The sequence below is a fragment of the Streptomyces sp. NPDC001796 genome, from assembly GCF_042892355.1.
GTDB lineage: Bacteria > Actinomycetota > Actinomycetes > Streptomycetales > Streptomycetaceae > Streptomyces.
Genome location: NZ_JBIAUC010000004.1, coordinates 396,111 through 560,957, shown reverse-complemented (window position 1 = coordinate 560,957; position 164,847 = coordinate 396,111). Strand labels below are relative to the sequence as shown.

At 70.2% G+C, this 164,847-nt stretch carries 147 protein-coding genes and 2 pseudogenes (1 of these 149 cut by a window edge); 79 read left to right on the top strand and 70 right to left on the bottom strand.

Features of this window, described 5'->3' with window-relative positions:
- Positions 1 to 157: 157 nt before the first annotated feature.
- From ACFYZE_RS12120 to ACFYZE_RS12110, 3 genes are all read right to left on the bottom strand, one after another.
- The gene (locus ACFYZE_RS12120; RefSeq protein WP_388991434.1) at positions 158 to 1,789 is read right to left on the bottom strand and encodes a phospho-sugar mutase; all 1,632 of its coding nucleotides are present in this window, start codon (positions 1,787 to 1,789) and stop codon (positions 158 to 160) included.
- Positions 1,790 to 2,061: 272 nt separating this feature from the next.
- Positions 2,062 to 2,886, bottom strand: coding sequence for a purine-nucleoside phosphorylase (locus tag ACFYZE_RS12115; protein WP_388991433.1), 825 nt, complete (start codon positions 2,884 to 2,886; stop codon positions 2,062 to 2,064).
- A gap of 111 nt (positions 2,887 to 2,997) precedes the next feature.
- Positions 2,998 to 3,438 carry a gamma-glutamylcyclotransferase gene (locus ACFYZE_RS12110; RefSeq protein WP_200418982.1) on the bottom strand — a complete coding sequence of 147 codons (441 nt, stop codon included), beginning with the start codon at positions 3,436 to 3,438 and terminating at the stop codon, positions 2,998 to 3,000.
- A gap of 96 nt (positions 3,439 to 3,534) precedes the next feature.
- Here ACFYZE_RS12110 and ACFYZE_RS12105 point away from each other — a divergent pair, with 96 nt between their 5' ends.
- Entirely contained in the window at positions 3,535 to 4,983 is a 1,449-nt protein-coding gene (locus ACFYZE_RS12105; protein WP_388991432.1) for an NAD(P)H-quinone dehydrogenase, read from the top strand.
- A gap of 202 nt (positions 4,984 to 5,185) precedes the next feature.
- Entirely contained in the window at positions 5,186 to 6,130 is a 945-nt protein-coding gene (locus ACFYZE_RS12100) for a DeoR/GlpR family DNA-binding transcription regulator (RefSeq protein ID WP_388991430.1), read from the top strand.
- 203 nt (positions 6,131 to 6,333) lie between these two features.
- Here the strand turns inward: ACFYZE_RS12100 and ACFYZE_RS12095 are convergent, their stop codons facing one another.
- Positions 6,334 to 8,106 (bottom strand): acetyl/propionyl/methylcrotonyl-CoA carboxylase subunit alpha, encoded by a 1,773-nt coding sequence (locus ACFYZE_RS12095; protein WP_388991428.1) that lies wholly within the window; start codon positions 8,104 to 8,106, stop codon positions 6,334 to 6,336.
- A gap of 351 nt (positions 8,107 to 8,457) precedes the next feature.
- Here ACFYZE_RS12095 and ACFYZE_RS12090 point away from each other — a divergent pair, with 351 nt between their 5' ends.
- Positions 8,458 to 8,991 (top strand): hypothetical protein, encoded by a 534-nt coding sequence (locus ACFYZE_RS12090; RefSeq protein WP_388991426.1) that lies wholly within the window; start codon positions 8,458 to 8,460, stop codon positions 8,989 to 8,991.
- Between the two features lie 46 nt (positions 8,992 to 9,037).
- On the opposite strand, the gene ACFYZE_RS12085 is transcribed toward ACFYZE_RS12090, so the two are convergent.
- The 4 genes from ACFYZE_RS12085 to ACFYZE_RS12070 all read right to left on the bottom strand — a co-directional run bounded on the left by ACFYZE_RS12085 (position 9,038) and on the right by ACFYZE_RS12070 (position 11,725).
- Positions 9,038 to 9,658: a Maf family protein gene (locus tag ACFYZE_RS12085; RefSeq protein ID WP_388991424.1), complete on the bottom strand. Its 621-nt coding sequence runs from the start codon at positions 9,656 to 9,658 to the stop codon at positions 9,038 to 9,040.
- 22 nt (positions 9,659 to 9,680) lie between these two features.
- Positions 9,681 to 9,809 carry a morphogenic membrane protein MmpB gene (gene mmpB, locus ACFYZE_RS12080; RefSeq protein ID WP_258053440.1) on the bottom strand — a complete coding sequence of 43 codons (129 nt, stop codon included), beginning with the start codon at positions 9,807 to 9,809 and terminating at the stop codon, positions 9,681 to 9,683.
- A 101-nt stretch (positions 9,810 to 9,910) separates the two neighbouring features.
- Positions 9,911 to 10,117 (bottom strand): acyl-CoA carboxylase epsilon subunit, encoded by a 207-nt coding sequence (locus ACFYZE_RS12075; RefSeq protein ID WP_388991422.1) that lies wholly within the window; start codon positions 10,115 to 10,117, stop codon positions 9,911 to 9,913.
- Positions 10,118 to 10,141: 24 nt separating this feature from the next.
- Positions 10,142 to 11,725, bottom strand: a complete 1,584-nt coding sequence (locus ACFYZE_RS12070) for an acyl-CoA carboxylase subunit beta (RefSeq protein WP_388991421.1) — start codon at positions 11,723 to 11,725, stop codon at positions 10,142 to 10,144.
- Positions 11,726 to 11,884: 159 nt separating this feature from the next.
- Here ACFYZE_RS12070 and ACFYZE_RS12065 point away from each other — a divergent pair, with 159 nt between their 5' ends.
- Together ACFYZE_RS12065 and ACFYZE_RS12060 are read left to right on the top strand one after the other, a co-directional pair.
- Positions 11,885 to 12,778, top strand: coding sequence for a biotin--[acetyl-CoA-carboxylase] ligase (locus ACFYZE_RS12065; RefSeq protein ID WP_388991419.1), 894 nt, complete (start codon positions 11,885 to 11,887; stop codon positions 12,776 to 12,778).
- Positions 12,779 to 12,991: 213 nt separating this feature from the next.
- Positions 12,992 to 14,131 (top strand): adenylate/guanylate cyclase domain-containing protein, encoded by a 1,140-nt coding sequence (locus tag ACFYZE_RS12060; RefSeq protein ID WP_388991417.1) that lies wholly within the window; start codon positions 12,992 to 12,994, stop codon positions 14,129 to 14,131.
- A 30-nt stretch (positions 14,132 to 14,161) separates the two neighbouring features.
- On the opposite strand, the gene ACFYZE_RS12055 is transcribed toward ACFYZE_RS12060, so the two are convergent.
- Positions 14,162 to 14,749, bottom strand: a complete 588-nt coding sequence (locus ACFYZE_RS12055; RefSeq protein ID WP_388991415.1) for a hypothetical protein — start codon at positions 14,747 to 14,749, stop codon at positions 14,162 to 14,164.
- 229 nt (positions 14,750 to 14,978) lie between these two features.
- Here ACFYZE_RS12055 and ACFYZE_RS12050 point away from each other — a divergent pair, with 229 nt between their 5' ends.
- The 3 genes from ACFYZE_RS12050 to hutH all read left to right on the top strand — a co-directional run bounded on the left by ACFYZE_RS12050 (position 14,979) and on the right by hutH (position 18,738).
- Positions 14,979 to 15,785, top strand: coding sequence for an enoyl-CoA hydratase/isomerase family protein (locus tag ACFYZE_RS12050; RefSeq protein ID WP_388991413.1), 807 nt, complete (start codon positions 14,979 to 14,981; stop codon positions 15,783 to 15,785).
- Between the two features lie 160 nt (positions 15,786 to 15,945).
- Entirely contained in the window at positions 15,946 to 17,082 is a 1,137-nt protein-coding gene (locus ACFYZE_RS12045; RefSeq protein ID WP_388991411.1) for a diguanylate cyclase domain-containing protein, read from the top strand.
- 117 nt (positions 17,083 to 17,199) lie between these two features.
- Positions 17,200 to 18,738 carry a histidine ammonia-lyase gene (hutH, locus tag ACFYZE_RS12040; RefSeq protein WP_388991468.1) on the top strand — a complete coding sequence of 513 codons (1,539 nt, stop codon included), beginning with the start codon at positions 17,200 to 17,202 and terminating at the stop codon, positions 18,736 to 18,738.
- A 253-nt stretch (positions 18,739 to 18,991) separates the two neighbouring features.
- Here hutH and ACFYZE_RS12035 read toward each other — a convergent pair whose 3' ends face one another.
- On the bottom strand, positions 18,992 to 20,029 hold the full coding sequence (locus tag ACFYZE_RS12035; protein ID WP_388991409.1) for a LacI family DNA-binding transcriptional regulator: 1,038 nt from the start codon (positions 20,027 to 20,029) through the stop codon (positions 18,992 to 18,994).
- Positions 20,030 to 20,814: 785 nt separating this feature from the next.
- Between ACFYZE_RS12035 and ACFYZE_RS12030 the strand changes: the two genes are divergently transcribed.
- Both ACFYZE_RS12030 and ACFYZE_RS12025 read left to right on the top strand, forming a co-directional pair.
- Positions 20,815 to 21,414 carry a carbohydrate ABC transporter permease gene (locus ACFYZE_RS12030; RefSeq protein WP_388991407.1) on the top strand — a complete coding sequence of 200 codons (600 nt, stop codon included), beginning with the start codon at positions 20,815 to 20,817 and terminating at the stop codon, positions 21,412 to 21,414.
- Between the two features lie 55 nt (positions 21,415 to 21,469).
- Complete coding sequence (locus ACFYZE_RS12025; protein WP_388991405.1) at positions 21,470 to 22,993, top strand: alpha-N-arabinofuranosidase; 1,524 nt, start codon at positions 21,470 to 21,472, stop codon at positions 22,991 to 22,993.
- 93 nt (positions 22,994 to 23,086) lie between these two features.
- On the opposite strand, the gene ACFYZE_RS12020 is transcribed toward ACFYZE_RS12025, so the two are convergent.
- Positions 23,087 to 23,416 carry an LPXTG cell wall anchor domain-containing protein gene (locus tag ACFYZE_RS12020; protein ID WP_388991403.1) on the bottom strand — a complete coding sequence of 110 codons (330 nt, stop codon included), beginning with the start codon at positions 23,414 to 23,416 and terminating at the stop codon, positions 23,087 to 23,089.
- Positions 23,417 to 23,526: 110 nt separating this feature from the next.
- On the opposite strand from ACFYZE_RS12020, the gene ACFYZE_RS12015 reads away from it, so the two are divergent.
- The 5 genes from ACFYZE_RS12015 to ACFYZE_RS11995 all read left to right on the top strand — a co-directional run bounded on the left by ACFYZE_RS12015 (position 23,527) and on the right by ACFYZE_RS11995 (position 31,259).
- Positions 23,527 to 23,880, top strand: a complete 354-nt coding sequence (locus ACFYZE_RS12015; protein ID WP_388991401.1) for a hypothetical protein — start codon at positions 23,527 to 23,529, stop codon at positions 23,878 to 23,880.
- Positions 23,881 to 24,103: 223 nt separating this feature from the next.
- On the top strand, positions 24,104 to 25,369 hold the full coding sequence (locus ACFYZE_RS12010; RefSeq protein WP_388991399.1) for an Ig-like domain-containing protein: 1,266 nt from the start codon (positions 24,104 to 24,106) through the stop codon (positions 25,367 to 25,369).
- 156 nt (positions 25,370 to 25,525) lie between these two features.
- Positions 25,526 to 26,986 (top strand): ABC transporter permease, encoded by a 1,461-nt coding sequence (locus ACFYZE_RS12005; protein ID WP_388991397.1) that lies wholly within the window; start codon positions 25,526 to 25,528, stop codon positions 26,984 to 26,986.
- Between the two features lie 40 nt (positions 26,987 to 27,026).
- On the top strand, positions 27,027 to 27,710 hold the full coding sequence (locus ACFYZE_RS12000) for an ABC transporter ATP-binding protein (protein WP_388991395.1): 684 nt from the start codon (positions 27,027 to 27,029) through the stop codon (positions 27,708 to 27,710).
- A 312-nt stretch (positions 27,711 to 28,022) separates the two neighbouring features.
- A complete protein-coding gene (locus ACFYZE_RS11995) occupies positions 28,023 to 31,259 on the top strand; it encodes a S8 family serine peptidase (RefSeq protein WP_388991393.1) in 3,237 nt (1,078 codons plus the stop codon).
- Positions 31,260 to 31,449: 190 nt separating this feature from the next.
- Here ACFYZE_RS11995 and ACFYZE_RS11990 read toward each other — a convergent pair whose 3' ends face one another.
- Entirely contained in the window at positions 31,450 to 32,373 is a 924-nt protein-coding gene (locus ACFYZE_RS11990; protein ID WP_388991391.1) for a helix-turn-helix domain-containing protein, read from the bottom strand.
- 167 nt (positions 32,374 to 32,540) lie between these two features.
- Here ACFYZE_RS11990 and ACFYZE_RS11985 point away from each other — a divergent pair, with 167 nt between their 5' ends.
- The 4 genes from ACFYZE_RS11985 (at position 32,541) to ACFYZE_RS11970 (ending at position 36,725) form a co-directional block, all read left to right on the top strand.
- Positions 32,541 to 33,581: an NAD(P)-dependent alcohol dehydrogenase gene (locus ACFYZE_RS11985; protein ID WP_388991389.1), complete on the top strand. Its 1,041-nt coding sequence runs from the start codon at positions 32,541 to 32,543 to the stop codon at positions 33,579 to 33,581.
- Between the two features lie 162 nt (positions 33,582 to 33,743).
- Entirely contained in the window at positions 33,744 to 34,130 is a 387-nt protein-coding gene (locus ACFYZE_RS11980; RefSeq protein ID WP_388991387.1) for a VOC family protein, read from the top strand.
- Positions 34,131 to 34,385: 255 nt separating this feature from the next.
- On the top strand, positions 34,386 to 34,859 hold the full coding sequence (locus tag ACFYZE_RS11975; protein WP_388991386.1) for a hypothetical protein: 474 nt from the start codon (positions 34,386 to 34,388) through the stop codon (positions 34,857 to 34,859).
- Positions 34,860 to 34,988: 129 nt separating this feature from the next.
- Positions 34,989 to 36,725: a S8 family serine peptidase gene (locus ACFYZE_RS11970; protein ID WP_388991384.1), complete on the top strand. Its 1,737-nt coding sequence runs from the start codon at positions 34,989 to 34,991 to the stop codon at positions 36,723 to 36,725.
- Between the two features lie 75 nt (positions 36,726 to 36,800).
- On the opposite strand, the gene ACFYZE_RS11965 is transcribed toward ACFYZE_RS11970, so the two are convergent.
- The 3 genes from ACFYZE_RS11965 to ACFYZE_RS11955 form a co-directional block, all read right to left on the bottom strand.
- Complete coding sequence (locus ACFYZE_RS11965) at positions 36,801 to 37,523, bottom strand: DUF2637 domain-containing protein (RefSeq protein WP_388991382.1); 723 nt, start codon at positions 37,521 to 37,523, stop codon at positions 36,801 to 36,803.
- A gap of 25 nt (positions 37,524 to 37,548) precedes the next feature.
- Positions 37,549 to 37,728, bottom strand: a complete 180-nt coding sequence (locus ACFYZE_RS11960) for a hypothetical protein (protein WP_103840074.1) — start codon at positions 37,726 to 37,728, stop codon at positions 37,549 to 37,551.
- A gap of 556 nt (positions 37,729 to 38,284) precedes the next feature.
- Positions 38,285 to 39,403 carry a hypothetical protein gene (locus tag ACFYZE_RS11955; protein WP_388991380.1) on the bottom strand — a complete coding sequence of 373 codons (1,119 nt, stop codon included), beginning with the start codon at positions 39,401 to 39,403 and terminating at the stop codon, positions 38,285 to 38,287.
- 204 nt (positions 39,404 to 39,607) lie between these two features.
- Between ACFYZE_RS11955 and ACFYZE_RS11950 the strand changes: the two genes are divergently transcribed.
- The gene (locus tag ACFYZE_RS11950) at positions 39,608 to 40,762 is read left to right on the top strand and encodes a cystathionine gamma-synthase (RefSeq protein ID WP_388991378.1); all 1,155 of its coding nucleotides are present in this window, start codon (positions 39,608 to 39,610) and stop codon (positions 40,760 to 40,762) included.
- A 21-nt stretch (positions 40,763 to 40,783) separates the two neighbouring features.
- Here ACFYZE_RS11950 and ACFYZE_RS11945 read toward each other — a convergent pair whose 3' ends face one another.
- The 3 genes from ACFYZE_RS11945 to ACFYZE_RS11935 form a co-directional block, all read right to left on the bottom strand.
- Positions 40,784 to 41,032, bottom strand: a complete 249-nt coding sequence (locus ACFYZE_RS11945) for a hypothetical protein (RefSeq protein WP_388991376.1) — start codon at positions 41,030 to 41,032, stop codon at positions 40,784 to 40,786.
- A 117-nt stretch (positions 41,033 to 41,149) separates the two neighbouring features.
- Entirely contained in the window at positions 41,150 to 41,653 is a 504-nt protein-coding gene (locus ACFYZE_RS11940; RefSeq protein ID WP_388991375.1) for a sigma factor-like helix-turn-helix DNA-binding protein, read from the bottom strand.
- 197 nt (positions 41,654 to 41,850) lie between these two features.
- Entirely contained in the window at positions 41,851 to 42,366 is a 516-nt protein-coding gene (locus ACFYZE_RS11935; protein ID WP_388991373.1) for a MarR family winged helix-turn-helix transcriptional regulator, read from the bottom strand.
- A 164-nt stretch (positions 42,367 to 42,530) separates the two neighbouring features.
- Between ACFYZE_RS11935 and ilvA the strand changes: the two genes are divergently transcribed.
- The 3 genes from ilvA to ACFYZE_RS11920 all read left to right on the top strand — a co-directional run bounded on the left by ilvA (position 42,531) and on the right by ACFYZE_RS11920 (position 45,872).
- Positions 42,531 to 43,760, top strand: coding sequence for a threonine ammonia-lyase (ilvA, locus tag ACFYZE_RS11930; RefSeq protein ID WP_388991371.1), 1,230 nt, complete (start codon positions 42,531 to 42,533; stop codon positions 43,758 to 43,760).
- 253 nt (positions 43,761 to 44,013) lie between these two features.
- Positions 44,014 to 45,024, top strand: a complete 1,011-nt coding sequence (locus ACFYZE_RS11925) for an ATP-binding cassette domain-containing protein (RefSeq protein WP_388991369.1) — start codon at positions 44,014 to 44,016, stop codon at positions 45,022 to 45,024.
- Positions 45,021 to 45,872, top strand: a complete 852-nt coding sequence (locus ACFYZE_RS11920; protein WP_388991367.1) for an ABC transporter permease — start codon at positions 45,021 to 45,023, stop codon at positions 45,870 to 45,872. Before ACFYZE_RS11925 ends, ACFYZE_RS11920 begins: the two co-directional genes overlap by 4 nt.
- Positions 45,873 to 46,023: 151 nt before the next feature.
- Here the strand turns inward: ACFYZE_RS11920 and greA are convergent, their stop codons facing one another.
- The gene (gene greA, locus ACFYZE_RS11915) at positions 46,024 to 46,521 is read right to left on the bottom strand and encodes a transcription elongation factor GreA (protein WP_388991365.1); all 498 of its coding nucleotides are present in this window, start codon (positions 46,519 to 46,521) and stop codon (positions 46,024 to 46,026) included.
- Positions 46,522 to 46,687: 166 nt separating this feature from the next.
- The gene (locus ACFYZE_RS11910; protein WP_388991363.1) at positions 46,688 to 47,086 is read right to left on the bottom strand and encodes a DUF4307 domain-containing protein; all 399 of its coding nucleotides are present in this window, start codon (positions 47,084 to 47,086) and stop codon (positions 46,688 to 46,690) included.
- Positions 47,087 to 47,244: 158 nt separating this feature from the next.
- Here ACFYZE_RS11910 and mca point away from each other — a divergent pair, with 158 nt between their 5' ends.
- From mca to ACFYZE_RS11895, 3 genes are all read left to right on the top strand, one after another.
- Positions 47,245 to 48,123, top strand: a complete 879-nt coding sequence (gene mca, locus ACFYZE_RS11905; RefSeq protein WP_388991361.1) for a mycothiol conjugate amidase Mca — start codon at positions 47,245 to 47,247, stop codon at positions 48,121 to 48,123.
- Positions 48,124 to 48,129: 6 nt separating this feature from the next.
- On the top strand, positions 48,130 to 48,399 hold the full coding sequence (locus ACFYZE_RS11900; RefSeq protein ID WP_388991359.1) for a hypothetical protein: 270 nt from the start codon (positions 48,130 to 48,132) through the stop codon (positions 48,397 to 48,399).
- Between the two features lie 207 nt (positions 48,400 to 48,606).
- Positions 48,607 to 50,634, top strand: a complete 2,028-nt coding sequence (locus ACFYZE_RS11895; protein ID WP_388991357.1) for a thioredoxin domain-containing protein — start codon at positions 48,607 to 48,609, stop codon at positions 50,632 to 50,634.
- Between the two features lie 71 nt (positions 50,635 to 50,705).
- On the opposite strand, the gene ACFYZE_RS11890 is transcribed toward ACFYZE_RS11895, so the two are convergent.
- The 5 genes from ACFYZE_RS11890 to ACFYZE_RS11870 form a co-directional block, all read right to left on the bottom strand.
- Positions 50,706 to 51,437: a Mut7-C RNAse domain-containing protein gene (locus ACFYZE_RS11890; protein ID WP_388991355.1), complete on the bottom strand. Its 732-nt coding sequence runs from the start codon at positions 51,435 to 51,437 to the stop codon at positions 50,706 to 50,708.
- A gap of 25 nt (positions 51,438 to 51,462) precedes the next feature.
- A complete protein-coding gene (locus ACFYZE_RS11885) occupies positions 51,463 to 52,110 on the bottom strand; it encodes a TetR/AcrR family transcriptional regulator (protein ID WP_388991353.1) in 648 nt (215 codons plus the stop codon).
- Positions 52,107 to 52,253: a hypothetical protein gene (locus ACFYZE_RS11880; RefSeq protein ID WP_388991351.1), complete on the bottom strand. Its 147-nt coding sequence runs from the start codon at positions 52,251 to 52,253 to the stop codon at positions 52,107 to 52,109. The genes ACFYZE_RS11885 and ACFYZE_RS11880 overlap by 4 nt, the downstream gene beginning before the upstream one ends.
- A 215-nt stretch (positions 52,254 to 52,468) precedes the next feature.
- Positions 52,469 to 54,328 (bottom strand): glycosyltransferase family 2 protein, encoded by a 1,860-nt coding sequence (locus ACFYZE_RS11875; protein ID WP_388991349.1) that lies wholly within the window; start codon positions 54,326 to 54,328, stop codon positions 52,469 to 52,471.
- Positions 54,329 to 54,630: 302 nt separating this feature from the next.
- Positions 54,631 to 55,344, bottom strand: a complete 714-nt coding sequence (locus tag ACFYZE_RS11870; protein WP_388991347.1) for a hemolysin III family protein — start codon at positions 55,342 to 55,344, stop codon at positions 54,631 to 54,633.
- A 308-nt stretch (positions 55,345 to 55,652) separates the two neighbouring features.
- Between ACFYZE_RS11870 and ACFYZE_RS11865 the strand changes: the two genes are divergently transcribed.
- Positions 55,653 to 57,476 (top strand): phosphoenolpyruvate carboxykinase (GTP), encoded by a 1,824-nt coding sequence (locus ACFYZE_RS11865; RefSeq protein WP_388991345.1) that lies wholly within the window; start codon positions 55,653 to 55,655, stop codon positions 57,474 to 57,476.
- 169 nt (positions 57,477 to 57,645) lie between these two features.
- Here ACFYZE_RS11865 and ACFYZE_RS11860 read toward each other — a convergent pair whose 3' ends face one another.
- The 6 genes from ACFYZE_RS11860 to ACFYZE_RS11835 all read right to left on the bottom strand — a co-directional run bounded on the left by ACFYZE_RS11860 (position 57,646) and on the right by ACFYZE_RS11835 (position 66,674).
- On the bottom strand, positions 57,646 to 58,404 hold the full coding sequence (locus ACFYZE_RS11860; RefSeq protein WP_388991343.1) for a hypothetical protein: 759 nt from the start codon (positions 58,402 to 58,404) through the stop codon (positions 57,646 to 57,648).
- A 579-nt stretch (positions 58,405 to 58,983) separates the two neighbouring features.
- Positions 58,984 to 60,102 carry a hypothetical protein gene (locus ACFYZE_RS11855; protein WP_388991341.1) on the bottom strand — a complete coding sequence of 373 codons (1,119 nt, stop codon included), beginning with the start codon at positions 60,100 to 60,102 and terminating at the stop codon, positions 58,984 to 58,986.
- Positions 60,103 to 60,733: 631 nt separating this feature from the next.
- Positions 60,734 to 62,233, bottom strand: a complete 1,500-nt coding sequence (locus tag ACFYZE_RS11850) for a glycosyltransferase family 39 protein (protein ID WP_388991339.1) — start codon at positions 62,231 to 62,233, stop codon at positions 60,734 to 60,736.
- 168 nt (positions 62,234 to 62,401) lie between these two features.
- Complete coding sequence (locus ACFYZE_RS11845) at positions 62,402 to 63,901, bottom strand: glycosyltransferase family 39 protein (protein ID WP_388991337.1); 1,500 nt, start codon at positions 63,899 to 63,901, stop codon at positions 62,402 to 62,404.
- 1,837 nt (positions 63,902 to 65,738) lie between these two features.
- Positions 65,739 to 66,002 (bottom strand): hypothetical protein, encoded by a 264-nt coding sequence (locus tag ACFYZE_RS11840; protein ID WP_388991335.1) that lies wholly within the window; start codon positions 66,000 to 66,002, stop codon positions 65,739 to 65,741.
- A gap of 51 nt (positions 66,003 to 66,053) precedes the next feature.
- Entirely contained in the window at positions 66,054 to 66,674 is a 621-nt protein-coding gene (locus ACFYZE_RS11835) for a tetratricopeptide repeat protein (RefSeq protein WP_388991333.1), read from the bottom strand.
- A gap of 397 nt (positions 66,675 to 67,071) precedes the next feature.
- Here ACFYZE_RS11835 and ACFYZE_RS11830 point away from each other — a divergent pair, with 397 nt between their 5' ends.
- Positions 67,072 to 68,160, top strand: a complete 1,089-nt coding sequence (locus ACFYZE_RS11830; protein ID WP_388991331.1) for a glycosyltransferase — start codon at positions 67,072 to 67,074, stop codon at positions 68,158 to 68,160.
- Positions 68,161 to 68,241: 81 nt separating this feature from the next.
- Here ACFYZE_RS11830 and ACFYZE_RS11825 read toward each other — a convergent pair whose 3' ends face one another.
- Complete coding sequence (locus ACFYZE_RS11825) at positions 68,242 to 68,670, bottom strand: hypothetical protein (protein WP_388991329.1); 429 nt, start codon at positions 68,668 to 68,670, stop codon at positions 68,242 to 68,244.
- A 131-nt stretch (positions 68,671 to 68,801) separates the two neighbouring features.
- A complete protein-coding gene (locus ACFYZE_RS11820; RefSeq protein ID WP_388991327.1) occupies positions 68,802 to 70,013 on the bottom strand; it encodes a pyridoxal phosphate-dependent aminotransferase in 1,212 nt (403 codons plus the stop codon).
- Positions 70,014 to 70,498: 485 nt separating this feature from the next.
- On the opposite strand from ACFYZE_RS11820, the gene ACFYZE_RS11815 reads away from it, so the two are divergent.
- Together ACFYZE_RS11815 and ACFYZE_RS11810 are read left to right on the top strand one after the other, a co-directional pair.
- On the top strand, positions 70,499 to 70,891 hold the full coding sequence (locus tag ACFYZE_RS11815) for a hypothetical protein (RefSeq protein WP_388991325.1): 393 nt from the start codon (positions 70,499 to 70,501) through the stop codon (positions 70,889 to 70,891).
- 144 nt (positions 70,892 to 71,035) lie between these two features.
- Positions 71,036 to 71,938, top strand: a complete 903-nt coding sequence (locus ACFYZE_RS11810) for a serine protease (protein ID WP_388991323.1) — start codon at positions 71,036 to 71,038, stop codon at positions 71,936 to 71,938.
- A 105-nt stretch (positions 71,939 to 72,043) separates the two neighbouring features.
- On the opposite strand, the gene ACFYZE_RS11805 is transcribed toward ACFYZE_RS11810, so the two are convergent.
- The 3 genes from ACFYZE_RS11805 to ACFYZE_RS11795 form a co-directional block, all read right to left on the bottom strand.
- Positions 72,044 to 72,970, bottom strand: a complete 927-nt coding sequence (locus ACFYZE_RS11805; RefSeq protein ID WP_388991321.1) for a hypothetical protein — start codon at positions 72,968 to 72,970, stop codon at positions 72,044 to 72,046.
- 190 nt (positions 72,971 to 73,160) lie between these two features.
- Positions 73,161 to 74,795: an amidohydrolase family protein gene (locus tag ACFYZE_RS11800; protein WP_388991466.1), complete on the bottom strand. Its 1,635-nt coding sequence runs from the start codon at positions 74,793 to 74,795 to the stop codon at positions 73,161 to 73,163.
- A 69-nt stretch (positions 74,796 to 74,864) separates the two neighbouring features.
- Positions 74,865 to 76,130 carry an amino acid deaminase gene (locus tag ACFYZE_RS11795; RefSeq protein ID WP_388991319.1) on the bottom strand — a complete coding sequence of 422 codons (1,266 nt, stop codon included), beginning with the start codon at positions 76,128 to 76,130 and terminating at the stop codon, positions 74,865 to 74,867.
- 137 nt (positions 76,131 to 76,267) lie between these two features.
- On the opposite strand from ACFYZE_RS11795, the gene ACFYZE_RS11790 reads away from it, so the two are divergent.
- The 6 genes from ACFYZE_RS11790 (at position 76,268) to ACFYZE_RS11765 (ending at position 81,357) form a co-directional block, all read left to right on the top strand.
- The gene (locus ACFYZE_RS11790) at positions 76,268 to 77,341 is read left to right on the top strand and encodes a sugar kinase (protein WP_388991317.1); all 1,074 of its coding nucleotides are present in this window, start codon (positions 76,268 to 76,270) and stop codon (positions 77,339 to 77,341) included.
- Positions 77,338 to 78,099 (top strand): IclR family transcriptional regulator, encoded by a 762-nt coding sequence (locus ACFYZE_RS11785; RefSeq protein ID WP_388991315.1) that lies wholly within the window; start codon positions 77,338 to 77,340, stop codon positions 78,097 to 78,099. Before ACFYZE_RS11790 ends, ACFYZE_RS11785 begins: the two co-directional genes overlap by 4 nt.
- On the top strand, positions 78,096 to 78,506 hold the full coding sequence (locus tag ACFYZE_RS11780; RefSeq protein WP_388991313.1) for a RidA family protein: 411 nt from the start codon (positions 78,096 to 78,098) through the stop codon (positions 78,504 to 78,506). The genes ACFYZE_RS11785 and ACFYZE_RS11780 overlap by 4 nt, the downstream gene beginning before the upstream one ends.
- Before the next feature lie 146 nt (positions 78,507 to 78,652).
- Entirely contained in the window at positions 78,653 to 80,134 is a 1,482-nt protein-coding gene (locus tag ACFYZE_RS11775) for a GntP family permease (RefSeq protein ID WP_388991464.1), read from the top strand.
- A 129-nt stretch (positions 80,135 to 80,263) separates the two neighbouring features.
- A complete protein-coding gene (locus tag ACFYZE_RS11770) occupies positions 80,264 to 80,845 on the top strand; it encodes a hypothetical protein (RefSeq protein ID WP_388991311.1) in 582 nt (193 codons plus the stop codon).
- Between the two features lie 272 nt (positions 80,846 to 81,117).
- Positions 81,118 to 81,357, top strand: coding sequence for a hypothetical protein (locus ACFYZE_RS11765; protein ID WP_388991310.1), 240 nt, complete (start codon positions 81,118 to 81,120; stop codon positions 81,355 to 81,357).
- 19 nt (positions 81,358 to 81,376) lie between these two features.
- Here ACFYZE_RS11765 and ACFYZE_RS11760 read toward each other — a convergent pair whose 3' ends face one another.
- Positions 81,377 to 82,417 carry a M4 family metallopeptidase gene (locus tag ACFYZE_RS11760; protein WP_388991308.1) on the bottom strand — a complete coding sequence of 347 codons (1,041 nt, stop codon included), beginning with the start codon at positions 82,415 to 82,417 and terminating at the stop codon, positions 81,377 to 81,379.
- 196 nt (positions 82,418 to 82,613) lie between these two features.
- Between ACFYZE_RS11760 and ACFYZE_RS11755 the strand changes: the two genes are divergently transcribed.
- Positions 82,614 to 83,054: a DUF6185 family protein gene (locus ACFYZE_RS11755; protein ID WP_388991306.1), complete on the top strand. Its 441-nt coding sequence runs from the start codon at positions 82,614 to 82,616 to the stop codon at positions 83,052 to 83,054.
- A gap of 1 nt (position 83,055) precedes the next feature.
- On the opposite strand, the gene ACFYZE_RS11750 is transcribed toward ACFYZE_RS11755, so the two are convergent.
- Positions 83,056 to 83,928 (bottom strand): LysR family transcriptional regulator, encoded by an 873-nt coding sequence (locus ACFYZE_RS11750; protein WP_388991304.1) that lies wholly within the window; start codon positions 83,926 to 83,928, stop codon positions 83,056 to 83,058.
- 79 nt (positions 83,929 to 84,007) lie between these two features.
- Between ACFYZE_RS11750 and ACFYZE_RS11745 the strand changes: the two genes are divergently transcribed.
- Positions 84,008 to 84,931, top strand: coding sequence for an EamA family transporter (locus tag ACFYZE_RS11745; RefSeq protein ID WP_388991302.1), 924 nt, complete (start codon positions 84,008 to 84,010; stop codon positions 84,929 to 84,931).
- A gap of 80 nt (positions 84,932 to 85,011) precedes the next feature.
- Positions 85,012 to 86,466 carry an argininosuccinate synthase gene (argG, locus tag ACFYZE_RS11740; protein WP_388991300.1) on the top strand — a complete coding sequence of 485 codons (1,455 nt, stop codon included), beginning with the start codon at positions 85,012 to 85,014 and terminating at the stop codon, positions 86,464 to 86,466.
- A gap of 84 nt (positions 86,467 to 86,550) precedes the next feature.
- Here the strand turns inward: argG and ACFYZE_RS11735 are convergent, their stop codons facing one another.
- Positions 86,551 to 88,251 carry a chitinase gene (locus ACFYZE_RS11735; RefSeq protein ID WP_388991298.1) on the bottom strand — a complete coding sequence of 567 codons (1,701 nt, stop codon included), beginning with the start codon at positions 88,249 to 88,251 and terminating at the stop codon, positions 86,551 to 86,553.
- Positions 88,252 to 88,591: 340 nt separating this feature from the next.
- On the opposite strand from ACFYZE_RS11735, the gene ACFYZE_RS11730 reads away from it, so the two are divergent.
- The 15 genes from ACFYZE_RS11730 to ACFYZE_RS11660 all read left to right on the top strand — a co-directional run bounded on the left by ACFYZE_RS11730 (position 88,592) and on the right by ACFYZE_RS11660 (position 102,452).
- Positions 88,592 to 89,455 (top strand): hypothetical protein, encoded by an 864-nt coding sequence (locus tag ACFYZE_RS11730; RefSeq protein ID WP_388991296.1) that lies wholly within the window; start codon positions 88,592 to 88,594, stop codon positions 89,453 to 89,455.
- 196 nt (positions 89,456 to 89,651) lie between these two features.
- On the top strand, positions 89,652 to 90,365 hold the full coding sequence (gene cpaB, locus ACFYZE_RS11725; RefSeq protein ID WP_388991294.1) for a Flp pilus assembly protein CpaB: 714 nt from the start codon (positions 89,652 to 89,654) through the stop codon (positions 90,363 to 90,365).
- 75 nt (positions 90,366 to 90,440) lie between these two features.
- Positions 90,441 to 92,051, top strand: coding sequence for a CpaE family protein (locus ACFYZE_RS11720; RefSeq protein ID WP_388991292.1), 1,611 nt, complete (start codon positions 90,441 to 90,443; stop codon positions 92,049 to 92,051).
- Positions 92,052 to 92,125: 74 nt separating this feature from the next.
- Complete coding sequence (locus ACFYZE_RS11715; protein ID WP_388991290.1) at positions 92,126 to 92,461, top strand: TadE/TadG family type IV pilus assembly protein; 336 nt, start codon at positions 92,126 to 92,128, stop codon at positions 92,459 to 92,461.
- An 8-nt stretch (positions 92,462 to 92,469) separates the two neighbouring features.
- Positions 92,470 to 93,810, top strand: coding sequence for a CpaF family protein (locus tag ACFYZE_RS11710; RefSeq protein WP_388991288.1), 1,341 nt, complete (start codon positions 92,470 to 92,472; stop codon positions 93,808 to 93,810).
- 57 nt (positions 93,811 to 93,867) lie between these two features.
- Complete coding sequence (locus ACFYZE_RS11705; protein WP_388991286.1) at positions 93,868 to 94,815, top strand: type II secretion system F family protein; 948 nt, start codon at positions 93,868 to 93,870, stop codon at positions 94,813 to 94,815.
- Positions 94,816 to 94,828: 13 nt separating this feature from the next.
- Positions 94,829 to 95,719, top strand: coding sequence for a DUF5936 domain-containing protein (locus tag ACFYZE_RS11700; protein ID WP_388991284.1), 891 nt, complete (start codon positions 94,829 to 94,831; stop codon positions 95,717 to 95,719).
- The gene (locus tag ACFYZE_RS11695; protein WP_388991282.1) at positions 95,716 to 97,020 is read left to right on the top strand and encodes a sensor histidine kinase; all 1,305 of its coding nucleotides are present in this window, start codon (positions 95,716 to 95,718) and stop codon (positions 97,018 to 97,020) included. The genes ACFYZE_RS11700 and ACFYZE_RS11695 overlap by 4 nt, the downstream gene beginning before the upstream one ends.
- Entirely contained in the window at positions 97,013 to 97,768 is a 756-nt protein-coding gene (locus ACFYZE_RS11690; RefSeq protein WP_388991280.1) for a response regulator, read from the top strand. Before ACFYZE_RS11695 ends, ACFYZE_RS11690 begins: the two co-directional genes overlap by 8 nt.
- A gap of 326 nt (positions 97,769 to 98,094) precedes the next feature.
- Positions 98,095 to 98,703: a pilus assembly protein TadG-related protein gene (locus tag ACFYZE_RS11685; protein ID WP_388991462.1), complete on the top strand. Its 609-nt coding sequence runs from the start codon at positions 98,095 to 98,097 to the stop codon at positions 98,701 to 98,703.
- 15 nt (positions 98,704 to 98,718) lie between these two features.
- Entirely contained in the window at positions 98,719 to 99,309 is a 591-nt protein-coding gene (locus ACFYZE_RS11680; RefSeq protein WP_388991278.1) for a hypothetical protein, read from the top strand.
- 7 nt (positions 99,310 to 99,316) lie between these two features.
- Complete coding sequence (locus tag ACFYZE_RS11675; RefSeq protein ID WP_388991277.1) at positions 99,317 to 99,979, top strand: OmpA family protein; 663 nt, start codon at positions 99,317 to 99,319, stop codon at positions 99,977 to 99,979.
- Between the two features lie 82 nt (positions 99,980 to 100,061).
- Positions 100,062 to 100,637, top strand: coding sequence for a dihydrofolate reductase family protein (locus tag ACFYZE_RS11670; RefSeq protein WP_388991275.1), 576 nt, complete (start codon positions 100,062 to 100,064; stop codon positions 100,635 to 100,637).
- A 40-nt stretch (positions 100,638 to 100,677) separates the two neighbouring features.
- On the top strand, positions 100,678 to 101,541 hold the full coding sequence (locus tag ACFYZE_RS11665) for an LLM class flavin-dependent oxidoreductase (RefSeq protein ID WP_388991273.1): 864 nt from the start codon (positions 100,678 to 100,680) through the stop codon (positions 101,539 to 101,541).
- Positions 101,542 to 101,681: 140 nt separating this feature from the next.
- On the top strand, positions 101,682 to 102,452 hold the full coding sequence (locus ACFYZE_RS11660) for a class I SAM-dependent methyltransferase (RefSeq protein WP_388991271.1): 771 nt from the start codon (positions 101,682 to 101,684) through the stop codon (positions 102,450 to 102,452).
- A gap of 161 nt (positions 102,453 to 102,613) precedes the next feature.
- Here ACFYZE_RS11660 and ACFYZE_RS11655 read toward each other — a convergent pair whose 3' ends face one another.
- Entirely contained in the window at positions 102,614 to 102,949 is a 336-nt protein-coding gene (locus ACFYZE_RS11655) for a DUF192 domain-containing protein (RefSeq protein WP_388991269.1), read from the bottom strand.
- A gap of 659 nt (positions 102,950 to 103,608) precedes the next feature.
- Here ACFYZE_RS11655 and ACFYZE_RS11650 point away from each other — a divergent pair.
- The 4 genes from ACFYZE_RS11650 (at position 103,609) to ACFYZE_RS11635 (ending at position 108,754) form a co-directional block, all read left to right on the top strand.
- Complete coding sequence (locus ACFYZE_RS11650; RefSeq protein ID WP_103838363.1) at positions 103,609 to 104,382, top strand: isoprenyl transferase; 774 nt, start codon at positions 103,609 to 103,611, stop codon at positions 104,380 to 104,382.
- A gap of 349 nt (positions 104,383 to 104,731) precedes the next feature.
- Positions 104,732 to 106,057, top strand: coding sequence for a PhoH family protein (locus ACFYZE_RS11645; RefSeq protein WP_388991267.1), 1,326 nt, complete (start codon positions 104,732 to 104,734; stop codon positions 106,055 to 106,057).
- Positions 106,058 to 106,469: 412 nt separating this feature from the next.
- The gene (locus ACFYZE_RS11640; RefSeq protein WP_200419066.1) at positions 106,470 to 107,162 is read left to right on the top strand and encodes a transglycosylase SLT domain-containing protein; all 693 of its coding nucleotides are present in this window, start codon (positions 106,470 to 106,472) and stop codon (positions 107,160 to 107,162) included.
- 173 nt (positions 107,163 to 107,335) lie between these two features.
- Positions 107,336 to 108,754 (top strand): AI-2E family transporter, encoded by a 1,419-nt coding sequence (locus tag ACFYZE_RS11635; protein ID WP_388991265.1) that lies wholly within the window; start codon positions 107,336 to 107,338, stop codon positions 108,752 to 108,754.
- Between the two features lie 21 nt (positions 108,755 to 108,775).
- Here ACFYZE_RS11635 and ACFYZE_RS11630 read toward each other — a convergent pair whose 3' ends face one another.
- A complete protein-coding gene (locus ACFYZE_RS11630; RefSeq protein ID WP_388991263.1) occupies positions 108,776 to 109,309 on the bottom strand; it encodes an alkyl hydroperoxide reductase in 534 nt (177 codons plus the stop codon).
- A 3-nt stretch (positions 109,310 to 109,312) separates the two neighbouring features.
- Entirely contained in the window at positions 109,313 to 109,867 is a 555-nt protein-coding gene (locus tag ACFYZE_RS11625) for a peroxiredoxin (RefSeq protein WP_388991261.1), read from the bottom strand.
- A 152-nt stretch (positions 109,868 to 110,019) separates the two neighbouring features.
- Here ACFYZE_RS11625 and ACFYZE_RS11620 point away from each other — a divergent pair, with 152 nt between their 5' ends.
- Positions 110,020 to 111,036, top strand: a complete 1,017-nt coding sequence (locus tag ACFYZE_RS11620; RefSeq protein ID WP_388991259.1) for a LysR substrate-binding domain-containing protein — start codon at positions 110,020 to 110,022, stop codon at positions 111,034 to 111,036.
- 16 nt (positions 111,037 to 111,052) lie between these two features.
- Here ACFYZE_RS11620 and ACFYZE_RS11615 read toward each other — a convergent pair whose 3' ends face one another.
- The 5 genes from ACFYZE_RS11615 to ACFYZE_RS11595 all read right to left on the bottom strand — a co-directional run bounded on the left by ACFYZE_RS11615 (position 111,053) and on the right by ACFYZE_RS11595 (position 116,064).
- Positions 111,053 to 113,383: an ABC transporter permease gene (locus tag ACFYZE_RS11615; protein WP_388991257.1), complete on the bottom strand. Its 2,331-nt coding sequence runs from the start codon at positions 113,381 to 113,383 to the stop codon at positions 111,053 to 111,055.
- A complete protein-coding gene (locus tag ACFYZE_RS11610; RefSeq protein ID WP_388991255.1) occupies positions 113,380 to 114,069 on the bottom strand; it encodes an ABC transporter ATP-binding protein in 690 nt (229 codons plus the stop codon). The genes ACFYZE_RS11615 and ACFYZE_RS11610 overlap by 4 nt, the downstream gene beginning before the upstream one ends.
- Positions 114,066 to 114,590, bottom strand: coding sequence for a PadR family transcriptional regulator (locus ACFYZE_RS11605; RefSeq protein ID WP_388991253.1), 525 nt, complete (start codon positions 114,588 to 114,590; stop codon positions 114,066 to 114,068). Before ACFYZE_RS11605 ends, ACFYZE_RS11610 begins: the two co-directional genes overlap by 4 nt.
- 293 nt (positions 114,591 to 114,883) lie before the next feature.
- Complete coding sequence (locus tag ACFYZE_RS11600; RefSeq protein ID WP_388991251.1) at positions 114,884 to 115,132, bottom strand: hypothetical protein; 249 nt, start codon at positions 115,130 to 115,132, stop codon at positions 114,884 to 114,886.
- A complete protein-coding gene (locus ACFYZE_RS11595; protein ID WP_388991249.1) occupies positions 115,129 to 116,064 on the bottom strand; it encodes an SPFH domain-containing protein in 936 nt (311 codons plus the stop codon). The genes ACFYZE_RS11600 and ACFYZE_RS11595 overlap by 4 nt, the downstream gene beginning before the upstream one ends.
- A gap of 237 nt (positions 116,065 to 116,301) precedes the next feature.
- Between ACFYZE_RS11595 and ACFYZE_RS11590 the strand changes: the two genes are divergently transcribed.
- The gene (locus tag ACFYZE_RS11590) at positions 116,302 to 118,689 is read left to right on the top strand and encodes a transglycosylase domain-containing protein (RefSeq protein ID WP_388991247.1); all 2,388 of its coding nucleotides are present in this window, start codon (positions 116,302 to 116,304) and stop codon (positions 118,687 to 118,689) included.
- A gap of 108 nt (positions 118,690 to 118,797) precedes the next feature.
- Here ACFYZE_RS11590 and ACFYZE_RS11585 read toward each other — a convergent pair whose 3' ends face one another.
- From ACFYZE_RS11585 to ACFYZE_RS11570, 4 genes are all read right to left on the bottom strand, one after another.
- The gene (locus ACFYZE_RS11585) at positions 118,798 to 120,915 is read right to left on the bottom strand and encodes a SpoIIE family protein phosphatase (protein ID WP_388991245.1); all 2,118 of its coding nucleotides are present in this window, start codon (positions 120,913 to 120,915) and stop codon (positions 118,798 to 118,800) included.
- 274 nt (positions 120,916 to 121,189) lie between these two features.
- Positions 121,190 to 121,891: a DUF402 domain-containing protein gene (locus tag ACFYZE_RS11580; protein ID WP_388991243.1), complete on the bottom strand. Its 702-nt coding sequence runs from the start codon at positions 121,889 to 121,891 to the stop codon at positions 121,190 to 121,192.
- A gap of 95 nt (positions 121,892 to 121,986) precedes the next feature.
- The gene (locus tag ACFYZE_RS11575) at positions 121,987 to 123,372 is read right to left on the bottom strand and encodes a class II fumarate hydratase (RefSeq protein WP_388991241.1); all 1,386 of its coding nucleotides are present in this window, start codon (positions 123,370 to 123,372) and stop codon (positions 121,987 to 121,989) included.
- Between the two features lie 218 nt (positions 123,373 to 123,590).
- Complete coding sequence (locus ACFYZE_RS11570) at positions 123,591 to 125,261, bottom strand: fumarate hydratase (protein ID WP_388991239.1); 1,671 nt, start codon at positions 125,259 to 125,261, stop codon at positions 123,591 to 123,593.
- Positions 125,262 to 125,482: 221 nt separating this feature from the next.
- Here ACFYZE_RS11570 and ACFYZE_RS11565 point away from each other — a divergent pair, with 221 nt between their 5' ends.
- Both ACFYZE_RS11565 and ACFYZE_RS11560 read left to right on the top strand, forming a co-directional pair.
- Positions 125,483 to 126,187: a DUF1707 domain-containing protein gene (locus ACFYZE_RS11565; protein ID WP_388991238.1), complete on the top strand. Its 705-nt coding sequence runs from the start codon at positions 125,483 to 125,485 to the stop codon at positions 126,185 to 126,187.
- Between the two features lie 163 nt (positions 126,188 to 126,350).
- Positions 126,351 to 126,722: a WhiB family transcriptional regulator gene (locus ACFYZE_RS11560; RefSeq protein WP_103838382.1), complete on the top strand. Its 372-nt coding sequence runs from the start codon at positions 126,351 to 126,353 to the stop codon at positions 126,720 to 126,722.
- Positions 126,723 to 126,864: 142 nt separating this feature from the next.
- On the opposite strand, the gene glpX is transcribed toward ACFYZE_RS11560, so the two are convergent.
- Positions 126,865 to 127,899 (bottom strand): class II fructose-bisphosphatase, encoded by a 1,035-nt coding sequence (gene glpX / locus ACFYZE_RS11555; RefSeq protein ID WP_388991236.1) that lies wholly within the window; start codon positions 127,897 to 127,899, stop codon positions 126,865 to 126,867.
- 127 nt (positions 127,900 to 128,026) lie between these two features.
- Between glpX and ACFYZE_RS11550 the strand changes: the two genes are divergently transcribed.
- The gene (locus tag ACFYZE_RS11550) at positions 128,027 to 128,545 is read left to right on the top strand and encodes a DUF4245 domain-containing protein (protein WP_388991234.1); all 519 of its coding nucleotides are present in this window, start codon (positions 128,027 to 128,029) and stop codon (positions 128,543 to 128,545) included.
- Positions 128,546 to 128,575: 30 nt separating this feature from the next.
- On the opposite strand, the gene ACFYZE_RS11545 is transcribed toward ACFYZE_RS11550, so the two are convergent.
- Both ACFYZE_RS11545 and xseA read right to left on the bottom strand, forming a co-directional pair.
- Positions 128,576 to 128,809 carry an exodeoxyribonuclease VII small subunit gene (locus ACFYZE_RS11545; protein WP_388991232.1) on the bottom strand — a complete coding sequence of 78 codons (234 nt, stop codon included), beginning with the start codon at positions 128,807 to 128,809 and terminating at the stop codon, positions 128,576 to 128,578.
- Positions 128,810 to 128,818: 9 nt separating this feature from the next.
- Complete coding sequence (xseA, locus tag ACFYZE_RS11540) at positions 128,819 to 130,054, bottom strand: exodeoxyribonuclease VII large subunit (RefSeq protein ID WP_388991231.1); 1,236 nt, start codon at positions 130,052 to 130,054, stop codon at positions 128,819 to 128,821.
- A gap of 90 nt (positions 130,055 to 130,144) precedes the next feature.
- On the opposite strand from xseA, the gene ACFYZE_RS11535 reads away from it, so the two are divergent.
- Both ACFYZE_RS11535 and ppgK read left to right on the top strand, forming a co-directional pair.
- Entirely contained in the window at positions 130,145 to 131,149 is a 1,005-nt protein-coding gene (locus tag ACFYZE_RS11535; RefSeq protein WP_388991229.1) for a 4-hydroxy-3-methylbut-2-enyl diphosphate reductase, read from the top strand.
- 83 nt (positions 131,150 to 131,232) lie between these two features.
- The gene (gene ppgK / locus ACFYZE_RS11530; protein ID WP_388991227.1) at positions 131,233 to 131,979 is read left to right on the top strand and encodes a polyphosphate--glucose phosphotransferase; all 747 of its coding nucleotides are present in this window, start codon (positions 131,233 to 131,235) and stop codon (positions 131,977 to 131,979) included.
- Positions 131,980 to 132,027: 48 nt separating this feature from the next.
- On the opposite strand, the gene ACFYZE_RS11525 is transcribed toward ppgK, so the two are convergent.
- Positions 132,028 to 132,681, bottom strand: a complete 654-nt coding sequence (locus ACFYZE_RS11525; protein WP_388991225.1) for a DUF6542 domain-containing protein — start codon at positions 132,679 to 132,681, stop codon at positions 132,028 to 132,030.
- A 203-nt stretch (positions 132,682 to 132,884) separates the two neighbouring features.
- On the opposite strand from ACFYZE_RS11525, the gene ychF reads away from it, so the two are divergent.
- On the top strand, positions 132,885 to 133,973 hold the full coding sequence (gene ychF, locus ACFYZE_RS11520) for a redox-regulated ATPase YchF (protein WP_388991223.1): 1,089 nt from the start codon (positions 132,885 to 132,887) through the stop codon (positions 133,971 to 133,973).
- Positions 133,974 to 134,220: 247 nt separating this feature from the next.
- Here the strand turns inward: ychF and ACFYZE_RS11515 are convergent, their stop codons facing one another.
- Positions 134,221 to 135,072 carry a FadR/GntR family transcriptional regulator gene (locus tag ACFYZE_RS11515; protein WP_388991221.1) on the bottom strand — a complete coding sequence of 284 codons (852 nt, stop codon included), beginning with the start codon at positions 135,070 to 135,072 and terminating at the stop codon, positions 134,221 to 134,223.
- Between the two features lie 102 nt (positions 135,073 to 135,174).
- Here ACFYZE_RS11515 and ACFYZE_RS11510 point away from each other — a divergent pair, with 102 nt between their 5' ends.
- Complete coding sequence (locus ACFYZE_RS11510) at positions 135,175 to 135,444, top strand: hypothetical protein (protein ID WP_388991219.1); 270 nt, start codon at positions 135,175 to 135,177, stop codon at positions 135,442 to 135,444.
- A gap of 81 nt (positions 135,445 to 135,525) precedes the next feature.
- On the top strand, positions 135,526 to 138,417 hold the full coding sequence (locus ACFYZE_RS11505) for a discoidin domain-containing protein (protein WP_388991217.1): 2,892 nt from the start codon (positions 135,526 to 135,528) through the stop codon (positions 138,415 to 138,417).
- A 139-nt stretch (positions 138,418 to 138,556) separates the two neighbouring features.
- On the opposite strand, the pseudogene ACFYZE_RS11500 reads toward ACFYZE_RS11505, so the two are convergent.
- The 3 genes and pseudogenes from ACFYZE_RS11500 to ACFYZE_RS11490 all read right to left on the bottom strand — a co-directional run.
- Positions 138,557 to 138,868, bottom strand: a pseudogene (locus ACFYZE_RS11500) (transposase); the annotation flags it as partial.
- Between the two features lie 149 nt (positions 138,869 to 139,017).
- Complete coding sequence (locus ACFYZE_RS11495) at positions 139,018 to 139,188, bottom strand: hypothetical protein (RefSeq protein ID WP_388991215.1); 171 nt, start codon at positions 139,186 to 139,188, stop codon at positions 139,018 to 139,020.
- A 179-nt stretch (positions 139,189 to 139,367) separates the two neighbouring features.
- Positions 139,368 to 140,306: a LysR family transcriptional regulator gene (locus ACFYZE_RS11490; RefSeq protein WP_388991214.1), complete on the bottom strand. Its 939-nt coding sequence runs from the start codon at positions 140,304 to 140,306 to the stop codon at positions 139,368 to 139,370.
- A 100-nt stretch (positions 140,307 to 140,406) separates the two neighbouring features.
- Here ACFYZE_RS11490 and ACFYZE_RS11485 point away from each other — a divergent pair, with 100 nt between their 5' ends.
- The 6 genes and pseudogenes from ACFYZE_RS11485 to ACFYZE_RS11460 all read left to right on the top strand — a co-directional run bounded on the left by ACFYZE_RS11485 (position 140,407) and on the right by ACFYZE_RS11460 (position 146,979).
- Complete coding sequence (locus tag ACFYZE_RS11485; protein WP_388991212.1) at positions 140,407 to 141,888, top strand: MFS transporter; 1,482 nt, start codon at positions 140,407 to 140,409, stop codon at positions 141,886 to 141,888.
- A 92-nt stretch (positions 141,889 to 141,980) separates the two neighbouring features.
- Positions 141,981 to 143,519, top strand: a complete 1,539-nt coding sequence (locus ACFYZE_RS11480; RefSeq protein ID WP_388991210.1) for an amidase — start codon at positions 141,981 to 141,983, stop codon at positions 143,517 to 143,519.
- A gap of 86 nt (positions 143,520 to 143,605) precedes the next feature.
- Positions 143,606 to 144,907, top strand: a complete 1,302-nt coding sequence (locus ACFYZE_RS11475) for an amidohydrolase family protein (RefSeq protein ID WP_388991208.1) — start codon at positions 143,606 to 143,608, stop codon at positions 144,905 to 144,907.
- On the top strand, positions 144,904 to 146,319 hold the full coding sequence (locus tag ACFYZE_RS11470; protein ID WP_388991206.1) for an amidase: 1,416 nt from the start codon (positions 144,904 to 144,906) through the stop codon (positions 146,317 to 146,319). The genes ACFYZE_RS11475 and ACFYZE_RS11470 overlap by 4 nt, the downstream gene beginning before the upstream one ends.
- A gap of 31 nt (positions 146,320 to 146,350) precedes the next feature.
- A pseudogene (locus ACFYZE_RS11465) lies at positions 146,351 to 146,473 on the top strand (helix-turn-helix domain-containing protein); the annotation flags it as partial.
- Complete coding sequence (locus ACFYZE_RS11460; RefSeq protein ID WP_388991204.1) at positions 146,470 to 146,979, top strand: hypothetical protein; 510 nt, start codon at positions 146,470 to 146,472, stop codon at positions 146,977 to 146,979. The pseudogene ACFYZE_RS11465 and the gene ACFYZE_RS11460, both read left to right, overlap by 4 nt.
- A 107-nt stretch (positions 146,980 to 147,086) precedes the next feature.
- Here ACFYZE_RS11460 and ACFYZE_RS11455 read toward each other — a convergent pair whose 3' ends face one another.
- The 10 genes from ACFYZE_RS11455 to ACFYZE_RS11410 form a co-directional block, all read right to left on the bottom strand.
- Positions 147,087 to 148,052 carry an alpha/beta hydrolase fold domain-containing protein gene (locus tag ACFYZE_RS11455; RefSeq protein ID WP_388991202.1) on the bottom strand — a complete coding sequence of 322 codons (966 nt, stop codon included), beginning with the start codon at positions 148,050 to 148,052 and terminating at the stop codon, positions 147,087 to 147,089.
- Between the two features lie 48 nt (positions 148,053 to 148,100).
- On the bottom strand, positions 148,101 to 148,745 hold the full coding sequence (locus tag ACFYZE_RS11450; protein WP_388991200.1) for a lactate utilization protein C: 645 nt from the start codon (positions 148,743 to 148,745) through the stop codon (positions 148,101 to 148,103).
- Complete coding sequence (locus ACFYZE_RS11445; RefSeq protein ID WP_388991198.1) at positions 148,742 to 150,181, bottom strand: lactate utilization protein B; 1,440 nt, start codon at positions 150,179 to 150,181, stop codon at positions 148,742 to 148,744. Before ACFYZE_RS11445 ends, ACFYZE_RS11450 begins: the two co-directional genes overlap by 4 nt.
- Complete coding sequence (locus ACFYZE_RS11440; protein WP_388991196.1) at positions 150,178 to 150,942, bottom strand: (Fe-S)-binding protein; 765 nt, start codon at positions 150,940 to 150,942, stop codon at positions 150,178 to 150,180. The genes ACFYZE_RS11445 and ACFYZE_RS11440 overlap by 4 nt, the downstream gene beginning before the upstream one ends.
- On the bottom strand, positions 150,939 to 151,853 hold the full coding sequence (locus ACFYZE_RS11435) for a carbohydrate ABC transporter permease (RefSeq protein ID WP_388991194.1): 915 nt from the start codon (positions 151,851 to 151,853) through the stop codon (positions 150,939 to 150,941). The genes ACFYZE_RS11440 and ACFYZE_RS11435 overlap by 4 nt, the downstream gene beginning before the upstream one ends.
- Positions 151,850 to 152,782, bottom strand: a complete 933-nt coding sequence (locus tag ACFYZE_RS11430; RefSeq protein WP_388991192.1) for a carbohydrate ABC transporter permease — start codon at positions 152,780 to 152,782, stop codon at positions 151,850 to 151,852. Before ACFYZE_RS11430 ends, ACFYZE_RS11435 begins: the two co-directional genes overlap by 4 nt.
- The gene (locus ACFYZE_RS11425) at positions 152,779 to 154,167 is read right to left on the bottom strand and encodes an ABC transporter substrate-binding protein (RefSeq protein ID WP_388991190.1); all 1,389 of its coding nucleotides are present in this window, start codon (positions 154,165 to 154,167) and stop codon (positions 152,779 to 152,781) included. Before ACFYZE_RS11425 ends, ACFYZE_RS11430 begins: the two co-directional genes overlap by 4 nt.
- Before the next feature lie 95 nt (positions 154,168 to 154,262).
- Positions 154,263 to 155,360, bottom strand: coding sequence for an enolase C-terminal domain-like protein (locus ACFYZE_RS11420; RefSeq protein ID WP_361987945.1), 1,098 nt, complete (start codon positions 155,358 to 155,360; stop codon positions 154,263 to 154,265).
- Between the two features lie 49 nt (positions 155,361 to 155,409).
- The gene (locus tag ACFYZE_RS11415; protein WP_388991188.1) at positions 155,410 to 158,649 is read right to left on the bottom strand and encodes a discoidin domain-containing protein; all 3,240 of its coding nucleotides are present in this window, start codon (positions 158,647 to 158,649) and stop codon (positions 155,410 to 155,412) included.
- A 166-nt stretch (positions 158,650 to 158,815) separates the two neighbouring features.
- Positions 158,816 to 159,664: a FadR/GntR family transcriptional regulator gene (locus ACFYZE_RS11410; protein WP_388991186.1), complete on the bottom strand. Its 849-nt coding sequence runs from the start codon at positions 159,662 to 159,664 to the stop codon at positions 158,816 to 158,818.
- A 374-nt stretch (positions 159,665 to 160,038) separates the two neighbouring features.
- On the opposite strand from ACFYZE_RS11410, the gene ACFYZE_RS11405 reads away from it, so the two are divergent.
- The 5 genes from ACFYZE_RS11405 (at position 160,039) to ACFYZE_RS11385 (ending at position 163,917) form a co-directional block, all read left to right on the top strand.
- A complete protein-coding gene (locus ACFYZE_RS11405) occupies positions 160,039 to 160,872 on the top strand; it encodes a fumarylacetoacetate hydrolase family protein (RefSeq protein WP_388991184.1) in 834 nt (277 codons plus the stop codon).
- Position 160,873: 1 nt separating this feature from the next.
- Positions 160,874 to 161,623: an SDR family NAD(P)-dependent oxidoreductase gene (locus ACFYZE_RS11400; protein ID WP_388991182.1), complete on the top strand. Its 750-nt coding sequence runs from the start codon at positions 160,874 to 160,876 to the stop codon at positions 161,621 to 161,623.
- 4 nt (positions 161,624 to 161,627) lie between these two features.
- Positions 161,628 to 161,951: an L-rhamnose mutarotase gene (locus ACFYZE_RS11395; RefSeq protein WP_388991180.1), complete on the top strand. Its 324-nt coding sequence runs from the start codon at positions 161,628 to 161,630 to the stop codon at positions 161,949 to 161,951.
- 122 nt (positions 161,952 to 162,073) lie between these two features.
- Complete coding sequence (locus ACFYZE_RS11390) at positions 162,074 to 162,907, top strand: amidohydrolase family protein (RefSeq protein ID WP_388991179.1); 834 nt, start codon at positions 162,074 to 162,076, stop codon at positions 162,905 to 162,907.
- Entirely contained in the window at positions 162,904 to 163,917 is a 1,014-nt protein-coding gene (locus tag ACFYZE_RS11385) for an aldo/keto reductase (protein WP_388991177.1), read from the top strand. The genes ACFYZE_RS11390 and ACFYZE_RS11385 overlap by 4 nt, the downstream gene beginning before the upstream one ends.
- A gap of 167 nt (positions 163,918 to 164,084) precedes the next feature.
- Here ACFYZE_RS11385 and ACFYZE_RS11380 read toward each other — a convergent pair whose 3' ends face one another.
- Positions 164,085 to 164,847 carry the 3' portion of a M48 family metalloprotease gene (locus ACFYZE_RS11380; RefSeq protein ID WP_388991175.1) on the bottom strand. Its footprint extends 1,427 nt past the window's final position, so only the last 763 of its 2,190 coding nucleotides appear in the window; its start codon lies off the right edge, out of view — the gene reads right to left on this strand; its stop codon occupies positions 164,085 to 164,087.

The window sequence follows — 164,847 nt, the reverse complement described above, 5'->3', positions numbered from 1 at the left end:
ATCGGCGCAGCCGACGCGGAACGCAGCGCAGCGGAGTGCAGCGCCCTTGACTCGGCCCGCGGAAGCACGACCCTGACAAAGAAGCGAGCGGCCCAACAGCCACTCCCCAACTCCCGAGGGGCCTCAGGCAACCCCCGAGCACCCCCGGCGAGGCAGGTCAGATGCCCGCCGCCTCCGACAGGTCGCGCTTGATCGACGCGAGCAGCTCGGTCGCCCTGGCCCGGGCCGCCGGGAGGTCGGCATGCGCCGCCACCGGGACCACGACCTCCAGGTAGCACTTGAGCTTGGGCTCCGTACCGCTGGGGCGGACGATCACACGGGCCCCTTCGAGCGTGTAGCGCAGGCCGTCCGTGGGCGGGAGCGTGTCCGTGCCCTGGGTGAGGTCCTCCGACTTCGTGATGGGGAGGCCCGCGAGTGCCGTCGGAGGCTGCTCGCGCAGGCGGCGCATCGCGGCGGCGATGAGCGACAGGTCCTGGACGCGGACCGAGAGCTGGTCGGTGGCGTGCAGCCCGTGCTCGACGGCGAGGTCGTCGAGGAGGTCCAGCAGCGTGCGGCCCTCGGCCTTCAGCTGCGAGGCGAGCTCCGTGATCAGGAGCGCCGCGGTGATGCCGTCCTTGTCGCGTACGCCGTCCGGGTCCACGCAGTAGCCGAGCGCCTCCTCATAGCCGTAGCGCAGGCCCTCGACACGGGCGATCCACTTGAAGCCGGTGAGGGTCTCCTCGTACGGCAGGCCCGCCTTCTCGGCGATGCGGCCGAGGAGCGAGGAGGACACGATCGACTCCGCGAAGGTGCCGGAGGCTCCGCGCGAGACCAGGTGGGCCGCCAGCAGGGCGCCGACCTCGTCGCCGCGGAGCATGCGCCAGTCGGTGCCGTCCTTGACCGCGGCTGCGCAGCGGTCGGCGTCCGGGTCGTTGGCGATGACCAGGTCGGGGTCCGTCTCGCGGGCCTTGGCGAAGGCGAGGTCCATGGCGCCGGGCTCTTCCGGGTTGGGGAAGGCGACGGTCGGGAAGTCCGGGTCGGGGTCGGCCTGCTCGGCGACGAGGACGGGCTCGGGGAAGCCGGCCCGGGCGAAGGCCGCGAGGAGGACGTCCTTGCCGACGCCGTGCATCGCCGTGTAGACGGTGCGGGCGATGCGCGGGGAGTCCGCGGCGAGGACGGCGTCCGTGCGGGCGAGGTAGGCCTCGAGGACGCTGTCGTCCAGGGTGGCCCAGCCGGCGTCCGGGCGGGGGACATCGGTCAGTGTCGTGATCGCGTCGATCTCGGCCGCGATCCCGGCGTCCGCCGGGGGCACGATCTGGGAACCGTCGCCGAGGTAGACCTTGTAGCCGTTGTCCCGTGGCGGATTGTGGCTGGCGGTGACCTCCACGCCCGCGACCGCGCCGAGGTGCCGGATGGCGAAAGCGAGGACGGGGGTGGGCAGGGGGCGGGGAAGGAGTGCCGCGCGCAGACCCGCGCCCGTCATGACGGCCGCGGTGTCCCGTGCGAAGTCGGCGGACTTGTGGCGGGCGTCGTAGCCGATGACGACGAGGCCGTCGCTGTGACCCTTGGCCTTCAGATATGCGGCGAGGCCCGCGGCGGCGCGGATGACCACCGAGCGGTTCATGCGCATCGGGCCGGCGCCGAGTTCGCCGCGCAGGCCGGCGGTGCCGAACTGGAGGGTGCCGCTGAAGCGCGCGGCGAGCTCGGCGTGGTCCTCGGCGTCGATGAGCTTGGCGAGTTCGTCACGGGTGTCCGCGTCGGGGTCCTCGGCCAGCCACGCCTTGGCCCGTGCGATGAGTTCGTCGTGCACGTCGGGTCAACCTCTCGTTGTGTGGTGGATGGCGTTGCGCATGTCGGGGCGGACGGGTGCGGCGCGCACCGCTTTTCCCGTCCAGTGCAGCACGGCGGCCGGGCAGGTGTGGGAGCCGGGTGCGACGGCACGTCGGCCGGTGCCTCTCGGACCAGGCCGGCGACAACGGCCCGTCCGGCGCTTGCGGACGAGGGCCGGAGGCCGACCCGGGGGCCTGCCCGGGGGTCTGGGGGCGGAGCCCCCAGAGGGAGGGCACCCCGTGCGGCGGTGCCCTACAGCCGTTCCAGCACCTGGGCGAGCAGCGCGCCCATCCGCGTGGCGGAGTCGCGGCCCGCCTGCAGGACCTCCTCGTGGTTCAGCGGCTCGCCCGTCATACCGGCGGCGAGGTTCGTGACCAGGGAGATGCCCAGGACCTCGGCGCCCGCCTCGCGCGCGGCGATCGCCTCGAGGACCGTCGACATGCCGACCAGGTCCGCACCGATGGTGCGGGCCATGCGGATCTCCGCCGGGGTCTCGTAGTGCGGGCCGGTGAACTGCGCGTAGACGCCCTCCTCGAGGGTGGGGTCGATCTCCTTGCACAGGGTGCGCAGGCGCGGGGAGTACAGGTCGGTGAGGTCGACGAAGTTGGCGCCGACGATCGGGGAGGTCGCGGTCAGGTTGATGTGGTCGCTGATCAGGACCGGCTGGCCCGGGCGCATCGTCTCGCGCAGGCCGCCGCAGCCGTTGGTCAGCACGACGGTCTTGGCGCCGGCGGCGACGGCGGTGCGAACGCCGTGCGCGACGGCGGCGACGCCGCGGCCCTCGTAGTAGTGCGTGCGGCCGAGGAAGACCAGGGCGCGCTTGTCGCCGATCCGGTACGAGCGGATCTCGCCGCCGTGGCCCTCGACGGCCGGCGGCGGGAAGCCGGGCAGCTCGGTGACGTGGTGCTCGGCGGCCGGTGCGCCGAGGGCGTCGACGGCCGGAGCCCAGCCGGAGCCCATCACGAGGGCGACGTCGTGGGTCTCGGCACCCGTCAGCTCGCGCAGGCGCGCGGCGGCGGCGTCGGCGGCGGCGTAGGGGTCGCCCTGGAGGTCGTCCGGAAGAAGAGATGCGTTCACGCGCATGAGGGTAGCCGGTCTTTGCCTACGCGCGTAGATGACGGAGGTCACGGCAATGCGATCGTTGTCTTGCCGTTTCCGGCGAATGGGAGGAAACCGCGATGAAAGGGTTCAGCAGGGCCGCTTGCGCAGTTCCATCACATAGTCGTGCGGCGCCCCCGCGGACTCCGCCGCGTCCGCGATCTCGCCCAGGTAGCGGGCCGAGGGGAGACCGCCCTCGTAGGCGTTGAGGACGTACGCCCATGCCGTCTCCTCGCCGTCCAGCGTGTGGACACGGACGCTGCGCAGTCGGCGGTAGACGTCGAGACCCACGCCCTCCCAGCGGTCCATCGACTCCTCGTCCATCGGCGCGATGTCGTACAGCGCGACGAAGACCTGCGACAGCGGGTCCTCCACGATCGTCGCGAGGGCGCCCTCCCACCCCATGTGCTCGCCCCCGAAAGTCAGCCGCCAGCCGTTCAGCCAGCCCGTGGCGCGCAGCGGCGAATGGGGAGCGCGGCGGGTCATCAGCCGCGCGTCGAGGTTGCCGGCGTACGCGGCGTAGAGCGACATGGACTCGAGGGTACGGCAGCGCCTCGGGCGCCTCTGCCGTAACAGAAGCATCACCGGCCGCCCCCACGGGGAGCTCCGCCCGAAGGGTGCGGGACAATGGAGTACGTGACTCGGATCGTGATCATCGGTGGCGGACCCGGCGGATACGAAGCGGCGCTGGTGGCCGCACAACTCGGTGCGGAGGTGACCGTCGTCGACTGTGATGGTCTGGGCGGGGCGTCGGTGCTCACCGACTGCGTGCCGTCCAAGACACTCATCGCGACGGCCGAGGTGATGACCACCTTCGACTCGTCGTACGAAGAGCTCGGAATCATCGTCGCCGACGACACGCCGCCCCTGGAGCAGGCCGCTCGGGTGGTCGGGGTCGACCTCGGCAAGGTCAACCGACGGGTCAAGCGGCTCGCGCTCGCCCAGTCCCACGACATCACCGCCTCCGTCACGCGCGCCGGCGCCCGGGTCATGCGCGGCCGCGGTCGGCTGGAGGGCATGCAGGCCCTGGACGGCTCCCGCAAGGTCGTCGTGCGCGCCGCGGACGGCGGCGAGGAGACGCTCACCGCCGACGCCGTGCTCATCGCCACCGGCGGTCACCCGCGCGAGCTTCCCGACGCCCAGCCCGACGGCGAGCGGATCCTGAACTGGACCCAGGTCTACGACCTCGACGAGCTGCCCGAGGAGCTGATCGTCGTGGGGTCCGGTGTCACCGGTGCCGAGTTCGCCGGCGCCTACCAGGCACTCGGGTCCAAGGTCACCCTCGTCTCCTCGCGCGACCATGTGCTGCCGGGCGAGGACCCCGACGCCGCCGCCGTCCTCGAGGAGGTCTTCCGGCGCCGCGGCATGAACGTCATGGCCCGCTCCCGTGCGCAGTCCGCCAAGCGCGTGGGCGACCGGGTCGAGGTCACTCTCGCCGACGGCCGAGTGATCACCGGCTCGCACTGCCTGATGGCCGTCGGCGCCATACCCAACAGCAGCGGGATGGGCCTGGAGGAGGCCGGGGTCAAGCTGCGCGAGTCCGGGCACATCTGGACGGACAAGGTCTCCCGGACGACGGCTCCGGGCGTGTACGCGGCCGGCGACGTGACCGGTGTCTTCGCGCTGGCGTCCGTGGCCGCGATGCAGGGACGCATCGCCATGTACCACTTCCTGGGCGACGCGGTGGCCCCGCTCAACCTGAAGACCGTCTCCTCGAACGTCTTCACGGACCCTGAGATCGCCACCGTCGGTTACACGCAGGCGGACGTGGACGCGGGCAAGATCGACGCGCGGGTCGTCAAGCTGCCGCTGCTGCGTAACCCGCGCGCGAAGATGCAGGGCATCCGCGACGGCTTCGTGAAGATCTTCTGCCGCCCGGGCACGGGGATCGTCGTCGGCGGTGTCGTGGTCGCGCCGCGCGCCTCGGAACTGATCCATCCCATCTCGATCGCGGTCGACAACAATCTGACGGTCGAACAGATCGCGAACGCGTTCACCGTTTACCCGTCCCTGTCGGGCTCGATCGCCGAGGTGGCGCGGCAGCTGCACACCCGGAAGATATCGGGCGAAGGCTGACGGCCCGGACGCCCGCTTTCCGGCCGACCCCGCAGGTCAGGCGGCTGGTCATGGCGAGCAGCCGGCGATGCGCACGGCAGGGGTGGCCCGGATGGGCATGGATCGGGCGCCTATACCACTTTCCGCCCCGCCGTGCGAACAACTTCTGTTATTCGGCGCAAACTGCTGAAAGCAGACGGTCGTTGGGGTTACTGTCAGTTTCGTGTTCGCTGCAGAACGTCGTCAACTGATCCTCGAAATGGTGCGGGCCAACGGGGCAGTGTCGCTCCGTGAGCTCGCCCGCGTCGTCCAGACCTCCGAAGTGACCGTACGGCGGGACGTGCGCGCACTGGAGGCCGAAGGACTCCTCGACCGCAGGCACGGCGGTGCGGTCCTGCCGGGCGGGTTCACCCGGGAGTCCGGCTTCCCGCAGAAGTCCCACCTCGCGACCGCCGAGAAGACGGCCATCGCCGACCTCGCCGCGAGCCTCGTCGAAGAGGGCGAGGCCATCGTCGTCGGAGCGGGTACGACCACGCAGGAGCTGGCCCGCCGGCTCGCGCGGGTGCCCGGGCTGACCGTCGTCACCAACTCGCTCCTGGTCGCCCAGGCGCTGGCGCACGCCAACCGTGTCGAGGTGGTCATGACCGGTGGCACCCTGCGTGGCTCGAACTACGCCCTGGTCGGCAGCGGCGCGGAACAGTCCCTGCAGGGGCTCAGGGTCTCCAAGGCATTCCTGTCCGGGAGCGGGCTCACCGCCGAGCGTGGGCTGTCCACGTCGAACATGCTGTCCGCGTCCGTGGACCGGGCGCTGGTCCAGGCGGCGGCCGAGGTGGTCGTGCTCGCCGACCACAGCAAGCTGGGCACGGACACGATGTTCCAGACAGTGCCGACGGACGTCATTACCCGACTGGTGACGGACGAGCCCCCGACGCACGACGACCGCGCGGCTACGGAACTGCAGGCACTGGCCGACCAGGGTGTGCAGATCGCGGTCGCCGGTGCCTCGGCCGCGGACCCGGTCCCGGCGAGCGGCCGGCAACGGCGGGACGTGTCCCTCCCCGGGCCCCGCCGCAGCCAGGCCCCCGGCCCACAACTCCGCAGCGCCACGGCCCTCGGCGAGCACCCCGCGGGGGAGCGAGCACGGGTGGCGGACCTGCGCCGCCGCTGACACACCGGCGCAGGCGTTCGGCACGCCGGGGCCGCGATCCGGGTGGCCGACGTCGAACGGCGCCTGTCCGGCCCCACTCCTCGTCCGTCGGACGACTCGGCCCGCGGACAGCCGTCACGAAAGGCAGGCGCCCGGCGGGTCGGGTCTCCCGTCCGCCGGGCGTTGTGCCGTCCGTGTCGGTCGGACGGTGCCGTCAGGTGCCGTCAGTCCTTGATCTCGCAGATCGCGGCACCGGAGGTGATGGAGGCGCCGACCTCGGCGCTCAGGCCCTTGATGGTGCCCGCCTTGTGCGCGTTCAGCGGCTGCTCCATCTTCATGGCCTCCAGGACGACGACCAGGTCGCCCTCCTTGACCTCCTGGCCCTCCTCGACCGCGACCTTCACGATCGTGCCCTGCATCGGCGAGGCGAGGGTGTCACCCGAGGCCACCGGCCCCGACTTGCGGGCCGCGCGCCGCTTCGGCTTCGCGCCGGCCGCCAGGCCCGTGCGGGCCAGGGACATGCCCAGGGATGCCGGGAGCGAGACCTCAAGGCGCTTGCCGCCGACCTCGACGACGACCGTCTCGCGGCCCGGCTCCTCCTCGGCCTCCGCCTCGCCGGGGGCGGTGAAGGGCTTGATGTCGTTGACGAACTCGGTCTCGATCCAGCGGGTGTGGACCGTGAACGGGCCGTCCTGCCCGTGCACCTCCGGGGCGAACGCCGGGTCGGTGACCACCTTGCGGTGGAACGGGATCGCCGTGGCCATGCCCTCGACCTGGAACTCCTGAAGCGCGCGGGCGGCCCGCTGAAGGGCCTCCTTGCGGGTGCGGCCGGTCACGATGAGCTTGGCCAGCAGCGAGTCCCACGCCGGGCCGATGACCGATCCCGACTCCACGCCGGCGTCCAGGCGCACGCCGGGGCCGGACGGCGGGGCGAACGTCGTCACGGTGCCGGGGGCGGGCAGGAAGTTGCGGCCGGGGTCCTCGCCGTTGATACGGAACTCGAAGGAGTGGCCGCGCAGTTCGGGGTCGCCGTAGCCGAGCGGCTCGCCGTCGGCGATGCGGAACATCTCGCGGACCAGGTCGATCCCGGCGACCTCCTCGGTGACCGGGTGCTCGACCTGCAGACGGGTGTTGACCTCCAGGAAGGAGATGGTGCCGTCCTGGCCGACCAGGAACTCGCAGGTGCCCGCGCCCTCGTAGCCGGCCTCCTTCAGGATGGCCTTCGAGGCGCGGTACAGCTCGGCGACCTGCTCCTCGTTCAGGAACGGCGCCGGGGCCTCCTCGACCAGCTTCTGGTGCCGGCGCTGCAGCGAGCAGTCACGGGTGGAGACGACGACCACGTTGCCGTGCTTGTCGGCCAGGCACTGGGTCTCCACGTGCCGCGGCCGGTCCAGGTAGCGCTCGACGAAGCACTCGCCGCGGCCGAAGGCGGCCACCGCCTCGCGCACCGCCGACTCGTACAGCTCGGGGACCTCTTCCAGGGTCCGGGCGACCTTCAGGCCGCGTCCGCCACCGCCGAAGGCGGCCTTGATGGCGATCGGCAGCCCGTGCTCCTCGGCGAAGGCGACGACCTCCTCCGCCCCGGAGACGGGGTCGGGGGTGCCGGCGACCAGGGGGGCGCCGGCGCGCTGGGCGATGTGGCGGGCGGCGACCTTGTCGCCCAGATCGCGGATGGCCTGCGGCGGCGGGCCGATCCAGATCAGCCCGGCGTCGAGCACCGCCTGGGCGAAGTCCGCGTTCTCGGAGAGGAAGCCGTAGCCGGGGTGGACGGCGTCCGCACCGGAGTCCTTGGCCGCCTGCAGGACCTTGTCGATGTCCAGGTAGCTGGTGGCCGGGGTGTCACCGCCCAGGGCGAACGCCTCGTCCGCGGCGCGGACGTGCACGGCGTCCCGGTCCGGATCGGCGTACACGGCCACGCTGGCGATCCCGGCGTCCCGGCAGGCCCGGGCGACGCGGACAGCGATTTCGCCACGGTTGGCGATCAACACCTTGCGCACGTTGGCTCCCTCTCCTTGAAACAAGCCGAGTTTAGGGACTGCCGACACGACGTTTCGACCCATCCCCAGTGGTGAGCTTGCCCACACGGAGCGTGAAACGAGGCTCACTCAACCTGCGAAGTCCCTTGTCGCACCGCCGCACATGGGAATCCACCGGAAAACCCTAGCCCTCCGACGTGGCCAAGGTCTCTATGAAGTAGTCCCGCCGCCCGTCGTGTTTCTTTGTGGAGTCCCTACTAATGGCCCAACGAATCTTTGCTCCTGCCGGACCTCTTGTCCGAAGGTTTACCCGTTAGTAGCGTTCGCGATGCTGAAGGAAACCAGAGGGCACTCGAAGGTGGGTGGAGGCCGGTGGTCCGCAGACCGGTGGCATGGGTCGTGGCGATCGTCCTCTTCGTGGAGGCGTTCGGTGTCGCGCTGCTGAACTGGTTCCTCGGAGTGGTCGTCGACCGGCAGAACATGTCCATGGCCGGCGTGGATCCGCACGCGATGTCCGTGTCGTCGAAGGCGGCCGGTGTCGTCTTCGGGCTCTACTTCGTGGTGTGCGGGCTGGCCGCCCTCCTGGTCGCCGTGCGCGACCGCGCCCCGTCCGGTATCTGGCGCATCCTGCTGATCAGCGCAGCGGTGGTGCACGGCCTGCTCGGGGCGTTCGTGGTGGGCCTGGTCGGCTGGGGCGCGTTCGGGTTCATGATGGTGGTGCTCGGGCTGATCGTGCTCACCCTGATGACGTACGACCGCTCGGGGGGCGCGGCGGCCGGTGCGCCGCCCGCCGGCGGCGACCCGGAGGACGGGGACGGGGCCGCGCTGCAGGGCCCGGAGCCCTCCGAGTCCCCGGAGCGGGCCGCGCCTCTGGAGGACGGCGGTCCCGCGCCCGTCACCCCCTGAACACGGCCGGGCCCCGTCGTGGCGACAGAGCCCGGGCCGGCCCCGCTCACTGCTCCCGCGGTGCCCACAACTCCGTGATGCCCACGCCCAGTTCGGCCAGCAGTCGACGGATCAGGGGCAGCGAGATGCCGATGACGTTGCCGTGGTCGCCGTCGATGCCGTCGATGAAGGGCGCCGAGCGGCCGTCGAGCGTGAACGCTCCGGCGACGTGGAGAGGCTCGCCGGAGGCCACGTAGGCCGCGATCTCCTCGTCCGTCGGCTCACCGAAGTGGACCACGGTGGACGCGGTCGCGGACGCGTACCGCCCGCTGACCGTGTCGTAGACGCAGTGGCCGGTCTGGAGCGTGCCCGCCCGGCCGCGCATCGACTTCCAGCGGGCCGTCGCCTCCTCGGCGTCCGCGGGTTTGCCGAGGGCCTCGCCGTCCAGGTCGAGCACGGAGTCGCAGCCGATCACCAGGGCACCCTTGACCTCGGGCTTCGCGGCCACGACGGAGGCCTTGGCCTCGGCCAGCGCGAGCGCGAGTTCGGCGGGGGTCGGGGCGGTGACGGCGTCCTCGTCGACCCCGCTGACGATCACCTCGGGGTCGAGCCCGGCCTGTCGGAGCAGTCCGAGCCGGGCGGGGGACTGGGAGGCGAGAACGAGACGGCGGCGCGGCTGATCGGTCATGCGCTCAGCGTATAGGCGGCCCTCATCTGGTGCCGATGATGATCATCGCCAGCACCATGGCCAGCGCCATGAGGACCCCCAGCCGCCTCAACATCTCCTGCGTCTCGCGGAGTTCCTCGGGCGGCTCGTTCTCGGGGTCGGACCACAGCATGCCTTCCATCGTCCGGCGGCCGGCCGCGGCGGCGCCTGAGTACCCGTACTCAACTTGTGGCGCCGCCGGCCGGGCCGTCCGACTGGCCGAGGGGCCGCGGGTCAGCCGGGCCAGTAGGTCCGGGCCCAGGCCGTCGGGCCCGGCTGGGGGACGCGGTGCGCGGCGACCCGGGCGGGGTCGGCCCAGGAGTCCCGCTGCGTCGCGCCGGACGGCGTGGCGGCCGCCGCCGCGGCGCGGACGCGGACCACCGCCAGGGCGGCGGCCAGCTCCTCCGGGGTCGGATTGCCCCGTATGACCTTGATGTTCATGACGGCTCCCAAGAGTCCCGGGGGTTACAGAGGGATGTTGCCGTGCTTCTTCGGGGGAAGGGATTCCCGCTTCGTGCGCAGCTGACGCAGGCCGCGGACGATGTGGCGGCGGGTGTCCGACGGCATGACCACCGCGTCGATGTAGCCGCGCTCGGCCGCGACGTACGGGTTGAGGAGCGTGTCCTCGTACTCCTGGATAAGCCGTGCCCGGGTCGCCTCCGGGTCTTCGGCCTCGCCGATCGTTCGACGGTGCAGGATGTTGACGGCGCCCTGCGCGCCCATGACGGCGATCTGGGCGGTCGGCCAGGCGAGGTTGAGGTCGGCGCCCAGGTGCTTGGAGCCCATGACGTCGTAGGCCCCGCCGAACGCCTTCCGGGTGATCACGGTGATCAGCGGGACGGTGGCCTCGGCGTAGGCGAAGATCAGCTTGGCGCCGCGGCGGATGATGCCCTCGTGCTCCTGGCCGACGCCGGGCAGGAAGCCGGGCACGTCGACGAAGGTGATGACCGGGACGTTGAAGGCGTCGCACGTCCGCACGAAACGGGCGGCCTTCTCGCTGGCGTCGATGTCCAGGCAGCCGGCGAACTGCATCGGCTGGTTGGCGACGATGCCCACCGGGCGGCCCTCGACCCGGCCGAAGCCGGTGAGGATGTTCGGCGCGAACAGCGGCTGCGTCTCGAAGAACTCGCCGTCGTCCAGGACGTGCTCGACCACCGTGTGCATGTCGTACGGCTGGTTCGCGCTGTCCGGCACCAGCGTGTCCAGCTCGCGGTCCTCCTCGGTGACGGTGAGGTCCGCCTCCTCCGGGAAGGCCGGGGGTTCGCTGAGGTTGTTCGACGGCAGGTACGACAGCAGCTGCTTGACGTACTCGATCGCGTCCTTCTCGTCCCCGGCCATGTGGTGGGCCACGCCGGAGGTGGAGTTGTGGGTGCGGGCGCCGCCCAGCTCCTCGAAGCCGACGTCCTCGCCGGTGACCGTCTTGATGACGTCCGGGCCGGTGATGAACATGTGCGAGGTCTGGTCGACCATGACCGTGAAGTCGGTGATGGCCGGCGAGTAGACGGCACCGCCCGCGCACGGACCCACGACGAGCGAGATCTGCGGGATGACACCGGAGGCGTGCGTGTTGCGCCGGAAGATCTCCCCGTACGCGCCGAGCGAGGCGACGCCTTCCTGGATCCGGGCGCCACCGGAGTCGTTGATGCCGATGACCGGACAGCCGGTCTTCAGGGCGAAGTCCATCACCTTGACGATCTTCTGCCCGTAGACCTCGCCCAGCGCCCCGCCGAAGACCGTGAAGTCCTGGGAGAACACGGCGACCGGGCGGCCGTCCACGGTCCCGTACCCGGTGACGACACCGTCTCCGTACGGCCGGTTCTTCTCCAGCCCGAAGTTGGTGGAGCGGTGCCGGGCGAACTCGTCCAGCTCGACGAACGAGTCCTCGTCGAGCAGCAGTTCGATGCGCTCACGGGCCGTCAGCTTGCCCTTGGCGTGCTGTTTCTCGACCGCGCGCTCCGAGCCGGCGTGTGTCGCCTCCTGCACGCGGCGCTGCAGGTCCGCGAGCTTCCCCGCGGTGGTGTGAATGTCGATCTCTTCCGGCTCGGACATCGGGATGCGGCTCCCTGCCTGCTCAAGTGGGGACGTGAGGGTGAGGTGCTACCTGTACGTGCTGTAAGTGCTCAGAAGAAGGGACGGTTACTCATCCGTAGCGTAGTGGCGCGCCTACCGATCGGCAGTGCGGCGTTTACCACACCTAGGGTGGCTTGCATGATGCCGCGAGATTCCTCTGACGCGAACGACAGGTCGAACGGTGCCGCCGGTGGTGGCAGCCGCTGGTCCGACCTGGACCGCCCGCCCCTGAACACTGCCGCGCTGCGCCGGGGACTGGTGCGCGAGGGCGGGCTGTGGACCGGGGTCGACGTGGTGCAGCGCACCGGGTCCACCAACACCGACCTGGTCGCCCGCGCCGCGGCCGGGCAGGCCGCCGAGGGCGCCGTCCTGGTCGCCGAGGAGCAGAACGCCGGGCGCGGGCGGCTGGACCGGGTCTGGACGGCTCCGCCCCGCTCCGGGCTGTTCTTCTCCGTCCTGCTCAACCCGGCCGAGGTGCCCGTGGCCCGGTGGGGCTGGCTGCCGCTGCTGGCCGGAGTCGCCGTCGCGACCGGACTCGCGCAGGCGGCCGGCGTCGACACGGCGCTCAAGTGGCCCAACGACGTGCTGGTCACCGTGGGCGAGGAGGAGCGCAAGACCGGTGGCATCCTCGCGGAGCGGGCCGGGAACGAGGGGGTCGTCATCGGCATCGGCATCAACGTCACCCTGCGCCAGGAGGAGTTGCCGGTGCCCACGGCGGGCTCCCTGGCCCTGGCGGGCGCCCGCACCACCGACCGCGACCCGCTGCTGCGTGCGGTGCTGCGCTCCCTGGAGGACTGGTACCGCCGCTGGCGCGCCGCGGACGGCGACCCGGCCGCGAGCGGTCTGCAGGAGACGTACGCGGCGGGCAGCGCGACCCTGGGCCGCCTGGTCCGCGCGGAGCTCCCGGGCGACCGGTCGATCACGGGGGAGGCGGTGGCGATCGACGGAGACGGGCGTCTCGTACTGGCGACGGAGGACGGGGTGCAGGAGCCGGTGGGCGCCGGGGATGTCGTGCACCTGCGGCCTGCGTGAGCATCAACCGGCCCGTCCGGTGGTCGCCCCTGCTCGAAGAGCTTGGGGGAGCTGACGAAGGTCCGGGGGCGGAGCCCCGGCGGCACCGCGGCAACGGGTGCCGTACCGGCGCCGGGTGCCCACTGAGCCCGCTGAGGAGTGAGCTACCGCACACCTGCCGTAGAGTTGACCGCGGTCGATACCTGACCGCGGCAGATCGGAAGGGCAGCACGCGTGACCGTCGACGACACGGGCTCGGGCACGGGCGTACACCCCGCCCCCGACGGTGAACCGGGGCGCGACGCACACGCCGAGTCCGAGGAGAACCCCCTCGCGCTCCGCCTCGAGCAGCTCATCCTGGGGGCCGAGCGCCGTTACACCCCCTTCCAGGCGGCCCGCAGCGCGGGCGTCTCGATGGAACTGGCGTCCCGCTTCTGGCGGGCCATGGGCTTCGCCGACATAGGCCAGGCCAGGGCCCTGACCGAGGCCGACGTCCTCGCCCTGCGGCGCCTGGCCGGACTCGTCGAGGCGGGACTGCTCAGCGAGGCCATGGCCGTACAGGTGGCCCGCTCCACCGGGCAGACCACCGCACGCCTGGCCGAGTGGCAGATCGACTCCTTCCTGGAGGGCCTGACCGAGCCGCCCGAGCCCGGCATGACCCGCACCGAGGTGACGTACCCGCTGATCGAGCTGCTCCTGCCGGAACTCGAGGAGTTCCTCGTCTACGTCTGGCGGCGCCAGCTCGCCGCCGCCACCGGCCGGGTGGTGCAGGCCGCGGACGACGAGGAGATGGTCGACCGCCGCCTCGCCGTCGGCTTCGCCGACCTGGTCGGCTTCACCCGCCTGACGCGCCGCATGGAGGAGGAGGAGCTCGGCGAACTCGTCGAGGCGTTCGAGACCACCGCGGCCGATCTGGTCGCCGCGCACGGCGGCCGGCTCATCAAGACGCTCGGCGACGAGGTGCTGTACGCGGCGGACGACGCCGGTATCGCCGCGGAGATCGCCCTGCGCCTGATCGAGACCATGGCGAACGACGAGACCATGCCGGAGCTGCGGGTCGGCATCGCCTTCGGCACGGTCACCACGCGGATGGGCGATGTCTTCGGTACGACGGTGAACCTGGCCAGCCGGCTCACCTCGATAGCGCCCCGCGACGCCGTCCTGGTGGACCACGACTTCGCGGAGGAGCTGATCCGCACGGCAGAGGCCCCCGCCTCCGAGACGGAGGCCGCGGAGGCCGCGGCCGCCGCCGAGAAGGAGGGCAAGGAGCCGCCCACCTACCGCTTCGCGCTCCAGCCGATGTGGCAGCGGCCGGTGCGCGGCCTCGGTGTGATCGAGCCGTGGCTGCTGACCCGGCGGGACGGGCCGGCGTAGGCGCTGCTTCCGTCCTGGCGGTCGGTGCGCTCACAGGCCGTGGACGCACAGCCCCACGATCGGCACGCACAGTCCCGGGGGGTTCGAGGGGGCCGGTGCCGACGGCGCGGGTGCCCGAGTGGTCGCGGTGGGCGACGGCGCGGACGGCGGCGCGGCCGTCGTCGTGACCGGGGGCCCGGGTGTTCGTGAACGCGAAGCCGTGGGGGTCGAGGGTGCCTCCGGGATGCCGGTCGCGGGGTCCGTGACGCGCGGGGCCGGCGTGGCCGGACGCCCGGACGGGCTCGCGTCGCCCGACACGGCCGGCACCGCGCCGGCCCTTTCCTTCAGGGCTGTCGTCGAGGGTCCCGCGGCCCCCTTGGACGGCACGCCCCCTGCCGTCGCCGTGGTGTGGCCGGCGCCGATCCGGGGCTCGGCCTCCGCGGTGCCGCCCCCGCCCGTCACCGACTCGGGCGCCAGGCGTACGAGACTCAGGGCTCCGGCGGCGAGCGCGAACCCGCCTACGGCGAGCGCCAGGCGACGGTGGCGCGGCTTGCGGTGCCGGCCCACCGGGCGGCCCCAGAGGGGGCCGGAGCCGTTGTGCACCGTCGTCGTCGCGTCGTCGGTGGCCGTGTCCGTCATGCCCGTCCCTCCCCGGTCGCCCGCACTCCCCCCAAGTGCTGGTGCGGTGCGCAGATTATGTGGAGATGGGCTGGGGGTGATGCGGAGGTGGCTCGAATTCACCCGAACGGGGACAGGGGTCGGTCAATGGCCCACACCCACCGAAGGTGCGCGGCGGCTTTCGCGGGGCCGCCCCGGCTGCGATGATCGGGGCGTCGTGTAGTTAACCCGCGTTAACCGGGAGGGTGTCATGGCGGAGCAGGGGGACGAGCGGCGGTTCGGCGAGCACGTCGTCGTACGGCGGCACGGGTATGTCGCGGAGCTGGCGCTGGACCGGCCCAAGGCGATGAACGCGGTGTCCACGGACATGGCCCGCTCGATCGCGGACGCGTGCGCGCACCTCGCCGCCGACCGGGACGCCCGGGTGACGGTGGTGACGTCGACGCACGAGCGGGCGTTCTGCGTGGGCGCGGACCTGAAGGAGCGCAACTCCTTCACGGACGCCGACCTGATGCGCCAGCGCCCCCTCGCCCGCGCCGCCTACACCGGCGTCCTGGAGCTTCCGATGCCCACGATCGCCGCCGTGCACGGATTCGCGCTGGGCGGCGGCTTCGAGCTGGCGCTGTCCTGCGACCTGATCGTGGCGGACGCGACGGCGGTGGTGGGGCTGCCCGAGGTGTCCGTCGGGGTCATCCCCGGCGGCGGCGGTACGCAGCTGCTGCCCCGCCGGGTGGGCGCCGCGCGCGCCGCGGAGCTGATCTTCACGGCCCGGCGCCTGGAGGCGGCCGAGGCGCGGGAGCTGGGCCTGGTCGACGATCTCGTACCGGAGGGCCGGGACCGTGACGAGGCGCTCGACCTCGCCGCCCGGATCGCCGCGAACTCCCCGGTCGGCCTGCGCGCCGCGAAGCGTGCCCTGCGGCTCGGCCACGGTCTTGACCTGCGCACCGGCCTGGAGGTCGAGGACGCGGCATGGCGCTCGGTGGCGTTCTCCGGCGACCGCGCGGAAGGCGTGTCCGCCTTCAATGAGAAGCGCACGCCGCAGTGGCCGGGGGAGTAGCGCGTCTCGCCATGGCCGGCGAGTGCTGCGGCCCGCGGTCGCCGGCGAGTGTTGCGGCCCGCGGGGCGGGACGCGCGTAGCCGCAGGGCTCCGGTCTTCCCTCGCACCTGATCGCCGCACCGATGTCTCACTTGCCGCTGATCGTCCCTAGCCTGGAGTCGTGGCTGAGGACAGTCGGCTGAGGGCCGTGGTGGCGCTGGCGCAGGGCATGGCGGCGGCGCACACTCCGCACGAGGCCTGGCGGGCCGCCGCGCTGGGCGCGTGCCGGGCGCTCGCCGGGAACTTCGCCGCGCTGTCGGTGTGGGAGCGGGAGGCCGGACGGCTGCGGGTCCTCGTCAACGTGGGGAAGCGCGCGCCCGAGGAGGAGGAGTTCCCCGAGCACGAGGCCTACCCCGTGCACCAGTTCCCGGAGATCACCGAGTTCCTGCACGAGCGCTGGGCGGGCGGCGGCGGTCCGAGCGCCTGGGTGGAGACCGCCGAGGGGCCGGCCGCGGGCCACGCCGGATACTGCCATCAGCGGGTCGCGGCGCTGCGCCGGCGCGGCCGGGGCTGCTGTGTCGTGGCGCCCGTGGTGCTGCACGGCCGCGCCTGGGGCGAGCTGTATGTGGCGCGCGCGGCCGGTGAGCCCGCTTTCGACGGCGACGACGCCGACTTCGCCACCGTCCTCGCCTCCGTCGTGGCCGCCGGCATCGCGCAGACCGAGCGCCTGGAGGAGGCCCGCAGGCTCGCGTTCACCGACGCCCTCACCGGCCTCGCCAACCGCCGTGCCGTCGACGTGCGTCTGGAGGAGGCGATCGAACAGCACCGGGCCGACGGGGTCGTGGTCTCGCTCGTCGTCTGTGACGTCAACGGGCTCAAGCGGGTCAACGACACACAGGGACATGCCGTGGGCGACCGGCTGCTGGAACGTTTCGGGTCGGTGCTGTCGCTGTGCGGCGCCATGCTGCCGGGTGCGCTGGTCGCCCGGCTCGGCGGTGACGAGTTCTGCCTGCTGGCGGTGGGCCCGCCGGCCGACGAGGTGGTGCGGGCCGCCGACGAGGTGTGCCGCCGGGCCGCCGAACTGGAGATCGGCGACGGTGTCGCCTGCGGGGTCGCCTCCACCCAGGACCCGATCGGCCCGGTCCGCTCGGCCCGCTGGCTGTTCCGGCTCGCCGACGCGGCCCAGTACCGGGCGAAGGCCCTGCACGCCGCGAAGCCCGTGGTCGCGGGCCGCGAAGGACCGGACGACCCCGTGGTGCGCCTGGCCGACGAGCCGCCGCCCGCCGGGGAGCGCCGCAGGTTCCGTGGGCGGCACTGAGCCGTCACCGCGTCGGCATCGGGGTCGGCGTCGGGGTCGCACGGGGTCGGTAAGGGGTGAACCGCCACCCCACTGGTGACATCTTCGAATTCACTGCGTACGCTCCTGAATATGGATATGCACACTGTGGTGGTGGGGACGTCCGGGGTGACCGCGTCCGACGTTCTCGCCGTGGCGCGCGCGGACGCCCGGATCGAGCTCTCCGAGGAAGCCCTGACGGCCCTGGCGGCGGCCCGCGGGATCGTGGACGCGCTGGCCGCGAAGCCGGACCCCGTCTACGGGGTCAGCACCGGCTTCGGCGCGCTGGCGACCCGGCACATCAGCCAGGAGCTGCGCACCCAGCTGCAACGCAACATCGTCCGCTCGCACGCGGCGGGCATGGGCCCCCGGGTGGAGCGCGAGGTCGTGCGCGCGCTGATGTTCCTGCGGCTGAAGACGGTCTGCTCGGGACACACCGGCGTGCGCCCAGAGGTCGCGCAGACCATGGCCGACCTCCTCAACGCCGGGATCACCCCGGTCGTGCACGAGTACGGCTCGCTCGGCTGCTCCGGCGACCTGGCCCCGCTGTCCCACTGTGCGCTGACCCTCATGGGCGAGGGCGAGGCCGAGGGTCCCGACGGCGTCGTACGCCCCGCCGCCGAACTCCTCGCCGAGCACGGCATCGCCCCCGTCGAGCTGCGCGAGAAGGAGGGCCTCGCGCTCCTGAACGGCACCGACGGCATGCTCGGCATGCTGCTCATGGCCCTCGCCGACCTGGACACCCTGTACAAGTCGGCCGACATCACCGCCGCGCTCTCCCTGGAGGCGCTGCTCGGCACGGACAAGGTCCTCGCGCCGGAGCTGCACGCCATCCGCCCGCACCCCGGGCAGGGCGCGTCGGCCGCCAACATGCTGGCCGTGCTGAAGGACTCGGGTCTCACGGGCCACCACCAGGACGACGCGCCGCGCGTGCAGGACGCCTACTCGGTGCGCTGCGCCCCGCAGGTCGCGGGCGCCGGACGGGACACGCTGGCCCATGCCCGCCTGGTCGCCGAGCGCGAGCTGGCCTCGGCCGTCGACAACCCGGTGGTCCTGCCCGACGGGCGTGTCGAGTCCAACGGCAACTTCCACGGCGCGCCGGTGGCGTACGTGCTGGACTTCCTGGCGATCGCCGCGGCGGACCTGGCGTCCATCGCGGAACGCCGCACCGACCGGCTGCTGGACAAGAACCGCTCGCACGGCCTGCCGCCGTTCCTCGCGGACGACGCGGGCGTCGACTCCGGCCTGATGATCGCCCAGTACACGCAGGCGGCCCTGGTCAGCGAGATGAAGCGGCTCGCCGTACCGGCCTCCGCGGACTCGATCCCGTCCTCGGCGATGCAGGAGGACCACGTGTCCATGGGCTGGTCGGCCGCCCGCAAGCTGCGCACGGCGGTGGACAACCTGACCCGTGTCCTCGCGATCGAGCTGTACGCGGCGACCCGCGCCATCGAACTGCGCGAGGGCCTGACCCCGGCCCCCGCCAGCCAGGCGGCGATCACCGCTCTGCGCAAGGCGGGCGCCGAGGGTCCCGGCCCGGACCGGTTCCTGGCCCCGGACCTCGCGGCGGCGGACGCGTTCCTGCGCGACGGCCGCCTGCTCGCGGCGGTCGAGTCGGTCACGGGACCGCTGGCCTGAGCACCGGCAGCGGGGCCGCCCAAGGGGTGGCCCCGCTGCGGGGCGCCTGCCGGAGAAGACCTGACCACCTCGTCCGACGCGACGCGCCGTCACTCGGCGCGCAGCACGTGGGCGACGGCCTGCCGGGCCCCGGCAGGCGCCCTACCTGGACGCCGCCCGGGTCCCGCCACCGCCGACCGACACACCATCCGCTTGCGCTGCCCGCCGGCCCGCCACCGCCGTGCCGCGGCGGCACCCGCCGGCAGCCCCTCGCCTAATCCGCTGCCCGCCGGCCCACCGTGCTCTCCCGGACCACCAGCCGGTGCGGCGCCCGGATCTCGAGCCCCGGTACGGGCGTCGAGCTGCCGATCCGTTTCAGCAGTCGCTCCACCGCCGTCTCCGCGATCATCTTCTTGTCCGGCGAGATCGTGGTGACGGTCGGGTTGGAGTAGCGGCCGTCCTCGATGTCGTCGTAGCCGACGATCGCGACGTCCTCCGGCACGCGCAGCCCGCGCGCGGCCAGCGTGTGCATCGCGCCCAGCGCCACCAGGTCGCTGTAGCAGAACACCGCGTCCGGCGGCTCCTCGAGGTCGAGCAGGTGTGCCATCGCCGAAGCGCCGTCGGAGCGGTTGAAGCGCGGGGTGGAGATGATCAGCTCCTCCCGTACGGGGATCCCGGCGCGCTCGTGGGCAAGCCGGAAGCCTCGGGTGCGCAGCTGGGCCGCCTCGCCGGTGCGGTAGGGCTGGTCGCCGATCGCCGCGACACGCCGCCGGCCGAGGTCGAGCAGGTGCTCGGTGGCCTCGCGGGAGGCGGTGACGTCGTCGATGCCGACGTGGTCGAAGCCGCCGTCGCTGACCCGCTCGCCGAGCACCACCAGCGGAAGACTCGGGTCGCGGACGGCCAGGTCGGACTGGGCGAGGCCGAGCGGGCTGAAGATGACCCCGTCGAACAGCAGTTGCTGGGAGCCGCGGCTGAGGAACAGCCTCTCGTGCTCCGCGTCGCCGTCGGTCTGGTCGATCAGGACGTTGTAACCCTGTACCCGGGCCGCGCGGATGATGCCCTGCAGCAGTTCGGCGAAGTACGGCGTGTCGAGGTACGGCACGACCACCGCGATCTGGCCCGAGCGCCCGGCGGCGAGGTTGCGGGCCAGCACGTTCGGCCGGTAGCCGAGTTCGTCCACGGCCTGCTGGACGCGGGCGCGGGTGGCCTCGGAGACCGGTGCGTAGCCGTTCACCACGTTGGACACGGTGCGGCTGGAGACGCCCGCGCGGGCCGCGACGTCGCGCAGGTCACGCCTGTTCCCATATCTCACCTTCGTCCGGTGCAGCCGGGTTCGAGCCGGTTGAAGTTTCCGCTGCGTCACCTCTTGCAGCGCGGCAAGGTGTGGATTAACACTTCTGCAGCGCTGCAAACGCGTAGCAGAGACGGTCTGCACCGAATCCCCGCACAGCATCCCGAACACTCGCCATCGACCTGACCTGACCTGAGGATCGAATGCCGTTCGGCATATCGAACCTCCTCCTCCCTCCTCCTCCCTCCTCCTCCCTCCTCCCCCACACCCCGGCACCCCCCGCACCCTCCTCTCCCCGGCCTCAGCCTCCGCTCCCCAGGCACCTCACTCAGGAGAATGCGCATGTCCACCAGCAGACAGCATCCGACAGGCGGCTCCCGCCGCGTGGCCCGCCGGCAGCCCCGCCTCCTCCGCCGGGCGTTCGTGACGGCGTCCGCCGCCCTCGCCGGCGTGCTCGTCGCGGCCTGCGGTTCCGGCGGCTCGGGCGGGCGGTCTGTGGCGTGCGGCCCCGCTGCCGCGGTGGACGGCGGGCGGCAACGCCCAGGGCGACTGGGGCGGTTCCACCTTCGCGGTAACCGACCAGACCAAGAACCCCAAGCAGGCCGCCGAGGTCGCCCGGGAGTTGTTCGGCACCTCCGAGGCCGCCTGGAAGATCGGCATCGGCCAGGCGTACCTGTTCCCGCTCGCCACCCCGATCCTGAACGGCTCGTACTTCCAGGACCAACCTCCAGCAGCTGTTCACGTACGACGACGGCGAGTACCTGCGCTGGCTCGGCAACACCGCGATCTACGCGGGCGTCAGCGGAGTGGGCGCCACCGCCGTGGCGCCCCTCGCGGGCTACGCCTTCGCCAAGTACCGCTTCCCGGGCCGGAACCTGCTCTTCTCGAGCCTGCTCGGCGCCATCATGGTGCCCGCGACCGCGCTGGCCATCCCGACCTATCTGCTGCTGAGCAAGGTGGAGCTGACCAACACGATGTGGGCGGTCATCCTGCCCTCGCTGCTCAACCCGTTCGGCGTCTACCTGGTGCGGGTGTACGTGCAGGAGTCGCTGCCCGACGAGCTGCTGGAGGCCGCCCGCGTCGACGGCGCGGGGGAAATCCGCGTCCTGCTGTCGGTGGCCCTGCCGACGCTGAGGCCCGCCCTGGTCACCGTGCTGCTGTTCTCCATGGTCGGTACCTGGAACAACTTCTTCCTGCCGCTGGTGATGCTCAACAACGACAGGCTGTTCCCGCTGACCGTCGGCCTTACGTCCTGGTACCAGGGGGCGATGGTGCAGAGCGGCGCCAACGCGCTGTTCAGCCTGCTCGTCGTCGGCTCACTGGTGGCGATCCTGCCGCTGGTCATCGCCTTCCTGCTGCTGCAGCGGTACTGGCGCGGCGGTCTGACCGTCGGAAGCCTCAAGTGATCCCTGCCCGACCTCCTTTCCCGGCCATCCCGCGCACACCCCGGAGCGACCTTCCATGCTGCACGCTTCCCTGACCGTCGACCCCGCCTTCCGCGTCGCCGACGTGAACCCCCGTACCTTCGGCTCGTTCGTGGAGCACATGGGCCGCTGTGTGTACACCGGCATCTTCGAGCCCGGCCATCCGCAGGCCGACGAGGACGGGCTGCGCCGCGACGTCCTCGCCCTGGTGCGCGAACTCGGTGTGACCGCCGTGCGCTACCCCGGCGGCAACTTCGTCTCCGGGTTCCGCTGGGAGGACAGCGTCGGCCCGGCGGCCGAGCGTCCCACCCGCCTCGACCTGGCCTGGCACAGCACGGAGACAAACGCGTTCGGGCTGCACGAGTTCCACCGCTGGACCGAGAAGGCCGGGGTCGAGCCGATGATGGCCGTCAACCTCGGCACCCGCGGGGTCCAGGAGGCGCTGGACCTGCTGGAGTACTGCAACCACCGGGAAGGCACGGCGCTGTCCGACCGGCGGCGGGCCAACGGCGCCAAGGAGCCGTTCGGCATCCGGATGTGGTGCCTCGGCAACGAGATGGACGGGCCCTGGCAGACCGGGCACAAGACCGCCGCGGAGTACGGCCGGCTGGCCGCCGAGACCGCGCGCGCCATGCGGATGATCGACCCCGGGCTCGAACTGGTGGCCTGCGGCAGCTCCAGCTCCTCGATGCCGACCTTCGGCTCCTGGGAGGCGACCGTTCTGGAGCACGCCTACGACCAGGTCGACTACATCTCCTGTCACGCCTACTACGAGGAACTGGACGGCGACCTCGGCAGCTTCCTCGCCTCCTCGGTGGACATGGACCGCTTCGTCGAGGCGGTGGTGGCCACGGCGGACCACGTACGGGCCAAGCAGCGCAAGAAGAAGCGGATCAATCTCTCCTTCGACGAGTGGAACGTCTGGTACCTGTCCCGTTTCGAGAACCAGGAGAAGCCCACCGACTGGCCGGTGGCGCCGCGGGTCATCGAGGACGAGTACAACGTCGCCGACGCGGTCGTGGTCGGCGGCCTGCTGATCAGCCTGCTCCGGCACAGCGACCGCGTCACGGCCGCCTGCCTCGCCCAGCTCGTCAACGTCATCGCGCCCATCCGCAGCGAACCCGGCGGTCCCAGCTGGCGGCAGACGACGTTCCACCCGTTCGCCCAGGCGGCGCGGTACGCCCGGGGCACGGTGCTGCGGGTGGAGCCGGTCGCGCCCGTGTACGAGACGGCACGGTTCGGTGAGGTTCCCGTCCTCGACGCCGTCGCCACCCATGTGTCCGAGGCGGAGGGCGCCGACGAACTCACGGTCCTCGCGGTCAACCGGCACCAGACCGAGGACGTGGAACTCGCCGTGGACCTGCGGGCCTTCCCCGGATACGCGCCGGTGGAGCACTCCGTCCTCGCCGACCCGGACCTGCGCGCGACCAACACCCGGCACGACCCCGAGAGGGTCCGGCCGCGCGGCGTGGACACCGGCGCGGTCACCGACGGCCGTCTCACCGTGAGCCTGCAGCCCGTCTCCTGGAACGTCATCCGGCTGCGTCCGACCGCCGGCTGACCCACCGCCGGCTGACCCGCCACCGGCCCCCCGCCGTCACCGCCCAGTCCTCGGTGGCGGCGGGGCCTTGTGCACCAAGGGGCCGCGGGGCTGTCAGTACGCCTCGGTGCGCTCCCGGCGGATCGAGTACGTCACGAAACCCGCTCCCAGGCCCAGGAACAGCGTCCCCCCGATGACGTACGGCGTCGTGTCCACGCTGCCGGTGTCGGCCAGTTGCGTGTGGGCCGTCGCGCCGGTCGCGTCGATCGCGCCCGTGGTCGTCCGGTCGGTGGTCGTCGAGGTCGCGATCCGCGGACTCTCCGGTGTGCTCTGGGTCGCGTTCGCGGACGGCACGAACCACAGGGCACCCAGCAGGGTCCCCGCGGCGGTGGCGGTCAGCAACGTCCGGCGGGTGGTGGACGACGATCGACGTGCGGCGGACACGAAATTCCGATCCCCCTGGGGCGCTTATGAATTGGCCGTGTGGAGCGATGCTAGTGAAAGGCGCGGGTCGTGGGAAAGTCGCGAGCTCTCCGGGCCGTACGCTGCGCGCCATGAGCACTTCTGAGACATCACGGTATGTCCGCCTTCGCGTGGAACTGGTCGTCGAGATCGACGATGCCGACGCCGTCGCCAAGGCCGCCCTGCGCCGGATCGCGGACGACCCGGACATGCCCGAGAGTGAGCGCGCCTACACCGAGAGCGCGGTGACGGAGGACGCGGCCGAGGCCGTCGCGTATCTCGTCGAGCCGTCCGTCCTGTTGGGCGAGGTACCCGGCGTCGAACTCGCCCAGGCCTCCTGGAGCAGCGAGATCGTCGACTACGACCCCGATTCGCCGGACTGGGCGCTCGGCGAGGATGATGAGCCGGGGGGAGACGAGGACGACGAGGGGGTCCGACTCGGCTGACATGTCTTGGGAAAATGGTGACCCCGGGCGGCAACCGGCGCCCGGGGCACCGTCGTCTCAAAAGGCGTTCCCCGGTGTCCCGCATGGCACCGGGACTCATCGGGCACCCGTCGGGCCGGCGTGGTGTGTCCCACACCGGCCACGGATGTGGAACCGGGCGAACCGGTCGTAGCGTTGAGGGTTCTTACGGGGGACTCAACGGGGTTATGGGGATTCGGCAACCATGGAGAAGCGTGTGATGACGGACAGTAAGCGGCGCAAGGGCCTGATGGCCGCGTCCGCACTGCTCGGCGGGGTGCTGGTGCTCTCCGCGTGTAGCGGAGGCAGCTCGGCGGCGAGTGGGGGCGGGGACAACAAGGACTCGCAGGCCTCGGTCGACGAGGCGGCCGCCAAGAAGACCTCCGAGGCACAGATCAAGATCACGCCGGCGGACGGTTCCGACAACGCCTCCATCAACAACGCCGCCAAGGTGACGGTCGCCAAGGGCACGCTCACCGAGGTCAGCATGACCACCGCGTCCGGCACCCCGGTCGCCGGACAGATCTCCGCCGACAAGACCAGCTGGGCGCCGACCACCCAGCTCGAGCGGGCCACGACGTACAAGATCGCCGTGACGGCCAAGGACTCCGCGGGCCGCGACGCCCATGAGAACGCCTCCTTCACGACCGTCGCCCCGGCGCACTCCTTCATAGGCAACTTCACGCCGGACAACGGCGCCACCGTCGGCGTGGGCATGCCCGTCTCGATCAACTTCGACAAGGCGATCACCAACAAGGCCGCCGTGCAGAAGGGGATCACCGTCACCTCCAGCAGCGGGCAGGAGGTCGTCGGCCACTGGTTCGGCGCCAACCGGCTCGACTTCCGTCCCGAGCAGTACTGGAAGGAGGGCTCCACCGTCACGATGAAGCTGAACCTCGACGGCGTCGAGGGCGCGAGCGGCATATACGGCGTGCAGCAGAAGACGGTCACCTTCAAGATCGGCCGCAACCAGGTCTCGTACGTCGATGCGAAGACCAAGCAGATGAAGGTGACGCAGGACGGCACGGTCATCAAGACCATACCGATCTCCGCGGGCGCGCCGGATCACACGACCTACGAGGGTCAGATGGTGATCTCGGAGAAGTTCACCCAGACCCGGATGAACGGCGCGACGGTCGGCTTCACCGACTCCGACGGCAAGGGCGAGTACGACATCAAGGACGTGCCGCACGCCATGCGCCTGACCACGTCTGGCACCTTCATACACGGCAACTACTGGGGTGCCCCGTCCGTCTTCGGCAACGTCAACACCAGCCACGGCTGTGTCGGCCTGCAGGACAAGAAGGGCGCGAACGACCCGAGCACGCCGGCCGCCTGGTTCTACAACCACTCGCTGATCGGTGACGTGGTGGTCGTTCAGAACACCGGCGACAAGACGGTCGCCCCGGACAACGGCCTCAACGGCTGGAACCTGAGCTGGGCCCAGTGGAAGGCGGGTTCGGCCGTCTGACGCCCGATCCGATGCCTCCCTGCGCGATGCCGCCGGCCGCCCTCGCGGGCAGCCGGCGGCATCGTCGTGTTCACGGGATGCCAGGCGGGCGCGCTTCTCATCGTTCTCTTATGTCCGGTTTACGGGTTCATCAGGGTGCCTCCCTAGTTTGCGGCCATGTTCTTCACCTACCTGAGGCGCGAACTGCGCCGCCGGAGAAAGGCGGCCCTCGTCGTCGCCTCCGGGCTCGCGTTGGGCATCGCACTTGTGATCGTGGTCAACTCCGTGTCCTCGGGGATGGGGAAGGCGCAGGACAAGGTGCTGCAGTCGCTGTACGGCCTCGGCACCGACATGACCGTCACCAAGGCGGCCGACCCCACCTCCGGCAGCTCGCAGCGGCCGCGCTTCAACTTCGACGCGAGCGGCAGCGACTCCAAGGAGACCCAGAGCAGCGACCGCGTCACGGTGCAGGGCTTCCAGACGCTGGCGAGCAGCACGGTCACCAAGGTCGGGACGCAGAAGGGGGTTTCGGACGCCGCCGGCGGGCTGAGCCTGCGGGTCATCAAGATCAGCGGGCAGTTCACGCGGGGTCAGTTCCAGCAGGACCAGAACAGCGGCGAGCAGGGCGGACGCGGCGGCTTCGGCGGCGGGCAGCCGCAGGGCCGGGTGGAGGGCGGCGGCGCCGCCTTCGACGTCAACAACTACTCCGTCTACGGCACCGACGTCACCAAGCCCGCCCTCGGCCCGCTGACCTCCTCCCAGATCACCAGTGGTCGCACCTTCAAGACGTCGGACACGAACGCCAAGGTCGCCGTCGTCGACTCGGCCTACGCCAAGGAGAACAACCTCAAGGTCGGCGGCACGGTCACCATCAAGAGCGTCAAGTTCCAGATCATCGGCATCGCCACGGCCGACAGCGGTGACTCGGCGGCCAACCTGTACATCCCGCTGCAGCAGGCCCAGACGCTCGCCGACGCGAAGAACAAGGTCACCACGATCTACGTCAAGGCGACCGACTCGCAGCAGATCGCCGGTGTGAAGAAGGCCATCCAGACGAACGTCTCGGGGACCACGGTCACCACCTCCGCCGACCTGGCGAGCACCGTCTCCGGTTCGCTGTCCACCGCCTCCAGCCTGGCCGGCAGCGTCGGCAAGTGGCTGTCCATCGTGGTGCTGGTGGCCGCGTTCCTGGTCGCCGGCCTGCTCACCTCCTCCGCCGTCTCCCGCCGCGTGCGCGAGTTCGGCACGCTCAAGGCGCTCGGCTGGAAGTCGGGCCGGGTGACCCGGCAGGTGGTCGGCGAAGCCGTCGTCAACGGCCTGGTCGGCGGCGCCCTCGGCATCGCGCTCGGCCTGGCGGGCGCGTACGCCGTCACCGCGATCAGCCCCACGCTTCAGGCGCAACTCGGCGGGGGCAGTGGCGGCGGTGGCTTCGGCGGCGGTCCCGGTGGCGGCGGCTTCGGCGGTCCGGGTCGGCAGGCCGCGCGGACCCTTCAGGTCGCGCTCACCGCGCCGGTCAGCCTCACCACCATCGCCCTCGCGGTCGCCCTCGCCGTGGCCGGCGGTCTGATCGCCGGCGCCTTCGGCGGCTGGCGCGCCTCCCGCCTGCGCCCGGCGGACGCCCTGCGCCGCGTCGAATAGCCCCGCCCCGCACCCCTTCCGCATCCCAGGAGTTGCACCCATGTACGAACTCAGAGGCGTCACCAAGCGCTACACGCGGGGCAAGGAGACGATCAACGCCCTGGACGGCGTCGACCTCACCATCGGCGACGGCGACCGGCTCGTCATCCAGGGCCCCACCGGCGGCGGCAAGTCCACCCTGCTGCAGATGCTCGGCGGACTCGACAAGCCGACCTCCGGCCAGGTCGAACTGGACGGCGTCGACCTGGCCAGGCTCTCCGAGGCCCGGCTCACCAAGGTGCGCAGCGAGAACATCGGCTTCGTCTTCCAGTCCTTCAACCTCATCCCCACGCTCACCGCGCAGGAGAACGTCGAGACCGCCCTGGTCCCGCTCGGGGTGAGGCCGGGGGAGCGGCGCGAACGGGCCGCCGAGGCACTGAACTCCGTGGGACTCGGGGAGCGGCTCGGGCATCTGCCGGGCGAGATGTCGGGCGGCCAGCAGCAGCGCGTCGCGATCGCCCGCGCGCTGGTGAAGCAGCCGAAGGTGCTGCTCGCCGACGAACCCACCGGAAACCTCGACGAGTCGATGCGCGACGAGATCATGGACGTGCTCGAACGCATGTGGAAGGAGCACGGACTGACGTTCATCATGGTCACCCACGACTCGTCGATCGCGAAGAAGGCCCCGCGGCTCGCGACCATCCGCAAGGGCAAAATCACCGTCACGGAGAACGCCGCCCCGTAGGCCGTTCGGTGGGCCGCCTCGTAGGCCGTTCCGTAGGCCGTTCGGCAGGACGTTCCGCAGGCCGTTCGGTGGGGCGTCGCATGGACGCCCAGTCGTTGGAAGTCGTTGCGGCCCCCGTATTGAGGCGTTGATCACCCCCCGGCATACTGCGTGATCCGGGGGGATGACGTGCGCATGTACGAGACCACCCCCGGCCGGGTGAACGGGGATTCGCCCGGCACCTCATCTCCAGGGGGAGTCTTGCGCAGACAAGTGAAAAGAGCATGCGCGGCGACCGTCGCAACGGCCGCCGCCGTGGCGTTGGCGGCGGGCATGACCAGCCCGGCGTCGGCGAAGCCCGCCCCCGCGGCACACGGCGCCGCCGGCGGCCTGACGGCCCAGCACCGGATCACTCTCATCACCGGTGACCGCGTCGTCGTCGACGCCAAGGGCCGAGTCGTGGGCCTGGAGCGGGCGAAGGGCCGGGGGAACGTTCCGGTCCAGGTCCGCAAGGCCGCCGGACACACCTATGCGGTGCCGGCCGACGCGGCCGCTCTGATCGCCGAGGGGAAGATCGACCGGCGTCTGTTCGACGTCACCGAGCTCAACTCGTCGCGGACCCGGGCGGACCAGAAGAACGGCCTGAAGGTCATCGTCGGCTACAAGGGCGCCGCCCGTACCGCGAAGGCCGACGTCCGCGAGGCGGGCACGCTCCGCCGGAGCCTCACGTCCCTGAACGCCGACGCGGTCCTCACCCCCCAGCGGGACGCGGCCGAGCTGTGGAAGGCCGTCACCGACGGCGACGCCACCGCCTCCGGCATCGAGCACGTCTGGCTCGACGGCGTCCGCAAGGCGAGCCTCGACAAGTCCGTGCCGCAGATCGGCGCCCCGACGGCCTGGGCCGCGGGCTACACCGGCAAGGGCGTCAAGGTCGCCGTGCTCGACACGGGCGTCTACGCCGACCACCCCGACCTCAAGGGCCAGGTGATCGAGGCCAAGAACTTCTCCACCTCCGCCACCACCGCCGACAAGGTCGGCCACGGCACACACGTGGCGTCCATCGTGGCCGGCACCGGCGCGAAGTCGCACGGCAAGTACAAGGGCGTCGCGCCCGGCGCCAGGATCCTCAGCGGCAAGGTCCTCGACGACGACGGGTACGGCGACGACTCCGGCATCCTCGCGGGCATGGAGTGGGCCGCCCGGCAGGGCGCCGACATCGTCAACCTCAGCCTGGGCGGCGCCGACACGCCCGACATCGACCCGCTCGAGGCCGAGGTGAACAAGCTCTCCGAGCAGAAGGGCATCCTGTTCGCCATCGCCGCGGGCAACGAGGGCGAGGGCGGCGAGAAGACCGTCGGCTCCCCGGGCAGCGCGGCCGACGCGCTCACCGTCGGCGCGGTCGACGACAAGGACAGGCTGGCGGACTTCTCCAGCCGTGGCCCCGGCCTCGACGGTGCCATCAAGCCCGATGTGACCGCGCCCGGCGTGGACATCGCCGCCGCCGCGGCCCCGGGCAGCCTCATAGACCAGGAGGTCGGCGAGAACCCGGCCGGCTACCTGACCATATCGGGTACGTCGATGGCGACCCCGCACGTCGCGGGCGCCGCCGCCATCCTCAAGCAGGAGCACCCCGACTGGACGTTCGCCGAGCTGAAGTCGGCGCTGACGGGGTCCGCGAAGGGCGGCAAGTACACCCCGTTCCAGCAGGGTTCGGGCCGCATCGCCGTGGACAGGGCGATCAGGCAGACGGTGCTCGCCGAACCGTCGTCCCTGAGTTTCGGCATCGCGCAGTGGCCGCACACCGACGACACGCCGGTCACCAAGCAGCTGACGTACCGCAACACCGGCAAGAGCGCCGTCACCCTGTCGCTGTCGCTGACGGCCACCAACCCCAAGGGCCAGGCCGCTCCTTCGGGCTTCTTCACGCTGGGCGCGAAGACGGTCACCGTCCCCGCGGGCGGCACGGCGTCGGTCCCGGTCGCCGTGAACAGCAAGCTGGGCGGCACCGTCGACGGCGCGTACTCGGCGTATGTGACGGCGACGGGCGGCGGCCAGAGCGTGCGCACGGCCGCGTCCGTGGAGCGCGAGGTGGAGTCGTACGACGTCACGCTGAAGTACGTGGACCGTGACGGACAGACGCCCGTCCACCTCAGCGACCTGGTCGCGGCCTCGGGCGCCGACGCGGGCAAGGAGTACTTCTCCCAGAGCTCCGCGACGACCGTGAAGATCCGCGTGCCCAAGGGCACGTACCTGCTGGACTCCCTCTCCGTGAAGGACCCGACCTCGATCGAGGGCGGCGTCGACTGGCTGGTCCAGCCCAAGGCGAGCGTCACCGGGGACACCGCCATCACCCTGGACCTGAACAGGACCAGGTCCGCCGACATCACGGTCCCGGACGCGTCGGCCAAGCCGCGGTCCGCGACGGTGTCGTACGTCTACGACCCGGCGGGCACCGGCCTGGCCCTGTCCGCTCCGTCGTTCGCGGACATCCGCCTGGCGCAGGTCGGCCCGGCAGTCCCCTCCGGCCTCTCCCAGTCCTGGTTCGGCCAGTGGACCAAGGGCGGCACGGCCGAGTACGACGTGTTCACCGGCTCCGCGGTCAAGCAGCTCGAGGGCGCGCACGTGCGCCACTACACGGCGAACGAACTGGCCACGCTGAAGCTGAACCTCGGCGCCGCGAGCAGCGGCAAGACCGGCGCCGTCGGCGCCTACGCCGAGACACCGACCGACAGCGGCTTCAACGTCCCCGTCGAGCAGAACCTGCGCGGCACGCGCACGTTCTACGTGTCCACGGGTGACAGGGCGCAGTGGACGTTCGACTTCTCGCAGTACGGCGGCAAGAAGGACGCGGAGGGCTTCCCGGTCTCGGAGGCGTACTACACGCTGGGCGACCCGCAGATCCTCACCGGCGGCAGGACCTACACCAGGACCCTCAACACCGCGGTCTTCGGGCCGGTGATCAACTCCGACTACGGCCTCTTCCGGACCGACAACGAGATCTACGGATACCTGCCGCTGTTCGCGGACGGGCAGGGGCACGCCGGATCCTCCGAGTTCATGTCGGTGAAGACGACGCTGTACCGGGGCGGCACCAAGGTCGGTTCGAACGACGATCCGCTGTTCGGCGTGAAGCCCTTCGAGGTTCCCTCCGCCGAGGCCACGTACACGCTGAGGACCTCGGTCATCCGCAGTGTGAAGGTCGCGGCGGCGTCCACCCGCATCGACGCGAGCTGGACGTTCAAGTCCAGGAAGGTGGACAGCGCCCAGCTGCCCGCATCGACCGTCCGCTTCGGCGCGACCACCGGCCTGGACAGCCGCGTCGAGGCCGGCAAGAAGGTCACGATCCCGGTCACCGTCCAGGGCGCGGCCGCGGGACGCAACCTCCAGTCGCTCTCGGTCTGGGTGTCGTACGACTACGGCAGGACCTGGACCAGGCTGACGGTCAAGAACGGCAGGATCACCTACAAGAACCCGGCCAAGGGCCAGGGCCTGTCGTTCCACGCCAAGATCGCCGACAAGAAGGGCAACAAGTCGACGATCTCCATCTACAACGCGGTCTACGCCAAGTGAGCCGATAGACAGCGGGCAGATGGCGGACGGCCCACCGGAAGCGATGCCTCCGGTGGGCCGTCCGTTGTGCGGCGCGCTCCTGGCCTGTGTCCGTCCGATGTGCGGCGCGCTCGTGCCTGTGACTGTCCGTCGTGCGACGCGCTCGTGCCTGTGGCCGTCCGATGTGCGGCGCGCTCCTGGCCTGTGGCTGTCAGGCGTGCGGCGCGGTCGTGCCCGCGCGGGTGGCGTCGGTGCCCCAGCTCGCCAGCAGCCGCAGCGCCTCCGCCGACGCCGACCCCGGCTGGGCGTGGTACGTCACCAGCGCCAGTTCACCGTCGTCCGGCACCCGGAACGACTCGAACTGCAGCGCGAGGTCGCCCACCAGCGGATGCCGCAACCGCTTCAGCCCGTGGCTCTTCTCCTTGACGTCGTGCGTCGCCCACAGCCGCCGGAAGTCCTCGCTCTTCACCGACAGCTCCCCGACCAGCGCCGACAGCCGCGGATCGTCCGGGTGACACCCCGCCTCGTAGCGCAGCTGGCACACGATGTCGATGGCCTTCTGCTCCCAGTCCACGAACAGGTCCTGGTACTCGGGCTTGAGGAACGTCATCCGCGCCCAGTTCCGCTCCTGCGGCGGCAGCTGAGCCCAGTCGCCGAAGACGGCCGCGGCCATCCGGTTCCACGTCAGGATGTCCGCACGGCGCCCCACGATGTACGCCGGGACCCCGTCGAAGGAGTCCAGCAGCTGCATGAGCGACGCCCGCACCTGCTGCGTCCTGGCCGCCGGCTTCTTCTTGTGCGCCTTCGGCTTGGCCAGATGTGTCAGATGCGCGTGCTCGGCGTCGGTCAGCCGCAGCGCGCGGGCGATCGCGTCGAGCACCTCCGCGGACACGTTCCGTCCGTTGCCCTGTTCCAGGCGTGTGTAGTACGCCACGGACACGCCTGCCAGCTGCGCCAGCTCCTCGCGCCTGAGCCCGGGCACCCTGCGGTGGCGGCCGAAGTCCGGCAGCCCCACGTCCTCCGGCTTCAGCCGGGCCCGGCGGGTGCGCAGGAACTCGCTGAGCTCGGCGCGCCGGTCCAGGGCCTGACCGGCTGCCGCGGCGGGCTCGGGCACGGAGTCGAGCTGTTCGTCCATGCGTCCAGTATTCACGGTCGTACGAGGCGGAGCCTGATTCCGCCAGTGGTAGGAACGCTGGTCGTAGGCAGAAGCGTGGTCTGGGTGACTCGGCTGCCGCCGGGCAGGCTGGACGCCGTGCCCGGTGGAAGGCAGCCGGGCGCGCAACCCCTTAGGAGAAACTCCGCATGACCACCGTTGCCGCATACGCTGCACCCGCCGCGAAGGCCCCGCTCGAGCGCACCACCATCGAGCGCCGCGAGGTCCGCGAGTTCGACGTCCTGATCGACATCAAGTTCGCCGGTATCTGCCACTCGGACATCCACCAGGCCCGCGAGGGCTGGGGCGAGGCGATCTTCCCGATGGTTCCCGGCCACGAGATCGCGGGCGTGGTCTCCGAGGTCGGCCCCGGCGTGACCAAGTTCAAGGTCGGCGACCGCGTGGGCGTCGGCTGCATGGTCGACTCCTGCCGCGAGTGCGAGAACTGCCTGCGCGGCGAGGAGCAGTACTGCCTCAAGGGCATGGTCGGCACGTACAACGCCATCGGCAAGGACGGTGAGCCCACCTACGGCGGCTACTCCGAGAAGATCGTCGTGGACGAGAACTACGTCGTCCGCATCCCGGACGGTCTCTCCCTCGATGTGGCCGCCCCGCTGCTGTGCGCGGGCATCACCACGTACTCGCCGCTCGCCCACTGGAACGCGGGCCCCGGCAAGAAGGTCGCCGTCGTCGGCCTCGGCGGCCTCGGCCACATGGCCGTCAAGATCGCGCACGCGATGGGCGCCGAGGTGACCGTGCTCTCGCAGTCCCTGCGCAAGAAGGACGACGGGCTGAAGCTGGGCGCCGACCACTACTACGCCACCAGCGACCCGAAGACCTTCGAGGAGCTGCAGGGCTCCTTCGACCTGATCGTCTCGACCGTCTCGGCGCCGATGGACTTCGGCGCGCTGCTGTCGCTGCTGAAGGTCGACGGCGCGCTGGTGAACGTGGGCGCCCCCGAGGAGCCGATCTCCCTCAACCTGTTCTCGGTGATCGGCGGCCGGAAGACCCTCGCGGGCTCCATGATCGGCGGCATCCGCGAGACCCAGGAGATGCTGGACTTCTGCGCGGCGCACGGCATCGGCGCCGAGATCGAGCTGATCAGCGCCTCCGAGATCAACGAGGCGTACGAGCGGGTGCTGAGCAGCGACGTCCGGTACCGGTTCGTGATCGACACGGCCACCATCTGAGGATCCCCCGACAGCACCACTTGAGGCGGCCCTTGTGGCCGCCTCATGTGCGTTGTCGGTCGAAGGTCGCAGCGGCGTGGGCCCGAAGACCGATGTGCCGCCCCCTCCCGCTCTCCTAGCCTGGGAAGTGGTTCCGGCAACCGGGGGACAGGAGGCCCGACCATGTCCGTGGAGCTCAACCACACGATCGTCGCCGCACACGACAAGGAGGCGTCCGCCCGTTTCCTCGCCGATCTGCTCGGGCTCGAGGTGGCGCCGCCGTTCGGCCCGTTCACCCCGGTGGAGATCCCCAACGGTGTGACGCTGGACTACATGGAGACCACCGGCTCGATCACCCCGCAGCACTACGCGTTCCTGGTCTCCGAGGACGACTTCGACGTGATCTTCGCCCGTATCCGGGGCAGGGGCCTGAGGTACTGGGCGGACCCGTACCACCACCGCCCCGGCGAGATCAACCACAACGACGGCGGCCGGGGCGCCTACTTCGACGACCCGAACGGTCACAACATGGAGATCCTGACGAGGCCGTACGGGAGCGGCGGGGACTGAGGTTCATCCGGTTGGACGTGCCGACCCGCGGCCGCGGCCGAACTCCGGTCCCGGCCGCGCCGGCCTGGGACTGCGGGGCGTGGCGCGCGTCGAACGCCCCGCCGAACCGGTCCCCGCACACCGTCGGTTGACATGGTTGTCGGATTGCGATCGAGAGTGCGCCACCTTAGCTTCAGGGCGTCGGAATCTCCCGACAAAGTCCGCATAGGTTCTCTATGTCGGCTTTCACCCCTGGTGCCATCGAACGGAGCATTCATGTCGGTGATGACCGGTACCCAGCCCCTGCAGCAGTTCGGCCAGCAGTTCGGACAGCAGTTCGGCCAGCAGCCGATCGCGCAGGTCGTCCAGCAGGCCATCCAGCAGGCCTGTCAGCAGGCGAGTCAGCAGATCGCGCAGCGCATGCAGCAGACGCTGCAGCAGATCCAGCAGGTCCAGCAGCAGCTTCAGCAGCAGGGCATGGCCCACCAGGCGCACCCGTACCTGGCCATCGCGCTGCACACGACGCTGCGCCAGGGCGTGCGGCACGCGGTCGAGCAGTCCGTGCAGCAGGCGCTGCCGATCGCGATCCTGACGCTGGTCCAGCAGAGCCAGCAGGGCATGCAGGGCCAGCAGGGCATGCAGCCGTGGGGCCCCGGCGGGGCGGGCGGCCAGCAGTTCGGCCAGCCCTACCAGCAGCAGTACCAGCAGCCCGGCTTCGGCTTCGGCCAGATGCCCTTCGGTATCGGCTGACGTCCGGCGGCGCGCGGTGCGGTGTGCCCAGGAGTGGTTCCCGGGCACACCGCATCACTGTGGAAGCGCGGCCGCCCGTCACCGGATCAGGAGCACACGAACGACGCAGGCGTGGTGAAGGTGGACGCAATGGTCAAGGAAAGACCCGGAAACAACCGGGAGAGCGGGTCCGAGGGAGCGGGTGTCGGCGGGACGGGACCCGAGGGCAAAGAGACGGGGCCGCACAGGAAGGGCGGCCCGTCACCGATCACGGTGCAGCCGCGCCGGGCCCGGTACATGGTGACACCCCTGCCGCAGAGTCTCCTCCCCCAGGGAGTCGCCGAACTCGGCATGGACGCGCTGTGCGACCGGCTGGAACGTATGCCCGAGGTCACGGTGACCCGCAGACTCCGGTCGCCGGAGAAGCTGAAGTCGGCCGGAGTGCAGCCCTCCTGCCCCGAGATCGTGGTCGTCGAGGCGGCCGAGGCCCAGGTACCGGCCATGCGTTCGCTGCATGTGCACATCGAACCGGATCTGCCGCTGTCCGGGACCGGACCCGCCGCCGCGCCGACCGCCGGTGTGCTGCCGCTGCGGGATCCGGGGCTGGTCATGCCGCTGGAGGAGCCCACGGAGATCACGCTGCGCGTGTGCGGCCCGGACGGCGAGCCGCTGGCGGGCGCGGGGGTGTTCCTCATCGGGGCGACCTGGCCCAGCCAGGGCATCACCGCGGCCGACGGTACGGTCATCCTCACCCTGGCGACCGAGACCGCGGAGACCGTCCAGTCCCTCTACGTCCGCCCCGCCGGCGGTTACGCCGACCGCTGGATCCACCGGCCCGACCTGTCGGCGACGCAGGAGAACCTGGTCACCCTCACCCCGCTGGCCCAGGTGTACCCGGAGCTGGAGCAGCGGCAGCAGTACGGCTGGGGTCAGCAGGCCATGCGGCTGGACCGGCTGCCGCCCACGTTCCGCGCCTTCGGCGTCCGGGTCGCGGTCATCGGTTCGGGCGTCAGCGCCGACCACCCCGATCTGCGGCAACGCGTGCGCTCCGGTGTCGATCTCGTGCGTGGCACCGAGAGCGGCTGGGCCCACGACACTCTGGGCACCGGCACCCACGCGGCGGGCATCATCGCCGGCGCGGACACCGGCAAGGGGATCATCGGCATCGCCGTCGACGCCGAGATCGAGGTCTGCCAGGTGCTGCCCGGTGGGCACTTCAGCGACCTGATCGCCGCTCTGGACCACTGCATCGAGCGCGAGGTCGACGTCGCCCATCTCGCGGTGGCCGCGCCGTACCCTTCGGCACTGGTCTCCCGCAAACTCGCCGACGCCTACGCGGCGGGCATCGCCTGCGTCGCACCCGCCGGCGACACCGGCGGACCGGTCGGCTTCCCGGGCTCGCTGCCCACCGTGTTCACCGTCGGCGCGCTGGGAGTCTTCGGTTCGTACCCGCAGGACACCTCCCAAGCCACCCACGTCGGGCCGCAGTTGACACCCGAAGGGCTGTTCGCCGCACCGTTCAGCTGCTACGGCCCCGGCGTGGACGCGGCCGCCCCCGGCGTGGCGGTCCTGTCGTGCGCCCCGCGCGGCGGCTACACGGCCCTGGACGGCACCGGCACCGCCTCGGCCCATGTCGCCGGCCTCGCCGCCCTCGTTCTCGCCCACCACGAGGACTTCCACGGCCAGTTGCTGCCGCGCGGCGCCGGGCGGGTGCAGCACCTGTTCGAGATCATCGCCGGGAGCTGCCGCCAACTGGCCGCGCCCGGAACGCTGGAGGCCACCCGCGTCGGACGCGGCCTGCCCGACGCCCTGGTGGCCCTCGGCCTGGCCCCCGGAGTGCAACTCGCTCCCGCCCTGTCGCCGTACGCCCCGTCCATGGCGGGATGACGACGCACACACGGATCGGCACCCGCTCGTTCGGGGCGGGTGCCGATCCGTGTGGCGTTCGCGCGGAGTCGTGGGTCAGCCGCCGCCGGCCGGCTCCTTGCCGGGGGCCGCGTGCCGGGGGCGGTACTTGCACGACACCTGGCCGACGAGCTCCCGGAAGCACACCAGTGCGGTGATCGGCGGAATCCCGACGATCACCATCGAGAGCACGGAGTACGAGGAGTGGCTGATGCACAGGGCCACTGCCGTCGCGGAGGCGATCAGGATGACGCACCAGGACCGCCGGGCGGTGCGGTGCTGGAAGGCCGCCCGCAGGATGGACAGCGCGGCCACGAACCACGGTCCGTACACCGTCAGCGGCCACCACTGGGCGAGCGGCGCGGGCAGGACGGTGGCGGCGATTTCGCGCAGCTGGTTGTAGGAGTAGGCGGTGGACCAGCCCAGCATCGCCACCGCGCACGCGGCGATCGTGGCGACCAGGAGCGTGACGGGGCTGAGTCGCTGACCGCCGTCGAGGATGTGGGAAGCGGGCCGGTGGCGCCGCCGGTCGATCCGGTGGCGGTGCTGGCCGTCCAGCGAGGGCGGAGCGGGGTCCACAGCCGACACGGTGGAGAGCATCTGGGCCAGCTCTTCGTCGGGATCCCAGCCGTTCGGCGCGATGTCCGGGCCGGGGGCGCTCCACACGGGATGCGTCTCGAGGGGATCGACATGATAGGAGTGCTGGCCGAGCACATCATGATCGGATCTCAGGGCGAACTGAATGTCGTAGAGGCTTGGCTCGCCTTGAAGCCTGTCCATTCTCGAAGTTCCTCCGAGCTCTGTATCAGGATGCTCCGTCCAGAGCGCGCAGGTATTCGCTCTCCATGTCGCTGATCTTCTTGAGGAAGTCTTCAAGAAGGTCCGAACAGCCCTTGAGGCGCACGTCACCGCCGGCCGGCTCGTGCCAGCCGGCGCCACTTCCGACGGGGATCTGATCTTCCGGTTCGTTCCAAGTCACGATCACCTAACGAGCGCAACGGGGTGCCCAGCTATCCGGCATTTGGGGGAATAAATCGACGCAGAATCGTTTTTGCAATCAGATGACAGTACCTGGTCGGCGTATTTCTCACTATCCGTGCAGCAGCATTTCATTGAATATGATTTCACGGTGTGTGAGGTGTCGGGGAGAGCCGTCCCGGGAAGGTGCCGCCAGCGCTGTTGTCCCGGGCCCCTCTCTCAGGGCACCGGTCGGTGACGATGGCTTCTCTGAGGCTCTCGACGATGGCGAGCAACTCGGACCGTTCCTGCTGCGGTACCTCGATCTTGTCGAGCGTCCGGTTGAAGTCGTCGATGAAGGCCGCCCACCGGTCCCGGTGTTCAGCATGTCGCGATGGGAGTCCTCCATCGGGCGCCCCGTGTACCGCTGCGGCCCCCCGGTCGCCTCGCCCACCATCTCCGTCACCAGGTACTTGAACCCGGGCGGCAATACGCGGTGGTGCACGCCCGCTCCTTGGGCAGGAGTCGCTGTGGAGCGCGCGGATCCTGCGTTGCGAGCGTGCGGGATCGGCCGTCGACCCGGCTCAGTGCGGCAGCGTCGCCGGGCTCCCTCCGTTCGCCTCGTACCCGGCCACCGCCAGCGCCCGGTACACCGCGTAGTCCGCGGCCGGGTCGGCGGTCAGGGTCCAGGGCAGCGCGCCCACGTGGCCGTCGACGTGGACCAGCTGGGCCATCGCCTCCGCCCAGCGCTCGCTGCGGACCAGGAAGAACACCAGCAGATGGCGGACGTGCGCCAGCATCGGGTCGTCGGGGCGGGCCGAGTGCACCGCGTGCAGCGCGCCGTGGACGGCCTTGGTCACGACCTCGCTCTGGTAGAAGCTGCGGACCAGGTTCACCTCGGGAAGGTGCTCGAAGACCGCGAACAGGGGCATGGCCGCGAGAAGCGAGCCCTGCGGGGCGCGGGCCGCGGCCGCCTCCGCGAAGGAGTACGCCAGCTCACGCGAGCCGTGCCACTTCTCGCACCAGTAGTGCAGCGCCGCCAGGTGCGCCCCCATGTGGGTGGGCGCCCGGTCGAGGATCTTCAGCCACAGCTGCTCGAACTCCGGCTGAGGGTAGGCGAGGCCGCGGGCCACGGACAGTTCGATGATGTAGGGGACCGGGTCGCCGGGGGCCAGCAGCGCCGCCTCCCCGCACGCCGACCTGGCCTCCTCCATGATGATCCGGAACTCTTCCGTCCCCGGCGTCGACGTGCGCCACGCCTGCTGCACCAGGAACTCCGCGTGCACGGCCGCGCCCCCCGCGTCCTTGGGCGCCTCGGCCCGCCACACCCGCAGCCACTGTCCGCCCGGCGTCTCGCTCACCCCGCCGGGCCGCTGCTGCAGCTCCAGGGACGCGGCGCCCGCGAAGGCCTGCACGCGCTGCCAGCGGGTCTCGCCCTCCGCCTCCGTGCCGGCCAGGAGCTGGGCGGCCGCGTGGTAGTCCTGTGTGCGCTGCACCACGTCCAGGACGTCCAGCAGGTCCTCGTCGGCGCCGGGCATGCGGACGTCCAGCTCCTCCTGGCGCACGAACCCGTAGTTCGCCGGGTCCGCGGCGTCCGGGTCGCCCGGCGAGACCTGCTGAATGCCCGCTCGCCGGCGCATGAGGACGGGGAGCAGGACCATGCTGAACAGGGCCAGTGCCATCAGGACCCAGAGAATCACCATGGCCCAAGCGAACCAGACCGGTCCGACACTTGGCCATCCTGGTCGCCGCGCCTGTGGAAAACCCCGCCGCCCGGGCCCTTCCCGGTGCGGCGGCCCCCGTTTTCGGCTGCGGACGGCCCCGTTCCCCGCTGTGACGGCCCCGTTCCGGGGCCCCCGGCCTCGCGATCCCGCGTCCCGGCCGCGGGCGCACTACCCTCGGAACCCATGAGCGACAGGCACATCAGTCAGCATTTCGAGACCCTCGCGATTCACGCGGGGAACACCGCCGACCCCCTCACGGGCGCGGTCGTCCCGCCGATCTACCAGGTCTCCACCTACAAGCAGGACGGCGTCGGCGGGCTCCGCGGCGGCTACGAGTACAGCCGCAGCGCCAACCCCACCCGCACCGCCCTGGAGGAGAACCTCGCCGCCCTCGAGGGCGGCCGACGAGGCCTCGCGTTCGCGTCCGGGCTGGCGGCCGAGGACTGCCTGCTGCGTACGCTGCTCGCCCCCGGCGACCACGTGGTGATCCCGAACGACGCGTACGGCGGTACGTTCCGCCTGTTCGCCAAGGTCGTCTCCCGGTGGGGTGTGGAGTGGTCGGTGGCCGACACCAGCGACCCGGCCGCCGTGCGGGCCGCCCTCACCCCGAGGACGAAGGTCGTGTGGGTGGAGACCCCCTCCAACCCGCTGCTCGGCATCACCGACATCGCCGCCGTCGCTCAGGTCGCCCGTGACGCGGGCGCCCGGCTCGTCGTCGACAACACGTTCGCGACCCCCTACCTCCAGCAGCCGCTCGCGCTCGGCGCGGACGTCGTCGTGCACTCCCTGACCAAGTACATGGGCGGCCACTCGGACGTCGTCGGTGGGGCGCTGATCGTGAACGACCAGGAGCTGAGCGAGCAGCTGGCCTACCACCAGAACGCGATGGGCGCGGTCGCCGGCCCGTTCGACTCCTGGCTGGTGCTGCGCGGCACGAAGACGCTCGCCGTGCGCATGGACCGGCACAGCGAGAACGCCACGAGGGTCGCCGACATGCTCAGCGGACACCCGCGCGTGAAGCGCGTGCTGTACCCGGGCCTGCCTGAGCACCCCGGTCACGAGGTCGCGGCCAAGCAGATGAAGGCGTTCGGCGGCATGGTGTCGTTCCGGGTGGAGGGCGGCGAGGAGGCGGCCGTCGAGGTCTGCAACCGTGCCCAGGTGTTCACCCTCGGCGAGTCGCTCGGCGGTGTCGAGTCCCTGATCGAGCACCCGGGGCGCATGACGCACGCGTCCGCGGCCGGCTCGGCCCTCGAGGTCCCCGCCGACCTGGTCCGTCTCTCCGTGGGCATCGAGAACGTCGACGACCTCCTGGAGGACCTGAAGCAGGCCCTCGGCTGAGGCACCGCCTCACCCTCGGCCTCACCAGTCGCTGATCGGTGGAGTCGTCGTCGACGGCGGCTCCACCCAGGGGCGGGCGACCGACGCCCACACGGTGAAGGCGAGCACCGCGGCCACCAGGGCCAGCCACAGCACACGGAGGGCCACCGTGCGGCGGCGCAGCAGGCGGCTGCCGCGCCGTACCACGTCCCCGTACAGGTCCGGCGGCACCGGAGGCGGTGTCCGCTCCAGCATCCGGCGCACGGTCGCCTCCCGTTCGGACACGTTCACCGGGCACCTCCTTGGGCGTACGGCCCGGGCAGGGCGGTCCCGCGGGGCGCGGCGGGCCGGGGGCCGCGCACGTCCGCGTACGGCGCGGTCACGACGGCGCCACCTTCGGTGCCGCGGTCACGACGGCGCCACCTTCGGTGCCTGCATCGCTGGTGCCGTCCTCGCCGGGGGATGCAGCAGTGTCGCCATCGCCCGGGCGCAGATGGCCCGAACGCGCTCGGCGGGCAGGCCGAGCAGCGCGGCCGTCTGTTCCTCGGCGACCCCCTCGTACATCCTCAGGACGAGGATCAGCCGTTCCTGGGGCGACAGGTTCACCAGCGGGCTGCCCGGTGCCGGCCGGTGCCGGCCGAGCGCCCCGTACCGGTGCCACGCCTCGCGCGCGAAGCGGGTGGCCAGATGCTGGCGTGCCCGGGCGTAGGGGTCCTCGCCGCGCAGCCGGTCCCAGGAGGCGTACGTCTGGGCGAGGGCCAGCGTCAGCAGGCGCCGGGCCCGCGGGTTGTCGTCGGGGGCCTCCGCGGTGAGCAGGGTCGCGGCGTGCAGCAGCCGCCCGGCGGCGCCCGCGACGAACGCCTGGAACTCCCTGGCCCGGCGGGCGCCGTGGGACGCATGCCGTTCTCGCACCGCGCCTCCCGCCTGTGGGTGACCGTGAGGGGGCGGGACCCGTCGCGTACGTACGGCGTCGAGGGCGTGCGGCACACCGGACGGCGTACCGGCGACAGGGACCCGCTCTCATGGGAGACCGGCGGCGCCCCCCGGGTCAAGAGCCTTGGAGCACCCGCACGCGCGTGTGTCGGCGTCACGGCGTACGCGTGCGTGGCTCAGGACGCCGGCTGGGACTCCGGTCCCGCGACCCCCTGCGTGCCCTGCCGGGCGGAGAGCGCGACATTGAAGCGGGTCAGGAGCGAGGTGAACGTCTCGCGCTCCTCCGGCGCCCAGTCGTGCGTCAGTTCGGCCATGAGTTGGCGCCTGGAGGAACGTACCTCCTCGAGCCGGGAGAGCCCGCGGGGGGAGAGCTGGAGCACCACCGCGCGTCCGTCCTCCGGGTGCGAGGTGCGCTTGACGAGACCGGTGTCGACCAGCGGGGCGACCTGCCGGGTGACCGTCGAGGAGTCGATGCCCATGCTGGCGGCGAGCGCCTTGACGCCCATGGGGCCCTCCTTGTCCAGGCGGTTGAGCAGCAGGTACGCGGCACGGTCCATGGAGTTGCGCACCTGCCCCACCCCGCCGAGCCGCGTCTGCTCGGCACGGCGCGCGAACACCGCGACCTCGTGCTGCAGCGTGTCCAGAAGACCGGTCTCACCGACAGTGCTCATGTCGGTCATGTCCATAGACATCTCAGGTGTTGTGGGCATCGCCGGGGGCTCACTTCGTGCGTGGGGAGCTGGGTTGGGGGACAGGGTACGCGGCCGGGGCGCAGGACGTACCAGGGCTGTGCAAACCCGTTCCGAGCCTTGGTCACACCCGCTGTGGACGGGCGTGAACTGCGAGACTTGTGGTCATGAACTACAGCACGGCCGACTCCTTGCCGACGGTGACGCCGGACGACGTCCGGGGCGCCCAGAAGATGCTCTCGGGCGTCGCACGTGTCACCGCCATGGAGGGCAGCAGGCACCTGTCCCAGCTGGTCGGCGCCCCGGTGCACCTGAAGTGCGAGAACCTCCAGCGGACCGGGTCGTTCAAGCTGCGGGGCGCGTACGTGCGCATCGCGGGGCTGCTGCCCGAGGAGCGGGCCGCGGGGGTCGTCGCCGCGAGCGCGGGCAACCATGCGCAGGGCGTGGCCCTCGCCTCCGCGCTGCTCGGTGTGCGCTCCACGGTGTTCATGCCGAAGGGCGCCCCGCTGCCGAAGATCAGCGCGACCCGGGAATACGGCGCGGACGTACGGCTGCACGGCCAGGTGGTGGACGAGACGCTGGCCGCCGCGCAGGAGTACGCGGCGGAGACGGGCGCGGTGTTCATCCACCCGTTCGACCACCCGGACATCATCGCGGGCCAGGGCACGGTGGGCCTGGAGATCCTGGAGCAGTGCCCCGATGTGCGCACGATCGTCGTCGGCACCGGCGGCGGCGGGCTCATCGCGGGTATCGCGACCGTGGTGAAGGCGCTGCGGCCGGACGTACGGGTGGTGGGCGTGCAGGCGGAGGGCGCGGCCGCGTACCCGCCCTCGCTCGCGGCCGGGCGGCCGGTGTCGGTCGAGAGCGCGGCGACCATGGCCGACGGCATCAGGGTGGGGCGGCCCGGTGACGTGCCGTTCAGTATCGTCCGCGATCTGGTCGACGAGGTCCGTACGGTGTCCGAGGACGCGCTGTCCGCCGCGGTGCTGCTGTGCATGGAGCGGGCCAAGCTGGTCGTCGAGCCGGCCGGCGCGAGCCCCGTGGCGGCGCTGCTGAGCGATCCCGGCGCCTTCGAGGGCCGGGTGGTCGCGGTGCTGTCCGGCGGCAACGTCGACCCGGTGCTGCTGCAGCGCATCCTGCGGCACGGCATGGCCGCGCAGGGCCGTTACCTGGCCGTACGGCTGCGGCTGACCGACCGCCCGGGCGCCCTGGCCACGCTCCTCGGGGTGCTCTCGCTGGTGGACGCCAACGTCCTCGACGTGAGCCATGTGCGAACCGACCCCCGGCTCGGGCTCACGGAGGCGGAGGTCGAGCTGCACCTGGAGACCAAGGGCCCGGAGCACTGCGCGGAGGTCGGGCACGCGCTGCGGAAGGCGGGCTACACCGTCATCGGCTGAGGCGGGCCGGCCCCTCATCGGCTGGGGCGGGCCGGCCCCTCATCGGCTGGGGCCGGAGGCGTGTCCGTGGCGTGTCGGGAACGGTCGGCGAAAATCCGTTGAGAGACGCGATACATCGCGTTATGGTGTGTGTCGCATCACCTGGTGCCTCGTCACTTTGTGACGGGTCTCGCCCTCATCGTGTTTTGCGCGTACTTTGCCATACCCCTGTCCCCGGCGGCTCGCCGTTTTTCCGACGACGTGGAGAACTGATATGCCAGGCGCCATCCATGCCGAAGGCCTGGTGAAGACCTTCGGCGACGTAAGAGCTCTGGACGGCGTCGACCTCGACGTCCCTCAGGGCACCGTGCTCGGCCTCCTCGGGCCCAACGGCGCGGGCAAGACCACCACGGTCCGCTGCCTGACCACCCTGCTGCGCCCCGACAGCGGCAGGGCGCTCGTCGCGGGCATCGACGTGCTCAAGGACCCGGACGCGGTGCGCCGCTCGGTGGGCCTGTCCGGGCAGTTCGCCGCGGTCGACGAATACCTGACCGGCCGCGAGAACCTCCAGATGGTGGGCCGGCTCTACCAGATGCGCGGCAAGGCGGCGAAGCAGCGCGCGACCGAGCTGCTGGAGCAGTTCCACCTCACGGACGCCGCCGACCGCCCCACCAAGACCTACTCCGGCGGTATGCGCCGCCGTCTCGACCTCGCCGCCGCCCTGGTGGTCCGGCCGCCCGTGATGTTCATGGACGAGCCGACGACCGGCCTCGACCCGCGCAACCGCCAGCAGTTGTGGGAGGTCATCAAACAGCTCGTCTCCGACGGCACGACGCTGCTGCTGACCACTCAGTACCTCGAAGAGGCCGACCACCTGGCACACGACATCGCCGTCGTCGACCACGGCCGCGTCATCGCCCGCGGCACCTCCGACCAGCTCAAGGCCCGCACGGGCGGTGAGCGCGTCGAGGTCGTGGTGCACGAGCGCGAGCACATCGCGACCGCCGCGGAGGTGCTGAGCCGCTTCGGCAAGGGCGACGCCACGGTCGAGGAGCACACCCGCAAACTGACGGTCCCGGTCACCGGCGGCGCCAAGCTGCTGGCCGAGATCATCCGAGAGCTGGACAGCCGCGGCATCGAGATGGACGACGTGGGGCTGCGCCGACCCACCCTCGACGACGTCTTCCTGTCCCTGACCGGCCACGCCGCCGAGGAGAAACCCGAGGAGAACGGCGCGGCCGAGGACCCCAAGGCCCGCAAGCGCACCAAGGAGACCGCCAAGTGAGTGCCGGAACCGACGCCGTGCCCGTCGCGGTGCCCGCCAACCCCGTCGTCCAGTCCGTCCGCGACTCACTGGTCGTCGCCCAGCGGAACTTGATTCGCATGGGCCGGATTCCCGAGATGCTCATTTTCGGGCTGATCCAGCCGATCATGTTCGTGGTGCTGTTCACCTATGTGTTCGGCGGCTCGATCCAGGTCGGATCGTCCAGCACCACCCAGGCCTACCGCGAGTTCCTGATGGCCGGCATCTTCGCCCAGACCGTGACGTTCGCGACGGCGGGCGCGGGCGCGGGCATCGCCGACGACATGCACAAGGGCCTCATCGACCGCTTCCGCTCCCTGCCGATGGCACGGGGTGCGGTGCTGACCGGCCGCACCATCGCCGACCTGGTGCAGACGGCGCTCACCCTCGTCGTCCTGGCGGTCGTCGCCCTGATCGTCGGCTGGCGCACGCACGAGAACCTCGGCAAGGTGCTCGCCGGATTCGGCCTGCTCCTGCTGCTCGGTTACGCGTTCTCATGGATCGGCGCGCTCATCGGCCTGTCCGTGCGCACGCCTGAAGCGGCGACCTCCGGCGGCCTGATCTGGCTGTTCCCGCTGACCTTCATCTCGAACGCGTTCGTGGACGCCAACCAGATGCCGTCGTTCCTGCGGCACATCGCGGAGTGGAACCCGTTCAGCGCGACCGTGCAGGCGTGCCGCGAAATGTTCGGCAACCTTCCCCCGGGCTTCCGTACGCCCGACGCCTGGCCCATGCAGCACCCCGTGTGGGCCTCGCTGATCTGGTCGGTCGTGATCATCCTGGTCTTCCGCACCCTCGCGGTCCGCAAGTACCGCTCGGCGACGGCATGACGACCTCGGTGGCCTCCGGCGCTCGGCCGGAGGCCACCGGTCCCCTGCTCCCGGCGAGACAGAGGCCCCGGACGCGACGAGGCCCCCGGACACGACGAGGCCCCGGGGCGCGCCCGAAGCGCCCAGGGGCCGCGAAGTGTCGGGAGAAGCCTCAGCCCTGGTAGGGCTCGGCCTTCAGGATCCGCACCATGGCCTTCTTGCCGTTCGGCAGCTCGTACTCGGCGTCCTCGCCGACCTTCTTGCCGTTCACGCCCGTGCCCAGCGGGGACTGCGGCGAGTAGGTCTCGATGTCCGCGCTCGCGTACTCGCGCGAGGCCAGCAGGAAGGTCAGGGTGTCGTCCTCGTCACCGTCGAAGGCGATCGTGACGACCATGCCCGGTGCCACCACGCCCTCGGCCGCCGGAGCCTCGCCGACCTTGGCGTTCTCCAGGAGCTGGGTCAGCTGGCGCACACGGAGCTCCTGCTTGCCCTGCTCCTCCTTGGCCGCGTGGTACCCGCCGTTCTCACGCAGGTCGCCCTCCTCGCGCGCGGCCGCGATCTTGGCGGCGATCTCCGTGCGCGCAGGACCAGAAAGGTACTCCAGCTCGGCCTTGAGCTGGTTGTACGCCTCCTGGGTCAGCCAGGTGACGTTCTCGCTGGTCTGGGTCACAGGTGCTCCTCGTCGGTACTTGGAATACAAAGCATCGCCCTACCGAGAAGCATGTTCCTCCACGGGTGGGCGAAACCACGAGCCTAACAATTCACCGGCGAAAGGGGGAGGACATAAGCCATCAGAATTACGTCAGCGCAGGTCACAGGCCCCAACACGGGTGACGTCAGTCGGCGTGACAGCCCAGCAGCTCCGCCGTCGTCCCCGGCGCGGTGGTGCGCAGCGTGACGACCTTGTCGATCTGCGTGGCGTGCCCGCCGAACCGGAAGTCGGCCCGGCCCACCTCGGTGCCGTCCGCCGCCTGGGACCGCAGGGTGCAGTAGCCGGTGGCGTCGGCGTCCTTGCGTACCTCCAGGTGGGCCTTGACCGTGTCCCGCGAGGCCTCGAACGTGATGACCTGCCCGCTGATCTTGCTCTGGCCGACATAGTGGTACGCGAACCAGCCGACGAGCACGAGCAGCGCCGCTCCCAGCACACTGCCGACGATCTTGAGCGTGCGGTCGGCGCGCTCGTCCGAGGAGCGCCCGTAGCGGTCCTCGGGCAGCCGCGTGCTCACCGTGGTCATGATCGTCCTCTCGGCCGGGGGCCGGGACGGATGTCCCGAAAAGGACGTCCGGGGACCGGGCCCGGAATTTTTCGCCCCCCGATTCGGTCACTATAGAAGCCGCCCATCGCGCCGCATCACACCGGGCGCCGACTTGCCGAGTGACCGAGGATCGAGTCTTGACTGACCAACTGCGACTGATGGCCGTGCACGCCCACCCCGACGACGAGTCGAGCAAGGGCGCGGCCACCATGGCGAAGTACGTGGCCGAGGGGGTGGACGTGCTCGTGGTGACCTGCACGGGCGGGGAGCGCGGCTCCATCCTCAACCCGAAGCTGCAGGGCGACAAGTACATCGAGGAGCACATCCACGAGGTACGCAAGAAGGAGATGGACGAGGCCCGCGAGATCCTCGGCGTCAAGCAGGAGTGGCTCGGCTTCGTCGACTCGGGTCTGCCCGAGGGCGACCCGCTGCCCCCGCTGCCGGAGGGCTGCTTCGCCCTGGAGGACGTCGACAAGGCGGCCGGCGAGCTGGTGAGGAAGATCCGCTCCTTCCGTCCCCAGGTGATCACCACCTACGACGAGAACGGTGGCTACCCGCACCCCGACCACATCATGACGCACAAGATCTCGATGGTGGCGTTCGAGGGCGCGGCGGACACCGAGAAGTACCCGGAGGCGGAGTTCGGCCCCGCGTGGCAGCCGCTGAAGCTGTACTACAACCAGGGTTTCAACCGGCCCCGGACCGAGGCCCTGCACAAGGCGATGCTCGAGCGCGGGCTTGAGTCGCCCTACGGGGAGTGGCTGAAGCGGTGGGACGAGTTCAACCGCGCCGAGCGCACCCTGACCACCCACGTCCCGTGCGCCGACTTCTTCGAGATCCGCGACAAGGCGCTGATCGCGCACCGCACGCAGATCGACCCCGACGGCGGCTGGTTCCGGGTCCCGCTGGAGCTGCAGAAGTCGGTCTGGCCGACGGAGGAGTACGAGCTGGCGAAGTCCCTCGTGGACACCTCGCTCCCGGAGGACGACCTCTTTGCAGGCGTCCGCCGGCCCTGAGGGACAATGCCTGACATGAGCGCAAGCGTGAGCCTGGCTGTGACGCACCTGGTGCCGCTGGCCGACGTCGACGAGAACAAGGTCACCCCCGGTGTCCTCGGCTTCATCGTCTTCGCGGTGATGGCACTGGCCGTGTGGGGACTGATGAAGTCCATGAACAAGCACATGGGCAAGGTGTCCTTCGAGGAGGACGCCGACGACTCGAGCGAGGAGGCCGGGAAGAAGGGCCCGGGCCCGGCGACGGCCAAGGGCACGCCCAAGGCTCAGCAAGGCTGACGGCTTCCCGCTCGCCCCCGGCTCCTCTCTCCTCCGGATGAGCTCGCACGCCGCGGTGCCGTGAACGGTTCCGGCCGATTCGGCACCGCCGGGCGACATTGCCGAGGTGGCCGGGAAGCGCCCACACACGCGAGGACGCCCGCGATGGGCGCGCCCGGTCAAACCGCTGTTCTCCGCGGTGCCCGACGCACGTGGGAGAGTGGAACGGTGAACCGACTGGCCCATGAGACGTCCCCGTATCTGCTTCAGCACGCCGACAACCCCGTCGACTGGTGGCCCTGGTCGGACGAGGCCTTCGACGAGGCCCGTGAACGGGGTGTGCCGGTGCTGCTCAGCGTCGGTTACTCCAGTTGCCACTGGTGTCATGTCATGGCTCACGAGTCCTTCGAGGACGACGCGACAGCCGCCTACATGAACGAGCACTTCGTCAGCGTCAAGGTCGACCGCGAAGAGCGCCCCGACGTCGACGCCGTCTACATGGAGGCCGTCCAGGCCGCGACCGGGCACGGCGGCTGGCCCATGACCGTCTTCCTCACCCCCGACGCCGAGCCCTTCTACTTCGGCACCTACTTCCCGCCCACCCCCCGCCACGGCATGCCGTCCTTCCGGCAGGTCCTCGAAGGCGTCCAGCAGGCCTGGGCCGATCGCCGGGACGAGGTGGCCGAGGTCGCCGGGAAGATCACTCGGGATCTCGCCCAGCGCGAGATCAGCTACGGCGACACCCGGGCGCCCGGCGAGGAGGAACTCGCCCAGGCGCTCCTCGGTCTCACCCGTGAGTACGACGCGCAGCGGGGCGGCTTCGGCGGCGCGCCCAAGTTCCCGCCGTCCATGGTGATCGAGTTCCTGCTGCGCCACCACGCCCGCACCGGCTCCGAGGGCGCCCTGCAGATGGCGCAGGACACCTGTGAGCGCATGGCCCGAGGCGGCATCTACGACCAGCTCGGCGGCGGCTTCGCCCGCTACTCCGTCGACCGGGACTGGGTGGTGCCGCACTTCGAGAAGATGCTCTACGACAACGCCCTGCTGTGCCGGGTCTACGCGCACCTGTGGCGAGCCACCGGCTCGGACCTCGCCCGCCGGGTCGCCCTGGAGACCGCCGACTTCATGGTGCGGGAACTGCGCACCGCAGAAGGCGGGTTCGCCTCCGCCCTCGACGCCGACAGTGACGACGGCGAGGGCCGGCACGTCGAGGGCGCGTACTACGTGTGGACGCCGCAGCAGCTCAGCGAGGCGCTCGGGGACGACGACGCCGAACTCGCCGCGCGGTACTTCGGGGTGACCGAGGAGGGGACCTTCGAGCACGGCTCCTCCGTCCTGCAACTCCCCCAGCAGGAAGGCGTGTTCGACGCCCAGCGGATCGAGTCGATCCGGCGCCGCCTCTTCGGGAAGCGGGCCGAGCGCCCCGCCCCGGGCCGTGACGACAAGGTGGTCGCCGCCTGGAACGGCCTCGCGATCGCCGCGCTCGCCGAGACCGGCGCGTACTTCGACCGCCCCGACCTCGTGGACGCCGCGCTCGGCGCCGCCGACCTGCTCGTACGGCTGCACCTGGACGAGCACGCCCGTCTGGCCCGTACGTCGAAGGACGGCCGGGTGGGCGCGAACGCGGGCGTGCTGGAGGACTACGCGGACGTGGCCGAGGGCTTCCTGGCGCTTGCCTCCGTCACCGGTGAGGGTGTGTGGCTGGAGTTCGCCGGGTTCCTGCTCGATCACGTGCTCACGCGGTTCACCGATGACAGCGGCACGCTCTACGACACCGCCGCGGACGCCGAGAAGCTCATCCGCCGCCCCCAGGACCCCACCGACAACGCCACCCCGTCGGGCTGGACCGCCGCCGCGGGGGCGCTGTTGTCGTACGCCGCCCAGACCGGTTCGGAGCCCCACCGTGCCGCCGCCGAGCGGGCGTTGGGTGTCGTCAAGGCGCTGGGGCCGCGGGTGCCGCGCTTCATCGGGTGGGGGCTCGCGGTCGCCGAGGCGCTCCTCGACGGGCCGCGTGAGGTCGCGATCGTCGGCCCGGCGCTCGACGACCCCGCCACCAGGGCCCTGCACCGCACGGCACTTCTGGGCACGGCACCCGGCGCGGTCGTGGCCATCGGTACCCCGGAGAGTGATGAGCTGCCGCTCCTGGTCGACCGGATTCTGGTCGATGACGAACCGACCGCGTACGTCTGCCGCAACTTCACGTGTGATGCCCCGACCACCGATCCGGAACGGCTCCGCACGGCGCTGAGCGGCTGAAAACGCTCATGGCTCGGGCGGCGCCCTCCGCCTCCGCGTTCGCCCCGGTGGCCGCCGTGTGCCGACCGCCGTCAGCCCGGGCTCGACCCCTGCGCGAGGGCGCGCTCCACGATTGCCTCCAGCTGGTCGTGGTGCGCGCCCTTCCAGTACGCGCGGCCGCAGTCGAGGCAGCGGGCGAAGACGTCGTACGTCCGGCGCGTGCCGTGTTCGAGCTGATCGGCGACCTCGTCCTTGGTGGCGTCGCGGAGCAGGCCGTTGCAGGCCGTACAGCGTGTCCAGGGCCGCAGCTCGGGCGCGAACCGGTCGAGCACGTCGCGGAGTTGCTCTTCGGGCCGGGTGCTGTAGACGAAGGCGCCCGCCCACAGCTCGCGGCGGCGCAGCAGCCCCCGGTCACGGCTGAGCATCACCCGGCGCTCGGCGGCGGACCGGGCCGCGAGCGCCGCGTCCCCGATGTCCGTGGACTCGTACGCCGCGTCCACGCCGAGCAGCCGCAGCCGGCGGGCCAGGGTGCCGAGGTGGACGTCGAGGAGGAAGCGGAGCGGAGCGCCGGGCACCCGCTGGGGCCGCTCGACCGGGCGCACCTCGATGGTCTCCCCGGCGGCCGGCACGTGGGACGCGGCCACGGCGTGGCCGTCCACGACGAGCGCCCCGACCTCGGTCAGCGGCACACCGAGCGACTCGACGACATGACCGAGCGTGGACGCCCCGTCGGTGACGACCTGCGTGGGACCCCCGCGCCGCGCGTGCGGAACGAAGAGCCCCAGCTCGGGGGCGAACTCGATGTGGATCTCGGGTCCGTTCACCTGGTCAGGATGGCACGCGGGCCGCTCAGGAGCCTTGGGGTTTTTGCTCGAGTCCGTGTTCCATGACGCCCAGCGCCCGGTCCATCAGGTCACGGAGCTCGCCCTCGAAGCCGTTCTCCGCCCAGTACATGGAGACCTCCATCATGCCGCCGATGAGGGCCATGGCGCTGACGCGCACTTCAAGGCTTTCCGGGTCGCGTCCGGTGCGCTCCCCGAGGGCCTGGCGGAGCAGGCGCCCGGTCCCCGACATGCTCTCGAAGTACCGGGAGCGGACGGCGGGGACCTGGACCCCGAGGTGCGCCCGCAGCCGGAGCACCTCGGGATCCTCCTGCTCGCTCAGGTCGAGGACCCTGCCCATCACGTGCCGGACGGAGTCCATCCACGGCTCGTCCTCGGGGCGTGCGCGCAGCTCCTCCAGCAGCAGCGGGTCGTACTCGTCCGTGAGGACGATGTCCTCCTTGGTCGGGAAGTAACGGAAGACGGTGGACGGCGACACCTCGGCCCGGTCGGCGATCTGCTCGATCGTCGTGGCGTCGTACCCCTGCTCTCTGATCAGCGCGTACGTCGCGGCACGGATCGCTTCACGGGTCTTGATCTTCTTCCTCTCCCGCAGTCCGAGTCGGGGATGGTCGGCGGGGGAGTAGGGGGAACGTGCGGCCGTCATGCGGGTCATTGTCCGGCATCGGCCTGGGAGGTGACCATCTCGGAGGCCTCACGCGGCTCGTTCCGTGCGGCGGCCGCGCCCGGCAGGAACACCGCGGCCGGCAACGCCGAGGCGAGGGCCGCGGGCCCGCACACCGGCAGGACCAGGCTCATGCCGGGGACGCATGAGCCGCTCCGTCGTGCATGACAGTAACCGCGAAGTGACAGTAGCTCTCAAAATGAAGCTGCAGTCAGGAACAGCCTCTCCGGGCGCACAAAAAGGGAGGGCCACGGCTGACAAGCCGTGGCCATGGGGAGTGCTGAGATGACGGTCGTCCCCGTCACCGTCGGCCGGAGCCGGGCCCTTCGCCGACGGGAACCGGGCCGGTTCAGGCGGTCCCGGGCCGTTCGCCTTCCTGGGTCCGAGCGGCGGACGTGCCGTAATCCACGTCCCACACCCAGACCCCGCCGACCAGGGTGCCGTCCCGGCCCAGGAGCTGCTTCAGGGTCTCGTACAGGGGCGCGGCGTTGAACCCCGGCGCAAGCACGACGACGCCCGCCTTCCAGTACGTCAGGTCCTCCTCGGCTTCGGCCTTCTGCTGCGGGCCGATCTCCGGGACCCTCCCGCTCGCGTACACGGTCCCGAGCAGCCTGTAGGTGGGACGGGGTTCAGGGTTGTAGTTACCGATGTGTTCGGGGCCGTTGGGCGCCATGAAGTAACCGCCCGGCATGGTGAAGGCCATGCGGGTCGCGGACTGCCAGTGCTGCGACTCGGTGGTGTACGAGTGGGCGAGCGGTACGGGGACGAGGGTCTGGCCCTCGCCGACGTACCGGCGCCATGTCCCGTGGGCGATGAAGTCCGGCACGGGCGGCCGGGCGTTTGTGGGGTACGGGGTGGGCACGATCGGCAGCAGGGCCGCGGCGACGGCGGCGAGCCCCCACACCTTCAGCCGGAGGTCGGGCGTGGCCGCGAGGCGGTCCACAGCCAGCGCCACGAGAACGCCCAGCGCGGGTGCGCAGACCATGCCGAACCGGCTCTCGATGACCGACCCGAACAGAGGCAGGTCGAAGATCAGCCGCCATGGTCCGGGCAGGACGACGTGGGTGCCGGGGATCTGGATGCGTGTCCCCATGGAGAGCACTGCCCCACCGATCGCGGTGCACACCAGTGCCTTGACCAACGGCCGCCGCCACAGGCGGACGGCGATCGCGAGGGCGAGGGCGGCGAGCGGCCACCCGTAGAAGGCGTTCTGTTCCATGCGGTTCACAGCGAACCGGTCTGCGATCGCATGGTCGCCGGCCAGCGACCGTCCGGAGAACTCCAGGAAGGACAGCGGGCTGTTGACGACGGGGCCGTGCGGCACGTCCCTGTAGCTGCCCGGTCCGAAGAACTGGAAGTACAACGATCCTGCGACCAGCGTCAGGCACACGGTGAGCGCGATGGGGAGGCCCTTTCGGAGGTGCTTCACGGCGTTCCGCGCGCGACCGCGGTCCGCGAGGGCGTACGCGGCGGCGAACAGCAGCATCCCCACCGCGGCGAGCAGCAGCGCCTCCTCGCCGATGAAGATCTGGTAGGCCGTGAACAGGCCGAGCAGCACTCCGTTCCGCACCACCCGGTCACCCCGGCACAGACAGAGCGCCCGATCGACGATCAGCGGGATCAAGAAGGGCATGAAGTTGGGGTGCGCGTTGCCGTGACTGATCATCGGCGGGGCGAAGGCGGCGAGTGCCGCACCGACCGCCGCTGCGGGACGGCTGCGCACCGCCCACCGGCGCAGCACCCAGTACCACGTGATGCCCGTCGCCGCGAGGCCGCACGTCAGCAGGAGTGCGTAGGTCATGGTCGGCCCGAACGCCAGCGTGATCGGTGCGAGCGGCACGGTGAGACCGAGCATGACGGTGTTGGCCATCAGGTTCACCCCGTCGGGGAACCCCTGGACGGTGGTGAAGAACGGGTTGTGGAGGTGCGCGACGTTCTCGGCGGTGATCGCGATGAACCACTCGGCCTGGTTCTGGTCCGGTCCCGAGTCGGTCAGGTACTGGTGGTCCAGGTCGCCCCACAGGTTCATGTAGAGGAGTGGGGTGACGAGCAGGAAGAACACGGAGACGGCGATGTCGAAGGGCCGGACGGCGCGGGTGATCGGCCCGGCGATGCGCCGGAACCGGCCCGGTGGCCGTTGCCCGGGGATGGTGGCGGGTTCGGCGGTCACCACCGAGGTCTGGTCCGGCTGTTGGTCGACGGTGGTCATCTGCGCCCGCCTCCGAGTCGTTCCACCCTGGTATGGGCGTGTTCGCCCCCTACGTCTGGCGTCGGACACCCTAGAGGGCGACCCGTCCCGGACGTGCGAAGCGCGCCGTGGCGGTTACATTGTGTGACGCGTCCTGGCCGCGCTGTCCGGCCCTGCGCCGGCTTGGCGCGACGGGCTGGTCAGCTTTGAGCGGCCCGTGGTGGACGGGCGTGGGACGCGGTCTCCAAGGCGGCGGAGGCCGGGAAGCGAGCGCCGAAGAAGGACCGCCGGAGCTACCGCACGGTAACTCCGGCAGTGTCCGGCTACGTGTGCTGGTACGCCACCAGCGAGATGCACACGTAGTGCACGACGAACGCGGCGAGCGTGAAGGAGTGGAAGACCTCGTGGAAGCCGAACCACCGTGGTGAAGGGTTCGGCCGCTTGATGCCGTAGATGACGCCGCCCGCGCTGTAGAGCAGCCCGCCCACGACGATGAGCACCAGCACCGCGATCCCGCCCGCCCGCATGAAGTCCGGGAGGAAGAAGACCGCCGCCCATCCCATCGCGATGTAGCAGGGCGTGTAGAGCCAGCGTGGCGCGCCGACCCAGAAGACCCGGAAGGCTATGCCTGCCGCCGCGGCGCCCCAGATCCCCCACAGCAGCCACTGCCCCTTCGTGCCCGGCAGGAGCAGCAGGGTCAGCGGGGTGTAGGTGCCTGCGATGATCAGGAAGATGTTCGCGTGGTCGAGCCGGCGCAGCACGCCGTCCATGCGCGGGCTCCAGTTGCCGCGGTGGTAGAGCGCGCTCACGCCGAAGAGCAGGCAGGCGGTCAGCACGTAGATCCCGCAGGCGATTCTGCCGCGCGTGGAGTTCGCCAGGGCCGTGAGGACGAGGCCCGCGACGAGTACGGCCGGGAACATCCCCAGGTGCAGCCAGCCGCGGAGCTTCGGCTTCACCGGGTGGGGCAAGGAGAGCGCTACGGGGCCGCGGCCGGCTGCCGGCGAGTCCGTGGGCGCGTCGGGGACGGACGCAGTCATGCGCGGCATGGTACCTACGGAACCGTAAGTTGTGGATCAGAGTGCGACCGATATCACCCGGCCCGTCCGAACTGTGCGGGTACGGCCACCGCGCAAAAAATCCTTCTGTCGAACTCTACGTGCACGCAAAGAAACGCGGCGACATGTGGCGATCCCCACTCCGCTCAGGTGTGACGTCCTCTGGACAGATGCGCAATCTCGTCGGATGATCAAATGAGTGCGGTCGGCACCGGATGAGCGGCTACGAAGCATCCGGGTCGCAGCCCCCACGGGGCAATCAACACAAAATCCCTCATCTAGGAGCGATCGTGGCGCGCGACATCGCGGCTCCCTCAACCGTCCCCACCCAGCACAAGGACCTGATCTCGTGGGTCAACGAGATCGCCGAACTGACGCAGCCGGACAGCGTGGTCTGGTGTGACGGATCCGAGGCCGAATACGAGCGCTTGTGCGATGAGCTCGTCCGCAAGGGCACCTTCAAGAAGCTCGACCCGATCAAGCGCCCGAACTCGTACTACGCCGCCTCCGACCCGACGGATGTGGCCCGGGTCGAGGACCGGACGTTCATCTGCTCCGAGAAGGAGGAGGACGCGGGTCCGACGAACCACTGGAAGGCGCCCGCGGAGATGCGGGAGATCTTCCAGGGTCAGAGGGGCCTGTTCCGCGGCTCCATGCGCGGCCGGACGATGTACGTCGTGCCCTTCTGCATGGGCCCGCTCGGCTCGCCGCTCTCGGCGATAGGCGTGGAGATCACGGACTCCGCGTACGTCGCGGTCTCCATGCGCACCATGACGCGCATGGGCCAGGCGGTCCTCGACGAGCTCGGCACCGAGGGATTCTTCGTCAAGGCCGTCCACTCCCTGGGCGCCCCGCTGGAGCCCGGCCAGGAGGACGTGCCCTGGCCCTGCAACTCGACCAAGTACATCTCGCACTTCCCGGAGTCCCGCGAGATCTGGTCGTACGGCTCCGGCTACGGCGGCAACGCGCTGCTGGGCAAGAAGTGCTACGCGCTGCGTATCGCCTCGGTCATGGCGCGTGACGAGGGCTGGCTGGCCGAGCACATGCTGATCCTCAAGCTGACCCCGCCGCAGGGCGAGTCCAAGTACGTCGCCGCGGCCTTCCCGAGCGCCTGCGGCAAGACGAACCTCGCCATGCTGGAGCCGACGATCTCCGGCTGGACGGTCGAGACGATCGGCGACGACATCGCGTGGATGCGGTTCGGCGAGGACGGCCGCCTGTACGCGATCAACCCCGAGGCCGGTTTCTTCGGCGTCGCGCCCGGCACCGGTGAGCACACCAACGCCAACGCGATGAAGACGCTGTGGGGCAACGCCGTCTTCACCAACGTCGCCCTCACCGACGACAACGACATCTGGTGGGAGGGCATGACCGAGAAGGCGCCCGCCCACCTGACCGACTGGAAGGGCAACGACTGGACGCCCGGATCCGAGACCCCGGCCGCCCACCCCAACGCCCGCTTCACGGTCCCGGCCTCGCAGTGCCCGATCATCGCGCCGGAGTGGGAGGACCCGAAGGGCGTGCCGATCTCGGCGATCCTCTTCGGCGGCCGCCGCGCCACCGCCGTTCCGCTGGTGACGGAGTCCTTCGACTGGAACCACGGCGTCTTCCTCGGCGCGAACGTCGCCTCGGAGAAGACCGCCGCGGCCGAGGGCAAGGTCGGCGAGCTGCGCCGCGACCCCTTCGCGATGCTCCCCTTCTGCGGCTACAACATGGGCGACTACATGGCCCACTGGATCGAGGTCGCCAAGGACAAGGACCAGTCCAAGCTGCCGAAGATCTACTACGTCAACTGGTTCCGCAAGAACGACGAGGGCAAGTTCGTCTGGCCGGGCTTCGGCGAGAACAGCCGCGTCCTGAAGTGGATCGTGGAGCGCCTGGAGGGCAGGGCCGAGGGCGTCGAGACCCCGATCGGCATCCTGCCGGCCAAGGGAGCCCTGGACACCGACGGCCTCGAACTTTCCGAGTCCGACCTGGAGTTCCTGCTCACGGTCGACAAGGACGTGTGGCGCGAGGAGGCGGCCCTGGTCCCCGAGCACCTCAACACCTTCGGCGACCACACCCCGAAGGAACTGTGGGACGAGTACCGCGCCCTGGTGGAGCGCCTGGGCTGAGGCCCCCGTACAACTCCGCGGCCGGTCGGACTTGCCCTGACCTGCGACGTCGTCAAGACCGGCCGCGGTGACAGCACCGTCGTCCAATGGGCCGGGGCCCGCACCGTACAACGGGGTACGGAGCGGGCCCCGGCCCATGTGGCGGTTCCATGAGGCTGTGGCCGGCGATTCAGTCCCTGAGGAAACCCTTGCCCGTCTTCAGGCCCTTCAAGGAGAGATCCGCGCCGTTCCGTGGCGCGCCCGACACCGACCCGTGAGGCGGCTTGTGGGAGCGGAGCGCGGCGGTCGGCGTGGGCGGGAACGGGGCACAAACGAGGTTCGGGTTCGTCCCGGTGCACGTGGTGATGTGAGCGAAACCTGCGGTGTCCACCCCCTTGATGTAGAAGGTGTTGTCGTCCGGTGAGGAAGTCGTTCCCGGGTCGACGGCTACCCCGAGGGCGCAGAGGTTCGGCGGCGTATCGCCCACGATGATGAAGCCGCCGGGCCCCTCGGGGGTGCCGGGCGGCCCTGCAGAGGCGAACACCCTCCCACCGAAGATGACGGCGTCGTACTCCGTACCATCCGTGATGACGGAGTCCCACTCGATGCACGGCCCGGTGGCTCCCGTAGCTCCCGTGGCTCCCGTAGCTCCCGTAGTTCCCGTAGCTCCCGTGGCTCCGGTGGCTCCGGTGGCTCCGGTGGTTCCCGTGGCTCCCTTGGCTCCGGTGGTTCCCGTGGCTCCGGTGGCTCCCTTGGCTCCCGTGGCACCGGTCGGGCCCGTCTTGCCTTTTTCCTTGCACCGGCCGTCCTCACCTACCGCACCTACCGCGAGGTGAGTGCCGTCGGCCTTCTTGCCGTCCCTGCAGTCGTCGCCGCCGATCTTGCCCGTCGGCGGACCCGCCAGTGCGGGGGTGGCGAAGCTCAGCATCACGAGGGCGAGTGTCGCCATCGTGGCGCCAGCGAGCCTTCGGCCCCGCTGCGGAAGCGGGCCAAGGCCGGTTGATGGGGTCCTGTTTTCAGGACTCATGAATTGCTCCTTGTGGAACGAATGGAGTGACCTCCAGAGGCGCATTCGAACCTCATCGGAATCTTTGGGCTGATCGGATGTCAAATATGGAAGGCACACGGAATGATCGCCGGATTGGTCGAGAGGAGCGGTCTGATTGGTCGAAGCTCTATACGCATGTGTGCCGTGCCCTGGACGATTCGGGCACGGCACACTTCGGTGGGATCCACGACCAGACAGGGGCCGCTAATGGTTCTGTGAGAGCCCTTCTTGACGGCCGATGGGTCCACGCCCGGCGCCAGGCCGCTGGACTCGGCCCAGGCCTGCAAATCGAACGGATGCCGTGTCGTCGTTCCCCAACTGACAACCCAGCGGCCCGCCACAGGGGCGTTTACAACATGACGTCATACGAACGCGGCGAACAGAGGCCGGGGTCCGCTCCGTACAACGGCGTACGGTGCGGCCCCGGCCTCATGCATGGACGCCGGCCGACTCCGGTCGGCCGCCTGCAGGCCGTCGTTGCTATGGGGTCCCGAGCTCGAAGATCGCGAATCCGGCGAACCAACCGGAGGCGAGAGCGCAGGTGCCGAGCACAGTCACCAACGCGGGTCGGCGGAGCCTGCTCAGGGCGATGGCGAGCGGGATGAGCAACGGAAAGGCGGGCAGCAGGAAGCGCGAGACGTTGGAGAAGATCTGCTGGTTGCCGACGAGGACCGCCACGGTGGCCAGGGTGTGGACCATCAGGACGGCGGGTGGGCGCAGTCGCACCAACAGGACGATCAGGACCGGCAGTGCCAGGATGATCAACGCGGCCAGGAGGTCCGGGACGGGAGCGGCGAACACGTAGTCGTCGTGCCCGAGCATGATGTTCCGCATGGTGACGACAGTGAACCGGCCACCGTCGAAGAAGTGCAGCCAGGCGCCGCGCTGGAGCTTGAAGTAGCCGCCCCAGTCGCCCATCCGCCAGCCGACCCACCCCACGTACCCCAACAGCCCCAGCGGCGCCAGCGTCATCGCGATGAGGGGGCGCGCGACTTGGTCCCTGTCCCGGAAGAGTGCTACGAGTGCCGCCAGGCCCACTGCTGCGATCAGGGTCACCGAGGTCGGCCGGCTGAGCCCGGCCGTCAGGGCGAGTACCCCGGCAGTGATCCATCGCCCGGTCATCACCGCGTAACAGCACCACGCGGCGAGCGCGACGAAGGTGGAGTCCGAGTAGACCGCCCACTCCGCGCCGGATCCCGGCATGACCGCCCAGAGGCCGGCCGCGATCACACCGGCCCGAACCCCGCCGAGCCGCTCCGCCACGGCGAAGACACCGGCTGCGGCCAACAGCGAAGCAACCACCGCGACCAGCATTCCGGCACCGTACAGGCCGAGGCCGGTGATCTCGGAGACCAGGCGCATCAGGCCCGGGTAGAGCGGGAAGAAGGCGGCCGAGTTCTCGTGGAATGTGTACCAGGGGGAATTGGTGATCGGCACCAGCTGTGGGTCGTACCCGAACTGTGCGATCTGTTGGTACCACCCACCGTCGAAGGAACCGGGTACGTCCCAGGGGTGGGCGCCCCCGCCCAGGTGCGGAGACTTCGTGAGGTAGTAGCCGGAGTAGTCGAGCAGCCACATGAAGACCGCGAAGCCGGCCATTTTCAATACCGCGTAGCATCCGACGGCCGGCCCATAGCGCCGTACCAGCCTGCGTGATCGCTCTTGCAGGGGCGGCGGGCCGGCTGGAAGTGTGCTGTCGCGCTGTGCGGATTGGGCAGGGATAACGGTCGGCATCGCGCTCATCGGTTGGACTCATTCCGCCGTTGTGGACGATCGTTCGCGAACCTATACACCGGTGCAGGTCAGGGGTACGCAGACACGCCACGCCGGTGTGTTGCCGGGCCCTGAACACCCACAACCGCAGCAGTGCGAAGCGAACCACTGCGACGGCGGCACGAACCACGATCAGGGCGTCGGCCCGCACGTGCGGCGTGTCCGGCAGGCGCCGGTGCGCCAGGGCGATGACTCCGTCGCCGAGGGCGAGCCTGTGAAACAGGCCAGTCCGCCTTGAAGTTGATGCGGCGCAGCGCACATGTCCCGGCCCGGACGGGCGACTTCCGCAGCGAGGTGCCCTCGAGGCGCAAGGCATCGCCTGGCGAGCCGCGACGCGGGCTGGGCCCGTGCGGTGCCCGGCCCTGCCAGGGCACGGAATCCAACTGCCGCTGACCTGCAAGGAGATCAGGAGATTCGGGTACCACCGCACGGGCTGGACATCAGGCGGCCGACGCCGCTACGAGGTGCGTACCAACAGAGCCACTGCCAGACCGCTGGGACGCTCGACCCCGGATACCGTGTAGTGGGCGCGCAGAGCCGCCGACTGGTACGGGGTCAGCGCGTTCAGCGGATCCGTCTCGTTCCCCCTCACCACCAACCAGATCCGCTTCTCGCCCCGCAGGCATCGGGCCGGCTGCGGGCACTCGGTCGCCGCCAGATCGTTGCGCCGGGTGGGCGATTCGGCGAGGAACACGTCGCGCAGCTCCAGGTCGCGAGGGAGGTAGTAGCGGACGCCCAGCGAGATGGCTTCCTCTTCTCTCCTGGGGTATGCGACCGCGTCGCCGGGAGCGTAGTACTTCTGAATGGTCTGCGCGGCGGCCGCGAAGTCGGGGCCGCCCGACCAGTAGTGCCCGAGCTGCTCCCGCATTGACTCCTGTTCCGATGCCGTGAGCAGAGCGAAGGCCGCGAAGGCCGCCGTGAGCATCAGCCGGGACCGTGCCGCGGCGGCGAGTCCGGCCCCGGCGAGAACCGCGAACGCCGGCAGAGTGAACAGCATGTACCGGAAGTAGAAGAACGAGATCTCCCCGTGGGAGCGGGCCCAGATGAGGAGGACGGGCGCCACGGCCGACACGGCGCAGAAGAGGACGGCGTCGCGGCGCTCCCGGCACGCGACCATGGCCAGCAGAATCATCGTCCCCGCGCACGGGCCGGTGTAGAACAGCTGCGGCCAGATGTCGACCAGGCTCCAGGCCGTCGGCTTGGCGATCCACCAGATCTGCCGGACGGTCTGTGCCCTGCCCAGCACCACCACCGGGCTCAGCGCGACCAGAGCGGCCAGGACCGCGAGCCAGAAGCTCCGCCACGCCCGACGCTCGCGTCGGCCCCGCAGAGCCATGAGAACCAGGTGCCCGGTCAGACACGTCAGCGCGAGCAGATGGAACAGTCCCACGGTCACCAAGCCGAGGGCGTAACCCGCCCACCGCCACGAGCTGCCCGGGCGGTCCAGAGCCCGCAGCAGCAGCAGTGCGGTCAGGGCCACGGCCAGCATCACCAGGCCGTAGGGGCGGGCCTCATGAGCGAACCGGCTCACCGCCGGAACGAGGGCGAACAACAGGCCGCCGGCCACTCCGGCGCGGCGGCTGAACAGGCGGTGCCCGATCAGTGCCACACAAGCGGCAGCGCCGGCCATGGCCAATGCGGAGGGCATCCGCAAAGACGCGGCCGAGTCCCCGAAGAGGACTCTCCATCCGTGCAGGATCAGGTAGTAGGTGCTCAGTACTCCGTCCACGTGCTGGACTGTGGCCAGCACCTGGCCGATGCTGCGGCCGGACATGTCCCAGCTGGTCAACTCGTCGCGACCGAGCAGCGGTTCGCCGATCCGGTAGGTGGCCACGACCAGGGTGACCACCGAAGGCCACAGCCATAGGCCGACCGATGTCAGCCACCGTTCGTGGTCGGTTTCGGGGGCGGGAACACCGCGAGTGTCCTGGGCGGCGGGAGGAGAGAGTAGTGCCATGCCCCACCCGTAGTGGCACGGCGGAACGGGGCGCAGCCACGACCCGCCGGTTACCGCCCGCTTTCCCCTGTTCGGCCCCGGGTGACGTACGTTGTCACGGACAACGGCGCACGATCCTCCGGAACGGTCGTGGGTTCCGGAGGAACCGGGCTGAGCCCCACAGGTGGTTCAGCTCTTCCCCTGGCGCACGAGCAAGGTGACGGTCATCCCCGTCACGGGCGTGCTCATGGCCGCTCGGTACCGAGTCCGCAGAGCGCTCGCCTGCTCCGAGTTGATGCCGTCGAAGGGGTCCGCGCCGACGCCCTGGGTCAGCAGCCAGATGCGCTGCTCGCCTCTGAGGCACAGGTCCGGGACAGCGCACTGGACCGCGTACAGATCGTTGATGGCAGTGGGGGTCTTGGCCAGGAACACGTCGCGCATCTTCAGGTCGCGGGGCAGGTAGTACTGGATCCCGCTGTCGAGCTTCCAGGTGTCCTGGCGGTCGTAGACGACGGCGTCGCCGGGCTGGTGGTCCTTCGCGACCAGGTCTGCCGCGGCGGCGTAGTCCAGGGGGACGGGGGCGTTGTGCTCGAACGGCTCCCTCATGCGCTTCTGGTCGGGCAGCGTGAGGACGGCCAGTGCCACGAGGAGCGCTGCGGTTGCCTTCCGGGAGTGAAGGGTCGCGGCGAGGCCGGCGCCGGCGAGGAGTGCCCAGGCCGGGAGGGTGAAGAGGAGGTACACATGACGGAAGTAGGAGATGTCTCCGTGGGAGACCAGCCAGACGAGGACGGACGGTAGAACGGCCCAGGCGGCACACAGGAGCGCTGAGGACTTGCGGGGCGGGCGGGCCAGGCACGCGAGGGCGATCAGCGCTCCGCAGCCCAGGCCGGATGCGAAGACTTCAGGCCAGATGGTGGAGAGCGCCCATACATCGGGCTTCGGGACCCAGTACAGCTGACGGTGGGCCTGGGAACGGCCGAACAGGGCGAGCGGGGTGACGCAGGCGGCAACGGCCAGGAGGGCCAGGGCGGACTTCCACCACACGGAGCGGTTCTGTCGTGTGTGTGCCGCGAGCACGCAGGCGTGGGCCAGTACGACGGACAGTGCGACGAGGTGGAGAAAACCGACGCCCGTCAGCGTGAGCGCGTAGGCGGCCCAACGCCACGGACTGCGGGGGTTGTCCAGAGCCCGGAGGACGAGGAGTGTCGCGAGGGTGACCATGAGGATCACCAGCGCATAACTGCGCGCCTCCTGCCCGTAGCGGGCCACCGCGGGGACGAGGGCGAAAATAATTCCGGCGAGAATTCCGGCGCGGCGCCCGAAGAGCCGGTCTCCGATCAGGCTCGTGATCGAGGCGGCTCCGGCCATGGCAAGCACCGAGGGAAGTCGCATGGAAATGACGGAATCACCGAAGAGACTCACCCACATGTGCATCAGCAGGTAATAGGTGCCGTGCACGGCGTCGACGTTCTGGAGAGTGGCGAGGATCTGGCCGGTGTCGCGGTTCACCACGTCCCAGGTGACCAGTTCGTCGCGGCTCAGCAGAGAGCCGGTGAGGCCATAGCTGCTCAGGCCGAGGGTGAGGACGCACGGCCACCACCACGGCCCCGTTCTGCGTCTTGTGGGTTGGGCCGTCTCGGTGCTCTGGATTTCTTCGCGTGGCTGGGGAAGCGGCGCGGCGATTACCATGTGGATCTCCCATGGTCTGTTGCAGGACCTGCCCCGTTATATATACGGCGGGGCAGCCGGAACGGCGGACGGGTCGAGCGATCACCTGAATGGCAGTCATGTGCGGTGCACGTCTTCTGCGGAGGTGCCCGCGGCTCAGTGAAGTAGCCGAATGATCTCTTTATCGGAGAAGAGGGGGCATCGAGGGGACGACCCCACCTTCCAATGTGCGTTCCTCGGGGCGGACCGCGAATCGCTGGAATCACCGGGCTTGGTGAATTCAGTGACGAACGAAATGTGTACGTGCCCACGGGGTGGAGGCATCCGTGAGGAGGGTGTGGAGCACGTAGGAGATTCTGCGTACCGGGAGTGCCGGGCCATCCGTCGCGGGGGCCTCGGAGGACTTGCCGATGTGAGGAGTCCGGACAATTTCCCGCAGAAGAAAGGAAGTTGAGCCTCATTGGTCCGTCGACGTGCATGACTGCGTGCGATGCCGGGGGCCGCACGGGTGATCTTCGTGTGGGACACGGGTCCGATCACTAATCATTCATTCGTCGAGGGTGAGGATGACTCCGTCCGTAGCCGCAGGCGCTGTGACACTCATGCGGAGGAAAATCAAGTGCCCGCGCTTGAGGTGTGGTCAATCCACGTTCGAGGAAGGTTCTCTGGTGAGCCGTAGAACGATCCGAAGTTCACGCGCGAAGACCGCCACGTTGGTGTCGGTCGGCGCGCTTGCCGTCGCGCTCAATGTCGCCCCAAGCGCGACGGCCATCGCCGACGCGATCCATAGGTCCGGCGCCGACAGCGCTGCGGCGCACAATCCGAACGGCGCCGTGAGTGCCCTCGGCGGCGACCGCGATCACGACCGCGGACAGAAGGGCGACCGCGGGCCGAGGGGCGACAGGGGCGAGAAGGGCGAGAAGGGCGAGAAGGGCGAGAAGGGCGAGAAGGGCAAGAAGGGTGCCACGGGCGCCACCGGTCCTACTGGTCCTGCGGGTGCCACCGGTGCGACCGGTGCCACTGGCCAGGCGGGGAAGACCGGTGCCACCGGTGCTACGGGCGCTACCGGTGCGACTGGTGCCACAGGTGAGAACGGTGCTACCGGTGCTACTGGCGCCACTGGTGCCACCGGAGCTACCGGTGCGACTGGTGCCACTGGAGCTACCGGTGCGACTGGTGCGACTGGTGCGACTGGTGGCACTGGAGCTACTGGTGCGACTGGTGGCACTGGTGCGACCGGTGCGACTGGCGGCACCGGTGCAACCGGTGCGACTGGTGGCACTGGAGCTACCGGTGCGACTGGAGGCACAGGAGCTACCGGTGAGAAGGGGGCGACTGGAGGCACAGGAGCTACCGGTGAGAAGGGTGCTACCGGCGCCACGGGTGGCCATGACGACACTTACATCCTGGTGTCCGCCCCGATCGCCGACGACCCTCTCAACCCCGGTGCTCCCGACACGGGGAGCGTCAATTGCGTCGGGAACGACGTCGCCCTCGGTGGCGGAGCCGTCTCAACGCCCGGCGCCGCCATTGATGTAAGCCGCCCCATCGGTGTGGTAGGCAGCCCAGCCACCGGTTGGACGGTCACCAGGGAGGGATCGGGGCCGCCGTTCACTGTCTGGGTGGTCTGCGGCGCGGTTCCGGGTCCGTAACGGGCCGCTTGCTTCACGCGGGAATGAGCGACGATGCTCCGAGGCTTGGGCCTTGGGGCATCGTTCGCGTTCTGCCCGCTCCGGCGGCCTCAACTGAACCTGCCTGTGCGGAATTGCGGACAGTGGCGTGAACGGCTCTCGGAGAAGGTTGCGCGGCAGGTGCCTGCGGGCCTTGGAGGCGAGCCGGACGATGTGGAAGTGGTCGATCACAACGGCGGTGTGCAGCGTCGGCGGCCCCGGCGGGCCTGGTCGACGCGGGCCTCGACCTCGGGCAGCGGCGCGGTGGGCGCCCCGCAGCGGGCAGCGCGGAACCTGGCCATCGCAGTCGGCCAGGGCAGGCGCGGAGCACGGCCGAGCCCTTCCTGCGGGAGGAAAGGACCCCGCAGGAAGGGCTCGGCCGTCTCGTCGGCCGTGCGAGATGCACCCGGTGAGTGCCCCTCGGTGAGCCGTTCCGCCGGCTGGACGGACATACCACCGGGATCACGCAAGGCCGGGACCCCACACCGCACTCGGGGCGGACGTCATTCGTTGTCCTCTGTGGGGCTCGACGTCGGCGAGTGGCTTGCGGAATCCCGGTACGCTTTCGGTACTTGAGGACGGAACGAGGGATCGGCCGCGACGGCGCGACGGAACGCATCCTTGGCCTCCTTGTCACGGCCCTTCGCCGCCAGGATCTGCCCGATCTGCATGTTGAGCATGGCCGCCTTCGGCTCCGCGGCTACGGCACGCTTCAAAAGTTCCACGGCCCGGTCGGGATCGCTCGACTTCAGCATCATCGCCTCGGTGTAGAGAGCCGACATGAATGACGGATCAATCTTCAGCGCCTTGTCGTATGCCGTGCGGGCGCCAAATGTGTTGCCGCTCGTCTGCGCGACGACGCCGAGGCCGTACCACGCGAACTTGTTGTCGGGGTCCAGGTCCAGTACGCGCTTGTAGCTTCGGGTGGCAGCCTCGGAGTCGTGCTGTTGCTGCTGTTTGAGGGCGGTCTGCAAGAGCCGGCCCGTTTCCCGGGCCTTCTGGGTCGCCGACATGGATTTGGAGTCCGGGAGCTCGGCCGAATCGGACTGAATCGCCCAGAAGGTCACGCCGGTGGCGACCGCCGCAGCTCCGGCCAGCCCTGCCCACAATCTCGTACGTTTCACTTTGTCACATCTCGTGGAATAGTGAGGGGCGGATGGGTGTGGCTGATCTCGGGTCGCCGGCGCAGAACAGAACGTGACGGCGCCGACGGTACCGGAGTCCGAACCACCGTCATTTCCGCCGACGTTACGAGGCCGTCCCGAAGACGCCGCCATTCGGCAGGCACTTGGGGCACCAGACCACCCGAATGTACGCACCGGGTCTGTGGTTCGCCGAAACGTCCGGCCGCCACCTGCGCTTGCCCGTAAGGCTGCGACCACGGTCCCTCGGATCGAATGCAAAACGCTGCTTCGGTCCCGCCTCTTTGCTTCGATTCGAGCGGCTGGATACCGTCACATATCGGTCATTCGCTGCCGCTGAGTTGGATGGGACAACGTGAAGCCAACGATCTGTCTGAACATGATCGTCAAGGACGAGGCTCCGGTGATCCGACGCTGTCTCGAATCCGTAAGGCCCTTGATCGATACTTGGGTCATTGTGGACACGGGCTCGACGGACGGTACTCAGGACGTCATTCGCGACGTCTACAGTGATCTGCCCGGTGAACTGTACGAACGGCCGTGGAAGGGGTATGACGGAAGCCGCACCGAGGCGATCCAACTCGCCCGCAGCAGCGCCGACTACCTCCTTTTCATCGACGCCGACGACGTGATGGAGACGCAACCCGGCTTCGTCATGCCGGAACTGGCCCTCGACGCCTACCGGATCGCCATCCATCACGGGCCTCTTGTCCATTGGCGCACCGCCCTGGTCTCCACGCGGCTGCCGTGGCGGTACGTCGGCGTCCTGCATGAGTACCTCGAGTGCGACACACGGTTCTCCCAAGGGACTCTCGAAGGCATCAACATGCTCATCGTGGGTGGCGGGGGTCGCCTCAGGGGTGAGGGCCTGCGTAAGAAGTACCTACGCGATGCGGAGATCCTTCAGGAAGGTCTGGTCAAGGAGCCGGACAACGCCCGTTACGTCTTCTATCTCGCCCAGAGCTGGCGCGACGCCGGTGAGCCGGAGAAGGCCCTCGCGGCTTATGACCGCCGGGCTTCCATGGGTGGCTGGGGCGAAGAGGCCTACTGCGCCGGCCTCTACGCCGCACGGCTCGCGGAAGAGCTTCAGCGGCCGCTCCTTGAGGTGATGCACCGTTACCTTCGCGCGCACGAGAGCCGTCCCACACGCGTCGAAGCCCTTGGCGACCTGGCGCGCCTGGCTCGGCTCAACGGTCCGCGATGGGACGTTGCGTACAAGTCCGCGCGACGGGCGGTGGCGCTCCCGCGTCCCAACGACATCCTGTTCGTCGAGCTCGCCTGGTACGACTGGCGCGCGCTCGACGAACTCGCGGTCTCCGCCTTCTGGGTCGGGCAGTACGAGGAGTCGAAGAGGTGCTGCGAACGTCTGCTCAAAGGCGGGAAGCTGCCTGCCGAGCATCGTGAGCGTGTGGTGGAGAACCTCGAGTTCGCTCGGCGCAAGCTGGGCTCGAAAGTGCTCACACCGTAGTGCAATGGCGCCCGGTCCGCGCGTCATGGTCGTCCACGCGGACCGGGGCCGTCGAGGGGAGCCGTCGTGCGGCTCGGAGGGTCAGCCCGCGGTGATCGGTTCGCGCGGGTCGGTCAGTGCGGCGCTGTGCGCGTCCATGCGTTCCGCCGACAGGATCGCCGCCGCCGTGTCCGCGCGGGACGCGGCCACCACCAGGGCGCGGCCCGCCAGCGTGTGGGCGCGGCGGTGCAGTGCCGTGATGCGCGGCTCCGACCCGCGGGGGGCGGTCGTCGCGCGCACGGGTGCCATGCCGCCGCGCAACCGCGTCACCTGCCCGGCGAGCCGCTCCGCGGCCGCATCCAGGTCGGCGGAGGGCGCCAGTGCCCGCAACTCGTCCGTCACCGTGAGCAGCGCCGCCAGATGGCCCGCGAGCTGGATGTCCAGCTCCTCCTCGCGCGAACGGTGCGGGAAGTCGGTGTCGGCGGCGCCGGCCATCGTGTGGACCGACTTGGTGCGGATCGGTTCGTACATGGGACGGCCTCCTGTGCTCTGACAGGAAGCCATCTTAGCTTAGAAAGCGTCTAAAGTTGGCCGGATCGCAGAATGTGGTCGGTCGAATGTGGTCGGCCGCAAAATGTGGTCGGTGCTCGCGCACCCGGGCGTCACGGCTGGCTGTAGCCGTCCAGGAAGTTCCCGATGCGGGTGATCGCCGAAGTCAGGTCCGCCACCGTCGGCAGGGTCACCACCCGGAAGTGGTCAGGCTCGGTCCAGTTGAAGCCCGTTCCCTGGACGACCATGATCTTCTCGCGGCGCAGCAGGTCCAGGACCATCTGCCGGTCGTCCTTGATCTTGAAGACCTTCGGGTCGAGTCGGGGGAAGAGGTAGAGCGCGCCCTTCGGCTTCACGCACGTCACGCCCGGGATCTGGGTCAGCAGGTCGTACGCCGCGTCCCGTTGCTCCTTGAGCCGTCCGCCCGGCAGTACCAGGTCGTTGATCGTCTGCCGGCCGCTGAGCGCCGCCACCACCCCGTGCTGGCCCGGCATGTTCGCGCACAGGCGCATGTTCGCCAGGATCGTCAGGCCCTCGATGTACGACTCCGCGTGCGCCCGGGGGCCCGAGATCGACATCCAGCCCACCCGGTACCCGGCCACCCGGTACGCCTTCGACATGCCGTTGAAGGTGAGGGTCAGCAGGTCCGGGGCCACCGCGGCGGTGGGGATGTGCCGCGCGCCGTCGTAGAGGATCTTGTCGTAGATCTCGTCGGAGCAGACGAGAAGGTTGTGGCGGCGGGCGATGTCCGTCAGGCCCCGGATGACCGTCTCGTCGTACACCGCGCCCGTCGGGTTGTTCGGGTTGATGATGACGATCGCCTTGGTGCGGTCGGTGACCTTCCGCTCCACGTCCGCGAGGTCGGGCATCCAGTCGGACTGCTCGTCGCAGCGGTAGTGGACGGCCGTGCCGCCCGACAGGGACACCGCCGCGGTCCACAGGGGATAGTCGGGTGCCGGCACGAGTACCTCGTCGCCGTCGTCCAGCAGGCCCTGCATGGCCATCACGATCAGCTCGGAGACGCCGTTGCCGATGAAGACGTGCTCGACGTCCGTCTCGACGCCGAGGGTCTGGTTGTGCATCACGACCGCACGGCGCGCGGCCAGCAGGCCCTTGGCGTCGCCGTAGCCGTGCGCCGTCGAGACGTTGCGGAGGATGTCCTCGAGGATCTCGGGCGGGCAGTCGAAGCCGAAGGCGGCCGGATTGCCGGTGTTGAGCTTGAGGATGCGGTGACCCGCCGCCTCCAGCCGCATCGCCTCCTCGAGAACCGGACCCCGGATCTCGTAGCAGACGTTGGCGAGCTTCGTGGACTGGATCACCTGCATGTCCGCGAGCTTACGGCCGCGTAACGCCGCACGCGGCGTGTTTTCCACCACGTGAGACGGAGGGGATCGGCCGGTTGTCACCGCGACTGCACCACAAAACCCTCTCGCCTCTACAATGCGCCCACATGTCATGGCAGCATCACCCCGGTGACGGCGCGTACGGCCCGGATGACGGGGCATACGGGTCGAACGCCGCGAACGGCGCAGCGGCCGGGTACCCCGCCGGAGAGTCACATCCGGACGGTGGCGAGGGTCCGAATCAGCCGAACGTGTATCACCCGTATGTCGTAGCAGAGCCGGATTACGAGGGTTACGCCGATCCGGCGGCCGCCCATGGCTGGCAGAACGCCTACGACGAGACGTGCGAGCTGCCTGTGACCCCCGGTGGCGTCAGTGATCCCGGGGCCGTCGGGGGGACCCGCGCTTCGCGGCGCCGGGCCCGGACTCCGTCGCGCTCGCCTCTGCCTCGCCGTGCGGCTCTCGCCGTGGGCGCGCTCGGTGCCGTGGGCGTCGCCGTCGCACTCGCCGGCGGCTTCGGCTCCGGTTCCTCCGGCGCACCCGCTGACGCCGGGCAGTCGGCCCGGCCGAAGGCGGCACCGTCCGCGCCGCCCCCGGAGGCGACCGCCGCCTCCTCCTCCGCCACCGCCGGGCCGTCCCGCACCGCCGCATCCGTGGCCGCCGTCACCAAGGCGTCCGCCTCGCCCGGCGCCTCACGGGGCTCCGCCCCGGTGCCGGCGGCCTCCGAGGGGCCCACGACCGCCGTGCCCACCGTCGGGGCGTCCTCCGCCTCTCCCACCGTCACCGCGAGCGCCACCGCGCCGGGCGGCTACGGCGGCAAGCCCGGCCGTGGGCGGGGGGCCACCAAGGGGCCGAAGTAGGAGCAGCCGCCCGGGGATCGCGGCCGAAAACCGCTCCTTGTCCCCGCACGCCCCTCCATTCACAATGCGCATGACAAATCAGGGACGGCCGGAAGACCTCCGGCCGTCCACGTCATCGCACCTCATCGAGAGGGGACCCCCCACATGAGAAAGCCTCTCGCCGCCGCGCTCCTCGCTCTGGCCCTGGCCGGAGCCGGCGCGGCACCGGCGGTCGCGGCACCCGTGTCCGCCGGGACGGCGACGGTCACGGCCACCCCGGCGGCAACCTCCCCGGCCGCCGGAACGGCGACGAAGGACAGGACGGCCACGATCCAGGCCGTCGACTTCGCCGGCACCGTCTCGCTCAGCAACTGCTCCGGCTCCGTCATCCGCTTCCCGAACTCCGCGGACGGCGACCCCGCGCTCGTCCTGACCAACGGCCACTGCCTGGAGACCGGATTCCCCGGGCCCGGCGAGGTCATCGTCGACCAGGCCTCCAGCCGCTCCTTCGGCCTGCTCAACTCGTCCGGCACCAGGATCGCGACGCTGCGCGCGAGCAAGGTCGCGTACTCGACGATGACCGACACGGACGTCACGATCTACCAGCTCACCCGCACCTACGCGCAGATCAGGAGCTCCTACGGCATCAGCCCCCTCACTGTCGCCGACACCCACCCCGTCGCCGGCACCGCCATCAAGGTCGTGTCCGGTTACTGGAAGCGCATCTACAGCTGCAACATCGACGGGTTCGTGTACCGCCTGAAGGAGGGCGACTGGGCCTGGAAGGACTCGGTCCGTTACACCTCCGCCTGCAACACGATCGGCGGCACCTCCGGGTCGCCCGTCGTCGACAACGCCACCGGCAAGGTCGTCGCCGTCAACAACACCGGCAACGAGGACGGCGAGCGCTGCACGGAGAACAACCCCTGCGAGGTCGACGCGAGCGGCAACGTCACCGTCCGCCAGGGCATCAACTACGCCGAGGAGACCTACCAGATCCCGGCCTGCTTCGGCGCCGGCAACAAGCTGAACCTGAACGCGAGCGGCTGCGTCCTGCCCAAGCCGTAGGAGGGCCGGTGCGGCGGGCGGTCGAAGGTCACACGCGAGTCCTGCGGCCGCCCGCCCTGCATGCCGGTACGTCCGCCCGGTCGCCCTCGCTCCCGTGGCGGTCGGTCAGTTCTGTGCGAACAGCTCCTCCGCGTGGGCGACCGTGATTGCCCGGTCGAACCATGTGCTGAGGGTGTCGAGGTCGGTGCAGGTGGCGATGCGCGCGCGGGCGGCTTCGGGGATGTCGATGCCGCGGAGGTCGAGGATGCGGAGGATGTCCTCGGCCTTGCCCTCGGCCTTGCCCTCGGCCTTGCCCTCGGCCCTGCCCTCCGCCTTACCCTCGGCCTTGCCCTTCAGGCGCGTCTCCTCGATGAGGGTTCCGCTGCCGGGGAAGCGGCTGGTGCGGGTGGTCATCAGTTGCCTCCAGAGTTCGCGGGTCTGGGCGTCGCCCAGGCCGATCTCGGTGTATTCGGCCCAGTCCGCTGCGGTCTCGCCTCCGGTGTTGGCGAGCGCGGTCGCCAGCGCGTCCAGTATCGCAGGGAGGGCGGGATCCTTGGCGTGGGTGAGCGCGGAGAAGACGGAGACGGGGAGGTCTCGCGCCGCCTCGTCCGGGTCGGTGATCGCGGGCAGGTTGTCGGGGCCCAGGACCAGCGGGAAGACCGCGATGCTGGTGTGGGTCGGCGGGCCGATGCGGATGGGTTCCGCTGCCCAGGACGCGGTGGTCTTGTCCTGGCACACGACGAGCAGGATCGGCGGCACCTCGTACTTGGCGTACAGGTGGGCCAGGTAGTACGTCCAGCTGTTGAGCTTGTCCGGGTCGCGTCTGCCCTGCGACTCCACGGCGAGCAGGTAGCTTCCGTCGTGGGCCGTGTCGATGCGAACCAGGGTGTCCACACGGCGTTCCAGCGGCTTGATCTCCGTGAGGTCCGTGTCCAGGAGTTGGATCGCCGTGGGTTCGGGGAAAGCGATGCCGGCCTTCGGAAGGGCCCGGGTGAACAGGCCGGGGTCCTCCCTGAAGATCTGGTGCAACGCCTCGTGTGCTGAGCTGACCATGTGACGCAACGTAGTGAGGTTGTTGCGTTGCGGTGCCCGAACGTGAGGCGTTCAGCCGTTCGGGTGACTTTGCCAGCGGTTTATGCCGGCGATGGCTGTCGTGGTGTCTGGGGCCGCACGGGGCATGTCGGTCTGCGAGCCGGCGTGCACCGGCCAATCCGTGAAGGAAGCCCGGCGCGGGCGGCAGCGGTCATACCGGGTTCCTGCGGACCGACCGCCCCGCCAGTACGTCCGTCCGCCGGCCGTCCTCGATCACGAAACGGCCGTCGATCAGGACGTACGGGATGCCCGTCGGCAGCGTGCGCGGTTGCTCGAAGGTGGAGCCCGCCGCGACCGTGGCCGGGTCGAAGAGCACCAGGTCGGCGCGGTGTCCCTCGCGCACCAGACCCCGGTCCGGCAGGCGGAGGCGGGCCGCCGGGCGGCCGGTCAGATGCGCCACGCACTCCTCCAGGGACAGCACCCCCAAGTCGCGTACATACCGGCCCAGATACTCGGGGAAGGTCCCGTAGGCACGCGGGTGCGGCTTGTCGCCCTGGAGGATGCCGTCCGAGCCGCCGGTGTGGACGCGGTGCCGCATGATCGCCCGCACGTTCTCCTCGTGGCCCACGTGCTGGAGGATCGTCGAGCCGAGGCGGTCCTCGGTCAGCAGGCGGCGGGCGAGGGTCCACGGGCTCTCGCCGCGCCGGTCCGCCGACTCCTGGACGGTCCTGCCGACGTACGAGGCGAGCGCCGGGTCGCTCACGCCCGAGATCTCGATGGTGTCCCACTCGACGGGCACGCCGTGGCAGCCGTCCGCGCCGACGACCTCCATGTGGTGGCGGATCCGCTCGGCCGTCGTGTCGTCGGTGAGCCGCTTGAGGATCTCCGCCGGGCCGCCCTCGCTCGCCCAGCTCGGCAGCAGCGCCGCCAGCGTCGTGGAGCCGGGGGTGTAGGGATAGGTGTCCAGCGTGATGTCGGCGCCGGCCGCCAGCGCCTCGTCGAGCAGGGACAGCAGCTCGGGGGCGCGGCCCTTGTTCACGCCGAAGTTCATCGTGGCGTGGGCGAGGTGGAGGGGGCAGCCGGCCTCCCGGGCAAGGCCCACCATCTCCTCGTACGCCTCCAGGGCGCCCGCCCCGTAACTGCGGTGGTGCGGGCAGTAGTAGCCGCCGTAGGAGGCCACCACCCGGCACAGTTCCGTGAGTTCGGCGTCTTTCGCGTACATGCCGGGTGTGTAGGTGAGCCCGGACGACATGCCGACCGCGCCCTGTTCCATGCCCTCCGCGACCAGCCGCCGCATCCGGTCCAGTTCCTCGGGCGTCGCCTCCCGGTCCTCCCAGCCGACGGCCAGCATCCGCACCGTGCCCTGCGGGATCAGATAGGCCGCGTTGACCGCGATGCCCTCGTCCAGGCGGTCCAGGTACTCGCCCACCGAACGCCAGGTGAAGTCGATGTCGTCGCCGTACCCGTTCCAGCCGGTGATGGCGCGGCACACCTCTTCGAGCGTGCGGTCGTCGACCGGGGCGTACGACAACCCGTCCTGGCCGATGACCTCCAGCGTCACGCCCTGCGCGGCCTTGGCGCTGTGGTCGGGGTCGCGCAGCAGGGCGAGATCGCTGTGCGCGTGCATGTCGATGAAACCGGGGGAGAGCACCAGGCCCTCGGCGTCCAGCTCCCGTACGGCCCGGGGGCGTTGGCAGCCCGCCTGGGCGGCCTCCTTGACGATCGAGGCGATCCTGCCGTCCTTGATCGCCACATCGGCGCGGTAGGAGGGGTCGCCGGTGCCGTCGACGACGTCGGCGTCCCGGATGACGAGATCGGCGAGGTCGGTGAAATCCACGGGGTCCATACCGTCCACGGGGCCTCCTGGAAGAACGTGCGATGTGGTCGGCCTGGGAGAACGTGCGATGCAGTCGGCCTAGAAGAACGTGCGGACGTAGTCGACGACCGTGCCGTCCGCCTCCACCACCGGGATCAGCTGCCACTTGTCGAACGACGTGCACGGGTGCGACAGGCCGAGGCCGATCCAGTCGCCGACCTGGACGTCCGCCTCGGGCGTGGTGCGCAGCCAGGCGTGCTGGTCGGACAGGGCGGTCACCGAGACGCCGGTGGCCGGCCGCTCCTCGCCGTCCCGGCGCACCACCTGGGCGAAGGGCAGGTCCAGGTCGTAGGCCGCGTCCCGCTTGCCCGCGTTGACGAAGGCCTGCTGGGGGGAGGGCCGCGACACCACCTGCGCCCACAGCCGGAACGCCGGCTCCAGCGCGCCCTCCTCCGGGATCCGGGTGAACGGGGTGATCCTGCGGTAGTGGCCGTGGTCGTGCGAGACGTACGCGCCCGAGCGCAGCAACTTCAGGACGGTCGCGGAGAGTTCGGGGATCTCCGCGAAGACGTCCGCGACCGCGTCGAACCAGGCGCTGCCGCCCGCGCTCACCACGATCTCGTCGCATCCGGCGAAGCGCCCGGCCATGTCGAGGTCGACGGCCAGCGCGACCAGCCGGCGCAGCCACGCGCGCACCCGGTCGGGGTCCGGCTGCGGCACCTCGCCCTCGTACCCGGCGACTCCCACCAGGCGCAGCGTCGTGGTGGCGGCCACCGCGTCCGCGACCGCCGCGCACTCCGCCTCCGTCCGCACGCCGGTGCGGGCGCCCTCGCCGGCGGCCAGTTCCACGACCACGTCCACCGGGCGGGTGGTTCCGGTCAGTGCCGCGTCCATGAGTTCGACGCCGCGTACCGAGTCGACGTAACAGATGAACCGGAAGTCGGCGTCCGCGGCGAGTCGGTCGGCGACCCAGCGCAGGGCCGCGGGGTCCACCAGTTCGTTGGCGAGGAACACCCGCTGGATGCCGAACTCCCGTGCCACACGCACCTGGTGGGCGACCGCGAGCGTGATGCCCCACGCGCCGTGCTCGATCTGGCGGTGGAAGAGCTGAGGCGCCATCGACGTCTTGCCGTGCGGGGCGAAGGCGAGGCCGTGACGGGCCGCGTACGCCTCCATGAGGGAGAGGTTGTGCTCCAGGCGCTCCGCGGAGAGGGCCAGCACGGGTGTCGTGAATCCGCCGGTGAACAGATTGCGGCGCTGGGCGGCCAGCTCGCCGACGGTCAGTCCCTCGGCGTCCGGAGGGAGGCCCTTGAAGCGGTGGTCGACGCGTTCATCGGCCAGGCGGGCGAGCGCCTCGATGCCCATGGAGCCTCCTGATCTGGGGCGTTGCAGTATTTGCAACGACCATTGCGTGTATCGCTTACGGCTGTCTAACATCTCGGCCGACGCGGGGTCAACGGACGCCGACCGAACCCGCACCGCACAGAGGAGCTACGACCATCGTGACCACCGACGGATCCGGCAAGGCCCCCGACGTCGTGGACGTCGTCGCGCTCGGCGAGTCCATGGTCACGTTCCTGCCCACGGTGCCGGGGCGGCTCGCCGACGTTCCGTCCTTCGAGCGAGCCATCGGCGGCGCCGAGTCCAACGTGGCCTGCGTGCTCGCGGCCGCCGGGCACTCCGCGCGCTGGGTGAGCCGGGTCGGCGCGGACGGCTTCGGCGACCACCTCGTGGAGACGATCGGGGCGTACGGCGTCGACGTGTCGTTCGTACGGCGGGACACGGCGCGGCCCACCGGCGTCTACTTCCGCACGGCCGGGGACCGGGCCACCGACGCCCACGAGGTGGCGTACTACCGGGCCGGCTCGGCGGCTTCCGCGATGACCGTGGACACCGTCGACCTGGACGCCGTGCGCGCCGGCCGCGTGCTGCACCTGTCCGGGATCACGGCCGCGCTGTCCGGGCCCTGCCTGGACCTGCTGCGCGAGCTGACCGCGCCCCGCCCCGGCCGACCGCTGGTCTCCTTCGACGTCAACCACCGTCCCAGGCTGTGGCGCGACGCGGAGGGAGCACGGGTGCTGCTGGAACTGGCGCGTGGCGCGGACATCGTGTTCGTGGGGGACGACGAGGCACGTGAGGCGTGGGGACTGCACGGCGCCCGGGCCGTCCGGGAGGCGCTGCCCGAACCGGAGATCGTCGTCGTCAAGCAGGGCCGGGGCGGGGCGACGGCGCTCGACAAGGACACCGACGGCATGTGTGAGGACGCCACGGGCACTGCCACCTTCGTACGCGCCCTGCACGTCGACGTGGTGGCCGCCGTCGGCGCCGGGGACGCCTTCGCCGCCGGATTCCTCTCCGCCACCCTGCGCGGGCTGCCCGTCCGGGACCGGCTCCGCCACGGCCATCTGATGGCCGCCGCCGCGCTCACCGTCCCAGGAGACCTCGCCACGCCCCCCGCCCGCGACCACGCCGACCGCCTGGCCGCCCTCGACGACACCGCGTGGGGGACACTTCGACTCGGCCCCGGCTGGACCGAAGCCGCACCGCGGGCCGAGGAGGAGGTACCCACGCCATGAGCCAGACCGTCGACCGGGCGCTGAGCATCCTGCCGCTGCTCGCCGAGGGACCCGCCGATCTCGGGCAGGTCGCCGACCGGCTCGGGGTGCACAAGTCCACCGCGCTCCGCCTGTTGCGCACCCTCGACGAGCACGGCCTGGTCTACCGCCAGTCCGACCAGCGCTACCGCCTCGGCGCCCGTCTCTTCGCCCTCGCCCAGGAGGCGATGGAGAACCTCGACATCCGCGAGATCGCCCACCCCCACCTCGTCCGCCTCAACGAGGAGTGCGGTCACACCGTGCACCTCGCCGTCTACGAGGAGAACGAGGTGCTCTACATCGACAAGGTGGACAGCCGCTACCCGGTCCGCATGTACTCCCGGATCGGCAAGCCCGTCGCCATCACCGTCGCGGCCGTGGCCAAGCTCCTCCTCGCCGACCTGCCCGACGCCGAGCGCCGCGCCCTCGCGGAGAAGCTCGACTACCCCCCCTACACGGCCCGTTCCACCCCCAACGCCGCGGCGTTCCTGCGCGAGTTGGAGCAGGTGCGCGAACAGGGCTGGGCGACCGACCTCGGCGGCCACGAGGAGTCCATCAACTGCGTCGCCGCCCCCATCCGCGGCGCCGACGGACGGGTGGTCGCCGCCATGTCGGTGTCCGCGCCGAACGTCGTCGTCACCGCCGAGGAACTCCTCACCCTGCTCCCGCAGGTGCGCCGTACCGCGGACGCGATCAGCGGCGAGTACTCCGGCAGAACACCAGTAAGGGACCCCGAATGACGGACAAGATCGCCCTCACCCCGAAGACCCACACCACCCCGCCCGCGAAGTTCTCGCACGGTGTGAAGAAGGGGAACATCCTCCAGGTCGCCGGCCAGGTCGGCTTCCTGCCCGCCGAGGAGGGCAAGCCGCCCACGCCCGCGGGCCCCACCCTGCGCGAGCAGACCCTCCAGACCCTCGCCAACGTCAAGGCGATCCTCGAGGAGGGCGGCGCCGGCTGGGACGACGTGGTGATGATCCGCGTGTATCTCACGGACGTCGACCACTTCGCGGAGATGAACGAGATCTACAACGCCTACTTCGAGGACCAGGGCCTCACCCAGCCGCCCGCCGCCCGGACCACCGTCTACGTGGGCCTCCCGGTCGGCCTGCTGATCGAGATCGACGCGCTGGCCGTCCTCGGCTGACGCCCCGTCCCTCCCCCTCACTCCCGCACTCCGTACGCCGTCACGGCGCGGCGCCCACCACTCACCCCCTGGGGCGCCGCGCCGCGATCGCCCCTGCCCCGAACCCCCATGGACTTACGAGAAGCAAGAGGCCCCCTGTCATGCCCATGTCCTTCTGCTCGCTCGCGGCCTCCCCCACGCCACCGCCCCCACCCCACACCGGAGGCCTGCTCGCCCTCGTCCACGGCACCGCCGGCCTGCTCACCGTCGCGGCGCTCGGCATCGCACTGCTGCTCGTCCTGATCATCAAGGTGAGACTCCAGCCCTTCGTGGCGCTGCTCGCGGTCTCCATAGCCGTCGGCCTCGGCGCCGGCCTGTCGGTCACCGAACTCTTCGGCACGGTCCAGCGCTCCGACGCCGTCTCCCTCATCGAGTCCGGCATGGGCGGCACCCTCGGCCATGTCGCCATCATCATCGGGCTCGGCACGATGCTCGGTGCGGTCCTCGAGGTCTCCGGCGGCGCCGAGGTGCTGGCGTCCAGGCTGCTGGGCCTGTTCGGCGAGCGGCGCGCTCCGCTGGCCATGGGCCTGACCGGCCTGATCTTCGGCATCCCGGTCTTCTTCGACGTCGGCATCTTCGTCCTCGCGCCGATCGTGTACGCGGCGGCGAAGCGGGGCGGCAAGTCGATCCTGCTCTACTGCCTGCCGCTGCTCGCCGGCCTGTCCATGACCCACGCGTTCCTGCCGCCGCACCCGGGCCCGGTCGCCGCCGCCGGCCTGCTCAAGGTCGACCTCGGCATGGTCATCCTGATGGGCGTCGTCTGCGGCATCCCGGCCGTGCTGGCGGCGTGGGCGTGGTCCGCGTGGATCGGCAGGCGGATCTTCGTCCCGGTGCCCCAGGACATGGTCGAGGCGGCCGAGGAGGCCAAGGCGGCGCTCGAGCAGGAGCAGCGGGCGTCCGGGGTGACGCCGCCGGAGAAGCCGGTGCCGCTCTCGATCGTCTTCACGATCATCGGTACACCCCTGGTCCTGATCCTCCTGGCCACCTTCTCCTCGATCGCCTTCGACCCCTCGACCGGCCGCTCGGTCATCGAGTTCTTCGGCCACCCCTTCGTGGCGCTGACCATCGCGCTGCTGCTGGCGTACTACCTGCTGGGCATCCGCCGTGGCTGGTCCCGCAAGTCGCTGGAGACGGTCTCCACCGCCTCGCTCAAGCCGGTCGGCAACATCCTGCTGGTGGTCGGCGCGGGCGGGGTCTTCGGCGCGGTCCTCAAGGGCAGCGGGGTCGCGCAGGCGCTCTCCGACACCTTCCACGACGTGGGCCTGCCGGTGATCGTGCTGGCGTACCTGATCTCCCTGGTCCTGCGCGTGGCCCAGGGCTCGGCGACGGTCGCGATCGTCACGACGGCGGGCATCGTCGCCCCGCTGCTGACGGGGGGACACCACTCGCAGGCGTTCACGGCGTTGGTCATCATGGCCATCTCGGCCGGCTCGATCTTCGCCTCGCACGTCAACGACGGCGGCTTCTGGATGGTCGCCAAGTACTTCGGGATCAGCGAGCGGGACACGCTGCGGACGTGGACCGTGCTGGAGAGCGTGCTGTCGGTGGCCGGGTTCGCGGTGGCGGCGGTGGTGAGCGTCTTCGTCTAGCCGTCCGGTGACGAACGACGTCGAGGGCCGGACGCAAGACACCCAAGACGTAGGACATCGGGCTGGATTCGTATAACGATGCAGGGGCTGGCTGTGTCCGGCACAGGATCTTCGACCATACTGCCCGCTGTGGAGCAGCGCATTGGTTCGAGCAGCCAGCCCCTGGACGGCGCCGGGGTCGACCCGGCCTTCATCCCCGGGCTCACCTCACCCGTGTCCGTGGACCAGAAGGACTCCGTCGAATCGGACGACTCCGTGGAGCCGGAGGACTCCGTAGGGCCGGAGGACTCCGTAGGGCCGGAGGACGTGGTTCCGGAAAAGGAGGCCACCGCCGGGGAACCGGAGCAGGAGGCCGCCGTCGAGGAGGCCCCCGCGGAGGGCCGAGAGGTCCCCGACGGCCCGGTGTTCGAGGCCGCGGACCGCCGTGCCCGGATCGTCGCCGACCGCAGCGGTGTACGGCTTCGCCTGGACGACCAGGAGTGCGAGTTCCGCTGGGACGAGATCGGCGCCGTGGAGACGGAGACCGCACGCTTCGGGAAGCGGTTCACGGTGACCGTGCACACCCCGGAACGCCGCTGGTACCCCATCGAGATCGAGGCCGACTCCCGCGCTCGTTTCGAGGAGTGGGAGACCCGGCTCGACGAGGTGCTGGACGAGTACTTCGAGGACGGCGAGGAGGAATCCGCCGCCCCCGAGAAGGACGACGACTGACCGTGGGATACGGCTCTCCCGGATACGGCTCTCCCGGATACGGCTCTCCCGGATACGGCTCTCCCGGATACGGCTCTCCCGGTTACGGCTCTCCCGGATACGGCCCTCCCGGGCACGGCCACCCGTCGCCGCCGACCGGACCACCGGGCTTCGGTCCGCCGCCACCGGCCAGCACCCCGTATCCGCCGTACTCTCCCCCGGCACCTCAGATACCGCCTGGGCAGATACCACCTGGACCGGACTTCCTTGCCGCCGACCGTCACAACTCGGTGGTGGTGGACGCGTCGGGGGTCGCCTTCGAGATGCGCGGTCTGACGGCGGACTTCCCGTGGCCGGTGGTCCGCAGCGTCCACTACCGCCCCGGCCCCGACGAGAAGGTGCTGATGGTGGCGGTCGTGCACCTCGACGGCCGGGTGTTCGAGTGCGTCGTGGACGCGAAGCGCCGGGAGAGGCTGCAGGAGTGGTTCGCCGAACTGGCGGCGGTACTCGGGCACTATCGCCCGATGGGCTGACTCACAGCAGGCGGCCCGCTCACTCCGTGAGCACGCCGACCGCCGTCCACGCCTGGAGCACCGCGTCGCGCTCCTTCGTCCCGTAAGCCTGGGCGGCGGCGGTGGTCAGCCCGGCGAACGACGCGAAGTCGGCGTCGGGGGCGAGCGTGCCGCTGGTGAGCACGTCGTACCAGACGTGGCCGGCATGCTCCCAGGCGTAGCCGCCGAGCTGCGTCGCGGCGAGATAGAAGGCGTGGTTGGGGATGCCCGAGTTGATGTGCACGCCGCCGTTGTCCGCGAACGTCTCGACGTAGTCGTCCATGTGGGCGGGCTGCGGATCCTTGCCGAGCTCGTCGTCGTCGTACGCGGTACCCGGCGCCTTCATCGAGCGCAGGGCGACCCCCTGCACCCCGGGGCGCAGCAGCTCCTCGCCGATCAGCCAGTTGGCCTCCTCGGTGCTCTGGCCCTTGGCGTACTGCTCGACCAGGGAACCGAAGACATCGGATATGTGCTCGTTCAGGGCTCCGGACTGGCCGAAGTACTGAAGGTTGGCGGTGTACTGGGTGACGCCGTGGGTGAGTTCATGGCCGATGACGTCGGGGGCCTGGGTGAAGTCGCCGAAGATGCGCCCGTCCCCGTCGCCGAAGACCATCTGCTCGCCGTCCCAGAAGGCGTTGTCGTAGTTGTTCCGGAAGTGGACGCTGGCGTCCAGCGGCAGGCCGTCCCCGTCGACGGAGCAGCGGGACAGCGTCTGCAGATAGAAGTCGAAGGTGGCGCCGAGGCCGTCGTAGGCGTGGTTCACGGAGGTGTCCGGCGTGTCCACGTCGCCTTCGCAGCGTACGCGTCTGCCGGGCAGCTCCTGCCGGTGCTGTGCGTCACAGACGATCCGCTCGGGATGGTCGGCGGCGCGTATCGGCGGCGCGACGGTCGGGCCGATCTCCGTCGTCAGTCTCCGGTGCACCCGTTGCGCCGCATCCAGCGCGAGGGTGCGGCGTGCGGGCTCGTGCACGGCCGGATTCTCCGACCGGGCGAGCTGGTCGAGCAGATGCGGGGGCACGATGGCACAAACGTGATGCGTCATGGGATGCGCTCCGATCGATACGGAGACTTGGTGCGGGTTCGGGCTCCCCGAAGCCCGGGTGACGGCGAGTCAGGAACCTTTCCGCTCGCGCCCCGGGCACAGGTCGAGCGGGGAGCACAGCAGGACGGCCTGATAGGGGTCTCCCCCTGACCCCGCACTCTGCTCGTGAGGCACGAACCGCCATTGCCAGGGCTTGATGTGCCGGGTCCTGGCCGCCTTTTCCACGTGCGTCTGCAGCGCGCGGGTCGTCGGGGTCGTTGGTCTCCACCAGGACCTCGTCCGGGGCGAGCGGGAAGTGGTCGTGGTTCCAGTATCAGCCGCTGACCGTGTACCTGCAATTCCGGCGGCTGCGGGCCGAAGTAGTGGGCGATCCGGCAGCAGCAGCCAGTCGTACTACGGTGGCGGTCCCTCATCTGTGTTGCTGCGGGCTGGGCCCTGGTCATTGTCGCGCGCCCCATCGCCGCGGGACGGCGCTGGTCCGTACTGGCGCAGCTGGGAGAGCATTTCTGTACGGCCCAGTCGGTTCGCCCTGTTGCTGTCCGTCTACCAACTGCGGGGTCTGTCCGGACAGATCACCTGGCTTCTTGCCCAGATCGGGGCTGCCGTGGCGATCTGGCATCAGCTGGCCCCCGGCTGATTCACGAAGATGCGTCAAGCATGTCGAGGAACGCCAGCGTCGCCGGGCTCGGGTTGAAGTCGCTCCAGACCAGGTGCTCGACCCGCACCGGACCGTCGGTGACCGGAACGGTGATCACGTCCGGCAGATCACGGGTGAACGCCGTGGGCAGGAGGGCGACCGCGAGGCCCTGTCGGACGATGCGCGTCATCAGGTCCGCGGCGGTGACCTCGAAGGCGACCTCACGGACGAGGCCGGCGGCGGTGAAGGCCTGGTCGCTCTGAGCGCGTCCAGGGGTGCCGGCGGGAAAGTCGGCGAAGGTCTCCTCGGCCAACCGTGCCAGGCCGACCTCGCCGGCGGTCGCGAGCGGGTGCGCGGTGCCGACGACGGCTACGAGACGGTCGCGGGCCAGCTCCCGCGCCCGCACGCCGAGCGGGCGGTCGGTCTCGGGCAACCCCAGGAAGGCGACGTCGAGCCCGCCTTCGCGCACCTCGGCCGCGAGTTCGTCGCTCGAGCCGACGCGCAGCGCGATCCGTACCCGTGGATGCTCGTCGCGGAACCGGTGCAACGCGGCCGGGACATCGACCGCGGCGACCGTCGGGATCACTCCGACGGCCAGACGGCCGCGTACCTCTCCCACCGCTGCCGCGGCGTCCACGCCCGCCCGCTCGGCCGCCTCCAGGCACTGCCGGGCGGCGGGCAGAAAAGCCTCCCCTGCCGCGGTGAGCCGCACCCGGCGGCTGGTGCGCGCGAACAGCCTGAGGCCCAGTTCGCGCTCCAGGTTCGCGATCCGGTGGCTGAGCGCCGACTGGACGACGAAGCACCGCTCGGCGGCCCGCGTGAAGCTGCCGGTCTCGGCCACCGCGAGGACGTACCGCATCTGCTGCAGATCCACGCATCGATCTTCCGTACAGATGGATGCCATGACAAGCATGTGTTGGATTCATCGACGGAGGAGGGCCGACAGTGATGAGGTGACTACGACAAGCGTGAACACGGCCGCCGCGGCTGCGGCCCCTGCCGCCCCAGCCGGTCGGACGGCCGCGACGCTCGCCACGGCGCTCGCGCCGGCGGTGTGGGGCACGACGTACAGCGTCACGGCCGAGTTGCTGCCCGAGGGGCATCCGCTGTTCGCCGGGCTCATGCGGGCGCTGCCCGCCGGGCTGCTCGTCCTGGCCCTGACCCGCACCCTGCCGCGCGGCGTGTGGTGGGGCAGGGCGGGGGTGCTCGGTGCGCTCAACATCGGCCTGTTCTTCCCGTTGCTGTTCCTCGCCGCCGAGCGGCTCCCGGGTGGTGTCGCGGCCACCCTGGGCGCGGCCCAGCCGATCGTCGTCGCCCTCCTCGCCGTGCCCGTTCTGCGGGAGCGTCCTTCCGTGTGGCGTCTGGCCTGGGGCGTCGTCGGCGTGCTCGGCGTCGGACTCGTCGTCATCGGGCCGAAGGCCGCGCTGGACCCGCTCGGCATCGCCGCCGGGCTGGCCGGCGCGGGGGCCATGGCGCTCGGTGTCACCCTCACCAAACGCTGGGGACGCCCCGCGGGCGTGGGGGCCATGACGTTCGCGGGCTGGCAGCTCACCGCGGGCGGCGTCGTGCTGCTTCCCGCCGCGCTGCTCACCGAGGGCGTCCCGGACCGGATCGGCGCTCCGGCGGTGGCCGGCTACCTGTGGCTCGGGCTCGTCGGCGGTCTGCTCGCCTACACCCTGTGGTTCCGCGGCATAGGCACCCTGCCCGTCACCGCGACCGCCCTGCTCGGGCTGCTCTCCCCGCTCGTCGCCGCCGCCCTCGGCGTGCTCCTGCTCCGCGAGTCGTTCACCGGACCCCAGCTGATCGGATTCGTCCTGGCCCTGGCCGCGCTGCTCGCCGGGCAGATCTCTCCGTCTCGGACGCGACTCGGCCGGTGACCGTCTCCGCGACACGGGAGGAGAGCCGTCCGGACCCCGGGCTTGCATAATCATGCGAGAGTGTGCATACACTTAGCCTCGTGTCCAAGGTGCTGACTTCCCTGCCTGTCGGTGAACGAGTCGGGATCGCCTTCTCCGGCGGTCTCGACACCTCTGTCGCGGTCGCGTGGATGCGCGAGAAGGGCGCCGTTCCCTGCGCCTACACCGCCGACCTCGGCCAGTACGACGAGCCCGACATCGCCTCCGTGCCCGGGCGTGCCACGGCCTACGGTGCCGAGGTCGCGCGGATCGTGGACTGCCGGGCCGCGCTCGTGGAGGAGGGGTTCGCGGCCCTGGCGTGCGGCGCCTTCCACATCCGCTCCGGCGGCCGCGTCTACTTCAACACCACCCCGCTCGGCCGGGCCGTCACGGGCACCCTGCTGGTGCGCGCGATGCTCGAGGACGACGTCCAGATCTGGGGCGACGGCTCCACCTTCAAGGGCAACGACATCGAGCGGTTCTATCGCTACGGTCTGCTCGCCAACCCCTCGCTGCGCATCTACAAGCCCTGGCTGGACGCCGACTTCGTCAGCGAGCTCGGCGGCCGGCAGGAGATGTCCGAGTGGCTGCTGGAGCGCGACCTGCCCTACCGGCACAGCGCCGAGAAGGCGTACTCGACCGATGCCAACATCTGGGGCGCGACCCACGAGGCGAAGTCCCTGGAGCACCTCGACACCGGCATCGAGATCGTGCAGCCGATCATGGGCGTGCGGTTCTGGGACCCGGAGGTCGAGGTGGCCCCCGAGGACGTCACCATCGGCTTCGAGCGCGGCCGGCCGGTCACCATCAACGGCAAGGAGTTCGCCTCCCCGGTGGACCTGGTCCTCGAGGCCAACGCGATCGGCGGCCGGCACGGCCTGGGCATGTGCGACCAGATCGAGAACCGGATCATCGAGGCCAAGAGCCGGGGCATCTACGAGGCGCCGGGCATGGCGCTGCTGTACGCGGCGTACGAGCGCCTGGTCAACGCCATCCACAACGAGGACACGCTGGCCAGCTACCACACCGAAGGCCGCCGCCTCGGCCGGCTGCTGTACGAGGGCCGCTGGCTGGACCCGCAGGCGCTGATGCTGCGCGAGTCGCTGCAGCGCTGGGTGGGGACGGCGGTCACCGGAGAGGTGACGCTGCGGCTGCGGCGCGGCGAGGACTACTCCATCCTCGACACGACCGGACCGGCATTCAGCTACCACCCGGACAAGCTCTCCATGGAGCGGACCGAGGACTCCGCCTTCGGCCCGGTCGACCGTATCGGCCAGCTCACGATGCGCAACCTCGACATCGCCGACTCCCGCGCCAAGCTGGAGCAGTACGCCCGGCTCGGCATGGTCGGCGGCAGCCCGGACCCGGCGCTGATCGGCGCCGCGCAGGCGGCCTCGACCGGTCTGATCGGTGCGATGCCCGAGGGCGGCGCGGAGACGATCGCCTCCCGTGGAGAGGGCACCGCCGACGAGGCCGAACTGCTCGACCACGCCGCGATCGAGTCGGGTACCGACTGAGAGCCCTGAACGCGTCCCGTCCTTGAGCGCACGGCCCGCCACCTCCACCGGAGGGGTGGGCCGTCCAGCACGGTCGGGCGCTGCCTACGGCAGCGCGTGCACGTGCGGGCCCACCGAGTTCGACCACGCGTTCCCGGACGCCGCGTCCCAGTTCGTCGACCACGTCATCGCGCCCCGGAGGTCCGGGTACGTCTTCGACGGCCTGAACGTGCCGCAGTTCGTTCCCTTCGCCAGGCAGTCCAGGGCGTTGTTCACCACGGAGGGCGACACGTAGCCGCTGCCCGCCGCGCTCGTCGAGGCGGGGACCCCGAGGCCCACCTGGGACGGGGACAGGCCGCCCTCGAGCTGGATGCAGGCCAGGGCCGTCAGGAAGTCCACCGAGCCCTGCGAGTACACCTTGCCGTCGCAGCCCAGCATGGAGCCGCTGTTGTAGTACTGGGTGTTGACGACCGTGAGGATGTCCTTCACGTTCAGCGCCGTCTGGAAGTACGCGTTCGACGTCGACTGCATGTCGATCGTCTGCGGGGCCATCGTGATCACAAGCGACGATCCCGCCTTCGACGACAGCTGCCTGAGCGCCTGCGACATGTACGTCGCGTTCAGGCCGTTCTCCAGGTCGATGTCCACCCCGTCGAAGCCGTACGACTGCATCAGCGCGTACACCGAGTTCGCGAAGTTCGTCGCCGACGTCGCGTCGTTGACCGACACCGTGCCGTTCTGGCCGCCGACCGAGACGACCACCTTCTTGCCCGCGGCCTTCTTGGCGGCGACGTCCGCCTTGAACTGGTGCACCGTGTAGCCGCCCAGGCCGGCCGAGTCGAGGGTGAAGCTCACGGCTCCCGGCGTGCTCGTCGCGTCCGCGAACGCCACCGCGATGATGTCGTACTGCGCCGGCACGTCCGAGATCCGCTGCACCGTGGCGCCGTTGTTGAAGTTCTGCCAGTAGCCCGTCACCGCGTGCTTCGGGAGCCCGGTACCGCCCCCGCCGCCGGTCGACGCCGTCGTGGCCGTCACCGCAGCCGACTTGGGCGACTCGCCCGCCGCGTTCGTCGCCGTCACCTGGAAGGAGTACGACGTCGACGGGGACAGGCCCGTCACCGTCGCGGACGTGCCCGTCGCCGACGTCACCTTCGTGCCGCCGCGGTACACGTTGTAGCCCGTCGCGCCCGTCACCGCGTTCCAGGACAGGGACACCGATGAGGACGTCGTGCCGGCGACCGCCAGGCCCGTGGGGGGCGACGGGACCGTGGGGGAGGGGTCGCCGCCACCGCCGCCGTCCGGCCCGTACACCGACACGTCGTCCGCGTAGTACGCCGCCTGCCCGTACCAGCCGTGCAGGTACACCGTCACCGAGGTCGTCGAGGCGCCCGTGGTGAACGTCGTGGACAGCTGCTTCCAGCTCGTCGAGTCCGGCGTCCACGTCGACACGTCCGTCGTGCCCGTCCCCGTGGCGCCCAGGTAGGTGTACCCGCCCTGCACCCAGGCGCTCAGCGTGTACGTCGAGTTCGGCTTCACCGCGACCGTCTGGGCGCACTGCGCGTAGTCCTGGCCCGCGGGCGTCGCCTTCAGGGCGGCCGTGCCGCCGTGCACCGGGGAGGACACCGTCGTGCCGCTGCCGGCCGAGCAGGTCCAGTCGGCGAGGCCCGACTCGAAGCCGGCGTTCTTCGCGTTGTTCACGTCCGCCGCGGCCGCGTGGCCGGCGCCCAGCAGGGAGAGGGCGAGGGCGGCTACGGCGGCCCCGGCGAGGGTCCGTCTGCGGCGGGGCAGGGCTGGTACGCGGTCCACTTCGGCCTCCGATGTGGGGAGAGGAAAGGGAGGAAAACGCTGGAGGGCATTGCGGAACGGTGGCCACCGCCTGATGCTCCAAGAATTTGGTCCAGACCAATCCCGGTGTCAAGGGCCTGCGTGTCTTCAACGGTCCTGTGGACGTCCGGAGTTGGGGCATATGCCCCTACTCTGTGTGGATCATGTCCCCACCTTCGGTGAGATGATCTTCCTGATTCTGTGTTGAGCGGGGCATGCCGTGGATATGGTGCTGTTGCAGGACGACGCAACAGGACGTCACAGGGGCCATCTGGGGCGGTGGTTGACCACCCCGCCGCAGTGAACGGGGTGGTGAGCAGCCGTGCCGACCGCGATAGCCGTCACCAGTCCCGACCTGGTGCTCCCACCGCTCGACCGGCAGACGCCACCCGCTGCCGTCCAGCCCCAGCCCACGCTGGAGGCGTCCCTGACCGGCATGCACGCGCTGATCGAGCAGTACGGGTACGTCATCGCCCTGCACCCCGCCTCCGGCGACGACCCGGCCGTGCAACGGCTGCGCACCGTCCGCTCCGTCCTGGAGAGCGACCGCGTCGCGCTGCTCGGCATCGACCTGCCGCCGCTCGGACTCGCGCTGCTCGCCCAGCAGTTGCGCCAGCTGTCGATCTGCGACTTCAGCCCCGGCGTCCTGGCGTCCTCCGCGCGCCTGCTGGCCCACTACATCTACGCCGGCGCCCTCCTCGGCTCGGTCGCCAAACTGGACCGCGTTCCCGTGCCGCTCACGTCCCACGCCAAGTCGTGGGTGCCGGGAGCCCAGTTCGCCGTACTCGCGGGCCCACGCCCCCGGCTCGTTCGGGTCGGGCAGGAGGAGTTACCCGGCCCCGAGTTCGGCACCCGGATGCTCGTCGCCGCCGGGCAGCCGCCCTCCGACTGGGTCACCGCCTCCCTCGCCCCCGCCTGGCGGGTCCAGGGCGTCGGGACCGTGCCCCTGCCCCAGGACTCGGCCCGCTGGTGGGGCACCAACCGGCTCGTCGAGTTCGCGGCCGGCCTGCACGACGTGTCCGTGCTCTACCAGCTCGTGTCATCCGTACGGCGCGAGACCTGCCACTGGTGCGGACTCGAACTCATCGGCGACCGCTGCGGGTTCTGCGCCGCGCCCCTCCCGCCACCCCCCGAACAGCTACCGGCCACGGCCGTCCGCGCCGCCCTGCCCCGCGGCGGCACGTAGCCCCGCACGCGTTGGTCCGCAGTACGTCTCGCACAACGTTCGACCGCCCGACCGCCCGACCGCCCGACCCGCCGTTTCCCGCCCCGATCGAGGTTGTCCGCGTCATGCCGCACCACCCCGGGGGGCAACCCCCGCACCCCCGGCCGAAAAGCAGTCCCGCTCGACCACCCGGCACGTCCCTTCGAGGTGAGATGTAGTGAACGCACGCCAGCGCCGCGGCGTCATCCTGCTGGTCCTCTCGGCCCTCGCCGCCGTCGGCGCCTTCGCCGGGGTGCTGTCGGTGATCCGGGACGTGAACTCCAAGGTCGGCCCCGAGGTCACCGCGTACCGCCTCAAGAACGGCATCGACCCCTACAAGGCGCTCACGCCCGACCAGTTCGAGAAGATCTCGATGCCGAAGCGGTGGCTGCCCGCCACCGCCGTCACCGATCTGGCCCGGATCCGCGGGAAGATCGCCGTGACCCGGCTGGAGAAGGGCTCCCTGCTTCAGAGCGACATGATCGTGGACCGGCCCGAACTCCAGCCGGGGCAGCAGGAGATCGCCATCATGATCGACGCCTCCACCGGCGTCGCGGGCAAGATCGACCCCGGTTCGCGGGTCAACATCTACGCCACCTTCAAGGCCGAGAACGACAAGGCCAAGGACGAGTCCAAGGTCATCGTGACCAACGCCCGCGTCCTCGACGTCGGCAAGCTCACCGCCCTCGACCCGGGCCAGTCCAGCGACGATCGGCGGCGCACCGCCACCGAGGCCGTCCCCATCACCTTCGCGCTCGGCACGGCGGACGCCCAACGGGTCGCCTACGCCGAGTCGTTCGCCACGCACGTCCGGCTCGCCCTGGTCGCGGGCGGCTCCCAGACCGCCATCGCGCCGGGCGACCGTACGTACACCCTCGACCAGGACAAGTAGGAGGCCGCGCATGAGGTCCGTACCGGCCCCCGGCGGGCCTGTCCCCAGGCTGTCCCACGCGGCGGGGTGTCACCGATGACCGTCCGAGTCCTCCCCGCCGTCGGCGACCCCGACGCCGCCCGCTCGCTCACCACCCTGCTCGGACAGCTCCCCGACGCCGAGCCCGCCCCGCCCGTCCACGACTCCACGGCCCTGCTCGACACCCTGGCGCGCCTGGCCGGAGACTCCCTCGACGAACTGCCCGAGGTCGTCCTCGTGCACGAGCGGATCGGGCCGGAGCCGGCGCTCGACCTGATCCGCGACCTGGTGATGCGGTTCCCGGCGGTCGGCGTCGTCCTCGTCACCGCCGACACCAGCACCGGCGTGCTCACCGCCGCGATGGACTCCGGCGCCCGCGGCATCGTCACCCTGCCCCTCGGCTACGACGCCCTCGCCGAACGCGTCCAGGCCGCCGCCACCTGGTCCGCCGGCATGCGGCGCCATCTGAGCAGCGGCGCCCCCGAGTCGTACGCCGGCCCCGGAGGGACCGTGGTCGCGGTGACCGGCGCGAAGGGCGGCGTCGGCGCCACGGTCACGGCCGTCCACCTCGCGCTCGCCGTACGGGCGTCGGGCCGTACGGTCGCGCTGGTCGACCTCGATCTCCAGTCCGGGGACATCGCCTCCTACCTCGACGTGCAGTTCCGGCGCTCGGTCGCCGACCTCGCCGGGATCGCGGACATCAACCCGCGCGTCCTCCAGGACGCCCTCTACACTCACGACAGCGGCATCGGACTGCTCCTCGCCCCCGCCGAGGGCGAACGCGGGGAGGAGGTCACCGACCGGGTGACCCGTCAGGTCCTCGGCGCGCTGCGCTCCCGCCACGACGTGGTGATCGTCGACTGCGGCTCGCAGATGACCGCCGCCACCGCCGCAGCCGTCGAGATCGCCGACCAGGCCGTGCTGCTGGTCACCCCGGACGTCGTCGCGGTCCGCGCGGCCAAGCGGATGGTCCGCCTGTGGGACCGCCTCCAGATCCGCAAGGCCGAGGAGACGCTGACCGTCGTCAACCGTCACTCGCGCGGTACGGAGATCCAGCCCTCCCTCGTCGAACGCGTCACCGGCACCAAGGTGGCCCGCGCCGCGGTCCCGGCCGCCTTCAAGGAACTCCAGTCGGTCGTGGACGCCGGACGCCTCCAGGACCTCGACGCCCGCTCCACCGTGAAGCAGGCGCTGTGGGCGCTGGCGGGGGAGCTGGAACTGGTGCAGGCGCAGGAGGGCGGCGGGCGGCGGCGCCGGGCGCCGTCGGACCGGGGCGCGCTGAGCCTGTGGCGCAAGGGCGGCGACCGGGGGTCGGTGACCCTGGAGTTCGCCGGGATGTTCCCGCTGGTGCTGGTCGTGCTCGCGCTGCTGTGGGAGTGCGTGCTGTACGGCTACACGTACTCGCTGGCGGGCAACGCGGCGGACGAGGCGGCCCGGGCCGCCACGGCGGCGTACGCCGTCGGGGGCGATGTGGCGGGTGCGTGCCAGTCGGCGGGCGTCCAGCACCTGCCGGACGCCTGGCAGGGAGCGGACATCACCTGCACCCCGGCGGGGTCGGTGATGAAGGCGACGGTCCATGCCGACGTCCCGCTGTTCTTCCCGGGCGTCGACCCGGGCTGGCAGGTCGACGGCTCGGCGGGGGCGGCGCTGGAGGGGAACAGCCCATGAGGCTTCTTCTCCGACGCCGAGGGGCGCCCCGGACGGGACGGCGAATCCGCCGCTGGGACGACCGAGGCGTCTCCATGCTCGAGTTCGCCGGCTTCCTGCCCGTCCTTCTCGTCATCGGCATGGCCGCCATCCAGCTCGGCCTCATCGGCTACGGCATCAACCAGGCCGGGTCGGGGGCACGGGCTGCCGCAAGGGCCGCCTCGCAGAACAGGGACGGGGCAGCGGCCGGCTCCGCGGCCGTCAGCGGCTGGCTCAGCCCCGAGGTCGACGCTCCCAAGGGCGCCGGCACCACCACCGCCACCGTCACCGTCCGCGTCCCGGCAGTCATCCCCCTCTTCAGCGGCTGGACCGTCACCCGCCGCGCCACCATGCCCAACGACCCGGACCCCTTCATCCCAGGAAGGAGCTGACGACCGGCATGAGCCTCCGCTCCCGTATCGCCGCCCCCGACGACGGGCGAGCCGCCCGAGAGGACGGACACCTCGTCGCGGTCTACCGCGCCAAGCTCCTGGAGGAGATCGACCTCGCCGAGATGTCGGGTCTCGCCACCGCCGAACGCCGGGTCCGGCTCGAACGCGTCCTCGGCCACATCATCAGCCGCGAGGGCCCGGTCCTCTCCTCCGCCGAGCGCTCCCAGCTGATCCGACGGGTCGTCGACGAGGCCCTCGGCCTCGGTGTCCTCGAACCGCTCCTCGCCGACGCGTCCATCACCGAGATCATGGTCAACGGCCCCGACTCGATCTTCGTGGAGCGGGCGGGCCGCGTCGAACAGCTCCCGCTCCGCTTCGCCTCCGCCGAGCAGCTGATGCAGACGATCGAACGCATCGTCTCCACCGTCAACCGCCGCGTCGACGAGTCGAACCCCATGGTCGACGCCCGCCTGCCCACCGGTGAGCGCGTCAACGTCATCATCCCGCCGCTCGCCCTGACCGGCCCCACGCTCACCATCCGCCGCTTCCCGCGCGCCTACACGCTGCCCGAACTCATCGGCCTCGGCTCGCTCGACGAGCAGATGCTGATGCTGCTCGCCGCGTTCGTCCGCGCCCGCTTCAACCTGATCGTCAGCGGCGGCACGGGCTCCGGGAAGACGACCCTGCTCAACGCGCTCTCCGGGCTCATCCCCTCCCAGGAACGCATCATCACCATCGAGGACTCCGCCGAACTCCAGCTCCAGCAGGAGCACGTCATCCGCCTGGAGTCCCGCCCGCCGAACGTCGAGGGCAAGGGCCAGATCACCATTCGCGACCTGGTCCGCAACAGCCTGCGGATGCGGCCCGACCGCATCATCGTCGGCGAGGTCCGCGGCGGCGAGACCCTCGACATGCTCCAGGCGATGTCGACGGGCCACGACGGCTCGCTCGCCACCGTGCACGCCAACTCGGCGGAGGACGCGCTGATGCGGTTGCAGACCCTCGGCTCCATGTCGGAGGTCATGATCCCGTTCGAGGCGCTGAAGGACCAGATCAACTCGGCCGTCGACGTGGTCGTGCAGCTCGCCCGGTACCCCGACGGCTCCCGCAAGGTCGTGGAGATCGCACTCGTCGTGTCGCACGGGCGCGAACAGTTCCGCGTCGCCACCGTGTCCCGTTTCCTGCCCGAGCCCCTCGGCCCCGACCGGATCGTCCGCGGCCGCTTCGAGCACCTCCGGCTGCCCCGGCCGGTCGCGGAGAAGCTGTACGGCGCGGGCGAACCGCTTCCGCCCGCCTTCGGGGTCGCGGACGCCCTCGACGTACTGAACACCAGGCAGGCGATCGGATGATCCCCGCCCACCTCAGGAGCCGGTCATGAAGGACCCCGCCCACATCTGGAGCCGGCCATGAACGACCCCGCACTCCTCGCCCTCGGCGCCACCGTCCTCACCGGCACGCTCGCCGTCGCGGGCGTGCACTCCTACGCCTCCGGCCGCGCCCAGCGCCGGGCGCTCGTCGACCGGCTCTCCGGAACCGCGGGCGGCCCGATCCGCACAGCGGCCGGCCGCGTACGGCGCTTCGCGGCCGTGGACCGCAGGCTGCGCCGTACCCGCCTGGGACGAGCCATCCACATGCGCCTCTCGGCGACGGGCCTGGATCTGACGGCGGGCGAGTTCTTCACCTACGTCACCGCAGTCGTCGTGGCGCTGTGGCTGATCGCGGCGTCCACTCTGGCGCCCTTCTTCGGCCCGATCGCCGGCCTGGTCGGCATCTGGAGCGCGGCCGTCTTCCTCAACTGGCAGCGGCAGAAACGCATCGAGGCGTTCATCAACCAGCTCCCCGACGTGGCCCGTCTGCTGGCCAACGCCACGGCCGCCGGACTCGCGCTGCGCACCGCGCTCGCCATGGCGGCGGAGGAGCTGGAGGCCCCGGCGGGCGAGGAACTGGCCCGGGTCGCCGACCAGCTGTCGCTGGGCCGCTCGGTCGACGACACCCTGGGCGAACTGGCCGAACGCCTCCCGTCGCGCGAGCTGATCGTCCTGGTCACCACCCTGGTCCTCGCCAACAAGGCGGGCGGCTCGGTGGTCAACTCCCTGCGCAACCTCACCCAGACCCTGGAGGACCGCAAGGAGACCCGGCGCGAGGTCCGCACGATGCTCTCCGAGGTCAACGCCACGGCCTTCACGGTCCCGATGCTCGGCCTCGGCTCGCTGATCCTGGTCAACTCCTCGAACGAGGGCGCCCTGGAACGCGTCACCGGCTCCCCGCTCGGCCAGGGTCTGGTCCTGCTCTCCCTCGCGCTGTACACGATCGGGTTCTTCGTCATCCGCCGCCTCGGCAAGATCGAAGTGTGAGGGGGAGACCACGATGCTTCCGCTGCTCCTCGCCTTACTGACGGCGGTCTCCGTCGCCGGCGTCCTCCTCGGCGTCCGGATGATCCGCGCGGACGCGAAGCTCCCGAGCGATCTCGCGCTCGCCCTGGAGGTCGGTGCCACCCGGGTCTCCAAGGCGGGCTCGGCGGTCGACCGCCTCGGCATCCGCTTCGCCCCACTCGTGCTGCGCCTGATGGGTCCGCGCCGTGTGGAGGCCAAACGCCGCCGCATCGACATGGCGGGCAACCCCGGCGGACTGACCCTGAACCGCTACGCCGCACGCCGGGCGGTCTACGGCATCTTCGGCCTGGTCCTCGGCCTGATGTTCCTCACGAACGGCCAGTTGCTCTTCGCCGCCGCGACGTTCGCCTTCGGGCTGTTCGCCGCCGACGCCCTGATCTGGCAGGCCATCAGGGAGCGCAAGGACGTCATCGACCGCACCCTGCCGGACTTCCTGGACGTCCTCGCGGTCGTCGTCTCGGCGGGCCTGGGCTTCAGGCAGGCCCTCGACCGGGTCGCGGAGAAGTACGAAGGCCCCTGGGCGGACGAACTGCGCATCACCCTGCGCCAGATGGACATGGGCGTCAGCCGCCGCCAGGCCTTCGACGAACTGCGCAGGCGCAACTCCTCCGAACAGGTCGCACAGTTCGTCTCCGCGCTGCAACAGGGCGAGGAGCTGGGCTCGCCCATCGTCGAAACCCTGATCCAGCTGGCCACGGACATGCGCCGCACGGACGCCCAGAACGCCCGTCGCCGCGCCGCCAAGACGATCCCCAAGGCCACGCTGGTCACCCTGGTGTTCATGCTCCCGGCGACGATGATCCTGATCGCCACGGGGATGTTCCTGGGGTCGGGTACGGACTTCGGATCGATTCTGGGCCGATGACGATGAGCCGCACGAGCCACCCCGCCCCCGGGTACCTGGAGGACGACGCCCCCGCTCCCGCCAGCGTCCGCCTCCAACTCGGCGCGCTCCAGGCGCTGTGCCGCCAGACCGTGGCCGTACGCCTCGCCCTGGTCCTGATCGGCACACCCTTCGCCCTGGCCAACACGCCCGGACAGGGCCCCCGCCACGCCGCCGTCGCGGCGGCCGTCCTCGGCGTCACGGCCTCCTACGCCGTGCTCCGCGACTGGAACCGCGTGGGCCCGCGCCTCCTCGCGCACCCCACGCTCATGGCGCTGGACCTGCTCTTCGTCGCCACACTGCTCCTGACCGCCTCCCCGGCCTCCCCCCTCGCGTACGCCACGGTCTGCACGCCCTTGCTGTCCGGCCTGCTGTACGGCTGGCGCGGCGCGGGGGTCCTCACGGGCCTGCAACTCGCGGTGGTGTTCTCGGTCTTCCGAGCCTGGGAACACCATCCCGGCGCGGCTACCAGCACGCTCCTCATCGCCGGTTTCTGCGTCGCCGCCGGCATCATCGGCGTGACGTTGCGCAACCTGATGTTCCGTTTCGGCGCGGCCAGCGAGGCGCTGTCCCGAGCCAATGCCCGCCTGGCCGCGGCGGACGCGGTCGAGTCCGAACGGGCCCGCCTGGCCAGGGAGATGCACGACTCGGTGGCGAAGACGCTGCACGGCCTGGCCCTGGCGGCACAGGCACTGGCCGCCTCCGCGGACCACGGCGACCCGGACACGCTCAAGCGCCAGGCCACGCTGGTCGCCGGGGCCGCACGCAGAGCGGCGGCGGAGTCCCGCGACCTGCTCTCCGACCTGCGACGCCGTACGGGCGTCACGTCGGCTCACCTGGACCTGGCAGCCGAACTCACCCTGCTGACGGAGGATTTCGCGAGCCGGACCGGTACGACAGTGGCCCTGAGAAAGCCGGACGCCCCCCTGTTCCTGCCGTACACGACCGCCCAGCACGTCCTGGCGATCGTCTCGGAGGCGCTGGAGAACACCCACCGCCACGCCCGAGCGAGCCGGATACGGATCGAACTCGAGGCGCCCGGCAACGCCGCGCTGGACCTACGGGTGGCAGACAACGGTGTCGGCCTGCCCCCGTCGGCCAGACCCGAGAGCCTGGCGAAAACCGGCCACTTCGGCCTGCTCGGCATGACGGAACGCGCCGCCTCCCTCGGCGGCCGTCTCAGCCTGGGCCGCTCACCGCTGGGCGGCGCCGGGATCCACCTCCACGTCCCCCTCCCCGCGACCGCTCCCCCCGCCCCGCAAGAGGAGGCCGCACATGCCTGACCTGCCCGACCAGGTGCAACCCGGCCCGTGCCTGCGCGTCCTTGTGGCCGACGACAACCCGGTCGTCCGGGCGGGCCTGACCGCCCTGCTGACCGTCCACCCCGACATGGAGGTGGTCGCGGAGGCGGCGGACGGTGCCCAGGCCCTCACGTACGCCGCCCGGCACCGCCCCGACGTCATCCTCCTCGACCACCGCATGCCGGGCACGGACGGCCTGACGGCACTGCCGCGACTGGCCGCCCAGGCCCCCGTGATGATGCTGACGTACAGCCGGGAACCCGAGGTGGTGGCGGAGGCCCTGAGCCGCGGGGCCTCCGGCTACCTGGTCCACGGGGAGTTCACAGCGGCGGAACTGATCGCGGCCGTACGGGGCCTGAGGGAGGGGCGGCGGACGGTGTCCCCGTGCGCTGTCCGGTCTTCGCTCGGCGTTTCCTACGAAGAGAAGGAAGTCTCTTCGCAGCTGCAACCGGTTATGGCACAGTCGTCGGGGGTTCCGCCCGCCCGGGCGGGGGGTCTGCGGCGCCGCGCCGCGGGGTGGCCGGCCTTCGGGCTGAGTTCGAGGGAGGTGGAGGTCATGGACCTCATCGCGGCCGGTATGAACAACCGGCAGATCGCCGCCGCCTGCTTCATCAGCGAGAAGACGGTCAAGAACCACATCAACCGAATCTTCGCGAAGCTGCAGAGTTCTTCGCGGAGCGAAGCGATCGCTCACTGGCTGGGGACGGCTCGGGAGGGGTGGAGCCGATGAGCGCACCGGCGTGCGGAAGTTGGGCCCCTGGGCCCACGAAGAGTGAGGGTGCTCTCACCTACGGTGTCTCGGTTGGTGGTTTCCGCATCGGGTGGGAGGGCCGGGGCCGTGATGAGCAGGATCAGGCGCGAGGTGGGCACGTGGAAGCGGACCGTGGGGGCCCGGATGCGGGGGGCCGGGCGGGATGCGGGGGCGGGGTTCGTGGAGTATGCCGGGCTGATGATCATCATTGCCGGGATCTTCACGTTGATCGACCAGATCGGCCTGGACGGAATGATTTCGGGTGCGATCCGGACCGCAGTGACCTCGGTCACGGGTGGCGGCGGCTGATCGAACCATCGCTCCGCGGCGACCGAGGGCAGACGCTCCCGCTCTACATCTGGCTGACAGCGATCCTGTTGTTCGCGGCGTTCGCCTTCTTCGCCTTCGCCCAAGCAGCGTCCGCTCGCAATGGAGCTCAGTCCGCGGCGGACGCTGCGGCATTGGCGGCGGCGCAGGACGCCCGTGACGAACTCATGACGGGGCTGCAGGGTGCCATCGGCCATGACGACAACTGGCTCAGCTGGCTGAACGGCAGTCGTTTCCAGGGGGCCGGCGTCGCGGCTGCCGCCGAGCGGCTCGCTGACGCGAACCGTGCGACCTTGCGGGGTGGCCCGGACCGCGAGGACGTGAACGGCTTTCCCGGCTATCACGTGACGATCGAGACGCGTTACACGGTCGGAAGCTCCATCATCCCCGGTACCGAGAACCGGCATGCCACGGCCGAGGCCACCGCGGTGATCCAACCGCGGTGCACCTTCGGGTCCAACGCCGATCCGAAGAAGCCAGTGCAGTTGGACTGCGGCGGCGATCTCATCGACATCAACCCCGGGGATTTCAATTCGGACGACCTTCCCGACGCGTCCGTGCTGTTCTCTGTGCATCTGGCCGAGTGAGAGGAAGCCGTACCGATGGATCTCCGGCACACCATGCAGGGCCGCAAGGCGCTGTCCGCAGTGGCGATCACCACGGGGCTGATCGTCACGGTGGCCGGCTGCGGCGGTGGGGACTCCGATGGGAAGCCGAGGGCGACATCGTCCTCTGCCAAATCCACGGCAGGAAGCGATGGCCAAAGCCAGCAGCCCTCCGCGCCGGCTGCCGACAAAGTGCTGGCCGAGGTGAAGAGCGGCGACATCACTCTCACTGTCACCTCCGCGGTCCGCGACCAGGGCGGTTTTGTCACGGTGAGCGGCACGGTCACCAACCACGGTGGCCAGTTCTGGATCGCGTCCAACTGGCGCGGCGACGAGCGGGAGCTGAGCAAGAACGGCGCCTCGCTGGCCGGGGCGTCCCTGATCGACAGCAAGGGCAAGAAGAGGTACCTCGTCCTGCGCGACACTCAGGGGCGTTGCCTGTGCACCAAGTTCGACGGGGGTGGCGTGAACGCGGGGAAGTCGGCCGACTGGTTCGCCCAGTTCCCCGCCCCCCCGGAAGGGACGAACGAGGTCAACTTCGAGGTCGGCGCCATGCCCCCCGCCTCAATCGAACTCTCCCAGGGGTGAGACGACCGTGACCCTCACCCCCCGCACCGCCACCGCCTTGACGGCCCTCGCCCTCCTCGCCCTCGTCGGCGCGCCCCCTGCCTCGGCCGACGACAACCCCAGCGCACCCCCCGGCACCGTAACCACCTCCCCACCCCCCTCCATCGACCCCGCCAGCCCGGGCCTGAAGCTCGCCGACGGGGCCGCTCTCGCGCCCGCCAAGGTGCTGGACATCAAGTCCGTCGTGGAGGACCTCGGTGGTGAGGAGCGGCGTGAGGACACCAACGAGAACGTGACGTTCGCGCTCCAGGCCGAGGTGCTGTTCCCCAAGGACAGCTCCAAGCTGAACCCGGAGGCGCGCTCCCGTATCGACGCGATCGCGGACGAGATCAAGAAGCAGAACGGGACCGCCGTCCGCGTCTTCGGCTTCACCGACAACCTCGGTTCGTACGCCCACGGCCTGACCCTGTCCAAGCAGCGCGCGGAGGCGGTCCACGACCAACTGGCCGCCCGCCTCGGCGGCAATGTCACCTTCGAGGTGCGCGGCTACAGCGAGGACTACCCGATCGCGGACAACTCCACGGAGGAGGGGCGCCGCAAGAACCGCCGGGTGGAGGTGTCCTTCCCGAGGGGAGGGTCCGACGGCGCCGGCGCGTCCGGCGACGGCGGCGCGGCGATTTCCGGCGGCTGACACTCCGGGAGGAACCGATCAGGAGGCGCCTGCGCTGAGTACCGTGGGCGCCGGTGCCGGTCGGACGTCGATGAGGTGGGCCATGAGGAAGATCGTCCTGATGATGTCGGTGTCCCTGGACGGCTATATGGAGGCCCCGAACCGCGAGATCGACTGGCATGTCGTCGACGACGAACTCCACCAGCACTTCAACGACGTCCTGAAGGAGATGGGCGCCTTCCTCGAGGGGCGGGTCACCTACGAGCTCATGGCCGGCTACTGGCCCAACGCCGACCGGGACCCCGACGCCTCCGCGCCCATCGTCGAGTTCGCCCGCATCTGGCGGAACATGCCGAAGGTGGTGTTCTCCCGCACCCTCCAGCACGCCGACCGGCACACCACCATCGTCCGGGACGTGGTCGTCGACGACATCCTCGCGCTCAAGGCACAGGACGGCGGCGACCTCGCGCTCGGTGGCGCCGAACTGGCCGCGGAGTTCCTGCGGCACGACCTCGTCGACGAGTTCCGCGTCTACGTCCACCCGGTCCTCCTCGGCCGCGGCAGACGACTGTTCCCGGAGGGCGACGCGCTCACCAGCCTCCGGCTGATCGACTCCCGCCGGTTCGGCAACGGTGTCGTACTTCTGCACTACGAACGCCCGGAGACGGGCGCCCGGTAAAGGTGTTGCCCGGTCGGCGGCCGCTGGGTAGGAAGGCCGCATGACTGGACTCGGTGCTGTGTTCCGGCCCCAACTGCCCCCGGAGCGACTGCGTACGATCGCGCGGCTCGCGGAGGAGGCGGGTCTCGAGGAGCTGTGGCTGTGGGAGGACTGCTTCCTGGAAGGGGGAGTCTCCACGGCGTCCGCCGCGCTCGCCTGGACGGAACGGCTGCGTGTGGGCGTCGGACTGCTGCCCGTCCCGCTCAGGAACGTCGCCCTCACCGCGATGGAGGCCGCCACGCTCGAGCGCATGTTCCCCGGACGGGCCGTCCTCTGCGTCGGGCACGGCGTCCAGAGCTGGATGGGACAGGTCGGTGCCCGCGCCGAGTCGCCCGTGACGCTGCTGCGGGAGTACCTGGACGCGCTGCGGGCCCTGCTGCGCGGCGAGCGGGTCACCACGGACGGGCGGTACGTGAAGCTGGACGACGTCGCCCTGGGCTGGCCGCCGGCGCAGGCCGTCCGCGTCCTCGCCGGGGTCACCGGTCCGCGCTCGTTGCGCCTGTCCGGTGAGGCGGCCGACGGCACGCTCCTCACCGCGGCCACGTCACCGGAGGGCGTACGGGCGGCCCGTGGGATCGTCGACGAGGGACGCGAGGCGGCGGGGCGCACCGACCCGCACCCCGTCGTGATCTACCTCCGCGCCACCACCGGTCCGGACGCCGCCGCCCGGCTGCGCGCCGAGATCGAGCGGGAGGGAGGGGTCGAACACGGCGTGGCAGGGGACGCGGGCACGGTCGCCAAGGCCGTGCGGCAGCTCGCGGAGGCGGGCGCCGACACGGTGGTCCTGCAGCCGACCGGCGACGAGCCGGACCCGGAGGGGTTCGTGCGGTTCGTCGCCGAGGAGGTGCGGCCGCTCGTGCCGTAGGCCGGCCGCCATGCCGGATTCGTCCGCTGGGCCGGTGACCCCTTGATCCGGTGACCTGTGATCCGGTGACCCGTGATCCGGTCACCCGTCGCTCCGTAATTCGGTCGCGTCCGCTTTCGTGGCGCTGGGAAGATCGCGGCATGTCCACCCACCGTTCGTTCGAAGAACTCGTCCGTGAGGCCGTCGAGGCTCCCGTCGACGGCTGGGACTTCTCCTGGTTCGAAGGGCGGGCCACCGAGGAACGGCCGCCGTGGGGGTATGCCCGGTCGATGGCGCGGCGGCTCGCCCGCGCGTCCGCCGCGCTGGACGTCCAGACCGGGGGAGGGGAGGTCCTGGCCTCAGCGCCGGCGCTGCCGCCGGTCACCGTCGCCACCGAGGGGTGGCCGCCGAACGTCGCCAGGGCCACCGCGCTGCTGCATCCGCGCGGTGCGGTGGTCGTGGCCTCGGCGGAGGAGGCGCCGCTTCCGTTCGCCGAGGCCGCGTTCGACCTGGTCACCAGTCGGCACCCGGTGCGCACCTACTGGGGCGAGATCGCGCGCGTGCTGCATCCCGGCGGCACGTACTTCTCGCAGCAGGTCGGCCCGGCGAGCGCCTTCGAGGTCGTCGAGTACTTCCTCGGGCCGCAGCCGAAGGAGGTGCGCGGCGGACGCGATCCGCTGCGGGCGCGCGCCGAGGCGGAAGCGGCCGGACTGGACGTCGTGGATCTGCGGGAGGCCCGGTTGCGCATGGAGTTCCACGACATCGGGGCCGTCGTGCACTTCCTGCGCAAGGTGATCTGGATGGTGCCGGACTTCACCGTGGAGCGGTACGAGGACCGGCTGCGGTCCCTGCACGAGCGGATCGTGGCGGAGGGCCCGTTTGTCGCGTACAGCACGCGGTTCCTGATCGAAGCACGCAAGCCGGGCGCGTAGGTTTCCGCATCGTTATGGGGGCCGACTCCCGCCCGTTCCGGTGGCTCGAGTAAGTTCAGACCAAGGTGAATTCGCGCGAGTGAAGCTGCGCGGGCGGTACCGCGCAGTGGAGGGGGCTGCGCGGTGCCGGGCACTCCGTGCCGGTGCGGCGCCCTACGGCGTCACGGGTCCTGTACGGCGACCCGTACGCCGGGTCTGATGCCCCAGCGCTCCATCGCCCCGGCCTCCGCCTCCAGGACGTGGCGCGCACGCGGGCGGGGCAGGCCGATACGGCCCGGCGGCATCGTCCGTACCGTCATGACCCGCAATGTCCGGTCCAGATACGCCACGTCGATCGGAAACCGCATCCCCAGGGTGTGCACCGCGCTCGCCGGACTCAGCAGCAGCGCGCCGTCGATCCCGTCGCGCCCCAGGAGCCCGCGCCGCCGGGCCTGCCCGGACCGTGCGACTTCCAGTGGCACCGGGTGGGGTGTCTCCGGGGTGGTGAGCATGGGCATGACTGTGAAGTTAGCGGCGGCGTCAAGTGAGGACTTCTGGCGCGGGTCCCTCGGGTGGAGTACGGCGGGGTAGGTCACCAGGTGACCCACAGGAGGCCGCGAACCCCTTGGATCCCTTGGGTTTCGGCCGGATCACCCGGGCATCCGCCGGGTTTCGGCCGTGATCTGGCCCTGAATGAGGGGTTCCGGGGTCATCGGGGCGTCGTCGGGTGGTTTCGGAGAGTAGTTGTTGCGCGCCGATGCACGCAGGATCCCTTACGAAGGGTTATGGTGGAAACCCCCCCTCGGGCCGGTCCGTCTCCCCCCCACGGACCGGCCCGTTTTCCTTTCCGGCCGCGGGCGGCTCCTGCGCCGGGCGCCACCGAAGGGCCTCGCCCCCGCCGCCCCGCCACGCCCCGTCCCCAGTGGCTCCGCCACGCGGGGAAGTCCCCCGGACGAGCTGAGCCGAGCCGGTCCATACCCCCGCACGTGTGTGGCCAATCAGCCCAAATCCCCCCACCGCCGCCCCCTTTCACACCCACAAACCCAAATCAACCCGCTGACACCCGTTGGCCGCCCCCGCCCTCTCCGGCGGTAGGCTTCGGCTTCGGGGACCGCCATCTGACGGGGATCGCGCACGACCGCGCCTGTCTGATCCGCACGGAGGGGCTGACAATCACGTGAACCTGCGCGACAAGCTGCGCGGCCTGCTCGTCAGGCTGTACGCACGCCGGGTGGAAGGCCACCTGGACCACGCTCAGGTGCCCAAGCACATCGGCGTCATCATGGACGGCAACCGACGCTGGGCGAAGGCCGCGGGATCGACCACCGCGCAGGGGCACCAGGCCGGAGCCGACAAGATCGAGGAGTTCCTCGGCTGGTGCGCCGAGACGGACGTCGAGGTCGTCACCCTCTGGCTGCTGTCCACGGACAACTTCGACCGGCCGAAGGAGGAGCTGGTCCCGCTCCTCAAGATCATCGAGGACGTCGTACGCTCCCTCGCCGCCGACGGCCGCTGGCGTGTGCACCACGTCGGCGCGCTCGACCTGCTGCCCGGGCAGATGCAGACCGTCCTCAAGGAGGCCGAGGAGGCCACCGCCCACGTCGACGGCATACTCGTCAACGTCGCCATCGGCTACGGCGGCCGCCAGGAGATCGCCGACGCCGTACGCTCCATGCTCCTCGACGCCCATGAGAAGGGCACCTCGATGGAGGACCTGGCCGAGTCCGTCGACATCGACATGATCGGCCGGCACCTCTACACGAGTGACCAGCCCGACCCCGATCTGGTGATCCGTACGAGCGGCGAGCAGCGCCTGTCGGGATTCATGCTGTGGCAGACGGCTCATTCCGAGTACTACTTCTGCGAGGTCTTCTGGCCGGCCTTCCGGAAGGTCGACTTCCTGCGCGCACTGCGTGACTACGCGGCGCGGCACCGCCGCTACGGCGGCTAGGACACCCCGGGCGCCCGCCGTCGGCACCCGCCGGTGCCGCCCCCGGCGTCACCCGCTCGGGGGACAGGATGTAACAAGGAGTTCACCGGGGCGCCGTCATATGCCGTGGCATGGCGGCGCATTTTCGAGGGCATAAGCCAGACAGGTCGACACCCGAACCACGGGTGTCGTATCTCAGCGGACGGCACGGGGCCGTCCGCCCGGGAGGCCCTTTGCACCAGCCCGACCGTGCGGTCACAGCACGGACGCAGACGCGGAGGGCCGGTCCTCGGCCCGTGCATCGCGGCCGACGACCGGTCCAGCTCCACCTCGTCGCTCCCCGACCTCATCCGAGGGGGTACGTCCTTCCGTGGTGACCAGCACAAAGCGCCCCAAGCCAGACCGGCGCACCTACGTTCTCGACACCAGCGTCCTGCTGGCCGACCCCAACGCCATGACCCGCTTCGAGGAGCACGAGGTCGTGCTTCCGATCGTCGTGGTCACGGAGCTGGAGGCCAAGCGGCACCATCCCGAACTCGGCTACTTCGCCCGGCAGGCCCTGCGCCACCTGGACGACTACCGGGTGCGGCACGGCCGGCTCGACGCCCCCATCCCGATCGGGGACCTCGGCGGAACCGTGCGGGTGGAGCTCAATCACTCGGACGCCAGCGTTCTGCCCACTGGCTACCGCCTCGGGGACAACGACTCGCGCATCCTCGCGGTCGCCCGGAACCTGCAGGCGGAGGGGTTCGACGTCACCGTCGTGTCGAAGGACCTGCCGCTTCGGATCAAGGCGTCCTCCATCGGCCTCCTCGCCGAGGAGTACCGCGCGGAACTGGCCATCACGGACTCCTCCGGCTGGACCGGGATGTCGGAACTGACCCTGTCCGCCGAACAGGTGGACATCCTCTTCGAGGACGGCCATCTGCACGTCCCCGAGGTGGCCGACCTGCCCGTGCACACCGGTCTGACCATCCAGTCGGAGCGGGGCAAGGCGCTCGGCCGGGTCACGGCGGAGGGTGACGTCCGCCTGGTGCGCGGGGACCGGGAGGCGTTCGGCATCAAGGGACGCAGCGCCGAGCAGCGGATCGCGCTCGACCTGCTGCTCGACCCGGACGTCGGCATCGTGTCGATGGGCGGCCGGGCCGGCACCGGCAAGTCGGCGCTCGCGCTGTGCGCGGGGCTGGAGGCCGTGCTGGAGCGGCGGCAGCACCAGAAGGTGATGGTCTTCCGCCCGCTGTACGCGGTGGGCGGGCAGGAGCTCGGCTATCTGCCGGGCTCCGAGGCCGAGAAGATGAGCCCCTGGGCGCAGGCGGTGTTCGACACCCTCTCCGCGGTCACCTCCCGCGAGGTCATCGAAGAGGTCACCGCGCGCGGGATGCTGGAGGTCCTCCCGCTCACGCACATCCGCGGCCGCTCGCTGCACGACGCGTTCGTGATCGTGGACGAGGCGCAGTCGCTCGAACGGAACGTGCTGCTGACCGTTCTGTCCCGGATCGGGGCCAATTCACGGGTCGTTCTGACCCACGATGTGGCGCAAAGGGACAATCTACGCGTCGGGCGATATGACGGAGTCGTCGCCGTGGTGGAGAAACTGAAGGGGCATCCGCTCTTCGCGCATGTCACGCTCACCCGGTCCGAGAGGTCCCAGATCGCTGCCCTTGTGACCGAAATGCTAGAGGACGGGCAGATCTGACCCAAGTGTTCAACATGGGATGGCTACCCATGAGTTGGCGCCGTCCGGCAAAGGCGTAGAGCCTAGCCGGGCGGCGCTGTCGTGTGCGGGAGATCCCGAGAATTCCGTGGTCCAAACGGGATGTGAGCTTTCACACTCATCTCGGAATTGCAACGCGGCGCCGGATTGCGGCAGAGTCTCGTTCCTGTCAGGCCCCGCATACGACACAGTTGTACCCCCAGCGGTACGACGCCACAGGAACACCAACTGCATAGAGCCGTCGTATGCCGCCCGAGCACCACGCGGCGCTCCCCCAGCGGGAGTCGCCCACCGGGCCCGTGCCTCCCGTGACCCCGCAGGTGGGAGGCCAGTGTCAGGGGCACGATCGCGTCCGCCAGGGTCACCGAAGCGGGCGATGCTGGAAGGAAACCGTGTGAGCCCGATTTCGGTCCGGGGATTCGCAGTGGCCTCGGCCACGGCGGTCACCGCTGTCGGAAGCGTCGTCGGAGTCGCCTCGGGCAGCACTGCCCAGACGAACGACGCCGAGGCGACCGCAGCCGACTCGACGCTCCTCGCCGACATACCCGCCGGTCAGCAGGCCCAGGTCCAGACGGCGTCGCTGACGCAGCAGGCGGACGCGCAGGCCATCGCCGCGGACACGCTCGCCAAGAAGGACGCCGAGGAAGCCGCCCGCAAGCAGGCGGCCGCGGACGCGATCGCCAAGCAGAAGGCGGCGCAGCAGGCCGAAGAGGCAGCCAAGGCGCGCAAGGCGGCAGAGGCCGCCAGCCGCAGCGCGAGCCGTGACGCCTCCAGCTTCGCGGTCCAGAGCTCGTACACCGTCGCGCAGATCCAGGCGATGGCCCGTCAGATGGTGGCGGCCGACCAGTTCCAGTGCTTCAGCAACATCGTGAACCACGAGTCCAGCTGGAACTACCAGGCGGTCAACGCCTCCTCCGGTGCCTACGGCCTCTTCCAGGCGCTGCCGGCCGGCAAGTACGCCTCCGCCGGCGCCGACTGGCGGACCAACCCGGCCACGCAGATCAAGTGGGGCCTCAACTACATGGACAGCCGCTACGGCAGCCCCTGCCAGGCCTGGTCCTTCTGGCAGGCCAACAGCTGGTACTGAGCCGCCGGCCCCGCCCGCGCGCGGCGCTCAACCCTGCACAGCCTCTCACCGTCTATGGGTGAGGGGCTGCGGCCGTCTCAGGGACCGCCGCCCCCACCATGTACGGTCGGAACAGACGACTCCAGGGGGGAGTGGTGGGGAGCACCCGGGGAAGCGGGGGAAGAGGACGGATCATGTCGCGAGTGCCAGGGTGGCTGGGTCGGCTCGGGGCCGGGCTGACCGAGATCAGCGAGCGCCTGGATGAGCGCCGCGCCGAGGTGGAGAAGGAGCACAGCGAGCCCGGACGGTCACGCCCCGCTCCAAACGTGCCTCCGCCGCCCGTCGCACCGCCACCGCCGGTGCCCGGCGGACCCCGCCCCGACCCCGCCCAGGCCGTGCCCTGGGGTGTGCGGGTGGCGGCCGAGGCCGGCTGGCGGCTCCTGGTGCTCGCCGGCACGGTATGGGTGCTGATGAGGGTCATCAGCACCGTGCAGCTGGTGGTGTTCGCCTTCGTCATCGCGCTGTTGATGACCGCACTGCTCCAGCCGACGGTCGCCCGGCTGAAACGTCGCGGTGTGCCGCGCGGCCCGGCCACCGCGCTCACCGTGATCCTGGGCTTCGTCCTGCTGGGCCTGCTCGGCTGGTTCGTGACCTGGCAGGTCGTGGAGAACATCGACGCGCTGTCCACCCAGATCCAGAACGGCATCGACGACCTGCGCAACTGGCTGCTGAAGAGCCCCTTCCACGTCACCGACAAGCAGATCAACCAGATCGCCAAGAACCTCCGCGAGGCGATCGGCGCCAACACGGACCAGATAACGTCCGCGGGCCTGGAGGGCGTTCAGGTCATCGTCGAGGCCCTGACCGGCATCCTGCTGGTGTTCTTCTCGACGCTCTTCCTGCTCTACGACGGCGAGCGCATCTGGCAGTGGTTCCTGAAGCTGGTGCCCGCCGCCGCCCGCCCGGGTGTGGCCGGCGCCGGCCCGCGCGCGTGGCGCACCCTCACGGCCTACGTCCGGGGCACGGTCCTGGTCGCCCTCATCGACGCCATCTTCATCGGCATCGGCATCTACTTCCTCAACGTGCCGATGGCCGTCCCCCTGGCCGTCTTCATCTTCCTGTTCTCCTTCGTCCCCCTGGTGGGCGCCGTCGCCTCCGGCGCGCTGGCGGTGATCGTGGCGCTGGTGACGCAGGGCGTCTTCACCGCGGTGATGACCCTCGTGGTCGTCCTCGCGGTCCAGCAGATCGAGGGCCACATCCTCCAGCCGTTCATCCTCGGCCGCGCGGTCCGCGTCCACCCCTTGGCGGTGGTCCTGACGGTCGCGGCCGGCGGCATGGTGGCCGGCATCGGCGGCGCCGTGGTGGCGGTACCGCTGGTGGCGGTGACGAACACGGTGGTGGGGTATCTGCGGCAGTACGCGCACGAACAGGCCGTACAGGAGCAGACCGAGCAGGAACCGGCCCCGTCCGTACAGCCGCTCGACGGCGCGGTGCGGCAACCACCGGTCCGTCCGGCGGCCGTGGACGAGGCCGCCCAGGCCGCGGGAGGGTCCGGGGACGCAGCCGCCGGTGACGGTGCCCACAATGCAGAGGACCCCGCCCACCAGGAGTGAGCGGGGCCCCGGCACGGCGGCCTACTCGGCCAGCACGGCCTCCGCGTCCAGCGTCACCGCGACCGCCTGGATCACCGAAGCGATCTTGAACGCCTCCTGGACGACCTCACGCTCGACGCCCGCCTTCCGCAGTACCTGCTCGTGCGAGTCCAGGCACATCCCGCACCCGTTGATCGCCGACACCGCGAACGACCACAGCTCGAAGTCGACCTTGTCGACCCCGGGGTTGCCGATGACGTTCATCCGCAGCCCCGCCCGCAGGCTGCCGTACTCGTGGTCCGACAGCAGGTGCCGCGTGCGGTAGAAGACGTTGTTCATCGCCATGACGGCCGCCGCGGACTTCGCCGCGGTGTACGCCTCCGGCGAGAGGTTCGCCTTCGCCTCCGGCTCCAGCTCGCGCAGCACGATCGCCGAGCGCGACGCGATCGCCGTCGCCAGCACCGTGCCCCACAGCTGCTGCGCCGGCAGCTCGGAGTTGCCGATGACCGAGCCCAGGTTGAGCTTCAGGTCCTTGGCGTAGTCCGGCAGGGCGGACTTCAGGGAGTCGAGGGACATACGTCACTCACCAGCCAGCAGCTTGACCGGGTCGAGGGTCTCCTCGCCCTTGTTCCAGTTGCACGGGCACAGCTCGTCGGTCTGCAGGGCGTCCAGAACCCGCAGGACCTCCTTGGGGTTACGGCCCACGGAGCCCGCCGTCACCATGGTGAACTGGATCTCGTTGTTCGGGTCGACGACGAAGACGGCACGCTGCGCGAAGCCGTCCTCACCCTCGATGCCCAGCGCGCGCATCAGCTCGTGCTTGGAGTCGGCCATCATCGGGAACGGCAGCTCGCGCAGGTCCGGGTGGTCCTTGCGCCAGGCGTGGTGCACGAACTCGGAGTCGCCGGAGAACCCGAGGATCTGGGCGTCACGGTCGGCGAACTCGTCGTTCAGCCTGCCGAACGCCGCGATCTCGGTCGGGCACACGAAGGTGAAGTCCTTGGGCCATGCGAAGACGATCTTCCACTTGCCCTCATAGGTCTTGTGGTTGATCTGCTCGAACTCCTTGCCCTTCTCCAGCGAGACGCAGGCGGTCAGTTCGAACTCGGGGAACTTGTCACCGACAGTGAGCACACGCTCTCCTTGCAGCACAGAAGCACCTCGAGCGCAAGGTGCTTCTCATGGGTTGGACTGTTCCGATGCTGGCACAGGGTGCATTGATTAGGGAAATAGCTACACTCGGTCGGGTTGATCGGTGCCGGCTATCAGTAACCGGGAGTAAGAGCATGGCCGTGGGTGGGACCAGGACCAACGGGCGCCGCCAGCCCACGCTCGCCCAGCTGCGCGCCTTCGCCGCCGTCGCCGAGCATCTCCACTTCCGGGACGCCGCCGCCGCGATCGGCATGAGCCAGCCCGCCCTGTCGGGCGCCGTTTCCGCCCTGGAGGAGGTGCTCGGCGTCACCCTGCTGGAGCGCACCACCCGCAAGGTGCTCCTGTCACCCGCCGGTGAGCGCCTCGCCGTACGGGCCAGGGCGGTGCTGGAGGAGGTCGGCGCGCTGATGGAGGAGGCCGAGGCCGTCCGCGCCCCCTTCACCGGGGCGCTGCGGCTCGGCGTGATCCCGACGGTGGCACCGTACCTCCTGCCCACCGTCCTCAATCTCGTCCACGACCGCTATCCGCACCTCGACCTCCAGGTCCACGAGGAGCAGACCGCGAACCTGCTCGACGGACTGACCACCGGCCGCCTCGACCTGTTGCTGCTCGCCGTCCCCCTCGGCGTGCCCGGAGTCGTGGAACTCCCGCTCTTCGACGAGGACTTCGTCCTCGTCACCCCGCTCGACCACTGGCTCGGCGGCCGGGACGGGATACCCCGCGAGGCGCTGCGGGAGCTGAACCTGCTGCTCCTGGACGAGGGGCACTGTCTGCGCGACCAGGCCCTGGACATCTGCCGGGAGGCCGGCCGCGGAATCAGCGGGGCGGGGCGAAGGCCCTCGGTTGAGGGCGGTGGTGGGAGACGGGAGGGCGCGCCGGTGACCACGACCGCGGCCGGCCTGTCCACCCTCGTCCAGCTCGTCGCGGGCGGCCTCGGCGTCACCCTGCTGCCGCGTACGGCGGTCGAGGTGGAGACCACCCGCAACGGCCGGCTCCTCACCGGCTGCTTCGCGGATCCGGCCCCCACCCGGCGCGTCGCCTTCGCCATGCGCGCGGGCGCCGCGCGGGCTGCCGAGTACGAGGAGCTGGCCACGGCCCTGCGTGAGGCACTGCGACCGCTCCCCGTACGGGTGTTGGGGCCCGGCGACTGACCGGGCCCCGCACTGGCTACTCCGTGCGCAGCCCGTCCGGCCGCATCAGCCGCAGCAGCGGCGGCAGGCTGAGCGCGGTGACCAGCAGCACGACCCCCGCGCCGATGCCGGTCATCGTCAGCACGCTCGCCCAGTCCACGCTCACCGTCGCGGCGGACATCTTCAGCAGGACGGCGCCCAGCGTCAGACCGACCACCGAGGCAAGCAGCAGGCCGAGCGCGATGGGGATCGCCGTCTGCCACAGCACCGACAGGCTCAGCGTGCGGCGCCGGGTGCCGAAGGCGACCAGCGACGACAGCAGCTTCTTGCGCTCGCGCAGCTGCTCCAGCTGGGAGACGAGCAGGCTCGCGCCGATCAGCATCAGCACACAGGTGGCGCCGACGAACAACCCCCTGCGGATGGAGGTGAAGCGCACCGACTGCTCGGTGGCCGCCCAGGTCATGGGGGTCGAGTACGGGGCGACCCGCGCAGCGGTGTTCCGTACGAAGTCGGGGGCGTCCGGAACCGAGCGGTCGAGCGCGAGGTAGATCTCCCCCCGGAAGCCGCGCTCCGCCTGCGCGGGCAGGGCGCCGCGGGTGAACAGGAAGCCGCCGCGCCGCACACCGGTCGGGTCCTCACGGGACTGCGCCTGCTTGAGGCCCTGCGGCACCGTCCAGGCGAACTCCGTCCCCTTCTCGCCGCCGTACGTCGGGTCGAGGTACAGGGTGCGGCCCGGCTTGGCCAGGGCCGGCGTATCGGTGTCGTATGCGGCGCCCCGCAGCACGAAGACGTCGCCCTCCCGGCACGAGGGCAGGTACGCCACCTCGCGCAGGGCCGCGCAGTCGCCGACGGTCACGTCACTGCTGGCCCCGGGATCCTTGCGCCGGTCGCCCATCTCCGAACCGGAGAACGCCATGACCTGCCGGACGCCCTTGGTCCGGCCGAACTCCTCGGCGGCTGCGGCGACCCGGACGTCGCTCGGCAGGCTCACCTGCATCTGCGCCCGTGACACGTCCTCCCGCGTCTGCTTCGTGTAGTCGCCCTCCACGCCGGAGAACAACATCTGCAGGGCGATCGCGCCGGCCACCGCCACCGCGATGCCGTTGACCATGCGTGCGGCGGTGCCGCTGCTCAACTGAAGCCTGCGAACGGCCAGTTGCCAGGCCACGCCACCGGAGTTCAGCCGGGCGACGACCGTCTCGACGACCCACGGCAGCAGCGCGGTCACGCCGACCAACAGCAGCAGCACGCCCCCGACGACCAGGTACTCGTTGAAGCTCCCGTTGGTGTGGCCCTTGCCGAGCATCGGGTAGAGCATCGCGAGCCCGGCCAGCGGCAGCAGCAGGCGCCACCACAGCCTGCGCCGCGCGGGCTTCGCGGTGCGCACCACGCCGAGCGGTTCGATGACGACACCGCGCAGCGCGAACAGGGTGACCATTACCGCAGCGGCCGGGACCGCGACCGCCACGAGCAGGGCCAGCGTGGGAGAGGGGGTCATGTAGCTGGGGAAGACGCTGAGTCCGAACACCTCGACGGAGGCGGCGAGCTGACGTCCGACCAGGAAGAAGGCGGTGCCGAAGAGGAGTCCGAGCAGGGACCCCGCGAGCGCCTCGCCGGCGGCGATCCGCCGGGTCATCCCGCTGTCCGAACCCACGAGCCGCAGCGCCGCCAGCCTGCGGTCGCGCCGCTCGCCGCCGAACCGCACGGCCGCGGCGATGAAGACGCCGACGGGCATGAGCAGGACGACGAAGACGACCAGGGTCAGCAGGTAAAGGACGGGGTCCGTCTTCTCGGAGGTGGTCCCGTTGTTCCCGAACATGTCGATACGGGCCACGGCCGGGGGGTTGATCTTCGCGGCGAGCCCCTTGGCGCCCGCGTAGTAGGCCAGTTCGTGGGAGCCGATGAGCCCGCTCTCCCCGATGGTGCCGGTGATCCGGTACGGCAGCCGCTGCCGCAGCAGGGCGCCGTCGTCGGACTGGAGCAGCTTCCTCAGTGCGGGCGAGACGACCATCGTGCCCGGCTCCGGGAACCTGTCCAGGCCGGGCGGCAGCGGTGCCCGGGTGCCCTCGGGCTCCATCAGCCGTCCGCGGACGTCCTTCTGCCGGTAGGTGGTGTCGACGTCGGCGATCACCAGGGTGTTGTCGGCCTTCGGCTTCCGCTCCTGGCTGTAGGTGTGGTCCGCGCGCGCGTTGTCCCGCTCGTGCCGCACCGCGATCGCGCTGGGGAGGGCGGTGGTGAGCAGGAGCAGCGCCACGCCGAGGCCGACGCCGAAGCCGGTCAGCAGGAGCCGGACCCATCCCTCGCGCCCACTGCTGAACGCGAACCTGGCGCCCATCGCCAGGTCCTTGGACCACTGACGCACGTTCATACGAGGCGCTCCATGTCCCGCGACTTGCCGTCGCGTACGACGATCTCGCGGTCGGAGTAGGCCGCCACCCGTGCCTCGTGCGTGACCAGGACGACGGCGGCGTTGGTGGAGCGGGCCGCCTCGGTGAGCAGTTCCATCACGCGCTCGCCGTTGAGCGAGTCGAGAGCGCCGGTGGGTTCGTCGGCGAAGAGCACGCGTGGGCCCGTGACCAGGGCGCGGGCCACGGCCACGCGCTGGCCCTGACCGCCGGATATCTCACCGGGACGCTTGCCCGCGAGGTCGTCGACCTCGAGCCGGGCCATCCAGGACAGCGCGGCCTGCTCGGCCTGTTTGCGGGAGGTGCCGTTCAGCCGCAGCGGCAGCGCCACGTTCTCCACACAGGTCAGCTCGGGGACGAGCTGGCCGAACTGGAAGACGAACCCGAACTCGCTGCGGCGAAGCAGACTGCGTTGGGCATCGCTCATACCGGCCATCTCGCGGCCGTTGTAGACGATGGAGCCGGCGTCGGGCGGCACGATCCCGGCCAGGCAGTGCAGCAGGGTCGACTTGCCCGACCCGGAGGGGCCCATGACGGCGACGATCTCGCCGGGGTGGATGGAGAACTCCGCGCCGTCCAGGGCGAGGGTGGGCCCGTACGCCTTGCGCAGGCCCTCGGCGGCGAGCAGGGAACCAGCGGGAGCAGTCACTCGGCCACCGCCTCGGCGAGCTTGGCCAGGCGTGCGGCGGTCAGCTCCAGCCAGCGCAGGTCGGCCTCCAGGTGGAACAGGGCGTGGTCGCAGATCAGCTGGTCGGCCAGGTCGCCCTTGCGTTTGCGGTCGGTCAGGATCCGCATCATCCGCAGGTGCTCGGCGCGCTGGGTGTCGAGGATGCCGGCCGCGTCGCGGTGCGTGAGCAGGGCGATGACGACCTTGGTGTACAGAGTCGACTGCAGATACGGCTCGGGCTTCTCCGGCGTCGCCAGCCACCGCCGGACGTCGGTGACGCCGGCGTCGGTGATCGCGTACCGCTTGCGCTCGGGCCCGCCGCCGGGCTCGATCCCGTCGACCTCGACGAGCCCGTTCTTCAGCAGCCGGGACATCGTCGAGTAGACCTGGCCGTAGTGCAGCGGCCGGTCGTGACCGAACTTCTCGTCGAAGGCCCGCTTCAGGTCGTAACCGTGGCGGGGCCCGGACTCCAGGAGTCCGAGGAGGGTGTGACCGATGGACATGCAGAGCACTGTACACACGGCGTATACACCTTGCGTATACATGGCGCGTATAGGTCGTGACGGGATGTCAGTCCATGCAGGTGGGGGCTGATTGTCACGGTTCTGCTACACGGTCGCCCTGGCACGGCCCATCCAGCGGTCTTTGCACGCTCGTCCTGGCCCGGCCCATCCGGCGGTTTCTGCACGCTCGCCCTGGCCCGGCCAATTAGCGGCTTCTTGTTCGAAAAGCCCGGGGGGCCAGGACGAGGCCGCAGGCCGATGCGGGTCTGGGGGGCGGAGCCCCCGGACGGCGCCTACGCTTCCGGGTCCTCCGAAGCCGGCGGTCGCCCCCGGCGGGGGATCGGCTTGGCCTCGCGCGGCAGGCGCCCCGCCTCCGCCAGAGCCCGCCGCAGCAGGAACTCGATCTGAGCGTTCGCCGAGCGCAGTTCGTCCGAGGCCCACCGGGCGAGCGCCTCGTACACCGACGGGTCGAGCCGCAACAGCACCTGCTTGCGCTGCTGCGGCCGACGCTGGGGGTCCGCGCCCCCGGAGGGAGCCGTCACTGGTAGAGGGACCCCGTGTTCAGCACCGGCTGCGGCGCCCGGTCCCCGCACAGCACCACCATCAGGTTCGACACCATCGCCGCCTTCCGTTCCTCGTCCAGCTCCACGATGTCCCGCTCCGCGATCCGGGCGAGCGCCGCCTCGACCATCCCGACCGCGCCGTCGACGATCTGCCGCCGCGCCGCGACCACCGCCCCGGCCTGCTGCCGCTGGAGCATCGCGGACGCGATCTCCGGAGCGTAGGCGAGGTGCGTGAACCGCGACTCGATGATCCGCACCCCGGCGGCCTCCACGCGCGCGTGCAGCTCGGCGGCCAGCTTCTCGGTGATCTCCTCGGCGTTGCCGCGCAACGAGAGCCCGTTCTCCTCGTGGGCGTCGTACGGGTACTCGATCGCGATGTGCCGCACGGCCGCCTCGGTCTGTGTGGCGACGAACTCCAGGAAGTCGTCGACCTCGAAGGTGGCCTGGGCCGTGTCCTCCACCTTCCAGACCACCACCGCGGCCAGCTCGATCGGGTTGCCGTAGGCGTCGTTGACCTTCAGGACGGCGGTCTCGTGGTTGCGGACCCTGGTGGAGATCTTCGTGCGCGAGGTGAAGGGGTTCACCCAGCGCAGCCCGTCCTGCCGGATGGTGCCGCGGTAGCGCCCGAAGAGCTGCACCACCCGAGCCTCGCCCGGCGCCACCGTGTTCAGACCGCACATCGCGAGGAACGCCGCGAGGCCGATCAGCACGCCGGCGACGATGAGCGCTGCCTTGACGCCGGACGCGGTGACCGTCGCGCCGCCGGCGACCAGGCCGGCGCCCAGGACCAGCCCCACCAGCCCGAGCAGCAGCGCCAGTCCACCGCCGATGCTGTGCGCCGGGAACTCCCGCACGCGCGGGCTGGGCATCTCCGGTATGTCAGTGGTGGCGGACGCGGCTTGTGTCGACATGGGTGGTCTCCCCCGGTTCGTCTCTATCTCAGTTCTAGCTAACTGATATCACATTACACCTCCGGACAACCTTCCATCCCTCCTGATCGTCGGTTCCGATGAGACGGGTGCTGGATCTCACGTCCGTAAAAGACGTGATCGACAACCCTTTGTCATACCGCGCGGTGTTAGCTTTCTGAGCTGACCTGAACCACGCACCTGTGTGACCCACGAGAGTGAAGCGGAGCGGATCGACCCATGGGACGAGCGGAAGAGAGACGAGCGCGGCAGCGCGGTGGCCGCCGCGCGGCGCCCAAGCGCTCGCCCCGGACGACCGGGTCCGCGTCGGTCGGCACGGTCAGCCCGGGCGGAGCGCCGGCCGGCGGCCGGGCCGCCGCACGGGCAGCCAGGAGCCGCGGAAAGAGCGGCAAGGGCGGTAAAAGCGGCATACGCCGGTTCTTCACCTGGAAGACGGTCCTGGGCTCGCTCTTCGGCTGCGTGCTGCTGGTCATGGGCGCGTTCGTGGCGCTGTACGTGATGACTCCCATCCCGGCGGCGAACGCGGACGCCACGCTGCAGAGCAACGTCTACAAGTACGGCGACGGCTCGATCCTCACCCGCAGCGGCAAGCTCAACCGTGAGACGGTCGACCTCGCCGAGGTCCCCAAGCCCGTCCAGCACACCTTCGTCGCCGCCGAGAACAAGACCTTCTACCAGGACGCGGGCGTCGACTTCAGGGGCACGGCCCGCGGCATCCTGAACACGCTCTCCGGCAAGGGCGCGCAGGGCGGTTCGACGATCACCCAGCAGTACGTCAAGAACTACTACCTGACCCAGAACCAGACCGTCACGCGCAAGCTGAAGGAACTGGTCATCTCGCTGAAGCTGGACCGCCAGAAGACCAAGGACTACATCCTCGCCGGCTACATCAACACCAGCTACTACGGCCGCGGCGCCTACGGCATCCAGGCCGCGGCGCAGGCCTACTACCACAAGGACGCCAAGAACCTCACGGTCGAGGAGGGCGCGTACCTGGCCGCCCTGCTCCAGGCGCCGAACCAGTACGACTGGGCGATCGCCTCCGACACCGGCAAGAAGCTGGTGCAGGCGCGCTGGAACTACGTCCTGAACAACATGGTCGAGATGCACTGGCTGGACGCGAACAAGCGCCAGGCCATGAAGTTCCCGGTGCCCCTGGCGCCCAAGGGCGCGCCCGGCATGGAGGGGCAGACCGGCTACCTGGTCGACGCGGCCAACGCGGCGCTGGAGAGGCAGCTCGTCGCCCAGGGCACCGCCTCCACCCTCAGCGACGCCGAAGCGCTGATCACCAAGGGCGGCTGGACGATCACGCTGAACATCGACAAGAAGAAGCAGACCCAGCTGGAGCGGGCGGTCAAGCAGCAACTGACCAGCAAGCTCGACCAGAAGAAGCGCGCCGTCGACGGCGCCGTCCAGGCCGGTGCCGTCTCCGTCGACCCGAAGACGGGCAAGGTCCTCGCCCTCTACGGCGGCGTCGACTACTTCAAGCACTACACCAACAATGCGACGCGCCGCGACTACCAGCCCGCCTCCACGTTCAAGCCGGTCATTTTCGCCGCCGCCCTGGACGAGGGCGCCAAGACCCAGGACGGCCGGCAGATCGACGCGAACACGATCTACGACGGCACCAGCGGCCGCCAGGTCGTGGACAACGGCACCAAGGTCGGCTTCGCCCCGCCGAACGAGGACGACCAGAACTACGGCCCCATCACCGTCCAGACGGCGATGAACGACTCCGTCAACTCCGTCTTCGCGCAGATGGGCGTCGACGTGGGCATGGACGAGGTCATGAAGGTCGCCGGCAAGCTCGGCATGGACACCAAGGGCATGCAGGCGGTTCCCGCGCAGACGCTGGGCTCCATGGGCGCGAGCCCGATGGAGATGGCCGGCATCTACGCAACCCTCGACAACCACGGCAAGAAGGTCACCCCGACGATCATCAAGTCGGCCGAGCACAACAACACCGCGGTCACCTTCCCCAACCCGATAGGCGACCAGGTCATCACCCGCGAGGCCGCCGACACGGTGACCTCGGTGCTCACCGGCGTGGTCGACGACGGCACGGCCAAGAGGTCGATGGCGGACAACCCGGCGCGCGACGGCCAGCAGGTCGCCGGCAAGACCGGTACGTCCGACAACAACAAGTCGGCCTGGTTCACCGGCTTCACGCCGAACCTGGTGACCTCCGTCGGCCTGTTCGGCGAGGACCCCAAGACCCATGCCCAGGTTCCCATGACGGGTGCCACAGGCGACGTCCCGGGCAGCCCCAGCGGCCGTATCAACGGCGGTAGCTACCCGGCCCTGATCTGGGCGGCGTACACCTTCGAGGCGATGGGCCCGGTCAGCAAGTTCGACCTGGACACCACGCAGGGGGCGGCCGTCCAGCCCAGCGTGACGCCGACCCTCTCGCAGTCGCCGACCACCTCGCCGTCCTCGACGCCGACCTCGCAGAAGCCGACGACCCAGCCCCCGACGAGCTCGGCGCCGCCGTCGAGTTCGCCCACGACGAGCAAGCCTCCGACGAGCTCGGCCCCGCCGTCGCCGACCAACTCGCCGACGACGCCGACACCGCCGGAGAATCCGCTCGGCCCGAGCGGCGGGCAGTAGGCCCTGTCGTACGCGAAGGGCGCCCGGTGGACCGGGCGCCCTTCGCGCTGTCGTACCTCAGAACCTGTGCCGCCGTCGTACCCGGGAGCCTGTGCCGGACGCAGGCTCTCAGCCCCGGTTCAGCTCGAACCAGACCACCTTGCCGGTGCTCAGCCGGGTCGCGCCCCAGCGCCGGGCCAGCCGGTTCACCAGGTAAAGGCCCCGGCCGCCCTCGTCGGTGGCCCGTGCCTGCCGCAGACGCGGCAGCTGCGGCACGTCGTCGCCCACCTCGCAGCGCAGCACGTCGGTGCGCAGCAGCCGCAGGGTGATCGGACGTGTCGCATACCGCACGGCGTTGGTGACGACCTCGCTGACCAGCAACTCCACCGAGTCCGTCAGCTCCTGGAGCCCCCAGCGGTCGAGCGCACGGCGCGCCAGCCGCCTGGCCCGGCTCGGCGCCGCGTCCTCGGGCTCCAGCACCCAGTACGCGACGTCGCTCGGCGCGATCCCGTCGAAGCGGGCGGCGAGCAGCGCGATGTCGTCGTCGCGGTCGCCGGGCCCGAGCATGTCGAGCACCTCGTCGCACAACGCCTCCAGCGGCGGCGGGTGGTCGGCACCGGTGATCCGGGCGGTCGCGGCGAGCTTCTCCCGCAACTGCTCTATGCCGGTCCACACGTCCCGCAGGCGCGACTCGACCAGCCCGTCGGTGTACAGCAGCAGCGTGGCCCCGGCGGGTGCGTCCAGCTCGACCGCCTCGAAGTCCACCCCGCCCACGCCGATGGGCGCGCCCGCGGGCACCCGCAGCACCTCGGCGCGGCCGCCCAGGTGCAGCAGCACCGGCGGCGGATGGCCCGCGTTGGCGATGGTGATCCGGTGCGAGACCGGGTCGTACACCGCGTACAGGCAGGTCGCCATGCGGTCGGTGCCGAGCCGCTGCGCCTGCTCGTCGAGGTGGTGCAGCACCTCCTGCGGCGGCAGGTCGAGCCCTGCCAGTGTCTGGGCCGTCGTCCGCAGCTGCCCCATGATCGCTGCGGACGTCATGGAGTGGCCCATCACATCGCCCACGACGAGCGCGACCCGGCTGCCCGGCAACGGAATCGCGTCGTACCAGTCGCCGCCCACCCGCGCGGTCTCCGCGGCCGGCAGATAGCGGGACGCCAGCCGTACGCCCGTCGGGTTCGGCAGCGTCTCCGGCAGCATGGTGCGCTGCAACTCGTCCGCGATGTACGCCTCACGGCCGTACAGCACCGCCTTGTCGATGCCGAGCGCGCTGTGCGTGGCGAGCTGCGCGGCGACCAGCAGATCGTCGGCCTCGAACGCCGCACGCTCCGCGCGGCGCAGGAACAGCACGGCGCCGATCACCCGGCGCCGTCCGCGCAACGGCGCGAGGATGGCGCGCTGCCCCGGGGGCACCGCCAGGTCGTCGCCGAGCAGCTCGGGCAGCGCGGCCCGGGCGGCGGGCGCGTCCGCGAACACCGGCCGCACCCCGCGCAGCACCTCGGCGAGCGCACCGCCGGGCCGCACCTCGCACAGCTCGTTGCTCAGGTCCACGACCCCGGAGTCCTCCGGCAGCGGCACCGGCAGGATGCCGTCCTCCAGGTCCCGCTCCTGCGGTATCCGGTCGGTGCGCCGCAGCCGCAGCACCAGGGGCCCGGTGGGCCGCTCGTCGCCCACCGGCAGCGGGTCGCGCAGATACACGAGGATCGCGTCCGAGAAGGTCGGCACGGTGGCCCGGCACAGGCCCATCACGATCTCGTCCAGGTCGATGCCGCGGGCGATCCGCCGGGTCGCGGCGCCCACGAAGCGCAGCCGGTCGCCGTCGCGCCGCATCGGCATGGGCCCGCTCGGCCGGCCCTGACCGGTGCGCCGCTCCTTGCCGCCGGGCAGGGCGGCGGGACGGTTCTGGTCCCCGCTCGGCTGGACCGGGATCACCTCCGGGGCCGGACGCGGCCGGTGCGTGTCGGGCTCGTCCGCGGCCGGCTGGGAGTGCTCGGTGCCGCCCGCCGCGGGCAGCGGAGTGGACGCGCCGCCCGGGGAGCCCGGCGATCCGTGCTGGGCGCAGGGCGGCGGCGCGGCGGGAGAGGCGGGCGTGTCGCCCGCCCGAGTCTGTGCGGGTAAAGCCGTGGCCGGCGGGGCGGTCAGCGGCTCCGGGGTACGCAGGAGCGCCCCGCGGGGCTCCGCGGGGCCGACGCCCGGCTGGGGGCGCTCATGGGAGGTCGGGTGCTCCGTCACGCGTGTCGAATCCATCCGTCCGGGGCTGCGCGCCGTGCGTGCAGTTCGTCCCGCCGTGAAGCCGATACCCGGAATACGTGCCCCAGGAACGGATTTCCCGCCAGGTCACACGCCGTTCCTGGTGCACCGGTCGGACGAACCGTCCCGGTCTGGCCCTCGTACCCCTCGCTCACGTCCTGCCGCCCCTCGGTGACGTTCGGTCAAGCCCAGCGCTTACTGCGGGAGTTGCTGTGGTGCGCCCTTGCGGAGGACGATCCTACGGTTGTACCGCGGGGGCGCAACAAGGGTCTCATGACGTCATGTACGCGGGAGTACGGTCCCAGTCGTCCGGCAGTCGCGGCACCGACCAGGACGGATCGGGACGCCAGTGCTGCCAGCCGTCCGAGAAAGGCGTGCCCCAGGCCCGGATCACCTCCACCGCGGACCGCCCCGCCTCCCGTACCCGCTCGGCGAGCTGAGGGCCGATCAGGCCGTCCTGCTGGGCCTGTGCGAACTCGTCCTCGTCGCGCCAGCCCCAACTGCGGTCCGGGTAGACGCAGATGTCCAGGAAATGGTCCTCGGAATCGACGCCGCCGGCCCAGCGCGCCAGCGGTTCCTCCAGATTGACGTACCAGTTCTTGAAGCGCCAGCCCGGGTCCCAGAACAGCCACACCGACCAGGGCTGACCGGGCCGGGCCAGTTTGAGCACGCCGGTGCCGAACCAGCGGTCGAGCTGCACGGTGCGCGGCTTGGTGTAGCGGCTTCGGAGCGGTTCGGCGTGCAGCGGGGTGCCGTCGGCGAGGACGGGCCGCACGCACGTCGTCCCGGGCGCCATCCACACGGCGAGCAGGTCCGAGTCGTCGCGTACGACGGTCACGGGCCGGGCGATGTGAAAGCGCTCGCCCGCGTTCTCCCGGTACCGCCACAGGATCTGGTCACCTGGCGCCCAACGCCCCGTCACCCTGTCGGCTTCGCCCGCTTCCACTCGTCTCACCGCTCCACCCTCTGCCATGCACAGATATTAGGTGCCCCAGGCATACGACGCTGTGGTGCCCGTCAACGGTTCGCGTCACGGGCGGGTGATGTGCGTCGATATGGGGTGAGGCGTTACGGGTGTGTCATCCGCAGGACATCGAGCGCCTCGTCGAGCTGGTCGAGAGTGAGGTCGCCGCGGTCCACATAGCCCGACTCCAGGACGACTTGACGGATCGTCTTGCGCTCGGCGAGCGCCTTCTTCGCGACCTTCGCGGCCTCTTCGTAGCCGATGTACCGGTTGAGCGGCGTGACGACGGAGGGTGACGACTCGGCGTACTCGCGGGCGCGTTCGCGGTGGGCGACGATGCCGTCGATCGTGCGGTCGGCGAGGAGCCGCGAGACATTGGCGAGGAGCCGGACGGACTCGAGCACGTTCTTGGCGATGACCGGCATCATCACGTTGAGCTCGAAGTTGCCGGAGGCGCCCGCGGTGGCCACGGTGGCGTCGTTCCCGACGACCTGGGCGGCGACCATGAGAACGGCCTCGGGGATCACGGGGTTGACCTTGCCGGGCATGATCGAGGAGCCCGGCTGGAGGTCGGGGAGGCTGATTTCGGCGAGGCCGGTGCGCGGCCCGGAGGCCATCCACCGCAGATCATTGGCGATCTTCGTGAACCCCACGGCGATGGTGCGCAGCTGCCCGCTGATCTCGACGACCCCGTCCCGGGCGCCCTGGGCCTCGAAGTGGTTGCGGGCCTCGGTGAGCGGCAGCCCCGTGGTGCGGGCGATCTCGGCGATGACGGCGGAGGAGAAGCCGGGCGGGGTGTTGATGCCGGTGCCGACGGCGGTGCCGCCGAGGGGGAGTTCGGCGAGGCGGGGGAGGGAGGCGGTGAGCCGCTCGATGCCGTACCGGACCTGTGCGGCATACCCGCCGAACTCCTGACCGAGCGTCACGGGCGTGGCGTCCATGAGGTGCGTCCGGCCGGACTTCACCACATCGGCGAACTCCTCGGCCTTGCGTTCGAGGGAGGTCGCGAGGTGGTCGAGGGCGGGGACGAGATCCCGGCTGACGGCGGCGGTGGCCGCGATGTGGAGGGAGGAGGGGAAGACGTCGTTGGACGACTGCGATGCGTTGACGTGGTCGTTCGGGTGCACGTCCCGGCCGAGGCGCTCGGTCGCGAGGGTGGCGATGACCTCGTTGGTGTTCATGTTGGAGGAGGTGCCGGAGCCCGTCTGGAAGACGTCGACGGGGAAGTGCTCGTCCCACCGGCCCTCGGCCACCTCGGCGGCGGCCTCCTGAATGGCGTCGGCGACGTCCTTGTCGAGCACGCCGAGCTCCGCGTTGACCTTGGCGGCGGCGGCCTTGATGCGGGCGAGCGCCTCGATGTGCGCGCGCTCGATCCGCTGCCCGGAGACGGGGAAGTTCTCCACGGCACGTTGCGTCTGGGCGCGCCACTTGGCGTCGGCGGGGACGCGGACCTCGCCCATGGAGTCGTGTTCGATCCGGTAGTCGCTCATACCGGTTACAGCGATCGGCGCGGCCGGGATGTTCCGTGGCTTGGTCCGCCCGGGCGCCCACATCCCCTGTCATCGCTGTGACTCATGTCTCATCGCGGCCGTGCGGCAGATCCCCGGGCGGTCACGTCGAGGACGGGTGGCAGGAAGGGAGGGGATCGTGGAGACGTGAGACCGGCGCCCGCCCCTGCGTGCATCAGGGGCGGGCGCCGGTCGGAGGATCACGCCAGCCCAGGCCCCCGCACCGGAATCGACGTGAACGTCGGCGGCTCCGCGGGCGCCTGGAAGAAGTCGTTGCCCTTGTCGTCCACGACGATGAACGCCGGGAAGTCCTCCACCTCGATCTTCCAGACCGCCTCCATGCCCAGCTCCTCGTACTCGAGGACCTCGACCTTCTTGATGCAGTCCTGGGCGAGGCGGGCCGCCGGGCCGCCGATGGAACCCAGGTAGAAGCCGCCGTGCGCGGCACACGCGTCCGTGACCTGCTTGCTCCGGTTGCCCTTGGCCAGCATCACCTTCGAGCCGCCCGCCGCCTGGAACTGCTCGACGTAGGAGTCCATGCGGCCGGCCGTCGTCGGGCCGAAGGACCCCGAGGCATAGCCCTCGGGGGTCTTCGCCGGGCCGGCGTAGTACACCGGGTGGTCCTTCAGGTACTGCGGCATCTCCTCGCCCGCGTCCAGGCGTTCCTTGATCTTCGCGTGGGCGATGTCCCGGGCGACGACCAGCGGGCCCGTCAGGGACAGGCGGGTCTTGACCGGGTACTTCGTCAGCTCGGCGAGGATCGCCTCCATCGGCTGGTTCAGGTCGATCTCGACCACGTCGGACGACTCGTCCAGGTGCTCGTCCGTCGTCTCCGGCAGGAAGCGCGCCGGGTCCGTCTCCAGCTGCTCCAGGAAGACGCCCTCAGCCGTGATCTTCGCGACCGCCTGACGGTCGGCGGAGCAGGAGACGGCGATCGCGACCGGGCAGGACGCACCGTGCCGCGGGAGGCGGACCACGCGCACGTCGTGGCAGAAGTACTTGCCGCCGAACTGCGCGCCGATGCCGATCCTCTGCGTCAGTTCGAAGACCTTCTCCTCCAGCTCCTTGTCCCTGAAGCCGTGCCCCAGTTCGGAGCCCTCGGTCGGCAGCTCGTCCAGGTAGTGCGCGGAGGCGTACTTCGCGGTCTTCAGGGCGTACTCCGCGCTCGTGCCGCCGACGACGATCGCCAGGTGGTACGGCGGGCACGCGGCCGTGCCCAGCGAGCGGATCTTCTCCTCCAGGAACTTCATCATGGAGGCCTCGTTCAGGACGGCCTTCGTCTCCTGGTACAGGAAGGACTTGTTGGCGCTGCCGCCGCCCTTCGCCATGAACAGGAACTTGTAGGCGCCGCCGTCCGTTGCGTACAGCTCGATCTGGGCCGGGAGGTTCGAACCGGTGTTCTTCTCCTCCCACATCGTCAGCGGAGCCATCTGCGAGTAGCGCAGGTTCAGCTTGGTGTAGGCGTCGTAGATGCCGCGGGAGAGGGCCTTCTCGTCCTCGCCCTCCGTCAGCACGTTCTGGCCGCGCTTGCCCATCACGATCGCCGTGCCCGTGTCCTGGCACATCGGCAGCACACCCGCCGCCGCGATGTTCGCGTTCTTCAGCAGGTCCAGGGCCACGAACTTGTCGTTGGCGCTGGCTTCCGGGTCGTCGATGATGCGGCGCAGCTGCGCCAGGTGAGCCGGGCGCAGGTAGTGCTGGATGTCGTGGATGGCCTCCTCGGCCAGCTTGCGCAGAGCCTCGGGCTCGACCTTGAGGAACGTACGCCCGTCGGGCCCCTCGACGGTGGAGACGCCCTCGGACGTCACCAGCCGGTACGGGGTGGTGTCCTCTCCCGTGGGGAGCAGATCGGTGTACGCGAACTCAGGCATCTCGCCCATTCCTCACTAGACAGACAGCGGCTGGCCTCCGTTGGCAGCGTCCACCAGCGTAGAACCTGGGTCTGACCGTGGACCTGTGAGGTAGGGCTCAGTCCCGGGTCCGGTCCCGGCGGCCCGGTTCGACGGTTCGGTTCGCCGATTCCCCGGGCCGGTTTTCCACAGGCGTGTTCGAGGGGTGGTCGCGATCTATCGCGTTTCGCTACGCTGCTGCCGTGGACCTTCACAAGAGCCCCGCGCCGGCCGACGACCGGCCCGTGCCACCGGCCGAGCTGCGCTGCTCCGACGCCGACCGCGACCGCATCACCGACATCCTGCGCGACGCCCTCGCCGAGGGGCGTCTCACGGCCGAGGAGCACGCCGAGCGCGTCGAGGGTGTGCTGCACGCCAAGACGGTCGGTGAGCTCGACCGGTTCGTCCGCGACCTGCCCGCCGCCCACCCGCGCCGCACCGCCCCGGCGTACGCCGCTCCGCCGGACCGGCCCGCTCCGGGTGCGATTCCGAGGGAGCCCGACGAGAACGTGGTGGCGGTCTTCAGCAGCGCCATCCGCCGGGGCCGCTGGCGCCCCCGCCGCCGCACGCACGCGTACGCGATCTTCGGCAGTGTCGAGATCGACCTCAGCGAGGCGCTCTTCGAGTACCAGCAGGTCGTGATCAAGGCGGTCTCGGTCTTCGGCGACGTGCAGATACGCGTCCCGGAGAACGTGTCGCTGCGCAGCACCGGCGGTGGTGTACTCGGCAACTTCGAGGTGAGCCCGCTGGATTCGGGCGATCCCGACGCGCCCGTCATCCATGTCGACGGACTCGCCGTGTTCGGGAACGTCGAGGCGAAGCCCAGGCGCGGCAAGGCGGTCGCCGACATTCTCGACCGCGTGTCGCACAAGGTGGACAAGACTTTGCGCAAACACCTCGGCCGTTGACGCTTGTGAATTCGGCCGGGCTCGGCATGCGCCGGTCACATTCCGACGGCATGAACAACCCCTGGAGTTCCTGCGGTTGGGAACTCAGTGCATAGGCGCGCGCACAGCGGGTAGGCCTTGCTGCATCGTCTCTCGCTCGCGAAGCCGTCGTCAGGAGTAGACCGTGCTGCAACCGCCGCATTCGTCCTTGCAGGTCGCTGACGTTCCGCACCAGCGGGTGCCAGTGCGCGACAGGGATCAGGACGCCCCGTGGCACACGGAGGCGGTGTGCCGGCGCGACGAGGCCGGCCTGTTCTTCGCCCCCTCCAAGGAACCCACCGCGGCCCGGCTGTCCCGCGAGGAGGCGGCCAAACGGGTCTGTGCGCGCTGTCCGGTGATGGTCGAATGCCGGGAACACGCGCTGCTGCAGCCCGAGCCGTACGGAGTGTGGGGCGGGCTCACGGCCGCCGAACGCCGTGTTGTGCTGGCCCGGCGCCGCCGCCGCGAACTGGAACTGAAGAAGGCCGCGCGGGGGACGATAGCGGCGGCCGGCTGAACGGCCGCGTATTCGCCGCGCATAGAAGTACCGGTCCACCGGAAGTACCAGGCCGCCGAGAAGTACCAGGCGGACGAGGAGCACCAGGCGCATGGGGAAAGGGGCGCCCTCTCCGCACAGAGGGCGCCCCTTTCCGTACGGCCTACTTCGCCCGGTCGAAGTCGATCGCGCTGTACGCGCGCAGCTTGCTCAGCCGGTGAACGGAGTCGATCCGCCGGACCGTGCCGGACTTCGAGCGCATGACGATCGAGTCGGTGGTGGCGGTCTCGGACCGGTAGCGCACACCGCGCAGCAGCTCGCCGTCCGTGATGCCGGTGGCGACGAAGAAGACGTTCTCACCGGAGACCAGGTCGTCCGTGGTCAGCACCCGGTCGAGGTCGTGGCCCGCGTCGAGGGCGCGCTGCCGCTCCTCGTCGTCCTTCGGCCACAGCTTGCCCTGGATGGTGCCGCCCAGGCACTTCACCGCGCAGGCGGAGATGATGCCCTCGGGCGTGCCGCCGATGCCGAGCAGCAGGTCGATGCCCGTGCCCTCGCGCAGCGCCAGGATCGAACCGGCCACGTCGCCGTCCGAGATCAGTTTGATGCGTGCGCCGGTCTCCCGGACCTCCTTGATCAGACCGTCGTGGCGCGGCCGGTCGAGGATGACGACGGTGACGTCCTCGGGCGTGGAGTGCTTGGCCTTCGCCACCCGGCGGATGTTCACCGAGACGGGGGCGTTGATGTCGACGAAGTCGGCCGCTTCCGGACCGGTGACCAGCTTGTCCATGTAGAAGACGGCGGACGGGTCGAACATCGTGCCGCGGTCGGCGGCGGCCAGCACCGCGATGGCGTTCGGCATGCCCTTGGCGGTGAGGGTGGTGCCGTCGATCGGGTCCACGGCGATGTCGCACTCCGGGCCGGTCCCGTCGCCGACCCGCTCCCCGTTGAAGAGCATCGGGGCCTCGTCCTTCTCCCCTTCGCCGATGACGACGACGCCGTTCATCGACACGGTCGAGACGAGGGTGCGCATGGCGCGCACCGCGGCGCCGTCCGCGCCGTTCTTGTCCCCGCGGCCGACCCAGCGGCCCGCGGCCATCGCGGCGGCCTCGGTGACCCGGACGAGTTCGAGGGCGAGGTTGCGGTCCGGGGCCTCGGAGGGAACTTCGAGCTCGGACGGCAGATGATGATTCTCGGTCATCGGAGCGCACCTTTCTGATACGACGACGGCCGGATGAGGGTGATGCCCCCGACTCTATCGCCGGACAGACAAAATGAGCAGGGCACCCCACGGATGAGCAGACCCAGGCACCTGCGACGATGGGGGCGTGGCAGGTATGAAAGGCAAGCAGACGGTCCGGGACATGATCCTCTCCCTGGGCCTCATCGGGCTGATGGCGGGCGTCATCTATCTCTTTATCCCCCACGACGACCACGCTCCCGACATCAAGCGGGTCGACTACCGCGTCGAGCTGCTCACCGCGCGCCGCGCCGCGAGCTACCCGGTGGCGGCACCCGAAGGCCTGCCCGACACCTGGAAGGCCACCTCGGTGCGCTTCCAGGACGAACCCTTCGACGCCTGGCACCTCGGCTTCCAGGACCCCGAGGGGCAGTACGTGGCGATCGAGCAGTCCACTGAGAGGGCGTCCACGTTCGTCGACGACGCCAGCCAGGGCGCACAGGAGACCAAGGACACCCAGCGCATCGGCGGGCAGACCTGGCAGCGCTACACCGGCGGCCGCTACGACGCGCTCGTACTCAAGGGCAAGGGCGCCACGACCGTGGTGACGGGGACCGCGTCGTTCGCGCAGCTGACGAAGATGGCCGAGGCGCTGAAGACCGGCTGACGACGCGGGACGCCGGGCGGCGCCGTCCGGTCACCCGGACCCTTCCTGGCCCTCGCCGTCCTCCTCCTCGGCCAGCGCAGCGTCGAGCCGCCTGCGGGCGCCCTCCAGCCAGGTCCGGCACACCTTGGCCAGCTCCTCCCCGCGCTCCCACAGCGCCAGGGACTCCTCGAGCGTGGTGCCCCCGGCCTCCAGGCGCCGCACCACCTCGATCAACTCGTCCCGCGCCTGCTCGTAGCCGAGTGCCTCATCCGTCTTGCCGGTCATGCGCCCACCCTAAGATCCCTGGTTGCCGGCGGAACCCTCGCCGTCGGCCCGTACCGTGAACTCGCCCGCGGCGACCCGCGCCCGCAGCGCCTCGCCCGCCGCCACCTCGTCCGGTGCGCGGACCACGTGCCCGTCGGCCTTCTGCAGCACCGCGTACCCCCGCCGCAGCGTCGCGGCCGGGGACAGCGCCACCACGCGTGCGTGCGTGTGCGTCAGCTCCGACTCGGCGCGGTCGAGCAGATGCCCGAGGGTGCGCCGGGCGCGGTCGACCAGCGCGGTGACCTGGTCGGCCCGTTCGTCGACCATACGGTGCGGGTCCTCCATGCAGGGCCGCGCCAGCGCGTGCGCCAATCCGCGCTCCTCGCGTTCGACGAACGCCTGCGCGCACCGCCGCGCCCGGTCCCGCAGCTGCCGTACCCGCTCCAGCTCCTCCCCGACGTCCGGGACGACCTTCTTGGCCGCGTCGGTCGGGGTGGAGGCCCGTAGGTCGGCGACGTGGTCGAGCAGCGGGTTGTCCGGTTCGTGCCCGATCGCGGACACCACGGGCGTGCGGCAGCCGGCCACCGCCCGGACGAGCTGCTCGTCCGAGAACGGCAGCAGATCCTCCACACTCCCGCCGCCGCGCGCCACGATGATCACGTCCACCTCGTCCAGCGCGTCCAGCTCCTTCACCGCCTGCACCACCTGCGGTACGGCGTGCACACCCTGCACGGCGACGTTGCGCACCTCGAAGCGGACGGCGGGCCAGCGGTGCCGCGCGTTCTCCAGCACGTCGCGCTCGGCCGCCGAGGCACGGCCGCACACCAGCCCGATCAGCTGCGGCAGGAACGGCAGCGGCTTCTTGCGCTCGGGCGCGAACAGGCCCTCGGCGGCGAGCGCCTTCTTGAGCTGTTCCAGCCGCGCGAGCAGTTCCCCGACGCCCACGGGCCGTATCTCGGCCGCCCGCAGCGACAGCTGTCCCCTCGGGGCGTACCACTCGGGCTTGGCGAGGACGACGACACGGGCGCCCTCGCTCACGACATCGGCCACGGAGTCGAACACCTGGCGGTAGCAGGTGACGCCGACGGAGATGTCGTGCGACGGGTCGCGCAACGTCAGGAACACGACTCCGGCGCCGGGCCGCCGCGACAACTGTGTGATCTGCCCCTCGACCCACACGGCCCCGAGCCGGTCGATCCACCCCCCGATGAGCCGCGACACCTCACCGACGGGCAGGGGGTTCTCCGCGGACGTGTTGACAGCCATGCGCCCGAGCGTAGTGGCCGGGACCGACAACGCCGGTCGGCACAACCTCTCCCCAAGGAGGCGATCTACGACTCCGGGCCCGGCCTTACGATGGATCGCATGACTGCTTCGTCTGGCCGCCGTGTTCTGCTCGCCGCCCCCCGGGGTTACTGCGCGGGCGTCGACCGTGCAGTGATCGCCGTCGAGAAGGCGCTCGAGCAGTACGGGGCGCCGATCTACGTCCGCCACGAGATCGTCCACAACAAGTACGTCGTGCAGACCCTGGAGAAGAAGGGCGCGATCTTCGTGGAGCGGACGGAGGAGGTGCCCCCGGGGAACATCGTCATGTTCTCCGCGCACGGCGTGGCACCCACCGTCCACGAGGAGGCCAGGCAGGGCCGGCTCGCCACCATCGACGCCACCTGCCCACTGGTCACCAAGGTCCACAAGGAAGCGATCCGGTACGCCAATGAGGACTTCGACATCCTCCTGATCGGGCACGAGGGCCACGAAGAGGTCATCGGCACGTCCGGCGAGGCCCCCGACCACATCCAGCTCGTCGACGGCCCCGAGGACGTCGCGAAGGTGGAGGTGCGCGACCCGTCGAAGGTCGTCTGGCTGTCCCAGACGACCCTGTCGGTCGACGAGACCATGGAGACGGTCGACGCGCTCAAGGAGAAGTTCCCGCAGCTCGTCTCCCCGCCCAGCGACGACATCTGCTACGCCACCCAGAACCGCCAGCTCGCGGTGAAGCAGATGGGCGCGGAGGCGGACCTGGTGATCGTGGTCGGCTCCCGCAACTCCTCCAACTCCAAGCGGCTGGTCGAGGTCGCCAAGCTGGCGGGTGCGCGCGAGGCGTACCTGGTGGACTTCGCCGACGAGATCGACGAGGCCTGGCTCGAGGGCGTGTCGACGATCGGCGTGACGTCGGGCGCCTCCGTGCCGGAGGTGCTGGTGGAGCAGGTGCTCGAGTGGCTCGCGCAGCGCGGCTTCGAGGACGTCGAGATCGTCAAGGCGGCCGAGGAGTCCATCACCTTCTCGCTGCCCAAGGAACTCCGCCGTGACCTGCGCGAGGAGGCCGCGACGCTGGTGGCCGAGCGCACCGGAGAGAAGTAGCGCGCCCGGCGGGAGCGACGGCCCGGGACCTCGCGCAGGGAGCCGTGGCGTGAGTGTCGGCGCCACGACGTACCGTGGTGCCCATGCAGATCTTCGGCGTGGACATCGGCGGATCCGGGATCAAGGGCGCTCCCGTGGACCTGGAGCGGGGCGACCTGGCTCAGGAGCGCTTCAAGGTGCTCACCCCTCACCCGGCGACGCCCGACGGGGTGGCGGACGGGGTGAAGGAGGTCGTCGACCACTTCGGGTGGACCGGCCCGGTGGGCCTCACGTTCCCCGGTGTGGTCACGGGCGGCGCCATGATCCGTACGGCGGCGAATGTCGACAAGAGCTGGGTCGACACGGACGCGCGCGCCCTGTTCGGCGAGCGCCTGGGCGGCCTCCCGGTGACCGTGGTGAACGACGCGGACGCGGCGGGCGTGGCCGAGATGCAGTTCGGCGCGGGCCACGGCCGCAGGGGCACGGTCATCGTGCTGACGTTCGGTACGGGCATCGGCAGCGCCATGTTCACCGACGGCGTCCTCGTGCCGAACACGGAACTGGGCCACCTGGAGCTGAACGGCCGCGACGCCGAGAAGCGCGCCTCCAGCAAGGCCAAGGACGACAACGACCTGACGTGGGAGCACTGGGCCCGCCGCGTGCAGAAGTACCTCGCGCACGTGGAGATGCTGTTCTCGCCGGAGCTGTTCATCATCGGCGGCGGCGTCAGCCGTAAGTCGGAGAAGTTCCTGCCGCTCATCGAGGGCATCGAGGCGGAGATCGTCCCGGCCCAGCTCCAGAACAACGCGGGGATCGTGGGAGCGGCGATGAGGGCGGCGAAGCAGGGATAGCAGCAGGCACCGGTGCGGGACGCTCGGTGGTGCCGGCGTCCCCCACCGTCAACCGCTCCGACGGCGCGCCGCCACCCTGCGGCGCAGCATCCGCACCTTGCGCACGGTCGTGATGACGCCCGCGATCAACGTGCCACCGTACAGCCAGCCGGCCTGCGTGGCGAGCGCGGTGACCAGCCCCACCAGGCGCCCGGCGACCCCGCCGTCGCTGTCGGCGACGACCAGCAGCCCGGCGGCGAACGCGATCGGCACGACCACCGGCGCGGTCACCAGGTCCCCGCGCCGCACCCACAGCGCGGTCAGCGCGGCCACCGGCAGGAAGAGCACGCCGTAGACCGTGAGGGACGCCCCGAACAGCAGTTGGTCGAGACAGCCCAGCACCAGCATCACGGCGCCACAGAACAGTCCGCCGCCGAGCCCGGTGAGCCGGGGGCCGGGCAGCCGCCGTGCCGCCTGGTCGAGCGCGGGAGCGTTCCGCACCCGAGCCGCCGGGCGCCGTTGCGCACCACTGCTGCCCTGGGGCGCCGGCCGTGGCCAGCCGGCCCCGTCGCCCACCTCGGGCCGGCCGGGGCCGCCGGGCCGGGGAGGCCGTGCGGCCGAGCCGGACCGTACGGGCGCGGCGGCGCTGCGCCGGCCCTGCGGGGGAAGGGGGGCACCGCGTCGCGGTCCGTGTTGCGGGGGTCGCGTCCTGTGTTGCTCCACTGGACCAACTTAGGTCGGTTTATGTGCGGAATGGCGTAGGACACACGCCGTTGGCGAGAGCTTGTCCAAGCGTTCGATACGTCGCCGGAGCGCGGCCCGGTACGCCGTAGACTGGTGGATCGGCCCGCACACTCTCCTGACGGACCCGGGCCCGCAGCCCAGTCCAGTCCAGTCCTCCAACCTCACGTACGGGAAGTCGCAACGTGTCGCTCACGATCGGAATCGTCGGTCTGCCCAACGTCGGCAAGTCGACCCTGTTCAACGCCCTGACCAAGAACGACGTGCTCGCGGCCAACTACCCGTTCGCCACGATCGAGCCGAACGTGGGAGTCGTCGGCGTCCCCGACGCCCGTCTCGCCAAGCTGGCCGAGATCTTCAAGTCGGAGCGGATTCTCCCGGCGACCGTGGACTTCGTCGACATCGCGGGCATCGTGCGCGGCGCCAGCGAGGGCGAGGGCCTGGGCAACAAGTTCCTCGCGAACATCCGCGAGTCGGACGCGATCTGCCAGGTCATCCGTGCCTTCAAGGACGAGAACGTCGTACATGTGGACGGCAAGGTCTCGCCGAAGGACGACATCGAGACGATCAACACCGAGCTGATCCTCGCGGACCTGCAGACGATCGAGAAGGTCCTGCCGCGCCTGCAGAAGGAATCGCGGATCAAGAAGGACGTCGCCCCGAAGGTGAAGGCCGTCGAGGAGGCCAAGGAGATCCTGGAGAAGGGCGACACGCTCTTCGCACACGGGATCGTCCAGGGCAGCGAGCGCGCCGAGCTCCTGCACGACCTGCACCTGCTCACCACCAAGCCGTTCCTGTACGTCTTCAACGTCGACGAGGACGAGCTGACGGACGACGCCTTCAAGGACGAGCAGCGCGCGCTGGTCGCCCCCGCCGAGGCGATCTTCCTCAACGCCAAGCTGGAGGCGGACCTCGCCGAGCTGGACGAGGACGAGGCCCTGGAACTTCTCGAGTCGGTCGGCCAGCACGAGCCGGGCCTCGCCACCCTGGCCCGCGTCGGCTTCGACACCCTGGGCCTGCAGACCTACCTCACGGCGGGCCCGAAGGAGTCCCGCGCCTGGACGATCAAGAAGGGCGCCACGGCCCCCGAGGCGGCCGGCGTCATCCACACCGACTTCCAGAAGGGTTTCATCAAGGCGGAGGTCATCTCCTTCCAGGACCTGGTGGAGACCGGCTCGGTGGCGGAGGCCCGCGCCAAGGGCAAGGCGCGCATGGAGGGCAAGGACTACGTGATGCAGGACGGGGACGTGGTGGAGTTCCGCTTCAACGTCTAGTTGTCGCCGTAGCAGCGGCGTAGAGATTTTGGCAAATGTGCAGGTCAGGCTGGGTTGCCCTTGCCGAAAATGTCATCCGTGCAGGTTGGGCGGCATGTTCGTACTCGTGGAGGATGCAGCCGAGGCGGTCGCGTCTGCGTATGTCGAGGCGGGCGATCTGCTCCGGAGCGGTGATCGGCTTGGGCAGGGGGTTGAGGTGACGGACGTTCGCGATGCCCTGAGGAATCCACTAAGGCATAAAGGGCGTTCAACCTAGATCGGACGCCCTCTCGGATGCCCCCGTGTTCGCGCGCCCGAGTTGGGTCCCTGCCGGCTGGTGATCAGGATGACAAGAGCACTCGTGTTCTGCGTCAGGCGCTCCAGTTTGCTGGCTCCGTTTGGAATGCCAGGAGTCCAGGATGTGCGCCCGCATGGCCGTGCGTGCTGCGCGCTCGTCGGCGTCGTTGATCGCCTGGGCGATCGCGGCGTGACCGATGTGGGCGGACGCGATCTGCTTGTCGAGCTCACCGCCGCAGTACCTGCTGCTGGCTCGGGCATGATCATGGATGCTTGTCACGACCGCTCGCGCGACGTCGTTGCCTGCCATCTGCATGACGTGATCGTGGAACTCGGTTTCCAGGGCGAGGTACTGCTCGGGCCGCCCAAGCACGCGCTCCATCGCGGCCAGGACACTGTTCATCTCGATCAGCTGTCGCTCGGTTCGCCGGGTCGCAGCCGTTCCCGCCAGTTCGGACTCCAGCGCGCAGCGCACCTGGACGAGGTTGTCCAGCAGACCGAGGCCGTCGTCGTGCCGGATACGGGCGTCAAGGACCGTTGAGTCGAGCGGATCCCAGCGGGTGACGGGCGCGACCACGGTTCCCTGTCCCTGCCGGATGATCAGCAGTCCCTTGTGCTCGAGGGCCTTGAGTGCCTCGCGCACGACCACGCGGCTGACGCTGAACTCCTCGCACAGGGCTTGTTCGCCAGGTAGCACCGAGTCGGCCGGCAGTCGGCCGCTGACGATGGCGTCGATGAGGTCCTCTGCCACCGTGGCGGCGAGCCGCGCCGGGCGTCGTTGTTTCGTCCGGTCGGCGAGTCTGATGCGTGGTGAGTTGAGCAATTGGTCCCTACCCCCGGAGAGTTGCTGATCCGCCCAGCATATCAAGATCTTGTCAACTCGTTACTCGTGTGCTGTCATCATGTCCTACAAGTTGGAGAGATCATGGGATGGTGGCTGAGTGAAGGGGCGGACAAGCCGCGGCTCGTGGCGGTTTTTGACGGCGCCCACCCCTACGCGGCCGATGTCATCGCGTCGGGCGGTGCCACGCCCGGTAGGGCGAGCGCGCGCTACAAGGGCGGGCTGACCGGCCACGGCACGGGCCTCGGAAAGCCGGCACTTGGCCACGCATCCACCGAGCCGGTCGTCGGCCTGCCGGACTGCGCCGAGGAACTCGCGCATTCGGTGTGGCAGGCCGGTCAGCGGTCGGAGTAGCACCTCATCACGGAAAAACAAGGAGAGGCAATGAAGCCTGATCCAGGCGATCACGCGGCTAACCGCGACCCGTCAGAGGGGGTGACAACACGGAGTCGACTGCGCCTGCTGGCGGGAACCCTCGCGCTCGCCGTTGGCGCCACCGGGTTCCTCGCCGCCGGCCCTGCGCAGGCGGCGGCGCCCGCTGACCCGGGAGCGCGCTACCTCTACGCGTCCCCGGACGGTACCGGCTCGGCGTGCGCCCAGAACAACGCGTGCTCGTTGACCGAGGCGCAGACGCAGGTCCGCAAGTTCAACCAGAACATGCAGGATGACATCGTTGTCCAGCTCGCCGGCGGCACCTACTCGCTGAGCAAGCCGCTCACCTTCACGGCGGCGGACTCGGGGCACAACGGCCACCAGGTTCGGTGGCAGGCGGCTCCAGGCGCGCATCCGGTGCTCTCCGGCGGCCGGACTGTCTCCGGGTGGAGCCTGAGCGACCCGGCCCACAACATCTGGTCGGCCAGCGTGCCCGCCGACCTGAACACGCGACAGCTCTACGTCAACGGCGTTCGCGCCGATGTGCCCCGGTCCGCGTCGGGACTTCCCGCGGGCAGCAAGGTGACCGCCACCGGATACACCGTGCCCGGCAACAGTCTCCAGTCGGTCCGCAATCCCGCTGACCTCCAGTTCATGTACCACCCGCTGGACTGGGCGCAGGAGAGCTGCAACGCGGCCTCGATCACCGGGACGGCCACGCAGACGACCGTCACGATGGCGCAGCCCTGCTGGGGCACCGTGCAGTCGTTCTACGGCGGCACGGAGCGGGCGGACATGCCGCAATATCTCGCGAACGACTATTCGTTCCTGAGCCAGCCCGGTCAGTGGTACTTCGACACGGCCGCGCACCGGATCTACTACATTCCGCGGTCCGGCCAGAGCATGTCCACCGCGAACGCGGTGGTTCCCGTCCTGCAGAACCTGGTGACCGGCGCGGGAACGGCTACCGCTCCCGTCCACGACATGACGTTCCGGGGGCTGACGTTCGAACATGCCACCTGGATGCAACCCAGTACGGACGTCGGCTTCGCCGAGACCCAGGCAAACCTGCTGATCACGACGCCGGACTCGTCGTACAACTGGAGCCCGGCCCACTTCGTGACCCCCAACGGCGGAACCACCTGGAACAACACCCCCTACGGGAGCCAGTCGCAGCTGATGCCGACGGCGGTGGAGTTCCACGCCGCCCGGAACATCAGCTTCGTCCGCAACACCTTTGTGCACCTCGGCGGCGCCGGCCTCGGTCTGGACCAGGGCAGCCAGCACAATCACGTGGTCGGCAACGTGATGACCGACATTTCGGGCAACGGCCTGCAGGTGGGATCGGTCTCCGATCCCAACCAGAAGGATTCGAATCTCGTCGACGCCTACAACACCGTGTCCAACAACTACGTTCACAACGTGAACGTGGAGTTCCTCGGTGGCGTCGGCATGTTCTTCGGCTATGTGCGCGACACCACGATCTCGCACAACGAGATCGCCGATCTGCCCTACAGCGGTATGTCGATCGGCTGGGGCTGGGGCTCGCTGGACACCACCCCCTCGATCGATGAGAACAACAAGATCATCGACAACTACGTCCACGATGTGATGCAGGAACTGCATGACGGTGGCGGGATCTACGCCCTCGGCCCGCAGCCGGGCGGCGTCATCTCCGGCAACTACATCGGCAGCGTCGTCCACGACAGCGGCCACGTCTACCTCGACCAGGGCAGCACCGGGTGGACGGTCAGCAACAACGTGATGTCCACCGGGACCACCTGGATGCGCGCCAACCCGAACTACTACGACCCGAGCAGCAACGTCGCCAAGGACAACTACACCGACCTGACCATACTCGCCTCCGGATACGTGGCGATCAGTGGCACGGCCACCGTGGCCACGGGTGAACTGCCGGCCTCGATCATCCAGAACGCGGGCCTGCAGCGGGCGTACAAGGACCTCCACCCGACGACGCCGAGCGACGCGCAGGCGCCCACCGCTCCCCAGGACCTGCAGGTCAAGGTCGTCAACCCGACCTCGCTGCAGCTGAATTGGGCCGCATCGACCGACAACGTCGGTGTGACGGGTTACGAGATCGCCGTCAACGGCCGTCTGGTCCAGGTGACCGCCACTCTGGGGGCCACGCTCACCGGCCTGGCTGCCGGCCAGGTCTCGAAGATCACCGTCCGGGCACGTGACCTCGCCGCCAACCTCTCCACGGCCGGTGAGATCCCGGTGCAGATGCCGGCGGCGGACACCCAGGCACCCACCGCCCCCGGCACGCCGACGGTCAACTCGGTGTACCCGACCACGGTGAACCTGTCCTGGCCGGCGTCCACCGACAACTGGGCAGTCACCGACTACCAGGTGTATCGCGACGGCGTGCTGGCCGCGACCACGACGGGTACCTCCGCCGAGGTCGACGGCGCGACCCCCGGTCAGACCGCCCAGTACACCGTCAAGGCTAAGGACGCGGCCGGCAACCTCTCGGCTGCAAGCCCCGCGGTCAGCGCGACGACGCCGAAGCTGCCGAACCTGGCACTGCACGCACCGGCCACCGCGCTGTACCTCGACGGCAGCACCGCCCTGATGCAGCCGAACTCGATACCGGGCTACGCGGTCGACGGTGACCCGTCGACCTTCGCCCAGGCGACCAACCAGTACGCCTGGCAGCTGCAGGTCGACCTCGGTGCGTCGCGCACGATCTCCTCGGTCGTCACCACGATGCCCTGGGACAAGTTCGCGACCGAATACAACATCGAGACGTCCGAGGACGGACAGAACTGGACGGTCGCCGACAAGGTCACCGGATTCATGGGCGGGGTGAGCACGCAGAACCTCACCACCCCGGCGACCGGGCGCTACCTGCGGATCGTGGCGGTACACCCGGACGGCGGCGGGCAGACAGGCGGCCAGATGGCCATCAGCGAGCTCGCTGTCTACGGCAGCTGACCGAACGTGCGAAACACGACGGTGAAGTCCACCCTCGTGTTTCGCACGTTTCGCGATCACGGCAGGCGATCGCGTGGCACGCGAACTCCCCCAACCCATAACCAACCGCGAGCCAATCGTCAACCTCGACATACGACGACGCGACCACCTCGGTGGCATCCTCGGTGGTGCGGACGATCCGGCGGATCTCGGTATCGAACCGCAGGAACGGGGTGAACTCCTCCCACGCGTTCTCCGACAGCTTCACGATCGCCGGATACTTCCGGCCCCAGGCGTCGGCGAACTCGGCGAACCGCTCCAGGGCGGCCTCCTCGGTGGGAGCGGTGTAGACGGGCTTGAGGAGCTTGACGATCTTGTCCCAGTCCTGGCGGGCGGCATAGCGGAACGAGTTCCGCAGCAGGTGGACATCGCAGGTCTGCACGATGGCGCGAGGCCAGACCGTCTCCACTGACAGTGATGGGACCTTTGGCCGGGCTCCTATGAAGTCACGGACGCCCGATCGGCCGCGCAGCGGCACCGCTTGGGAGATCGACAATTCCAAGCAAGGACAACCCAAGTGCCGGTCAGCTGCCGGGTCAGACCTCCAAGCGGTGCTGCGGGCTACATCATCACTGTCAGCTGCTGGAGCAGTCCGCCCTCGCCGGTCAGCTGCAGACCCTCCGCTTGAGCCCGGCTCACCAGCTCGTCGATCAGCTGATCGTCCACCGCCTTCGCCGACACAACCGCTGCCGACTCGACAGTCTCCTGCTCGGCCACGTTCTCACTGGTCATCGATGCATCTTCCATGATCAGGAGTCACACCGAACGATTTACAGTCCCCGATCCACATGTCTTGAGCATGGCTCTGCCCCCACCGCAACCAGACTCATGACTCGAGGTCAGGAGCGGTGAAGCAACTTTGGAGACCTACGGGCTGCCTGGCCTGCGTGCGTGAGTACGGCCCCGACGGGTCAGCCGTGGATGGCCTCCTCGGGCTGTTGGCCCGGACGGGAGGAGCCGGGTGAATCCGGACCGAGCGTGCTGCCGGCTGCCAGCGCGGTGGCTACGAAGGCCTGGGCGGCGGCGGTCAGGGGCTGGTCTCTGTGGACGATGAGGAGGTCGTAGGTCACTCGTGGCAGCAGCGGCAAGATCACCGCGCCTCTGCTCTCGGCTTCCCGTGACACAGTCCAGGGAAGGAAGGCCGCGCCGACGCCCTCCAGGATCAGTGGAATGACTGCTTCCCGGTGGGGTGTCTCCACGGCTGTGTAAAGGGGGATGCCGCGTTCTTTGGCTTCGTCGAGTAGGCCGCGCGCTCGGGTACCGATCGCGCTGCTGATGAACGGAACGCCTGCGAGTTGCTCCAGGGTGAGGGCGCCCTTGGCGCCGAGTGTGCTTCCTGGCGGGAGGACGACGACGATTTCGTTGCTTCCGATCGGGTGCGCACGCAAGTCCGCGGACACGGGGCGGTCTGTCAGCCCGACTTCGCAGGCGGCCTCCGCGACTGCTGTCGCAGCGAGAGCGCCGTCTTCGGTGGGCATCATCGCCACGGTGACGTCTGGGTAGGACCGGCGGAAGTTTCCGATGATCCGTGCCAGGGGCTCGATACTCAGGCCTGGAGGTGTGCTGACGGTGACGCGGCCGCCGCGGAGGCCTCTCAGAGCGACCATGGACTGTCGCGCGTCCTCCATGTCCTTGAGGACGCGGCGTGCGTAGGTGAGAAGGACCGTGCCGGCATCGGAGAGTGCGACTCCCCGACCGACCCGGTGGAAGAGCGGCGTGCCGCATTCCCGCTCCAGCCTGCGGATGGCTTCGGACAGTGTCGGCTGGGTTACGTGCAGGCGTGCCGCGGCCTTGGTGAAGCCGCCTTCGTCGACGGCGGTGACGAAGTACTCCAGCGTGCGTGCATCCATAGGGTGATCCTATCGGTTGCATCGAAAAAATAGACTGGATTGATCTATTGGTGCGGTGTTCCATATGTCACAACGCTTTTCGTCCGCAACGTGCCGATCCTTGGCGGAAGAACAACAAGAGCAGGAGAAACGTGTGGGTTCATCTCCGGTCCTGATCAGAACCAAGGACGATGTCGTCCGGGTGATCAACGAGAGTGCGGACGCTCCGCACAGTCGCATCATCGGTTTCATAGCGCTCGGAGGCTTCTTCCTCGACGCGTATGACTTCACCAGCCTGAGCGCAGGTTCGGTGCAGATGAAGGCGGAATTCGGGCTCAGTGCCAGCCAGCTCGGTTTCGTGACAGCCGTCATGGCGTTCGGCGCGATCATCGGTGCGCTCTGCGGTGGCTACTTCGTTGACCGGTTCGGTCGGCTTCGCATGTTCATCGTGAACCTGTTGCTCTTCGTGGGTGCCACGCTCGGCGCAGCGCTCGCTCCGAACTACGAATCACTCATTGTGCTGCGCCTCTTGATCGGTATAGGCGTCGGCCTCGATGTGCCGGTGGCCATGGCCTTCCTGGTCGAGTTCATGGCGATGAAGAAGAAGGCCAAATGGGTGGAGTCGGCCGCGGCGCTGTGGTCGGCCGCGACCATCTGCGGACTCCTCGTGGCGCTCGTCCTCAACGCCCTCGGGGCAGGAACCAGCCTGTGGCGGTGGGAGGTCGGCCTTGGTGTGGTGCCGGCTCTGGTGATTCTCCTTCTGCGCTTCAAATACATGGCAGAAAGCCCGATGTGGGCTGCAACCAAGGGAGACCTGGCCGAAGCGGTACGGATTCTCAGCGCAACGTACGGCCAGCCGTTCGAGCTCGCGCCGGATGCGGCGGACTTGTCACACCGCGACGAACAGACCGGCCCGTTCCGCCCCTTCGTCCAGCTCTTCACCGGCGAATTCCGCAAGCGCACCATCCTGATCTCCGTGATCAGTGCGGCGCAGAGCATCCAGTTCTCCTCGGTCGGCTTCTACCTGCCCCTCATCGTCTTCTCGTTCTTCCACAGCAGCTTTTCCGTCTCTCTGCTGGCCTCGGTGTTCGCGAATGCCTGCGGCCTGTGCGGCGGGCTTCTGGCAGCGAACGTCGCAAACAGGCTGGGACTGCGCAAGCTGTCCATCATCGGGTTCGGCGGCGTCGCTGCCGTACTCGTCCTGCTCGGCCTCTTCGGCCGGGTAATCCCTTCGCTACTCGGAGTTGTGCTGCTGGCGTTCTTCATCGGCGCGCATACCTTCGGCCCGGGCTCCACCGCGCAGTCGATGTCGGCGATGTCGTACCCGACGCGGGTCCGTGGCGTCGGCGCTGGACTCTCCCAGGCCAGTAACCGTACGGGCAGCTTGATAGCGCTCTACGGCGTCCCAGTCCTGCTGGCCTCGTTCGGGCTGTATCACGCCCTGCTCATCCTGCTCATCGCCCCGGTGATCGGTCTGGCGGCACTTGCCGTCATCAAGTGGGAGCCGGTCGGCAACGTCTCGGACGACGAGCCCGAGTCCGTCTTCGGTTCTCCCGCCCAGGCAGCCGGGCCCGAAGCCACGATCCCCACCCGTTCCATCTGAAAGCAGGCACAGCGACAGTGCAATCCCAGTCCGACGTTCTACGGCTGATACAGCCCGACCTGCGGGAGAGCGTCCTCAACCGTGCCGGGAGCATGCTCGATGACGTGGCCGCCTACCTGAACTCGGTCGATGCACGAGGCCTTGACGGCGTGTTCCCGGGCTTCGTGTTCGACCCAGCGACTGCCTCCTCCTACCTTCCCCAGCCGGTGGATCACCCGAGCCATGAACCCGCGGCTTCCGTCTCCCTGCCGGACGTCCAGGAACTGCCCTGGGTGCCGCCCACTGATATCGCGCGCCTGGTGCGCGCCGGAGACCTCACAGCCGAAGAGGTGACCGGACTGTATGCACGGCGGATCGAAGACTGGCAGCCAGAAGTCAACGCGTTCATCGACGTGACCCTGGACGATGCTGCTCCGTCGCGAAACGGAGCCCTTGCGGCGGCGCCTGTCGGGCTGACCGACCTGATCGACGTCGCGGGACTGCCTACGACCGCCGGATCAGCGGTCATGCACGACCGGATCGCTCCGGCGGACGCGGACTGCTGGAGGTCCCTGGCCGGGGCCGGCGCCGTGCTTGCGGGCAAGCTGAACGTGCAGGAGTTCGCCGCTGGCACGACAGGCGAGAACGCCCGGTTCGGCTGGACCCGGAATCCCTGGGACACGACCAGGATGACCGGCGGAGCATGCGGCGGTGCGGGGGCCGCGGTCGCGGCCGGAATGGTATCCGCGGCTCTTGGCCCAGACCCTGGGGGGTCGATACGGGTACCCGCAGCCCATTGCGGGGTCGTCGCCCTCAAACCCACCTACGGCGCGATCAGCCGGCGCGGCGTACTGCCCTTGACCTGGACGCTGGACGCCCTCGGCGTGATGGCGCAGCGCGTGCGGGGGGTCGCCGGCGTTGCCGATCACCTGCTGATCCCACGCACACCGCACGGCAGGCGCGGCAGTTGCGAAGGCGCTGCGCTGGCCGGAGAACGGACAGCCAGTCTGGATCTGACGCTCGGCATTCCCGTCTCCTGGCTGGACATGGGGCTCGACGCGGAAGTCCGGGCCGCCTTCGAGAAGGCACTGGAGCACCTCACCGCCCTCGGAGCCAAAGTGCGTGAGGTGGACGTCCCGTACGCGGGAGACATCCTCAAGATGCACCGGGCCATCGCATTCTCCGAAGCATCGGCCTCGCACGAGCCACTCCTCCTGCATCAGGCCGACGAAATCGGAGCCAATATCCGCGACCGCGAGGAGGCCGGGCGGGCGATGCTCGCCGGGCAGTACCTCAAGGCATTCCGGATCCGTGCCATGCTGTGCCGGCGCTTCTCCGAGGTATGGCGAGATGTCGATCTCGTCGTCACACCGACGGTCCCGGTCCCCGCAGCCCCCATCGGGACGCAGTCGGTGACGACGAGCTCACGCGGCCCCGAGCCCACCCACACCGTCTACACCCGTTATCTCGCCCCCTTCAGTTCACTCGGCCTCCCCACCCTGTCCGTCCCGTGCGGGGCGACCACAGGCGGCCTCCCGATCGGCATGCAGCTGGCAGGACCGCCGCATGCGGAATCCCTCTTGTTCTACGCGGCCGGCGCCTACGAGGCCACCACGCTCTGGCACACGCGGCACCCGGTGCTCTCTCGATGAAAGGCAGGGCAGGAATCATGTACGACATGGCTGTCACGGGCGGTTCCGTCGTCACACCCGACGGTGTCGTCCACGGGGACATCGCCGTGAAGGACGGCGTCATCGTGTCCGTCGGCGTTCCCGTCGTACCTTCGCAGGTCACGGGACGCGTCGTCGATGCGAAGGGGAAGCTGGTTCTGCCCGGAGTCATCGATGCCCATGTCCACTGCCAGACCTGGACCGATCATGCCGATGCGATCGGGGACTCGCACCGCTCGGCGGCATTCGGAGGCGTCACCACTGCGATCACCCAGATCAGGGCACCTTTGGACATGGCCCCGTCGGACGCCATCACGCATTTCATCTCAGAGGGCGAACGGACTTCACCGATCGACTTCGGTCTGCACACCATTCTGCGTCCGGAGCACGACGCGGCCACCGAGGTACCCAAGGTCATGGCTCTGGGCAGCCCGTCCGTCAAGTTCTTCATGTCCTACAAGGACAACGGGATCATGACCCCGGACGCCACGCTCCTGCGTAACCTCCGCATCGTGGCGGAGAACGGCGGCCTTGCCATGGTGCACGCAGAAGACGGCGAGATCCTCGCGCACCTCGTAGACCATGCGAAAGCGAGCGGGCGTACGCGGCTCGAGGACTTCGCCTGGACGCATCCAGCCTCCGCCGAGGACCTGGGGGTGTACAAGGCACTCGCCTACGCGAAGGCGACCGACTGCCCCCTGTACATCCTGCATATGACCACCAAGGGCGGCGTGAAACTCCTGGGCGACGCGGTCGCGGCCGGCCAGCGCGTGTTCGGGGAAACCTGCCCCAAGTACCTGACGCTCACCAACGACGACCTTCTGCGTGTCGGGGCGCAGGCCAAAGTCGGGCCACCGCTGCGGAGCGACGACGACCGCGAAAACCTCTGGGACGCCTTGGAGGCGGGCACGTTGTCCGTGGTGGCCAGCGACCACGCCCCCCGGGCACGGGAGCGGACAGGACAGGTCGACGACGTGTTCGCCGAACCCTACGGCGCACCCGGCACCGAGACGATGCTGCCGGTGATCTACGACGAACTGGTGGTGAAACGCGGCGGGAGCGTGTCTCTCCTGGCAGAGATTCTCAGCACCAACCCGGCACGCATCTACGGGCTCTACCCGAAGAAGGGCATCATCGCGGCGGGCTCCGACGCCGATCTCGTTCTGGTGGATCCCGAACGCAGGGAAGTCATCAGCGCGGCAACGCAGCACTCCACGGCCACATATAGCTTGTACGAGGGCCGCGAGGTCACGGGTTGGCCTGTCCTGTCGACCGTGCGTGGCCGCATCGTGCTCGACAACGGTGAACTGAAGCAGCAGCCCGGATTCGGGAAGTACCAACGCCGAAGCCTGCCCGAGTTCACCCGATGACAGAGCTGTGGGAACTCACCGCGACCATGCAGGCACGCGGGGTCCGCGAGGGCACATTCTCCGCGGAAGAGCTGATGCGGTCCGTGCTGGACCGCATCGCTCAGACCAACCCGGAGGTCAACGCCTTCTGCACCCTCAACGAGCACGCCCTTGGCGACGCCCGGGCGGCAGACAGAGCACTGGCCAGGGGGGAGTTGATCGGACCTCTGCACGGCGTGCCTTTCTCCGTCAAGGACCTCATACCGACAGCAGGACTGCGCACCACACTGGGAAGCACCGCTTACGCAGACTGGGTCCCCGGTCATGACGATGTGTCGGTGGAACGGATGCGGGCGGCAGGCGCGCTCCTCGTGGGGAAAACCAACACCCGCGAGCTCGGCTATGGCGTAGTGGCCGATAACGAACTGTTCGGACCGACACGCAATCCCAGAAAGCTCGCCTGCACAGCCGGAGGATCCTCCGGCGGCTCGGCAGCGGCAGTGGCCGACGGCATGGGATCGATCAGCCTGGGCAACGACGGCGGAGGTTCCCTGCGTGTCCCGGCCGCACTCTGCGGAGTCTTCACCCTCAAACCCACCTTCGGAGCCGTGCCCCTGTACCCGTCGTGCCGGCTGCCCACAAGAGCAGGGTTCGGCAGCTGGGAGACACTCGAGTCCGTCGGACCGATCACCCGGACGGTGGAAGACACTGCCCTGGTCTTGGAGACGATCGCCGGATTCGACCAGCGGGACCGGCACTCCATACCGACCGACGTGCGGGGACTTACGGCACGCCTCGACGACGGCGTGGGTGGGCTGAGAATCGCCTGGAGCCCGCGCTTGGGGCAGGCAGATGTCGACCCCGAGCTGATCGAACTGACAACCCGTGCCGTCGACGCCCTGGACCGGGCCGGACTCGGCTGCGTAGTCGCAGCCGCGGATCCGCCGATCGGAGATCTCCGCGAGTTGCGCGAGGCGTTCTCCGCCACCGTCGCCAGGGACTCGGACCTGACAGGCCTGCGCGAACTGGCCGGACGATACAGGGTGTCTCAGGACATACAGGAGCTTGTGGGAAAGGACTGGACGGCTGAGATGTTCACCTGGGCGGCAACGCGCAGGCAAACGCTCTATGACGCGGTCCAGGGCTTCATGGCGGACTGGGATCTGCTCCTCACGCCCACTACGGCAACGGCTGCTTTTCCGATCGGACTGCGTAGTCCGCTCCAGTTCGCGGGGCGTGACTGGTCACCGTTCGCATTCCCGTTCAACCTCACAGGCCAGCCCGCAGCAAGCGTGCCGGTCGGAACGACAACGGATGGCCGGCCCGTCGGCCTCCAGATCGTCGGGAGACGTCTTGCGGACGCTACCGTGCTGCGCGCAGCACGCGCCTTCGAACGTGTTCTTGCCGCGGATCCTGGCGATCAGCCGATCTGAGCCGAGGAGCAGCAGCGGCCGCCGGAACTAGACGGTGGACGTACACCTGTCCTGGCTGCGTCGCAAACTCGGTGAAACCGCACAGGAGCCGCGCTACCTGCACACCGTGTGCGGAGTCGGGGTCCGGCTGCGTGCACCCGCGGACCGGCGATGAGGCGCAGGCTGACACTGCTCGTCGCAGCCACCATGTGCCTGGCTCTCCTCGTCTTCGTGGTGCCCTTGGCGCTGCTGCTGCGTACCGTGGCACAGGACCGCGCCGTCGTCGCGGCCAGCGCTGGCGCCCAGAGTCTGGTGCCCGTGGTGGGCACCGCCGACCAGGACGCCCTGCGATTCAGCGTCGAGCACATGGCCGCCGAGTCCCGCGGCCCGATCACGGTCTTCCTCCCCGACGGGTCGGTGCTGGGCACGCTCGCACCACGGACCAGCGCCGTGCAGCTCGCGGCGCGGGCGGGAGTCAGCTGGACGGTGGAGCGTCCCGACGGCCGCGAAATCGTGGCGGCCGTGATGGGACGGCCGGACGGCACCGCCGTGATCCGAGCGTTCGGGCTCGGCGCGCTGAGACTCATGTCTCAGCACTTTGCACAGCTGAGGCGCCTCGACTGGTCGGGGCGCCCGCGGTGGCCGGGCAGCTCGCCGAGCTGCGCGAGCGCACCTTCGTGAGCGCCCTCATGGGCTCCGGGCGAGGACGGTGCGGGTGTCGTGCCGGAGAGCGAAGGCCCGGCGCCGTGTGCCAGTTGGCGGTGGCTGCGGCGTGCGCCGGGGCGGGCTCACTCGGCTGAGCGCGGGGTCACTGGGCAACCGGCCGGATTTTCCGCGGCCCGGTCGGTCGCGGGGTAGCGCAGGTGATGGGCGAGGAAGGCGACGCAGCGGGCGACGACCGGAGCGACGTCGGCGTTGAGGAAGATGTGCTCGGCGCCCGGTACGGCGACGAGCTCCGCGTGGTTGCCGGCGGCCCGCAGGAGTCCGGCCAGGCGCTCGCTGTGCTCGAAGGGGACGAGCGTGTCGTGGGTCCCGTGGGCCAGGAGGAAGGGCGGCGCCGGGGACCGCGCGTAGCTGACCGGGCTGGCGGCTGCCGCCAGGTGCAGCCGGTCGGCCGGGTCGCCGCCCAGGAAGGTGACGAAGGGGTCGTGGGGGCCGGGCGCGTCCGGCAGCAGCGCCCCCACGTCGGTGATCCCGTACCAGTCCACGACAGCCCCGACCGTCGTGTCGCCCTGTGCGATCCCTTCCTTTCCTTCGAGCGAGGGGTGGGCTGCGTCGGTGAGCCCGGCCAGCGCGGCCAGGTGACCGCCGGCCGACTCGCCCCACACGCCGATCCGCGTCCCGTCGATCCCGAGCGTCCCGGCGTAGTGGCGCAGGTAGCGGATGGCCGCTTTGACGTCGTGCAGTTGGGCGGGGAAGGGGGCTTCGCGGGCGTGGCGGTAGTCGATGGTGGCGACGGCGAGTCCGGCCCGCAGCAGGGAGCCGAACAGGAGGTCCGCGCTCACGGTCGGCGGCGGGTGGCGACGGTCGCCCTCCATCCAGGCGCCGCCGTGGATCCAGACCACCACGGCGGGGGGTTCGGCAGCCGTCGGCACGGACAGGTCCAGCAGCCGCGGCCGGTAACCGGAATTGGTGGCGTAGCTCAGCCCGTCGTATCGGCGGACGCCGTCGGCGGCGGTGGGGGCGGTCGGTGGGAGCTGTACCGGCGGTACGGCGAGCTCGGGCGGCGGCCAGGCGATGGGCTCGGAGGGCAAGGCTGCTCCAGGTGTCGTCGGGTGAGGGGTGCGCGGCGCCGGTGCGGCTCAGGGGTGGACGAGGACGACGTCGAGGATTCGGGGGCCGTGGACGCCTTCGACGCGTTCGAGTTCGATGTCGCTGGTGGCGGAAGGACCGGAGATCCAGGTGAGCGGGCGGTTCGGTGAGAGCCTCGCCACGGCGGCCGGAACCGAGGCGACGACCTGTTCCGGAGCGCGCACCACGCAGAGGTGGTGGTCGGGGATCAGGCTCAGCGCACGCCGGCCCTGCCCCGGCCCGCCGTCCAGCACGATCGTGCCCGTCTCGGCGATGGCCAGCGCACACCCCGTCACCACGCTGTCCGCCGCGTCCCAGGTGGGCGAGCTCAGCGGCGGGGTGTCGGTGAGCCGTTCGACGACGGCCTCGGACAGCCACTCCTCGGGCAGCCCCTCGGGGACGACGACCGTACGAGCACCTCGCCGTGCCAGCACCGCGGCCACCGTCCCGGGCAGACCGGCGGGGTCGCACCGGTGCACGGCCGCGCGGTACTCGGTGAGATGGTCCTGAAGCAGGTCCAGCAGCTCACCGGGGTCGTCCGCGGCGTGTGCGGCCCGGTAGTCGCGGGCGACGGGGACGTCCTCGGGCCTCTCCTGGCGGGGGACGTCGCTCAGGGCCGTGCGGATACGGCCGAGCACCACGTCCCGGCTGCTCATGGGCGCTCCTCGGTCGTCCGGTTGGCGCGCCACCAGTCGCGGAAGGGCGCGGCCGGGATACGGGGCAGATCGCGGGACTCGCTCCAGGCACCGCTGCCGGGTCCGGGCAGGCGGCGGGGGTGCAGCCGTCGGGTACGGGAGGCGGTGCGCTCGGCCGCGGCGAAAAGCGCCGGACGGTCGAGGAGCCAGCCGGCCGCGCGGACGGCGCCCTTCTCCAGCCGGTGGCCCGCACCGCCCTGCTCGGCCACCCGTTCGCGGAGGTGGACGAGGACTTCGGGGATGTCGATGGCAACCGGGCAGACCTCGTAGCAGGCGCCGCACAGGGAGGAGGCGTAGGGCAGGGAGGCGTCCAGTTCGGTACCGATCCCGCGGAGTTGGGGGGTGAGGATGGCTCCGATGGGGCCGGGGTAGGGCGAGCCGTAGGCGTGGCCGCCGGCGCGTTCGTAGACGGGACAGACGTTGAGGCATGCGGAGCAGCGGATGCAACGCAGCGCCTGGCGGCCGACTTCGTCGGCGAGGGTGGCGGTGCGGCCGTTGTCGAGCAGGACCAGGTGGAATTCCCGGGGCCCGTCGCCTTCGGTGGTGCCGGACCACATCGAGGTGTACGGGTTCATCCGCTCGGCGGTGGAGGAGCGGGGCAGGGTCTGGAGGAAGACCTCCAGGTCCCGCCAGGTGGGTACGACTTTCTCGATGCCCACCACGGAAATCAGCGTCTCGGGCAGGGTCAGGCACATCCGGCCGTTGCCCTCCGACTCCACGACGACCACCGTGCCGGTTTCGGCGACCATGAAGTTCCCGCCGGAAACGGCCACCTTGGCGCGCAGGAACTTCTCGCGCAGGTGCAGGCGGGCGGCCTCGGCCAGTTCCGCGGGATCGTCGGTGAGTCCCTCGGGCGCCGGGCGTCCCCACCGGCTCATGGTCGCGCGGAAGATGTCCCGGATCTCGCCCCGGTTTTTGTGGATTGCCGGGACCAGGATGTGGGAGGGCCGGTCGTCGCCCAACTGCACGATCAGTTCGGCGAGGTCGGTCTCGTAGGCGGTGATGCCTTCGGCGGCCAGGGCTTCGTTGAGGCCGATCTCCTGGGTGGCCATGGACTTGACCTTGACGACCTCGGTCTCCCCGGTGGCCTTGATCAGGTCGGCGACGATCCGGTTGGCCTCGCCGGCATCGGCCGCCCAGTGCACCTCACCGCCGGCTCGGGTGACCGCCGCCTCCAACTGCTCGAGGTAGTGGTCGAGATGCCGCAGCGCCCGGTCCTTGATCGCGGCTCCGGCGGCGCGCAGCCGTGCCCAGTCGTCCAGCTCGGCGACGGCCTGCGCGCGCTTGGCGCGGATGGTGCCGGTGGCCCGGGTCAGGTTCGCCCGCAGACGGGTGTCCTGGGTCGCGGCGGCCGCTGCGCGGGGGAAGGCGGGCATCCCCAGGTACGTACCGGTCATCGCAAGGGCTCCGTCCGGGTGGAGGCAAGGATTTCGGCGAGGTGCAGCGGGCGCAGGTCACTGCCCCGGCGGCGCAGCATCCCGTCCAGGTGCATGAGGCAGGAGTTGTCGGCGCCGCACAGCACACGGGCGCCGGTCGCCTCGGCGTTGCGGATCTTGTCGGCGCCCATGGCCGCCGAGACGTGGGGGTTCTTCACCGCGAAGGTGCCCCCGAAGCCACAGCACTCGTCCGCGCCGGGCAGTTCCACCAGTTCCAAGCCCTCGACCGCCTCCAGCAGCCGCCGGGGACGGTCGCCGAGCCCCAGCACCCGCAATCCATGACAGGACGGGTGGTAGGTGACGGTGTGGGGAAAGTACGCGCCGACGTCGGTCACGCCCAGTACGTCGACCAGGAACTCACTGAACTCGTGGACCCGGTCGGCCAGCGAACGGGCCTGGTCGGCAAGGTCGTCGGCCCGCCCCTCGGCCGCGGCGCGCGAGCCGAGCCGGGGATAGTTGTCGCGCACCATGGCCACGCAGGAGCCCGACGGGGCCACCACGTGGTCGTATCCGTCGAACGCTTTCGCCATGCGGCGCAGCAGCGGCTCGGTCTCCCGGCGGTAACCGGTGTTGTACTGCGGCTGGCCGCAGCACGTCTGCTCGAAGGGGAAGTCCACCTCGACGCCGAGCCGTTCGAGGACGGTGACCGTGGCGATCGCCGTGGCGGGGTGGACGGCGTCGTTGACGCAGGTGGGGAAGAGGGCGACGCGGAGGGAACTCATTCCTTGGTCGCTCCGGCGAGCATCCCGGACACCAGTGTGCGCTGCGAGAACAGGAAGAGCACCAGAACGGGCAGGATGGCGACGATGATCGCCAGGGCCAGTTCCGGGATGGTGATGTTCAGACCGGCACCGGCAACGGGGTTGAAGGACGGCGTGGAGGTCAGCAGCTGGTTCAGGCCCACCTGGACGGGGAACTGCTCGCTGTTCGGCAGGACGAGGTACGGCAGGAAGAAGTTGTTCCAGTTGCCCACGAAGCTGAAGAAGGCGACCAGCCCGACCACCGGCTTCGCCAGCGGCAGCGCGATGCGCGAGAAGAGCTGCCATTCCGTACAGCCGTCGATCCGCGCGGCCGCCAGCAGGTCCTTGGGCAGGCTGCTCCCGAAGTAGATGTACACGAGGTACACACCGAACGGGTAGAAGGAGAAGGGCAGGATCACCGACCAGATGGTGCCGATCAGGTGGAAGCGGTTGAGTTCCAGGAAGACCGGCAGCACCAGGGTGGCCTGCGGCATGATCATCGTGACCAGGGTGATCATGAGGAGCGTCTTGCGTCCGCGGAACTTCGTCAGGGCCAGTGCGTACCCGGCGGGCACGCTGACGGCCAGCGTCAGGATGAGCGAACCACCGGAGTAGATGGCCGAGTTGCGCAGCCAGGTGACCATGGCGCCGTCCTGGAAGGAGAACAGGTGCCGCCAGGCGGCGCCGATCTGCCGGAACGAGCCGAAGGAGAACGGGTTGTCCTGCACCACTTGGCCCGCGGTCTTCGACGGCGCGAGCAGCAGCCAGATCACCGGCAACACGAAGAACACCAGCAACAGGGCCAGCAAGAGGCCCACTACCAGGAAGGAGGCGACCCGGGAAGGGGCGAAGCGCCGGCCCGCCGCTGCCGAGGGGACAGTGGTCTGTGTCATTTCTCGTCCAACTTGAACAGGTTCGATCGGGCCACCAGCAGTCCGGCCGCCAGGAGCCCCAGCGCCAGCAGGAAGACGGAGATGGCGGCGGCGCCGTTGAAGTCGCCCTGCTGGAAGGCGTAGACGTAGGCGAGCTGGTTGGGTGACCACGTGGGGCTCACCCGGCCGAGGCTGGCGGTCTGGAGCAACTGGGGCTCGACGAACAGCTGGGTGCCGGTGGCGAACGCCATGATCGTCATGTAGACGATCCACTGCCGGATCATCGGGATCTGGATGTGCCAGGCGGTGCGCCAGGGCCCCGCGCCGTCCATCCGGGCGGCTTCCAGCACCTCGTCGGGGATGTTGTTCAGCGCCCCGTACATCACGACCATCCAGCCGCCGGCGCCGGTCCAGAAGGCGATCAGCATGAGGATCAGCGGCAGGTTGCCGGGCGAGAGCACGGCCGCGAAGGTCTGCAGTCCCATGCTCTTGAGCATCCAGGACACCGGGCTGACGTCCGGGTCCAGCATGAACAGCCATACCAGGACGCTGGCGACCCCGGCGAGGGCACCGGGAATGTAGTACAGGAAGCGGAAGAGCGCCGAGGTGCCCGGCCGCACCCGGCTGCGCAGGACCACCGCGACCAGGACCACCAGGACGACGAGTGCGACCAGCCACATGACCAGGTAGATCAGCATGTTCGTGAAGGCCGGCACGAAGCGGTAGTCCTGGGCGACCTTCAGGAACTGGTTGAGTCCGGTGAACTGGCCCCGGTCGTTGGTGAGCGCCAGGTAGAACGAGTAGCCGGTGGGGAAGACGCCGAACGCGAGCAGCAGCACCGCGTAGCCGGCGACGAAGAAGTAGCCCGCGAGACCGCGGCCCCTCCGCCGCGGCATGATGCCGCGGCGGAGGGGGGAGACGGCGACGCGCTCGGTCTCCAGCAAGGTCATTGGTTGACCACCTGGTATCCGTGGGCCTTCGCCTCGTTGCTGATCTCCTGCTGCCACGCCGGCAGGGTCGAGGTCAGGGTCTTGCCGGCGGTCAGGGCCGGCAGCACGACGCTGGACCAGGCGGTGGCGTCCGGGAACTTGGTGTTCGACCAGCCGGTCCACACCTCGTTGGCGGCCTCCTGGAAGGGCTTGCTCACGTCGTTGGCGAAGTAGTCGCTGTTGGCCGGGTTGGCCAGCCACGCCTCCGCGGCCTTGGTGTAGGCCGGGTAGGTCGGCGCGGAGGCCTGGTTCTGGTCGGAGGTGGTCAGCCAGGTGGCCAGGTCCGTGGACGCCTTGAGGTTGGCGCTGTGCGAGGACACCATCCACACGCCGCCGCCGACGTTGCCGGTGGCGGCCGTGGTCTCACCCTTCCAGGTCAGCGGGGACGCCGCGGTGATCTGCTTGGCCGGGGCGTTGAAGGCGGCCTTGAAAAGGTACTGACCGTACCAGGACGGGCCGTACGCCATCAGGACCTTGCTGCCGCTCTCCTTGGCGAAGCCCTGGCTGAAGAAGCCCTTGGTGGTGACGGCCTTGGCGGAGATCAGCCCGTCCAGCAGCTTCGCCATCCGGGTGCAGTTCGGGTCCTGCAGGGCGCTGCGCAGAGTGTTCGGCTTCGTCAGGCTGAACGCCGGGCACCGGCCGGACCAGAAGTACGACTCGTGGGAGTTGGTGTCGCCGACGGAGCCGACGAGGTAGCCGGGGTGGTCCTTGGCGACCTGCTTGCCCAGGGCTTCGTAGTCCTCCCAGGTGGTGGGGACCTTGTAGCCCCACTTGTCCATGAGGGCCTTGTTGTACCAGAGCACGACCTGAGCGATGTCGTTGCGCAGGCAGTACGTGTGGCCGTTGAACTGGCAGGGTGCGAGGGAGCCCTTGGCGAAGCCGTCCAGCGTGCTCTGCGGTACGAGCTTGTCGTCCAGGGGCGCGGCGAACGGCTGTGCGCCGGGCTTGGTGGGCTCCGACGCCCAGGTCACGTCGGTGGGTGAACCGAACACCACGTCCGGCCAGCCGCTGCCGGTCCGGTCGAAGAGCTGCACCTTCGTCTGGAGATACGTGGAGCCGTCGGCACCGCCGTCGTACGTGACGATCTTCATCTTCACGTTCGGGTGCGACTTCTGGTACGCCTGCACCGACGGCAGGCGGGTCGAGTCGGCCCACACCGTGATCTGCGAGCCGTCCTGCTGCGTGGCCGGCTTGAACGCCGGCTGCGCGGACGAGGACGACTGGGCGGTGGTGTCGGCGCTGGCGCAGCCGGCCAGGACAGCCGCTGTGACCAGGGAAAGCGCGGCCGCCGTGGTGCGCAGCACTGCGCGGCGCCGGCCGATTCTCGGAGATCCGGAAGACCTCATCGTCTTGCCTTTCTTGTTTCTTGCGTGGGACAGGTAACGCGCCTGATGGGGGGCGCCGGCTGCGGTGGCGGTCCGGGAGGACGGCCACCACCCGGTCAGCGCGGCTGCTCGACGAACGGCAGGAGCTCCTTGCCGTAGCCGAAGTCGAGCGGGAGGGCTATGCCAGGCCCCGTGGGGGCGTGCACCAGGCCCTGGTCGTCCACATGGCGCTCGCGGACGACCTTCGCCGCGGTCACCAGGGACTCGTAGTAGGTGGTGTTGGAGATGGCCATGCACAGGTGGTGGTTCGGGATGTCCGAACCGTGCACCTCGGCCCGCAGCCGGTAGGCGTCGGCGAGGTGTGCGGTGCGCATGGCGCCGGTGATGCCGCCGCGGAGGGTGGTGCCGGCCCGCACCCCGAAGGTGGCGGCACCGGCCCGGATGAAGTCCGCGGAGTTCATGTGCGCTCCGTCGGAGGTCTCGGCCACCAGCAGCGGTATGTCCACGGCCGCTGCCAGCCTCTGGTACGCGGAGATGCTGAACTCGCGCATCGGCTCCTCGTACCAGAGGTAGTCGGCCTCCGAGAGCGCCCGGCCCAGGCGGATCGCGTCGGGCAGGTCGAAGCCGGCCGATCCGTCGTACATGAGGGGGATCGACGGACCGACGTGGTCGCGCAACGCCAGGCACAGCTCGGCGTCACGCCGGGCGTCGCCCCAGGCGTGCAGCTTGATACCGCGGTAGCCCAGTTCCAGGCACTGGTCCGCCACGTCGAGGAACTCCGCGATGCTGGAGAACGTCGAGGTGGAGGCGTAGGCGGGGATCGTCTCCCGGAAGCCGCCCAGCAGGCGCCAGACAGGCTGGCCGTGGTACCGGCCGGCCAGGTCCCACAGGGCGGTGTCGATCAGGCCCAGGGCGGGGAGCGGGAGCTCGTGGATACGGTCCAGCTCCCACACCCGGTGCCACAGCCATTCCCGCTGGAACGGGTCGGCTCCGACCAGTTCCTCGCGGAAGACCCGCTCCACCAGGTCCCGCAGGGTGGCGAAGGCTCCGGGCCGGGCGAACAACGCCACCCCCTCGGCTCCCTCGTCGGTGCCGATGCGCAACACCGCGCCGTCGCCCACCGGAGCGCTTCCGCTCAGTCCGTCCCTCCAGCGGAAGGGCGGGCTGGCCGCCGGAACGTCGATCCGGTGTACTTCGACATGGGTGATCTTCATCCTGATGTCATTTCTCTGTGAGCGGGCCGGCTCCGGGGGCGCGTACGGGTCAGAAGTCGCCGTATGCCTGGAGCTCGTAGATGCTGCCGCCGTTCCAGCTGGAGCCGGTGACGGTCAGCCGCAGGTAGCGGGCGGTGACGGGCGAGTCGGCGAACGAGTAGTTGGTCGCCGAGACGGTGTTCTGGGAGGTGTGGTCCTCGAACGTGGACCACGTGACGCCGTCGGCGGAGTACTCGAGCAGGTACTTGTAGCCGCTGGGCTTCTCGAAGGTGGTCACCATGCTGGAGACCGACGTGTCCTGGCCCAGGTCCACCTGGATCCACGACGGGTCGGGCAGCCCCAGGCCCTGGGCCCAGCGGGTGGACAGGTCGCCGTCCACCGCCTTCTGAGGCGTGTTGTCCTCCGAGTACGAGGAAGCGGTGACCGCCTTGTTCTGCGCCAGGTCGCGGTCGGCCGGCATGGTGATGACGGCCGCCGGGCTGGGGTCGGAGGTGTTCAGCGCGGCGTCGCGGGCGACGACGGTGAAGGAATACTGCTTTTCCGGAGTCAGGCCGGAGACCCGCAGGGTCGTGGCGTCGGTGACGGCGATCCGCTTGCCGTCCTGGTAGACGGCGTAGGTGGTCACGCCGGTGTCATCGGTCGCGGCGGGCCAGGCGAGGTCCGCCAGACTGGGCAGCAGCGGCTTGACCGTGGGCTGCCCGGGGGCCGCGGGAGGCGTGTGGTCGGAACTGGGCGCCCTGGGCGTGCCGTAGACCTGGAAGTCGTAGATGCTGCCGCCGTTGCCGCTGGAGCCGGTGACCGTCAGCCGCACGAAGCGCCCGGCGACCGGGTCGGCGGTGTGGGAGTAGTCGGTCATCTCCGTGGTGTTCGCCAAGGTGTGGTCCGCCAGCGTCTGCCAGTGGACCTCGTCCGGGGACACCTCGATGCGGTACTTGTAACCGCTGCTCTTCTCGAAGGTGGTGATCGCGCCGTTCACGTCGTACTGGGCACCGAGGTCCACCTGGATCCAGGACGGGTCGGGCAGACCGAGGCCCTGGGCCCAGCGGGTGGACAGGTCGCCGTCCACCGCCTTCGCGGGGGTGTTGTCCTCGGAGTACGAGGAGTAGGTGACCGGCTTCTTCAGCGCCAGGTCGGAGCCGGAGGGCATGCTGACCTGCAGTGCCTGGCTCGGCTGGGACTCGTTGCCGGCCGCGTCGCGGGCGGTGATCTGGAAGCTGTACGTCTTCCCGCCGGTCAGGCCGGACAGGCGCACCGAGGTCTTTCCGGAGGCGCTGACGAGCGTGCCGTCGCGGTAGACGGAGTAGCCCGTGACGCCGGTGTCGTCGGTGGACGCGGGCCAGTTGAGGTCCGCGATGGTCGGGAAGTCGGTGACCGCGGTCGGGGTGCCGGGCGCGGTGGGCGCCTGGTGGTCGGTGACGTCCGGGCCCGGGTCGAGGTGACGGTAGGGCGGCTGGAGACCGGCGTTGTTGACGATCGAGGCCGGGAGCTGGTCGCACGAGCCGACGGTGGTGTTGCCGCTCACGTTGTTGCCCGTGCTGTTGGCCTGGGTGGTGAACGCGGGCTGGGTGGTGAAGTTGCCGGTGGCGGTGATGTCCATGCCGTGGTTCATCAGCAGCCACTGGTACGCCACGTCGCAGAAGGCGTTGCCGGTGTTCTGCCAGTAGCGGCTGCCCTCGTCGTGGTAGACGGCACCGTAGGCCGGCGCCGGAACGCCGTGGATGTAGTTGCCGGAGACCACGCCGCCGGGGTTGGTGCTGAGGGTGTAGATGGCGCCGCCGTCCGCCTGCGACTTCATGATGTCGGAGATGTCGTTGTCGGTGACCTTGTTGTCCCGGCTGGTGGTGTCGGTGTTCCAGATCGGTACGCCGGAGTTGCCGGGGTAGTTGGTGTCGCCGCCCTTGTCGGTCAGACCCCAGCCCCAGCCGACGGAGATGCCGCTGTAGGGCAGGTCGTAGACCTTGTTGTGGGTGATCACCGTGTGGTCGGTGTAGCCGGCCAGGATGCCCAGCGAGCCGTTGTACTGGTCGGCGACCTTGGTGACCACGTTGTTGTCGACCGTGGTGTCCTTGGTGATGTCACGCGGGTCGTCGGGGTGGGCGTCGATCACGTCGGTGCCGCCGATCTGGATGCCGGTGGCGGCGATCTGGCGGAAGACGTTGCCCGTGATGTCGGTGCCCTGGGTGCCGGTGTTCAGGTTGAGACCGACCGCGCCGAGGTGGGTGAAGGTGTTGTCCTGGAAGCCGACGCCGTGGCCGTAGCTCACGTTGACCGCGCCTGGCGTCTTCTGCCACTTCAGACGGGTCGAGTCGAAGTCGGGGTTGTTGTCACCGACCATCCGGAAGCCCGCCTGACCCTCGATGAGGCCGTCGGACGAACTGGGGGCGAGCCAGGTGGAGTACGAGAAGGTGATGCCCTGGAAGGACACGTCGGTCACCGGGTCGGCCCTGGTGCCGCTCAGGTCGACCAGGTCCTGCACGCGCGGCACCGTGACGGTCGCGGTGGACAGGTCCTGACCGTCCTTGGGCATGTAGTAGATCTCGCCCGCGCCCTTGTCGAGGTACCACTCGCCGGGGGTGTCGAGCAGCTCGCGGGCGTTCTCCAGCCAGGTCGGATTGGTGATCTCCTGACCCTGCTGGAGGTTGGCGTTGTGCCAGCAGGGCTGCTGCATCGTCATCGTGTTGCCGGAGATCGACTGTACGGGGCAGCGCATGAGCTTCCAGCCCCAACTGCTGACGACCTCCAGGTCCGAGGGACGCTTGTAGCTGCTGAGGCTGCTGTCGGTGAAGGTGTAGCCGGTGGACGTCTTGCTGAAGCCGGCCGGGTTCTTTTCGCCCCGGGCCCGGGTCTCCAACTCGCCGTTCACATAGAGCTGACGGGTGTCGAGGTCGCCGACCTCGGCCTTGTAGACCTTCCCCGACGAGTCGGCCGGGGTCCAGCCGGTGACCTGCGTGCCGCCACTGATCACCGGTTGCGCGCCGGGCGCGGCCTCGTAGATGACCCGGTGCCCGGCACTGCCCGAGTCCTGGGCGGTGAGGGTGAAGGTCCGGCTCAGCCGGTAGGTACCCGACATCAGCAGCACGCGGACGTCGCCGGAGACCTTCGTCTTGACGTCACGCACGTAGTCCCGTGCGTGTTCCAGCGTCTTGAACGGATGCTTGGCGGTACCGGAGCCGGCGTCGCGGCCGGTAGGCGAGACGTAGACGTCCAGGCCCGACGCGTTCGAGGGGGACGCCTGGGCCGGCACGGCTGCCAGGGGCGCCGTTGTCGCAGCGAGGGCCAGTGCGGCCACGAAAACTCTTCGAAGCGGCACGAGTATTCGTGGAGAAACAGACGGTACAGACACAGGAATCCAATCGCCTGAATGAGGTGGCGTCCGGGAGCCCGCTCGTCCTGCGGGTTCCTCCGGAGTTGGGCGGCTCGGGCCGCGAGCCGTGGTACCGCCGCGCGGTGCCGGTCTATGAGGCGGATGTCTCCGGGGACGACGGCTCGTCCGCGGCACCGGCGCTCCTCGGCGGCTGCGCCGGCGCCCGGGAGGCGCCGTGGCCGTCAAGATTGAACAGCCGGTCACGGATCTTGCGTTCGAACTGACTCTGAGTGGTGGCGATGTGTTCCACCATCAGCTGCGTGGCGAGATCGGCCTCCCCCGCGGCGACCGCCTCAGCTATGGCGAGGTGCTGTCCTGCGGCTACTTCCAGTGACCCGGGAGCGTCACCGTGGAAGAGCAGCACGTCGGACTGTGACGCGAAACGCCGCACGTTGGCGACGCTCGCTCTCAGAAAGACATTGTGTGCGGCGGCGCCCACCGCGTCGTGGAACGCGGCGTCGGCCCTGGCGAAGGCGTACCCGTCTGCCGCCCGGGCCGCCTCCAGTGACGACTGGGCGCACTCCCGGACGCTGCGGACCTCGATCGGCGTGGCGAGGGAAGCCGCACGGCGCGCCGTCTCCGACTCGATCACCGTCCGGTAGTCAAGCAGCATCAGGACGTGTTCCATGCTCGTCGGCCGGAAGTGTGAGAGCTGGTCGTCCACCAGCCCGCCGGTGGACTCGGCGACGAAGATGCCCGCGCCACGCCGCACACTCAGCCGGCCGATGGCGGCCAGGACCTTCACCGCCTCGCGGGTGACATTGCGCGAGGCGCCCAGGATCTCCGCCAGGCCCTGCTCCGTGGGCAGCCGGTCGCCGGCCCGCAGCTTCTGCTCCTCGATGTAGTTCAGCAGCTGCTCGGCGACCAGCTCATAGCCCGGCCGGTAGCGAGGCGACGCGTCGTCATCCCCTTCAGCGGGGACCTGTGTTGCGGCTGCCACGGGGTAACCCTCCTCTTGCCTGTTTCGCATTAATCAGGTTCATCGGCGACGGTAACTATGACATCGGCGTTACGAACTGAGAAGAGTCCGGGGAGTTTTTTTGTTCGTCTCCTCTTTGAAACGCCCATCTATCATGACAAATCGGGAATCCCACTCGGAACTATTGCGCAGGAAGGATCAGATCCTTATGGTCCTGCCTGTCGGATGAAGCAGATTCACGATGGAGATCACGCCGGCCCCGGGACGGGCGCTCGGCGCGGCTGTCATCAGGACCCGCATCCGGCTCGAGCCGCGATGGGAGCGCGGGGCCCTACGGCCCGGCGGCGCCCCAGGGCGGGAATTCCGAGCGCGCACCCGTGGGAGAGAAGACCCCTATGAGACTGGCACGGCACGGCACGGCAGGAGCCGAACGCCCCCTGATATCCGGGGCCGACGGACCGTGGCACGACCTGCGCCCCGTCGTCGCCGACCTGACGCCCGACACCCTTCCCACGGTCCTGGACGGCGTCGACCTCGACGCGCTGCCAGTGGTCGAGTCGCTCGGCCGGTTCGGGGCACCGCTGACCGGGATCGGGAAGATCGTCTGCATCGGGCTGAACTACCGGCAGCACGCCGCGGAGACCGGCGCCGCCGTCCCCGAGGAGCCCATCGTCTTCCTCAAGACGCCGGACACCGTGGTCGGCCCCGACGACGAGGTCCTGATCCCCCGCGGCTCCCTGAAGACCGACTACGAGGTCGAACTCGCCGTCGTCATCGGCCGCGAGGCCCGCTATCTGCCCGACGAGGCCGCCGCTGCCGCGTGCGTGGCTGGTTACGCGATCAGCAACGACGTCTCCGAGCGCGAGTTCCAGCTCGAACGCGGCGGCCAGTGGGACAAGGGCAAGAACTGCGAGACGTTCAATCCGCTGGGCCCCTGGCTGCTCACCGCGGACGAGGTGCCCGACCCACAGGCGCTCGGCCTGCGGCTGTCGGTCAACGGCGAGCCGCGCCAGGACGGCAACACCTCCGACATGATCTTCGGTGTCCACCACCTGATCCGGTATCTGAGCCACTTCATGGTGCTTCGTCCCGGTGACGTCATCAACACCGGTACCCCCGCGGGCGTCGCCCTGGGCCGGCCGGGCCTGCCCTACCTGCGAGCGGGCGACGTCGTGGACCTGGAGATCGACGGCCTCGGCCGCCAGCGGCAGACATTCGGGCAGGCCTGACATGGGTGCTTTCGACGGACTCAGGGCTCTGGTCACCGGCGGTGCCTCCGGCATCGGCCTTGCCAGCGCCCGGTTGCTCGCCGCCGAGGGGGCCCGGGTGGCCGTGCTCGATCTGCAGCCCGCGCCCGAGGGCTTCACCGCTCACGTCCGGGCCGACATCGGCGACGACACCTCGGTCAGGGACGGCGTCGGAGCGGCCGTCTCGGCCCTCGGCGGCCTGGACGTGCTGGTCAACAACGCCGGGATCGGCGCGCAGGGCGGCATCGAGGACAACCCCGACGAGGAGTGGCACCGCGTCCTGGACATCAACGTCCTGGGGCTGGTGCGGGTCACGCGCGCCGCGCTGCCCGCGCTGCGTGCCTCCGCCCACGCGGCGGTCGTCAACATCAGCTCGATCGCCGCGACGGCCGGCCTGCCGCAGCGGGCGCTGTACTCGGCCAGCAAGGGCGCCGTGCTGTCGCTGACCCGGGCGATGGCCGCCGACCTGCTGCCGGCCGGCATCCGGGTCAACGCCGTCAACCCCGGCACCGCCGACACTCCCTGGGTCAGCCGGCTGCTGGACCGGGCGGACGACCCGGCGGCCGAACACGCGGCGCTGGCGGCCCGGCAGCCACACGGCCGTTTGGTCAGCGCCGACGAGGTCGCCGCCGCCGTCGCCTATCTGGCCTCCCCGGCCGCCGCCTCCACGACGGGCACCTCCCTGGCCGTGGACGGCGGCATGGACGGACTGCGACTGCGGAAGGAGGGCTGAGCGGATGCAGCGCTTCGCCGCCGTGATCCGTCTGCGGCCCGAGAAGGAGCGGGAGTACCGCGAACTGCACGCCGCCGCGTGGCCGGGCGTGCTCGCGGCCCTCAAGCGGGCCAACATCGGCAACTACTCCATCTTCCTCCGGGACGGCCTGCTCTTCAGCTACCTCGAGTACACGGGGACCGACTACGCCGCCGACACTGCGGCGATCGCCGCCGACCCGGTCTCCCGCGAGTGGTGGGCGTTGACCGATCCGTGCCAGCAGCCGCTGGACAGCGTGGCCGGGGGGCAGTGGTGGGCCCCCGCCGAGGAGGTCTTCCACCTCGACTGACGGCACGTGCCCGCCCCGGCCCGCGCCCACACCGACCCCGCGGAGGTCCTGCCCCGTTCCCACACCGACGGTGGGGGCAGGAGCCCGACCGACATCCGTCCACCGACCCAGAGGACCGAACGGTGCGCATCGACGCTCATCACCATTTGTGGGACCTCGCAGTGCGGGACCAGCCGTGGACCCGCGACCTGCCCACCCTGCGCCGCACCTTCACCACCGCCGAACTGCGGCCGGTGCTCGACCGGAACGCGATCGACGCCACCGTCCTCGTACAGACCGTCGCCGTTGTCGAGGAGACCCCCGAACTGCTCGCCGTGGCCGCCGGAGACCCGCACGTGCGAGCGGTCGTCGGCTGGACGAGCCTGACCGATCCCGGCATCGCCGACCGCCTGGCGCGACTGCGCGAGCTGCCCGGGGGATCCGCGCTCGTCGGCATCCGGCACGGCATTCAGGACGAGCCCGACCCGGACTGGCCGGCGCGTCCTGAGGTCCGTCGCGGCATCGAGGCGGTGGGTGCCGCGGGCCTCGTCTACGACCTGCTCGTCCGGCCCGACCAACTGCCCGCCGCCGTCCGGACCGTACGCGAACTGCCCGACGTTCGTTTCGTCCTGGACCACGCCGGCAACCCGGTCGTCGGCACCGACGGCCTGACGCCGTGGACCAAGCTGCTGACCGAGTTGGCCGACTGCCCCAATGTCGCCGTGAAACTGTCCGGCCTGGTCACCCGGACCGCAGCCGATCCGGCCCGCGCTCTGCGTCCCTTCGCGGACGTACTGCTCGCGACAATGGGCCCGGGCCGCCTCATGTACGGCTCGGACTGGCCGGTCTGCCTGCTCGCCGCCGGATACGACGAAGTCCTGGCCGTCGCGGAGACGCTCACCGACCACCTGAACCCCGGCGAGCGCGAGGCGGTCTTCGGCACGACGGCCGCGCGCTGGTACGGGATCGCGTCGTGACGGCCCGCCGGCTCGGCCGTACGAGCGTCCGGGTCAGTGCACTGGGATTCGGCGCCGCCCCCATCGGTAATCTCTACGCCCCGCTCGACGACGACCAGGCGCGGGCCGCGGTCGAGGCCGCCTGGGACGCCGGTGTGCGCTACTACGACACCGCCCCGCACTACGGCCTGGGGCTGTCCGAACGCCGGCTCGGCGCGGCCCTCGCCCACCGGCCACGAGCGGAGTTCACCCTCTCCACCAAGGTCGGCCGCCTGTTGGAACCACACCCCGCCCCCACCGGATCCGACCTGGCCGCAGGTGGCTTCGCCGTACCGGACACGCTGATCCGCCGCCCCGACTACTCGCGCGACGGCGTGCTGCGGAGCCTGGAAGGCAGCCTGACCCGACTGGGTCTGGACCGTGTGGACGTCGTCTACGTCCACGACCCCGACGATCACCTCGACGCGGCCATCGACCAGGCACTGCCCGCGCTGGTGGCCCTCCGCGACCAAGGCGTCATCGGAGCCGTCGGCGTCGGCATGAACGCCGTCGCTCCACTACTGCGGGTCGTCGCCGAAGCGGACGTGGACACCGTGATGATGGCCGGCCGGTGGACTCTCATCGACCGCACCGCACGCCCGCTGCTGGAGGCGTGCACGAAGCGAGGTGTCTCGGTGGTCGCCGCGGCCCCGTTCAACTCGGGCCTCCTCAGCCGGCCCTGCCCTCCCGACAACGCCACCTTCGACTACGGCCCCGCCCCCGACGCGGTGCTGCGTCGTGCCCGGCGCCTTGCCGACGTCTGTGCCCGGCACGGAACCGTCCTCCCCCATGCCGCCGTACGCTTCCCGCTCCGCGACCCCGTGGTGGCCTGCGTGGTCGCGGGCTTCCGTTCTTCCGACGAGGTCACCTCCGCCGTCGCATGGGCCGGCACCGACCTGAGCGACGCGGCGTGGGCGGAGCTCGACGCGGCCGCGGAAGCGGCCGAGGACGGGCCCGGTGGTATCGGTGGCGACGGCGGGCAGGGCGGGTGACCAGAACGAGATCCCGACCCTGCACGAGGTCGATCTCATCGCCAAGCAGATCTCCCTCAGTGCCGGCTGAGCGTGTACCTGCAAGCCGGAGCGGGACTGCGGATCAGCGAAACACTGAGGACGCCGCCGAGAATGTCGTGCGACGGGCACGGCTCAAGAATCAGCGATCAAGTCTGCCACCTGGGCGGATGATGCATCGGCACCCGCTGCGGTGGGCCTGCCCTCCGGGCTCCGTCGCGCAGGGCGGCCCAGGTGGGGAGGAGGAGCAGGGCGAGGGCGGCGGTCCAGGCCACGATCGTCGCCGTGATCGAGGCCAACGCGGGTGAGGGAACCAGTTCGCAGGCGGGATGGCCGGTGCCCCAGCGCACGCAGGCGAAGTGGTCCCGTGCGGTGAACGCGGCCAGGGGGAGCAGCAGACCCGCGCCGAGGACGGCCAGAACCCCGTGCAGCGAGCGCAGTTCGTGGGCTCTGTTCCGCCAGGCGACGAAAAAGCCGACGGCGAGCTGCAGCAGCATCGCGACAGGCACGAAGTAGAGGGGCACCACCGCGCCGATCAACTGGATCGGCCACGGGAAGACCAGGGCACTGACGACATGCACCACCCACAGTCCGAGCCCTGCGGCGGCGCCGATCACAACGCCCTCCACCAACGCCCGTACGGGACGCAGAGGCGGCGGCACGAGGAGTGCCGCGCAGGCCTCCGGAGACGGGGGCCACAGCAGGAACCGTCCGGGTCCCGCGGCGGGTGCGTCACCACGCGCGCGCCCGAAGAGCCTTGCCCCGGGCGTGGCGGCGAGTGGGAGCCCGACGGTGACCCCGACCAGCGCGAGGACTCCCAGCGCAGGTGCGGTCACGACGGTCGTGGAGAACACGAAACCGAGGTAGTCCAACGGCGTCGGCAACAGGTTCAGCGGGCCTGGCAGGGGCAGC

What these genes read in the sequence shown, in the direction of transcription:
- ACFYZE_RS11680 (WP_388991278.1), top strand. Translation starts at nt 98,719, where the DNA reads ATGGATCTCCGGCACACCATGCAGGGCCGCAAGGCGCTGTCCGCAGTG.
- ACFYZE_RS11995 (WP_388991393.1), top strand. Translation starts at nt 28,023, where the DNA reads ATGACCAGCCCGGCGTCGGCGAAGCCCGCCCCCGCGGCACACGGCGCC.
- ACFYZE_RS11955 (WP_388991380.1), bottom strand. Translation starts at nt 39,403, where the DNA reads ATGGTGATTCTCTGGGTCCTGATGGCACTGGCCCTGTTCAGCATGGTC.
- ACFYZE_RS11635 (WP_388991265.1), top strand. Translation starts at nt 107,336, where the DNA reads ATGTCGCGAGTGCCAGGGTGGCTGGGTCGGCTCGGGGCCGGGCTGACC.
- ACFYZE_RS11950 (WP_388991378.1), top strand. Translation starts at nt 39,608, where the DNA reads ATGAGCGACAGGCACATCAGTCAGCATTTCGAGACCCTCGCGATTCAC.
- ACFYZE_RS11840 (WP_388991335.1), bottom strand. Translation starts at nt 66,002, where the DNA reads ATGTCCGTCCAGCCGGCGGAACGGCTCACCGAGGGGCACTCACCGGGT.
- ACFYZE_RS12015 (WP_388991401.1), top strand. Translation starts at nt 23,527, where the DNA reads ATGAGCACTTCTGAGACATCACGGTATGTCCGCCTTCGCGTGGAACTG.
- ACFYZE_RS11445 (WP_388991198.1), bottom strand. Translation starts at nt 150,181, where the DNA reads ATGACCGGTACGTACCTGGGGATGCCCGCCTTCCCCCGCGCAGCGGCC.
- ACFYZE_RS11875 (WP_388991349.1), bottom strand. Translation starts at nt 54,328, where the DNA reads ATGACCACCGTCGACCAACAGCCGGACCAGACCTCGGTGGTGACCGCC.
- ACFYZE_RS11870 (WP_388991347.1), bottom strand. Translation starts at nt 55,344, where the DNA reads ATGACTGCGTCCGTCCCCGACGCGCCCACGGACTCGCCGGCAGCCGGC.
- ACFYZE_RS11690 (WP_388991280.1), top strand. Translation starts at nt 97,013, where the DNA reads ATGCCTGACCTGCCCGACCAGGTGCAACCCGGCCCGTGCCTGCGCGTC.
- ACFYZE_RS11760 (WP_388991308.1), bottom strand. Translation starts at nt 82,417, where the DNA reads ATGACGCATCACGTTTGTGCCATCGTGCCCCCGCATCTGCTCGACCAG.
- ACFYZE_RS11495 (WP_388991215.1), bottom strand. Translation starts at nt 139,188, where the DNA reads ATGACCAGTGAGAACGTGGCCGAGCAGGAGACTGTCGAGTCGGCAGCG.
- ACFYZE_RS11900 (WP_388991359.1), top strand. Translation starts at nt 48,130, where the DNA reads ATGCCTGACATGAGCGCAAGCGTGAGCCTGGCTGTGACGCACCTGGTG.
- ACFYZE_RS11435 (WP_388991194.1), bottom strand. Translation starts at nt 151,853, where the DNA reads ATGACACAGACCACTGTCCCCTCGGCAGCGGCGGGCCGGCGCTTCGCC.
- ACFYZE_RS11395 (WP_388991180.1), top strand. Translation starts at nt 161,628, where the DNA reads ATGCAGCGCTTCGCCGCCGTGATCCGTCTGCGGCCCGAGAAGGAGCGG.
- ACFYZE_RS11545 (WP_388991232.1), bottom strand. Translation starts at nt 128,809, where the DNA reads ATGACCGGCAAGACGGATGAGGCACTCGGCTACGAGCAGGCGCGGGAC.
- ACFYZE_RS11670 (WP_388991275.1), top strand. Translation starts at nt 100,062, where the DNA reads ATGAGGAAGATCGTCCTGATGATGTCGGTGTCCCTGGACGGCTATATG.
- ACFYZE_RS12065 (WP_388991419.1), top strand. Translation starts at nt 11,885, where the DNA reads ATGATGCCGCGAGATTCCTCTGACGCGAACGACAGGTCGAACGGTGCC.
- ACFYZE_RS11850 (WP_388991339.1), bottom strand. Translation starts at nt 62,233, where the DNA reads ATGGCACTACTCTCTCCTCCCGCCGCCCAGGACACTCGCGGTGTTCCC.
- ACFYZE_RS11705 (WP_388991286.1), top strand. Translation starts at nt 93,868, where the DNA reads ATGAACGACCCCGCACTCCTCGCCCTCGGCGCCACCGTCCTCACCGGC.
- ACFYZE_RS11935 (WP_388991373.1), bottom strand. Translation starts at nt 42,366, where the DNA reads ATGTCTATGGACATGACCGACATGAGCACTGTCGGTGAGACCGGTCTT.
- ACFYZE_RS11720 (WP_388991292.1), top strand. Translation starts at nt 90,441, where the DNA reads ATGACCGTCCGAGTCCTCCCCGCCGTCGGCGACCCCGACGCCGCCCGC.
- ACFYZE_RS12055 (WP_388991415.1), bottom strand. Translation starts at nt 14,749, where the DNA reads ATGACGGACACGGCCACCGACGACGCGACGACGACGGTGCACAACGGC.
- ACFYZE_RS11830 (WP_388991331.1), top strand. Translation starts at nt 67,072, where the DNA reads ATGATCGTCAAGGACGAGGCTCCGGTGATCCGACGCTGTCTCGAATCC.
- ACFYZE_RS11985 (WP_388991389.1), top strand. Translation starts at nt 32,541, where the DNA reads ATGACCACCGTTGCCGCATACGCTGCACCCGCCGCGAAGGCCCCGCTC.
- ACFYZE_RS11470 (WP_388991206.1), top strand. Translation starts at nt 144,904, where the DNA reads ATGACAGAGCTGTGGGAACTCACCGCGACCATGCAGGCACGCGGGGTC.
- ACFYZE_RS11775 (WP_388991464.1), top strand. Translation starts at nt 78,653, where the DNA reads ATGTCCTTCTGCTCGCTCGCGGCCTCCCCCACGCCACCGCCCCCACCC.
- ACFYZE_RS12010 (WP_388991399.1), top strand. Translation starts at nt 24,104, where the DNA reads ATGGAGAAGCGTGTGATGACGGACAGTAAGCGGCGCAAGGGCCTGATG.
- ACFYZE_RS11715 (WP_388991290.1), top strand. Translation starts at nt 92,126, where the DNA reads ATGCTCGAGTTCGCCGGCTTCCTGCCCGTCCTTCTCGTCATCGGCATG.
- ACFYZE_RS11590 (WP_388991247.1), top strand. Translation starts at nt 116,302, where the DNA reads ATGGGACGAGCGGAAGAGAGACGAGCGCGGCAGCGCGGTGGCCGCCGC.
- ACFYZE_RS11405 (WP_388991184.1), top strand. Translation starts at nt 160,039, where the DNA reads ATGAGACTGGCACGGCACGGCACGGCAGGAGCCGAACGCCCCCTGATA.
- ACFYZE_RS12075 (WP_388991422.1), bottom strand. Translation starts at nt 10,117, where the DNA reads ATGAACATCAAGGTCATACGGGGCAATCCGACCCCGGAGGAGCTGGCC.
- ACFYZE_RS11845 (WP_388991337.1), bottom strand. Translation starts at nt 63,901, where the DNA reads ATGGTAATCGCCGCGCCGCTTCCCCAGCCACGCGAAGAAATCCAGAGC.
- ACFYZE_RS11575 (WP_388991241.1), bottom strand. Translation starts at nt 123,372, where the DNA reads ATGAGCGACTACCGGATCGAACACGACTCCATGGGCGAGGTCCGCGTC.
- ACFYZE_RS11795 (WP_388991319.1), bottom strand. Translation starts at nt 76,130, where the DNA reads ATGGGCATCGAGGCGCTCGCCCGCCTGGCCGATGAACGCGTCGACCAC.
- glpX (WP_388991236.1), bottom strand. Translation starts at nt 127,899, where the DNA reads ATGACCGAGAATCATCATCTGCCGTCCGAGCTCGAAGTTCCCTCCGAG.
- ACFYZE_RS11430 (WP_388991192.1), bottom strand. Translation starts at nt 152,782, where the DNA reads ATGACCTTGCTGGAGACCGAGCGCGTCGCCGTCTCCCCCCTCCGCCGC.
- ACFYZE_RS11965 (WP_388991382.1), bottom strand. Translation starts at nt 37,523, where the DNA reads ATGGACAGGCTTCAAGGCGAGCCAAGCCTCTACGACATTCAGTTCGCC.
- ACFYZE_RS11480 (WP_388991210.1), top strand. Translation starts at nt 141,981, where the DNA reads ATGCTCGATGACGTGGCCGCCTACCTGAACTCGGTCGATGCACGAGGC.
- ACFYZE_RS11570 (WP_388991239.1), bottom strand. Translation starts at nt 125,261, where the DNA reads ATGCCTGAGTTCGCGTACACCGATCTGCTCCCCACGGGAGAGGACACC.
- ACFYZE_RS11580 (WP_388991243.1), bottom strand. Translation starts at nt 121,891, where the DNA reads ATGGCAGAGGGTGGAGCGGTGAGACGAGTGGAAGCGGGCGAAGCCGAC.
- ACFYZE_RS11805 (WP_388991321.1), bottom strand. Translation starts at nt 72,970, where the DNA reads ATGGTCAGCTCAGCACACGAGGCGTTGCACCAGATCTTCAGGGAGGAC.
- ACFYZE_RS12110 (WP_200418982.1), bottom strand. Translation starts at nt 3,438, where the DNA reads ATGTCGCTCTACGCCGCGTACGCCGGCAACCTCGACGCGCGGCTGATG.
- xseA (WP_388991231.1), bottom strand. Translation starts at nt 130,054, where the DNA reads ATGGCTGTCAACACGTCCGCGGAGAACCCCCTGCCCGTCGGTGAGGTG.
- ACFYZE_RS11490 (WP_388991214.1), bottom strand. Translation starts at nt 140,306, where the DNA reads ATGGATGCACGCACGCTGGAGTACTTCGTCACCGCCGTCGACGAAGGC.
- ACFYZE_RS12005 (WP_388991397.1), top strand. Translation starts at nt 25,526, where the DNA reads ATGTTCTTCACCTACCTGAGGCGCGAACTGCGCCGCCGGAGAAAGGCG.
- ACFYZE_RS12050 (WP_388991413.1), top strand. Translation starts at nt 14,979, where the DNA reads ATGGCGGAGCAGGGGGACGAGCGGCGGTTCGGCGAGCACGTCGTCGTA.
- ACFYZE_RS11630 (WP_388991263.1), bottom strand. Translation starts at nt 109,309, where the DNA reads ATGTCCCTCGACTCCCTGAAGTCCGCCCTGCCGGACTACGCCAAGGAC.
- ACFYZE_RS11450 (WP_388991200.1), bottom strand. Translation starts at nt 148,745, where the DNA reads ATGAGCAGCCGGGACGTGGTGCTCGGCCGTATCCGCACGGCCCTGAGC.
- ACFYZE_RS11880 (WP_388991351.1), bottom strand. Translation starts at nt 52,253, where the DNA reads ATGAGCCTGGTCCTGCCGGTGTGCGGGCCCGCGGCCCTCGCCTCGGCG.
- ACFYZE_RS11785 (WP_388991315.1), top strand. Translation starts at nt 77,338, where the DNA reads ATGAGCCAGACCGTCGACCGGGCGCTGAGCATCCTGCCGCTGCTCGCC.
- ACFYZE_RS11535 (WP_388991229.1), top strand. Translation starts at nt 130,145, where the DNA reads ATGGATCGCATGACTGCTTCGTCTGGCCGCCGTGTTCTGCTCGCCGCC.
- ACFYZE_RS11620 (WP_388991259.1), top strand. Translation starts at nt 110,020, where the DNA reads ATGGCCGTGGGTGGGACCAGGACCAACGGGCGCCGCCAGCCCACGCTC.
- ACFYZE_RS11425 (WP_388991190.1), bottom strand. Translation starts at nt 154,167, where the DNA reads ATGAGGTCTTCCGGATCTCCGAGAATCGGCCGGCGCCGCGCAGTGCTG.
- ACFYZE_RS11910 (WP_388991363.1), bottom strand. Translation starts at nt 47,086, where the DNA reads ATGACCACGGTGAGCACGCGGCTGCCCGAGGACCGCTACGGGCGCTCC.
- ACFYZE_RS11860 (WP_388991343.1), bottom strand. Translation starts at nt 58,404, where the DNA reads ATGGCGACACTCGCCCTCGTGATGCTGAGCTTCGCCACCCCCGCACTG.
- ACFYZE_RS11780 (WP_388991313.1), top strand. Translation starts at nt 78,096, where the DNA reads ATGACGGACAAGATCGCCCTCACCCCGAAGACCCACACCACCCCGCCC.
- ACFYZE_RS11980 (WP_388991387.1), top strand. Translation starts at nt 33,744, where the DNA reads ATGTCCGTGGAGCTCAACCACACGATCGTCGCCGCACACGACAAGGAG.
- ACFYZE_RS11460 (WP_388991204.1), top strand. Translation starts at nt 146,470, where the DNA reads ATGAGGCGCAGGCTGACACTGCTCGTCGCAGCCACCATGTGCCTGGCT.
- ACFYZE_RS11990 (WP_388991391.1), bottom strand. Translation starts at nt 32,373, where the DNA reads ATGGACGAACAGCTCGACTCCGTGCCCGAGCCCGCCGCGGCAGCCGGT.
- ACFYZE_RS11885 (WP_388991353.1), bottom strand. Translation starts at nt 52,110, where the DNA reads ATGACCCGCATGACGGCCGCACGTTCCCCCTACTCCCCCGCCGACCAT.
- ACFYZE_RS11700 (WP_388991284.1), top strand. Translation starts at nt 94,829, where the DNA reads ATGCTTCCGCTGCTCCTCGCCTTACTGACGGCGGTCTCCGTCGCCGGC.
- ACFYZE_RS11660 (WP_388991271.1), top strand. Translation starts at nt 101,682, where the DNA reads ATGTCCACCCACCGTTCGTTCGAAGAACTCGTCCGTGAGGCCGTCGAG.
- ACFYZE_RS11820 (WP_388991327.1), bottom strand. Translation starts at nt 70,013, where the DNA reads ATGCAGGTGATCCAGTCCACGAAGCTCGCCAACGTCTGCTACGAGATC.
- ppgK (WP_388991227.1), top strand. Translation starts at nt 131,233, where the DNA reads ATGCAGATCTTCGGCGTGGACATCGGCGGATCCGGGATCAAGGGCGCT.
- ACFYZE_RS11400 (WP_388991182.1), top strand. Translation starts at nt 160,874, where the DNA reads ATGGGTGCTTTCGACGGACTCAGGGCTCTGGTCACCGGCGGTGCCTCC.
- ACFYZE_RS11585 (WP_388991245.1), bottom strand. Translation starts at nt 120,915, where the DNA reads ATGGATTCGACACGCGTGACGGAGCACCCGACCTCCCATGAGCGCCCC.
- mmpB (WP_258053440.1), bottom strand. Translation starts at nt 9,809, where the DNA reads ATGCTGTGGTCCGACCCCGAGAACGAGCCGCCCGAGGAACTCCGCGAG.
- ACFYZE_RS11800 (WP_388991466.1), bottom strand. Translation starts at nt 74,795, where the DNA reads ATGGACCCCGTGGATTTCACCGACCTCGCCGATCTCGTCATCCGGGAC.
- ACFYZE_RS11925 (WP_388991369.1), top strand. Translation starts at nt 44,014, where the DNA reads ATGCCAGGCGCCATCCATGCCGAAGGCCTGGTGAAGACCTTCGGCGAC.
- ACFYZE_RS11665 (WP_388991273.1), top strand. Translation starts at nt 100,678, where the DNA reads ATGACTGGACTCGGTGCTGTGTTCCGGCCCCAACTGCCCCCGGAGCGA.
- ACFYZE_RS11710 (WP_388991288.1), top strand. Translation starts at nt 92,470, where the DNA reads ATGAGCCTCCGCTCCCGTATCGCCGCCCCCGACGACGGGCGAGCCGCC.
- ACFYZE_RS11615 (WP_388991257.1), bottom strand. Translation starts at nt 113,383, where the DNA reads ATGAACGTGCGTCAGTGGTCCAAGGACCTGGCGATGGGCGCCAGGTTC.
- ACFYZE_RS11695 (WP_388991282.1), top strand. Translation starts at nt 95,716, where the DNA reads ATGACGATGAGCCGCACGAGCCACCCCGCCCCCGGGTACCTGGAGGAC.
- ACFYZE_RS11855 (WP_388991341.1), bottom strand. Translation starts at nt 60,102, where the DNA reads ATGGCCGGCTTCGCGGTCTTCATGTGGCTGCTCGACTACTCCGGCTAC.
- ACFYZE_RS12105 (WP_388991432.1), top strand. Translation starts at nt 3,535, where the DNA reads ATGGAGTACGTGACTCGGATCGTGATCATCGGTGGCGGACCCGGCGGA.
- ACFYZE_RS11975 (WP_388991386.1), top strand. Translation starts at nt 34,386, where the DNA reads ATGTCGGTGATGACCGGTACCCAGCCCCTGCAGCAGTTCGGCCAGCAG.
- ilvA (WP_388991371.1), top strand. Translation starts at nt 42,531, where the DNA reads ATGAACTACAGCACGGCCGACTCCTTGCCGACGGTGACGCCGGACGAC.
- ACFYZE_RS11655 (WP_388991269.1), bottom strand. Translation starts at nt 102,949, where the DNA reads ATGCCCATGCTCACCACCCCGGAGACACCCCACCCGGTGCCACTGGAA.
- ACFYZE_RS12070 (WP_388991421.1), bottom strand. Translation starts at nt 11,725, where the DNA reads ATGTCCGAGCCGGAAGAGATCGACATTCACACCACCGCGGGGAAGCTC.
- ACFYZE_RS11810 (WP_388991323.1), top strand. Translation starts at nt 71,036, where the DNA reads ATGAGAAAGCCTCTCGCCGCCGCGCTCCTCGCTCTGGCCCTGGCCGGA.
- ACFYZE_RS11595 (WP_388991249.1), bottom strand. Translation starts at nt 116,064, where the DNA reads ATGTCGACACAAGCCGCGTCCGCCACCACTGACATACCGGAGATGCCC.
- ACFYZE_RS11605 (WP_388991253.1), bottom strand. Translation starts at nt 114,590, where the DNA reads ATGTCCATCGGTCACACCCTCCTCGGACTCCTGGAGTCCGGGCCCCGC.
- ACFYZE_RS11440 (WP_388991196.1), bottom strand. Translation starts at nt 150,942, where the DNA reads ATGAGTTCCCTCCGCGTCGCCCTCTTCCCCACCTGCGTCAACGACGCC.
- ACFYZE_RS11825 (WP_388991329.1), bottom strand. Translation starts at nt 68,670, where the DNA reads ATGTACGAACCGATCCGCACCAAGTCGGTCCACACGATGGCCGGCGCC.
- hutH (WP_388991468.1), top strand. Translation starts at nt 17,200, where the DNA reads ATGCACACTGTGGTGGTGGGGACGTCCGGGGTGACCGCGTCCGACGTT.
- ACFYZE_RS11970 (WP_388991384.1), top strand. Translation starts at nt 34,989, where the DNA reads ATGGTCAAGGAAAGACCCGGAAACAACCGGGAGAGCGGGTCCGAGGGA.
- ACFYZE_RS11510 (WP_388991219.1), top strand. Translation starts at nt 135,175, where the DNA reads ATGGGATGGTGGCTGAGTGAAGGGGCGGACAAGCCGCGGCTCGTGGCG.
- ACFYZE_RS12025 (WP_388991405.1), top strand. Translation starts at nt 21,470, where the DNA reads ATGCTGCACGCTTCCCTGACCGTCGACCCCGCCTTCCGCGTCGCCGAC.
- ACFYZE_RS11755 (WP_388991306.1), top strand. Translation starts at nt 82,614, where the DNA reads ATGTGCCGGGTCCTGGCCGCCTTTTCCACGTGCGTCTGCAGCGCGCGG.
- ACFYZE_RS12000 (WP_388991395.1), top strand. Translation starts at nt 27,027, where the DNA reads ATGTACGAACTCAGAGGCGTCACCAAGCGCTACACGCGGGGCAAGGAG.
- ACFYZE_RS12085 (WP_388991424.1), bottom strand. Translation starts at nt 9,658, where the DNA reads ATGACCGATCAGCCGCGCCGCCGTCTCGTTCTCGCCTCCCAGTCCCCC.
- ACFYZE_RS11420 (WP_361987945.1), bottom strand. Translation starts at nt 155,360, where the DNA reads ATGAAGATCACCCATGTCGAAGTACACCGGATCGACGTTCCGGCGGCC.